Origin of the sequence: Clostridium isatidis, from assembly GCF_002285495.1 — a bacterium.
Lineage (GTDB): Bacteria > Bacillota > Clostridia > Clostridiales > Clostridiaceae > Clostridium > Clostridium isatidis.
Genome location: NZ_CP016786.1, coordinates 2492501 through 2705000 on the forward strand (window position 1 = coordinate 2492501; position 212500 = coordinate 2705000).

The following is a 212500-nucleotide window of genomic DNA, read 5'->3' on the forward strand; positions in this document are numbered from 1 at the left end:
CATAATATACCTGTTATAATTCATTATTTGATAAAAAATAATTTACTATGATATAATATACTATGCATTCTTTAAAACAAGCATCTATAGCTCAGTTGGATAGAGCGTTGGACTTCGAATCCAGTGGTCGGGGGTTCAATTCCCTCTAGGTGCACCAAAAACAATTCAAAATGAATAATTAAGAAAGAAACTCCTAGGTATACCTAGGAGTTTCTTTCAAATACATACATTTCTTTGTAATTCAGTATAATAATTATTAAAAAATTAGTCTTGTTACTTATTCAATATAGGAAAGAATTAAAGCTGATATAGAAGCTACCTTAATGACATTTCCTTCTATATTATATAGGCCATTTTCATCAATTTTATCTTTATCCAATATAACTTTGAACTTATAATGATCTAATTTAATTTCTATTGGTTTTTTATTTCCATTAAAGATTACAGCAATTTTTCCTAAATCATCATTAACTTTATTACCATTAGCAATATAGGCTACTACATTTCTATCATTAATTTCTCTTCCATATCTTAAAAACTTTATATTTTCTCTTATCTCATATGCTTTGTTAAATTTAAATATCCTATGTTTTTTTCTTAAGTTTATTAAATCCTTATAATAGTTAAACACATCTATATATTTCTCTTTTCTTTGCCAATCAATTTTATTCACATAATCAGGAGACTTATAACTATTATCTATAATAGTGCCATCCCGATCCTTTTTTGTTCTTAAGATTTCATCTCCTGAATGAATAAAAGGTATTCCTTGTGAAGTTAATATTATTGCTGCTGCAAGTTTGTTTATTTTTATTCTTTCTTCTTCACTTAATCCTTCTTCAACCAAGCATATCTTATCCCATAATGTATAATTGTCATGTGCTGATGTATAAGTTATTACCTGATAGGGTTCATTAGCCCAAGGCCATTTTGAATACTTTACGTTATTATAATCTATATCCAAGTGATTTACTGATGCTACTATTCCAAATTTCAAACTTTCTTCATAATTATCCCAGCCATTTATAAAACCACCTTCTTTTCCATAAAAGACTCCTCCTTTTATAGCATCTCTTATGTCATCACTGAAAACACCTATTTGCATATCATTTACTTTATTTATATTAAATTTTACAGAAGCTTTATCATAACTTAGTGTTGATGAGCCACCTGTCCAACCTTCCCCATAAATTATAATATTTTTATTTATTTTATCTAATTCTTTTCTTATTTCAATCATTGTATCTAAATCATGAAGTCCCATTAAATCAAATCTAAAGCCATCTATTTTATACTCTTCTGCCCAATATTTAACAGAATCTATTATAAACTTTCTTACCATAAATCTCTCTGATGCTAATTCATTTCCACAACCAGATCCATTTGAAAAACTTCCATCTTGATTTTGCCTATAATAATATCCTGGAAAAATCTTATTGAAATTTGATTCTTCAGTATCAAAAGTATGATTATATACAACATCCATTACAACTTTAAATCCATTTTCATGAGCTTTCATTATCATTTCTTTAAATTCTTTTATTCTAACCTCTCCTAAATATGGATTAGTAGAATAAGAACCCTCTGGTACATTATAATTTAATGGATCATATCCCCAATTATATTCTTCCTCACTATATTTTTCTTCATTAACTGTTTTATAATCAAAAACCGGCATAAGCTGTATAGTATTTATGCCTAGCTCTTTTAAATGATCAAAGCCTATTTTAATAGAGCTATCCCGCAATGTCACTCCTGCTTCTACTAATCCTTTATATTTTCCCCTTAAACTTTTATCTAAAGTAGAATTTGAATCTATTGTAAAATCTCTAACATTCATTTCGTATATTATTGAATCCATCGGAGAAAAATTAGGAATTTTATGTTCTTTCCAACCTTTTGGATTAGTATTTTCTAAATTTATTATCATTCCTCTTTTACCATTAACACCTACTGCCTTTGCATATATATCTACTACTTCTTCCTCTTTTCCATTGACTGTAACTAAATAATTATAATACTGTCCATCTAAATCTCCTTTTATTATTACTTCAAAAACTCCATTTTCTAATTTACTCATTGGAATAACTTCGCTAGAATCTCTTTTATAATCGTACCCTTCTTTTCCATAAAGTTTTAATTTTATATTTTCAGCTATTGGAGACCATACTCTAAAAATAGTTTCTTGTTTAGAATAAATAGCTCCTAAATTTCCATTAATTTTATATAAATCATTAAATTCCCTTAAATTAAAGTCCATATATCCCCCTCCTTAGCAATTACATTATAATATATATTTATATTATCCATTATTTAATAATATCATTTTTGTATTTTTTTACAAATATTGTATTCATTTGTTGTTTTAATATCACAAAATTATTTTTAAATAGGTTATATATTTTTTGTATAATAAAAAATATTTTTTATTTTTTGCAACATTTCTATATCTTTATTTGTTTTTATTATGAGAGGGGTGATTTAATTTGAAAAACTCTTTGTTGCGTGCGGACAAGGAGTTCATTCAGGTTTATAATAGCTATTTTGAAACTGTATACCGAGTATGCTTTATGTATTTAAAAAATATCCAAGATACTGAAGATGCAGTACAAAGTACATTTATTAAATTTCTACAATATAAAGGTACTTTTAAAAACCAAGAACATATTAAAGCATGGCTTATAGTTACTGCATCAAATAATTGTAAAAATTTTCTTAAACATTGGTGGAGAAAAAATATTAATATTGATTCCCTTCAAGAAAAATTTATAACTTTTAATGAAGAAAATAAGTATATATTTGAAAAAATAATGAATTTACCCCAAAAATATAAACTTATAATATATCTCTATTACTATGAAGGTTACAAACTTAAAGAAATAGCTGAAAAATTAAAAATGAATGACTCTACAGTTAGATCATATCTTCGCCGCGGACGAAACTTGCTAAGAAATATTATCAAGGAGGATGAAGAAGATGAAGAATAAAAAAATAATTGATGCATTCGACAGTATTCTTCCTAATGATGATGTAAAAAATAGAATTCTTTCAGATATTTTAAATAATAAAAAAAAGAACAGCTTTAAACTTGAAAAACCATTAAAGTCATTCCTTTTAGCAGCATGTTTAATTCTTTCGATTTTTATATTTAAAATTAACTACAATAGAGAAGCAGCTCCTAATGAAGAAGTGATACCAATGAATACCTACGATTTATCCTATGAAACATTTACTTATAATGACCAGAAGTATGTTCCTACAGGTATCACATACACAGAAGCTGATATTAAGGGTAAAGTTTTATTTATTGTTGATGATATTAATAGTAATTTTTATGGCGCTAAAGTTTATGAAGGTAAAAATAAAAATATTATTATTTATTTTAATAATACTTTTATGGAATATGAGAAATTAAATTGAAAGGGGAATAAAAAGTGACAAAAATAAAATCTATTATAACAGTATTGTTATTAACTTTATCTCTTGCCTTTGCTGGATGTACTGCAGAAAAAGCTGCTAGTTCTAACAATACAATTAATGAAAGCTTAAAAAATATAATGACAAAACTTTATGATGATTTAAATCAAGATCTTGGAGAGCTTGCTACAACGGAATTAACAAAAGATAATTTATCTTATTATTTAGGTATTAATGAACTTGACTTTGAAGAAGGCCTTGCTTCTGAACCAACGATGTGGCCTTCTGCCCATTCTGTTGTGCTAGTAAGAGTTAAAGATTCTGTAGATATAGAAAAAGTAAAAAATGATATAAAAGAAAATGTAGATTCATTTAAATGGATTTGTGTTGGAGTAGAAAAAGACAATATAGTTGTTGAAAATATAGATAATTTAATATTACTAGCTATGGACAATAACTATTCAGAAGACCTAAAAAATATATTCCTAAGTTTAAAATAGTTAATAAAATACAATAAGGGGCTATCATAGATAGCTCCTTTAATGAAAGGAGAAATATGGTATTTTCAAGTATATTCTTTCTATATTATTTTCTTCCAATAGTTATAATTTTATATTTTATAGTTCCTTTTAAGTTTAAAAATAGTATCCTATTTTTATCCAGCATGTTTTTTTATTTTTATGGTGAACCCAAATATACTCTTCTATTGCTTCTATCTTCCTTTATAAATTACAGCTCTGCTTTAGCTATTGGAAAATCTATTAATATAAAAGTAAAGAAAAACTATCTAATTATAGCTCTGATAATTAATCTCGGAATCCTTCTATATTATAAATACTCTAATTTTTTTATTGCTAATATAAATTTATTATTTAACTCGAATATTAAATTTCTTCAAATCATTATGCCAGTAGGTATAAGTTTTTTTACTTTTCAAGCTATTAGTTACCTTATTGATGTCTATAGAGGTGATGTTGAGGCTGATAAAAATTTTATATCCTTTTCTACATACCTCTGCTTATTTCCACAGCTTATAGCTGGTCCAATTGTTAGATATAAAACTATTCATAAGGAACTATTTAATAGAAAACATTCTTTTGAACTATTTGCATTAGGAGTTAGAAGGTTTGTCATAGGCTTATCCAAAAAAGTTTTATTAGCAAATATTCTTGGAAAATTTTCTAACGATCTATTAAATCTAAATGAAATGAGCTCCTTATCCTATTGGGCTATCGCCCTGGCTTTTAGCTTGCAAATCTATTTTGATTTTTCTGGTTATAGCGACATGGCTATTGGTTTGGGTTTAATATTCGGCTTTAAATTTCTTGAAAATTTTAATTACCCCTTTATTGCATCCTCTATAACAGACTTTTGGAGACGCTGGCACATTTCCCTTTCTACTTTATTTAGGGATTATTTATATATTCCTTTGGGAGGTAACAGAGTTTCAAAACTAAAATGGATAAGAAATATATTCATAGTTTGGCTTCTTACAGGCTTCTGGCATGGTGCAAGCTGGAATTTTATATTATGGGGATTATATTTCGCAGTTATATTATTAGTTGAAAAACTACTAATAGGTAATTTTCTTAAAAAACATAAAATATTTTCACATATATATACAATTTTATTAGTACTAATAAGCTTTGTAATTTTCAACGGACATAACCTTAAAGAAGTATTTTTTCCCTTAAAACAAATGTTTATACCATCCAATATAAAACTAATTAATAAAGAGACTATTTATTACATTAATAGCTATGGAAGAATATTATTAACGGCAATAATATCTTCAACTCCTATAGCTAAAACTCGGATAAATAAATTAAGAAATAAAAAGTCTCTAGATATTATAATTAATTTTCTAGAACCATTATTTCTTATACTTACTTTGCTTCTAAATACAGCTTTTTTAATCGATGATTCTTTTAATCCTTTTCTATATTTTAGATTTTAAGAGGTGTTTATGAAAAATAAATTTATTACATTTTCTTTTATAATAATATTAAGCTTTTTCTTAATTACTAATATTATTTCTAAAGATAAAGAAATTTCCTTTTTAGAAAGAAGAACACTTTCAAGATTTCCTTATATAACTATAAACAGCATACTTAAAGGAGATGTATTTGAAAAATTAGAAAACTACTCTTTAGATCAATTTCCTCTTAGGGACTCCTTCAGAAAATTAAAAGTCTTCACTGAATTTGAAATTTTAAAAAAATCCGATAGTAATAATATTTTTATAGAAAACGAAAAGATTTTTAAAATTAATTATCCCTTAAACAAAAAAAGCCTAGAAGATTTTGTAAATAAGCTGAATTCTCTTTATGAGAAATATCTTAAAGAAATGAATGTTTATTACAGTATAATTCCTGACAAGAATTATTATCTATTAACAGATGACTATTTAACTCTAGATTATGACTATCTATTTGATTATATAAAATCTAACTTAAATAACATGGAATATATTGATATTAGTAATTACTTAAATATTGATTCTTACTATAATACAGATATTCACTGGAGACAGGATAAACTTATTCCTATAATAGAAGTGTTATCAAAGAATATGAATTTTAAAATTAATAATATGAATTATACTAAAAATAATTATTATCCCTTCTACGGATCATATTATGGTTATGCTCCAATAAATATAAAAGCTGATACATTAACTTATTTAAATAATTCAACAATAAATGCAGCAATAGTTAAAAATTATGATAACTCCATTAGTTCAATTTATAACCTTGATAAACTTGGTTCTATTGATTCCTACGATGTTTTTTTATCCGGTGCTACACCCTTTATTGAAATTACAAATACTAATTATAAAAGTGGTAAGGAACTTATAATATTCAGAGATTCTTTTGGGAGTTCTCTTGCTCCCCTATTAATTGATGGATATTCTAAGATAACTTTAATTGATTTAAGATATATTAGTCCTTCTTTGTTAGATACTATAATTAAATTTAATAATCAAGATATACTTATTTTATATAATACACTTATTATTAATAATAGTTCTATAATTAAAAACTAAATAGTGCTTATAGAATAATTATTTAAAATTATGGGCAATATGCCCTTTTCTTTTTATGCAAAAGAAAAAGACAACTTAAATTAAGTTGTCTTTTTTGGAGCGGGTGATGAGAATCGAACTCACGTAACTTGCTTGGAAGGCAAGGGCTCTACCATTGAGCTACACCCGCATATTTGGAGCGGAAGACGGGACTCGAACCCGCAACATCCACCTTGGCAAGGTGGCGCTCTACCATTGAGCCACTTCCGCAAAACTATTATTTTAAAATGGTGCAGATGAAGGGAGTCGAACCCCCACGCCAAAGGCGCTAGATCCTAAGTCTAGTGCGTCTGCCAATTCCGCCACATCTGCATTTGGTGGCTTACCCGGGAATCGAACCCGGCACACCTTGATTAAAAGTCAAGTGCTCTACCGACTGAGCTAGTAAACCACGTTGGCTGGGATAGCAGGATTCGAACCTACGAATACCACAGTCAAAGTGTGGTGCCTTACCGCTTGGCGATATCCCAGCGATGGGGTGGACGATGGGACTCGAACCCACGACAACCAGTGCCACAAACTGGCGCTCTACCAACTGAACTACGTCCACCATGATGGTGCGCCATCAGGGGTTCGAACCCTGGACACCCTGATTAAGAGTCAGGTGCTCTACCAACTGAGCTAATGGCACATTATTGGTGCGTGTTAAGAGATTCGAACTCCTGGCCCACGCCTTAGAAGGGCGTTGCTCTATCCAGCTGAGCTAAACACGCATATTTGGAGCGGGTGATGAGAATCGAACTCACGTAACTTGCTTGGAAGGCAAGGGCTCTACCATTGAGCTACACCCGCATATTTGGAGCGGAAGACGGGACTCGAACCCGCAACATCCACCTTGGCAAGGTGGCGCTCTACCATTGAGCCACTTCCGCAAAACTATTATTTTAAAATGGTGCAGATGAAGGGAGTCGAACCCCCACGCCAAAGGCGCTAGATCCTAAGTCTAGTGCGTCTGCCAATTCCGCCACATCTGCATTTGGTGGCTTACCCGGGAATCGAACCCGGCACACCTTGATTAAAAGTCAAGTGCTCTACCGACTGAGCTAGTAAACCACGTTGGCTGGGATAGCAGGATTCGAACCTGCGCATACCACAGTCAAAGTGTGGTGCCTTACCGCTTGGCGATATCCCAGCGATGGGGTGGACGATGGGACTCGAACCCACGACAACCAGTGCCACAAACTGGCGCTCTACCAACTGAACTACGTCCACCATTATGGTGCGTGTTAAGAGATTCGAACTCCTGACCCACGCCTTAGAAGGGCGTTGCTCTATCCAGCTGAGCTAAACACGCTTAATGGAGCGGGTGATGAGAATCGAACTCACGTAACTTGCTTGGAAGGCAAGGGCTCTACCATTGAGCTACACCCGCTTATTAAATTTTAGTGGTCGGGGTGACAGGGATTGAACCTGCGACCTCATGGTCCCAAACCACGCGCGCTCCCATCTGCGCCACACCCCGAGATTATGGTGCGTGTTAAGAGATTCGAACTCCTGGCCCACGCCTTAGAAGGGCGTTGCTCTATCCAGCTGAGCTAAACACGCATATTTCTCAAAAGAACATTAATAATTTTATAATATAATCTGTCACTTGTCAACATTTTTTACTAAATTGTTAATGGAGCGGGTGATGAGAATCGAACTCACGTAACTTGCTTGGAAGGCAAGGGCTCTACCATTGAGCTACACCCGCTTATTCAATTTAGTGGTCGGGGTGACAGGGATTGAACCTGCGACCTCATGGTCCCAAACCACGCGCGCTCCCATCTGCGCCACACCCCGATAGATTTATTATCTCTTGACGACAAAGATTATTCTACAATAGCTTTTGAAATCCGTCAATAGATTTTTTTAAATTTAATTTATACAATAGATTTCTAAAGAAATTATAAGAAATAACAATATATTTTTTTATTTTAAAGAAATGTCAAAAATTATAACTAAATTTTTTGTAAATATATGTCGTACTTTTTATTATTTTTTATTTCTATAAAAGCTATTGTTTTATTGTTTCTATCATATGGTAAGGATACACTTCCTGGATTCATTATTGTGATACCATTATACTCTTCTATTATGGCTCTATGAGAATGACCAAAAGTTACAATATCTGCTCCTAGTTCCTTAGCTTTAAAAAATATTGTGTTATATTCATATTTTACATTATATAAATCTCCATGAGTAATAAATATCTTCACACCTAATACGTCTATAATCATTTCTTTTGGATATTTTTTTGAAAAATCACAATTTCCTCTTACAGCATATACTTCGCCTTTAAAGTAATTCATTAATAATTCGGTATCAGGAGCACCATCACCACAATGTATTATTATATCTGTATCCTTTAAATATTTTTCTACTAACTTTACAGACTGAACATCATAATGAGAATCACTCATAACTAGTATTTTCATATTTCCCTCCTACAAAAGCCCCTTTATAGTTTGTATAACTTTCCTTAAAGCTATTCCTCTATGAGAAATTTTATTTTTCTCTTCCATTGTCATTTCTGAAAAAGTCTTATTATAAGGTTTATAGAAAAATAACGGATCATAGCCAAATCCCCCTTCTCCTCTAGCCTCTTCTAATATATATCCTTCTACTATTCCGTTTACTCCTATGTATTCTTTATTGCCATACACTAAGGATATATGACATACAAATCTTGCTCTTCTTTCTTCAAGAGGTACACCTTTAAGATTATTTATCAGTTTTTCATTATTCTTTTTATCATTGCTATCTTCTCCAGCATATCTTGCTGAATAAACTCCTGGTTCTCCATTTAGATAATCAACTTCTAATCCTGAGTCATCTGCCATTACAATAAAATTACTTTCATTATTTTTTATTAATTCATCATATATTTCCTCAGCTTTTTTTCTTGAGTTTTCTTCAAATGTAGTTCCATCCTCAACTACGTTAATATCTATTCCCATATCTTTTAATGACAACACTTCTATACTAAGTTCTCTTAGTAACTCTTTCATTTCTTTTATCTTTCCAGAATTATTACTTGCTAAAACTAACTTTTTCATAATTAATCTCTTCCTCCTGTACCAATCCAAAGAGAATCCATCTTTAAAGCGTCTTTTTGTATTTGTACCATTTGCTTAATTCCCTTTTGAGCTAAATCAAGAAGCTCATTTAAATCATTTCTGTTAAATGGTGCCTCTTCTCCAGTTCCTTGAATTTCTATAAATTCACCTTCATCTGTTGATACTATATTCATATCAACCTTAGCATTAGAATCTTCTTCATAACATAAGTCTAAAATTTTTTCTTCATTTACTATACCTACACTTATGGCTGTAACAAAATTTCTAATTGGATATATATCAAAAGCTTTCTCTTTATGCAATTTATTTATAGCATCTACTAAAGCTACAAAAGCACCAGTTATTGATGCAGTTCTTGTTCCACCATCTGCTTGAATAACATCACAGTCAATCCATATAGTTTTTTCACCAAGAGCCTTTAAATCCATAACTGATCTTAAAGCTCTTCCTATTAACCTTTGTATTTCCATAGTTCTGCCATCTACTTTTAACTTAGCTATATCTCTAATCTTTCTTGTAGCCGTTGCTCTTGGAAGCATATTATACTCTGCCGTTATCCAGCCTTCCCCCTTGCCTTTCAAAAAAGATGGAACCTTATCTTCTATAGAAGCTGTACATATTACTTTTGTATCTCCTACTTCTATTAATACAGAACCTTCTGCATACTTTGTATAATTTCTTGTTATTTTAGCAGCCCTAACTTGATCATTTTTTCTTCCATCTATTCTCATTCCTTTACCTACCTTTCTTAATATTCTAAAAATTTATGCACTATTTTAATTTCTTCTTCATATTATTAATATAAGGATTAATGAAGAGGTGAAAAATTTGCGATATATTGGACCATTTTTTAGAATGAATAAGCTATCCCCAAAAGAAATAACAGGCCAACTTTTTCACTTATCAAAAGAGGCTCTAAGAACAATCGTACTCGAATCAAAATGTGGGATAGTTGATTCAATAAAAAGATATAAAAAAACATCATCCAACATTGATATTACCACATCTGGTAATTTTTCTCCACTACTATGTTTATATAGAAAATCTTCTCCAAACTATATTCATAGTAAAAATTATAATGGATTTGATGAAGAATCCTTTAAAAAAGATATTTATCCAATAACTAATGCCTTAATGACTACAAACATGCTTAACTTAAGTACTTATTATTCAAAATTTAAGGATACTGATGAAAAATTATTTGCTTACTCAGAAATATATAAAAAACTTGCAAGAGAGCAGCTAAATTTTTATTCTTCAAACTTAAGAAATACTGAAGGAGTATTTGTTGAAAAAAGAAATTTATCAGAAAACAACTATAAAGAATTTAATTTAACAAATAAAAATAATAAATTTAAATTTTCTGATCAAGCTTTTATGATGGTAGCTTATAATTTATATGCAACTTTATTTAATGAAGATGATATCTCTAAAGACTTTAGAAGATTTTCTGAAGAAATATTACAAGTGCTAATTGAATTTAAAAATAAAATCTATGAAAATTCCTTTGAAGAAATATCTAAAATATTATTAGCTGTTAATATCTATTATAGTAATTCATTAAATGAAGGTGCGAAAATTTTAATAGTTGATTTAACTGATTACTTAATAAATAAATTTGATGAAAAAGACTATTATGTTGATTCTTTAGATTATTCTTCATTATTTGCAATAAATTTAATGCTTTCCTTTAAACATACTCAAATGATAACATTTAAAGAAAAATCACAAGAAATTATAAATAAACTTATTTCTTTGTACGATGAAGATAAGGAAATATTCTTAAAATTATCTGGTAAGAAAGAAGTTAAATATTCAGCCTTTGATATTACATTCTACTTCTTAGCAATATACTTATATTCAACTGAATTAAGTGAAGATGATGAGTATAAAGATATGATATCATCATTATATAAAAGGTTATTTATAAACTCAGGCCTAATTACATGTTGGCCTGAAGCACCTACGTTAGATGATGCTGAAAGATATCGCGCTTTAACTCTAAAAGCTGCAGACATGTTAGAAGAAAGTTTCTTTAAAGCATCTACTACATCAACGCCTAATAGTCTAGGTGTAGCTCCAATTTTTAATAAGAGCATAACTTACTCTAAGAAAAGAGATGAATTTTCAGCTTCAAGCTCATCTTTTAATAGTTTTAGAAATATGTTTATTACTAATCTAATAATTTATCTATTTAAAGATTCTTTTATGAGAGAAATGGGGCTTTTACCTGAAGATCTTGAACTTAATAATAACAATGATAATAGCATCAATGATAACTCCAATAGTGATAATATAAATGAAAAAAACTATAAAAGAGATGAAACAACTGAAAGCACTGAAAATTCAGGTATTGAAACCTTATGTTTAGATTAATACTTTTTATTTACTAGCAAATAATTTTTATATCTAAAAATTATTGTAAATTATAATAAAATCATAAAGACTAAAAAGTCTTTATGATTTTCCTATTTTATAATAATCTATATTACCATGTCCATCAAAAATAATATTTTTAATTTTACTATTTACAGCTATATTATTATTATAAAAAGCTAATGGTAGTATTTTATAATTATTGTAAAGTTCTTCTTCTATACTTTTAAATATCTCTCTTCTTTCACCTTCATTTTTTGCTATTATTAATTTTTCTCCATATTCATCTGGTATTAAATTTACAATTTTATTATAATCTTCAGTATTACCCATACCTGTTATATCACCTTTTATAAGAGCTATATTATAATAATTAGAATTTTTAATTGAATTCATTTCTTCTTCCGTTAATAGCTTATAGGATACATCTATTTCTGTATTCTCTGAAAAATAATTTGAAATATATTCACATATTTCTTTATTTTCCGTTAGAGCTTCGGCAACAATAACTAAACTCTTAACTTTTAATTCTTCATTACTTGAATTTAACATAACTTTTCTTGACTGCATTTTTAATAAATCATCTTTATCTTGTCTAAAGTAGCTTCCTTCAGCTAATTCCATAAACTTAGTATTTTCTAATTGATATTTTTCCATTGCATTGTTTAATTTTGAATATATTATTTTTTTATCCTCTATAGTAAGAGAGTCAGAATTATTATTAAATATTATATATAATCCATTATTAGAGTCTGTGGTTATTAATTTATTTTCATTATTTAATCTTTCTAATTGACTTTTAGGAGGGTTAATAACTAGATCTCTATCTCCAACTTCAAAAGAAGCCATTGCTATTTCTTCTTCTTCATTTAATATTATAGTTATAGATTCAGATAAGGATTTATCTGCTTTTTCATTTCTTTTTAATATTAGTTTATCTTCACTAATATCAGCAATAATATAGTTCCCTGAATATATTAAATCATCATAACTATTTTTTATATTCTCCCATAGTAAGACATTTTTTCTTACCCTATATTGTGGTTTAGTTAATTCTTCAATAAACTTATCATCTTTAGAATTTAACCTAAACACAATGTTATCCTCTCCTATTGAAATCCCGACATCTTGACTAAAATCACCATAACCTTCCCTAAATTTTTTAGCTCCATATACATTTAAAACAGCTTCAATATTATCTTCCGCTTCTTCTGTAATAATTTCCCTAAAAAAAGCCATTACATCTTTTGGAGTTATAGCAGTTCCATCACTCCAATATATATCAGACTTTAATTTAAAATCATATTCTAAACCATCGTCTCTTATTTCAACACCTTCTGCTAAAGCAGGTATTATATTATTTGATGAATCTAACTCAACAAGTCCCTTACTTGTTGCACATATTATATCTTGTATTCTTATATCTAAACTGCCAACTTCCTTTAAATTATTATAAAATGATGAAATTGAATATGTAATCGTACTTTTATTTTCTACCTCTTCTTCCTTTGAAATTTCTATAAAACCTATTAAAAAGGCTACAACAGATATTGTAAGCAGTGAAATTAGCATTATTTTTTTCATTATATCACTCTCCTTACTTTCTTTTTTAATTATAGACATTTATTGAAAATATTAATCTCAATAATTTGTATCAATATTTTTTTATTTTATTGGGACAATAATTATTGAGGTGATATAAATGAAAAATAAAATAAAAATATTAAAAGTTTTTTTATTATTAACTTTTTCTGTTTTGTTATTGTTCCCTGCTAAAACATCACTTGCTCTAAAAAATGGAAAAAATAAATTTATCTTAAAACCTCTACCTTATAATTATGATGCCTTAGAACCTTACATTGATACTGAAACAATGAAACTTCATCATGACAAACACCAGAAGGCATATGTTGATAATTTAAATAAAGCCCTTGAAAAATATCCTGAACTATATTCTAAGGGTTTAGAAGGCTTATTAACAAATTTAAATTCTATACCAGAAGATATTAGACAGACTGTAATAAATAATGCTGGGGGAGTTTATAACCATGAATTTTTTTGGTCCATAATGTCTCCTACTCATAATCAAGAACCTAAAGGAGATTTATTAAAAGCAATTGAAAATACTTTTGGATCCTTTGACAAATTTAAAGAAAAATTTAAAGATGCTGCTTTATCTAGATTTGGTTCTGGATGGGCTTGGCTAGTAAAAGATAAAAATAATAAATTATCAATTATCAGTACTGCAAATCAAGATGCACCAATTTCTTCAGGATTAAAACCAATTATAGGAATAGATGTATGGGAACACGCTTATTATCTAAAATATAAAAACGAAAGAGGAAAATATATAGATAATTGGTGGAATGTTGTTAATTGGGAACAAGCAGAAGAGAATTTTACAAAGTAAAATTCAGTGTAGAATAAATAAATAAATAAATAAATAAAGGCTATATCAAAATTGATTATTAAATTCAATTGTGGTATAGCCCTCTTTATTAATTATTGTTTATAATTATTTCTTACCAATGATTTTGTATTTTTATTTATAAGCATATTTAGCAATATATAACCATAAAAGAGAAGCCGCCAACGGCAGCTCCCTAACTCCTAACTCCACACTCCTAACTCCTAACTACTAACTAAAATATAGTGTTTTGCTCTTCCTTGTCAAAAATATGGAACTTATTTGGATCGATACCAAACTCTATAGTATCTCCAATATTATAATCAGCTCCCTCCATAGATTTAATGATAAGGTTTGTATTGTTCTTCTTAACATGAATATATGTTTCGGCTCCTAAGTTTTCCTTTATTTCAACTTCTCCAGTAAATTTAATTATTCCTTCTTTAGCTAAGTCATCTTTTGTATGATATAAATTTTCTGGTCTTATTCCAACTATAACTTCAATATTTTCTGCATTTTTTTCTTTAATATGTTTAACTTTTTCTTCTGGAACTTCAACTAATTTTTCAAATATCTTAACATATTGTTTTTCATTTTCAACTACATTCTTTCCATATGTCATATTCATTTGTGGACTTCCTATAAAACCGGCAACAAATAAATTAGCTGGATGATTATATATTTCTTTTGGTGTTGCAACTTGTTGTATTACACCATCTTTCATTACAACTATTCTTGTACCTAAAGTCATAGCTTCTGTTTGATCATGGGTAACATATATAAAAGTTGTGTTTAACTTATTATATAATTTTGATATTTCTACTCTCATTTGCACTCTTAATTTTGCATCTAAGTTTGATAATGGCTCGTCCATTAAGAATACTTTCGGATTTCTAACTATGGCTCTTCCCATAGCAACTCTTTGTCTTTGTCCTCCTGATAATGCCTTTGGTTTTCTATCTAAAAGATGTTCAATATCTAATATTTTTGCTGCTTCCCTAACCTTTTTATCTATTTCATCTTTTGGTAATTTTCTTAATTTTAATCCAAAAGCCATATTTTCATATACAGTCATATGTGGATACAAAGCATAATTTTGGAATACCATAGCTATATCTCTATCTTTAGGTGCTACATCATTTACTAATTTACCATCTATATATAGTTCACCACCAGATATTTCTTCTAAGCCAGCTATCATTCTTAAGGTTGTTGATTTACCACATCCTGATGGTCCAACAAAAACTATAAACTCTCTATCTTCAATATCTAAATTGAAATTATCAACAGCCTTAAACCCATTCTCATATACCTTTGTAACATTTTTTAATTTTAAACCTGCCATATTTCCTCTCTCCTTAATATTTATTATTTATATTATAGCAATGCATTAATATCGTTTACATTTTTAATTATATTTCTTTTGAACTCCTTTTCAATCTTTTAATAAGTATTTTATATTTTTTCTAACTTTATTACTAATCAAATCATAATTTTATTGTTAAAAGTTACAACTTTTTAATTCTAAATTTTTTAATATTAAAAGACTTTTATACATATTAACTATGCATAAAAGTCTTTAACTTACTAAATTATTAATTCCTTCTTAATCGGTACTATATAATATTTATTACTGATAATCTATGAAGAGCTCTAGTTGCCATAATATATTTTATTAAGTTATCTGTATCCTTATCGAAATTTACAATAATGGCAGCATCAAATTCTAATCCCTTTGCAAAATATGATGGTATTATAACTTTCCCGCCCTTATATATTATATCTTCATTTTTAAAAGCAATAATATTAGTATGCTTTTTTAATTCTGGTGCTATTATTTCTAAATCATTTTTATCTTTGGTTATTATTGCAACATTTTCATACTCTTCCTCTTCATAATCTTGCAATAAATTTAATAACACTTCTATTAAATCTTCTTTATCATCCTTTGGTACTGATGTTTCTAAAACATCAAACTCTCCTTTTCTTACAAAAGGTACTACTGAATTTTCATCTAGGAACTTATTTGCATATTCCATAATTTGATAGGTTGATCTATAGCTTTTATTAAGTTCAAATAATTGATATAAATCATCAAATAATTCATTTAGTCTAAGCATTGCTGGTACTTCCTCTGCTCTGATTAATCTCTGATTAGCATCCCCAACAATAGTATAGCTTCTGCATCCTGTAAATTCTTTTAATACAATAAATTGAAGCATATTAAAATCTTGAGCTTCATCAATAACTATATGCTTTATTTCAGTACTTGATTTTTTCCCTTCAAGTTTAATCATCAAATATAAAATTCCAGCTAAATCTAAATATGATAACTCATTTACCTTCATAAAGTCCTTATATATATCTACAACACTTTCATTTTCTATCCAAGATGAAATTTCATCTTTAGATTTCATAACTTCGCTAATAATATCCCTTATTGCTAATCTTCTTCTATATTCAATATTATTTTCTTGTATTCTTAGTTCTTCTTCTGTTAGTTTTTCTCTTTCTTCTTTAGCTCTTAAATTTATTTTTCTTACTTCTTCATCTCTTCTATCTTTAATTTTTGAAATAAGCACTCTCTTTATTTTCTGGCTTCTTTTAAATATAGGCATATATTCGTAATATTTATTAAATAGTTCTTTTATTTCTTCTTCTGAAACAATTTCTTCCTTCATGAATGTGACAGATCTAATTTTAAAGTAGTTATTTTCAATATCTTTAACTTTTTTATCTAATTGATCAATAAATTCTTCTGAAGATTTATATTTTACTTCTTTTATAAGCTCTTCATTTCCATTAATAACTTCTTCTAAATAAAGAGTTTGACTTTTTATAAGTTCGTTTAAGCCAATTTCTTTATAAGCATATGAGCTAAATGTTTCATTTGATACTGCTCTTTCTCCTAAATTAGGAAGAACTTCTGATATATAATCCATAAATATATCATTTGGTCCTAAAATAAGAACTTTATTTTCTAACTGTTTTCTAAAATTATACAGCAAATAAGCTACTCTATGTAAAGCAATTGTAGTTTTTCCCGAACCTGCAACTCCATTAACTACAACAACCTTATTTCTATCAGCTCTTATTATCTCATCTTGTTCCTTCTGTATTGTAGTGACTATATCCTTTAATTTTTCTCCTGATTTTGAAGATAAAACTAATTGTAATATTTCATCTTGAATATTTAAATCAGAATCAAAATAGCCCTCTAACTTTGATTTTTTTATTATTAACTGTCTTCTTGATGCTATTTCTACATCAACTTCTCCTAGTGGAGTATTATAACTTGTCTTTCCTAACATACCTTTATAAAATAATGAAGCTACTGGAGCTCTCCAATCTACTATTACTGGCTCAAAACTATGATCTTGATTAAGACCATATCTACCTATGTAAATTTCCTCCAAAATTCCATCCTCTATAAAGCCTATTTTCCCAAAATAAGGTGCTTCTTTTAATTTTACTAATTCTAATAATCTTTTATCTATTGTCCTATATAATTCCTCAACTATATATCTTTCATGATCAAAATACTCAATAACTCTATCTTCATCATCCTCATATTCTTCTATAAACTTTTTTCTGCTATCTAGAATCTGTTCTGATACATCTTTTCTCTTTTCTATATATTTAATAGTTTCTTCATTTATGATGTCTATAGTATCCTTTAGGTGCCTTTCTTCTTTTAAGAATTCAAATTTGTCCAAGGTAAATCCCCCTTTAAATTTTAGATACTGATTTAACTAATAAAGAGTGTAGCAAATTATTGCCAACACTCTCTATTATATTATTTACTCCTCTACAAGTTCTTGCTTTTCTTCTTTATTTTCTTTACTTTTTTTATTTCTTAATTCTGGATATTTTTCACAAACAAAATCCATGAATTCATCGCCAAAGATAGTTTCTTTCTCTAATAAATATTCGGCTATCTTATCTAAAAGATCTCTATTTTCTTCAAGAAGTTTTTTTGTATTTTCATGACAAGTTTTAATAATTTTTAAAACTTCCTCATCTATCATAGTAGAAGTTTGTTCACTGCATTCCCTAACTGCTCTACCATCTAAATATCTATTTTGAACAGATTCTAAAGCCATCATATCAAATTTTTCTGTCATTCCATAAAGAGTTACAATACTTCTAGCTGTTTTAGTTGCTCTTTCAATATCATTTGAAGCTCCTGTAGTAATCACATTAAATACTACTTCCTCTGCAGATCTTCCACCTAACATAACCATTATTTGATTTATTAATTCTTCTTTTGATACTAAGTATTTTTCTTCTTCAGGTAACTGCATAGTATACCCTAAAGCTCCCATAGTTCTTGGAACTATAGTTATTTTGTGAACTGGATCTGCTCTTTCTAGTAGTGCAGCTACTAAAGCGTGCCCTACTTCATGGAAGGCAACAATTCTTTTTTCTTTTGGTGAAAGAATTCTATCTTTCTTTTCCTTACCTGCTATTATAACTTCAACAGCTTCCCTTAAATCTTCCTGCATTACTACATTTCTACCTTGTTTAACAGCTCTTAAAGCTGCTTCATTTACCATATTGGCTAAATCTGCACCTACAGCGCCAGGTGTACTTTTTGCTATTTCTTCAAGATTAACATCTTCACCTAGTTTTACATCCTTTGCATGCACTTTTAATATATCTATTCTTCCCTTTAAATCTGGTCTATCTACTATAATCCTTCTATCAAATCTTCCTGGCCTTAGTAGGGCTTTATCTAAAATTTCCGGTCTATTTGTAGCACCAAGAATAACTATTGCCTTTGTAGAATCAAAACCATCCATTTGTGTTAATAATTGATTTAAAGTCTGCTCTCTTTCATCATTAGTTTGAAGTTGTGAATCTCTGCTTTTTCCTATTGAATCTATTTCATCTATAAATATTATACAAGGAGCATTTTTTTCTGCTTCTTGGAATAGATCCCTTACTTTAGCGGCTCCCATACCTGCAAACATTTCAACAAAATTTGAACCTGAAATTGATAAAAATGGTACATTAGCTTCACCTGCTACTGCCTTTGCTAATAAGGTTTTACCTGTTCCTGGCGGCCCTACTAATAAGGCCCCTTTAGGAAGCTTAGCCCCAATCTCTACATATTTTTCGGAATGATTTAAATAATCTATTATTTCTTTTAATGATTCTTTTGCTTCATCTTGACCAGCTACATCATCAAAGGTAATTTTAATATCCTTTTCTCTATATACCTTTGCATTACTTTTTCCAAACTTCATCATTGATGAGCCACCCATTCTGCCTCCCATTTTAGAAAAGAAAAACCTCAATAAAAAGAAGCATATTACAGGGGCTACTACCCAAGTAAGTATAAATTCTGTCATAAAATTATTTTGAACTGTTTTTGCGGTAAATTCTATATCATTTTCAATTAATAACTCTACTAAATTATCATCCCCCACATTACCTGTATATAATAATTTACCATTATTTCTTTCACTATTTTCTTTAGGAATAATGTCTATTTCACTAGACGAAATAACAACTCTTTCAACTTGATTTGTTTTTATCATTTCTATAAACGCACTATAACTAATTTCTTGTGTTGTAATAAAATTTTTTGTTGTGCTGAATATATATATCAATATAAATGCAGTTATTGCATACCAGAGTATATAATTTTTATTTTTATTATTTTTATTTTCTCCTGTGTTTTTATTTTGCATAGTTTCTTCCTCTCATTTTAAATTTATTTTATTTTTCCAAATTCACTGAAAGGATATACTTTTATTTGGGCTTTCCCTTGAATATCCTCACCATCTATATAAGGATTTTTCCAATATCTCGAGTCTTTTGAAACAAGTCTATTATCACCTAAAAAGAAATACTTTCCTTCAGGAACTTCATATTCTCCATTGAATTTATCTGGAGTTCCTATGTAATCCTCCTCTAATTTCTCTCCATTTACATAAACTATTCCATTTTCAATTTTAATTTTATCTCCTGGCAAACCAATAAGTCTTTTTATTAAAGATTCACCTAATTCATCAGAATAAAAAACTAAAATATCTCCCCTCTTTAATTTATCTAAATTATAGACCTTTGTAACAAAAAGTTGATCATCTACATTTAAAGTTGGTACCATAGATTCTGAAGGTATTAATACCTTAAAAGTTAAGTATTTATTTATAAGAAAAGCTATTACTATCGCCAAACCTATTGGAACTATCCAATCTGTAAAGAAGTTACCTTTATTATTCTTATCTATCTTCCTTTTATTCACTTTACTTTCCATTTATTTATAACTCCTTCATTATTATTTTCTTCTACTTTATAAACTATTTATTCCCTTTTAATCAAGAAATAAATCATCTTTATCCTTTATTTTTCCTTACAACTTAGTATAACATATTTAAAAATTAAATAAATAGCCCATAATAACAAAAAATGGGCAAATAATTATACACTTACCCACTTTCCAATTCAATATATTTTTATATTTCATTTAATAAAAGTTCTTCAAAACTTTGTCTTTTAACTACTATCTTCGCTTCTCCATCTCTCACAAATACAACTGCAGGTCTTAAATTTTTATTATATCCACTTGCCATTGAAAAGCCATAAGCACCAGTAGATGTTACTGCTAATATATCCCCACTTTCTGCTTTCTGAAGCTTTATATCCTTTATTAATACATCTCCAGATTCACAACATTTTCCTACCACTGTTACTAAATCCTCAAAGGGCTCATTTGCCTTATTTACAATTATAGCTTCATATTTAGCATCATATAAAGCTGGTCTTATATTATCAGTCATTCCTCCATCTACAGCTATATACTTTCTAATATTAGGTATTTCCTTTATTGAACCTACCTTATATAAAGTAGTTCCTGCATTCGCAACTATAGATCTCCCTGGCTCAATAGTTAATATAGGCTTTTTTATTGATAATTCTTTACAAACTTTATCAACCCTATCCAGTATAGCAGCACAATAGTAACTTATATCCTTAGGATTATCTCCATCTGAATAATAAACTCCAAATCCTCCTCCTAAATTAAGTTCTTCAATTTCATGACCAGTTTCTTGTTTTATTTCTTTTATAAGCTTCAACATAATTTCTGCAGCATCACCGAAAGGTTCATTATCGAATATTTGAGAACCTATGTGGCAATGTAATCCAACAAGATTTAGATTAGAAAGCTCTAAAGCATTTTTTATTGAATTCATTATTATATTATCAACTGGTGCAAAACCAAATTTAGAATCTATCTGTCCAGTTTTAATATAATCATGAGTGTGTGCTTCTATTCCTGGAGTTATTCTTAAATATATCTTTTGTACTTTTCCATATTTCTCTGCAATTTCATTTATTTTTTTCATTTCCCATAAGTTATCAACAATAAACCTTCCAACTCCGAGTTTAACTCCAAGTTCAATTTCTTCTTCTGTTTTATTGTTTCCATGAAAATAAACTTTTTCCATGTTAAAGTTTGCTTTATATGCTGTGTAAAGTTCTCCGCCTGATACAACATCTAAACAAAGACCTTCTCTATCTATAATTCTACACATTTCTAAGGTTAGAAAGGCCTTTCCAGCATAAGCTACTCTATTATTTTCTTCTTTTACTTTAAAAGCCTTATAATATTCCCTACATTTATCTATTATTAGCTTTTCATCCATAACATATAATGGTGTTCCAAAATTTTCAGCTAAATACTTAGCTTCTAGCCCAGCAATTTTTAAATTATTTCCTTCTATTTTACTTGCCCCAAATAATTTCATAATAAATTCCCCCAATTATATATTTATTTGCAAATCTTATATATTGCTTATTGCTATACATTATTAATATTGCTCTCTATACTTATCCATTAAGTCCCCCATTACATCTCCAGATGGAGGTGGAGTATAGGTTATTGCATTTGCCCCAGCTTCAATTGTTCTCTTTATAGTTTCTTCTGTTGGTCCTCCTGTTGCTATAATAGGAAAGGTTGGCAATTCTTCTCTTATCCTTCTTACTATATTAGGAGTGTTTTTTCCTCCAGAAACATTTAAAATAGTTGCCCCAGCCTGTATTCTCTCTTTTATATTTTCATTCTCCGAAATTACTGTAACTACTACAGGGATATCTATAGTCTCTCTTATCTTTCTAACTATATCATTTGATGTCGGAGCATTAACTACTACTCCCATAGCGCCTTTAAATTCAGCATCTAGAGCCAAATTAACAACTCTTTTTCCTTGAGTAATACCACCGCCTACACCACAAAAAATTGGAACATCAGCAGCTAATAAAAGTGCCTGTGTTATGAGGGGTTGAGGTGTAAAAGGATATACTGCGATAATGGCATCAGCATTTGTATTTCTTATTACCGCCACATCAGTTGTAAAAAGCAATGATTTTATTCTTTTACCGAATATTTTGATTCCACTGCAATCTCTTATACAAGAAGGTACTTCAATCACATGACTTCTTAAAATTCCCTTTATCTCTGGTACTATTTTTGGCTTTTTTGGCTCCATTCTTAACCCTCCTATTTATAAAACTCAATATAAAATCATCTCATAAGATATCACTATATTAATTAATTATATTATTTTTTTCATAGTTTTAATTTAATTATACTATACTATTAATAATGTCATCAATCTTTATGGGATTATATAATTTTATAAAAATAATTTGAATTTATCAATACTATTTACAATAATTTAAATTATCAACTTTAGATAGTCTATTAGTAGTTTTGGATGGTCTATAATAATAAAAAAATAAAGTGCTTTGCACTTTATTTTTTTATTTCAATTATCTTTTTAACAACCCTTAGTCCAATTTCATCTTCCTTCATTTCATTTAAAGCATTTGATAGCTTGCTCCAGCCCATACCTTCAACTTCATCTGATTTTTTTATTTCTCCTGAAACATAATCCGCCATAAAGGTTATCATTAATATTTCCTTATCTTTTACATAATCTGATCCCAAATATGTAATGTTATTTACTTCTATTCCTGATTCTTCTCTTACTTCTCTTTCAACAGCTTCTTCCGCTGTCTCATTATTATCTACATATCCTGTTAATAATACCTTAGAATTTTTATATATGTAACTTTGTTTTAATAATAATATTTCGTCACCTTTTACTACTGCAACCATTATACATGGTTTTGGAGTATCAAAAAACATCATATCATCTTTAGAACAATAAGGAACCCCTCCTTCATCCCAACTATATCTTTCTTCTAATTTTCTACCACATAAGGGACAAAATTTATATTTCATACTACACCTCTTTAAAGAATTAACAATTATTATATAACAATTAATAATTTCTAGCTATGTTATAATATTACACTAATTGGATCTTTAATTTCAATTCCATCCTTATAAACCTTACAATTATAGGCTAGTATATCTACTGAATTTTCCTTAGCTAATTTTAATGCTTCTGCAAACTTTTTATCAGTAATATCATTAGGTGAAAATACTTTGACATCTTCTAACTGAATCAAAAATAGAACGCCAGCACCATAACCTTGATTTTTAGCTTCTATAAGCTCTAAAATATGTTTTGTTCCTCTTTCTGTAGGAGCATCTGGAAATCTACAGTGTCCATTTTCTTCTAAAGTTACACCCTTTACTTCTAAATAATAAATTTCTTTTTCATCTTCTGTTGATAATTTAAAATCGAATCTACTTTTCCCAAAAGTCTTTTCCTTATTAATTTGGCTATATTTTTTTAAATTATCTATTTTTCCATTAATTAATGCTTCATTAACAACCTTATTTGGAATTTGGGAATCTATATTTATTAACATTTTCCCCTTCATTGCTGCAATTAAATCATATTTAGTTTTTCTTGTAGGATTAAGTTCTTCTCGCAAAAAGATCTTTGTTCCCTCTTTTAATATTTCTTTGCATCTACCTGTATTAGGTACATGAACTGTAATTTCTTCATTATTTAATTTTACTAAAGCATTAAATCTATTAAGACGAGTTATAAATAATCCTTCATAGATATTTTTATCATATTTCATACATTTCTCCTTCTCCTTTTTCAACTTTTAGACAATTTATCTAAATATTTTTATCCACAATTTTTAATATAAACTAATTTATCCACATCACATATTTTAAAAAAAGCTTATTTTTTAAGAATTTTTGAGTTTTAATAGCAACTTATCCACAGAAATTATCCACATTTTGTACAAACTGTTCATAACTCTTTTTACTATTAATTTTATTCTAAATTTTATATTTTACATTATACTACATAATTCATTGTTATTCTAAATAAAACATTATATTGTTACAAACATTCATTCTTTTCATATATCTTGTGTCAATAGTTTTTTTGACTTATCAACACATTTTAGATGATTGTCCACATTTTGTGGATAACTTTCCACACTTTCAACAATTATTAAATTCTTAATTAACAAAAATAAGAGCCTTATAAACTCTATAAGGTTTATAAGGCTCTTTATTTTAGTAGTTTTCTGTAAATACTTCAAAATATGATTGTGGATGTAAACATGCTGGACATGCTTTTGGAGCTTCTTCTCCTTCATAAATATATCCACAGTTTAGACATTTCCATAGAACAACTTCATCTTTCTTAAACACTTTTCCTTCTTCTATATTTTTAAGAAGTTTATTGTATCTTCTTTCATGCCTATTTTCAACTTCTGCTATTTTTTCATAAGCTGCCGCTATTTCTGGAAAACCTTCTTCTCTTGCTATTCTAGCAAATTCAGGATAGTCATGTGCCCATTCTTCATGTTCTCCAGCTGCTGCTGCCTTTAAATTTTCTAATGTATTATCAGCATAATATGCTACTGGATATGAGGCATTAATTTCTATTGGTTCTCCTTGAAAGTCATTTACTAAGAATTTATAAAATCTCTTAGCATGCTCTTTTTCTTGCTCAGCAGTTTCTAAAAATATGTTTGCTATTTGTAAATATCCTTCTTTTTTTGCAACACTAGCATAATAAGTATATCTTGTTCTAGCTTGAGATTCTCCCGCAAAGGATTTCATTAAATTTTCTGCAGTCTTAGTTCTCTTTAAACTTTTCATATAAACAAACACTCCTTAATTTTTATTATTTAAGTTGTCCACTAATTTAATTTTACAATATTTAGAACAATTAGCAAAGGGAACTAACATTAAATTTCTGTTAATCTTCTAAATTTTTCTTTAATACTGCTAAAACTATCATACCTACTACTGATCCAATTAGAAGAGCTGCAAAATATCCAAGAGGATTACTTATAACCGGAAGAACAAATATTCCGCCATGAGGTGCTCTAAGAGAACATCCAAAAGCCATTGATAAAGCTCCTGATACTGCTGATCCTATTATACAAGCTGGTATTACTCTTAATGGATCTGCTGCTGCAAATGGTATTGCCCCTTCTGTTATGAATGATAATCCCATAATATAATTTGTAAGACCAGATTGTCTTTCTTTCTTTGTAAATTTCTTTTTAAAGAAAGTTGTACATAAAGCTATTGCTATAGGTGGAACCATGCCTCCTATCATTACTGCCGCCATAATTTCATACTGACCGCTAGCTAAAGATGCTGTTCCAAATACATAAGCTGCTTTATTTAAAGGACCACCCATATCAAAGGCCATCATTCCTCCTAAAACTGCGCCAAGCAATATTTTACTTCCTTCTCCCATATTATTCAATGTGTTTGAAATTCCTGTATTTAATGCAGATACTGGAGGATTTATTACAAATGTTATTATTACTCCAATTAAAAGTATTCCAAATAAAGGATAGATTAGTACTGGTTTTAAACCTTCTAAACTATTAGGCAGACTTGAAAATAACTTCTTTATACCTAGTACCAAATAACCTGCTATAAAACCTGCTAATAATGCACCTAAAAATCCTGATCCTCCATTATTAGCTAACATACCTCCAACAAAACCTACTGCTAAAGCTGGTCTATCTGCTATACTCATTGCAATATAACCTGCTAATATAGGAAGCATAAAGCCGAAAGCAGTTCCTCCAACATTTTTAAAGAAAGCTGCTAAAGGAGTATTGGAACCAAAATTTGCTGGATCTATACTGTAATCGTCAAATAAGAAAGCTAAAGCTATTAATATTCCTCCTCCAATAACAAATGGCAGCATGTGAGATACACCATTCATTAAATGCTTATATATTGCTCTTCCTATTCCTTCTTCTTCTTCATACTCTGATTTTATTACCCTTGCTTCCTTATGGTTATACACTGGAACATCTCCTGATTTTGCTCTTTTTAGTAACTCTTCTGCCTTGTGTATTCCATTGGAAACCTTTGTTTGAATTACTTTTTTACCATCAAATCTTCCCATATCAACATTTTTATCAGCAGCAATAATAATACATTCTGCTTCTTCAATTTCCTTTTTAGTTAAAACATTCTTCGCTCCACCTGAACCATTTGTTTCTACCTTAATTGAAATTCCCATTTCGCTTGCTTTATTTTCTAGACTTTCAGCTGCCATATAAGTATGAGCTATTCCTGTTGGGCAAGCTGTTACTGCTAAAATTTCATAAGATTTATTATTCTTATCTGTTTTATTATTTAAGTTTGTTTTCTCAAATTTATCTATAATAGCTATAAACTCTTCAGCAGTTCTTGAATTTAATAATTTATTTTTAAAATCTGAGTTCATTAACATCTTAGATAATCTTGCTAATAGTTCTAAATGAGCATCATTTTCTCCTTCTGGAGCTGCAATCATAAAAAATAGATTTGCAGGTTTTCCATCTAAGGAGTCATACTCTACTCCCTTATTAACTACCATGGCTGAAAGAGTAACTTTTTTAACTTCTGAACTTTTACCATGAGGAATAGCGATTCCTTCTCCAATACCAGTTGTACTCAATTTTTCTCTTTCTAATACAGCTTTTTTAAAGCCTTCTTTATTTTTTATATTCCCTGACAAATCCAATAACTCAACTAACTTATTTATTGCTTCTTCTTTTGACTTTAAATTTGGATTTATTTCTATTGACTTTTTATTTAATAAATCAGAAATTTTCATTTTCTCTCCCCCTATATATCATTTATTTCTTGTAATAGCCTCTCTACTTTTTCTTTAGTAGCTAAGCCTTCTGAAAAGGCACTTGCACTTCCTGTTGCTACTCCCATTTTAAAGCCTTCTTTTAAATTTTTATTTTTTAAATATCCCGCTATAAAACCTCCCACCATTGAATCTCCAGCTCCTACTGAATTAACAACCTTACCAAAAGGTGCCTTACAATTCATTACTTCATCATTTTCATTTATAAATATTGCACCATCTCCAGCTCTTGAAATTAAAACATTTCTTGCCCCAAGTCTTCTTAGTTCCTTGCCATATTTAATAATGTCCTCTTCGGTTTTAATATCAACATTAAATAATTCTGATAATTCATTGTGATTTGGTTTTATTAAAAATGGCCTGTATTTTAAAACATTTAATAATAATTCCCCTGTGGCATCTACAATACATTTTATTTTTTTACTGCTAAGTCTTTCTAATATAATTTCATAAATATTTTCCGGCAATGTTTTAGGAATGCTGCCTGCTAAAACTAAAATATCCTCTTTATCAAATAGATCTAACTTCTTATATAATTCTTCTAAATCCTCATTAGTTATATTAGGTCCTTGTCCGTTTATTTCAGATTCAACCTCAGACTTAAGCTTTATGTTTATCCTGGATAATCCTTTATCAAGCTTTATAAAATCAGTTATACAACCAGCTTTTTTTACTCTTCTCTCTATTTCTTCTCCTGTAAATCCTGCTATAAATCCTAATGCTACACTACTTACCCCTAGGTTTTTTAGAATAATTGAAACGTTAATTCCTTTTCCTCCTGCATATACTTCTTCATAGGAAGTTCTATTTACCTCTCCTAATTTAAAATCCTCAACCCTTACTATATAATCTAAAGCAGGGTTGAAAGTTATTGTATATATCATTCTTTAAACCTCCAGTATTTTTGTCTTATCATGATATTTATCATTATCTAGTTTTGTTGTTATTATTGTTGCTTCATCTATTTCTCCAAAAGTTGCACAACTTATTTCATCGAATTTACTTTTATCTGCAAGTATATAAGGAGTTCTAGTTCTACTTAAGGCTTCTTCTTTAACTAAGGCTTCATTTATATCTGGTGTTGTATATCCCCTATAATCAGAAATTCCATTAGTTCCAAAAAAACCTTTTGTGAAATTATACCTTTTTAATGTTTTTATGGCTTCAACTCCTACAATAGCTTCCGTAGATTCCTTTATTTCACCCCCTAATATAAAGGTTTTAAATCCCTTTGAAATTAATTTTTTTGCTATCATTAATCCATTTGTAATATATACTGCATTTTTTTCTTTAAGAAAGTCAGTCATTATACTAGTTGTTGTACCTGAATCGATATAAACAAAATCATTTGCTTCCACTAAAGTTGCAGCATATTCTCCTATTGAACGCTTTTCTTCAATATTAAGAGTTTCTCTTATTGAGACATAATCATCTTTTGTATTAAACTCTTTTTCTAATAAGGTTGCTCCACCATGAACCTTCTTTAGTTTTCCTATCTTATTTAAATAGTTTAAGTCTCTTCTTATGGTTGATTCTGAAGTTTCTAACATTTCTACAAGTTCATTGACATATACAACCGAGTCTATTTTTAATTTTTCTAATATAAGTTTGTGTCTTTCTTCTGTTAGCATTAATATCACTCCCAACTATATAATACAACTTTCGGTAAAGGATTTCAAGCATTTTCACTCAAAAAAAAATCATTTTTATTCAAAATAATTCACATTCATTCACTAAAATATAACAAAGTGACCGTTTTATGAATAAAAACAATAATGTATTTGCTCATAAAACGGTCTCTTAAAACTTTTCACTGTACATATTCAAAACCAACATTATTACTTTCTAATTGAAATAACTGTTTTTTATCTTTATAAAAAGTAAACTTTGCTTTGCAAGATATATTTTCGTATATTGTTCTAACCATTTCTCCTCCATTAGGTGCTAATAATTTTTGAGGATAATTTTCCTCTATTTCTATATTCAATTTATATTTTCCTTTTCTTATTGTTAATCCTGTTTCATTATAGTCTATTATCTTTACTCCATTATAAGTAGCCATTCTATATTCTTTTTCTTTATAATATACAATCGCTATACATCCCTTAAATTCAAATCCTAAAAAGGGTATATCGGCTATCGAAACTACAATGCTGGTTTTTTGATTTTTAAAATCATTTCCTTGAATCCACATATAAGACTTTGGAAAGGATCTTCCCCAATCCTTTTCAATATAACCAATTCCATCTTCTATTATTAGTTCTTTATAGTTTATATTTAGCTTTCCACTTATCTTATGATATAAGCTTATTATTCCATGATTGCATTCCATAAAAGGAATAATAGAAAATGGACCCATTATATCATATTTAATAGGTGTAATATCACTATAATTTAAAGCTCCTTTAATTATAATTTCACTAGTTAATATATTTAAAATAACTCCCTTTTTAGAAAATATATTATCTTTTATTTTAATAATTGACTTATCATCACTTACCTGAAAATCTTTATAGTCATATGTTATATAATAGGAAGTTTTATCAGTTATTATTTGAATAAATGCATATTTTGATCCATTTTTATCTATATTAATTCCTGGAATAAAAGCAATATTAAAGTTATTAAACTGATGTTTAAAATACCATCCTTCAAAAAATCTTTTCTTTTTGTAGTTGATATTTTTACTCCTCATATTTTAGTTCCTTTATTGTTGGAGAATTTAAAAAGTTTCCTTTATAATCAAATCTTGAACCATGACATGGACATTCCCAAGCTAAGTCATCAGGATTCCACTTTAACTCACAACCTAAATGCGGGCATTTGCTAGAGACAGTAAACACTTCTCCTTTATTATTTTTATATACTCCGAGCTTTTCTCCTTCATAAGTTATTATTCCACCATGGCCTAATTTTACATCTTCTAAAACTGATTCTGGAAGGCTTATTTTTTGAGCTATAAAATTATAGACAGTTGTTCCAAAATCCTTAGTAAGATTTTTTATGGATGCAGTTAAATCAAATCTGCTTGGAGAAAATATTTCATTAAAATCATTTTCTTTTCCTGTTATTTTATCTGATATTATTATTGCTGCAACCATAGAGGAAGTCATTCCCCATTTATTATATCCAGTAGCTACATAAACATTTGGCATTTCATCAGAGTATATTCCTATAAATGGAATATAATCTGAAGTCATACAATCCTGAGCTGACCAATTAAATTCTTCTATAGAAGCAGGATATAATTGTTTTGCATATTCTCTAAGCTGATCATACTTTCCTCCTTCTTCATTAGCTCCCGTTCTAACAGAACCCCCTGTTAATATTAATAGGTCCTTATAATTTCTAAAAGAATATCCCTCTTCATTTTCATCTCTATATATTCCCTTTAATTTCTGTGCATTTTTCAACGCTATAACATAATCTCTTTCTTGATGCATTCTTAAAAAATAATATCCAGGAACATTTATTATTGGATATTGAGTTGCTACCACTATATGTTCTGCCTTAATTTCTCCTCTATTGGTTATTACCAACCCATCCTTTATATCTATAGCCTTTGTATCTTCATATATTTTTAAATCTTTTGCTATAAAATTTAAAAACTTAACAGGATTAAATTGAGCTTGATTTTTAAATTTTACTGCCTTTGCTATTTTAAAAGGAAGTTCAATTTCATCTAATAATTCGGAATCTATTCCTATTTTCTTTGCTGCTTCATATTCGTTTATTATCTTTTCAGGATTATTTAAACTATACACATATGCATCTACATTTTCAAAATCACAATCTATTTTATTTTCTTCTATTATTTTTTTATAATTTTCTAGAGCTAATCTATTAGCTTCTGCATATCTTTTAGCATTTTCTTCATTAAATTCTTTCAATAATTTATCATATATTAAATTATGTTGTATAGTTACCTTTGCTGTTGTATTCTTAGTATTTCCATTTAGTATCCTTCCCCTATCTATTACTATAACTTCTACTCCTTTTTTCTGTAACATATAAGCTGTTAGCAATCCTGTTATTCCTGCACCAACAACTACTGCCTCTACATTTATATTACCTTTTAATGATTCTCTTTTTTCTATATTATAATTCTCAAGCCAAACTGATTTCATATAATTCACCTCTTTGCTTATTATTCCATAAACTTTAATATTTAAACAAAAATATTTATAAAAAAATACACAGTTAAAGTTTAATCTTTAACTGTGGACTGAAATTTTCTATTTAATCTATATTAAATTTTATATCCTTCAATCATAGATTCTAGAGCATCAGCATACTCCTTTAATGTTTGAGCTTGTACTGTCATTTCCTGTAATCCTGCTGATTGTTGTTCTGAGGCAGCACTTACTTCTTCAGTTATTGCTGCTGTTTCTTGAGATACAGCTACTACACTGCCAATTTTATTAACTACATTATCCTTACTTGCTGTAATCTTATTTAAAGATTCACTTACATTATTGATATTTTCTTCTAATTCTTTAATTTTTGTATCTATGATATTAAATTTTTCATTTGTTATATCTAAACTTTCTCCTGTTTCATTGTTTAATTTTTGAGTTTCTACAGTTTGTTGATATAACTCTTTTATACTATTTTTTATCTCTACTATAACATTATTTATTTCATTAGCTGATTTTGAAGACTCTTCTGCTAATTTTCTTACTTCTTCTGCTACAACAGCAAAGCCCTTCCCAACTTCACCTGCCCTAGCAGCTTCTATACTAGCATTTAAGGCTAAAAGATTAGTTTGATCTGCTATATCTTGTATAGTATCTACTATCATTCCTATTTCTTCTGACTTAGTTGATAAAATATCTACTTTTTCAGCCATCTTTATACTAGCTTCTTTGTTCTTTTCATATGTATTGGTTAAATTATTTATTGCTTCTGTTCCATCATTAGTTGAGGCTTTTACTTCTCTTGAAGTTGATAACATTTCTTCCGCTCTAACTATTGTAGCATTTATTTCCTGTTCTAAAATAGCAATTTCATTTGAACCTTCATCTAATTGAGATGCTTGATCTGTTGCTCCAGCTGCTATCTGTTGAATTGATTTTGCAACTTCTTCTCCTACTCTGCTAGATTCCTTTATTATTTCAAATAAAGAATCACTGCCTTCATTTACATTAGCTGATGCTTCTTGTAATCCTCTTAATAAAAGAGACATATTATCTATTAAAATATTTAAACTTCCAATCATTGAATTTATTTCTTTGCTATAACTTTTATTTTCTTTTACTGTTTCTGTAAAATCTCCATCTTTAATTTTATGTAAAACTCTTTCTACTTCTGCAACAGGACCTGAAATTTTCTTTGTAATTGCTTCTGTAATTATTAACACAATAAATATAACACCTACAATTAATATTATACGAACACTATCAAAGTTATAAGCTTCTTTAAATACAATAAAATTTATAATATCTAATGTAAGCATTGGAATGATAGACATTGCTATTAAAAAAATTCTCAATTGTTTTTTAAGAGTTGAATAGGATTTCTTTTGTTTATTATCATTCATTTATCTTAACCCCCTTATTATTTACAAAGCTCTTATTCTTATAATAATATTATATTATAAATTTCATAATATAGATAGGCAATTTTATAATATTATGCAAATTTCTACATATAATTCTATTACATCTATAATACTAATAAATAAAATCTTGCTTTTACTTTATTAATATTTTAGATTTTATAAAGAAGCCAATTACAATTTTCTACATCATATTTTATTTCCATTATTCTTTCTAAATTATCTATTATAGAAATACAAGTAAAAACAAGCATTTTGTTTCCGCAAAATCTTTCCTGACTTTTTTTCACTATTTTATTTATCTTTATTACTTTATATTCGTTATCTTCCTCTATTCTAAATTTTAACGGCTCAATTTTCCCACTTTTTTTAAAATAAGCTATCATTTCTATCTCCTTAGCAACTACCTTCATATAATGCACTCCTTATATTATTCTCCCATAATGTATTTTAATTATTGGACAATAATAGCTATAACTATAGCATCAATATCAAATATATATTCCCCTTTCATAATAGCGAACATACGTTCAATTGTAAATATATTTCTTCCATTATTTTCTCCAATATTTCTACAAAAAAAGAGAACTAACACCGTAGTTCCCTTTCTAAATTAATTTTATAAATCCTAAATTTTAAATTTTTTAATAAGTTCATCTAACAGTCCGGCATACTCCTTTAAAGTTTGAGCTTGTACTGTCATTTCGTTTAATCCTGCAGATTGTTGTTCTGAAGCAGCACTCACTTCTTCAGTTATTGCTGCTGTTTCTTGAGATACAGCTACTACGCTGCTAAGCTTATTAACTACGTTTTCCTTGCTTGTTGTAATCTTATTTAAAGATTCACTTACATCATTAATATTCTCTTCTAATTCTTTAATTTTTGTATCTATAATATAGAATTTTTCCTTTGTTATATCTAAACTTTCTCCCGTTTCATTATTTAACTTCTGAGTGGTTATAGTTTGTTCATTTAGTTCTTTTATACTGTTTTTTATTTCTACTATAACATTATTTATTTCATTAGCTGATTTTGAAGACTCTTCTGCTAATTTTCTTACTTCTTCTGCTACAACAGCAAAGCCCTTTCCAACTTCACCTGCCCTAGCAGCTTCTATGCTAGCATTTAAGGCTAGAAGGTTAGTTTGATCTGTTATATCTTGTATTGTATCAACTATGATTCCTATTTCTTCTGACTTAGCTGATAAAATATTTACTTTCTCAGCCATCTTTATACTAGCTTCTTTATTCTTTTCATATGTATCTGTTAAATTTGATATAGCATATGTACCGTCATCTGTTGCTTTTTTTACTTCCTTTGAGTTATTTAGCATATCCTTAGCTTTACTTATTGAAATATTAATTCCCTTTTCTAATTCAGAAAGTTCATTTGCACCTTCATCTAATTGGGCTGCCTGATCTGTTGCACCTACAGCTATTTGTTGAACTGATTTAGCAACTTCTTCACCTACTCTATTAGACTCTGTTATTATTTCAAATAAAGAAACACTTCCCTCATCTACATTTTCTGCTGCTTCTTTTATTCCATTTAATAATATTCCTAAACTTCCAACTAAGGCATTTAAGCTGCCTATCATAGAGTTTATTTCTTTAGTATATGTATTATCTTCTTTTACATTTACGGTAAAATCCCCATCTTTAATTTTACTTAAAGCATTATTAACCATCTTCATAGGTTCTGTAAGCTTTTTAGTAAATATCTTTGAAAAAACAGCACTTAATATTATTGCAATAACAAATAATGCAAATGGTATTATTATTCCTTCTAGCACTTTATTAATCAATTCTGAATTTGGTATAAATACAGCAGAAACAATTCCACTTTCCTCATCTACTACTTTATAAACAGAATAGCTTTCCCCATCAATCTTTACGCTAGCATCTTTTTCAGTTTCTAAATTTTTAATATCTTCTATCCATGAAAGTTCTGATGAATCTTTTCCTATTAATTCTAAATCCTTACTAGCAATTACTTTTCCTTCACCACTTAACACAGCTGCAAAAGAACCATTATCCGAGGTTTGGCTATTTACAAGTTCAGAAAGTTTATCTAAATTTTTATCAAAACATATAACTCCTATTATTTCCCCTGCTTCATCTTTGAAAACCTTAGAATATGTAATAACCATTTTCTTTGTAACTATGTCTTCATATGGTTCTGATATAACCACCTTATCTGGATTATTAATAGCACCTTTATACCATCCTCTAGTTCTTGCATCAAAAGTTTCATCAATTTCTTGATAAGGAGCCATTAAAAATTTACCATCCTCTGTACCTATAGCGGCATTTAGAATATCGGGATTTACTTTTTGGTAACTTTCTAATGCTCTTTGAATACTCTCCATTTCATTAGTTTTATTATTTCCTTGTAATTTCATAAGATCTTTTTGTAATGAAAAATTCTCTAAATCAGCAAAAATCTTATCATTTCCATTATCTATAACACTGCTTATTGCCTTTGCTTCATTTTCTATTACAAAGGAAGTCTGAATTTGAATATTTCTTCTAATATAATAAATATTTACTACTTCAATTAAAATAATTGGAATAATAGCTGTAATGATTAAAAGAATTCTTAGCTGATACTTCATGGACTTCTGCTGCATATTTACTAATTTTTCTTTTTTCATATATATACCCCCTAATTTATTTTTTATTTGTTTTATTTAATCATTATACAATGTAATTTAAAACAAAAATAGATATTTTTGTACATAATTCGATTTTATATTTAAAACTTTTGTCAATATTTTTATTTGTAATATTTTAGTAAGTTATATTATAAATATTTATAAACATATTATAAAAAAATAAAGGTTACAAACTATAACCCTTATTTCCAAATTTAATATATTACAATGTTTTAACAGTTGTTTTTTCTAAACTTAAAAGTTTTTCTTTTAATTCTAATCCTCCAGCATAGCCTACTAATTTATTATTAGATCCAATAACTCTATGGCATGGAATTATTATTGCTATTGGATTTTTATTATTTGCCATTCCTACAGCTCGGCATGCCTTTTCATTGCCAACTTCAATAGCTATTTCCTTATATGTTTTTGTTCTTCCATAAGGTATATTAATTAATGCCTTCCAAACTTTTCTTTGGAACTCTGTTCCTTTTAGCTCCAAAGGTAAATTAAATTCTTTTCTTTCTCCATTAAAATATTCATCTAATTGTTTTTTTGCTTTCTTTATTAATTCAGTTTCCTTTATTTCTATATCTTTATTTAAGTTATTTCCAAAATCAAGTTCTATAATTGCCTCTCCATTATCTATAATTGTTATTTCACCTATTACTGTTTCATAACAAAATCCACTTATCATACTCATCACCTATTTTTGTATTCTAATTTATATCTAATTATATATTATCTTTACTTCAATTACTATTTGTTTTATTATAATATACTTCTCATCATAGGATAATCATAAAATGATCCTGTTCCTCCACTTAAAGGTCTTACTCCAGAATGTAAAAAATTTGATCTTATCACAGCTTCATTTCCATATTTTTTTCTTATACAATCTATAGCTCTATCTAGCTTAGCTTCTTTTTCTACTTTCTTATAATTAAATAAATCTTCTTGATAATACTCTAAATCTGAAAGATTTGTTACCCTTACTCCTAAACTCCTTATACTTTCTTTATTCCACATTTCTCTAAAACAACTTTTAACTTCATTAAATATTAAATTAGTAGAATCTGTAGAAGTTGCAATTTTTTTTTGATGAGAATAATGTATAAAATTACTTGTTTTTATACTAACTACAACTACAGAACATAATTTTTTACTTTCTCTAAGCCTTAAAGCAACGCTTTCTGTTAAAGATAATAATATGTTAAAGGCTTCTTTTTCGTTTATAATATCATAAGCTATTGTTGTTGAGTTTCCTATTCCTTTAATATCTAAATTATAAGATTTTCTAATTTGAGAATTATCAATTCCATTTGCATAATCCTTTATTATCTTTCCATAAGATTTAAACTTATCTCTTAAAATATTATCATCATAATTTGCTAATTCTCCAATAGTATTAATATTTAAATCTTTTAATTTTCTTTCTGTTGCTTTTCCTACCATAAACAAATTTTCAACTGGAAGAGGCCACATCTTATCTCTTATTTCAAATTTAAATAAAGTATGAATACTGTTTTTAGGCTTTAAATCACTTGCCATTTTAGCTAATAATTTATTACTTGAAATGCCTATATTACAATTAAATCCAAGTTCTTTTGATATTCTACCTTTTACTTCTTCAGCTGTTTTTAGATAGTTATCTTTAAAATGGGTTACATCCATAAAACATTCATCTATACTATACCTTTCAGTAAATGGAGAATAAGATTTTAGAAGCTCATATAATGCATTGCTGCTTTTTAAATACCAACTATAATCTGGAGGATATATTTTTAAGTTACTACATTTCTGTCTAGCTGAATGAATAGTTTCTCCAGTTTTTATTCCTAATTGTTTTGCAGGTATTGAAGCTGCTAAAACTATTCCATGTCTATTTTTTTCACTTCCCCCAATAACAGAGGGTAAATTCCTAATATCAACCTCCCCACCGTATTGTAAAAACTTTACTGCTGTCCAAGATAAATATGCAGAATTAACATCAATATGAAAGATTATTCGATTTTCATTCATTATATCAACTCCAAACGTATATTCTCCTTTTATGGTAACAAACATACGTTCGATTGTAAATACCTTTATTTTATATAAAGTTTTTAACTTATTATTTAAAATTATAGATAGCTTTAAATAAATAAAAAGCTGACTTAAAAAGCCAGCTTTTATTTACTGAACATTATATAATCCTTTGCTTTGCATATAATTAAATATTTTTTCTCCATGTTGTTGCTCTTCTTTTTGTATATGATTTAAAACATCACGCACTTGAGGATTTGCAAATTCAAAAATTGCAACATCATAAGTTCCAGAAACATATTTTTCTGTCATTAATAAATCTGTACATATATCCTTATCAGATAATTTTCCTTGAGGAGAAGCTTGATTTTGCTGTATATTAGCTCCTTGAACTTGTTGCATACCCTGATTTTGTTGTCCTTGCTGTTGATTCATTTGAGGGATTGTTCCATTTAATAATTGATTAATAGTAGCAAGGTGGGTTCTTTCTGCCTGCTCATTTTCCTTAAGTATTTGTTTTAATTGTGGATCCTGAGCTTCACATGCATACTTACTATATTTTTCTATACAAATTTGCTCATGAGTTTTTTGATCTTCAAGTAACATTCTTTCTTTTTGAGTTAAAGTAAAATTCATAATAAACACCTCCAATATTATATTGTGTAAATTATTCTCTTTTATACCTTACACAAATCAAGGATTTTTTAGAGGATATATTAATTATTTACCCAAAGCATATATAGGCTAACCCCTATATTCATAATAATTCATAACCGATTCCTCTTTGAAGCCACAATATATATATAAATTAAGAGCTCTTTTATTTTTAACTTCTACATCTAATTCAACATTAAATATATTTTCTTTATTCAACATGTTTAAACATAGTATATAACGCTTGTCTTCCATACCCATTAGCTCTAAAATCAGGTACAATTCCAAAACCTGTTATAAAAGCTTTGCTTTCTTCTTTTACTTTCCTCAATAGCCAAAGAACAAAGCTTTGTAAAGATTCTCTTCTTCTCCATATAGGATGAACCATTCCATTTATTTTTAATTTATTAATTATTTCATAGTCTATTTCACTAATATATCTTTTTAAAATAATTTTATGGTCTATAACCTTATTATCCATTCTATTCTCCTTATTTTTAATTATAGAACACTAATATTTCTTATTATCCTTTCTAAAGGAAGCCCTTTCATTAGATAATTTATTGTTTTATTCCTTACTTCATCATATTTTTTAAAAATTTCAATTGCTTTATCATAATTATTATATATTTTCCAGTAGCCAACTCCTAAACATTTTTTATTATTTTCTATAAAATCAATAACATCTTCAACTGGTATTCCTAAAAAAATTCCTAATTCATGAGGACAGTTATATTGATGATATCTATTCTTTAATTTTCTTAGATAATAATCTAAATCTCTATTTTCTCGATAGCCTATCTTCTTCAAAAACTTAATATTTCTCTTTTTAAAAAGATATTTATTTAAAATTTCTCTATCAAAAATTAATAATATTATGGAGTTATTGCTTTCTCTTAAAATTATAAACTCTAAGTTTAATTTATTTAAAAACTTATTCCCATATTTAAGCCAGCTCTTATAAAAATTAGGGTTGTTTTTTTTAATAGCAACTGTTACAGAAGGCTTTATTCCTACAATAACTAAAGAACTATAAAATAATAAAAATCTTTCTATTGCTTCTTTGGGATCAATTATATTTAAACTATTATAAAATTCTATTATATTCATAGCATCTCCTGTCGATTATCTTTAGTAAAATATAAATCTTCTTTTATAAATTATTTTTCCAATAAACTATAATAGTATGCTATAAATTTTTTAACTAAAAAAGGCTGTAAAAACAGCCTTTTAATATAAAACTTCTTATATTTTTAATTATTCACAGACTTCCAATCTGCCATAAATTTTTCTATTCCTATATCAGTTAACGGATGCTTTAATAAAGTTCTTATTACTGATGGAGGAACTGTTCCTATATGAGCTCCTAGTTTTGCAGCCTCAATTACATGAATTGGATTTCTTATTGATGCAGCAATTATTTCTGTTTGTATTCCGTGAATATTAAATATTTCACTAATATCTTTAATTAATATTAATCCATTAGAACCAATATCATCTAATCTTCCCAAAAATGGTGAAACATAAGTAGCTCCTGCTCTAGCTGCAAGCAATGCTTGTGCTGCAGAAAAAATTAAAGTAACATTTGTTTTAATTCCTTTTTTTGATAAATAAGAAACCGATTTCAATCCATCGTAAGTCATAGGTATTTTAACTACTATATTAGGATGAATAGATGCTAAATCTTCTGCTTCCTTTATCATATTTTCATACTCTAAGCTAATAACCTCACCGCTTATTGGACCATCTACTATTGAAGCTATTTCCTTTAAAGTTTCAACTAGCCCTTTCTTTTCCTTTGCAATCAATGATGGATTTGTAGTAACCCCAGCTATAACACCCAAGCTATTAATTTCCTTGATATACTTTACATTTGCTGTATCCAGAAAAAATTTCATCATAAATCCTCCTATCCTTTAATTTTAAAAATATAATACTCTAACTATTATATCTCTATATTAAAATAATATCATTCTTAAGAATAAATTACCAGAATACTAATAAGAAAATTGGTAAATATATTATTGTGGAACAAATAAAGATTCATCACGAACTAAACTATTCTTGGCTCCAGAAGAATGATTTGGTTCCTTTTAGTAGATTATATATGGTGGAGAAAAGTGTTATTATGGTCGAAGATTTATTAATATTCTTTTACTATAATAATATTCCAATCTATCATATATAGTTGAGATAACATCATATAAGGTGTTGTAATGATGTTATTTGGCTGTGAGGTTAAATAAGGTTGTGTAAATATCTTATATGGTGGAGCGAAGTACTATTATGAGTAGTGATTTGTGTATACTTAGTCGAAAGATTATTTATATATAATAAATTATTTATAATAGTGTTAGCTGAATCTTTATTTGTTCTATTTATATAAAAAAGAATCTACATATAGACATTGTTTTATTGTTCTATAATGTAGATTCTTGTTTAATTTTATATATTGTTTACACTGTTCCAATCAGCAATAAATTTTGCAATTCCTGAATCAGTAAGAGGATGTTTCATCATTTGATTTAATACTGACATAGGAATTGTGGCAATATCTGCGCCAAGCATAGCTGCTTTTGAAACATGAATTGGATTTCTTATACTTGCTGCTATTATTTCAGTTTTAATTCCTTGAACTTTAAAAATATTAGCAACTTCTTCTATTAAATACATTCCATCAAATCCAATATCGTCAAGTCTTCCTAAGAATGGACTTACAAAGCTAGCACCTGCTCTTGCAGCTAATAAAGCTTGTCCTGATGAGAATATAAGTGTTACATTTACTTTTATTCCTTTTTTACTTAATTCCTTTGTTGCTTTTAAACCTTCTTCACACATAGGAATTTTAATAACTATATTATCATGAATTTTTGAAAGTTCTAATCCTTCCTTTATCATTTCTTCTGCAGTATTTCCCATAACTTCTGCACTTATAGGTCCATCTACAATGGATGTAATTTCTTTTATTACTTCTATAAAATCTCTTCCTGACTTAGCTATAAGAGTAGGATTTGTTGTAACTCCACTAATCACTCCCATATCATTAGCTCTTTTTATTTCATCAACTATTGCTGTATCTAAAAATAACTTCATAATTTACCTCCTAAGTTAAAACAGCATTATTGGAATAATGTTAATATCTTTCCTATTAATATTCCAAATACTCCAAAATCTGCATCACTAAATGTTGAGCCTGCAAATCCGAAATCTCCTAGCACTGGCATCAATAATGCTGGTAAGAATGTTATTAATAATCCATGAACAAAAGCTCCTATTATAGCTCCTCTTCTACCACCTGTAGTATTACCAAATACGCCTGCAGTAGCTCCACAGAAGAAATGAGGAACAACACCTGGTAAAATTGCTGGTGCACCTAATGCTAATAGTATAAATAAGCCAACAATACCACCAACAAAGCTTGATAAAAATCCTATTAAAACTGCATTTGGTGCATAAGGGAAAACTACTGGACAGTCTAATGCTGGTTTAGCATTAGGAACTAACTTCATAGCAATTCCTCTAAATGCTGGAACTATTTCTGCAAGAATTAATCTAACACCAGCTAGTATAACATAAACCCCACCAGCAAATGTTATAGCTTGAATTAAAGAAAATACTAAAAGGTTTTGTCCACCACTAATTTCTGCTACATATTCTGGACCTGCTGCTATTGCTACAACTAAGAATAAAACTAACATAGTTAAGGAAATTGCAACTGATGTATCTCTTAAGAATGTTAAACCTTGTGGAAAATTTATTTCTTCTGTTGATTTAGAGTCTTTACCAACAACCTTTCCAACTAATGCTGCTACAAGATATCCAAAAGTACCAAAGTGTCCAAATGCAACATCATCTGATCCTGTAAGCTTTTTCATGAAAGGTTGAAGCATTGCAGGCATTGCTGCCATAATAAATCCTAATAATAATGCACCTACAACTATTGCAGCTGTTCCCTTAATTCCCCCTGCAAATAAAATTGCTGCTAACATACAAGCCATATATAATGAATGATGACCTGTTAAGAATATATATTTCATCTTTGTAAATCTTGCAATTAAAATATTAACTACCATACCTAAAGCCATAATTAAAGCTGTTTCTCTTCCTAAATCATTAAGAGCAACACTTACTATTGCTTCATTATTTGGAACTATACCAGTCATTCCAAATCCATACTCAAACATCTGTCCAAAATAACCAAGTGCTCCTTGTACTAATGCAGCTCCACCACTTAAAACTAAAAATCCCATTATTGTTTTTACTGTTCCTGTAATACAATCAGTAACAGACTTTTTTTGTAATATTAATCCTATAAGTGCAACTAATCCAACCAATACAGATGGTTCACTAAGTATATCAACTATAAAATCTAACATATTTTATCCCCCTATTAATTAATAATTTTTATATTTAAATATAATTTAATTTTTTTAATACTTCTACTAACTTATCTTCTAATTCTTTTTTATCTATCATATTGTTTAGAGATACTACTTCTCCACCTAATCCTTCAAGTCTAACAGCTATATCTCTTGTACCTACATAAATATCTGCCTTAATACCTTTTGCTGATGATAAATCTGAATGTTCCACAGTTACTCCGTCTATTCCTAAAGATTTCAACACATTTTTAATATTCATTTCAATCATAAAACTGCTTCCTAACCCTGATCCACAACAAACTAAAATTTTCATAATTAATCCCTCCTAATTATACCTTTTAATAATTTCTACTACTTCTTGAACTTTCTTTGCATTGATTATAGAGTTTAAATGGTCACTATTCATTAGAATTTCCATTAATTTCGATAAAGAACTTAAATGACTTGTATTATCCTTGGCTGCTAGCGTAATTATTAATTTAACTGGATCATTCAACTCACTTCCAAATTCTATAGGACTCTCTAATGTCAGAATACTAATTCCATTCTTATTTACTCCAGCTTCCGGTCTTGCATGGGATAATACAATTCCTGGGGCTATTACCATATATGGTCCTAATTCATAAAAATTATTTATTATTGCTTCTTTATAATTTTTATTTACTATGCCTTCCTTTTCTAATAAATAAGCACCTTCCTCTATCGCCTCCTTCCAATCATTACATTTTACATTTAATTTTATTAGTTCTTCTCTTAGTATATCTATTAACATATATTCATATCTCCCATTTCTTTGACCTTCTGCATATTTTTATTATATTAACTTCCATCCTAACAATGAATATGTTTACAGCACTATTACATTCAAATAAATTTTGAAAAATTGAACTTTATATTAATTTAAACTTAACATCTTTTTACATTCATTAACTATATCTTGAACGGTCATGTTATATTTTTCTCTTAAAAAATTCATAGTTCCAACTTCACCAAAGTGATCTTGTACTCCTAAAGCTCTTATATAACTAGGAAATTCCCTACAAGAAACTTCTGCAATAGCGCTATATAATCCACCTATTACATTATGATTTTCAATTGTAACTGCTTTTTTTGTTTTTTTAAGAGAATTTACTATTGTATCCCTATCTATAGGCTTAATAGTAGGAACAGAAATAACTTCAACATCTATACCTTCATCTTTCAAAAGACTTGCTGCTTCTAATGCAAAACTTGTCATTAATCCTGTTGAAAATATAGTTATATCTTTTCCTTCTTTTAAAACATCAGCCTTTAATAAATTAAATTTATAATTTTCATCATAAACTTTTGGAATCTCTTTTCTAGTTATTCTTATATAAACAACTCCCTTATAATCAACAGTTTTATATAATACTTCCCTTAGTTGAAATTCATCTGCAACATCTATAATAGTAATACCTGGAATACTTCTTAATACTCCAATATCTTCAAAGCTCATATGGGTTCCACCATTTGTTTCAGCTGCTATACCAGCATCCGTAGCTATAATTTTCACATTTTGTTTCGCATAGGCCATAGAAATAGCTATTTGATCACATATTCTCCTTGATGCAAATGAAGTAAAGGTGCAAATATATGGTTTCATTCCATAAGCACTCATTCCGGCTGCCATTCCTGCCATATTTTGTTCACTTATTCCAACATCAAAAGCTCTTTCTGGAAAAATAGTTCTTAATGGCATTGTGCCATTTGCTTCTGCTAAGTCTGCATCCATAAATACTATACTTTCATCTTTATGCATTAATTCTTCTATAACACTACATAAGACTTTTCTCATTTCCATAGTTTTATCCTCCTATTTCAACTCTTCTAATGCTTTTTTAAATTGCTCATCAGTTAATCCCATACTATGATTTTTATATCCTGCACTTTCAATTACAGATATGCCTTTTCCTTTTACTGTATTTAATATAATTGCAACTGGCTTATCCTGCTTTTTACCTTTTTCTATTGCTTCATGAATTTCCTCTATATCGTGGCCATTTTTAATATTTTGAACAAAAAACCCAAAAGCCTCCCACTTTTTATCCATATTATCCATTCTTATTATATCTTCTAGCTTCCCATCTAATTGCATTTTATTATAATCAACAAAAACAATTAAATTATTTAGATTAAAAGAACTAGCCGCCAATGCTGCTTCCCAAACCTCTCCTTCATCACATTCTCCATCTCCTACAATACAATAAATATATGCATTATCTTTCTTTATCTTGGAGGCCTTTGCCATACCAACAGCACAACTTATTCCTTGTCCTAAAGATCCTGTTGTCATATCTACTCCATTAGTTTTATTCATATCGCAATGACTTGGTAAATTGGTATTTCCCTTATTTAATGTTAATAATTCTTCTTTTGATATATATCCTTTATCTGCTAATACTGCATAAAGAGCTGGGCCTGCATGTCCCTTAGATAAAACTAATCTATCTCTTCCTTCCATTTTAGGATTTTCTACATTAATATTCATTTCTTTATTATAAAGAAGAACTAGAGCTTCTACTATTGAAAGAGAACCACCATAATGACCCTTTCCAATACTATGAATTTCTTTTAATATAAGTCTTCTCACTTCTTTACATTTTTCTTCAAGAAAACTAATTTCTTGCTTTTTCATAACTTCTTCCTCCTTTAATAGACTTTTATTAATATTTTTTAATTACATCTATAACTTCATCTTTAGATGAGGCAAAAAACAATTTATTTCTGTCCTCAGGATTATTTATTAAATTCATAAATCCCAACAAAGCATTAAGATGAGATTCTTTATCCTTAGATGCAAAGGTTAAAATCAACCTTACAGGATCATTAAACTCACTATTGAATTTAACTGGATATTTCAAATTTATAAGGCTCATTGATGTTTTATCAATTTCATCTACCATATCAATATGAGATAAGCATATTCCTGGAGCTATAACCATATATGGTCCAAGTTCTTCTAATTTTTTAATTATTTCACTCTTATATGCTTCTGTTACATTATTTTTTCTTATTAAAATATCTACCCCTTTAGATATAGCATCTTTCCAATCCTTGCAGTTTACTTTTAATTCAATATTTTCTCTTTTTATAAAATCTCTTAAAAAATACTTTTCTTTAAAATCATTATCTATTTCTTCATCTAGTTCTTCTTGTTTTTTCATTTCATATAGTATTTCATATCTTAATTGTTCTTCATCATTAATCTCACAGTACTTTTTAACTTTATCTAAAATTCTATTAAGCAAAGAAATTTCCCCATTATCTTTTTTAGGCTTTGCAATGGGTATAATATATTTCTCAAGTTTCTTTAAATCTTCATTTGTAATTAATGGAGAAACCTTTATATATTCATCTTTATTTAAACTAGGAATATCTAAAGTACTTATAATAAAATCGCAATTATTCTTCATTTCACTTGTAACACTTCTACTGCCATAAGTACCTAATATTTCTACATTAAATTTTTCTATAATCTTAGATGCAATTAATTTAGATGAACCTACTCCCGACCCACAAACAACTATTAATCTTGCTCTTCTATTATTTTTCTGCTTATATCTAGCAATTGCAGCTGCATAATGAAGTGCTATATATGATATTTCATGTTCTCCCAATTGATTATCTATATACTCCTCAAGATATTTGCAGGCTAAAGTTACTACTTTAAATAATTGAGATTGCTCAGATTTTATTCTTTCAATAAGTGGATTTACAATTTTAGAACCATATTTTATCCTATATAAACTTGGTCTCAAATGTAATAATAAGCCCTGGTATAAAGATTCCCTTTCTTCATCTAGATTAATTTTGTAATAAGACTCTACATATTTAGTCATAAAATCTATAATATGCAAAAGTTTATTATCTTCCTTACTGTCAACTTGATAACTATTATTAACAACTTTAGCTCCTAAAAGATGAATTACTATATAAGAAATCTCATCCTTTGGAACCTCTATTTTATATTTATCTTCTATTTTCTTAATAATTTCTAATGCTACTTCATATTCCAAGGTATTTTCTACAAAGTCATTATTAAATTCAAGTTTACTTATAACCTTATCTATTTGAACTCTTTTTATCATAATTGCTAAATGGGTCATTAACCCTCCATAAGCCTCATCACTAAACTCTCTTTTTAATTTTTGTTCAGCTTCTTTTATTAAACTATCGATAAAATCTATATCTATATCAGTAAATAAAGTATCAAATTGAAGTTTATTAATTTTAGATTCACTTGATTTTTTAGAAACATATTTCACAAAATCCTCAGCTGAAACACTTTGAGATATAATATCCAATATTGCCTTTCTTTTATAATTTTCATTACCTTCAATATAAAGTCCTACTTTAGATTTTCTTATTAATTTAAGATTATATCTGCTTAAAAATTCTTCTACATCATCTATTTCTTTTAAAAGAGTATTCTTGGAAATACAAAGCTTTTCTTCAAAATATTTAAGTTTCATATTATCATTTGCCTGAAGAAGTTTTAAAGTTATAAACAGCTCTCTTTCTTCTTTTGAATATGCATATTTATATGGAGTGTCTTCTGATACAAATTTATCTATATAAGCTTTAAGTTCTTTACTATTAGTTACCTTAATACCTTTACCATACTTTTTATCAAAATATCCAAATCCATTTTTAATTAAAAATTTTTCTATTTTATCTATTTTGTATCTTATAGCTCTATCTGTAAGATTATATTTTTTCGCTAATTCTTCAACTTTTATATAATTATTATTTTTAATCATATATTGAAGTATCTCCATGCAATCCTTATTAAGCTCCATACTTATCACTCCTTCTTATAATTTAATTATATATATTTATATTTTTTTCTTTAACCGTTTACTATAATCTTTCTTTTCTGTTTAAATGTGAAAATATGAACTTATTTTATTATTAATTAAATCATTTTAATAAAGCTGTAACACATATTATATTAAAGGCATAATATGATTATAGATAAAACAATAATCCTTTATTCTAATAATTTAAAGTTCTTTATATATAGATTGAATTTACTAAATGTTTTTATATGTTAAGAATCTATATATAAGAATTCAATATATAGAATAAAGGCCAAACAACAAATGATAATAATTTATTATTGGGAGGAACGATAATATGGATAATATGAGAAGATACAATATGGTCAATTATGAATATTCATGTGGATATGACGATAGAGATTATGACTGGGATTATTATGAAGATGATTATGAAGATAATTATGACAAAGACTATGATTGCGATTATGAAGATGATTATGACTTTGACTACGACTATGAAGATGATTATGATAAAAAAGATGGCAAGAAAGATAACAAAAAAGATAATAGGAAAGATGATAAGAAGGATGACAAAGATAAGGATAAATGTAAATCTTCTACAAAAATCCACTTTAATCCTTGTGAATTATGTAAAGCTGTAGATACAGAACCTGTAGATTTAGGTAATTGTTTAGAAAGAGACTTAAAAGCAAAAATAGTTCTAAAAAATGTTTGCTTTAATAGAAAATTCAAGGTAAAAGTTGCCTTATTAGATAAATCTGGAAAAGTAATTGAAACTAAAGAATTTAAGGCAATATTGCGTAAAAATAAAAAATCACATTCCGATAAGGGCTGTGGCGTATTTAAGAAAGAAGTAAAATTTGATCTTCCAAAGAATAAAGTTTGCCATACACTTGATTTTACAATTAAAGTTTCAGCAGAATACGTTGATAAATGCTAATATTATAAGTGTATTTTAAATATTTATTTTTAATAAATATTTAAAATATAATTTATAAAAAATATAGACCACCGACAATATACGAAATTGACAGGCTATAACTGTTAATTAAAAAGATCGGTGGTCTTTCTTAAATAGGACTAATTTACAAACAGTATACAGCACATTTTAATTTATACTTTTTACAAACGGGCTTTTCAGAAGAACTATTTTTTAGGGTTTTTTAACCAAACAATTAATAAATAAATTTGGATTTAATTTAAAATATGGTTAATTTTAAATTGAAAGAGTTGACAACTCTTAATTATCAGTTGTCAACTCTTTCTCTTCTCCTGCCTTAATTAAAACTTTGCTTCCTCTCATAATAAGACCTTCTATAAATATTAATATACCAGTTACTATAAGCATTTTTTCTATTGCAACATAATCTGCCATTGGTCCAAATACTAACATTCCAAGAGGCATCATAACACTTGTTATCATACTCAAAACACTAAACACTCTTCCTAAGAACTCTTCTTCAACTTTTTCTTGTATTAAAACTGTAGAAGGTGTATTAAACATTGGCATAACCATTCCAAATAATCCAAATAGAGAAATATAAACCCAAAAAGAAGGTACAATTCCTAATGCAATAGTGCATAATGCCATAATAAGGGTTGAAAAAGCCATTGTATAAACTCTATTTTTAAAACCACCCCAAGCAGCCATAATACCACCACCAAGCATCATTCCAACAGAGAATGTTATTTCAATTGCTGTTAAACGCCATACATCATTTCCAAAGTTACGGGTAACTTGTAACGGAGTTAGAAATGAAACAGGTGCAGCTAGAATAAAGAAAAATGCACAGAATACAAAGTATTCCTTAAGAAATTTATGATTTTTTATATATTCTAATCCTTCTTTCATATCGCCAAAATAACTATTTTCCTGTTTTTTTAATGCTTTCTCATGAACTGGAACATGTAAAAAGAAAACTAAAATAGAAACTGCTATTGCAGCTGTAATTACATCTATAAAAAATATAACTTCGATTGTAGTCATTGTTAATAAAGCCCCACTTAACATTGGTGATATAAGCATAACTAAAGATTGAATACTTCCATTGCTTGCATTTACTTTTGTAAGCTTATCCTCTGGAACAATTTGTGGTATAAGTGCATTTATCGCTGGAGTTTGTATCGCTGATCCTAAAGCACGTATCGAAGAAGTTAAATATAAAAGCCAAATAGAATCATATCCTCTTAAAAATAGTATTGCTAATATTAATGTTGATATTGCAATAAAGGAATCCGAAATAGCAATTAGCTTTTTTCTATCATATCTATCTGCCCATACTCCTCCAAAAGGCGAAAGAAAAAGCGTAGGTAAAAATCCACAAATTATAGATATTGTCATAGCAGTTCCTGATTGTGTTTCTAGGGTAATATACCACATAATTGCGTATTGAACTAATGAAGAGCCTAAAAGCGATATTGTCTGGGTAGTCAAAAATAATATAATATTCTTCTTCCAGTTATTATTCATATATTATATCTCCTATTCTTTTGATTTTATAATATTAATTATTGAATAGTTAATATTATAATTTTTTATCTTAAATTTATACTATAAATACATAGCACAATCCACCTCTTTATATAATTTATAAATTAATTATAATAGAAAACAAATTAGACTTATACTACATTATTATATAATTCTATACAACTACTGGCATTAATATTTTGTAAAATTTTGATTATATCAAAAATTTTATATTTGAATATATTAGTAATAGTTTAAATAATAATTAGGAGCATAAAATGATATCTTTTAATGATTTTACAGTTCATTCATTAGAAGTAAATCTATTCTTTTTAAGGTTGATGAAAGAACATTCAATATTTTTAGAAGCAGTATTTTTACCAAAAGATAAAAACTTAATTAATCAAGCAGAAGCCTTTAAAAATGAATTTTCTCATTTATTATCTCATGCAGTAACATTGGCAGATGGGCTTCTTCCTTCATCTGTAATAAATTCAAAAGAGCTTGTAACTAAATATACAATTGACGCCGAAAAAGCAACTCAAATGGCTACTGGAATTTTAATAGACACCTCTATAACTTCTAGAGAACTTTCCTTACTACCTATTAGCAATAAATCTTTAAGAAACTTAACAGATGAAATTTTCATATTAAATAAAAACATTATAAGAACACTTTCGATGCTTATTCAATTTAAAAATAAACTTCTGAAAGCTGTTTTATCATGCAACTTATTTATAAATGCTTATCCTAAATTTTTAGAGCATCTTCTTTATGAAGCTATGGCTTATAAGGAATTATTAACAAGACTACAAAACGGAGTTGAAATAAGTATTAATGTAAACCCAGCCGCTCAAGAAGCTTTTTGGAATAAAATAATGTCTGAACATGCCTTCTTTATCAGAGGTTTATTAGACCCAACAGAAGTAAATTTATTTAATTTAGCTGATAGTTTTGGAAAGAAATTTGAAGACTTAAGAAAAGAAGCAAATAAAATAAAAGATTCTAAAAATCTTCTAAGGGAAGTTACAAATAAATCATTAGATGCTGCAAAAGAAATTAGAGAATTTAAAGAAGAAGGAGTGGAGGGTTTATTAAATTGCGAAATTAAAGCTATTATTTCTCCTCTTTTAGCTGATCACGTACTTAGAGAAGCTAATCATTATATTAGATTACTTAGGAACTTTAATTTATAATAAATGTATATTCCGACATTTCCCGAGAAATATTTCTTATTTCTTATATATCTACAATAATTTCTACATTTAATGATATTAAATTCTGTATAAATTGAAAAACTTTAACTTTTTACAAGTTAAAGTTTTTCTAGTGTTCTTTTTAAAAATTCACGTGTACGTTCCTTAGTTGGATTATTAAATATTTGCTCTGGAGATCCCTCTTCTTCTATAACTCCCTTGTCCATAAATACTACACGATCAGATACTTCGCGTGCAAATTCCATTTCGTGAGTTACAACTAACATTGTAAGACCAGTTCCCGCAAGTTCTTTCATAACTTTAAGAACTTCTCCTACCATTTCTGGATCTAAAGCTGAAGTTGGCTCATCAAAAAGAATAACATCTGGTTCCATTGAAAGTGCTCTTGCAATAGCAACACGTTGTTTTTGCCCTCCTGATAACTGCTTAGGCTTAGCATTAATATACTTTTCCATTCCAACTACTTTTAAATATTTCATTGCTATTTTTTCAGCTTCTTCTTTAGAACGCTTTAAAACCTTCATTTGTCCAACAACACAATTACTTAAGACATTATGATTATTAAATAAATTAAATTGTTGAAAAACCATGCCTAACTTTGTACGATATTTACGAATATCATGTTTGTCATCTAATATATTTTCTCCCTTATAAATTATCTCTCCACCAGTTGGCTTTTCTAGAAGATTAATGCAACGAAGAAGAGTTGACTTACCTGATCCAGAAGAACCTATTATACAAACAACTTCCCCTTTATTTACTGAAAAATCAATATCTTTTAATACTTCATGATCTCCAAAATGTTTACTTAAATGTTTAATTTCTATTATTTTTTCCATCTCTAACTTCCTCCTTTCCTACTTAATTATTTATCTGCTACAATTTCTGGAGTTTTTACCTGCATTTGATTGCCAGGTATAATATAATTTTCCGGTCCATCTAATTTTCTTTCTATTGCTCTTAAAATTCTTGTAATTGTAAATGTTAATACTAAATAAATAATACATGCAACAGAGAAGGATTCAAAATACTTAAAGTTATTACCTGCTATTGACTTAGTTTGGAAGAATAGTTCTGAAACAGAAATTACATTAAGCACTGAAGTATCTTTTATATTAACTACAAATTCATTACCTGTTGCTGGTAAAATATTACGAATCACTTGTGGTAAAATTACATTAAACATTGTTTGAGCATGGCTCATTCCAATTGCCTGAGCAGCTTCAAATTGTCCCTTGTCTATAGAAACAATTCCTCCTCTAACAATCTCTGACATATAAGCTCCTGTATTAATAGAAACTATAAATAAAGCTGCTACTATTCTATTTATATCTATTCCTAAAAACTGAGCTGATCCATAATAAATAACCATGGATTGTACTATCATAGGGGTTCCTCTAAAGAACTCTATATAAACAGAAAGAATAACATTTATAATTTTAAGAAATACCTTTTTTATTCCCCTTTCAGGAACTGGAATAGTTCTTATTACTCCTACTAATAGCCCAATTAAAGTACCAATTAAAGTACCGATTATTGAAATATAAATTGTTACCCATGCTCCACGAAGAAACATTGGCCAATTTTCTTGAACTATTTTTATTATTGATTCAATACTCATTATTAGCCTCCTAAAACCTCTAAATTAATAAAATTGAATGGGCTCTAAAAGATAACCCATTCAAAATAAATTATTGAGCTGCTGGTTGATTTTTAATAGCATTATCCATTATTTCTGTTTGTTCTTCTTCTGAAATAGCTGCTAAAATTTCATTTATCTTTTCAGTTAACTCACTATTTTTTCTTAATCCTACTGCTATTGCAGTATCTTCTGGATTTGTTTCAAAGCCATCTGTAAGTTCTATCATTTTAAAGTTTGAATTAGCTGATTGAGCACTTACTGCTTCTGGTCTTTCTGATACATAAGCATCAATTACTCCTGATTCAAGAGCAACTCTCATTGCTGGGAAGTTATCCATAGCTTCTTGCTTATTTACACCTTCAATTTGATCTATTACTGAATAGTGGAAAGTATTTAACTGTGCAGTAACTTTTGCATCTTTGAAATCTGCTAAAGTTTTAGCATTTGCATAAGGTCCATTATTTTTAACAACTAAAACTAATTGTGAATTATAGTAATTGTCTGAAAAATCTATTGTTTCTTTACGTTCTGCAGTTGGTGACATACCTGCAATTATTGCATCTATTTTACCTGAAGTTAAAGCTGGCACTAATCCATCCCATTCAGTTTTAACAATAACTAGTTCTTTTCCTAAACCTTCCGCAATTCTCTTAGCTATTTCAACATCATATCCACCTGCATATTCTGAACTTCCTTCAATTGCTACAGCTCCATTTGAATCATCGCCTTGTGTCCAGTTAAATGGTGGATATCCAGCTTCCATTCCTACTTTAAACACATTACTATCCTCTGTCTTTTCATTATTTGCTGATGCACATCCTGTTAATGCTAACATAGCTGTTAATGCTAATGATACTAATACTGATAATTTTTTCTTCATGATAATCTCTCCTTTTTTAATTTTTCTTAAAATAAAAAATGACAATCCTCTAAAGTCAGGATTGCGCTATCTAAGAATTCAGGAGATTTAGTTAAATAAAAATGCCTGAGATAGACTCAGGCATATAAATATACTTCACCTTCATCCCCATCTTTTCCCATTTGAGATAGCACAACTCAATAAACCGGGTAGTTTATTGAGACAGTCTTACAGCTATTAACTGTAAGCCCAGCATATAATACCGAGAAATATTATACACTTCGGCAATATTTCCTTCTCTCTAGCTTCAACGTTTTCTCGAACTCCACTAAAGACTGTTAAATATTGCGCCTCTACCTCACCTGTAAAAGTGAGGTCTTATTAAGTTTTAAATTTTATGTCTTTAGTGTACAGGCTTTTATTATGCTTGTCAATACTTTTTTCTAATTTATTTTTTGTAATAAAAGTATTTGTTATTCATGATAATTGCTTGTACACAAATGAATATTTTTTATATTTAATTTTATAATATGTTATTATTAATCTGTTGTTACATAATAATACTAATAATCAAAAATATTTTTATTACTATTATTTTTATAATATATTTATTACATATTAGTATGCAATATATTTAAAACTTTACGCAGCTCCTTTACAGAAATTTGTCCTGGAGCAGATGCCTTTTTAGCTGAACCAAAAGTAATTGCGGATCCAAATAATTCTCCAGATAATCTACTAATTATCCCCTTTCCTGCCATTGACATTGTTATAATTGGACCTTTTATATACTTTTCTTTTGCAATACGCGTTGCATCTAATAATGTAATTACATCTTCAGCTGAATTAGGCATAACTGCAATTTTAGGAATATCTGCACCCAATTCAACCGCCTTACAAAGACGCTTTATTATTTCATCTTTTGCTGGTGTCTTTTCAAAATCATGATTCGAAATAATTACAAGAAGATCATTATTATGAGCTAAATCAATTAATTCTATTATCTTATTATTATCTTTAGATAATTCAATATCTATAATATCAATAAGTTTTGTTTTAGAAACTTTCTTATTTAATTCAAAATAAAAGTCTTCATCAATTTCTCTTTCTCCACCTTCATTGAAACTACGGAAGGTAAATAAAATTGCTTTATCAGGAATAATTTCTCTAATCTTCTCTAAAGCTTCTATAACTTTATTTATATTAGTTACATTTTTAAAGAAATCTGCTCTCCATTCTACTATATCAAAATCTATATATTCTAATTCCTTTGCTTCCTCTATAATTTCAGAAATGCTTTTTCCTACAATAGGTACAACTATTTTGGGTATCCCTTCGCCAATTACTAGATCTTTAACTTTTACTACTTTCTTCATATCTTTTTTCTTCCCTTCCATCAGCATAATGAGCAAATCTTCCTGAAGTACGTTTATTAACTGGATCTTCTCTATCATAAGGCCAGCCGCCAAATTGGGTTTCTTGATAATCTCTAAAAGCTTGATATATTTCTTCCTTTGTATTCATAACAAAAGGTCCATATTGTACTACTGGTTCGTTTATAGGTTCTCCTTCTAAAACTATAAAATAAGCCTCCTTATCTCCATTAATTATTGAAATTTCTTCTTTTCCAGATAACTTTATTCGAGTTGATGCTTCAAAAGACTGACCTTCTATAATAAGCTTACCTTCACCTTGATAGAAATATAAGTTTCTTATTAATGTTTCTGAAACAGCTGGTAATATCATAGATGCTTCTGCTTCCATCTTTACCAGATATATTCCAACATTATTGTTTTTATCTGCTGCCCATGAATTCTTATTAGGCTCTAAGCCCTCTCTTCCCTCTAATTTACCTGTAATTAATCTAATATTAGTTTTGCTTCCCTTTTCATTTTTAAACTCTATTACTGGAATATCTTCCGCCCATAACATCTTATAATCAGCTTCTACAAATTTATTTTTTGAAGGAAGGTTAAGCCATATTTGAAATAATTCTACTGGATTTTCTTTATCTTTATTAATTAGGGGAAACATTTCTGTATGCTGACATCCTGCACCTGTTGTTAACCATTGTACATCACCATTGCCATAACGTCCATAAGAACCTTTTGAATCAAAATGATCTACAAATCCATTAAGAACTATAGTTACAGTTTCAAATCCTCTATGGGGATGCACTGGAAATCCCGGAACAACTTTTCCATGATACATGCTAAATCCATCTTTTCCTGAAAAGTCATTACCAATTTCTCTTCCTATTAATAATTCACTATCTATTCCTTGAACTTCATTTCCCTTTGGATATGCATCTTTATGATGGGCACAAAATATAAAAGGGTTTTCCATTGGCCATTGAAATCCTATTTTTTGTATCTTTTTTATTTTATTATTCATACTATTCACCTTTTTCAGTTATATTTTTTTAATTCTCTATAATATATAATTCTTAGCAATTTATAAACTTATAATTATCTTGACTTCAAGATAATTATAAAACAAATAAATCTTGAATTCAAGATTTATTTTATAATATAATATCACTTTAAAATAAATATAAAAAAGGGTTGCTCTCGCAACCCTATATATATTATACCTCTATACATTATCTCTTATTAGCCGTACTTATTAACTATTAATATTCCCTTTTACTTATTAACTATTGCTTATATTTTATTTTCCCTATACTAAATCTACTTGTATATCTTCATCAATTACTTTAGTTTCTTCATTTACTGAAACTTCTTCTTTATTACCAATTGATAAGATAAGATTTAAAACTATTCCTACAACAGCTGCTGTTGCTAAAGCAGGAAGTTCTATTCCAAACATTGGTATCATTCCGCCTTCGAAAGCATAATTTCCACCTAATCCAACTATTAATATTACTGCTATAACAGCTAAGTTTTTAGAACTAAACATATCTACTTTCTTATCCATCATTATTGTTACTCCTTGTGCCCCTATAACTCCATAAAGATATATTGAAAGTCCTCCAATTACTGATGTTGGTATAGAATAAATTACATTTATTAATGGTGTAAAGCATGAAATGATCATTGTTATTACTGCTGCTGCCATTAAAACTGGTACCGAGAAATTCTTTGATATTGCCATTGTACTAATATTTTCACCATAGTTTGTACCAGCTGGTCCACCAATTAAGCCTGAGATTATATCTCCCATACCATCACCAATTAGATTTAACCCTAATTTATCTTCAATTTCATATACCTTTTTAGAACCTTTTTTCTTAGCTAAATCATTAACATAAGTGTGTAATTGATATACGTGAGCAGTTGATTCTGGTATAGTTGCAATTGCTATAGGCATTATTGCAATTAAAGCTTCCCATGATGGCTTAGGGAATGTAAATATTGGCATACTAAAAATACTGTTTGTTTCTACTGTATTAAAGTTTACAAATGGTATTCCTGTTGTTTTTCCTATTACTAAAGCTGTTAAATATCCTGTTAAAAGTCCAAATAAAATTGGAAGTTGGCTAAGTTTACCCTTTAGATAAACTGAATATATTATAGTTGATAATAATGTTACTAAAGCTATTATCCAGGCATAACCTGATGCCATAGCTTGATCTGCTTCAGCAACACCTGCTGGAATTGCAGCTGCATTTCCCATTGCATTTGCAGCTAATGATAATCCTATAATAATTGCTATACTACCTGTTACTGTTGCTGGAAGAACTTTTTCTATGAACTTCTTTCCACTTTTCTTTATTATTAATCCAGCTATTATTGAAACAAAACCGGACATTACAATACCAAATTGAGCTATTGAAATTTTATCATTTAATGTATAACTAGCAAAGGCATCCGCACTCATTATTGAAGCTATTGCTGCTATATATGAAAAACTTGAACCATAGTATAATGGAAGTTTCTTTCCTGTAATTAAAATAAATCCTAAAGTTGCAAGACCACTTGCAAAAATTGTTGTTGAAACATGAAAACCTGTAATTAATGCTACTAGAACTGTAGCAGGAAACATTACTACTATTTGTTGAAGTGCAAATAAGATAAGTTCAAAGAATGGTGGCCTTTCATCTGGTAAATAGCCCATTACTTGATTGTTTGTTGATTTTGTTGTCATAATAATACCTCCTAAATTTTATAATTTAAAAGGATAAAAAAAATCATAAAAAAAATCTTGCTTATAGCAAGATTCGAAAATTAGCAGCTTAAAAGCTAATATAATTACTGCACAATATTTCAAATCTTACTGGTGTCTCGCACCACTTTAAAGATTTTAATTATCCTGCAAATAGTATTACATATAAATTAGATTTTGTAAATACGCTTTTTAAAATTTTTTAGATTTTTTTAATTTATATTATATGGTGATAATTCTTTATTATTTAATAGTCACTAAGTAATGTATAATTAGTTATTTATTAAAATAATTAATTATACATTACTTGTATTTTAAGAAGTATGTTTAATAATATATTTATGAACTTCTTCTGGTAAAATATCTAAAGCTATTGCAAATTCTTCAAATAATTGTCTTTTTGCTTCCTTCATAATTTCTTCATCAATTCTATTTAATTTTTTACCAACTGCCTTTTTTTCCTCTTCTTCTTTCTTTAAAATCTTAATTACCTTTAACCACTCTCGGCTGTCTGCTGTTTTAAGAGCAGCCTTGCAAATTTCACTTCTTTCTCTATCATTATCGACAGGAACAGCTTCTATGTAAGGCATAGTATCTATTAATGCTAAAACATCATTTTTAGTTAAAATACTTCTCATAATAACTTTTTTATTATCTACCGGAGTTTTAATAACCATCTTATTATTAAATACAGGCTGTAAAACATAATATTCAGTTTCTAAAGAACCTAGATATTTTCCCTTAGTAATATCAGTAATCTTACATACACCTATTGTCCCATATACAACATAATCATTGATCTTAAACATAAATTTTTCCTCCTTAATCCTTATTTTTCTGCATCCCCCCTTCAAGTCAAAAATTATTATAAAGCAATAGCTCCGATAACCCAAATTACGTCATCGGAGCTATTGCTGCATTTATATTATACCACAATTTTAAAATTTTATGTACTTTCTAAAAAGTGCATTGTATTAGTATAATACAAAGTATCCAATTACTAATAATCCTAAAATAATACGATACCAGCCAAAGGCTTTAAAATCATTGTTTTTAATGTATTTCATTAAAAATCTTATTGCTATTATAGAAACAACAAAAGCAACAATCATACCTACTAATAAAATAGCAATTTCTGTACCTGTAAAATCAAATCCAAATTTAATTAGTTTTAAAGCACTTGCCCCAAACATTACTGGAATTGATAAGAAAAATGAATATTCAGCAGCAATATAACGTGATGTTCCAAGTATAATTGCTCCAAGAATTGTTGCTCCTGAACGTGAAGTACCAGGAATTAAGGATAATACTTGGAATAATCCTATTCCAAAAGCTGTGGCATAAGATAATTCCTTAAAACTATTTATCTTAGAAACTTTATTCTTATTGCGATTTTCAATAATAATAAATAAAATTCCATAAATAATAAGAGTTATCGCAACAGTTTGATAATTATATAAATGTTCATCTAACCAATCATCAAACAATACACCTAAAACTCCAGCCGGTAATACACCTACAATTACCTTATACCAAATCTGCATAGTATCTCTTATTTCTTTTGAAGACTTATTAACTGAAAAAGGATTTAGTTTGTTAAAATACAAAAGAACAACAGCTAAAATAGCTCCTAATTGTATAACAACAAAAAACATTTCTTTAAAAGCATCAGAAACATTTAACTTAATAAATTCCTCAACTAAAATCATATGACCAGTACTGCTTATAGGAAGCCATTCAGTTATTCCTTCAACTACTCCTAAAAAAGCTGCCTTTAATAATTCAATTATTAACATTTTTCTCCTCCATTTTTTATATTTTCTTTAATAAAGCTAAAAAATAATTTAGTATATTTATTAAAGGATTTATATTAATTAATATGTTTATTAATTAATACTTATTTATTATATTTCTTTCTTCTCTAAAACAAAATACCTTTTTAAATTTCTAATATTAATTTTATTCCATATTACTATAATTTTTATCTACTTATTCTTAAATTTTTCTGAATTTTGAAATTGCAAAGAAGAAATCAGTCATATAAACTTATACTTATTATACAACTTAAGTAAGATAAATTAAAATAAATGAGGTGTTTAAATTGGAAAGGTGTCCTTGGTGTGGTAAAGATGAATTATATATAAAATATCATGATGAAGAATGGGGTGTACCTGTTCATGATGATAATAAACATTTTGAATTCTTAGTTCTTGAGTCAGCTCAAGCTAGATTAAGCTGGCTTACTGTATTAAGAAAAAGAGAAAATTATAGGAAAGCCTATGATAATTTTGAGCCTAATAAGGTTGCTAAATACGATGAAAATAAAATCAATGAATTATTACAAAATCCAGGAATTATAAGAAATAGGAAAAAGATAGATGCTTCTATAAATAACGCAAAAACTTTTTTACAAATTCAAAAGGAATTTGGCAGCTTTGATAATTATATTTGGAAATTTGTTGATAATAGTCCAGTAATCAATAATTGGAATTCTATTTCTGAACTACCTGCTAGTTCAGAACTTTCTGATAAGGTAAGTAAAGATTTAAAATTAAGAGGCTTTAAATTTCTTGGAACTACTATAGTTTATGCTTACCTTCAAGCTACTGGAGTTATAAATGACCATTTGCTTGACTGCTTTAGACACCCAATAAATAACAAGGCTTAACTTCTTCTGAAATTTCTCAAAACCATAATTTAACAAACAATTAGCAATATAACAAATTAAAAAATGGTATATACTAAAATAAAAGAAATTTGAAGAAGGTGCTAAAATGAAAAGACAGAAAAAATTTAAGCGAATTGGTACTCATAACGGAAAATTTCATGCAGATGAAGTCATTGCAACTGCAATACTTAAGGAACTTTTTGAGGTCGAACTAACAAGGACTAGAGATGAGAAAGTTTTAAAAGAACTTGATATAGTTTATGATGTTGGTGGAGGAAAATTTGATCATCATGGAATTAATAAAAGATATAGAGAAAATGGAACTCCTTATGCTGCATGTGGACTTATATGGGAGGAATTCGGTAAAGACTTACTTAAATTAAAAAGAGAATCCTTAAATAATGAAGAAATTCAAAGTATATTTGATTATATTGATAAAAGCATAATTGAAGGTGCTGATGCCCTTGATAATGGAATTTGGATAGATAAAACAGAAATTCCACTATTACATATTAGTTCTATAATTGAAAAGTTTAATCCTCTTTGGAATTCTAATAAAGATGAAAATGAAGCTTTTAATGAAGCTGTAGAACTTGCAAGGACTATATTAAATAATGCTATAGAACATAAATTTTCTGTGCTTGATGCCAAGGAACATGTTTTAAAAGCTTATAAAAATAGGACTATTCCAGAACTATTAGTTCTTGATAGATATTGTCCTTACAACTCTTATCTTAGAGAAATTGATACAAAGGAAGAAGTTTTATATACAATATATCCCAGAGAAGATAGTTATGCCCTTCAATCAATAAGGGATGAAAATAAAATAGACAAAAAAAAGCTTCCAAAAGCTTGGGCTGGTTTAAGAGGTGAAGAATTAGCTGCAGTAACAGGTGTTCCAGATGCAATATTCTGTCATACAGGAAGATTTATTGCCATAACAGGAACAAAAGAAGGAATAATGAAATTAGCAAAAATAGCTATAGAAACACCAAAGGAAGAGTAAATTAAATCATAATTTTAAAAAATAATTAAGGTTCATCTACTAATAAAAATTCAAGTAGATGAACCTTAAATTTTAAAAAGGCTTTGCCTTTTTATGACCTGCCTTTGCTTTGCCTTGAATTTCAGGTACTGGATCTTGATCATTTTTAGGTATGTGTAATTTTTTATTACTTTCTGTACCATGTGGTTCCCTTGGATCTGGTCTTCTCATTCCTGCTTTAGCCATAAATATCACCTCAAAATTATTTTGTGAAATAAGATAAGTATTTATTCTGAATTCTTGTATTTATTTTTTTACTTAATTTGAAATTAAAGCTTAAAAATATCATCTCTATAATACTTTCCTTATTTATCAAGGTGTTAAATTTAATTTTTTGAAAATAATATTAATGACACTTAATATTAAGGAGGTTTAATTTATGGCTGAAAAAACTGGTGTAGTTAAGTGGTATAATGCAACAAAAGGATATGGATTTATATCTTGTGATAATGGAGATGATATATTTATCCATCATTCACAAATTCAAGAACAAGGTCCAGATAAAGATTTACATGAAGGGGAAAATGTAACTTTTGATATTCAAGAAGGAAAAAAAGGACCTATGGCCGTAAATCTTCACAAACTATAAATTTTATAATAATTTAAATAATAGCTGTGCAAGGTTGTTGTTTATAATACTTAAATTGGACAAACACCCTGCACAGCATTCTTATAAAGATATATCAATACTTCTATGTTCAACAGGCGTAGAAAAGACAATTTGAGTATCTGTATCTCCAAATCTTTGTAATACCCCAATAAATTCATCCAATTCCATAGTTGTGCGAAAAGCAACTTCTATAAGCATAGAGTAGGCCCCTGTTACACAATTACATTCAATAACATTAGGACATGCTTTTATAAAAGGATAGAATTCTGGTTTTTGCTGTGGAGTCATCTTCAAATTTATAAAAGCCTTGATATTATATCCTAATTTTAAATAATCAACTTGTGCAGTATATCCTGTAATAATCCCCTCTTCCTCTAATTTTAAAATACGGGCAGAAACAGCTGGAGTAGATAAATATACTTCTTCTGCTAAATGTTTAAGTGAATACCTTGAATTTTCTTGTAATAGTTTTACTAATTTTAAATCAATCTTATCCATATTTTATTAGCACTAATATAATTATTATGCTAACATTCACCTCTTTTCATATATAACTTTTAATTATTCCCTGATATTATTTTCCTTAAAATTCTAAAACATTTTATATCTTAATATAATAAAGTTATTTTTGCTTTTTTTCAACTATTTTTGAATACAAAAATTAAAAAAATTAAGTTTCAGACAAATTTAATCTATTCTTCTTTAAATAATTAAAAAACAGCACTAAAAAAGTGCTGTTTTTTAATTATTTACCCTTATCTTTCTTCTCTAAAATATGGAATTCCCAATGACTTCGGTGGTGCATTTCTAGTTGATTTCTTTATTCCTATAAATATAAGTATAGCTATTGTTACAACATATGGGATCATATCCATAAAATATATTGAAATAAGGGTATTAGTTATTCTAAATCTTATTATATCTAAGCCTCCAAATAAAAAGGCTCCTATAATTGCTTTATTTGGTCTCCAAGCTGTAAAAACTACTAATGCAACAGCAATCCATCCTCTTCCCGCTGTAATATTTTCCTGCCAAGCTGGAACATGTACTAAGGAAAGATAAGCTCCTCCAAGTCCACATAAAGCTCCTCCAAGCAATATATGAATATATTTATATAAATCTATATTAATACTTGCAGAAGCTGCTGCAGAAGGATTTTCTCCTACTGCTGTTAAATTTAATCCTATATTGGTCTTATATAAATATATTGTTAATAAAATAGTACATATATATCCTATATATATAAATAAATCTTGACTGAATAAAGCCTTACCTAATACAGGTATATTTGATAATAAAGGTATTTCTATTGGGATAAAAAAACTCTTTATACTATCAGGAGTAGCTTGACCAACTACTGATTTACCTACAAAACTTGAGAAGCCACTTCCAAAAATAGTTAATGTAAGTCCAGTAACATTTTGATTAGCTTTTAATGTAACTGTTAAAAAAGCATATATAAAAGCTCCTAAAGCTCCTGCTGCCATAGCAGCTAATAAAGCCATTACTGCACTTTCAGTCTTTAATCCTACAATAAAGCCTATTACTGCCCCCATTAACATCATACCTTCTACCCCTAGGTTAAGATTACCAGCCTTTTCTGTTATTATTTCTCCTAAAGTAGCAAATAATAGAGGTGTACCAGCTACCACTGCTGCTGCCAAAAAATTTGTTATCCATTCCATTTATGCTACCTCCTCAATTACTGATGTCTCTTTCTTGTTAAAGGAACTATTTCTAATTACAACTTTATAATTTGTAAATATCTCACTACCAAGTACAAAGAATAATATCATTGCTTGTATAATAAGAGCTACTGAATCTGGAACACTATAAATGGTTTGAATATAAGTTCCTCCTTGTACAAGGGTAGCAAATAGAAAAGAAATTACTCCTATCATATATGGGTTATGTTTAGCTAAGCAAGCAATTATTATTGCAGTATAACCTACACCTCCAGATACTTCAACTGACAAAGTTTCACTAATACCAGCTGCTTGTACCACTCCAGTAATTCCACAAATTACTCCACTTATAACTATTGTCTGAAGCATAGTCCTTTTTATATTTATTCCTGCATATTTAGCAGTACTTTCTCCCTTTCCTATAACTGAAATTTCAAAACCCTTCTTAGTTTTATTTAAAAATATATAAACTATAATTGAAAGGATTATAGCAATTAGCCATCCTATATTAATATTAAAAAGCTTTGGTAAAAGAGCATTTTTCCCGAAGCTTGCTATTTTAGGAAATCCAAGAGCGCTTTTATCTCTCCAAGGACCATACTGTAAATAAGCAACAAATTTTAAGGCAATATAATTCATCATTAAAGTAGTTATTGCTTCACTTACCTTCCACTTAATTCTTAAAAATCCTGGAATTAAGGCCCAAAGACTAGCAAAAAATATTCCACTTAAAAACATCATCATAAGCATTAAGGACTGTGAAAGATTAGGCAGCTTTAATGCTATAAGAGCTGCACCAAAGGCTCCCATTATAATTTGTCCTTCTCCCCCAATGTTAGAATAATTCATTTTAAAGGCAACTGCTATACCTAATCCAGTTATAGCTAGTGGAATTGCCTCTACAACTGTCTGCCTAAAACTTATTTTATTTCCAAGAGCCCCCTTTATCATTTCACCATATACTTCTATAGGGTTAAGTTTTAAAGCTAATAAAAATATGCCTGAAGCAGCCAATGCTAAAATTACAGCAATAATTGATGTAATTATCTGCTGCTTTTTACTTATTTCTCCTCGCTTAACAAACCTCATTGACATATTCTTCACCTATATCCTTCCTACCCATCATCATTAATCCTATGCCTTCTCTTGTTACCTTTTCTGCTTCAGTAATTCCAGTTATTTCTCCTGAATACATAACCATGATTCTATCACTTATTGCCATTAGTACATCTAAGTCTTCTCCAATAAATAAAATTGCGCTTCCCTTCTGCTTTTCCTTTAAAATAACGTCATATATTGCATAGCAAGTACTAATATCTAAACCTCTTACCGGATAAGCCATAACTATTAGCTTAGGATTTGAATTTAATTCTCTTCCCAGTAATATCTTTTGTATATTACCACCCGACATATATTTTATTGGGTATTCTACTCCTGCAGTTTTTACATTAAATTCTTTTATTATAAAATTAGCTTCATCTTTGCAAGACTTTTTATTTATAAATAATCCCTTTTGTTTCTTATAATTCTTAAGAAGTAAATTATCAGCTATTCCCATATCACCAACTAGTCCCATACCTAATCTATCTTCAGGAATATAGCTTAATTTAATATTTTCTTTAAAATACTTTGTTGAATCTATATTAGTTATATCTTTATTTTCAAAAATAATCTTTCCACTTTCTATAGGAGTAATTCCAGCTATTGCTTCACATAATTCCTTTTGCCCACTTCCAGTAATTCCTGCTATACCAAGAACTTCACCAGCCTTAATACTAAAAGAAATTCCTTTAACAGCTTCTACCCCTTCACTATCTTTTACTTTTAAATTTTCTACTTTTAATATTTCTTTTCCTAATTTTGATTTTATTGCCTTAATTGACAGATTAACTTTTCTACCTACCATTAATTCTGTTAAAATCTGAGGGTTAGCCTTATCCTTGTTTATAGTTGCAACAGTTTCCCCTTTTCTTAATATAGTAATTCTATCAGCTACTTTCATAACTTCATCTAGCTTATGAGTAATGAATATAATTGCACATCCATCTTCTTTCATTTTTCTCATTACTGAAAATAATCTATCTGTCTCTTGAGGTGTAAATACCGCTGTAGGTTCATCAAGAACTAATACTCTTGCCCCTCTATATACAACCTTTAAAATTTCAAGATTTTCTTTTTCTCCAACTGACATATTATGAACGAGTTTATTTAAATCAACATCAAAACCATATTTATCAATTATTTCTTTAATTTCTCTTTCTTTCTCTTTAATCCTTGAAAAAATACCCTTATTATTTCCTAATAAAATATTTTGAAGGGCCGTCATTGACTCTACTAATTTAAAATGTTGGTACACCATTCCTATACCATGTTTTATTGAATCTCTAGGAGAATTAAAATTAACCTTTTTACCATCTACAAAAATAGAGCCATTATCAGGAGTATAAACTCCTGATAAAATGCTCATTAATGTACTTTTTCCTGCACCATTTTCTCCTAGAAGGCAATGAATTTCTCCTGGTTTTACTTCAAAGTTTACATTTTTATTGGCAATGACTTTACCAAAAACCTTTGTAATATTTTTAACTTTAATTCCCTTAGTATTCATTTTTCCCCCTAATACTATTGTTCAATTACACCTTCTACGCCTTCAATTAAATAATCAATTTGTATCATTTCTTCATCTGTTAATACTTGCCCTTCTTTTACTTTAATTGCTCCAGTTTGGTCCTTTATTGGTCCTGCAAATATGTTTAATTCTCCTGCTTCTATCTTAGCCTTAGCTTCATCAATTAAAGCTTTAGCTTCATCTGGTACATTTGCATTAAGCTCGTCTAGTTGTACAACTCCATCTTTTAATCCGCCTAAATAATTTTCAGCTTTCCAAGTACCTTCTTTTATCTGTCTAACTGCCTCAACATAATAAGCTCCCCAATTCCAAACTGCTCCTGTCATATATGCATTTGGTGCATATTCCTTCATGCTAAGGTTATATCCAATTGAATATATGCCAGCTTCTTCTGCTGCTTGTTGTGTTGCTGCTGAATTTTGATGTTGTGCTAATACATCTACGCCTTCGTCTATTAATGCTTTTGCAGCTTCTTTTTCTTTAGCTGGATCATACCAAGTATTTGTCCAAGTAACTTTAACAACTGCATCTGGATTTACAGATTGAACTCCTAAAGTAAAGGCATCAACTGCTCTAATAACTTCCGGAATTGGAAAAGCCCCAACAAATCCAATCTTATTTGTTTTGCTTTTAAGCCCAGCTGCTATACCTGCTAAATATCTTGGTTCTTCCATCTTTCCAAAATAATTAACAAAATTACTTCCATTTGATTTGTAACCTGAACAATGTAAGAATTTAACTTCTGGATAATCTTTTGCAGCTTCTTCTGTAGCATCCATAAATCCAAAACTTGTTGTAAATATTACATTAGCTCCTTGTTGAATTAAATTATCGATAGCTGCTCTAACTTCAGCTTTATCTTCTTTAACATTTTCCTTATAAATAGTTTCAACTCCTAATTCCTTTTCAACAGCTTGTCTTCCTAAATCATGAGCATATACATAGCCTTGGTCAGTTATAGGTCCTACATATACAAAACCTACTTTTAATTCTTCTGAATTAGCTTCTGTTCCTGTTGTGCCCCCAGTTTGTTTTTCATTGCTTGCACCTGCGCATCCTGTTAATAAAAGTGCTGCTGTTAATACTGATGATAACAATACTGTTAATTTCTTATTCATAATGCCTCCCCAATTTTTTATTTAATTATTTTTAATAATTTTGTTTTCATAAATAATATAACACAAGATTTTAAAAAAGTCGAATATTATTTTTATTTTTTATTATTTTAATCGTAATAATACGAATATTATTTCGTATATTGTAGTTTTCATAAAGCTTTTCTCTTGTTTTTAGGCTATGTTTTAGTAATTTATTGATAATTAATGGACTTATAAGTTAAATACTACTAAAATAAAAAACACTAGATCAGATTTATCTAAATATAAATATAAATATAAATCCAATCTAGCATTTTTATAATTTCATTTACTTTAAGTAATAGATTACTTCTTAATTGCTAACAATATTTCTATATCATCCTTAATCTTTGAGGGTTTTGTTGTTGGTGCATATCTTTTAATTACATTGCCTTCAGAATCTATCAAAAACTTAGTAAAATTCCATTTAATTTCTTTGCCTAAAATTGATTTTCCTTGACTTTTTAAATATTTATAAAGAGGATGTGCCTTTTCCCCATTTACATCTATCTTTTCAAACATTGTAAATGTAACTCCATAATTCAGCTGGCAAAAGTTTTGTATTTCTTCATTAGTTCCTGGGTCTTGACTTGCAAACTGATTACATGGGAAACCTAATATCTCTAACCCCTTATCTTTATATTCCCTATAGAGTTCTTCTAGTTCCTTAAACTGGGGAGTTAAACCGCATTTACTTGCTGTATTAACAACTAAGACAACCTTTCCCTTATATTTTTTCATGCTAATCTCTTCCCCATAAATTCCCCTTGCTGAAAAATCATAAAAATTCATAATTATTTCTCCTCTCAAATATTATTGATTTATTTAAATTCAATTTAATTCAATTAATCTGTTTAAAAATATAGTTAAATCCCTTTAAGGAATTCAACTTATTTTTCTAAAGACGCTATCATTTCGTCTAAATAATTTTTTAAGGCTAAAAGATTTTCTGTATCACCCTTAAAATTGCAAAGCATCTTATCAGGAACTTCAAGAACTTTATCCTTAAGCTCTCTACCTTTATCTGTTAACTCAACTGTAACAACTCTATCATCTTCTTTATTTCTATATTTTATAATTAAATTCATAGCTTCTAACTTCTTAATTACAGGGGTAAGGGTACCAGAATCTAAATAAAGTCTTTTAGCAAGTTCCTTAAAATTTATTTTTTCCTCTTCCCATATAACTAACATTGTTATATATTGTGTATATGTTAAGTTAAAAGGATCAAGTAATGGTTTATATAGCTTTATAACTTCTCTTGATAAAGCATATAATGGAAAGCATAATTGATTTTCTAATTTAATTTTGTCATATTTACTCATTTCACCATTCTCCATATTAATTTATACAAATTCAATTTAACTCAATTAAATTTGATACTATTATATATTTTTATATTATTATTGTCAACTATAGAATACAAATATAGTCCTATTCCTTTATAGAATAATATTAAAAATTTAGCCAAAAATAAATTTAAGGATAAAAGATAAGGGGTTCTCTAATATGCACTACATTATTTTTGATTTAGAATTTAATCAAGATTTTTCTAATTTAAAATACTCAAATTCAGAAGAAAAAAAATCTAAATATCCCTTTGAAATTATACAAATTGGTGCAGTAAAATTGGATGCTGATTTTAACAATAAAGGAAGCTTCAATAGTTATGTTAAGCCAACAATTTATTCAAAAATAAGCCCCTTTATAGAAGAATTAACAGGTATTAATACCGAGCAAGTTATTTCAGAAAAAACTTTCCCAGAAGTTTTTAATAACTTTATAAATTTCATAAATGATAAAGATGCAATATTTTGTATCTGGGGTATGTCTGATATTCAAGAGTTATTTAAAAATGTTTTTTATCATAAATTAGATTATAACCTTTTACCTAGAAAATACATAAATATTCAGCCCTATGTTTCCAAACATTTTGGACTTTCAATCCAAAAACTTTTTAATCTTCAAAATGCCGTTGAAGAACTAAGTCTTCCAATAACCTTTGAGTTTCATAATGCCCTTTATGATGCTCATTATACAGCTGAAATATTTAAAAAAATATATACTCATTCAATTAAACCACAAATATATGATCCTTATCTGGTAAAAGCTAAGACAAGAAAGCCTAAGGTTCAGGTAGACTATTACAAGCTAATTCAACAATTTGAAAAAATGTACTACCGCGAAATGACTAAAGAAGAAAAAGATATTATAAAGTTAGCTTATAATATGGGAAGAACTCAACAATTTATAAAAATTGCAAAAGAGAAAAAGAAGAAATAAGATAAAAGAAAAATAATTCAAAATTAAAATTGACAATTGATAAACATTATCAATTGTCAATTATTGTTTAAAAACACATTTAAATACTCTCTCTATAAATCAAAATTAATAAGTTAAATTAACTCACAAGTTTATAATATACCCTGGCAGTAAGAGAATATACAATTCCATAAAATACTGCAAAGACTAAAATTGTTCCTAAAGTACATAAGGCAAATAATGTAATATTAGTTAAATTTAAAACTGAAAGCAATTTCGTTATAACTTTAAAGGCAAAAGCAATATGAATAATTGCCATTAATAAAGGTAGGAAAAATACCATAAGAACCTGGCTTTTAATTGACTTTTTAACTTCCTCTTTACTTAAACCAACCTTCTGCATTATTTCAAAACGCTGCTTATCATCATAGCCCTCTGAAACCTGCTTATAATACATAATAAGTACAGTGGCCATAATGAATAAGAAACCTAAAAATAAACCAAGGAAGAATAGCCCTCCATATAAGGAAAAAAAGGCTCCTCTAGATTCCTCTAGTCCTTCTGCATAACCTGAAAGTGAAGCTTCTGAAATCATATTGGATAAAACATTAATTAAATTAATTTGATTTTCAGCATCTCCTTCTGTATTAAAGGCGTAAAAATAAGAAAGGTTTTCAAATTTTTCTCCATATATATCTACATTAAAAAGTAACTTTTCAATAGTTTCTACGTCTTTTACGACTATATAATAACTTTTGGCCGCTATTGCTGATAAAATACCTTCTGAATTAAAATCCTTTAATTGCTCTTTTACTTTAAATTCATTACCTAAAATATTTACGGTATCTTCTTTTATTTCTCCTCTAAAAGCATATAAAAGTACCTCATTATCTTCTAAATTTATAGACTTATTCTCCTGACTATTATAAGATTCTAAGGGCATTATGTTTAGCAAACTTATATCAGAATAATTTCCTATATCTCTATTGGCCAAAGAAAAACTATTATTTTTTTGAAACATAGTAACTTCTATAGATCTATATTTAATTATATCCTTAATAGAAATATTATGTTTTTCTGCTTCTTTTATTATGATATTATCTAATTTTTCTTCCATCTCATCAGATACATTATCTACCCTTACAGCAATATCACGAGGATACCTATTTCTAAGAACATCTTCCATTCCAATATATAAGGATACTGTAGTAGAAAGCATAACAAGAACACAGGTTGAAAGAATACATATATTAGATAAACCTACTGCATTTTGTTTCATACGATAAATCATACCTGATACATTTATAAAATTATTAGTTTTATAATAAAATTTCTTATTTTTTCTTAATATTTTTAACAATGCAATACTAGCAGCTGTAAATAAACTATAAGTTCCTATAATAACAAGTATAACTGCAACAAAGAACAAATATATTGCTGCAAGAGGTGATTCTGTAGTAAGAGCAATATAATATCCTGCTGAAAGAGAAATTACACCTATAATTGTCATAATCCATTTTGTCTTAGGTTCTTTTTCTCCAACCTGTCCTCCCCTTAATAGCTCAACAGGTTTAGATAAATGAATTTGCCCTAAATTATTTAGAAGAGTTAAAATAAATATTGCTCCAAATAGTATTACTGTAATGGCTATTGATTCTTTAGAAATAAAGAAACCTAATGGCACCTCAAAAGTTAGAATCTTTAAAAGCACTAAGAACATTAATTTGCTTATTAATATTCCACTTAATAATCCAATTACTATAGTTGAAATCCCTACAAAAAATGTTTCCCAAATCATTACTCTAGCAATATGTCTTTTCTCCATGCCTAATATATTATATAATCCAATTTCATTCTTACGGCGTTTTATTAAAAAACTATTAGTGTAAAAAAGAAAAATTATAGAAAATAGGCCAATTACATAATTCCCAAGGCCTAATATAATTTTTAATGAATCTCCTCCAGACATATTATTTAAGCCATCATTTATAGATATAAAATGCATTGTATAAAACATCATAATTGTACTAATGGCTGCAACCATATATGGAAAATAAGTCTTTCCATTCTTTTTTATATTTATTAAAGCCAGTTTTGCATAAAAAATCTTACTCATTTCTAGCACCACCTGTTGCAATTATAGTTAAAGTGTCAGAAATTTTTTGATACATTTCCTCATCAGACATAGAAACCTTATAAAGTTGGTGAAATACCTCACCATCTTTAATAAAAAGTACACGTTTTGCATGGCTTGCTGCCTTTGTGCTATGAGTAACCATGATTATTGTTTGCCCTTCATTATTTATTTCTTTAAATAAGCGAAGTAAGTCATCACTTGAACGAGAGTCTAAAGCTCCAGTAGGTTCGTCTGCAAGAATAAGCTTTGGATTTGTAATTAATGCCCTAGCAACTGCAGCTCTTTGCTTTTGTCCTCCTGAAACCTCATAAGGAAACTTATGAAGAATATCTGAAATTCCAAGTTTTTTGGCTATAGGCTTTAATCTTTTGCTCATTTCCTCATAGGATTTTCCTGATAGAACAAGGGGAAGAAAAATATTATCTTGTAATGAAAATGTATCTAATAAATTAAAATCCTGAAATACAAATCCTAAATTATCACGACGAAACTTTGATATCTCTCTTTCTTTAATTGAACTTAAACTTTTACCTTCAAGAATTACATCTCCACTAGTAGGTTTATCTAGAGCAGCAAGGATATTTAATAATGTAGTTTTGCCCGAGCCAGATTCACCCATAACAGCAACATATTCCCCCTCTTCTACAGAAAAGGAAACATCAGATAAAGCTTTAACTTGATTTCCTCCAAATCGTGTAGTATATATCTTTTTTAAATTTTTTACTTCTAGCATAATAATAAACAACCTCCATTTCTTATCATGTTCAAATTATAGCAATAAAGGGAAATGCCCAGCCATAAGTTTAGCTTACATTTCCCCTTTTAACCTTACAGCTTTGTAAGGTCTATTCAATCTTAATATTAATTGTTGAAAGGTCAATTTTTACCTTAGTACCTTTATCAATTTCAGACTCTATTTTTATATTATGAGATAGTTTATTTAAAATTTTCTTGCAAAGATATAAACCTATCCCAGTAGATTTTTTATCTAAACGCCCATTATATCCTGTATATCCCCTTTCAAAAACTCTTGGAAGATCCTCAGGCCTTATACCAATTCCAGTATCTTCAATCACTAGTGTCTTTTCACTATCCTTATCCATATATATTGAAATACTGCCCTCTTTTGTATATTTAAGACCATTTGATAATATCTGTTCTATCACAAATAAGAGCCATTTTTCATCTGTTAACACTCTACAATTCAAGTCATTAAAATTAAGCTTAATCCTATTTCTTATAAAGACTTTAGCATATTTTCTTACTGCCTGTTTCACAATATCATCAAGATTATATTCTTTTAATACTAGATCTGAAGACATACTTTCAAGCCTCAAATATTGTAAAACAAATTCAACATACTGCTCTATTTTAAATAATTCCATTGATAGTTCATAATTTTGCTCATTATCTTCCGACTGAAGTAAAAGCCTCATAGCCGCAATAGGAGTTTTTATTTGGTGAGCCCATAAAGTATAATAATCCATTAAATCACTTCTAGCCATATCTGCCTCAGAAGCAATTCTAATCTTTTCCTTCTGAATAATTGAAATTAATTTATTATAATCCTCTTCAATTATATTTTTTGCCTCTGGCAGCTCATCTATATTTAAAATAATTTCTCTTTTTAAATTATTGAGTAATTTATGCTTGTTATAAAAATTAATAAAATCTACTCCAATATATATAATTCCAACAAAAGTACATAATAAAAAACCATAAAGCAAAGGTTCTATAGGAAGATTATAAAGAAAAAACATAATAGTAAATATTAAAGAAAATATAAGAAATATTATTATTTCCTTAATGCGAAACTTAAAATAAGATATTATTAATTTAAATTTACCATTTTCATCCATACTATTCCACCATATAACCTATTCCCTTTTTAGTTATTATAAAATTATTTAAACCTATATCCTGAAGCTTTTTACGAAGACGAGTTACATTAACAGTAAGAGTATTATCATCAACATAACTGTCTGTTTCCCAAAGTTTTATCATTATATCTTCCCTTGTCACAGATTTCCCCTTATTTTCTATTAGCACATGAAGTATTTTATTTTCATTCTTTGTTAATTGTATTTTTTCATTATTATAAATCAAAGTAGAATCACTAATATTAAGTATTACACCTCTATGTTCTAATAAACTTGTTTGTCCAGCAAAATCATAAGTACGTCTTAATAAAGCCATAACCTTTGCAGTAAGCACATTAAGATCAAAGGGTTTGGTAATAAAATCATCTCCCCCCATATTCATAGCCATTACTATATTCATATTATCTGATGCAGATGATATAAATATAATAGGAACCTTAGAAAGTTTTCTAATCTCACTACACCAATGAAATCCATTGAAAAATGGAAGGGAAATATCTAAAAGAACAAGTTGTGGATCATAAGATATAAAATCAGAAATTACATTTTTAAAGTCAGTAACACATTCTACTTCATACCCCCAGGATTTTATGTGCTTTTTTATCGATTTTGCTATTACTAAATCATCTTCTATAATAAATATTCTATACATTTATAATCCTCCTTATATATCAAGGACTTTTCTAAGACTATTACTTTCTTCAATAATTAAAAAAATTTCTTTATAATTTAATTATATATCAGTATGGGTTATTTTATATAGAAAAAAATACTAGGTCAGTTCCCTCGCTTTTTGTAAGGGAACCTGACCTATAATAGAGCTTTTATTCAACCTTTAAGCTTTTTCTTTTTTCTAATTCCTCTATAGCTTCATATAGTAAATTTGCTTCATCTGAATTTAATATGAATTTAACTCCAAATTCATATAAATTTTCTTCTGCTTCATCTCTCCATATAGGAATTCCATTTATCTCAATTTCTTCTTCAAATATTGTTGCTTTAAATCTTAATACTATATCTATATTTATAGGAATTCTTATATTTGAAATAAAGCATAAACCGCCTTTACTAATATTTTTTATTAATATTTTAGTATATCCTAAAACCATTTTACTTCCATTAATAGATAATATAGTCATTTGACCTTCTAATAACTCATCAAAATTAATTCTGTTGAAGCTTCTTCTTTCCTTAATTTCATAATATTTGTTATTAGTTACTTTGAACTCTTTCATACTTAACATTTTTTCAAATTCATCAACTGGTACAGGCCTACTAAATAAATACCCTTGCCCTAAATAGCAGCCTAATTTCCTCAAATACTCTAATTGTTCTCTTGTCTCAATTCCTTCTGCAACTGTTTTAATCCCAAGTTCATTAGAGATTTCAATTACATGTCTAGTAAGTATATCATTAGCTTTATTTACAAGGGCATCTTTAATAAAAGCTCTGTCTATTTTTACTATATCTATATTAAATAAACTCAAATATTGAAGAGAGGAATAACCTGTTCCAAAATCATCAAGTGCCACCTCTATTCCTAACGCCTGAAGCTTTTTAATATTATTCATTACAGTTTCTTTGTTCTTAATCAAGATTCCTTCAGTAATTTCTATAATCAAAAATTCGGGGGTTAGCTTAAATTCTTCTAATACACTTCTTATATTTTCTATAAAATTACTTTCAAGAAAGCTTAAACTCGAATAATTAATTGATATCTTAATATTTGGCAAACCCTTATCAAGCCAGCTTTTATATGTTTTACATATTTCCTTGAGCATCCAATTTGTCATATTAATAATAAAACCAGTTTCTTCTGCAATTGGCACGAATTCACCAGGTGAAACTAATCCCCAGGTTGGATGTTTCCATCGAATTAATGCTTCAGCTCCAATTATTTTATTAGTTTTTATATCAACTTCTGGTTGATAATAAACTCTAAATTCACATTTTTCAATAGCTTTAGGTAGATCATTTCTAATCATAAATTGTTTATAATTTTGAATATTCATTTTATTACTATAGAATTCATAACTATTCATTGCTTTATATTTAGCTCTTAACAAAGCATTGTCTACTTGAATTTTTATTAATTCTAAACTTTCACCATCATCAGGAAATACAGATACACCTATGCTTACCGTTATATTTAAATCATAATTATCTACCTTAAAGGGAATGTGAAATAATTCAGCTATTGCTTTAACTTTATTTTCATATTCCTCAATACTTTTTAAATTAGTTACTACAATTATAAATTTATCTCCATTACTACGATAAAGAAAATCCTTTTTTCCTATAAAAGATTTTAATTTTTTAGCAACTTCAATAATAAGCTTATCACCAATTTCATAACCTAAGGCATTATTTATATATTTAAATCTATCTATATCTAGCATCATTATGGCAAAGGAAATATTATTTTTCTTAGCCTCTTCATATATATTTTTTATTTGCTTTAAGTAACAGTACATATTAGGAAGTTTTGTTAAGCTATCATGATTAGCAATATATTCGATTTCTTTATACATTGCCTTTTCTTTTGTAATGTCTCTCCAATTCATTACTATTCCTTCAATAGCAGGTTCTTTTATATAATTATCAAGTTCAATTTCTATACATATTTTTTTATCATATTTTGTTTTGACAATTAATTCTCCTTGAATGTGAGCCTTTGAAGTTTTTAATACAATCTTAATCATTTCACTAAACTTTGATTTTTCCTCTCCCTCAAGGAAATCTAACATATTTTTATTTCTTATTTCTTTTACTGTATATCCTAAAATTCTTTCAACTGCAGAACTAGAATATAATATAGTACCCTCAGGAGATATAATTCCAAAACAATCATTTGAATTTTGAATTAGAAATTCAAATCTTCTTTTTTGAATTTCAATTATTCTTTTTTCCTCTTCTATCTTTTTTGCCATTTCTTTCATTTCAGTAACATCTTGTATTGTTCCACATATTGAAATAACTTTACCATTATTATCAAAGGTGGTTTCTGTAAGACAATAGATATCTCTTATATTTCCATCAGTCCTTATAATACGATATTCAGTTACAGTGTACTTTTCTTTAGGAGGGTTTATTAAGTAATTATCTATTTTAAATAAATCTTCCGGATGAACAAATTTAAAAATATCCTCATAAACTACCTCATGATTATATTCCTTAATTCCATAAATTTTAAACATCCCATCAGACCAATACTGTACACCTTTATTTAAATCTAGCTCCCAACTTCCTATTTTAGATATATGTTGAGCCCGAATAAGATCTCTATTCTTTTTTTCTAAATCTATCTTTAATAATTCATTTTCTGTTACATCTTGAATTATTCCTATTATGCCAACTATATTATTGTCCTTATCTAATAGTGGTTCTCCCTTAACTATTATATATTGACTCGTCCCTTCTTCTTGAAGTATTCTAATTTTAACTTTAAAATTTTTACCTTCTAAGCAATATTTTTTTGCATTATTCAAAATACTTCTATCTTCTGGAGGAATCATTTTAAAATAACTTTCCAAATATCTTTCTAAATTTAAGGGATCGATATTGCAAATCTTATAGGCTTCTTCTGATATAAAAATTTCATCTTTTATAGCATCATATTTAAATCTCCCTATACCTGCTATCTTTTGTGCATCTCTTAACTCTTTTCCTAACTCCATTGAACTTTTTTCAACTGTTTTCCTGCTTGTAATATCCTCTATTGTTCCTATTATTTTAACGGGAAATTTATTATCATTAAGTAGTACTTTTATTTTTTTATTTACATATTTTTCTCTACCCTCTGCTGTAATAATTCGAAGCTCTATATTATTTTCTTTTCCTTTAAGAGCTTCTTCATATGATTTTGTAACTAATATCTTATCCTGAGGATGAACAAAGTCAAGAAATCTTTCAAAATTCCCATCTATATACTCTGGAGTAGTTTCAAATATCTTATATATTTCTTCCGTACACAATATTTCATTATTTAGAATATCATATGTCCAACTACCTACAGAAAGAATATCCTGCATATGTATAAGATTTTCTTCTAGGATATTTAATCTTTTTTCTGCTTCCCCTTTTTCAAAAATATTTCTTCTTTTATTTTTATCTTTTGCTAGAATATTTCTGAATATCGTAGTTATAAGCCACCCCTCCTATCCTCCTAATTTAATAATATTATATATCAAATATATATCATCCACAATTACCAAAAACAAAGTATTATTACAAATTAAAACATTTTTTTCAAAAAATAATAGATAGATTTTTTTGAAATCTATCTATTATTTAACATTTTTTAATATTTTCTAATAAAATTTAAAATTATTCATATAGTCCATAAACTTCATTTATATTTTGAACAAAAACAATTCCATTTCCTGGCTTCTCTATCTTAAGTTCTTCTTTAATTGATGAAATTATATCTTCTGTTTTATCGCTTTTTGATATTATTAACACTATTTCTTTTTCTGGTTCAATTTCCATCGCGAAAACTTTACTTGTTTCATGAATTCCAGAACCTCTTGCATTTATTATTGTACCACCTTTAGAGCCGGCTTTGGTAGCTGCATCTATTACTTCTTCTGCCTTTCCTTTATCTACAATTACAGTTATAGCATGATACATACTGTTTTCTTCCCCTCTCTCATCTTTCATTTTATCACATTTACAAGCTCTTGTTCCAGAAACACCACAAATAGATGTTGTAAATGCTATTCCGTGATTAGGTTTTCTAAATTTAAATTCCTCACTTAATTTTCTTAAAGCTGTTTCTGCTATTTCTTTATCTGATAGCATAAGTACAATTTCTTTTCTTACATCTGACAATCCCAAATATTCTAAAATTTTATTATTTACTGTACCCTTACCTAAAATAATAGTTCCTCCTGAAATATTATACTGCTTAGCCTTTTTTAATATCTTACTTCCTAAACCTAAATTTACTATAGCACAGATAAGCTCAGGATGCTTCAATTCAAAATTACTCAACATCACTTTCTCCCCCTCCCTTTTTAGACTTTATTTTAAAAATAAACCCAAGTAATTGTAATGCAATTATAGGGGTCATTGCAACCATAGCAATCATTCCAAAGCCATCAATTAATACATCTGCGCTTTCTATAGCATCTGCCGCTCCTTGTGCAAAAGCTAATATAAATGTTGCTGTCATCGGACCTGATGCAACGCCTCCTGAATCAAAGGCAATACCGACAAATAATTTAGGAACATAATAACTCATTAATACAGAAATTAAATATCCAGGTAATAAATAATGCCATAATTGTATTTCAGGAATCATAATTCTTATCATTGATAGAGCTACTGCAAATCCTACCCCTATTGAAAGAGTAAATAAAACAATTTTTCTTTTAACATATCCACTTGTAACTTCCTCAATTTGATGTGTTAATACATATACAGCTGGTTCTGCAAGTATTGTAACAAATCCTAATACAAATCCAACAATAATGAGATATGTCTTATTTTCTAAGGAGGCCACTTTATGTCCTAACACAGTACCTAAATCCATAAATCCTGCATTTACTCCAACTAAAAATATAACTAATCCTATAAACGTAAAGAATATTCCAAATAATATCTTTCTAACAGCTTTTTTCGATAATTTAAATTTATTTTTCTGAAAAATAAGAAAAATAATCAATATAGGTAGTAAAGCTAATATTATTTCAAAGGATATTTTAGGAATTTCCTTAATGAAAGGCAAAATTATCGATGTTGATACTTCCGTATCTATTTCAAGAGTTGCTGTAATTTTATCTGTTTTAGATAAAATACTCATTATCATAACTGCTATTATTGCTCCTGAAGAAGCTATAGCAACTAATCCAAAACTATCTTTCTCTGAAGATTTACTGTCTTTTTTAAGATGAGATACTCCTAGGGCAAGAGCCAACATAAACGGAACTGTTAAAGCTCCAGTTGTAGCACCAGAAGCATCAAAAGATATTGCTAAAAATTCTGGTGAAATAAATATTGAAAGTAATAAAATAATACCATATATAATAGTTAACAGCTTATATAATGGAAAATTATACAATATTCTTCCTAAACCTAAAGAGAGCATAACAGCTATTCCTATAGAAACAATTATAACGATAAGCCATTTTGATACAACTCCTGAAGTTACAAATGAAACTTGTGCCCCCAAAATTTGCAAATCAGGTTCTGCTAGTGAAATGAAAAAACCAAGTATCAATCCTGAAATTATTACAATTAAAACTTTATTTGTTTTTGCTAAGGTACTACCCATAACATTTCCTATAGGCGTAATTCCAATATCTACCCCAGCTAAAAAAATTGATAAACCAATAATAACTAATACTGCCCCTATTAAAAACCTAAGTAATAATGGTCGTTCCATTGGTGTAATTGTAAAATGTAATATTAATACTATTATTGTTATTGGTAATACTGATAATAATACTTCCTTTAATTTTTCTGTTACTAAATTCAAACATTTATCATCCCTTTCTTTTTAATTTACTCTCATTATTTTTGTGTATTACGCATTATATATTTAATTATACTATACTTTTTTTTAAAAAAGTTTTCATTTTATAATTTTATCAAAAAATTCATATCTTTTTAATTAAACTTCCTTATTTATTAAGAATAATTGAAGAAGTGACAAATCACTCTTTATCATTTTTTGATACTAGCAGCTTTTTAGATGTTAATAATACTGAAATTAAAATTACTACTCCAGCAACTACCCATAATGCAGGTATTGAAATATAACTTATCAAAAAACTGCTTACTAAAGAACCTGCTAGTCCACCTAATTGCATCACTAAGGAATTTACCGATAATATTGATGCTCTAATCTTATTAGGAATTTCACCATTTAATATAACAGCTTCTGGTATATTAGCCATGCCAAGCATTAAATAAATCATTGTATAAAATATAATAAATAAGAAAATGTTTTTTTGAAAAGCAGTTAAAATTAATATAAAAGCTAATAATAATCGAACTACCACATACATACTTTTTAAATTTAATTTATATTTATCAATTATCTTATTTGAAATTATTCCACCAGACATTGCTGCAACAAAATATAAAAAGGCCATTATCCCAAGAAGTCCCATCATACTTTTATTAGGCATTATTGATATAAAGTGAGGCTGCCAATAGGTTTCTAATGCACTTAAAAAAAATCCAGTTGCAAAAGCAGAAATGAATATACATAAAACAGTCAAGTTTCCCTTAACAAAAGAAGAGCTCTTTTTAATATGCTCCTTTATAGGTATTCTTTCTTCATTTTCTGTTGTACTTATATCTTTTATAAAAATAATAGAAAGAACTAAAACAATTATTGTTAGAATAATTCTAATAATAATATTTAAATCATAAGAGCCAAAATTAGAAAATAAATTACTTTTTATTTCAGGAAAAAAACCTCCTGATAAGGCCCCTGCAGATAAACCCAATGAATCTAAAACTGCCAAACGAGTGGTAATTCTATTTAACTTATCTTTTCCAAAGGCTTCAATATATGAATCAATAAACAAGGCATCAAAGGAACCTGAAGATAAAGCCCTGCTTAACCCAAACAATATCATTGCAACGCACATAATAATAAACCCATGACCAAATAAAAGAACTAAAGAGCTTATTAGTGAAATTAATAAGGATAAGCAAAATGTTTTCTTTCTTCCCATTACATCTGCAATAACCCCTGTAGGAAGTTCAAGAAAAACTACTGTTATTGCATAGATCCCCATAATAATAGATAAATTACTTAAAGATATACCTTTGCTCATTAGCAATAAGCTTAATATTGGCACAAGAAGTCCACCTAAATATGAATTTAATAAGACCATTAAAGAATATAATTTTACCTTCATAACTTTTATGCCTTTCCATCATCATTATTTAAATCTGTTCTATATGCAATTAAAGCATACTCAAAAGGATGAGTATCATTAGATGGCTTTGAACGCTTTTCTATAAAATCACTTATTACAGAATATAATTCATTAGCATCTTCTTTAGTTAAATGAACTACCCCAGATAAAAAGTCTGCAAATTTATTTCCCTTATTTAGCTCGTCCACTAATAATGGCTTCATTTTAGTTATGGTACTCTGAAAGTTATCATATATTTCAGATAAGATATTTTTTGCTAGAATTTCACGATTTAAAGACAAATCATCATCTAAACTTTGACCTATACTAATAGTTTTATCAGTTAATCTAAGATACTTTGCAGTTATTCCATTTATAACTTCACTATGATCAAATTCAACAATGTTTAATGATTCTAATTGTTTTATATGATGTTGTGCTGATGATGGTGACATGCTTAATTTATCAGCAATATATTTAGATGTAACCGGCTTACCCTCAATTCTCATAAATCTAATAATTTTTTGTCTAATTGGTGACATTAAAATTTTAAGTTCTTTATCTGTTTTAAGTACTATTTTATTGCTATCTTCCATGGATTCCTCCTAAACATTTAAAATAATATACCATTACAGTAACTGTAACGTTATATTAATTATAACGTTGTCTCTTATAATTGTCAAACAAAGTAAAAAGGACTATCAACTGCAATATTACAGCGATAGCCCTTATTGTTTATTAGAAATCTTTTAATATAAACTTTTTATTAATCAGAAATCATAGGGTTCCCCATTAAGTATTTAAAAACCTATATTTCTTTTACAATTAATTCTTCAAGGCTGCGTTTTGGAACATAATGATTACCTTCTTCATCTCTATAATATTTAATACTTCCACCTTCATCCATATCCTCTATTATTACATTTTCCTTTGGATATCCTAATGCAATAACTAAGGCTATTTCAAAATCATCAGAAATATTTAGATTTTCTGTTAGCTTAGCACGGTTGATACTTCCTAAAATGCATCCACCAAGCCCCACCTCTGCAGCACCAAGACATATTGTTTGAGCACAAATACCCTCATCTGCACTTTGTTTTTTTGTTAAGGTTTTATCTCTAAGCATAATAACATATGCAGTAGGACGTTCACTTTCGATTGGTCCATCCCATTCCCTTAAGTATCCAGCCCAGCTTAATGTTTCATACACCTTTTTATTTATTTCTTCTTCACATACTAAAATGTATTTAAGAGGCTGAAGATTTGCAGCACTTGGCGTATATCTTACCAATTCTACTAGTTCCTTCAATTGGTCTTTTGTAATTTTTTTATCACCGTAAAAACGTCTATAACTACGGCTTTTCTTTACTAAATCCTTAAACATAATAACACCACCTGTAATTCAATTGACAATCGACAGTTGACAATTTCGGAAATAATTCAGCAGAGCTGAATTATGAAATTTTAGATTTTCAGTTTTTCTGAAAATCTACCTACATTCTTAATTGTTAATTTTTAATTCCTTAATCTGTTACCTGCTACTTGTCTCATATTTCCTTTTATATTTATACTACCATTTTATAGCTTATGGATATTACTGTCAATAATATCAATTACAAATGCACATTTATTACTTAGTATATAAGTTATCAATGCAAACTATTATAATATATGGCTTAATTAAAAAGTGAGCATATGTAAGTTTACTTGAGAATTGAAGAAAGAAAATTATAAAACAAAGTCATGTATATAAAGAAGCCTAACTCCACATATATACATGACTTTTAATTCTATTACATATTACTTATTATCTGTGCTATTATCTGTCACCTGACTTGTGCTTGTTCCCTTTTACCTGTACATGTTACTTGTTCCCTGTTACCTGATTAATCTAGTTCTATCGCTCCAGTATTTAAATTATAATAACGTCCTTTTTGTTTCATTAAATCTTCATGATTTCCACGTTCTATAATTCTACCTTGTTCTAATACCATTATTGCATTAGAATCACGAACAGTTGACAGTCTATGGGCTATTACAAAGGTTGTTCTGCCTTCCATTAATTTGTCCATACCTTCTGAAATCAGCTTTTCAGTTCTTGTATCTACAGATGAAGTAGCCTCATCAAGAATAAGTATAGTTGGATCAGCTACTGCTGCTCTAGCTATAGATAATAATTGACGTTCCCCTTGTGATAAGTTATGACCATCTTCTGTAAGCATTGTATCATATCCTTGAGGTAAATTTTTTATAAAATAATGAGCATTAGCAAGCTTTGCAGCTTCCTTTACTTCTTCATCTGTAGCATCTAATCTTCCATATCTAATATTATCTGCTATTGTTCCCTCAAACAAATGAACATCTTGAAGAACTATACTCATTGTACTTCTTAAATCTTGCTTATTAATACGTCTAATATCTATTCCATCATATAATACTTTTCCATCACTAATTTCATAAAATCTATTTATAAGATTTGTTATAGTTGTTTTACCAGCACCAGTTGATCCTACAAAAGCTATTTTTTGTCCTGGCTTTGCATATAGACTTATATTCTTTAGCACTCTCTGTCCTGGAAGATAACCAAAGTCTACATTTTCAAAGGTAATATCACCCCTAAGAGCTACTTCTTCATATCCTCCATTTTTATTTGGAACCTTCCAATAAGCAGTACCATCTTCTCTTCTAACTAAAGTAACATCTCCCTCATCAATTTCAACTTTTTCATCTAATACTTTAAAAATTCTTTCTGCTCCAGCTAGAGCTGCAAATAAAGTATTAAGCTGATTGGAAACTTGGGTTATAGGTCGAGAAATTGTTCTTGTGTATTGCAAATAAGACGCAATATTACCTATACTTAATTTATTTATCATTACTAAAAAGGCTCCGCCCATTGATATAAGGGCATATAATACATAAGATAAGTTCCCCATAATAGGGAGAAGCATAACACCATAAGTAGCTGCACTGCTGCTCGCCTTACGAAGTTCTTCATTTTTCTTATCAAAAGTATTAATAGCTCTTTTCTCATAATTGAATACTTTAACTACTTTTTGCCCTGACATCATTTCTTCAATATATCCATTCATATCAGCTAAGGCAGCTTGTTGAGCACGGAAATATCTTGTTGATTTTTTCCCAACATAATTTGTAAAAGCAAGCATAACTGCTAACATAATTACAACTATTATAGTTAAAATTGGGCTTATGAATAACATCATAATAAATGTTCCAACAACTGTTATTACTGATACTATAATTTGTGATATCCCTTGCTCAAAAGCTTGATTTAACATATCTACATCATTAGTAAAGGTAGACATCAAATCCCCATGAGAATTTCTATCAAAATAAGATATCGGCAGTTTTTCCATATGAGAAAACATATCTTCACGAATTTTATGAATAGTTCTCTGTGCTAACTTTGCCATAAATAAGTTTCCCAAATATTCGGATAAAGAAATTACTATTACCAGCATTCCCATTATAATAAGGTATCTTATAAATATTCTCATACCATCACCCTTAACCAAGGTATCTATAATAGGGCTTAGCATAGCATTAGTTCCAATTTGTGCAATAGAGCTTAATATAATGAAAATTATTCCACACCACAATAAAGCTTTATTGTATCTTAAATATTTAAATAATCTTTTTATTGTTTTTTTAGGATCATTTGGGCGCAACTGACGATTTTTACTCATTCCCCAACCACCCCTTTCTTTTGTGACTCATAGATTTCTTTATAAATTGGAGATACTTTCATTAAAGTTTCATGATCTCCAAGGGCTTCTATTTCTCCTTCATTCATTACAATAATTCTATCAGCATGCTGAATTGATGAGATTCTCTGAGCAATAATAATTGTAGTAATATGTCCAAGTTCTTCTTTAAATGCACGTTGAATTTTTGCATCAGTAGTCATATCTACAGCACTTGTTGAATCATCTAAAATTAATATCTTAGGCGATTTTAATAATGCTCTTGCAATACTTAATCTTTGCTTTTGACCACCAGAGAAATTATCTCCCCCTTGTTCAACTCTATGATCCAAACCATCCTCATACTTTGAAACAAATTCCCAAGCTTGGGCTTGTTTCAAGGCATTTATTATTTCTTCATCAGTTGCATTTTCATTTCCCCACTTCATATTTTCACGAATAGTTCCTGAAAATAAGGTATTCTTTTGTAATACAAAGGCAACCTGATTACGTAAGGCCTTAATATCATAATTTTTTACATTTAAGCCGCCAACAATAACTTCTCCTTCTGTTACGTCATAAAGCCTTGGTATAAGCTGTACTAAAGTAGATTTAGAAGAACCTGTAGAACCAATAATTCCAAGAACTTCTCCAGATTTTATATTAAAATTTATATCCCTTAATGTTCTTTCCTTACTTCCAGGATAGACAAAATTTACATTCTTAAAACTAATAGCACCATCTTTTAATTCCTTTACAGGCTCTAAAATTTCCTTAATTTCTGATTCTGTTTCTAATACCTCTATAATTCTGCCTCCAGATGCTATACCACGCATTAATTGCATAAGGAAAAATGACATTAACATAAGTGCCATTAAAACTTGTATTATATAGGTAATAAAAGAAATTAATTCTCCACTTCCCATAGTCCCAGCTGTAACTTTTTGTCCACCAAACCAAAGTACTGCAATTATAGTTGAAAATACCATAAGATTAAAAGCAGGCATTAAAGTAACAACTAGAGAAACAGCTTTAATAGCAGTATCCCTTACAGAATCATTTCTTTCTTTAAATCTTTTTTCTTCATGTTTTTGTCTATTAAAAGATTTCACAACTCTTATTCCTATTAAATTTTCTTGAATAATTGCATTTACTCTATCAATCTTAGTTTGAAGCATTCTAAATAATGGACGTGCTTTTATCATTACCACTGCTATAATAATTGCAGTAAGTGGTAATACAACCATAAATATTTTTGCTAAAGACGCATTTATATTAAAAGCCATAATTAGTGCAAATAGTAGTAAAAAAGGCGCCCTTATAGCCATACGTAAACTCATCATAGCAACTTGACCTAGAGTATTACAATCATTGGTAAGTCTTGTTATAAGGGATGAAACTGAAAATTTATCTAAATTAGCAAAAGAAAAAGCTTGAATTTTTCTAAATATTTCAGCCCTAATTTCTGCAGCAAAACCATAACCTGCTCTAGCTCCATAATGAGAACTCATTACACCAAAAGTCATGCCTAATAAAGCAGAAATAATCATAATTATCCCAAGTCTTACAATATAGTTAATATCTCTGTTTACTATTCCTATATCAACTATTAAAGACATAAGATATGGAATAACTATATCTGCTAAAACTTCTAAAATCATAAGTATAGGGCTTAAAATAGCAAATACCTTATACTTTTTCATATATGGCAATAATTTTTTCAAAATATCCCTCCTATTCTTCTAACTTTTATCATTTTAGTTTCTCATATTATTTAGATTATTATTTATTTTAGATAAGAAAGAACTTAATTTTAGTAATTCCTCTTGGCTAAATTCATTAAACATTTCTTTATATATATTTGGCAAATGATCTCTATAATCATCTATTATAGACTTACCTAACTCTGTTAAAACTAACCTATTATATCTCATATCTGATTCTAAAGGTATTTGTTTAAGCACTTTTAAATTTAATAACCTTTTTATCGAAGTACTAATAGCTCCTTCTGTAACTTTCATCTCTTCAGCAATATCTTTTTGATTTGCCTCAGGATTTCTTTCTACAATTATTGCAATATGTAAGAGTCCTAGAGTTAAACCATATTTATCTATTTTTTTCTGCATCAACTGAGTTACCCTTTGATGAATATTTTTAAATTGCATAGCTAAATCTGTCTCAATCACAATTACCTCCAAATACTTTAGCGTTAAAGTAATAATACTTTAATGTTAAACTATTAAAAATTTAATGTCAAATAAGATATAATATGAAGAATGAGCTTAATAGTTTTTATAAACTGTTCCTTTATATTATTTTTTAAATTTTAATTTTTTCTACTTATTTTCTATAAAAAAAGAATCTCCAATACTAGTTGAAGATTCTTATATTATTTATATTACACCCTAGTGCAAATTATTTTTCTCTAGCTTATCCATAATTATATTTATACTCTGCTTAACTAAGTCTATTGCTTCTGTTTCACTTCTTCCCTTATGTTTAATTTCATTTCCTCCTTTTTTAGCAATAGCTTTAAAAGGGTAATCTTTTTCATTGTTTTTTATAACTTCAATTTCATAACCTCTATATTCATTCATAATATATCCCCCCTTTATATTTATAATTATATTTCAATTTATCAGAATATTCAATTTATTTTTAATTATGTCATATAATTTTATAGTTTGCAGTCATTTATAAATTTATTCATATTAATTTTAGCTAAATATAAAAAACTGACTTCCGTAAATACAGAAATCAGCTTTTAAAATATTATATTATACTTCATTTTTCCACTTACTTGGTGCAAATAAAGCTATGATTGTAAATAACTCTAATCTTCCTAATAACATTAGGATAGAAAGTAAAAAAATACTAAAATCACTAAATACACTAAAATTAAACATAGGCCCTATAACCCCAAATCCTGGGCCTACATTGCCTAGAGCAGTAGCAACAGCACTAGCTGAACTCATAAAATCAAAGCCTTCAAGAGATATTATTATTGTTCCTACTACAAAAATACCTATATATAATACAAAGAAACTAGTTATTCCTGCAGTTGTATCACTTGAAATTGCCCTCCCATCTATCTTTACAGGTATCATTGCTCTTGGATGAAAGGTTTTTACTATTTGTCTTTTTACCAACTTTAGTAAAGCGACTATACGAATATTCTTCATACCTCCAGCAGTTGAACCTGCACATCCACCAACAAACATTAATAAAAATAAAATAGCTTTACTAAAAGTTGGCCATTGATCAAAATCTACAGTTGAAAAACCTGTAGTTGTTATAATTGCACTTATTTGAAAAAAAGAATCCCTTAAGGCAATACTAATATTATCATAAGAAGTAATTAATAAATTAATTGAAATTAAAACTACAGTCGTAAATACTAAACCAAGATAAAACTTCAATTCAGAATTCTTTAATACATCTCTCCACTTTCCTTTATATAAAGCATAATATAAAGAAAAATTTATACCTGATAATATCATAAATATGGAGATAATAATATGTATATAAGAGCTGTTATAAGCACCTATACTTAAATTCTTAATAGAAAACCCACCTGTACCAATAGTAGAAAAAGCATGATTTATAGAGTCATAAAGAGGCATACCACCTATTAAAAGTAATATCATTAATGTTGCGGTAATAATACTATAAGTTGTGTATAAAATTTTTGCTGTTTCCTTTATTTTGGGAACTATTCTATCCTTTATAGGGCCTGGACTTTCTGCCTTAAAAATTTGAAATCCACTTGCTCCTATGCTTGGCAAAACTGCTACTCCAAACACTAATATTCCCATACCACCTAACCATATAGTAAAACTACGCCAAAATAAAATCCCTTTTGGTATTATTTCTATATCAGTAAGCACTGTAGATCCTGTTGTAGTAAATCCAGATACAGTTTCAAAAAATGCACCTACTAAAGATGGGATACTTCCAGAAAAAACATAGGGAAGTGAACCAAAAAAGGATGCTAAAATCCATCCAAAAGTTACTATAGCTAATCCTTCTTTACCATTAATTTTATTATTCTTGCATTTTACCTTAGTCATTAGATAGCCTACAACACCAATAAGTATTATGCATTTAATAAAAGCTAATACATCGGATTGTCCATAATATACTGCTATAAGCAGGGATGGAAGCATTAATAAAGCCTCAAGACTTAATATCTTCCCTAAAACTTTAATTACGATGCCATAATTCACTAAATACTCCTCCCTTTTTAGGCTTTAAAAACATATCTATTGCCGCTGTATCTTCAGTTAAAGAAAATATAATCAGTCTATCTTTAGCATTGATAATTGTATTACCATTAGGAATAATTACTTTTCCCTTTTGAACAGCTGCACCAATTATTATTCCTTTTGGCAGTCCCAACTCTGACACCTTTTTACCAACTATGTGTAAATTTTCGTCAACAATTACTTCCGTTACTTCTGCCTGTTCACCTAAAAGTAAAGAAACTGAAACAACCTTACCCCCGCGTATAAACTTAAGTATATTACTTACAGTTATATTAACAGGATTTAAGGCAGCATCTATTCCAAATTTATCTATTAAATGAGAGTAACTTGGTCTGCTTATTTTAGCGATAACCTTTTTAACATGAGCTTGTTTAGCCATTAAACACATTAAAATATTCTGTTCATCAAAACCAGTTGCTCCTATAAAAGCATCCATTTCTGATAATTCTTCTTCATCTAATATATTTATATCTGTTCCATCACCATGGATTACTAATACATTATCTAAATTATTACTTAAATACTTGCATCTTTCTCTATCTTCTTCAATTATAACAACATTTATATTAGCTTCAATTAATCTTTTGGCTAAATAATAGCCAAGCTTACCTCCACCAAAGATCATCGCTCTTTTAATTTGCTTTCTATTAGTATTAAGTTTATATTTATCTACTAAATTATTAATACTTCTAGTATCTCCTATAAAATGAATTATGTCATCTTCATTTAATTCTGTAGAGCCATTTGGAATAATTACATCTCCATCTCTTGTTATAGCAGCAATAAGAATTCCGTCCATATTGTCTAAATCCATAATCCTATTTCCTACAAAGCCAGGTAAAATATTAGCACTTAAGTCAAGCATTTGAACTTTGCCCTTTGCAAAGTCACCAGTGTAAAAACTATATTTTTTTAACAAATATCTAGTTATTTCGTTAGCTGTAGCTAAATCAGGATTAACTATTAAATCTATTCCTAGTTCATTTTTAATAAAATCTAGCTGTTCCGTGTACTCTGGATTTCTCATTCTTGCTATAGTTTTCTTACAGCCTAATTTTTTTGCTAAAGTACATATTATAGTATTGGTTTCATCACTATTAGTAGATGCTATCAACAAATCATAATCTTCAATATTAAGTTCTTTTAAAATATCTATTTCTAGTCCATTTGCATTTACTGTAAGAACATCTAAATGGTCATTTATCCTTTCAATGACCTTAGAATTTGAGTCTATTAATGTTACATCAATTCCCTCACTTATCATAGTCTCAGCTAATTTATAACCTAGCTTTCCTACACCTACTATCATTACTTTCATGTAAAATACTCCTTTACTTATTAAAAGCTCTAAAATAATTATTTTTTATTCTTATTATATCTAATTATTGAAGAAATAATTTATATTATTAAATAAATGAATTTAAACAATTAAACTAATAATACATTTTTACGGACAAACATACAAGTTTACAATTTGTTTAAATTTACAATAATTTTCTCATTTTACAAATATAATTGAATTTATTGTCACTTATCATTGTTAATCATATTTTTTCTCTCAATTTCCTTTATTTTTATAAAAAATTTTTTACAACAAAAGATATAAATGAATTATGACATTCATTATATGAAAATTCACTTTATATAAGCAATATCACAATATTATCACTAAAACATATTATATTATAGTGCTATAAGATTTTTGAAAGGAATGACAAGCTTGTATAATTCTTATGATCCTTATCATTATTGGGCGAATATACCAAAAAATAATTGGACTACTGGGTACAACCCTTATTTTTATCGTTCAGAATTTATGATAAATAATACGCTTACAGATCATGGTCCAACTCCTTATGTAATTAATATTGATGAAGCTACTAAAGAAAATAATACTTTCCGTACTGCCTTATGGACAGGTAACAACTTACAAGTAACTTTAATGAGTTTAAATGTTGGAGAAGATATAGGCTTAGAGATTCACCCTGATGTTGATCAGTTCTTGCGCATTGAAGAAGGTGAAGGAATTGTTAGAATGGGAACTGATAGAGATAACTTAGATTTCGAAAGAAGAGTTACTGATGATTTTGCAATAATGATACCTGCGGGTACATGGCATAATGTAATTAACACAGGTAATGAACCTCTTAAATTATATTCCATATATGCACCACCTCAACACCCTCATGGCACCATTCATCAAACTAAAGCTGATGAGCCTGCTTCCAATGGAGATTTAAGAAAATATTAAATAAGGCAGCAAAAACGCAGATAGAATTTAATAAAAGTAATTCTATCTGCGTTTTTTATTCATTATGTCTTTTACTTTTCGCTTAATTTACGAGATTTATTACTGCTATCTATCACTGATTGTATAACAGCCGAACGTAATCCACCGTCTTCTAAGGCTTTTACTCCTTCAATAGTAGTACCTCCTGGTGAGCACACCATATCTTTCAATGCTCCTGGATGCATACCTCCATCTAAAATCATTTTTGCGCTTCCAAGTACTGTTTGTGCAGCTAAACGATAGGCTGTAGCACGAGATAAACCATCCAATACAGCTCCATCAGCCAAGGCTTCAATAAACATAGCTACATAAGCAGGTCCTCCTCCACTAAGACCAGTTACAGTATCAATCATCTTTTCTGGAAGCCATTCTACAATACCTATGGATTTAAATATTTTTTCTGCTTCTGCCTTTTCTTCTTCAGTAAATGTAGTATCAGAACAAAGTACTGTAGCCCCTTCTCCAACCATAGCTGGAGTATTAGGCATTATTCTTAAAACTCTAACCTCTGTATCAGCCCAATCCTTTATAGTATCACTACTAATGCCAGCAACTATTGATAATATTGCCTTTCCTTCTAATGCTTTTCCTGCTTCCTTCAAAACATTTTTTATTATATTTGGTTTTACACCAAGAAGCACTTTCTCTGATAGCTTGCAGAGATCTTTAATGCTCTCACTAACTTCTATTCCTTTTTTTATAACTCTTTCTCTTACTTTTGTGTTAATGTCAAATACAACAATATCTGAAGGCTTTAAAACTTCACTTTCTAATATTCCATCTAAAATAGCCCCTGCCATATTGCCGCATCCGATAAATCCTAATTTCTTTCCCCTCATATTGGATTCTATCCTTTCTTCTTTTTTACTACAATTACATCACAAACAATAATCTTATGTCAATATTAATTATCTTTTACTATTGTATTTAATAGAAGCCCTTATAAAATCCTTAAATAATGGATGTGGTCTGTTAGGTCTTGACTTTAATTCAGGATGGAATTGTGCTCCAACAAACCAAGGATGATCTTTTATTTCAACAATTTCTACTAATCTACCATCAGGGCTTAGTCCTGAAAGAACCATTCCAGCTTCAGTCAACTTACTTCTAAATTCATTATTAAATTCATATCTATGTCTATGTCTTTCATAAATAAATTCTTCCTTGTAAGCTTCTGCTGAAAAAGTTCCCTTTTCAATTTTACAAGGATATGCTCCTAATCTCATAGTTCCACCCATTTTATCAATATCTTTTTGATCATTCATTAGATCTATAACTGGATATTCTGTATTAGGATTTATTTCTGAACTATTAGCATCTCTAAGTCCTAACACATTTCTTGAATACTCTATAACTGCACACTGCATACCAAGACAAATTCCTAAGAAAGGAAGCTTATTTTCCCTTGCATATCTTATAGCCTCAATTTTTCCTTCTACACCCCTATCACCAAAACCACCAGGTACAAGCACGCCATCTACGGTTTTTAATAGTTCTTCTGCATTTTCTTTTGTTACTTCCTCTGCATCTACCCATTTTATATTTACTTTTACATCATTATGTAGTCCACCATGATTTAAAGCCTCTACAACTGATAAATAAGCATCATGGAATTCTACATACTTGCCTACCAATGCAATATTTACAGTATCAGATAGTGTCTTTAGCTTACTAACCATTTCAATCCACTTACTATTATCTATTTCATTATATTCTAAACCTAACTTCTTACAAACTAAAGTATCTAAACCTTCTTTATGAAGCATAAGAGGAACTTCATATAAATTTTCTGCATCTAAATTTTGTATTACTGCTTCTCCATTTACATTACAGAACAATCCAATTTTATTTTTTAAATCATTTGATATTTCCTTTTCAGAACGGCAAACTATTATATCCGGCTGAATACCTATACTTCTTAATTCTTTTACAGAATGCTGAGTTGGTTTAGTTTTTAACTCTCCTGCCTTTCCAAGATAAGGGACTAATGTAACATGAATAAAGCATACATTTTCCATTCCAACATCATATTTAATTTGTCTTATTGCTTCTAAAAATGGCAGGGATTCAATATCTCCAACTGTTCCCCCAATTTCAGTTATAACAACATCAACGTCCTTAACCTCAGAAACTCTTTGAATCATCTTCTTTATTTCATTTGTAATATGAGGAATAACCTGAACTGTACCTCCTAAATATTCTCCTTTTCTTTCCTTAGATATTACTGACCAGTAGATCTTACCTGTAGTTACATTACTATACTTATTTAAATTTTCATCTATAAATCTTTCATAGTGTCCTAAATCTAAGTCTGTTTCTGCACCATCTTCAGTTACAAATACCTCTCCATGTTGATATGGACTCATAGTACCAGGATCTACATTTAAATATGGATCAAACTTTTGTATAGAAACCTTTAACCCTCTATTTTTTAATAATCTTCCTAAAGAAGCTGCTGTAATACCTTTTCCTAATGAAGATACAACACCACCTGTAACAAATACATACTTTGTACTCATAATTATCCTCCAATTTTAAAAAAATAAATTTATCTATTGACAAATCCCCCATAACTCATTATAATAAAAATTACCTCTCTATTGTAAAATGGGGATTTTGTTGTCATAAATATAGAAAGCATTATAACATATCCATATTCTTTTGTGAATATGTTTTTTATCATTTTTAAAAATAATTAAAACCCCGTGAAGTTTTAAAATAATACTTCACGGGGTTAATTTATTAATAAGCTCCTGTTTCAAAGGACTCCACTGGCACATTATTAATTATCATTAATATATTATTATATATAATAATTTTAAAACAGGTAGATAATAATGTCTTTGCTTAGTCCAATATATTTAAATCAGGATATGATACAAGATATTTCTTCAATTTTAATAAATGGATATTTTGAAAGTATTACTATTAGAAAAGTTAATGATAATACCTATACTGGTAAATATCAAAACAATAATAAGGGTCAGCATAGCGAAGACTATAAGAACACTAAAGGAGATAAGGATGATAGCACAACTATCGGTAAAAGCTGCTACAATTATGAAGACTCTCTAAAATACCTTGAAAGCAAAAACTATGATAGAAATGATATTACTATAAAAAGGGCTTATTCTACCTTCCTTTATTACAATATTTTAAAAAGGGCTATGATTGATCTAAATTTAATAAAGAATTTAAATAATAATCAAGCTTCCATTGATGATATATTTAACGGTGATTATGTTGAATTTAATGGTTCATTAAAAATAAATTCTCTTTCAAATACTATAGATAACTGCATACTTATATTAACTAATTATGACCCTTCATCTTTAGATAAGCAATTTAACAATTCAAATCTTGGTCCTCTAACTTATACATCAATATTAGAATTACTTAAGTCTATGCAAAAACTTCTTATTAAAGGTAATACTTTAGAAGTTCTTGTAAAATCAAATTCCTTCTCTTCCATTTTAAGCTTAAACACCAACTATACTTCAAAGTTTTCCTATATCTATGACCTTGAAGCCTGCAATTGTACTGTCTTCGGCAAAGTTGCAAGTGTAATTAAATCATCAAAGGAAAATATAAGCGAATTAAGAAAAACAGGATTGACCGAATATTATAAAAGCCTTCTTAATTCCTTTAAGCCCTATTTTAAAGTATTAAATGATAATGGTTTTTCAATACCACGTGAATTTATTACAGAAATTTATGGCCCCGCCCTTGAAATAGTACCAATAAGTATTTGCATATAAATATCCTTCCAAATAAGACTTTAAATATACCGTAATTGGAAGGATATTTCTATTTTTTATTTCTTTTTAACAGGAAGCCATATTTCACTATATGCATAAGCTTCCTTAGTTTCATTCATTTTAGCAAATGAAAATGAAGGAAGATTAAGTACTTCGTAATTAGAAGCAGGAAGCCATTCTGAATATATTTTTGCCATTGTTTCCTGTAAGATAGAAGGAAAAGGTCCTTCATTAGGAAATACAGCCCAAGTACAAGCTTCAACAGGCACTTTTTCTAATAAATCACTCACTTCATTTTTAGTTGTTAGAACACCTATTAAGTGAGTTAAATATCCCTCTTCTTTCATGAAGCTAGTATCAGACTCATAGGAAGCACTAATAATTTCATAAGGTTCAATATTTTGAAGGGAATGCATTTCCTCCCTTTGCTTATCCGTTATACTTTGAGCAAGTTTAACAATCTCATTATTTATCCCCTCAAACTGCATAGGAACACGCTTAGATACACCAACTAAATTAAAAGCAGGTTTTTCTTCTATTCTAAATTCTATATTATTTCCTCCCTTAACGGTTATTATAAATGAAAGTTTGGGAAATGTTTTACCGACACCATTTTTTATTACATCTGAAGGTAATAGTCCACTCCATTTTTTAAAAGCTCTAGTAAAACCATCAGTTGATTGATAACCATATTTAAATGCAACATCAGTTACTTTTTCTCCATTCAGTAAATCCATACTTGCTTCTGATAACCTTCTATTTTTTATATATTCACTAAGGCTAAACCCTGTAAGATATAAAAATATCTTTCTAAAATGATAATCAGAAACTCCAGCATATTCAGAAATTACTTCAAGAGATAAATCATCAGTTAAATGTTCTTCAATATAGTCAATTACACCATTTAATTCCTTTAACATTGTTCCCGCCCTTTCATGTATTCATAATAACCTGGATAATTTATTTATATTTGATTTTTTTATAGGAAATATATCAAATAGTTATATAATTTCCTGTTTTAATGTATCAATGATATTTTCTTTTTTAACCTTTTTGCTTGAATAAATCATGGCAGATCCAACTATTATAAATACTGATACAATTGATATAAAAACACTAAACCATGGAACTTCAAATTCAAAGCTAAAATTAGTCATCAAGGTTTTATACATTAAAAACATTACAAAAAAACTAATTGGCATACCATAAGATAGAGCCTTTATCCCATAAAATATACTTTCATAATTTATCATTTTATTAAAACTCTCAGAAGTCATTCCAACAGACTTAAGCATTGCAAATTCCCTCTTCCTAAGAGCAATACTAGTTGATATAGTATTAAATATATTTGCTATACAAATTGAAGTAATAAGTAAAATAAAAGCATAAGTAAACACTGACATTATTAAAATCATTCGCTCTTCTCGCTGTCTAGCCATATGTAAATTATAAAAAGATATTTCATCTTGCACATATGACTTTTGGATTTCTTCAATACCTTCTTGAAGGATTAAAGGATTATCACTTTTTAAATAAAGAATTCTATTAATATTATCACTTACATTTTTATTAGCTTCTGCTATTTTATAAAAAAGCTCTTCAGAAATAATTACATTAAAAGCAGCTCCATAAATGGATGATGAAATTCCCATAGGAACCTTATCAGTTAAAGCAGCTATTTCTAATGAACCAACAGAAACCCTTTCATTAAATTCATAATCATAAAATTCTAAATCTAGTTTTTCTCCTATCTTTGTCTTAATCGCCTTTTCTTCAATATATCTATTTGTCCTTCCATCTTCATATCTTATTGTATCAATAACTATAGCAGAAGGATTTTCTACATCTAGTAGTTTATTAAAGTCAAGTCCAACTTCTTCTGAATAAACTTTTAAAGCTTCATTATCCAATGCTTTTACTGATATATCATAAGGATATTTTCCATCTGACAAGGCTTCATGCTGGAACTCCTTTATATAGTCAGGTACAAATTCTTCTTTAACCCAGGAATTAAGATCTAGACTATAAATATAATTATATTCAGAAATATTATCTAAGGAGATTATTTTATTAATTATTTCTTCCTGCTTCACCCTATCTCTATCATTAAAATAGACTACCACATCAAAATTAATTCCATCTTGAGTAAGTAATAAAGATTTTTTAAGACTTGAGGTAAAATAAGATACCGCTAAAAACAAAATCATACTTATGATCAAAGAAAATACAGTAGCTCTATATCTTGCTTTATTTCGTTTAAGATTTTTTAATCCCAGCTCACCTTCTATACCAAATATTTTTCTTGTTAACTTTGAGGTCTTTACTTCTTTTCCTTTAATTTTAACATCTTGTGTTTGCCTAATTGCATCTATAGCAGAAACATTTGATGCCCTCTTTGCTGGTATATAAGTTGAAATTAAAATAGTAATGATAGAAACAAAAATTGCTATTAAAATTGATACTGGTGACACTACTAATTTTAGATTTTCTGTTATTCCTAATACCCCTTGAATCATTGAATTTATAAATCTAAAAGTAATGCCCATGCCTAATAAACCAGCTATAATTCCAACAGGAATACTTATTATCCCAATAACAGCTCCTTCAAAAAATACAGAATTTCTCTTTTGTTTCTTTGTTGCACCAACACTTGATAACATTCCTAAATGCCTTGAACGTTCTGATACAGAAATAGCAAAAGCATTATATATTAAAGATATAGATCCAATCATTATTATCGCTGTAACAATAATAGATAAAACTATAATCATATTTCTTAGATTATCATCTTTAATAACTCCATAACATCTTAATAAATCATTATTAAAGCTTACTTTCTCTATACCATTTTGAGAAGCTAAATTTTCTGCATTTTTAAATAATTTAGAATTTATATTCTTTAAAATAACTGATGAATTTACTTCTTCCTCTGGCTTTATAATATTTTCATCAATATAAGATATTGCATTATACCCTGGTGCCCAGGAATATTCCCATTTAAGATTTTCTATTATTCCTACAATTGTATAGGATTTTGTAACTTCTTTTATTAATGTTTCCTGAATTGTACCATTAAATCTTCTTAAGTCATCCTTTTGACTAAGTATTATATCATTACCATCCTCATCTTGATAATGTCTTTGTCCAATCTCCAAAGTTACGGTATCTCCTATTTTATAATTAACCTTTGCATTTTTTATTATTGCTTCAGAAATTGCAATTTCATTTTCCCTTTCAGGTAGTTTCCCATCTATTAATTTAATAGGAAAGTTCTCAAAAGCTGCCTCATTATACTCTTGTATAAAAATATATGGTTTATTATCATTTTGACTTCCCTCTAGAAAAGCATATCCTAATCCTCTGCTTAAAATTAGCTCTTTTGTTTCCTCATCATTTTTAATTGCCTCTAATTGAGTTTTATTTACATTTTCATAAAGAACATGCCATTCTCCCTCATTTGATATACTGTTTCTTCTCATCATATCCATAAAAGAAATGCCTAGGGATGCTACTGCTGTAATCATTGCTACAGAAATTATTACTCCAATTATGGTAACAAGAGTTCGTCTCTTATTTAATAGCAACTGTCTTAAAGTCAACTTATTTATAATATTCATGAATGAATCACCTCATTTTTAGTAATTTCACCGTCTTCTATAGTAATGATTCTGTCTGCTTGCAAGGCAATTCTTTCATCATGAGTAATCATAATAAGAGTTTGACCAAAGGTTTTATTAAACATTTTTAATAATTCAATAATTTCATTTCCATTTTTGCTATCTAAATTTCCTGTAGGCTCATCTGCCAGCATAATTGCAGGATTACTTATTAAAGCCCTTCCTATAGATACTCTTTGCTGTTGTCCCCCTGAAAGCTGATTAGGCAGATGCTTTAGCCTATTTTCTAATCCAAGTATTTTTATTATTTTATTAAACTGTTTTTTATCTACATTATGTCCATCAAGCAATAAAGGAAGGGTAATATTTTCTTCCACATTAAGTACAGGAATAAGATTATAAAATTGATATATAAGCCCAATTTGCCTGCGTCTAAATATAGCAAGCTGAGTTTCGTTTAAACTGTAGATATCTGTATTATCAATAAAAACCTTACCACTTGTAGGTCTATCCACACCACCAAGTAAATGTAATAAGGTAGATTTACCTGAACCTGATGCACCAACTATTGCAACAAACTCCCCCTTATTTACAGAAAAAGATACATTATTAAGTGCTTTTACTGCTGTTTCTCCAGTGCCATATTGCTTAGACAGATTTTCCACTCTTACTATTTCCATTATAAAACCTCCAATTTTCTTACTATGCCTAAAGTATATCCATCTAAGATGACTATAGAGTGACTTATTTATTACAATTTAGTCACTTTTGTTCTTTATAAAACTTTATACTAAACTCTGTACCTTCACTTTTCTTACTTTTAACACTTAAATCTCCATTTTGATTAGTTATAATACTCTTAGCCATAGCAAGCCCTATACCAACACTTTCATCACTAGCATTTTTACCTTTATAAAATCTTTTAAAAATATAAGGCAAATCTTCCTTTTCTATACCAATTCCATTGTCTTTTATTTTAATTTCAGTATATAAGGGATTTTCATCATAAAAAATAGATATTATACCCTCATTTTTAGTATGTTCTATGCAGTTTTTTAATATATTTACAATTGCCTCTGTGGTCCAATTTATATCTCCTATAAAGGATGTATTTTCCTTTCCATCTATAAATAACTTCTGCTCTTTAATCTCCATAGGAATTAATAAAGGATTCAATGCTTTTTTAATAAGCTCTCCTACTAATACTTTATCTTTTTTAAAACTCACTGTACCTGCATCTATCTTTGAAAGCTTTAGTAGAGATGTAAGAAGCCACTCCATACGCTTAAGCTGAGTTTCTATATTCTTTGTAAATTCTATTCTTTTCTCTGCTTCTAACTTTTCTTCTCTTAATAAATCTATCATAACCATCATAGAGGTAAGGGGTGTCTTTAATTGATGAGATATGTCAGAAAGAGCATCAGCTAAAGCTTCCTTATCCTTTTTTAAATATTCTCCCTGTTTTGAAAGCATAAGGGTAACCTTATAAATTTCATTTTTTAAAATGCTAAGTTCTCCCTCTTCATTATCCCTTATATCCATAGAGTAATTTCCATTGCTGATATCACGTAAATATCCAGATAAATCTTCTATTTCCTTATATCTTTTTAAAGTAAATAAAAGGGCTAGATATATTATTAAAAAAGAAACTATAAAAGTTATAAGTCCTGCCATAGGATTTATAATAAAAACTAGAAAAGTTCCTGTTACTGACACTCCTATTAATAAGAATAATAAAATTCTAATTTCCTTATTTCTAAGTATCTTAATTTTAATCACCTACCTTATACCCTAAACCACGTACTGTTTTAATAATTTTAGGCTTTTGGGGATCATCCTCTAATTTTTCACGAATTCTTTTAATATAAACTGTTAGGGTATTATCATTAACAAAATCTCCTGCTACATCCCATATTCTTTCTAATAACTGACTTCTAGACAAAACTTGCCCCCTATTATTTACAAAGATTAATAGCAAACGATATTCTAATGCTGTAAGATTAACTTCTTCTCCATTTTTGTAAACCTTTGCCTCATTGGTATTTATCTTTAAGTTATTTATTTCAATAATCTTATTCGAATCATCCTTATTGTATCTTCTCAGTACCGACTTTATTCTAGATATAAGCTCCCTAAGCCTGAAGGGTTTTGTTATATAATCATCTGCCCCCATATCAAGTCCCATAACAACATTTACTTCATCATCACAGGCAGTTAAAAATATAATAGGAATTTCACTTTCTTCTCTTATAATTCTACATAAATCATAACCATTTCCATCTGGCAAAGATACATCAAGTAAACATAAATCAAATTTGTTTTCTTTAAAAGCTTTTTTTCCGGAAGCAAGATCATGACATAAAACTATATTAAAACCTTCCTTTGCTAAAGAATATTCTAAGCCGGAAGCAATTGTTTTATCATCTTCAACTAATAGAAGCTTCAAGTTATCACCCCATTTAATAAAATTATTATCTATTATAGCATTAATTTAATAATATTTATCTTAGAATAAGATTAAAATAATCTTAATTATCATTGATAATAAACGATAATAATAATATAAAAATAAACTAAAAGCTTTTCTTTAAGTGAAAAGACTATACTTTAGGAGGAATAATTATGAATACGTTTTCTGATTTTCTGGAAAAAATTGAAAACCCAGATCATCGTAATAAATTAGAAGAAATTTTAAACTGGATTATAAATAAATTTCCAGAGTTAAATCCAGTAATCAAGTGGAATCAGCCTATGTTTACTCACCAAGGAACCTTTATTATAGCTTTTAGTGTTTCAAAGCAGCATATAGCTGTTGCACCCGAAGATGCTGTGATACTTAAATTTGCTAAAGATATAGAAAAATCGGGATATGAACATACTAAAAGAATTTTCCGTATCAAATGGAAAAATCCTATAGACTATTCACTACTTGAAAAAATAATTCAGTTTAACATATTAGATAAGGCTGACTGTAAAACTTTTTGGAGGTAAAAGGAATAAAAAGCTTCACTTTCCTTACTGAGAAACCATATATTATAAGCATAATTTTATAATATTGGAGGTTCTATATTATGTGCACCGCCATTACACTCCAATCCGTGCAAAAGGAAAACTTCTTTGGAAGAACCATGGATTTCTCCCATCCTATTGAACCTGGAGTTTTTGTAATACCTAAAGATTACGAATGGTACAGCCTTGCAACAGAGAAAAGGTATATTGATAAATATAGTTTTATTTCTATGGGGCAAGAAACTGATGGTATGCTTGGCTTTTTTGATGGTGTAAATGAAACAGGATTTGCCGCTGCCGTCTTATATTTTGCAGGTTACGCCTACTATAACTTACCTATAAAGGATAAAGAAGAAATTGCTTCTTTAGATTTTTTACATTTTATTTTAGGTCGTTGCAGCTGCATAGATGATTTAAAATCTTTATTAAAAAATGTTACTATTGTAGGCATATTAGATCCAGTTACAAGAACAGCTGCACCTCTGCATTGGATCGCCACTGACAAAAGTGGTAAATCTGTTGTTATTGAACAAACAGAAGATGGTCTTGAAGTAATTGATAACCCTATAGGAGTTATGGCTAATAGTCCTGATTTCAGATGGCATATTACTAATTTAAGAAATTATATGAATATATCAACTACTCAGCAAAATGAAGTCTACTGGGGAAATGTATCATTAACTCCTTTTGGACAAGGTTCCGGAACTATGGCACTCCCTGGAGGTTTTACCTCCCCTGAACGTTTTATTCGTGCAGCTTTTTTAAAATCTCACGTACCAGTTCCAAAAAATTCGTATGAAACACTTATTACATGCTTTCATATTATGAATAGTCTTTTTATTCCTAAAGGTATTGTGTTAACTGATAAAGGCACCTATGATTATACCAAATATGTTGCTTTTATGAACACTAATACATGTGAATATTACTTTAAAACCTATAATAACAATCAAATCCTAAGGGCATGTCTTTGGGATCATTACAGGAAGAGTTCTAAGCCAATATTCCTTGGGAGCATTGCCTCTTCTGTATGATTTAACTCTTGTTAAACCATAATATTTAAAAAGGTGCTGTCTGAAACAGCACCTTTAAAGTTAAAAATTTAAAAATATTTTTACTTATAAAAAATTACTTGAAGTCTATTCTTTTATAAACTATTTACAAAATATATCATCCATTGTATAAAGTCCTTCCTCAGACTTAACTATAAAGCGTGCTGCTTTAATAGCACCTAAGGCAAAAATATTTTTTGATAAAGCCGTATGCTTTAACTCTATAATTTCATCATCTCCAGCAAATATTATTGTATGTTCTCCCGCTATAGTTCCTCCACGAATGGCATGAATTCCTATTTCATTTTTTTCTCTTTTAACATTTTTACCTTCCCTGCCATAGGTGTATTCTTTACTATTATCTAAAACTTCATTAATTACATTTGCTAATAAATAAGCTGTACCACTTGGCGCATCTACCTTTTTATTATGATGTTTTTCTATAATTTCTATATCAAAATCTTCACTTAATAGTTTGCTTATATTTCTTAATACCCTGGAAAGAATGTTAATCCCAAGAGACATATTCGAGGAATGAAGAATAGCTGTCTTCTTAGCTGCATCTTCTATTTCCTTTAGCTGCTCCTCTGAAAGTCCAGTTGTAGCAATAACTAATGGTATTTTTCTTTTTATAGAAAAATCTAACATCTGATCTAGATTAGATGGATGAGAAAAATCAATTATAACATCTACTTCACCATTATATTCATAAGGATCACTATAAATAGGATATTTATTTTTTCCATCACTATTATATCTATCTATACCTACTGCAATTTCCATGTCTTTTTCTAGTTCTATCTGTCTACTTAGAACTTGAGCCATTTTTCCATTTGCCCCATATATCATAACCTTAATCATCTTATTTCCCCTCAATTCTAAATCCCATATCTAATAAATTTTTTATTAATATACTTTTATTTTTTTCTTCCATTTCTACAAGGGGCAATCTAAGCTCTCCTGCATCCATTCCTATTAAATTCATTGCAGTTTTTATAGGTATAGGATTAACTTCTATAAACAATGAATTAATTAAAGAATTCATTCTAAGCTGAAGTTTTCTAGCTTCATTTACTTTTCCCTCTAAGAAGCTAAAAACTAAATCATGAATTTCCTTTGGCAGAATATTAGCTGCTACGGAAATTACCCCACAGCCTCCAAGAGATAAAACTGCTACAATTTGATCATCATTTCCTGAATAAATATAAAAATTATCAGAACACAATCTAGCTATTTCTGCTACCTGGCTTATATTTCCGCTAGCTTCCTTAATCCCTATTATATTAGGATGCTTTTCAAGACTTGCTACAGTTTCAGGTAGTATGTTTACTCCTGTTCTTCCTGGAACATTATATAATATAATAGGTATATTTACTTCATCAGCAATAGCAGTAAAATGTTTAATTAAACCCTTTTGAGTTGTTTTATTATAATAAGGCGTTACAAGCAAAAGTCCATCAGCTTTAATACTTTCAGCAAATTTACTCATTTCTATTGCATCTGCTGTATTATTGCTCCCTGTTCCAGCTATAATAGGAATTTTTCCAGCAGCTTTCTCTACTGCAAATCTTAATACTTCCTTTTTTTCATTCTTACTCATAGTAGCAGATTCTCCAGTTGTTCCACAAACTATTATTGCATCTGTACTATTTTCTATATGCCAATTTATAAGTTCTTCAAGCTTTTCAAAATTTACTTTATTATTCTTAAAAGGGGTAACAATTGCTACCCCAGATCCCCTAAAAAGTCTCACTTTCTCAACTCCTCCAACAACAATTCTGCTATTTGGACAGCATTAGTAGCAGCACCTTTTCTAATATTGTCCGCTACAACCCACATATTAAGTCCATTTTCAATACTAAAATCTCTTCTTATTCTCCCTACATAAACACTATCTGTTCCCTCTGCATATATTGGCATAGGATAAATATTTTCTTTCAGATTATCTTGTACTACAACCCCTTTAGCCTTCCCTAAAATATCATATACTTCCTTAAGTTCAAATTCTTTTTCAAGTTCTAAATTAACTGATATACTATGTCCATATCTAACAGGAACTCTTACTGTTGTTGCAGTTATCCTTAAATCTGGCCTGCCAAGTATTTTCTTAGTCTCTTCAATCATTTTTATTTCTTCCTTTGTATAGCCATTTTCCATAAATACATCTATATGTGGCAGACAATTAAAAGCTATTTGATAAGGATAATTTGTATTCTCTAATCCATTCAAGCCATTCTCTAATTCCCTAATGCCTGCAACTCCAGAACCAGATACTGCCTGATAAGTGGAATATATAATCCTTTTTATTTTAAATTTTTCATCTATAGCCTTTAAAGGCACTACTGATTGAATAGTACTACAGTTTGGATTGGCTATAATTCCATTATGCCATTTAATGTCCTTTGGATTTACTTCAGGAACAACTAAAGGTACATTCTTGTCCATTCTCCACGCACTACTGTTATCTACAACTATAACTCCCTTATCTCTAGCAATAGCTGCAAACTTTTTGCTAGTTTCTCCTCCTGCTGAAAATAAGGCTATATCTATTTCTCTATCAAAAGAATTTTCATTAAGTTCTTCTACAAAATAGTCCTTACCTCTGAAATTAATAACTTGTCCTTTTGATTTAGCTGAAGCAAAAAAGTAAATTTGAGAAATCGGAAATCTTCTCTCTTCTAAAACTTCAATTATTTTTCTTCCTACCATTCCAGTAGCCCCAACAACAGCTATATTAATTTTTTTCATTATTTTCCCCCCGTATCTTATTTACTGCTTAAATTTATAGATTAAACGCTTCACATAGAACATTTACTGCCTTTTCCTTATCAGAAGCATTTATAATATATGAAATACTAATTTCAGAAGTAGTAACTTGCTTAAAATTAATAGAATTATCTGAGAATAATTTAAATATCTTAGAAGCAACCCCAGATTCATTTCTCATTCCCATTCCAACTACTGATATTTTAGTTATATCTGTATCTTTCTTTACATTTATTCCAGGTGTATTCTTAATATATTCTTTCATTACTGCATCAACTGTACCTTCATCCTCTTTTGAAGTTGTGAAAGATATATTAACGTAACCATCACCTGAGGAGGTTTGACTTATCATATCAATATTTACTTCTTCCTTTGCTAACCTGCTAAAAATATCTGAAATATATTCTGATGAGTATGGAACTTGATTGATAGTTTCCATTAATACATTATCACTTACAGTTAATCCAGTTATAACTTTATGTTCCATTTCTTTATCCAACTCCTTTATATATGTTCCTTTTCCTTTTTGATGGCTTGAAGCTACATAAATTGGCACATTATATTTGTAAGCAAGTTCTACTGACCTTGCTTCCATTACCTTAGCTCCTAAACAAGACATTTCCATCATTTCCTCATAACTTATATAATCAAGTCTTTTAGCATTAGAAAAAAGTCTTGGATCTACACTATATATACCATCCACATCTGTATATATCTCACATTCGCATTTTAATTTTGCTGCTAACGCTACTGCTGTAGTATCTGAACCGCCTCTTCCTAATGTTGTTATATCTCCTTCAGTATTTATTCCTTGAAATCCAGCTACTACTACAATCTTATCTTCTTCAAGATATCTCTTGATTTTATCAGTATCTATTTCACTAATTTTATTCTTTGTATGAACCCCCTCTGTCTTAATACCTGCTTGAAAACCTGTTAAAGATATTGAATCATATCCCTTTTCCTGAAAAATTATTGATAAGAGAGAACTTGATACTTGTTCTCCCGTTGCCATAAGCATATCTAATTCTCTTTTACACGGCTCTTTTGAAATAGATTTTGCCATTTCAATAAGATTATTTGTGGTTTTTCCCATTGCAGAAACTACAACTACTACATTAAAGCCTTCTTTTTTTCTTTTAATTACAGCATTAGCAACCTTATTCATCTTTTCTAGTGTTGCTACTGAAGAGCCCCCATATTTTTGTACTACTAACTGCATAATGTCAATCCCCCCATAGTTACAATCTAATGAAAGACTATCTTAAAGATAACTCTTACATAAATCCTCTATAGATTTATCAGAGACATATGTTAATGGTATATCAAATATAGTCTTAACACCTTTGCTTCCTTCACTGCTTAATCTATACACTGCCCTTGCATAAGCTACTAAAACATTTGCTGTAAATTCTGAATTACTATCTAGTTTTAATGAAAATTCTGCTATATGATTATTTGTACGATCTTCACCTGTTCTTCCACTTCTTGCAACAAAACCACCATGGAATAATTTAGAATGATTTTTTGCTAATTCCTCTTCTGTAATAAAGGTTACATTAACATCATAATCTACAAAATAATCAGGCATAGATTTGATAGCATTTACAATTTCATCCTTATCTGCATATTCTTCTGCTACTACATAGCACTCTCTTCTATGTTTTGCTCTAACAGATAATTCAGGATTTTCGCCATTTCTTACTCTTTCAACTGCTTCTTCAATTGGAACTGTATATTGAATAGCATTCTTAACTCCTTCTACCCTTCTTATAGCATCTGAATGACCTTGACTTACACCAGGTCCCCAAAATGTATAAGTCTTTCCGCTTGGCAACATAGCATCAAGTAAAACCCTATTAAGCGAAAATAAACCTGGATCCCATCCTAAGCATACTGCACTAACTTTACCTGCTTCCTTAGAAACATTATTCATAGCTTTTATATATTCTGGAATTTTAGCATGATTATCATAAGCATCTACAGTATTATACATACTAGCAAAATAAGGCCCTTGCACTGGTATATCAGTAGAAGATCCTCCACATAAAATCATTACGTCAATATCTTTTACATAATTATTAGCTTCATCAATATTAACTATTTTTACCCCTTTACCATAGCTTTTTATACTATCTACAGACCTTCTAGTAAATATAGCTGCTAGCTCCATATCCGGATTTTGACTAATAGCAAGCTCTACTCCTTTACCTAAATTTCCATATCCCACAATTCCTAATCTTATTTTTTCCTTCATATAATCAGCCTCCTAAATTATTATTTATTGCTTTTATTATTGCCTTTTAAGCATGCCCCTAGCTTTGAATATATTATTAAATTATTCTTGCAAGAATAAAATAACTATTATTTTAAGTAAATTTTTAGAATAATTAAAATATTCAAATTATTTTTAGTTAAAAAAACACCCGACAGGTTTGTCGGGTGCTAAACGCGTATAACAAAAAAGTATAGCAATCCTTCTACCCTTATAGCTCAATGTGAGATAGCACAACATCATAATATCGAGCAAATACTATGATGACAGTCCTGCAGCTCTTAACTGCAGACCCAGCAACAGATTTTGGTATCTGAAGCTTCGGCGATGCCTCCTTTCTCTATACTTCACTAGCTTCCGGCTTCCATATAGATACTCTTAGAAATCGCACCTCTACCTCACCCATTAGGATGAGGATTTTTTTATTCAATTTTCTTGTGTATTATAATAACACCCTATCCAGCATATGTCAATAAAATTTTATATAAAAATTTTATTGCTTTATTTTATTTCTTTATTCTCAAAAAATATTATATTCAAGCTAATTTAATTCCTATATCTGCTTTATAACTGCTGAGATAAATATATAAATAGAGCGCCTTCTTTTATTTATTAATTATATTGTGAATTTAATGTTAGTATGATAAAATTACTATCAAAATATTGAGTAAATATTAACAACTAATAATAAAAAGTTTGGGGGCTACAGCTATGTTAGATATTAAAATTGTTAAAACTACAAAACCAAAAGAAAAACCAAAAAAAGATCATCCATTAGGTTTTGGAAAGATTTTTACAGATCACATGTTTATTATGAACTATACAGAAGGTAAGGGTTGGCATGATCCTAGAGTTGTACCTTTTGATAATCTATCTTTATCCCCTGCCGCTATGGTATTCCATTATGGTCAAGAAATGTTCGAAGGATTAAAAGCATATAAAACAGAAGATGGAAAAACACTTTTATTTCGTCCTGAAATGAATGCAAAAAGAGCAAATAATACTAATAAAAGACTCTGCATACCAGAAATAAAAGAAGAAGATTTTGTTCAAGCTATTAAAACAGTTGTAAAGGTTGATGAAGACTGGATTCCTACTGCACCAGGTACTTCTTTATATATAAGACCATTTATAATTGCTACAGATGAATTTTTAGGTGTAAATCCTTCTAAAACTTACTTATTTATTATAATCCTGTCTCCTAGCGGTGCTTACTATGAAAGCGGTCTAGCACCTGTAGGTATTTGGATTGAAGATGAATATGTAAGAGCTGTTCGTGGTGGTATTGGAGAAGCAAAAACTGGTGGTAACTATGCAGCAAGCCTAGCAGCACAAGTAAAAGCTCATGATGAAGGTTTTTCACAAGTATTATGGTTAGATGGTGTTGAACGTAAATATATCGAAGAAGTTGGTGCTATGAATATCTTCTTCAAAATAGATGGGGTTGTAGTTACTCCACAATTAAATGGAAGCATATTGCCAGGAGTTACTCGTGATTCTGTAATTGCATTATGTAAATCCTGGGGATTAACAGTAGAAGAAAGAAAAATATCTATCGACGAAATTTATGATGCCTATAAAACAGGTAAACTTGAGGAAGTTTGGGGTACAGGTACAGCAGCAGTAATTTCTCCTGTAGGAAAGTTTAGATGGAAAGATGAAGTTATGACAATACAAGATGGAAAAATTGGAGAACTAAGTCAAAAAATATATGATACTATAACAGGTATTCAATTAGGTAAAGTTACAGATACTATGAACTGGACCATTGAAGTAAAATAATTAGAATTTTCATATTCTTAAAAAATTAGAGCTATCTCATTAATGGATTAAAATCCGTTAAAAGTAGCTCTTTTTTTGACTTTAACATGTATTCTTAATTATTTGTAAAACCCATTTTTTTCTTATAATTATCCTAATCATTCTCTAAACTTTTTCTACAGGTATCCAAATTTCACAATAATAATCCTCTGGATTTTCTTGAGGTGGAGTATACATTTCAATATTATAGTTTCCAGCAAGCTTATATTCTTTACAGTTTGGTAACCAGTCACTCCAAATCTTTGTATTAACATCTTGTAATGATTTTGGTAACGGCCCTCTGCATGGAAATATTGCCCATGTCCCAGCAGGAATTACTCTAGTAACATAACCATCAGGTATATCATTCCATGGCAAATAATTATCAGCAATTAAATAATCTATTTCCTTTCCGTCACTATCCATACAAACTCCGTACATTCCACAAACAATTTTACTATCTTCGCTTTGCATATGCTCCTGCCAAAAGTTTGTAATATCAACATAGCAAGTTTCAATATCAAATCTTCTTAGTTTACCCATAACAGTAAACTGCTCCTTTTCAACTATCCTATATTCAAGCATTGTACCGCCCTCCAATATTAATTTAATTCTTAATGGTGCAAAGGATCTTAAATTTACACCCTTTAATTTAGCTGCTGAAGGAGAAACTCCATGAAACTTGGTGAAAGCACGGGTAAAACTATCAGGAGAATCATAACCATACTTTATGGCAATATCAATTATCTTAATACTAGATTTTGATAATTCTTCTGCTGCTATACTTAATCGTCTACTTCTAATATACTCTCCTACTGTAAAACCGCATAATACATTAAAAATTCTTTGAAAATGAAATGCTGAAACGCATGCTTTTTTAGCAATTTCTTGAATATTCAGTTCTTCTGTAAGATTATCTTCAATATACTCAATTGCATTTTGAATCCCGTCTATCCAGCCATTCATACTATAATCTCCCTTCCAGCGTAATTTTATTATAACTTTAATATAAAAATTATACCCGACTTTTAATGCCATTTATTGCAAGCTTCAATATATTAAAAGTATCAATTGCTAAACTAATATTTTTTCATTTTTACCTCTATATAATTTATTAAAAATCAAAACTTAAAAATAATTTATTAATTATAACTAGAAATATTAAATATATCTTGATTATTTAGCTTTCTTTATAATTATAATATCATATTACTTATTATTTTCTATTTATTAAAATATCTAAATTTTTATCTTTTCTTTAAGTTATATTAAATAAAAGAAGCATATCAAAGTGATTTTGAAATTATAAATACAAAAAAGAGCTGTTGTGCTAATTACTTAACACAACAACTCTTTCTAAATAATTGATTATTTTAATTCTCTAAATCCTTCTTTAAATAAACCTATTAACACCTAAATAATTTATAACTTCTAAAAAGTGATAAAAATTGTTCATAAGTTATATTATTTAAATCACTTATTTGAGCATATTTCATGGCCTTTTTAAATTGATTCTTAGTAAATAGTTTTTGATACTCTTTGTTAACCCACTTCATAACAAAGTATTTATATATTTCTTTCTCTTTACATGACATTCTTATTGCTTTTCTTTTTAATAATATTAATGAACTATCTACTTTAGGTTTAGGATGAAAATAATGCCTAGGTACTTTTGCTAATATTGAAATATCAACTTCTGCCATTAAAAGTAGTGCTAAAGACCTCTTTGTATCTAATAATCTTTTAGCAAAACCATATTCAACTATCAAATAACTAGCTGTAGCAACACTTTTATAAACAATTTTTCTAACTATACTTGTACTTATATTGTAAGGTATATTACCAAATACTTTATATGATCTATTACAAGGAAATTTAAATTTCATTATATCCTTATTTATTATTTCATAATTTAAATGTTTTGAAAGCTTACTATCAGTTATTTCACATAATTTATTATCAATTTCTATTGCAGTCACATAATTGCATCTACTTGCTAATTCATAAGTAAAATGCCCCTTACCTGCACCTATCTCAAAAATTTGATCATCCTTTTTTAAATTTATATATTTTATTATTTTTTCAATATTATTTTTTGAAGTAATAAAATTTTGACTATCTTTTATATTTATTTTATTCATTATAACCACTCCTATTTGGGTTATAATGAATTTATTTTAATAATCCATTATAACCCTTTATTTTTGCATAGATTATAATGAACTATTCTTAAACGTATTGAGGCTTTCATTCTTATCCCTCCTAAATTTTGCTTTTAATCCTTGTTATTTTAACATATCAAATATAGAGTTTCAAATTCCCTCTAAAAAGTTCCATATATTTATAAAAAATTTATTTTGACTATTTTATACTGAAGAATTGTAATAAAAAATAAATTAAAAATACTGCCTACTTTTAAGCAAACAGTATTTTTAAATTTAAATTTCAAAGTCAATACAGGCTCTCTCTTCTCTAACATTTTTTATGAAACTTACTAATTTTAAATGTTCTGGATGAACTGAATATTTATTTAGTTCTTCTATATTATTAAAGTCAGCAATATAAATTAAATCGTAATTACTGCTATCTGCCTCTTCTGAATTTATTTTAACTTCATCTTTAAATATATAAGTTATTTCATTTTTTAATTCCATAAACATCTTCTTAGCTATATCTATATTTTCCTTCTTACTTCTTCCCTCTGCTTCTTCCTTAAATTTAAACATTACAATATGTCTTATCATAATATATCCCCTTCTTGTATATTATTCCCATAAAATCTCTTTGTTTTTAAAATAATCTTTACTAATTTAAATTATAACAAAATTGTAGTATACAGCCAAATTTATTTACAAGTTTTTATTTTATTATTTTAAATTTATATTTACTATTTCACATTTTGAACCAAGTCTCATTGGCATTCCCCATATTCCAGCGCCAGAACTTACAACTACTTGAGGACTATCTTCATCCTTTCTATAATAGCCATAATCAACAGCATACATTTTACTTGTAATTATATTGCCCGGCCAAATTTGCCCCTTGTGGGTATGGCCTGCCACAATTAAATCAATATCACCATTATATTCATTAATTCTCATTGGATTGTGTTCCATTACTATAACAGGCAATTTATTTTTATTATTAAAATTTAAATTCTTTAAAAGATTTCTTTTTAAGTTTCCTTGAACTCCTATAGGAGAAGCATCTAAGCGACCAAAAACTATAAATTTATTATCTATCTCTACAAATTCATCATTTAATAATCTTATATTACTCTTTTTAAGAAAGTCATTCATTTCATCAAAGGTTTTACCTGCATCATGGTTTCCAAGGCAAGCATAAACTCCATATTTTGATTTTATATTTTTTAAAAGTTCAATTGCCTTATCTGGATTATTAATTGTACTAAAATCAGTATCAAAAAAATCTCCTGCTATTAAAACTACATCACTATTCTGGGAGTTTATCTTTTCAACTATAGTTTTTAATCTTTTTTCAGAACCTACAGCTCCCAAATGAACATCACTAATAAAAGTAATTTTTATTTTTTCTTTTAATTCTTTATTTGTACTAATACTATAAAAGACTTCATTTGTTTCTTTAGCATTAAATATTGCAATAATACTTAATATTAGTGCTATTAATATTGAAATTATGCTTATAAATGGCCTAATTTCATTAATATAATTTAAGGATGTAATCCTAGTTAATATAGAAATTAAAACTAATATATCTCCTATTACTAAAAATAAAAACATATAAACAAATATTCCCATAAAATAAGAAGATATTATATTAATAGTCTTTTTTATTGTTTTATTAATATTCATAAAACTACATAAAAATCTACCCACTAGAATTATTGCAAGTATAATATATATTGCTAAAAATCCCTTAGAATATATAGGATTTTCTATAAAATTCACTGCTGGATAAATCCTTTTTACTATATAAAAATTTGCTAAAGCATAAATTGATATTACTAACAAAAGAGCAAAGACCATCATAAAGAAATCTACCCCCTATTTTGGCTTAATACTAAAGTATATTTATTCAAGTTTAAAACTTTATTAATGTTAAGCTCTATTATATTATTATAAACAAAACTTAAAGAGATTAAAATATAATGGATAAATCGAAATATAAATAAAAAAGATTAGCTAAATCAAATTATATTGATTGATATTTAGTTATAGTTTATAATTATAGAAAAATATGGAAAAGGTGATATTATGACATTACAACAGCTTAAATACATAATAAAAATTGTTGAATGCGGTTCAATTACAGAAGCTGCTAAACAACTTTTTATTACACAACCTAGTCTTTCAGCAGCTGTTAAAGATCTTGAAAAAGAACTCGGAATAGAAATTTTCTACCGCACTCCAAAAGGAATATCACTATCTATTGATGGTACAGAATTTCTTTCTTATGCTCGCCAAATTATAGAGCAAACAGAACTTATGGAACAACGTTATATAGGAAAAAAACCTTCAAAAAAACTATGTTCAATATCCACTCAACATTACGCTTTTGCTGTTAATGCTTTTGTAGAACTGATTTTAGCTTTAAATGTAGATGAGTATGATTTTACTCTACGAGAAACGAGAACTTATGAAATTATCGAAGATGTAAAAAATTTACGAAGTGAGATAGGAATTATATATTTAAGTAATTTTAACGAAAAAGTTCTCAACAAGATATTAAAAGAAAACCACTTAGTATTCAATCTTCTATTTGAAGCTAATCCTCACATTTTTGTCAGCTCAAAGCATCCTCTTGCCAATAAGAAAGCTATTAGTCTGGAAGATCTAGATAATTATCCATTTCTTGTATTCGAACAAGGTGTATATAATTCATTTTATTTTTCAGAAGAAATATTTAGCACTCTTCCTAGAAAGAAAACTATTTATGTCAGCGATCGTGCTACTCTTTTCAATTTATTAATTGGAGTAAATGGCTATACAATCTGTTCAGGTATTTTAAGCAGCGATCTAAACGGAGATAATATTATATCGATTCCCCTTATAACAGATGAGAAAATGCGTATTGGCTGGATTGCAAACGAAAAATCTCATCTTAGTTCATTAGCCATTGAATATATTTCAAAATTAAAAAAATGGATTTGCGAATATGGATATAACTTAAAATAAAAAACAATGCCTCCAAAGAGGCATTGTTTCATGCAACAAGTAAAGTATTTATGGCTTCATAGATTCTATGGGCAATGTAGGGATTATTCATTGTGTAAAGATGTATTCCATCTACTCCCTGTGCTATCAAATCAACTATCTGATCCACAGCATAAGCAATACCAGCATCTCTCATAGCTTCTGGATTATTTTCATATCTAGTCATGATAGTCAAAAATTTTTTAGGGAGATTAGCCCTGCAAAGGCTAATCAGTCTCTCAATCTGTTTCTTATTCACAACTGGCATAATGCCTGCTTCAATTGGAACGTTTATTCCAGCAATAGCAGCACGTTCCCTAAATGAATAAAAATAATTATTATCAAAGAACAACTGTGTTATCAATTGGTTTGCCCCTGCATCTACTTTACGTTTTAAATTACGAATATCTTCAATGATTGTTGAAGATTCAAAATGACCTTCCGGATAGCAAGCTGCTATTATATTGAAATCTCCATTTTCTTTTATAAAGGAAATTAAATCACTTGCATATTTAAAATCATTTTTTAGGATAAATCTAGTATTAACATCCCCCCTTAAAGCCAAAATATTTTCAATTCCAGCCTTTTTGAAATCATCTAACATTTTAAGAACTTCACCTTTTGTAAGATTAATACAAGGAAGATGTGCAACACTTTCAAGACCGTATTTATTTTTAATATCAGATGCTATTTTTAATGTATTACTACTACTTTCACTTCCTCCCGCACCATATGTGACACTAATAAAATCTGGGTTAATTCCTTTTAATTTTTCAATAGTATCATAAATTATATTAACAGAGTCTGTCCTTTTTGGAGGAAATATTTCAAAGGACAGAACTCTTTTCACTTTAAATAGTTCGCATGTTTTCATTCTGACAAACTCTTTCTGATTTCCTTTGCTGCAATAACTAAGTTTTCAAGACTAGAAATAGTCTCTTCATTTCCTCTTGTTTTAAGTCCACAATCAGGATTAACCCATAACTTATTCCCTGGTATTTCTTCAAGCATCTTAAAAAGTGCTTCCTTAATTTCCAAAACACTTGGAATCCTTGGCGAATGAATATCATAAACACCAGGACCGACTTCCGTTTTAAATCCACCTTCCCTTATTGTTTTAATAATGCTAAGATCAGAACGTGCTGCTTCAAAAGTAATTACATCAGCATCCATATTATCGATATCTTTAATAATGTCTGCAAATTCGCTATAGCACATATGAGTATGAATTTGTGTTTCAGCTTTTACACCACTATGAGTAAATCTGAAAGCAGGGATTGCCCAATCAAGATATTCACTATGCCAGTCACTTTTTCTAAGAGGCAATTTTTCTCTAAGTGCTGCTTCATCAATTTGAATAACCTTAATTCCATTTGCTTCAAGATCAAGGACTTCTCCTCTTATAGCAAGGGCAATTTGGAATACACAATCTTTCAAGGATATATCCTCACGTGGAAATGACCAATTTAAAATCGTTACTGGACCTGTTAACATTCCCTTTACATATTTTGATGTAAGAGATTGTGCATAAACAGAATAATCAATAGTTATTGGCTTAGAACGAGAAATATCACCCCATATTATTGGCGGCTTTACACATCTTGTACCATAAGACTGAACCCAGCCTTTCTCAGTAAATAAAAATCCATCAAGATTCTCTCCAAAATATTCAACCATATCATTACGCTCAAACTCTCCATGAACCAAGAGATCAAGACCTATCTTTTCTTGCAGCTCAATCCATTCTGCAATTTTTTTCTTGTTAAAGGTTACATATTCCTCGAAAGAAATTTTTCCTTTCTTATAATTAGATCTATTTGTTTTTACATCTGCTGTCTGTGGAAATGAACCGATTGTTGTTGTTGGAAGTAATGGTAAATTCAACTTTTCTTTCTGAATTTTTTCACGTTCTTCAAAGTTAGGCTGTCTAATAAAATCATTTTGAGAAAGTGCAGAAACAGCTGTATGAACATTTTCATTTTTATAACATCTCACCTGGTTGAATAGTTTTTTATTTTCCCTATATTCGTCAGTAAAAACTGAATCACTATTAGATAATATTCTTTTTAATTCCGATAGCTCCATTAGCTTTTCTTCTGCAAAAGCAAGATACTTTTTATACTCTTCAGAAAGACCATCTTCATTTTTAAGAGTATATGGAATGTGAAGAAGTGAACAAGATGTATTTAAAACAATATTCTTACAGTACTTTTTTAATTCTATAATCAAATTAACAGTATTAGTATAGTTATTTCTCCAAATATTCTTTCCATTAACTATACCTGCAAAAAGAGTTTTATTATCTGGAAAACCAAATTCTTTAATACACTCCAATGTCTTTTTTCCTTCAACAAAATCAAGACCAATCCCATCAAAAGGCATTGCAATAACTCTACCATAACAATCTCTTATATCACCAAAATAAGTCTGTAATAACACTTTAGTCTTCCTTTTTTCATTAAGGATAGAATCATATAGTCTAGTGAAAAGATGTATATCTTCTTCTGATAAGTCCATAACAAGGTAAGGTTCATCAAACTGAATCCACTGAGTCCCTAAATCATTAAATTTATTTAAAATATCTGAATACGAGCGAATAATATCATTTATATAGTATGCTATCGTTTTTTCACCTGTAAATCTTGCTAACTTTAAAAATGTAAAAGCCCCAATTATAGTAGGTTTAGTTTCAATTCCTAAGCTTTTAGCTTCTAAAAATTCCTTAAAAGGCTTATCTCCTATGAGAGTAATTTCAGTTCCATCTTCAATTTCAGGTACCATATAATGATAATTAGTATTAAACCATTTTTTCATAGCTAAAGCTTTTACATCGCCTTTTTCCCCTTGATATCCCCTTGCCATAGCAAAATACTCATCAAGACTATCTAGTTGAAGTTTCTTATAACGATTTGGAATCACATTAAGTAAAACAGCAGTATCTAGCATATTGTCATAAAAAGAAAAATCATTTGAAGATATAAAGTCAATTCTTTTTTCCTTTTGAACCTTCCAATGGGTTTCCCTTAAATTAATAGCAATAGCTTGAAGTTCTTCCTTGGTAAAAGCATCTTTAAAATATTTTTCTGTTGCAAATTTTAATTCTCTTAAAACTCCCACTCTTGGGTATCCTATAACAGATGTTTTCATATCACCCCTACCTTTCATATTTGTTTTTTATAATGCTACCATAAAAATCCTTCTATAGTGTAATATCCATTATTTATCATTATCCATAGTTTATAACTATAACTTTATATTAATCAGGCTCTAGACTTAAAGCTTTACAATGTAATCTAAGTAACTCAAAATAAATAATTAATAAAAAATAAACACTCAGTAATTAATAAAACTACTAAGTGTCATTTCTTTTATATTTAATTATTTAAATAAAATAGCATCTTTTCTAATTTTATTTGTCAAAAAGAATGTAGGAATAATACTAATTAACATAAATATTAAACTTGTAATAAAACCCATATGATAAGCAATAGTTAAATTAGCTATAGTCCCTTCCTTCATATTTAGAGAGTTACTAACAACTGTTGCCAAAATCGCCGAACCAGATGCAGCACCTATATTTTGAATAATTCTTGTAGCAACGCTGGCTGCTGGAACTTGAGTATTTTTAAGACCTACATAAGAATCGCTCATAATAGGCACAGTTATACCTCCAACTCCTATTCCACGTAAAAATAAAGTAAGCCATATAATCCAATAGGCTGTATCAGAATCAAAAAATGCAAATGGCAGAGTTCCCATAATAGTTATTATAATTGAAGGTAGAACAACAAATCTGGCTCCAATTTTATCAGTCATTTTACCAATGATAGGTCGTGTAACCAGCATTCCTATACCTTGAGGTATTAACCAAAGAGCTGATGTAATAACATTTAAAGCTCGTACATTTCTAAAGAACATTGGAAATAAAAGCATAGGTCCATTAGTAGCAAATCCAGCTAAAAATAAAGAAATAAAGGATGCACTAAAATTTTTAGATTTAAACAACTCTAATGGAATCAAAGCTAAATCCTTCTTTTTCCAACCATAAAATAAATATATTACTAAGGAAATACTAGCCAATGCAAAGGATAAAACAGCTATTGAATTAGCCCCTGAGGCCTTTATTTCAGTTACACCAAAGATAAACATTCCTGACATCATTACAAGTAGAAAAACACCAATCCAATCTAATTTAGCAGATTTATCTATTGCCTTAAAATTTGGTAATTTCCAATGCATCATCAATAAAGCAATTGCTCCAATAGGAAGATTCACAAAAAACAACCAATGCCAAGATGAATATTGCATAATTAATCCCCCAATAACCGGACCAATAATTGGAGCAAAAACAATAGGTATTCCAACAATAGACATTAAACGTCCAATATTATCATTTCCTGCAAGCTGTACAACCAAAGCTGTTAAGGTTGGAATCATTATTCCAGAAGCAAAACCTTGAAATATACGAAATGTAATTAAACTATTCATATCCCATGATAGACCACAAAGCAGTGAAGCTGCCAAAAATACTCCTAAAGCTCCCATAAATATTTTTTTACCATCATATTTACGAATCAACCATCCAGAAAATGGAACTGCAATTCCTAAAGCAAGGGTATATCCAGTTACAATCCACTGAGTACTAGAAAAAGATGCTGAAAATATTTTTGCCAAATCATTCACAGCTATGTTGACAATAGTAGTATCTAACATTGGTGGAAGTGCCCCAAATACCAAAATCCATGCTATACTCATAATTTCTTTGATTGATTTATCTTTTTTCATATCGCCATCTCCTTAAGATACATTTTGTACCCTAATAATATACTCCTTTTTAAAATAAAGTGCAATATGTATCTTATTTTTTATTAAAAAAATGTTATAATGTTTTTATAAGCATTTTGGAAATTTATATACTTACTCTTGCCAGGGAAAGGATGAAAAACATGCGAAAACGTGGAGATATACTAAGTGAAAGTATTTATAATGCCACTATAGAAATGATTAAAAAGGTCGGATATACTAATCTCACATTTCAACAAATCGCACAGGAAGCAAAAACAAGTCGTACTGTAATATACCGCCGCTGGAAAAATAAATTTGAATTAATTCATGAGATTATGACATATAAAACAGCAAAGGTATTAGGTGGCGAATTAATTGATAAAATTCAGGATACTGGAAGCCTTCGTGGAGATTTATTACATCTTCTTACACTCTATCAAAGGATTTATACGGAAGGCAGCTATGAAATCATGAACGCAGTCTTATATGAGATGGGGCAAGATAGCAAAAAAATGTCTGAAATTGAAGTTAACGCAACTAATAAAAACATTCTTGTTATGCGAAAATTACTTAGTTTAGCAAAAGCTAGGGGTGAAAAAATAAAAGAAGTAAGTGATACAACCTTAACCCTTCCTTTTGACTTAATCCGTGTAAGAAATTTAATTCATAAAGATGCCATTAAAGAAAATCATCTTGAACAATTAGTTGATGAAATACTACTTCCTGTTTTTCTTGAATAAATTTATTTAATGTAAATATAAAAATACCCTCGATAGCTTCTCATAAAGTCATATCGAGGGTAAAAGATTATATTCTACAAATCAATTTCAAGTAATATTGGGGTATGATCCTGTCTTTCACCTGAATCAATCATTTCAGATTTAGTTACCTTATCTGCAATACGATTGCTAACTAGCCAATAATCAATTCTCCAGCCAGAATTATTAATTTTACTGCTTTTAGCTCTCTGAGACCACCAAGTATAAACATCTTTTATATTTCCATGAATATATCTAAAAGTATCTGTAAAGCCTTTTGCTAATAAGTTTGTAAAACCTTCTCGCTCTTCATCAGTAAATCCAGGTGAATTACGATTACTATTAGGATGAGCTAAATCTATTTCCTTATGAGCTACATTAAAATCACCTGTTGCAATTACATACTTTTCCTTATCCAAGCTTTCTAAATACTCTGCATACTTTATATCCCAAATTTGACGTTCTCCTAAACGGTTCAAGCCATCTCCTGCATTAGGTGTATAAACTTGAGTTAAGAAGAAATCATCAAATTCTAATGTAATTATTCTTCCTTCATAGTCCATAGTACTTGGTGAACCTATTTTAGGATAACTAACAACTGGTTCTAAATTATCCTTATATAAAAACATTGTACCTGCATAACCCTTACGAGCTGGTTCAACTGAACTGTTCCAAACAATTTTATAATCTGGGAACATGTCCTTTAAAATTTCTAAATGCTTTTTACTAGGTCCACTAGATGGCAGTTTTGTTTCCTGTAAAGCAATCACATCTGGATTATGCTCTTTAATTGTATTTAATACTTCTTTAGATAACAAAGCTCTTGCTGAACTACTTGTCAGGGCTGCATTTAATGAGTCAATATTCCATGAGATAAACTTCATTACTTTTCCTCCTTTATGGATAGATTTATCTAATAACTAACTTATATAACTTCATAAACAAATATCTTTGAATTTTATCTAAGTTATTATAGTGTCTTATAAATCATTTTACCATAATGAATTAATCAAATAAATGATATTAATTATCTTTTGGCAAGTATATAATATAAAATCAATAATGCTGCCAGAAAAATTAAATTAAGTAAGGTAAACACTACAAGATAAACTACATTTCGCTTACCTTCTGTTTTAGCATAATATTTAAAAGAAATAAGACTTGCCATAGATGCTATTATTGTTCCAAGTCCCCCTAAGTTTGTACCTATAATTAAGCTTGATATATTATCTGTAAAGCCGGAAAGGAGGATAGCAGCAGGAACATTACTAATAACCTGACTTGCAAGAACTGATGTAATCAATTCATTTCCCTTTATAACACTATTAAACCAAAAACTTATTTCAGGAATACGTTTCATATTTCCGATAAATATAAATAAAAATATGAATGTAAATAATAAAGCATAATCAGCTTTTCCTATAATTCTACGATCTATTAGAAAAACTGCTAGTAAAATTACCGTTCCTGTTATATAAACTGAAATTATATGAGTTACACTTGTCAAAGCAAAAAGAAAAAGCAATATATAAACAATAATTTTTTTCTTTTGATTTAATATAAGATTATGATTTAACTGCAGCTTTACCTCAACAGCTTTTCTATCAATTAATACTAAACAAACTACTAATAGACCAATTAATGAAAGCAAAGTATAAGGCATCATTAACGAAAGAAATTTGTTCAAACTCATTCCGCTTAAAGAAAATAAATATAAATTTTGTGGATTACCTAATGGTGTAAGCATACTCCCTAAATTACTTGCAATAGTCTGCAACACAATAATAGAAATCATATATTTCTCTAACCCAGTCATAACAAGTATATCAATTGTAAAGGGAACAAAAGTAATAAGTGCTACATCATTTGTAATAAGCATGCTGAAAGCAAAACAAAGCAGAACTAATACTATTGATAAACTTCTCACATTCCTCATCTTTTTCAGCATCCAGCTACCTATCATGGAAAATATTCCTAGGCTTCTAAGCCCTGCCATTATAAGCATTAAGCTAAATAAAACAATTAATGTATGAAAATCAATGTAGCTAATATATTTATTGTCCAATGGTACAAATAACATGGATATAATAGCAAGTAAGAAAGATATGCTTAATACTGCTTCTTTTTTTATGTAGTTAAAAATTAATTTCATTAAATCCTTACTCCTCGTCATTAGTTAATCTCTTTAATAACTCCCATGTATAATAGGAATAGTTTCTTGCTATCAATGATTATACTTTAGTAAATACAAAAGGACAACTTGATATTTTCCCATAAATGTATATCAAAGGAATAGTCATAATAAGTTAAATCTAATCTAAAAACTCTTTACGTATACCAATATTACTTAAATAAATTGACCCTTTATTGCTCTTATCAAAAACAAATTTAATATTAGCCACATTTTCTGGATTAAATTCACTATTTACTTTTTTAAACTCTTCTAACTTAAATGCAAAATTCTGAAATATTGGCTCTTTTGTTGGCATCAAAGCTGTAAAAGGCCTTTTTATAATATCTCCTTTAATCATTGGCAATAAATTTGATACACTGCTTAATGGTAAACTTGCAATATTACCGCTATGATCCTCTACTTGAACTGATAAATCAAGAAGTTCATCTATGCTATCCAAATCCTTTTCTTCTCTATTAGCCATTGAAAATACGATATAATCACTTTCTTTTATATCAACCTCTGTGCCAGAAAGAAAAATTGAATAGCTTGGAATTTCATTAGTTTCTGTACAATCCCAGTCAAGCCTCACAGCACGAAAAATACTATCAGAGTATTTCATCTTGACCATTTCTTCATGCCATTCCTTCAAGGCTTGTCCAACCAATCTTCCTCCCTTTAACGTTGTTGTAGAAAAATCAATATCCTCATCAAAGTTTGCAACTATCATAGTATTTCCATCCAAGTAGTCACTTATATATATCGTATCTGGAAGCAAGTCCCTAGCATAACCAATATCCTGAAATATAGATCGATACTCCATTTTTTGTTTTAAAGTTGTTTCCAAAAATGAAGAAACAAGTACCTTGACAATTTGTAATTGATCCTCCTGCGGCAAAATTTTTGCTATATTATAAAGCCTATTACCCAAACCAGCTCCATCATATTTTCCCCATTTTGTGTTGAACTGTCCATGGTTAGCTCCATATACATAGATCGTTGATTTAAAATTAGGACTATTTTCTGTAAAGTCAATTCTAGCGTACTGATTAACACCATCAAATGAACTTACATCCATATCGTGGGAGCCTTGAATTGCTAAATAACTGATATCTTTTAAAGCTGTTAGTTCTCCGGCAGGTTTATATTGACTGTCAGTCCCTGCAATAGAAATAATAGACCTAATGCCAAAATTATAATCAAAGTTTATATTTCCATTTTCGGGATAGGAAGGCAATTGGTTATAAAGTGCAGCAATTGCCACTGCCTCACCACCACGCGAATGTCCAATCAATGAAATTCGCTGCATATCTACTTTATTATAAAATAGATGATCCTTTGAGTTGGTCCACTCCTTCCACATCTTTAAATGTTCTAAAATGAGCCAGCCACGAGCAGGATTTTCATTTTTTAATACTTTTAACATAAATAAGTCATCATATGGTGAAGTATTCAAGAAATTTTCATCAATCGATACAAAAATATAACCTTTACTAGCAAGCAAATTCCCTAAATAATCATATCCAAGATCAGAATAGTCTGTCGCCAAATGATTACCATGAACAGCAATTACTAATGGAAAGGAACCATCACCATCAGGATACCATACAGTTCCGTTAAGAGGCATTTGATCTGGCCCAAATCCAAATGTTTTTGTTCGAATTGATGACCAATTTTCTACAAAAGGCGAACCGTCTACTGACTTTGTAATCAATGAATCTTCAGCATTGAATTCTTTTCGATAATTGTTAGCGCTTCCATATGTTAATGTCTTTACTTGATACTCTCCCTGTTCAGATGGATTAGGTAATGGAAGAGAATACTGTTCTATTGCTTTTATTGACTTCAGTTTATATGACAATGGTACTTCATTATCACCATTATGAAATAACCAATAAGCACCGATAAGAATATAAGCTATTGATAAAAATGACAATAAAATTGTTATAATTCTTGATACCTTACCTGACTGACGATATTGGCCCTTCAATAGTCGCCAAATAAACATTCCTAGGATAGAAAAAGAAACCATAATAGATATCGTTATAATAAACATTAATTTCAAAGGACCGATAAAACATATAAATACTAGAAAAAAGCTTGCAAACATAATCCATATGTATATAAACGGAATTTTCTTTATCAATCGAATGAATAATGTGATAAAAGCAGATAATAGAATTATCGCAATCAAGAAAGCAGCACTGCCAATTACATAATCACCAATTCCACGCGTCCCTATCATATAATATGCTTGTACAATGTATAATAATAAAGACACAATACTTAATCCTATTACTGCTCCTTTCCATCCTGTGGAAAGATGTTTCCAATGCATATATAAATTTATTTTACTTAAAAATTTATTTTTGTGATTTTTTTGCACTACTTTTCCTCCTTATTTATAAACTTACAGCTAAATTTAATTGAAAAATAAAGGGAGAAGGATTAGTTGACTGATAACATGGGTTGAAATATGTCCAAGCATTGCATATCCTAATCCGTGCTTCCAATATAAATAACCAAAGCCAAGCCCTGGTAAAAAATTAAGCAATAAGGTACGAAGAACAGATACCAAGCTTAAGCCCAACATTTGTGCTGTTGCAGGAATATGACCAGCTGCAAATAGAAGTGCGGCAATAACAATTCCAGCAATATAAATTCCATTACTATTTATGGTTTTTATCATTTTGCTAGCAATCCATATAATAAATGTCATAAGACCAAGCCTTAAAAGTATTTCTTCAATTATGCCTCCATATAATATACTTCCAAGAAAATAAAGCCAGGAAAATTCAAATTTATCCCCAAGTCCCAATACTTCAGCAAAGATAAACTTCTCTGAAATAACAATGAAGCTAGCAGATACAATTCCAATAACAATTGCTGCAAAAATACTTTTTCTATTAAAAACAAAAGGCTTGTTCAAGTCTACTTTTGTAGAGGCCCAAAATCCTACTATTGCAGCAATACTCGCCATAACTGCTGTTTGCATCATCGCTGCGATAATAAGGACTTGCTTCGATCCAAGTTGTGCAACGATTTGCTTTTCCATTTCAGGCGTTAAAGAAGTTACTTGCTGTACTCCTAAAACCACACCAGCAATCAATCCTAAAATTATTACAACAATTATTTTTTTCATTACTAACAACTCCTAACATTCTAATTTCATAACTATTACCAATTATAAATTTTATAAATAACTTCATATCTTGTTAACTCATTGACTAATTTTATATTATTAATTACTTTTCTAATTTAACTTGAAACATACTTTGCAAGTTTTTAATTATCAATTTAAACTTTGGTTCTTCGTGCAATGGAGCAAATAGTGGTTCTTTCTGTAACATATTAAGTAAATCCTCTTTAATTGCTTGCTCATTTCTTGGAGCATAAGGTCCTGTCTGAATATTCTTTTCTATCCAACTGTCAACAGTATAAAAATAATTATCCCCGCTAAATTTAATAGGAAATGATAAATTTTTACTTGTATGATAAAAACATTCAAGCATACACAATGCATCTGCATAACGCTGTTGTTTCATATAACCTAATGAAACTTCATAAAAAAAGACAAGTTTTATAAGGCCGTTTAATTGTTCAATATTATATATTTCTATTACTTTTTCCAAACGATTAACCATTTCATCAAATAAATTTTGATTATCAGTAATATATTTTAATAATTCAATTTCACTTGATATCATACTAAATAAATGCTGAAAGCTTGTAACTTGCAATGTTTCTTTAACCTTATCATAATCTCTAAGCATTGCATAAGCTTCTGCTATCAATTTTTCTACTCCTAATTGAATAGGAACTTCAGAACCTACACTTTTTAAAAGTTCTTGGGGATTGTTCTTGATTAATAATACAGAGCCATAAATTATCTGTACTTCTTGAATTAGCTTATGATCATCACTCAAAGAAACTACACGCTCACACAATTTCTCAATTCGTCCCAAAACACTTTGAGGATCTTGCGAATAAAAATAATGATTCAAGTATAATTGAGCCATTCTTACCAATAATGGAAAACAAGAATAATATTCATTTATCACCTTTTCCACATCTGCCTGAACTGTTTCAAAGCTTTCTGTAAGAAATCTTTTTGAAAAATTACGATATAACTCCATTATTTTGCTTTTGGCTAGTTGTGGTTCATACCCTAGTAATTCATCAATAGTTGTATGAAACAAAGATGCCAATCGAGGTAATAAGGATACGTCTGGATAGCTTAATCCTTGTTCCCATTTAGACACTGCTGCACTCGACACCCCTATATATGCAGCTACATCTCCTTGGGTCATTCCATATTTTTTTCGTAAAAATGTAACATTATCAGAAAATTTAAATTCTTTCATAGAACCTCTCCTTTTAATAAAAGTATAAATTCATATAAAAAATCTATCAATGGAATGATAGTTGTTCATAACCTTTAAATTCAACTAATAGTTGAATTAATCAACCAAATCTAATTATATAAAAAAGACAGTAGATAGTTTGCTTTACACAAATCTATTTACTGTCCTCACTTCCTACTAAATTTTCTTTTGGTATTCTCATGCCTAATATTTGAATTATGTTATCTCTCATATTATTAATTAAAAAATAATATTCTAAATATCATTTAAAATTTAAATTATATATATTTATAATTTTACCTTTTATATTACATAATTGTAAATATTTTTATATTATATATTTTTACAATATTCGTTATATATTTATGTGATAATCTTATTGCAATTATAATTTAACTTATTCAACTATAGCCCAATCACCATATCATCAAACAAACTCACTAGAATTCAATACCTTCTTCTAGGTCTAAAGGAATTGTCACAGTGTACTAATATTCTTCATTTGATAATTTTTTAATCCCATATTATTACAAACATGTAAATCTCTACTTTACCTTGATCCTTAACCATAAAAAACGCTGATTTTGTTTATATCTAAACTTAAATCAGCGTTCTTAATATTTGTTTCTTTTATACCATTATTTTGAATCTACTAAAAACCTTATTACTGAGTTAAAACATCATTTTCTACTTTGCCTGATAATGAGCTTGAGTCTGTCAATGAAAATTCATGAGTTTTTACTTGTTTGTCAAATTCATCCAATGTCATTCCTAATTTATCAGCTAATTCTTCACGACTGTATGATTCTCCATCACCCTTTGTAGATACTGTTGGCTCTTTATCATCCCTTATCCATCTGTTCTCCATTGCAAAAACACTTCTACCGATCAAAGACATTGTGCAAATCGCTCCTAAAATTAATGTAGTAGTTTTTTTCTTACCTTTCATATTTTATACCTCCAAATTTTTATTTAAGGAAGATATTTTTCTTCCTTTGCTAATAACATACCTAAATATAATGTAATTAATATGAAGGTAATATGAAGTTTGAATGAAGCTTCAGCATTATTTCGTTTTACAAAACTCACAGCTAAACAAAACACCTTGTTCTAGATTTTTAACTGAGTAATTAATAGACAAAGCTTCAAATACCTTTTTAACAAGGTACAAGCCAAGGCCACTGCCCCCCTTATTTTTATTCCTGGATTTCTCCAATCGGAAAAATGGATCAAATATCTTTTCCATTTGCTCTTCAGGAATATAAGCACCAGTGTTTAAGACACTAAGATTAATCAAACCAGTATCTCCATTCTCTTCTAATTTAACAATAACTTTTTCTCCCAAATGAGAATATACAACACCATTATGAATAATATTATAAACTGCTTTTTCTATTAAATTCTTATCTATTCAATACAATTGATAGATTAGCACAAATAATAAAAAATAAGGATTTCTTAATATGAGTATTTCCGGCTGAGAAAACAAGAAAAACTCAATATCTGAAACCCTTTGTTTTTATAATTTTTTCACTCTTCTTTAATTTTGTACCTTTTTGCGAAATAACTCATCCAATAACATAATTTCTGTTTTTGCAGTAACAGCATGGTTTCCAAGTATAACATCAATTGTAAAATCATTACTTAACATCTTGCGATACATTGATATAATATCTTCCTCTGACATGTCCCCCATCGCTTTTGTTTCTTGCGGAATTACTGGGATTCCTGATTTCTCTACTAAACTAATATTTTCTTTCAATTCTACGGCTACCTTCCTAAGAGTACTTTCACTTCTTGCCGTCTCAACATCCATCATTCCTTCATCTGTATAGAAGTGCTTAATAACTATAGCAGTTGCTACATGGGAAATATGAAAGGCTTTAATATCTTCTTGTATTATATAATGCAAACCTGCTTCTTCAAGTATTTGAGCAAGTTCTCTCACTCTTTCACTAATTTGTCCATTTATTTCTCCAAAAATAGTTCCTTGGTGTTTCTCAGAACCAAATTGAGCATATAAAACACCATCCTTTATATCTCCACCTGCACCTGGAAATCCAGGAAGTAATCTGTCCCCAACGATCTCAAGCCATTTATCATAACCCATAGTATTAGTCAAGGTAATAATGTTTTTACTCTTATTATTCTTTATTGCAGTTAGAGCAGATTCAGCCTGATCATAGCGTACAGGAACAAAGATGAAATCATAGATATCATTATCTTCCAAAGTATCAATTACTTTTATAGATGCCTTCTTTATAGTTCCCTTGTCATTATATCGTAATCCATCCCTTTTAAGTCCTTCCAATCTCTTTCCTCTAGCAAGCATCGTAACATCCATACCAGCTTCTGCAAATCTTAGTGCGTACACACTTCCAACTACACCAGCACCAAATATCAAAAGTCTTTTTTGTTTTAAATTCAATATTATCCTTCCCTTCATTAAAAAATTAAGCATTCGTTGTTTAAGCAACACCTGTATGATATAATATTAGTACTCTATTTTTTTACTTTCAACCAACAAATTAGCTAAAGTGTTGTTTAGATAACATAATTTGATATTTGATGCTTTTGAAAGGAGGATACATAAAATGAAACAAGATGATCCAAGGGTTATTCGCACACGACAAATAATAAAAGATGCTTTTAGAGCCTTGCTAAAAACTAAAGGATTTGATGCAATTACCATAAAAGATATCGCAGAAAGAGCAACCATTAACCGTGCCACTTTTTATGCTCATTATGAAGATAAATATGCTTTATTGGATGAAATTATTGTGCAAACATTCGAAAATATGTTACCAGAGCAAATTATACAGGCTCAAGAGTTTACAGAAGATATATGCCGTCAATTTATTGAATTAACCTATAACTACATCGTAATGTTTTCTCGAACATGCAAACATACTACAAAGTCCATTACTCAACAGATTTATAGCAAAGTGAAGCATATTTTATATGAGACTATAAAATCTATATTAGAAAAAAAGAATACAGCAATTAATGCATCTATCAATGCCACCATGATAAGTGCTGCCATTTATAGTGCTGCATACTACTGGTATGAGTCAAAATTTGATGATAATATTAAACAACTCACAGATACTGTTGTTTCTTTCATAATTAATGGCTTGCAAGCTGACAACTAATTTAATCTAATTCAAGCACTTGTTTGACACCTTTCCTTTCAGCTAGTAGTTTCCACTAGCAAGACCACAGCAGACTCTTTTTTCAATTTATTCCTAATTATTAGTACATAAAAAAAAGAGCCGACTAAATGGACGGCTCTTAATAAGGTTAAGAGAAAAACAATCACATTCCAAATCCACTAGATATTGCTGCTCCTCCTTATTTTCTATAATTAACGATGTCCTGCAGCAACATTTTTGTGGGCGATTTGATTAAGACGTTGAAGATCCGAATCCGTAAGCTCAACCTTTAAAGCTGCAATATTCTCTTCTAAATATTTTCTTCTTTTCGTTCCTGGAATAGGTACGATATCATTGCCTTGCATCAAAATCCATTTCAACGCCAGTTGAGGGGCAGTACATCCCTTTTCAGCTGCCATTTCTTGAATCTGAGCAACAAATTGAAGGTTTTTCTGTAAATTCTGTCCTTTAAATCTTGGGAAATTTCGTCTTACATCACCGTAATCTAAATCCTCGTATCTCTTAATTGTCCCAGTTAGGAAACCACGCCCAAGGGGGCTGTAAGCAACAAATCCGATACCAAGTTCTCTAAGGGTGGGAAGAACTTCATCTTCAATATCTCTTGACCACAAGGAATATTCCGTTTGTACCGCTGTAATTGGATGAACTGCATGTGCTCTGCGTATCATATCTGCTGAAGCTTCTGAAAGACCAATATAACGTATTTTTCCTTCTTTAACTAAATCAGCCATTGCTCCTACTGTCTCCTCAATAGGAATAAAAGGATCAATTCGATGCAGATAATATAAATCAATATGGTCAACGCCTAATCTTCGTAAACTTGCTTCGGCAGCTGCCTTAACATATTTCGGACTTCCGTTATAACGCAAAAATCCTCCTAAGTTATCACGTATTACACCAAACTTGGTAGCCAAAACAACCTCATCACGGCGATCTTTAATCGCTTTTCCCAGCAATTTTTCATTTTCTCCATCACCGTATAAATCTGAGGTATCTAAGAAATCTACACCAAGATCCAATGCTCGATGAATCGTATGTATAGATTCCTTCTCATCTCGGTCACTGCCGTAAAAATCAGACATGGTCATACAGCCTAATCCCATAGCTGAGACTTTCAGCCCTCTTGACCCAAGGGCTCTTTTTTCCATAAAAATCTCTCCTTTGTTGTTTTTACTATAATTGCTCAGATTCTTCTTTAGAGCTTATATACTTTAGCTGCCTTTAATCGAATGTTCGTTCAAATAGCAATAAAATTCATTTTTTATTTAACATTTAATTGCATCCCAGCTCATTTGAATCATTTTATCAATATTAGCAGGTTTGAATTCATACTCCCCATTAATATACTCTTTGCCCATCTGAACAAATGGCAAACAAGCGTAAGTAACGAGAAGATTCGTTTCCAAATCCTTTAGCAGACCTTCCTTAATCCCCCTTTCAAATAAAGGATACATTGGCTTAAATACACCACCATTTTTATCTTTACATCTTTTTTGGATAAACGGAGAATCAATAAACTGTTCCATCAGCAGAAAATTTGCTTGATTATTCACAATATAGCTAGAATAATTAAGCAAAATCTTCTCAAAAGCAGTCTTGACTGGCATATCAGCCGTTACACCAATAAACATCTTCTCATGCATTTGTTCCTTAAGCTTAAAGTATAGCTTAATCAATAAATCTTCTTTACTTTCAAAATAAAAGTAAATAGTCGACGAGGAGATATTCGCCCTCTTTGCAATTTTGGACATAGATATTTCTGATAGTCCAATTTCATTGAGAAGCTCAATCGTCGTCTGATAAATAAGTTCTTTTTTATTGTTATATTTCTTTTCCATAATCACATTATATCGAACGTTCGATCGAAAGTCAACCTTCACAAATCTTTTAGTTATTATATCCTCCTTCTAATAATTAAGCCTTCTCTTACAAATTAAAGAAGGCTTAACTATTAGGAACAAGCTAAGTATAAAAATTTTTCATTAGTTCATTCAATCCTTCTTCTGATGTTAACATTTCAAGATTATTAAATATCTCCTCTTCACTCCAGTTCCACCATTGAAGTTTTAGTAAAAAATCTATCTTATCATCACTAAAGCGCTTTTTAATAAACTTAGCTGGATTTCCACCATATATTGTATATGGCTCAACATTTTTAACTACTGTTGAATTAGCAGCAATAATTGCACCATCACCAATCCTAACGCCTGGCATAATTGTTACATTTTGTCCTATCCAGACATCATTACCTATTACTGTATCTCCCTTAAAAGGCAATTGTTCTACAGCTGGGGTAACCTTCTCCCAACCACCTCCAAAGATATTAAAAGGATAGGTTGTAATTCCATCCATTCTGTGGTTTGCCCCATTCATAATAAACTTAACACCTTCTGCAATTGCACAAAACTTACCAATTATAAGCTTATCTCCTAAAAATTCATAGTGATGCTCTATATTTTCATAAAATCTTTCAGGGGACCTTTTATTATCACTATAATAAGTATAATCTCCAATTTCTACATTAGGTCTTTTCGGTAGATTACTTATATAGCAAACTGTTTTAATATTCTCATTTGGATAAAGCTTATTCTTATCTGGACCTTTCATAAAATATCTACTCCTTTTAATTTATCAATACTCTTTTCCAACTAGCTATATATTTACCATCCTTTCATAATAATATAATTAAACACAAAAAAACCTCTCCTAGTTATCAAGCTTCGGAAAGGTTTATGTATCACAATATATAGGGTTAGCAGAAAAACTATTCTAAAAATAAAATCAGCTTTTCCTCTACAAATATGATTTAAATTTGATACTATAATCCTATCCAAAACTTATAATAGTCTAGGGTCCGCAAAAAACATATCTAAAAATAAATAGATATGTTAGACTCTACCTATACTACTGTACCTAAAAAACTAATGGATAAGATTATCTGATCGTTTCTACTAATCACCTCATAACTCTAATTTTGCTTAGTCTTTATTATAAAACATCATATAAGACAATTCAATGTATAATTTATATATTACTCTCTGCTGGAACATAAATTCCGCCATGATAGCAATAATAAGCCTTCGCCTTTAACGACAATAATTTTTCCATAGATTTTTCAGCTTGTTTAATATCAAGGGTAAACTGTGGATTTGCAATAACAGGCTTATCATCTTCAACTACAATTGCATCGCCAGTTATGACAATATAATCCTTCTCCATAAGAAGGGAAATATGTCCAGGTGTATGACCTGGTGTTGCAAGAATCCTGCATCCTTCGCACCAATCCATGCACTCTTCATTATTCAGATAAACATCTACTTCTACCGGTTCAACCTTACGCAGCATTTCACAAAAGGCCTTACCAAAATCCTGTTGTTCAGGAAGTAATGTTTTCTGCATTTCTTCTGCTTGCACTAAGCGTAAAGGTTTTTCTTCAGCGGAAATGAATGCTGCTTCTACAGCAGAGGCATATATTTTAATAGCAGGATTTCTCCTTTTAATTGCAGCAGCTGCCCCCATATGGTCATGATCATGATGAGTTAGTACAAGTCCAGTTATTTGATCTATTGACACTCCATATCGCTTTAGTTGATTCTCAAGAATAGGAAGTGATCCAATAAACCCACAGTCAACAAGAATAATATTTTCTTTATCCAAAAGTAATGTTGGATAAACTGTATTTTCAATATTAGCAAAGGACATAGTCAATGGAAAGCTAATAATTTTGTATTCCATAATAATCTTATTACCTCCTTCTTTCTATTATAAAGCAAGTTCTAATTAGGCATTTATTAAATAGTATTATAATCAAAATAGTTATTTCAAAACTAATTAATTGATATACATCATTAAACTTTTCTCCAGCTTTACAAATTAGTTTATTTAACAAATCGCTTTATATATAAGATAAGATTCTTATAAACTTCTTTGTCTTTTTATTTCATATAGTACTATCGATGCTGCACAAGAAACATTCATAGATGATGCCACTCCATCCATTGGTATCCCCACCAATAAATCAGATATTTCTTTATAATTTCTACTAAGACCAAATGTTTCATTTCCCAAAAGTAATACTGTAGGCCTTTGGAAATCACACTTATTAATTATTTTATCACCATGGGCGCTTGTTCCAATAATTTGAAAGTTTGGATATTGACTTTTTAATGATTGAATCCACTCATACAACTCTTTATGAGAAGGTAAATTTAACACTGGAAGACTAAAAAATGTACCAACCGATGCAGCTATTGTCTCTGGGTCATATAAATCAACACCATGTCCGGTTATTATTAATCCATTAACGCCAAGTGCATCACACGATCGTATTAAGGTTCCCAAATTTCCCTTGTTTGATGGTCTATCCATTACAACAATTAATGGATTTTTAGTTAGTTTTATTCTGCTTAAATCATTAGCTTTCATTTTTACAATTGCTAATAATTCTGATGTATCTATTTTTCCGCTTAATTTATCCATTAAGTGATTAGGCAATTGATATTGTAAACTTTCCTTAACGTTGCTTAGTATACTCTTAGCCCAACCCGATAATTCTTTTTCTCCTGAATAAATAAAAGAGCTTATCTCCCATTTATTCTTAATGGCTTCGTTAATATTTCTTACACCTTCAACAAAAAATTCTTTATATTTATGTCGTTTGTTTCGGTTTCTTTTAATGACTTCAAAGCGTTGAAAATTATTATCTTCTTTACTTATCTTTACCACTCTATTTTTTATCATATTTTAATAACTCCTTTATTAATGCTAAATTACTCTGTTTTAATTATTTCCATAGTTTAGAACTATTATATCAAAATCAAAATTGGAATACCCGACATATTGTCTATGAGTTTTGCAGGGTAATAATATTAAATAGATACCAAGACAAACTTGGACATTTTTTGAACTCCCCTCTCTTTCATACAGCGTTATTAATGACACATATAATTTTTTACAGAATAAAGAATAAAGTTCGTGGCATTACATCAAATAAGAAACTTGATAAAAATTTCGATACATTAGCTATAGGAGATGATTAAGTAATACATCTATACTATCTCCTCAACCCTATCACTTTCAGGACAGTTGATATGTTATCACAAACAATAAAAAAGTAAGGGTTTTCTGACATTAATCTCTCGACCAAGCTCACGAGAGATTAATTCAATGTCAGGAAACCCCTTATTTATCAGTGTTTTAAATAATATTATTTATCCACCCTTGTCATCAAGACAACGCACTCCACATGCAACGAGCGGGGTGGATTGATGTCTTTTACATTGTCGGTAGTCGGGAACAAGTCAAAGGTACTTTTTGCACTATCGGTAGGCGGGAACATATCGACATATATAATTATAACGCCAACTACTAGATTTGTAATTGGCGTCAATAATTATTGTGATTTTAATTTTTCCTTTAGCTCTTTTATCTTTGTTTCTATTGTTGATATTACTTTTTTAAATTCCTCATCACTCTTACCTGTAGGATCATCCAACCCCCAATCTTCCCTGTGTTTACATGGAAGGTAAGGGCATTCCACATTACACCCCATTGTAATAACAATATCTACTGGAGGTATTTCATCAAGCAACTTTGAATGTTGAGTTTTCTCCATATCTATATCATAAAGCTCTTTCATTAGGCGCACAGCATCCTGGTTAATTTGAGGTTTTGTTTCTGTGCCAGCAGAGTAGCTTTCAAATATATCTCCTGCAAAGTGCTTACCAAGTGCCTCAGCTATTTGGCTTCGACATGAATTATGAACACATATAAATGCAACCTTTAGTTTATTACTCATTGGCCATACCTACTTTCTTGATTTTTCTGGAAACCAGTGTCTTGTATTATTCGCTATCTTTACTAATATCAACATAACAGGCACTTCTGTTAGAACTCCTACAATGGTAGCAAGTGCAGCTGGGCTTTGAGTTCCAAACAATGCAATCGCAACGGCAACTGCCAGTTCAAAAAAGTTAGAGGCGCCAATCATGCCAGCAGGCGCTGCTATCTCATGAGGAAGTTTTATAGCCTTGCTTGCTAGATATGCAATGAAAAAGATTAGGAAAGTCTGAATAATTAATGGTATAGCAATTAAAACAATATGCAGTGGATTATTCAGAATTACATCGCCCTGGAATGAAAAGATTATTATTAATGTTAGCAATAGACCTATGGTGGTGACATTCCCAAACTTCGGTATAAAGCTATTCTCAAAGTAATCGAGTCCTCGCCTTTTTGTGATGTAATTACGGGTAATTATGCCACCAGCTAGCGGGATAACAACAAACAATACTACAGATAAAATAAGAGTGTCCCAGGGTATGGTTACGCCGCCCACACCTAGAAGAAACGCAACTATAGGCGTGAAAGCTATGAGAATTATAAGATCATTTGTTGCCACTTGCACGACGGTATAAGCTGCGTTGCCTTTGGTCAAATAACTCCATACAAATACCATCGCTGTACACGGTGCTGCTCCAAGAAGTATTGCTCCCGCAAGATAGTCTTGTGCCAATTCTGCCGGAATTAGAGATTTAAAAATTACAAAGAAAAACAGCCATGCAATGCCGAACATAGTAAATGGCTTTATCAACCAGTTGGTTATCCATGTAACAAAAAGTCCCTTGGGATTTTTGCCTACATTTCTAATACTTTGAAAATCTACTTTTAGCATCATTGGATATATCATAAGCCAGATTAAAATCGCCATTGGTATTGATACATTTGCATATTCAAAACGTCCTAAAAACGCTGGGATTCCGGGTAAAAACTTTCCAATCAATACACCTGCAAACATACATAAAATAACCCATACAGTTAAGTACTTTTCAAAAAATCCAATTCCACTATTACGTTCCTTACTCATGTAAATCAATCCTCCTTTCTTTCTAAGCTATCGAAAAATGTAATTAAGTTTTGTGGGATTTCATATTTCTCATTTGTCAAGGGGATTGAACTATGGCCATTATAAACTTCTTTCAAAATTGCGTTAATAATCATGGATTTTGGTAGTTCCGTATATTCTATACCATCCTGCACCCAAACTCTGCAATCCACAGAGTCGCCACACAGATCCCCACATTCTTTGCAGGAAGATTCCTTAACCTCAAGAGCAATATCCCTGCCATTTACACGAATTGTTGGTGAACTCAAAAAATGGTATTCAATGGCTAACTCCCTTGAATTTATATTAATCTTGTTCATAACTATATCAAACCCTGCTGCTCTTAATACCGTTGATACTTCATTGACTGCATCATAGAGGTTAGTTTCAGTTCCTTGACACCTCTTACATACACTCAGATCAAGATAAAGAAATTCTATTATAATCTGCCTTTTTTCCTGTTCTTGTCCGCAGCAACCACTGCCACAAGAGCAACAGCCAGCATCACTTTTATTCATCGCTTTTACTACCTCCAGAAAAGTCCACTATATTTTCAATTGATGCATCCTGAAACCAGGGGATTGCAACAAAGTTATCAGAACTTATTTCCTTAACTTTTTCCAGCCATTGCTTTTCAGCATCAGCGCGAGCTATTAACATACTATTTTTAGTATTCGTCAATGAAAGGCACTGATTAACCACCCACCATTTATTATTAATTCCCGCTCTATTTAGGTCATCACCCAGTCTCTGAGCTTCAAATACCGGTGTTGCTTCAGGCAATGTAACAATAATAACCTCTGTTTGTTTCTCATCCCGAAGTCTTGGAAGTAATCTTTGAACAGATATTGGCGTTTCACCTTTTGTTCTCTGAACCTCTTTATGATAACTCTGTGTAGAATCAAGCAACAGAAGCGTGTGACCCGTTGGTGCAGTATCAATAATTACAACTTCGTTTTCAGCCTTGTCAACAATCTCAGCAAAAGCTCTAAATACTGCAATCTCCTGTGTGCATGGAGAGCGTAAATCCTCTTCAACATAAGCAACATCATCTTCGCTCATTGTTTCACGAGCCTTACTTAATACCTCATTTTGATATCGCAATAGTTCCTGCTTTTCATCTATTTTACTTAGTTTAATATTTTCAGTATCTTCAACCACATATTTGAGATGATCAGCTGGATCTGTAGATGTTAAATGTACCTTAACACCCTTTCTAGCAAGAGCCACAGCAATGGTTGCAGCAATAGTTGTTTTTCCAACACCGCCCTTACCCATTGTAAATATCACTTTTTTACCTGCCCTATAAATATCTTCAATCAGAACATCTAGGTGTCTTAAATTTAAGGATTTGCTATAAATATTATTTTTTGCGTAATCGTCACTGTATAAAAATGTTCTAATATTATCAATACCTACAACGTTATAAGAACGAAGTGGTATAGTGAAAATTTTAAACTTTTTTAAACCCTGTGGCATATTTTCCAAAGCCTTTTGCTGCTTATCTAACATTTTACTCGAAACATCGTCAGTTGCTTCACTCAGTATACCATTGATAACTAAAACTTGATTGTTTATCCCTAGGTCACTAAGCTCATGGCTTGAACGTTCAGCTTCAATCAAAGGAGTTTCCTCCGGTCTTGAGACCAGTATCAAAGTTGTTTTATCCTTATCCGCAAGGTTTTCAACCGCATTCTTATACATATCCTTTTTATCTTCAAGTCCAGCGAGCTGACCTAAACATGACGCCCCATGTGTACTTTCACTAATAAAATTACTCCAGGCTGATGGCAATTGCAACATACGAAGTGTGTGCCCTGTCGGAGCAGTATCAAAAATAATATAATCGTATTTATTCTCTGTGGATTTATCAGTGATGAAGTTCGAAAACTGGTCAAAAGCGGCAATTTCAACTGTACATGAACCTGAGAGTTGTTCCTCCATATTTACAATTACACTATCCGGCAACTTCCCCCTATATGGAGCAATAACCGATTCCCTATACTCTCTGGCAGCTTCCTCTGGGTTAAGATTCGCCACAACTAAACCCGGCACTCCATCAATCGGCACACCTTTGCCATCAAGCTCAGTATTAAAAACATCCTGTAAATTGGATGCAGGATCAGTGCTTATAAGGAGAACACTTTTTCCATTATCAGCTAAATTTACTGCCACAGCACAAGCGGTTGAGGTTTTACCTACACCACCCTTTCCTGTGAAAAACATATACTTAGTCAGATTTATCCCATCTAAACTAAATGGCTCATAATTATTCTTTAACATCTTAACAGCACCCCTTTGGTCCGCAGCAGCCGCTCTTCTTTTGAGCTTTTGTGCTTATTTCCACCCCTAACCATTCTGAAAACTCTTCGTTTGTTGGGTAGCTTTTAGTTTTTACAATTTCACCATCTAAAAGTGTTACAGGAAGAATATCTGCTCCTTCCTTTTGTAGAATTTCACTTATAACTTTATTGGAGATAAAATCCTGAGGTTCACTTGACAAACCATGCCTTTTTATAATAATCCCTTTTTCTTTAAGCGAATTAATAACAGTTGCTACTCTTAACAGCTCTGGGTCAATAGATGGGCCACAAACTCCTGTCGAGCAACACATTGCTGGGTCAAAAATCTCAATATTTTTCATTACTAAATCCTCCTTAACAACATTGATTATCAGATTTTTTATTTTTGCTCTTTTTACAAATACAATCTTCTTTATCGTTTGTTATGCATGTAAAGAAAGCTATAACCTCATCCGTTTTTTCCTTGTTTAATGTATATCTCATCCAAGCCCCATCACGTACTGCATTTACAAGGCCGCTTTCAGATAAAATCTTCATATGATAACTAAGAGTGGATTGAGAAATACTGAATTCTTCTAATATATCGCATGCGCACATTTCTCCACACGATAGCATATCAATAATCTTTAACCGTGTTTCATCTGACATAGCCTTAATTGCAGGAACATAATCTGCATATGAATGCTTCATAAAATTACCTCCTTTATATTTATATGTATCAATGATATCGAATGTTCTCGATATGACAATAATATCAAGCATATCGATAGTTGTCAATATGATTTTGTAATTGTAATAAGTTAATTACAAAAACCGCCGACCAAGATGCCACTGCACCTCAATCGGCGGTCAAATTCGTTTTATTTTTCTATATCAATTTCTATACCAGATTTAAATTCAATAGTTAGTTTATCATCATAGACCGTTATTTTCTCTATAAGTCTCCTTACTAGTTGCTCATCATACTCCTCAAGGAGGATGGATTGTTCATTAATGAATTTTTCCATATCTTCTAGCCTTTGCTTGGAGCCCTTTTTGCCAGCTTCTTCTGCTAAAGCCTTATGCCTTTCTTCTCTGAGCCTATAAATCTCATCGGCAATGTCGTTATAATCCTCTTTGGAATTGGCCAGTCTCAAAAGATCTTTTTGTAATTCCTCTAGCTTTTTATCTATCTCGGAAACAATATTATTGTCCGTTTCACTTATCACTGTTTCTATGTTTTCCTTTAAGATAGTTAAAAAGTCATCCTTTTGCCCTATTAGTTTATTAATTGCCTCCACCGTAGCAAGGCCTATCATATCCTCCAGCACGGTTCGGGAATGACAAGTTAACCCTGTATTCTCAAGTCTACTGATGCATCTCCAAACAATCGATTTTTTACCTCGGTTATTCCAATGAACTCTACGGTATATTTCGCCACACTGTTTGAAACCGCGAATTTTCACGCGTTACCCCACGCCCGTTTCCGGGGCGAAAAGTGGTAGAGATTTAGACCCCCCTACCCCAGAAACTGTAGAAAATCTCAAAAGTTAAGTAATTCTTTATTTTTCGTGAGATTTTTTGCATCTATATAAAACCGTTAATCGGCATAGTTTTCAAATTTGAGTATTAACCCTTTTTTAGAAAAGAGGTGAGTGTTTTAATTTATCTGTCAGTCAAGCGAATGATCTGACAATTAGCTGTTATTCTATCTAACAGAGTCTGACAAAGATGTTTGTCTTCCACTGCATCTAACCATGCAGATATTTCACGATTGGTAATAAAAATGATACTTCTTGTTTCATTAAGAAAAGTAACTGCTCGATAAAAAGCCTGCAGCTCTGACCTAGTTGGTTCTAGATAAAATACATCATCAATAATGATCAAGTCGCACTCCCGCATATAGGAGAAGGCTGCTCCTGCTTTTGGGTTTATATCTTTGTTCTCTACAATAGATACAAAAGTATCAATGGATGCATAATAAGTTTTATGTCCCTTGTCGATCGCTGTTTCTCCAAGATGAATAGCAAGACTAGTTTTGCCTGTCCCGCATTTACCAAGTAGAATAGTAAGCGTCAAATTTTTAGTACCTTTAATAACTTCAAAAATAGCATTAAAATATCCTAAGTAAGGCAATTTATTAAGCTTTACAAGGATTAATTTATTTCCTATCTTTAATTTTCATGTTTTCAGGGATCTTATTAGACCAAGGCATAAGATTATCTAAGCTTTCGCTATCGGATACATCTATCTTTGATAGATTATCAAATAAATAAACCAAATACCTTTCTACAACTAATTTATTAGCCTTGGCAGTTTCAACAATGCTATAAATATTGCCACTTGCAGTTGCACCTTTAGCAGTGTTTGCAAAAAGGAAATTTTTACGACCTATAACGAAAGGTTTAATAGCTCTTTCCACTGCATTATTATCTATTTCTAAAGAACCATCTAGTAGTACATTTTTTAATCCTGGTAAATGTTTTTTAGCATAATCAAGTGCTTTACCAAGCGGACTTCTTGGAAGAGCATCTTTTATTTCTCTTTCAACATAATCAATAAAGTTATCTATAATTGGAGCTAATTTTTCAGCTCTTATTTTAAATCTAATATCATAATAATCGTCCTTACTTGAAAAGGATTCTCTAAGCTCTTTTTCAAGTTTGTAAATTTGCTCACAATAATTAAACCCTATTATTGCTCTAGAATTTTTTAGGGCTTCTTCATCTAAGTCTACAATTATATTATGGAAGTATCTTCTTATGTGAGCTAAGCAATACACCCTTGTAGCCTTTGTAACGGAGTTATAACCACTATAACCATCCGTTTGGAGAAAGCCTTTGAAATCTCCTAGGAAATTCTTAGGACAAGAGCTGGATCTGGTACTTTGATAATCATATAAAATTACCGGCTTTGAATTAGTATCGCTCATATATAACCACATATATTTTTGAGATTTAGAATCTTTTCCATTGTCATTAATTACTCTTAGAGTAGTTTCATCGGCATGAATATAATTTCTGCTTAGTAATTCTTTTTTCATGTGGTTATATATTGGTTTTAAAGCTTCCGCTGCTGACATAGTCCAGTTACATAGAGTTTGTCTTGAAAGAGTAGCACCCATCATATCAAAATAGCTTTCTTGTCTATAAAGAGGCATAGCATGTTGATATTTAAGTATAAGAGTATGAGCAATTAACTCATTAGAAGCCATACTATTATAAAAAATAGTTTGTGGAGCTTCTGCTGAAATTATATTACTTTCACTGGTTTCTTTTTCGCAGGATTTACAAGCGTAGCTGTAAATCACGTGTTCTTCAACTATAAGTTTAGCTGGAATATATTTAATTATCTCTTTTTTTGATTTTACACCTATTTCAACTAATTGCTCTCCGCATTCTTTACAGTTAAGGTCAGCACCTTCTAATTTATGTTCAATAACAACTCTTTCTAAGTTTGCTAGATTATCTTTCTTTCCTGTATATGTATTTTTCTTAGCTCTTTTATATGTAATTTCCTCTAAAGCAGGTTCTTCCACCTTTGAATCACTATATTTTTCGGCCTCGTTAAAAAAAGATAGTTGATTAGCATCTGCCTTTTCACTAGATACTCCAAATATCTTTCTATTTTTATTTGTTATAACAGCTTTTAAGAAATTTAATTCGTTTTTAAGCTTTCTTATTTCCTCATCTTTTGAGTTTAATTCTTTTTCCATTTTTTCAATTAATAATTTTGTATTTTCATCAAGTTCATTAGTTAAAATTTCGTGATTCATGATTACCTCTTTAGATTTATTTTATATATTTATTATATCACAAAAACCGTTGAAAATAAAGGTTTTTCAACGGTTTTGGAGTGATAAACTTTTAAAAATAATTACTTTGTTTTATAGGTTTAAACTTAGATTTTGTTCTTACTTCGTAGCCCTTTAGAAGCCACCGTAATTCTTCTATATTTACTTTCAATGCTTCTTCTGTGGTAGCAGGCCATTTGAAGCGATTCGCTTCTAAACGGTGATAATATAGCCAAAAACCTTCGTCAAAGTGAAGAATTTTTAATTTGTCCATTTGTCTATTACAAAAAACAAATAACGCTTTTTCAAAAGGATTTAGCTTGAATTGATTTTGAACTATCATAACTAACCCATCAATACTTTTCCTTAAATCCGTGTAGCCGCAGGCAAGATAAACTGTTTCTACTTTATCTATATTTAACATTTTGCAGCTAACTCCTTTACTATTGATGATATTAGAATAGCTTCACTAACAGGTATAGTTATTATAGCATTACCTATTGTAATTTTTACTTCATTCAAAGCAAATGTATTTTCTTTGATAGTCTTTTCTTTACTATCTAAAGAGATAGCATGAAAAACAGGTGTGTTATTCTCAACTTCTGATTTCTCTAATCTTTTTTTTATGATAATAAAATTGACTTTTAGTAAGTTTATTTTCTATACAAAAATCTTTAACAGTTATTGTCCCCTTACATGCATCAAATTTATTAATATATTCTTCCCAGGTTGCATTATCTAATTTTCTAGACATAATTATATCCTCCCATTAATAATCTTTTTCTTAATTTTATCAATTGGGAGGATATGCTATCTAGGTACTTAATTTTTTACGCTTACTATTTATCAATGTTTTGAATACCCCTATTTCTCTATCCTTGACATCAATACTACGCACTCAACATGGCTAGTGTGTGGAAACATATCTACAGGCTGAACTTCCTTAACTTCATAGCCCTTTTCTGTTAATATTTTTAAATCTCTAGCTAAAGTACTTGGATCACAGGAAACATAAACTATTCTTTCTGGTTTTGCTTCACCAATTGCATCTAATAATTTTATATCACAGCCCTTTCTCGGTGGATCTACTACTATTACTTCTGGTTTTATTCCCTCATTTATTAAGTTTGGAATTACTTCTTCAGATTTACCAACAAAGAACTCTGCATTATCCACAGAATTACTGTTAGCATTTTTTCTTGCATTGTGAATAGCTTCTTCTATTATTTCTACGCCATAAACTTTTTTTGCTTTTTGAGATAAAAATAATGTTATTGTACCTGTTCCACAGTAGGCATCAAATACTGTTTCTTCTCCAGTTAATCCTGCGTATTCTAAAGCCTTTCTATATAAAACTTCTGTTTGTTTAGGATTAACTTGAAAAAAGGATAATAGTGATATATTAAATTTAAATTCTCCAATGTAATCAGTTATTGTATCTTCTCCATATAAGCTAATACACTTTTGTCCTAATATTACATTAGTTTCTGCCTTGTTTATATTTAAAACTATACTCTTTAAGCCATCTATGTTTTCTTTTAAATTTTCTATTAACTCAGTAATATATGGAACTTTTTCATCTGTAGAAACTAAAACTACCATGACTTCATTCGTTTTAAACCCTCTACGAATCATAATATGTCTTATAAGTCCCTTTTTATTAAATATTCCATCTATGCTGGCAGGAGCTAGATTATATTTTTCCATCCATTCTCTAACTATCTTTGTAACTATATCTGCAACTTTATCTTGTATTAGACAGATATCTAAATCTATTATATTATGACTTCTAGGAGCATAAAAACCTATTGATAGTTTCCCTTTTACAATACCTACTGGAAGCTGAACTTTATTTCTATATCTTTCAGGACGAGCCATTCCAAGAGGGAACTTAACTAAGTTTTCATCTAAGCCTCCAATTTTAGATATACAATCTTTAACTCTTTCATGCTTATATTCCAATTGCTTATTATAATTCATATGTTGAACAGAACATCCGCCACATCTCTTATAATATTGGCATTTTGGCTCCACTCTATCTTCTGACACTTCTATAACTTCAATTAATTTTCCATAAGCAAAATTCTTTTTAACCTTTACTATCAATGCTCTTACTTTTTCTCCCTCGATAGCACCTTCTATAAATATTGGATATCCGTTTATTTTAGCTATACCTTCTCCTTCATATCCCGTTCCAACTATATCTAATATGTATTCTTTATTTTTTTCGACCAAGCTTATCACCTCAAACAGTTTTATATATAATATTATCATTTATAATAATAAAATACAAAAAAAAATGGCACCATGCGATGCCGTATTCAGAATTAGTTGCCATTTAATTCCTATTTTTTATTATAACTATTTTCTAAGATATTATACATTATACTTTAATTTATATAAATATAAATATTAATTTTTTGTAAACTTTCTTATTTTTTATATATTTTATATATATTTTTAACTATATTTATACTATATTTATACCAATATCTTTTTCATTTGAAAATCATTTTCATTAACTTCTTTTCTCGTTATATTACGCCTGAAATTTCTTCCATTTTTTAGAGTTAAATGAATTCCCTCTTTATTGTTTTAGCTCCTTATATTTGTTATAATTTTTTTATGTAATAGGAGGTATAATTGCAATGAAGAAAACTGAACATAGACCTACTGAAAGAGTTCTTGATATATTAGAATTATTATCTTCACATCCTGAGGGGCTAACCCTTACTGAAATTTCTGATAAGATTAAATCTCCTATAAGTACTATTTATCCTATAGTTCATACAATGTCTGAAAGAAAATTCTTATATTCAGATAAAAACACTTCAAGATATAGCATAGGTATATCCTCCTATGGTGTTGGTATTTCTTATGCTAATAACACAAATGTATTTAAGTTTATAAAGATGCAAATGCAGTACATTGTAAATCAAGCTAAGGAAATATGTCAATTAGGAGTTTTAGATAAAAATGAAGTTTTTTATATTGCAAAAGTAGAATCAGATGAACCTATTAGGCTTGTTTCTTCTATAGGAAAAAAATTTCCCGCATATTGTACAGCAATGGGTAAATCTTTATTATGTAATAAGGATTTAGCTGCATTAAAAGTGCTATATCCTGAAGGGCTAAAAGCATATACAGAAAATACAGTAACAAGTTTTGATGAATTATATAAACAAACTTCAAAAATAAAAGTTGATGGATTTGCCTCAGAATTTGGTGAACTTAACGATTATCAACATTGTGTAGCTGTTCCTTTATTTAATGACGAAAAGGTTATCGCAGCACTTAGTGTAAGCATTCCTGCTTTTAGAGCTAACTCTGAAAAAATTGAATTAACAAAAAAATTACTGTTAGAGGTACGTTCAGAAATAGAAAAATACTTTGCTGAGAATCATGTAAATACGGACATGTTGCTTTATGGTGATTATTAAAAAATAAACCTGGCTATAATGCATAGTCAGGTTTATTTTTTAATAATCATATTGTTTTTTATAACTTCTAATTTTCTACAAATATCTACCAAGTAACAAGAATATTTAAATATTAATTTTAAATTAAATTCAAAAAAATATTGTTATTTTTTTCACACCGATATATAATAGAAATGTGCAAGAAAAAAGTACATTATATAACATATTTTAGGGGGAATTTTAGATGAAAACAAAAAAACTTTTAGTTGCATTATCATTAGCACTAGCAACAACTGCATTTGTAGCTTGCGGACAAGCTGATAATAAAAATCAAGCTGAAGATACAACAAAAACAGAAGAAAAAGAAACAAACGATGTAGTAACTACTGCTTCAATAGTAAATGATAATGAAGCTTTTGAAAAAGCTATAAGCAAAGATGGAACTTGGATAATAGCAACATTAGGAGATTTAACTTTTGATAAAGAACTAGTTGTAGATGGCGATTTCAAAAATGGTAAAAAAGATGAAAAAACTGGAGAAGAAACTTTCCAACGTAAGATAGCTCTTTATACTCAAGATGAAAACAAGAAGGTAACTGCTAAGTTTACTTTAACAGCTCCAAAATTAACATTTAATAGTGTAAACGGAAGTCTTCAACATGGAACTTTCAAGGGAGATCTTTACATTGCAGGTAAAAACTTCTCTTTAGTAAATCAAACAATTGAAGGAAATGTTTACTTCTTAAATCAAGAAGCTATGGATACATTCAAAATCGCTGATAAAGATGGAGATACTCCTTCAAAAATAACTGGAGTTCAAGAATTAAAAGCTGAATAATTATAACACAGCGTTACAATACAGCAGATAGATTTAATCTATCTGCTGTTCTTTTTGACTTATATAAAATATATCAAGTATTCTCAATTTAATTATGTTAAAATATTATATGATTACTTGTTTTATGCAGAAGAAAGAAAGTGGTGACTTTTTATGCAATATAAATTTGAAATATCTAAAAAAGATTTTAGCGACTTTTCAAGCGGACGTGTTTTATATAATGGCCTAAATACAACAGCTTTTCCTGTTCGCTTAACAAGCGAGATTATTCAACGAGCCTTCCATATTCTTAAAGCTAAAGGAGCAAATGGACCATATAAAATATATGATCCTTGCTGTGGGGGAGGATTTATACTTACAACTATCGGCTTTTTATATAATAATTTAATTTCTGAAATAATAGCTACTGATTATGATATTAAGGTATTGGAAATTGCCAAAAAAAATCTTTCATTACTTTCAAAAGAAGGGCTAAATAAAAGAAGTAAAGAAATTCAAGGATATATTGAAGCCTTTGGAAAGGATTCTCACTTGCAAGCATTAGAAAGTATAGCTAATTTAGAAAGCTTAATAAAAAAAGAGGATATTAAAATTAAATGTATGCAAAGAGATATTACTGATATGAAAGCTTTTCCTATTGAAAAAGTTAATATTATTATTACTGATATTCCTTATGGAAATATCGTTGATTGGAATACTAATAGTGAAAATCCTATTCAGAAGCTATTTGAAAATAGCTATAAAGCTCTTGATAAAAATCACTCTCTCATGGTAGTAATAGCTGATAAGAAAACAAAGCTTGAACATAAATTATTTAAGCGAATAGAATATTTTAAACTTGGTAAAAGACAAATTGCTTTTTTCGAACCAATTTATAATTGTGATTAACAAATATTATATTAAATAAAAAAATAGAGCTTTGATAATTAATAATATCAAGCTCTATTTTTATTTGATAACTAAACTACTTCTATTCCTACTACTTTATAGCCGTAATCATCAATTATAGCTTTTATGTCTTCATCAGAAACATTACTATTTGTTAAATCAACAGTAGCTGACTTTGTATCTAAACTTACATCTAAAACTTCTGCCTTTATTTCTTCTAAAGCTTCTCTAACATGTGCAACACAATGTCCACAGCTCATTCCTTCAATTAATATCTTCTTTTTCATAATAAATTCCTCCTAATTAACATTTTTATATTTTTTACATGTTTTTTAATTAATAGCATTTAAAAAGTATTTCGCAATCTTTTACTTAAGCTTTCGGCTTAAATCTCTTTAATCTTAATGCATTAGTTACTACTGATACTGAGCTTAAACTCATAGCTGCTCCTGCTATCATAGGATTTAATAGTGGTCCTCCAAATATATGAAGTAATCCCATTGCAACTGGTATTCCAATAGTATTATATCCAAAAGCCCAGAATAAATTTTGTTTTATATTTCTTATAGTACTTTTACTTAACTCTACAGCTGTTGGCACATCCATTAAATCACTTCTCATAAGAACTATATCTGCGGATTCCATAGCAACGTCTGTTCCAGAACCTATTGCTATCCCTATATCTGCTTGGGCTAATGCCGGAGCATCATTAATACCATCACCAACCATAGCAACCTTCTCGCCTTCAACTTGTAGTTTTTTAACCTCATTAGCCTTATCTTCTGGTAAAACTTCTGCAAGAATTCTATCTATTCCAACCTGCTTAGCTATTGCTTCTGCTGTTTTCTTATTATCTCCAGTAATCATTGCAACTTCAATTCCCATAGCATGAAGTCTTTCTATTGCCCTTTTACTATTTTCCTTAACTGTATCAGCTACGGCAATAATTCCTGCTATTTTATTATCTATAGATATATACATTGGTGTCTTACCTTCTTCAGCTAATCTATTAGAAACTTCTTCTAAATTTTCTAAGGAAATTTTATTTTCATTCATTAATTTTCTATTTCCTATAAATATAGACTTTTCATCTATATTAACTTCTATACCAAGACCAGGAATTGCTTTAAAGAAGTTAACCTTCCTAAACTCTAGTCCTTTTTCCTCTGCAGCCTTTACAATAGCTTCTGCCAAAGGATGTTCTGAACCCTTTTCTGCTGAGGCTGCTAATTGTAATAAGTCATTTTCATGTAAGCCATTAGAAACAATTATATCTGTTACTTTTGGTTTTCCTTCTGTAATAGTGCCTGTTTTATCGAATACAATAGTTTGAATTTTATGAGCAGTCTCTAATGCCTCTCCACTCTTTATTAACACTCCATATTCTGCCCCCTTACCTGTACCAACCATAATCGCTGTTGGAGTAGCAAGGCCTAAAGCACATGGACAAGCTATTACTAAGACTGCTATAAATATTGTTAAAGAAAATACTCCTGATTCCTTGCCTATAAAATACCATCCTAATCCAGAAATAACTGCTAATACAATTACTATTGGAACAAAATATCCTGAAATAATATCGGCTAATTTTGCAATTGGTGCTTTTGAACCTTGAGCCTCTTCTACTAATTTAATTATTTGGGAAAGGGCTGTATCTTTTCCTACCTTAGTAGCTCTGTATTTAATAGTACCATTTTTATTTATACTTGCACCTATTATTTTATCTCCAACGTTCTTTTCTACAGGAATACTTTCTCCTGTTAACATTGATTCATCTACAGAAGTAATTCCCTCAACAACTTCTCCATCAACTGGCATCTTTTCACCAGGTTTAACTACTATTATATCTCCTACTTCTACTTCATCAATAGAAATTTCTTCTTCCTTTCCATTCCTTATAACTAAAGCTGTCTTAGGAGCAAGGCCCATTAATTTCTTAATAGCTTCAGAACTTTTTCCTTTAGAAACTGCCTCTAAATATTTACCTAGAGTTATTAAAGTAATAATAGTTGCTGCTGATTCAAAGTATAAATCCATTGCATATTCATGATGTCCTGTGAAAATCTTATAAGTTGCAAATATTCCATAAAGCACTGCAGCTGATGTTCCTATTGCAATAAGAGAATCCATATTAGGACTTCCTTTAAATAAGGTTTTAAATCCAATCTTATAATATTTATTTCCTGCAATTACTACTGGTATAGTTAAAATTAACTGAACAAATGCAAAGGCTTCAGGATTCATATGGGGATCTAAGAACATTGGAAGAGGTGCCCCTAACATATGTCCCATTGATATATAAAGTAATGGAACTGTAAATATAGCAGCTGCTATAAACTTTTTCCATAAAACACTAATTTCTTTTTCTTTTTTCTCCTTATCTGTATCTACTGAAACAACTTCTTCAACCGCCTTATATCCTGCTTTTTCGATGGCCTTTTTTATTTCTGAAAGTCTTAACTTATCTGCTTCATAACTTATTGTTAATTTTTCTGTTGCTAAATTCACATTTGATTCCACTACACCATCTAGTTTCCTTGTTACTCTTTCTACTGCTTTTGCACAAGCTGCACAAGTCATTCCTTCTATCTTAATTGTCTTGCTAACAGTATTATCAATAGCTTTATATCCTGCTTTCTCAATAGCATTCTTAATATCTTGAAGCTTAAGCTTTTCCTCATCAAAATCTATATTTAACTTTTCTGTAGCAAGATTAACATTTGATTCTATTACTCCATCTAGCTTTCTTGTTACTCTCTCTACTGCTTTTGCACAAGCTGCACAGGTCATTCCTTCTATCTTTAATGACTTTTTTGCCATTTACATACCTCCTTAGATAATGCCTATTTCCCAATTACCTTTGATAAAAGATTCATAATTTCCTCTATCTTTTCTGGTCCTTTATTATTTTCAACGGCTTCTATAACACAATGATTCATATGCTGTTTTAAAATAAGCAGATTTGCCTTCTTTAAAAGAGATTGGGCAGCAATAATTTGATTAGATACATCTACACAATATCTTTCATCCTCAATCATCTTAATAGCTGCTTCTACTTGCCCCTTAGCTATTTTTAATGTTTTTAAAGCCTGTTTTTTCTCATTATTCATAGCATTACTCCTTTCACCCTATCCCCCCGGTAGGGGTATATTTATATAGTATTCTTATCTTTATATTTTGTCAATGCCCTTTAAATTATTTTTTGTATTTAAAATGCATATTAATAAAATATACCCTATAGATTAGATATATAAAGATCTATTCTATAGGGTATAGGTTTATATATAAATTATGAATGGGGTTCTATTTATTATTTGTCCATTTTTCAAATTCCTCATCAGTAGCTAATACATAATGAGAACCACTTACATGCTTATTTAAGCCTTTTGAATAGTCTATTCCACTTGTTTCGTAATCATAAGTTTCAGATATTCTTGTTTTTTCAACTGCTGGATTAGGATGAGGAATAGCAGATAACAATGATTTAGTATATGGATGAATAGGATTTGAGAAAATTTCCTCAGTAGTTCCTGTTTCAAGTAAATATCCTAAATGTAATACTCCTATTCTATTTGAAATATATTTAACCATTGACAAATCGTGTGCAATAAATAAAAATGCAGTGTTAGTCTCTTTTTGAATATCCTTCATTAAGTTTACAACTTGAGCTTGAATAGATACATCTAAGGCACTTATTGCTTCATCCGCTATAATTAGTTTAGGATTCATTACAAGAGCTCTTGCTATTCCTATACGTTGTCTTTGACCACCTGAAAATTGATGTGGAAATCTATTTGCATGTTCTTTTGATAGACCAACCTTCTCTAGTATTTTATATACTTTTTCTTCACGTTCTTCCTTACTATTATATAAGCGGTGAATATCTAATCCTTGTGCAACAATGTCTAATACTTTTCTACGAGGATTTAAACATGCCATAGGATCTTGAAAAATCATTTGCATATTAGTTCTTAAATGTTTATCTTGTTCCTTAGTTAACTTACCAGATATATCTATCCCATCAAATTTTATTTCTCCATCAGTAGGATCATATAGACGAATAATTGAACGTCCTATTGTAGACTTCCCACTTCCTGATTCACCAACTAAACCATAAGTCTCTCCTGGATAAATTTCGAAGGAAACACCATTTACAGCCTTCACTGTAAACTTTCTGCTTACCTTAAAATGTTGCTTTAAATTTTTCACTTCTAATAAAGGTTGCTTATTATGCATTTAAATACGCCTCCTTCTTCATTCTCTCTATTCTATCACGTAGCTCCTTAGGCATTTCAACTTTTGGCGCCTTTTCATGTAATAGCCATGTTGCAGCATAATGAGTATCTGTAATTTTGAACATAGGAGGCTCTAATCTGAAATCAATATTTAAGGCATATTTATTTCTTGAAGCAAAAGCATCTCCTTCTACCTTGTTTAGTAGATTTGCTGGGGTTCCTGGTATTGTATAAAGTCTATCATCATTAGTATTAATATCAGGCATTGCAGATAATAAGCCCCAAGTATATGGGTGTCTAGGATCATAGAATATCTCATCTACTTTTCCCTTTTCAATTATCTTTCCTGCATACATTACTGCTACATAATCTGCAACCTTTGCTACAACCCCAAGATCATGAGTAATATATATAACTGAAATATTTAATTTCTTTTGAATATCTTTTATTAGCTCTAGAATCTTTGCTTGTATAGTTACATCCAAAGCAGTTGTTGGCTCATCACAAATTAATAAGTCAGGATTACAAGCAAGAGCAATAGCTATAACAACTCTTTGTCTCATTCCACCTGAAAGTTGATGAGGATAGCTTTTCATTCTCTTTTCCGGATTTGTAATACCAACAAGATCTAATAGTTCAATGGCTCTCTTTCGCGCTTCTTCTTTAGGTGTCTTATAATGCCATATCATACCTTCCATTATTTGAGCACCTATTGTCATTGTTGGGTTTAAAGATGTCATAGGATCTTGGAAAATCATTGCTATTCTCTTTCCATTAATCCTCTGTCTCATTTCCTTCTTTGAAAGCTTTAAAATATCAACTTGAACTTTTTCATTATCTCTATAATAGGTAAAATCAATACTTCCGGAATTAACCTTCCCATTATTACTTAATATTCCCATTGCAGCCTTCATGGTAACTGATTTCCCACTACCACTTTCACCTACTATTGCAAGGGTCTCTCCTCTATATAAATCTAAATTAACTCCCCTAATTGCATTCATCATACCTGCTGATGTCTCGAAGGATATAGATAAATCTTTTATTGATAATATTTTTTCTTTTTCCATCTATCCAAGCCTCCTATCTTTCTTTCATCTTTGGATCAAACGCATCACGTATACCATCAGCTAGTATATTGAAGCTTAACATTAATATTGCAAGTACTATTACTGGCGGCAATATCATATATGGATGGGTTGTAAATGACTTAAAGGCATCACTTATTAATGAACCTAATGAAGCCATAGGAGCTGGAACTCCTAATCCAATAAATGCTAGGAAAGCTTCTGTAAATATAGCATTTGGTATTGAGAACATTGTATTAGTAATTATAGGTCCTAGTATATTAGGAAGAATTTCTTTAAAAATGATAAAGAAATCTTTTGCTCCTAATGTTCTAGAAGCCAAAACAAATTCTTGTTCCTTCAATTTAAGCATTTGAGCTCTAGCAATACGATTCATTCCTATCCATCCAGTAATCATAAGCGAAAAGGTAATTGTAATAAGTCCAGGCTTTAATACAATAATTAATAAAGTTACAATTACTAAGTTTGGAATACCATTTAATATTTCAGCAAAACGTTGCATTGCATTATCAACTGCTCCGCCAAAATATCCTGAAATAAGACCATAGCTTAAACCAAATATTATATCAATTAAAACTGCAACTACAGCAATATAAAGAGAAATTCTTGTTCCCATCCAAGTTCTTGTAAATATATCTCTTCCTAAAATATCTGTACCAAACCAATAATATACATCTTCTAATCCTGTTTTGCTTCCATCATTAGATACATATCTATTAACTTCAACCTCTCCTGAAGATGTATTCATAGTTTCACTACCATCAAATATTCCTAGCTTTTCTATTCCTGGAACTCTTGGTGCAAGATTTTGATGGGCAATAATTTGAGAATCATAACTATGCTCATTCATTCCAACACCAAATATTGCAAGTAAGGTAATTATTATAATAGATATTAACGCTATCATTGCCCCCTTATTTCTCTTTAAACGGGTTAGAACATCTTGCCAATAAGATTGACTAACATAAACCTTATCAACAGTACCAACATTTTCAGCACCAACTAGTTCAAAATCATCTTCTAAAAATTCTATTTTCTCATTAAATGTTGTATTACTCATGTTCATCCCCCTTTGCTAGTCTTATTCTAGGATCAATAACTCCATATAATATATCAACTAATAACATTATGCCTATATACATTGCACTATATATAAATGCTATTGCTACTATTACGTTATAATCATTTGATTGAATTGCAGTTACTAAAAGACTTCCTATTCCAGGAATTGAGAATATCTTTTCAATAACCAAACTTCCTGTCATTAAACCTACAATTAATGGTGCTAGCACTGTAATAATTGGAATTAAAGCATTTCTTAATGCATGTCTTGTTATTAATCTAATTCCATTTATTCCTTTACTTTCTGCAAGCTGCATATAATCCGAATCTAATACTTCTAACATTTCTGTTCTTGTAAAACGAGCAATTGTTGCTATTGTAAACATACATAAAGCTATTGTTGGAAGTACCGAGGATTTAAATGGTGCACCGCCATCATATAAAAGAGGAAATAAATTAACTTTAAATCCCAATGAATAAGATAGCCCTAATGCAAAAACGTATGAAGGTAAACTAACACCTAATACCGAAATTACAGTAGTCATTGTATCCCATATTGTATTATGCTTTAAAGCTGCTACTACACCTAAAACCAATCCTATTATTGTTCCTAAAAAAACAGCTTGTCCTCCAACTCTTACTGATATTGGTAGACGTGTTGCTAATAATGAAGATATAGGTGTATTTTTTGAAATTGTATATGAAACTCCAAAGTCCCCAGTAAGCATGTTCTTAACATAATTAAAAAATCTCACAAATACTGGTTTATCTAGTCCATATTTTTGATTTAATAAAGCAAGTTGTTCTGCTGTTAATTTTTCATCATTAAATGGAGAGCCTGGCATATACTCAAGCATTAAAAATAGTATTAATAAAATAAGTAACAGTGTTGTAATAGAAATTACTATTCTCTTTAGCAGATATTTTTTCATCTGCAATTCCTCCTTTAAAAAATTACAGTGGCAAACTATTACCACTGTAATATTTAATAATTATTTAAACTTCTTATTTTTTAGTTACATTCTTAAAGATTCTTGTAACTCCAACTGAGTGGTACTCTATTCCTGAAACGTTGCTCTTAATCATTACTGCATTACCCTTTTGATATACAGGGAATATAACAGCTTCATCCATAACCATTTTTTCTGCATCTTTTAATGCTGTCCATCTAGCTTCAGGATCTAATGAAAGTTCACCATTTTTCGCTGATTCGATTATTTTATCATACTCAGCATTTGACCATAATCCATAGTTATTAGGACTATCTGTAGTCCACATATCTAAATATGTCATTGGATCTGCATAATCTGGACCCCAACGAGTTAATCCAATTTCATAATCTCCAGCTTGCATTCTTTCAACTCTATTTTTCTTAGGCATTACTTCTAATTCTATTGTAAATCCTGGTAAATTTTCTTGAACTTGTGCTTGAATAAATTGAGCTACATTTTGAGCTGATTCTGTATCTTCTACAACCATTTTATATGTGAATGTTTCTTGTCCTAATTCTTTCTTAGCTTTTTCAAAATATTCTTTTGCCTTTTCTTTATCAGTAGAAAGGTAAGGTTGTACACCTTCTCTAAAGTCTTTTCCATCAGGTCCTGTAGCAAGTAACTTTGGAACTGCAAAATCTGCTACGATTGAACCATCCTTTAATATATTATTAACTATTGCTTCCTTATCAAAAGATAATGCGATTGCTTTACGTAAATTTTCATTTTCTAATCCCTTAACCTTTTGGTTAGGTGAAATATACCATAAATAACCTGCCGCAACATTATTAAATTCTGGATCAGTCTTAAATTGTTCTACTTGCTCTCCTGCAAGTGTTGCAACATCTAAATCACCATTTTGGTATGATAGCATTGTTTGTTGAGCTTCTTTAATTACTTGGAATTGTATTCCATCTAACTTAACACTTGACGCATCCCAATATTGATCATTTTTTACTAATTCTATAGTTGTTGCTGCTGGTTCATAAGAAGCAATCTTAAATGGACCATTAGCTAAAATAGTATCAGCTGATGTTCCGAAATTATCTCCTGCCTGCTTAAAGAATTCTTCATTTACAGGATAGAATGATGGGAATGTCATTAATGATTCAAAGAATGTAACTGGATGTGATAATTCAACTACTAATGTTTTATCATCTTCAGCTTTTACACCTAATTCCTCTACTCCCTTTTCTCCTGCTAAAACAGCATCAGCATTTTTAAATCCTGCAATACTTGCCATAAATGCATATTCACTAGCTGTTTTTGGATCAGCAAGACGTCTCCATGCAAATACAAAGTCATTTGCAGTTACTGCTGTTCCGTTTGACCATTTTGCGTCTTTTAATTTAAATGTATAAGTTAATCCATCTTCGCTTTTTTCCGCAGATTCTGCCATAGCTAAAATTGGATTACCGTCTGCATCAACAGAATATAGACCCTCTGTAACTGCAGCAATAACTTCAAAAGAAGTTCCATCTGTAGCAATTTGTGGATCCATTGACGCAACTTCAACGTCAAATTGTACTTTTAAAGTACCACCAGAAGTTTCTGAAGCTTCTGAGCCGCTACCATTGTTTCCGCTTGTTTTACTTCCCCCACCACAAGCTACTAAGCTAAATGTCAATGACATTGCTACTGCCAAAGACAATAGCTTTTTGATACTTTTCATATTAAATAGCCCCCTTATTCATTAAAATTTTTAGAAAGAATTTAAATTTTTATTAATTTATAAAAATTTCTTAATTAATATTATATATTCAATTTTTCCTTTGTCAATATATAAATTTATCAATTTATTAATTATTATTATATTTTTTTAATACTAAATATGCAGTTTTATTAAAAATTTTAAAATTCGACTTTCTTAAAAAATGCATATATTTTTTCATTTTTATTAATTTTTATACGATTATTTATTAATTAAATCTATTGTAAATGTATTCAAGAGGATTTTTTTAACAATTCATTAATTTTTTCATTCTTTTATGTTTTTTTATTCAAAAATTTCTTAATTTTATTATTTAATTTTTATATATTTATTTTTGAGAAAATGTAAAAAAAGGTTATTACATAAAATTATTTATGTAATAACCTTTTATTGTATATAATTTATATTTTAATAAAACTCAACTAGTTTACTTCACTAACCTTTAATAGGTTTGTAGTTCCTACTTCTGCTAGTGGAACTCCTGCTACTATAATAACAGTATCTCCTTCTTTTACAAATCCATTATCTTTAGCAGTTTTAATTGATTCTTCCATCATTTGATCTGTCGATGTCATTTCATTTGAAACTACTGGATATACCCCAAAACATGCAGCTAAACTCTTAGCTACTCTTTCATATGGAGTTACAGCAACTATTGCACAATCTGGTCTGCATTGAGAAACTCTTCTTGCTGTTGATCCGCTTTGAGTTGTTGTAATAATTGCAGCTGCCTTTAATTCATAAGCAGCATTTGCAGCTGCTCTTGAAATAACACCAGCAGTTGCAGGTATATGTGATTTAGCTTTAGATGTAGCTATTTCATAACGTAATTGTTTTTCAGCTTCTACTGCTATTTTAGCCATAGTTTGTACCGCTTCTACTGGCCAATCTCCATTTGCTGATTCTCCAGATAACATTATTGCATCTGTTCCATCATAAATTGCATTTGCAACGTCTGAAACTTCAGCTCTAGTTGGTCTTGGATTTCTTATCATAGAATCTAACATTTGAGTAGCAGTTATAACTGGCTTTCCTGCATCATTACATTTTTGAATTATCATTTTTTGTACAGCAGGTAATTTTTCCATAGGAATTTCTACTCCTAGGTCTCCTCTTGCAACCATTATTCCATCAGATGCTTGTAATATAGCATCTATATTATCTACACCTTCTTGGTTTTCTATCTTAGAGAATATCTTTATATCTTCCCCACCATTTTCATTTAATACTTTTCTTATTGCTTCAACGTCTGCTGCCTTTCTTATAAATGAAGCTGCAACGAAGTTTACTCCAATTTGGCATCCAAATTTAAGATCTGAAATATCTTTTTCTGTTAAAGCAGGTAAGTTTATTGCAACTCCTGGAACATTTACTCCCTTATGAGTTCCTACAAAACCTGTATTTAACACTTTACAATTAATTCTATTTCCTTCAACTGATTTTACTTCTAATCCAACTAAACCGTCATCTATTAAAATAGTATCTCCAGGTTTTACATCATTTGCTAATCCTTCATAAGTAACAGAACACTTAGTAGCATCTCCAACTACATCTTCGCCTGCATAAATAGCAAAGTCATCTCCAGCTTTTAATTCAACCTTTTTAGGTTCAAACTTTCCTGTTCTTATTTCTGGTCCTTTTGTATCTAACATTACTGCTATTTGTTTGTTATACTTTGCTGATAATTCCTTAACTAATCTTATTCTTCTAGCATGTTCTTCATGATCTCCATGGGAGAAGTTATGTCTAGATACGTTCATTCCTGCTTCTATTATTTTAGATAATATCTCTGGGGTATCGCTAGCAGGTCCTATTGTACACACCATCTTAGTCTTTCTCATGTAATACACTCCTTCACTTTGGATATAAATTTTTTAAATCAGTAATTAATTATAACAAAACTACAATCTTATTTTATGATGAAATTGCTTCTGATAAATCAAATAGTTCATCATCAAATTTTCTTTCTAATGCTAAAGCTTCATCTATATCTTCATCAATAATTTTATTATCTCTTATTCCAATTACTCTTGAAGTTTTTCCTTCTAAAAGAACTTCTACGGCTTTAGCACCCATTCTTGAAGCTAAAATTCTATCTGTTGCAGTTGGGCTTCCTCCTCTTTGAATATGACCTAAAACTGTAGCTCTTGTTTCTATTCCTGTAACATTTTCAACATATTCAGCTAATTCTTGAGCTCCACCTACTCCTTCTGCAAGTAGAATTAAATTATGTACTTTACCATTTTGCTTTCCTTCAAGAATAACTTTACATAATTCATCTCTTGAAAAACCTTTTTCTGGAGTTATTATATATTCTGCTCCACCAGCAATACCTGCATATAAAGCTAAATCTCCACAATCTCTTCCCATTACTTCTAATATAGAAACTCTTTCATGAGAAGTAGATGTATCTCTAACCTTATCTATTGCATCTATTACTGTATTTAATGCTGTGTCAAATCCAATTGTGTAGTCAGTATAAACTAAATCATTATCAATTGTTCCAGGAATTCCTACAGTTTTTACTCCTAGCTTTGATAAAAGCTTGGCTCCAGTGAAAGATCCATCTCCACCAATTACTACTAAAGCGTCAATTCCATAAGCTTTTAATATTTTTGCTGCTTTTTCTCTAACTTCTTCTTTTTTGAATTCAGGACATCTAGCAGTTCTTAGGATTGTACCACCTCTATGAATAATATCTGATACAGATGATCTATTCATAGGAATAAGCTCTCCATTAATTAGACCTGCGTATCCTCTTTGAACTCCCATAACTTGAATTCCCTTATGCAGTGCAGTTCTAACAACTGCTCTTATTGCTGCATTCATTCCAGGAGCATCTCCACCACTTGTTAAAATAGCTATTTTTTGCATGCCGTTTCCTCCTTAACACCATAGGGGCAAAGTTTGTCCCAACTTTTGTTTAATTAGTCTTTTATTTTAATAAATTTATATCGCTTGCTATTTTTAAATAAAATTATTAACTACATTTACTACTAATCTATTTTACTTTGAAGTCGAGTTTTATGCAACTAAAATAATGCATAATTACGATTTTTATCGACTTTTTTTATAGTTTGCTATATTTATTATAACCTATTTTTTCAGATTTTATAGAATATTTAATTATTTTTATTAAACTTTCAGACAACTTTACAATTCTTTCATTGTAATCTTTTACCTTTTTACAAATTTTAAAAATTTTTGTGAATAATTTCACTATTTTCATTTGCTAAATTGCAATCTATTAAGAACTTTATAAATAATAATAAATTTAGGGCTGTTTTATAACTAACGCTACAAAACAGCCCTAATACTATTCAACTAACTTAACATTATTTTCTCCTACAAGTTCCTTAAGATAACTAATTACATCTGAATCTATGTTTATCCAAATATCTCTTGGAGCTCTATATTGCTTTCTGTCATTTGAAGTAAATATGTAAATTGCAGTATCTCCTTTATACTCTTCAGGAATTCCTCTTGCTTCTTTAATAAAAGCCTTTGCCAAATTTACATTATCAACTCTGATATAAACCTTTGTGGAATTAACCTTTTCTAATGGTTCTATAGTTTCACATATAAGCTTAGGAGCTTCATCTTCTTTAATGCTTATTCTTCCTTTTATAACAACTAAGCTATCTTCCTTTATAAGTTCTCTTACCTTATCTAAGGTTTTAGGAAATACTATAACTTCTATAGTTCCTGTTAAATCTTCTAGTTGTAAAAATGCCATCATAGTATTATTTCTTGTTATCTTCTGATTTACAGAAGTTAAAATACCTCCAAGAATAACTCTTTCATCATCATGAATTATATTATCTGGAACTTCTATATGTCCATAAGCTTCTTGTATTATCTCATGAGATTTAAATATTTTTTCTATATCAGTTGTAGTTTGCACTTTAAGGCTATAAGTATACTCATCTAGCGGATGACCAGATAAATATAATCCTGTCATTTCTTTTTCCATTGCTAAAAGATTCTTTTTAGAAAACTCTTTTATATTAGGATAATTAACTTCTGGTGCCTCTATTATATCTTCATCTAAAGCAAAGAGACTTATTTGACCATCTATATTACGTTTCTTTTCACTTGAAACTCCATCCATTAATTTTTCATAGACTGCTAATAATCTTGATCTAAATACTTTAAAACAATCTAAAGCTCCTGCCTTAATTAAGCTTTCTATAGCCCTTTTATTAACTGCAGATAAGTCTATTTTATTAATAAAATCCATTAAAGATTCAAAAGCACCTTTTTTATTTCTTGAATATACTATAGACTCTACTACATTGTAACCAACATTTTTTATAGCTGCTAATCCAAATCTTATTTTATCTCCTTTAACGGTGAATTTTGAATAACTTTCATTAATATCTGGAGGTAAAACTTCTATTCCTAAACTTTCTGCAAAATTTATATAATTAGCAACCTTTTCACTTGTTCCCATAACAGAATTAAGCATTGCTGCAATGGTTTCTACCGGATAGTATTTCATTAAATATGCAGTTTGATAACTAACTACTGCATAAGCTGCAGCATGAGATTTATTGAAGGCATAACTTGCAAAGTCCATCATCTGATCAAAGATTTTATTTGCAGCTTCTTCTGAAATCCCATTTCTTAAGCATCCTGGAACCTCTACAGTTCCATCTTCCTTTACAATACCATAAATAAAGTTCTTTCTTTCTTCCTCCATAACTTTATGTTTTTTCTTGGACATGGCTCTTCTAACTAGGTCACTTCTTCCCATTGAATAACCAGCAAGCTTCATAACTATCTGCATAACTTGCTCTTGATATACTATAACACCATAAGTGACATCCAAAATATCTTCAAGTTCTGGAGTAATATATTTAATCTTATCTGGATTTTTCTTTCCTTCTATATAGTTAGGAATTTCTGCCATAGGACCTGGTCTATATAAAGAATTACCAGCTATGATATCTTCTATAGAATCAGGTTTTAATTCCTTCATAAATGCAGTCATTCCTGGAGATTCAAATTGAAAAACACCTGCTGTCTTTCCCTCTCCAAACATTTTATATACATTCTGATCTTCAAAGTCTATTTTATCTAAATCTAGGTCTATCCCCTTATTTTCTTTTATCATTTTCACTGCATCATTTATAACTGTTAATGTTCTTAATCCCAAGAAATCCATCTTTAAAAGACCTAACTCTTCTAAAGTTGTCATATCAAATTGGGTAACAATAGAATCCTCATTTTTTTGAAGGGGTACATATTCAACCAATGGTTTTGATGCTATTACAACGCCTGCTGCATGTGTTGATGAGTGTCTTGGAAGTCCTTCTAAAGATCTGCTTACATCAATTAGAGCCTTAACTCTTTCTTCATTATTATAAGCTTCCTTTAATTCTGGATTTATTTCTAAAGCTTTATCTATTGTTATATTAAGCATTGAAGGAATCATTTTAGCTATTCTATCTACTTCTGCATAAGAATAATTCATTGCCCTTCCTACATCTCTTATACAAGCCCTTGCAGCCATTGTTCCAAAGGTTATTATCTGTGAAACATTATCTATTCCATACTTTTCAACAACATAATCAATAACTTCCTGTCTTCTTTCATAACAAAAATCCGAATCAATATCCGGCATACTCACTCTTTCTGGATTTAAGAATCTTTCAAAAAGCAAATTGTATTTTATCGGATCTATCTTTGTTATTCCTAAAGTATAGGCTACTATTGATCCTGCAGCAGATCCTCTACCTGGTCCTGTTGGAATTCCATTTTCTCTTGCAAATCTAATAAAATCCCAAACTATTAAGAAGTAGTCAACATATCCCATTTGATTAATTATTGATAGTTCATGCTCTAATCTCTCAATATATCCATAAGCCTTTTCATTTTCTTTATAATAATTCATAAACTCATCAACATTTAATGGTTTATTCAGGAAGTCCTTAAAAACATCATATCTTTCTATTAATCCAGAATAACAAATATTTCTTAAATATTCATAAGGTTTTATACCTTCTGGAACTGGAAATTTAGGAAGTTTTGAAACATGAAATTCGTAATTAAAGTTGCATTCTTCTGCTATTTTAGTTGTATTTTTTAAGGCTTCTGGTACAAAAGAGAAAATATCCCACATCTCTTCTTGAGACTTTAAGTAAAATTGGTCTGAGGGATATCTTCGTCTATTAGTGTCATCTATTGTTTTTCCTGTTTGAATACACATAAGTACATCATGAGCTTCATAATCTTTTTGATATATATAATGTACATCATTCGTCGCAACCAATGGTATTCCTGTTTCCTTTGATATTTTTATATTCCAGTCTATAACCTTTTTTTGCTCTTCCATGCCATGATTTTGAATTTCTAAATAAAACCCCTCTTTAAAAATATCTTTGTATAGAAGAGCTGTTTCTTTAGCCTTTTCATAATTATCCTTAAGTATCCAAGATTGAACCTCTCCACCTAAGCAGGCACTTAATGCTATTAGTCCCTCGCTGTGTTTTCTTAAAAACTCATGGTCAACCCTTGGTTTATAATAAAAACCTCTAATAGAAGCTTCTGATGTTATTCTCATAAGGTTTCTATACCCCTCATCATTCTTAACTAATAAAACTAAATGATGGGTGCTGTTTTCCTTATCATTTACCTTGATATCCATAGACTTAGCTGCAACATATATTTCACATCCCACTATAGGCTTGATCCCTTGGGCAACAGCCTCTTTATAAAAAGCCACACATCCATACATAACTCCATGATCTGTTATAGCTATGCTCTTCATTCCTAATTCTTTAGCTCTGCTTATTATATCCTTTACTTTTCCAGAGCCATCAAGCAAACTATAGCCAGTATGAAGATGTAAGTGAGTAAATTGCTTTTCCATATTACACCCCCGTTCTTTTCGGTTCTCAATTCACAGTTCACATTGCACAATTTAGGATAAAAATCTTAGAAACTGCCTTAGCAGTTTCAATCTTAACTGTCCACTGCACACTCCTAGCTATAAACTGTTTTAATAGTTTCCCGATCTAATCTCTTCTGCTATTTTTTCTATTTTTCTTAATCTATGATTAACTCCTGATTTGCCAACTGGAGGATCTAGCATTTCTCCTAGTTCCTTTAAAGACTCATCTGGATAGTTTAATCTTAACTCTGCTATTTCTCTTAAGTTTTGTGGTAATCTTTGAAGACCTATTTCCCTTTGAATTAACTTTATACTTTCAACTTGCCTTACTGCAGCATTTACTGTTTTGCTTAAATTTGCCGTTTCGCAATTTACTAGCCTATTTACATTATTTCTCATTTCCTTCATTATTCTTATATTTTCTAATTCTAGTAATGAAGTATGAGCTCCTAAAATCCCTAACAAATTTGATATTTGTTCTCCTTCTTTTAAATAGACTATATAGCTGTTTTTTCTTTGTATTACTTTTGTATTTAATCCGAAGGAATTAATTAATTTAGATAAATCTCTGGCATATTCTTCACTATGAGTTACAAATTCTAAATGATAGGTTTTTTCAGGGTTGCTAATACTTCCTCCACCCAAAAAAGCACCTCTAATATAGTATCTTTTAAGTTCATCTGTTTTTACCATTTCTTCATCTATTCTATAGTCTAAGGTTAATACACCATCAACTTCCCTTAATATTCCTGTCTTTCTTAAAAGATCTTTTACTCCCATACTTTCATCTATAACAACCATATATATATTATTCTTTTTTAAGGAACTGCTCTTCTTAACCATTAATTTTGAATGTATGTTAAAATAATCTTTTAATAAACTAAAAATATGCCTTGCAGAAGCTGGGTTTTCTGTAGTTATTCTAAAAGATAACCCAGAGCCACTAAAGGTTATAGTTCCACTAACTTTCATTATTGCAGATATTTCTGCTAAGGCTTTTTCTTTCGTTAATTCTGAATATCTGCAAACTTCTCCCTTTACTTTTGATGAAAACGACATATTCCCATTCTCCTTATTTCTATTATTATCATATTATTATATCATAAGTTAATCTAAAATTTTATATACAAATTCTAGCTATATATCTTATACACTTGTTACTTTTACTTTAACTAATTAATATATTTTTATAAAAATATATAATAATAGAAAAATAAAACTTCTATAAGAATTATAGAAGTTTTATAAATATCATTGATTTCTTTTATTTCTTTTTTCCTTTTCCTTAATCTTTTTAGAAACATACATATATTCTATAATCTTTTTCCTATCATATAAAAGCTTCTTCTCCATTATTGTATCAACAATAACTTCTCCTAATTTTTCAGAATCATGCTTCACATAGCCCTTCTCTATTTTTGCTAAAGGCTCTTCTATTATTTCAACTCCTAATTTTTTTACTTCCTTTTTATCTAATTCAACTAAACTTGAATTATCTAAAGCATACTTTTCCTTAATTTCTGTTGGTATATCACCGTTGTTAGCAATAACATAGTCGACAATATTTCGTCCGCCATATTTTCTTAATACTTTTATATGATCCGATGCCTTAAAGCCATCTGTTTCTCCAGGCTGTGTCATTATATTTGAAATATATATTTTTATTGCATCACTTTTTCTTATACTTTCAGCTATATTTTTCACCAATAAGTTAGGGATAATACTTGTGTACAAACTTCCTGGTCCTAAAACTATAGCATCCGCCTCCTCAATTGCTTTAATTGCATCGTCTAAAGGTTTTGCATTTTGAGGTTCTATACTAATTTTTTTAATTCTTGAATTTTGCCTTAGAGCTTCTTCAGGTATTTGAGATTCACCCTCCACCCTATTTCCATTATCAAGCTCTGCAATTAACTTCATATCCTCTAAAGTAACAGGCAATACTCTTCCTGTTACAGCTAAAACCGAACTCATTTTCTGAACTGCATGCTCAAAATTATCGCTTATTCCATTCATAGCAGCTAAAAACAAATTTCCAAAGCTTTGATTTTTAAGTCTTCCATCTTTAAATCTATATTGAAGTAGATCTTCCATCAATGGCTCTGTATCTGCTAAAGCTAAAATACAGTTTCTTATATCTCCAGGAGGAAGCATTCCTAAATCTTCTCTTAAATCTCCTGAACCTCCACCATCATCACCAACTGTAACTATAGCAGTAATATTAGAGGTATAATATTTCAATCCTCTTAGCATTGTAGAAAGTCCTGTTCCTCCTCCTACTGTTACTATTTTAGGGCCCTTTACTAATAACCTCTTTTCATCAATAAGATTTTCTATCTTTCTACTATTTAAAGAAATATTGACTTGCCTTTTATTATTTATTCTGATTATTGATTTAGTTATTTCCATAACTGATATGGTTATTACAAGAATTCCTGTTATATTAAGAAATATATAAAATAATTTATAATAATAATCATAAACCCTTCTAATAGCAAGTTCTGTGAATCCAAAAGCAATTAGTAAAACACCAAATATTCCAAAGAAAAACCATCTCTTTACCTTTAGGCCTGGTTTTAACCACTCATAAAACTTCATAGTTTCCTTGCTCCTTGATGTACATCCTCTTTAATATCTCTATGCTCTATAGAAACGTTATAATTTTTATTCAATAATTTTTCATATATTGCATTTGCTATAGCAACTGATCTATGTCTTCCTCCAGTACATCCAATCGAGATAATTAATTGTCTTTTTCCTTCTTTTTTATAACAAGGAATTAAAAATTCCAGCATATCTTCAACCTTTGTTAAAAAGTTCTTAGTTTCTTCCTGTTCTAATACATATTCCTTTACCGGCTTATCATTTCCTGAATATGGCTTAAGGGATGGTATATAGAACGGATTCGGTATGAATCTAACATCAAATACAAGATCTGAATCAACTGGTATTCCATGTTTAAAACCAAAACTTAATATAGTTATTGACAGATTTTTTCTTGGTTGCTTTGAATCTCCATAATGTTTATTCATTTCTTCTCTAAGATCTTTAATTGCATATTTAGAAGTATCTATTATTATATCTGCTCTATCTTTGACTTCTCTTAATTTTTTTCTTTCTTCATTAATTCCAGCTATAACTCTTCCTCTAGGTGCTAGGGGATGGCTTCTTCTTGTTTCTTTAAATCTTTTTACTAAAACTTCATCTGATGAATCTAAAAATAAAATTTCATATTTAAAATCTTGCTCTTTTAAATAATTTAAGCTTTCAAATAAATCATCAAAGAAAATTCCGCCTCTTATATCTATTACTAAAGCAACTTTATTAATTTTTCCATCACTTTGTATACACGCTTCTGCAAATTTAGGTATCAATTTAGGTGGAAGATTATCTACACAAAAATATCCCATATCTTCAAGACTTCTTGTTGCTTCTGTCTTGCCTGCTCCCGATAAACCTGTAACTATTATAAATCTCATGATATTATGCCCCCTTGCTCATAGTCTTCTATAGGTTAATTATATCACTGAAATTACTATAATTAAATCTATCTTTCAAATATATCACCTAATGTTCCTAAAATGCTTCCTTGATCTACTTGTCTTCCGCCAGTATGTGGAGCAGCTGCAATTACCCTAGAAGCTAACTTACTAAATGGTAAGCTTTGAATCCATACATCTCCTGGACCTGTTAATGTAGCAAAGAACATTCCTTCTCCACCAAATAGTGTATTTTTTATTCCTCCAACAAATTCTATATCATAATGTACATTTTGAGTCATTGCAACTAAACATCCTGTATCTATTTTAATTGTTTCTCCAGGCATTAAACTTCTTTTTACTATAGTACCTCCTGCATTTATGAAAGCCATACCATCCCCTTCTAATTTTTGAAGTATAAAGCCTTCACCACCAAAGAATCCTACTCCTAATTTCTTTGTAAATACAATCCCGATATTTACCCCCATAGCTGAACATAAATATGCATCCTTTTGACAGATTATTCTTCCGCCATAATTCTTAAGATCAATTGGTATTATCTTTCCTGGATAAGGTGCAGCAAAGGCTACCTTTTGCTTTATATAACCTGTATTGCTAAAGGAAGTCATAAATAAACTTTCACCTGTAATTACTCTCTTAGCAGCTCCTCCTAAAACACCCCAGAAGCCACCGCTTTTTTTACTGCCATCTCCAAAAACAGTATCCATTTTAATACTGCTGTCCATCATCATCATGGCTCCAGCTTCAGCAATTACTGCTTCTCTAGGGTCTAGGGTAATTTCAACAAATTGCATTTCATTCCCTTTAATTTCATATTCAATTTCATGTGCTATCATTTTTCTATCTCCTTTGCATTTTAATTATTCTTAATTATTTTCATGATATCTTACCATATCAATAATTACTAGTAATCCAATTAAAAAAACAGTATATTCCTCATCAAATACTTCTAATGAATAAGAATCTGTAAAAATACTAATCTCCTTATCTATTCTACCTATTTCTCTATTTTCCTTTTCTATTATATAATGTCTTCCTAGAACATCTCTTGCTCTCATTTTTATATTTCCCATTTGACCAGTAATATTATATTCAGGAAACATAAATTCTTTCCTTATTTCAGCAATTTCCATCATATTGGAATCGTAAGCAATATATCTATGCGCTCCAATCCTTATCTGCTGTTTTAAAAATAATATTCTCCTATTGTTCAAATCATAAACGTATATATTTTTACCAATATCAAACTTATCAGCCTCTACTATATATTCCTCTTTACCATGCTCATTTAATACATCAAACTTACTCCCAATTGAAAATAATCTTTGATTAATAGAAAACTTTCTCATTAACATTTCCCCTTTTTAATATTTTTTGTAACCTCTTTAAAAGGTTTGTATAAATCTTAAATATAGTATAATATACCACTTAATTAAAATCAATATTTTTATAGCAAAAATTTGAAATTTTATAAAAAGAAAAGCTATTACATAAAAATTTATGTAACAGCTCTATTTTCTAATTATTTATTATTAAATTTTTAACTAATAATATTTATATAATTCAACTATAATGAATTATTTTCTCATTTGTTAATTGCCAACTGTCAATTAGTTTAGTCTTCTCCTAATATTCTAACTTCAGGATGAAGTTCTACACCAAACTTATCTTTTACTTCCTTCTGAATATGTTTTATTAGATCTATTATATCCTTAGCAGTAGCTCCACCCTTATTAATTACAAATCCTGAATGTTTTTCTGAAACTGCTGCGCCACCAATACTATATCCCTTTAATCCCGCGTCTTGTATAAGCTTTCCAGCATAATATCCTTCTGGCCTTTTAAAAGTGCTTCCAGCAGATGGATATTCTAAAGGCTGCTTTTCTTCCCTTCTTCTTGTTAGATCATCTACAGTTTCTTTTATTTTATCATACTCAGCTTTTTGTAATTTAAATCTTGCTGATAATACTACATAATTTTTTTTCATAACGATTGATGATCTATAACCTAGTTCTAATTCTTCTTTTGATAACACTACTACTTCATTCTTATCATTTATTACTTCTGCAGATTCTATAACATCAGCAATTTCTCCATTATAGGCTCCTGCATTCATAAAAACAGCTCCGCCTACTGTTCCAGGTATTCCACAAGAAAATTCAAGGCCTGTTAAAGAGTTTTTTAAAGCCTCATTAGAGATATCCTTAAGCATAGCTCCACATTCCGCTTCTAATATATCTCCATCTACTCTTATGTTTTTTAATTCATTTAACTTTATTACAACTCCTCTTATTCCGCCATCTTTAACCAATAAATTAGATCCGTTGCCAACTACATAGAAAGGTATGCTCTTTTCTCTACATATTTTTATGGTTTTTATAACTTGCTCTTTAGATTCTGGTATTAAAAGTATATCAGCTGGTCCACCTACTCTAAAATAAACATGGTTCTTCATTTCAGAATCAAGAATTACATTTTCTTTTTTATAAAATTCCTCAAATAAACTATTTAAATTTTTATATTGATTCATACCTAACTCCTTATAAAACGTAGTAATTGTCTTTACCTAGTATAAAATAAAAACATATAATAAACAATATTTTTATTTATATTATTCATATTATATTTACTTTCTTTTCCTTGTTACAGCTTTTCTTTAACAGTAAAATAGTCAATTATACTTTGCGCTGCCTTTTTATCTATACTAGGAGTTTCTAACAACTCCTCAAAGCTAGCATTTTTAATATTTTCAACGCTGCCAAATTTCATTAGTAAATTTCGTCTCCTCTTTTCTCCTATGTTTGGTATATCCTCTAAAACTGAATGTAAAGTCCTTTTATCTCTTAAGGTTCTATGATAAGTAATTGCAAACCTATGGACTTCATCTTGTATTCTTCTAATTAGCTGCATTAAATTTGAGTTTCTATTAATAATAAGTTCTTGATTATTATATATAATACCCCTAGTTTGATGCTTATCATCTTTTACTAAACCACAAACAGGAATATTGATATTTAGTTTTTCTAATACTTCTAAAGCCACATTAACTTGGCCCTTTCCTCCATCCATCATTATAAGATCTGGGAAGAAAGAAAACTTTCCCGATGAAAAATTTAATTTTCTTTCTTTTATTTCTTCAATTTCCTTTAATCCATGAGTAAATCTTCTTTCTAAAATTTCCCTCATGCTATCATAATCATTAGCTCCCTTAACAGATTTTATTTTAAATCTTCTATAATCGCTATTTTTAGCTTTTCCTTCCTCAAATACTATCATAGAGCCGACTGAATCTACACCTTGAATATTAGATATATCATAAGATTCTATTCTAAATGGAATATCATCTAAATCTAATATATCTCTTAATTCTTCTAAAGCTATTTTATTAGTCATTTTATCTCTAAGTATCTTATCTTTAAACTTTTCTAGAGTAATTTTGGCATTGCTTTTTACCATTTCTAGCATTTCTTTCTTTTGACCCTTTTGAGGTATCTTTATTGTTACATTAGCTCCTCTTTTTATCTTTAAAAATTCTTCAAGCAATTCTATCTCTTCTATCTTTGGAACATAAATATATCTTGGTATCTTTGCTGTTCCGCCATAGAAAGAAGTAATAAACTCCTCTAGAATTTCTCCAATTTCTTCATTTACAGTATTCTCAAATATAAAATCTTCTCTTCCTAATATTTTTCCATCTCTAGAGAAGAAAATTTGAATACAGCTATCTTTTTCATCCTGATAGATATTAATAAAATCTTCGTCACCTTCCATTGTTTTAAATATCTTTTGTTTTTCTACAATATTTTCTATGGCAAATATTTTATCTCTTAACTTAGCTGCTTTTTCAAAATCTAAATTTCTTGATGCCTCTTCCATACTTTCCTTAAGATAATTTTTTATTTTTTTATCTTTACCATTAAGTATATCTATAATTTGATCAATCATTTTTCTATATTCTTCTTTTGATATATACCCTGCACATGGTGCTACACATTTTTTAATATGGTAATTTAAACATGGTCTAACCTTTGGACCATCTTCCTTAATTAATAATTTGCAATCCCTTACAGGAAATATTTTATATATTAATTTTATTGTTTCATAAACTGCAGTTCCATTTGTATATGGTCCAAAATATTTACCACCATCTTTAACATATCTTCTAGTTACAAATACTCTTGGGAAATCATCATTAGTTGTTATTTTTATGAAAGGATAAAATTTATCGTCTTTAAGTAAGATATTATACCTAGGACTGTATTTTTTTATTAAATTACCTTCTAAAATTAAGGCTTCCATTTCATTATCGGTTACTATATACTCAAATTCTGCTATATTCTTAACCATTGCCTTAACCTTTTCGGTATGATTTTTAGAATTTTGGAAATAACTTTTAACTCTATTTTTTAATATTTTAGCCTTACCTACATAAATAACTTCTCCGAGAGAATTCTTCATTAAATAAACTCCAGGCTTCTCTGGTAAGTTTTTCAAATGGTACTCAAAATCAAACATTACACTCCTCCATAAAGCTTTTCCTTTGTATATAAATTTTAACATTTTAATCTTAAGTAAACAAAAGGAATTTTATTGCAATTCACAATTCATAATGCATACTGTACACTGTGAATTGTGAACTGCAAAAGGTACTTTTACCTAAAACGGTGATTCAAACTCTTCGAATCTTGGCCATTTTTCATCTTCTTCTTCAACTTCTACTTCATATTTATCTAAAAATTCCCAAGGTATATTTAGTGATGACCAATGAATTCCATCTCTTAAACTTAAGATATAGGGTTTTGTAACTTTATAATAGATTATAGCATTTTTTTCTCCTTTTATATAATAACCATGAGCACAACCACTTGGAATATATATAATGTTTCTATTATTTTCGTTTAACTCTATCACAGTATATTTCCCAAAGGTTCTTGATTTTTTTCTTAAGTCTACTACAACATCTTGAATTGAACCACTTAAGCATGTAACTAATTTATCATGTGCTTCTGGAGGTCTCTGGAAGTGCATTCCTCTAACTACACCTGGTTTTGCAATTGCATAGCACTCCTCTTTAAATTCTGTACTTAATCCATAAATATTAAACTGTGTATTATTAAATATTTTTATAAAATCACATTTATCTTCCATTAAAACCATAGGGGTTATTAAATAGCATCCATCTACTTCTAATTCTTCAAATCTAAACATATATCCTTCTCCTTAATCATAAATTTTTTCTCTTGTATTTAAAAATTTAAATGATTTTACATTTTAATATATGAATCAAAACCTTATTCAGTTAATAATTAGCTATGGATAATTGATTGAAAAGTAAAAAATAGAGATAAAAACAAGAAAAATTGTTCTTATCTCTATTTATATATTTTAGATTTTCAACTATCAATTGCCAAGCACTGCTTGCCGCACCACCTGTGATGCAATATCTGCAGCAGAACCTGCCCCACTTTCTCCATTTTCAACTATAACCGCAACTGCAATTTTAGGATCATCAACTGGTGCTATTGATATAAACCATCCATGAGGAATTGCCTCTACTCCGTTTTCCATATAATCTGCTGTTCCTGTTTTTCCCCCTGCATTAGTTCCATCAAAATATGGCCATCTATATATATTATTAGAAACTAAATAACTCATATATTCTTTTATAATAGCCGTTATATCTGCTGAAATCACATCACTCTTAAGTGCTTTATTTTCTATTTCCTTTATAGTATTTCCATCTTTATCGATAACTTTATTAACTAATTTAGGCTGCATTAAAACTCCATCATTTGCAACAGTTGCTGCAACAATAGCCATCTGCATAGGGGTTACAGCCACACTCCCTTGACCAATACCACTTTGAGCTATATTCCCTAATTCATATTCTCCTAACTTCGGAAAAGTACTTTGTGATATAGATACACCTACTCCTGGTATTCTTGCATTAAAGCCAAACCTTTCTGCAACTTCCTTTAATTTATCGTTACCCATTTCCATGGCTAAAGTTCCAAATACAACATTGCTTGATACTCTATAAGCAGTTTTTAAGTCTAGACTTCCATGAGCCTGCTTCATAAAGTTGTTAAGTTCTATTCCATCCTCAAATGTAATCTTACCTTGATCATCAAAAATTCTAGCTGTTACAGCCGGATCATTTTCAATAGCCGCAGCTAAAGTTACAGTTTTAAAAACAGATCCCGGAGGATATATTCCATATAAGGCTCTATTTAACAGCCTGCTTTCAGTATCTTCTCCGCTATTAGCATCTTCCATTGCTCTTTCTAAATTAGTTGGATCATAAGTAGGTTTAGATACCATAGCAAGAATTTCTCCAGTTTTAGGATTTAAAGCAACCACTGAGCCCTTTCTATCTCCTAAAGCATCATAGGCAATTCTTTGAAGATCATAATCCAAGGTTGTAATTATACCATTTCCTACTTTTTCTTCATTTCTATTTTCTATTGCACTTTTTAAATCAAAATCCTTTAGCAGACTTCTAAAACTATTTGTAAAGCTATTATATTTTGATAATTCTTCATCAAATTCTTCTTCCAAACCTGTAATACCATATCTTTCATCTATATAACCTAAAGCATGAACATATAAGTCTCCATATGCATAATCTCTACTTTGATTATATTCGTCAATTCTTGCACTAGTAACAATAGGATTACCATCTCTATCGTAAATAGTTCCTCTTATTACTTCATTTCTTTTTGCCCAAAGTCTTCTATTACCTGAATCTGCTGCTATATCAGGTCCTTTAAATACTTGAAAATATGCTATATAGGATATCAATGCTATAAAGCAAAAAAGAAATATTATCATTACATTTTTAACATTTTTTGCTAGAGAATTCATGGCTTCCTCCTTATTTAATTTTCCTCTGATACCTTTTGTAACATTCCTAGTGCAAAGAACATTGAGAGCATTGAACTTCCTCCATAGCTTATAAGGGGTAATGTTATACCTGTAAGTGGTATTACAGTGAATATTCCCCCTATAATAACTAATGTTTGACATGCAATCATTGTACTTAAGCCAACTACCAACAATTGACTAAATTTATCACTAGTAACAAAAGCTATTCTAATTCCTCTATAAAATAGAAGGAAGTATAATATCATAATTCCTACTGCAAATATTATTCCAAATTCCTCACATATTACAGCAAAAATAAAGTCACTTTCGCTTGCAAATATTAAATCTGGAAATCCATTACCTAATCCAACTCCAAATAATCCACCAGATGCTATTGCATATAAACCTTGTACAATCTGATAACCTTCATCATTTGCATACTTCCAAGGATCAAGCCATACCATAACTCTTCTTTTAACATGACTAAATACCCCATATGCACCTATAGCTCCTACTATTGAAAGACCAAGACATGTAAACACATATTTCTTCTTAGATGTTGCTATATAAAGCATAGTAACTGCTATACCAAAAAATATAAGTGTAGACCCTAAGTCTGTTTGAAGAACCATACATACTAAAGAATACATTACAATTAGAGCTGGTACTATAAGCTGTTTGAAATCTGCTTTTATATTATTTTTACTTTCATAATCTTTCAAGGAAGAAGCTAAATATAAAATTAAAGATATTTTCCCAAATTCAGAAGGTTGAAATCCAAAGGGGCCAAAATATACCCAATTCATTGCCCCATTTGTTTCAACATTGAATATAAGTCCATAAATCAATCCCATTGGCATAAGGATTAAAGTTATAATCATATATATTTTCCTGTACTCTGCAAACTTACTCATATTAGGCAGAGCTACTGAAATAACTATGTAAGCAGTTATTCCTAATATTGCCCATAACAATTGTTTAATTGCCATACTTTGATCTATTCTAAATAGTACAGCCACTCCAATAACTGCTAATATACTTGAAAATATAAATAAGAATTTATCTCCATTTGGATAAAATCTTCTTATTAAATAATGAGAAAAACCTATTATAAGACAAAGACCTAATCCTATAAAAACTGCATTCTTGTTTAAAGGCTTTTCAAGTAGTGCCAAATTAGTAAATATTAAAATACATAATAAATAAATTAATTTAAGCACTCTTTTTTCTAACTTTAATTTATTCATATTTATACTCCTAATTCTTATCTGATCTAATAACTTTAAATATTGCACTACCTATCCTAAACTTATCGTTTGCTCTCAATTTAAAATATTCTTTTATTTTTACATCATTAACAAAAATACCATTGGTACTTTCTAAATCTCTAATAATTATTTCATTATTTTTAAGTTTAATTTCAGCATGATTTCCAGATACATATTGATCACTAAGTCTTATCGTATTACCTTCTTTTCTTCCTATGGTAATTACATCTCTTAGTAATAAAATAGATCCTTCTTCTAAATTTGAATTTTCTCCTACGCTAACAACTTCTATTCCATAGTTTCTTTTAGTAGAACTTGGTCTTTTTCTTCCACCACTTTTTACATCCTTATACATTATCTTTAAAGCATAAAAAATAATGAAATAAAGTATTACTATAAACGCTATTCCAAAAACCAGTCTTATAACCTTCGAAAAATCCATCTTTTCACCTCTAATTAGTTATTATACTATCATTATATATTAAAATAATTAAATAAAAATAACAACTGGCTTAATCTTATAATTATCTTAGGATTTTCTTAAGATATTTACCTGTATAAGACTGATCCACCTCAATTATTTCTTCTGGAGTTCCAGTTGCAACTATAGTTCCACCCTTATCTCCGCCTTCTGGTCCTAAGTCTACTATATAATCAGCACATTTTATTATATCTAAATTATGCTCTATAACTACTACTGTATTACCTGCATCTACTAATCTTTGAAGTATAGTTATTAATCTGTTTACATCATCTATATGAAGACCTGTTGATGGTTCATCAAGAATGTAAAGAGTTTTTCCTGTACCTCTTTTTGATAATTCAGCAGCTAATTTTATTCTTTGAGCTTCTCCTCCCGATAACTGTGTCGAAGGCTGACCTAATCTTATATATCCAAGGCCTACATCATATAATGTTTCAAGCTTATTCTTTATTCTTGGTATATTTTCAAAGAATTCCAATGCTTCCTCTACTGTCATATTTAAAACATCAGCAATATTTTTACCTTTATATTTTACTTCTAAAGTTTCTCTATTATATCTTTTTCCATTACATACTTCACAAGGAACATAAACATCAGATAAAAATTGCATTTCAATTTTTATTATACCATCTCCAGAACAAGCTTCACATCTTCCTCCTTTTACATTAAAGCTAAATCTACCTTTACTATATCCTCTCATTTTAGCTTCAGTTGTTGTAGAGAATAAATCTCTTATTATATCAAACACTCCTGTATATGTAGCTGGGTTTGATCTTGGAGTTCTTCCTATAGGACTTTGATCTATATCTATTATTTTATCTATATTTTCATATCCTAATATCTCTTTATAATCTCCAACTGGATTTTTACTTTTATTTATTATCCTATTTAATCCCTTATAGAGAATTTCATTAACTAAAGTACTCTTTCCTGAACCAGAAACACCTGTAACTGTTGTTAAAGTTCCCAAAGGTATTGATACATTTATATTTTTTAAGTTGTTTTCCTTTGCTCCTTTGATTTTTATTAAATTACCATTTCCCTTTCTTCTTTCCTTTGGAGCTTCTACCTTTTTCTTCCCAGTTAAATATTGGCCTGTTATTGATTCTTCACAGTTCATTACATCTTCTAAAGTTCCTGCAACAACTACTTTGCCACCATGTTCTCCTGCTCTCGGGCCTATATCTACAATATAATCTGCTGCTTTCATTGTATCTTCATCATGTTCAACAACTATAACTGTATTTCCTATATCTCTTAATTTCTTTAAAGTTGCTATAAGTTTATCGTTATCTCTTTGATGAAGTCCTATACTTGGTTCATCTAATATATACAATACTCCCATTAGAGCTGAACCTATTTGGGTTGCAAGTCTTATTCTTTGAGCTTCTCCCCCTGATAAGGTACCTGAACTTCTTGCTAAATCTAAATAATCTAAGCCAACATCCACCAAGAATGTAAGTCTATTTTTAATTTCTCTTACTATCTGTTCACTGATTTTTTTGTCCTTTTCAGAAAATTCTATTGAATTTATATACTCAAGCTCCTCCTTAATCGAAAGAGTTGTAAATTCATAAATATTTTTATCACCTATTAAAACAGCTAAAGCTTCCTTATTTAATCTTGCACCCTTACATTTTGGGCAAGTATTATTTCCCATAAATTGCTCAATATATGCTTTCATATCATTAGAATTTGTCTCTATATATCTTCTCTTTAATGAATTTATTTCACCATCATATGCATAATTATATTGAGTTTTAACTCCATCTCTAATATATGTTACATTTAATTTCTTACCATTAGTTCCATATAAAATTAAATCTAATTCCTCTCTGCTTAACTCCTTAACAGGTTTATTTAAATCTATGTCATATTCATGACTTAAGGCTTGTAAAATTGCATAAGTCCAAGAGTCTTCTTTTAGTCTTCCTTCTCCCCAAGTTGCAATAGCACCTTCCATTATACTCAATTCTTTATTTGGGATTATTAAATCTTCATCTAGTTCCATTAATGACCCAAGTCCATCACAATGATCACATTTTCCATATGGGGCATTAAATGAAAACAGTCTAGGTTCTATTTCATCTATGCTCATACCACATTCATGACAAGCAAACTTCTCACTAAAAGTTATATCTTCTCCTCCTATTATGTTTATAACTACTATACCATCAGCAAGTTTTAAAGCTGCTTCAACTGAATCTGTTAATCTTGCTTCTACACCTTCTTTAACAATTATTCTGTCAACTACAACTTCAATGTTATGTTTTTTATTCTTATCTAAATTTATTTCTTCTTCAGTTAAATCATAAATAGAACCATCAACCCTTACTCTTACATATCCGCTTCTCTTCATTTTATCAAGAACTTTCTCATGTTGGCCTTTTTTACCTCTAATTACTGGAGCTAATATTTGAATTTTGGTTCTTTCTTCAAAGTTCATGACTTTATCCACAATTTGATCTACAGTTTGTTGTTCAATTGGTATTTTACATTTAGGACAATATGGCTTACCAACCCTTGCATATAGAAGTCTTAAGTAATCATATATTTCTGTTATAGTTCCAACAGTAGATCTTGGATTTTTGCTAGTAGTCTTTTGAGCAATAGATATTGCAGGGGATAATCCTTCTATATTTTCTACATCAGGCTTATCCATTTGCCCAAGGAACTGTCTTGCATATGAAGATAATGACTCTACATACCTTCTCTGTCCTTCTGCATATAAAGTATCGAAAGCTAAAGAGGATTTTCCCGATCCAGATAAGCCAGTTAAAACAACTAATTTGTCTCTTGGAATTTCAAGTGATATATTTTTTAAATTATTTACTTTTGCTCCCTTTATTATTATTTTATCTTTCATAAAATAAATCCCTTTCTGTTTATATTATATATTTTTTTCTATATATAAATTTTTAAACTCGAACTAATGTTCCTAATTATATTCTAAATTTTATTATAATTATTGTCAATTAATATATCCTTGTCAATGTTTTTAATTTTCCAATTTATGTTTTTGCATTTAAAAAGAGAGCTCTTTTAAAGGCTCCCTATTTCTTAATTTTTATGGTATTCTCTTTTCCATATTAATATGTTTGACTGGTATAACTTCTGAGATAAATATTTTACCTGTAGTTCTATAACCATTCTTAAGATAAAATTCTCTAACACTCAATCTTGTTTCAAGAATTATCTTTTTATATCCTAATTCTCTAGCATAATTCTCCATAGCTCTTAAAATGGCAGAACCAGTTCCTTTTCCTTGATTTTTAGAATTAACAGCTAAGTATTTTATTCTTATTTTTTTATTATCACTATGACTTAAAGTTCCAACTCCTAAGATGTCTTCCTCTTTAAATGCCCCAAAAATGACATCCTTATCTACTTCACTTCTTAAATCATCATCATAAATGCTGCGCCTCCAAGGTCTCCTAAGAACCTCATTTCTTAGAATTAAAGTTTTTTGATAATCATCAGTACCGTACCTGATAATTCTTACTTCCATGATTATAGCCCTCCTTAAATAAAAAAATTGATATAAATCCCCAAATCAATTTTTATATTTAAATTAAATTTTATCATAAGAAACATTACTATTCAATTATGGAAAAGTTTACAAAACAAATATAAAATTTAAGAGATTGATTTTTATAACCAATCTCTTTTAATATTTATTTACCTTTTAAATCATTAATTAAATCACGTAATTCCGCTGCTCTTTCAAATTGTAGATTTTTAGCAGCCTCCATCATTTCTTCTGTATATTTCTTAATTAATTTCTTTTTGTCCTTAGATGAAATTTCTACATTGCCTTCCTTAATAACTTCATAAATAGATGGTTCTTCTGCTGTTTTTGTTGCTTCTATTACATCTCGTATATCTTTAACAATAGTTTTAGGTATTATATTATGTTCTTCATTGTATTTAATCTGCTTCTCTCTTCTTCTTTTTGTTTCTTTTATAGCTTTATCCATAGACCTTGTTATTACATCAGCATACATTATAACTTTGCTTTCTGCATTTCTTGCAGCTCTACCAATTGTTTGTATAAGGGATGTTTCTGAACGTAGGAATCCTTCCTTATCTGCATCTAATATTGCAACTAATGCAACTTCAGGAATATCTAATCCTTCTCTTAAAAGGTTAATTCCAACTAATACATCGAATTTTCCAAGTCTTAAATCTCTTATAATTTCCATTCTCTCTATAGTTTTTATATCTGAATGCATATAGGTAGTTTTTATACCTAAATCAGATAAGTATTTAGTTAAATCTTCTGCCATTTTCTTTGTTAATGTAGTTATAAGCGTTCTATAACCCTTATCTATTGTTTTTCTTATTTCTCCATACAAATCATCTATTTGTCCTTCAACTGGCCTTATTTCTATTACTGGATCTAATAAGCCTGTAGGCCTTATTACTTGTTCAGCCACATTTGTTGAATGGTCTAATTCATATTCTCCTGGTGTAGCACTTACATATATAACTTGATTTATCTTCTTTTCAAATTCCTCAAACTTTAATGGCCTATTATCAAAAGCACAAGGAAGTCTAAAACCATAATCCACCAATGTAGTTTTTCTCGATCTATCTCCTGCATACATTGCTCTAGCCTGAGGTAAAGTGACATGACTTTCATCTATAAACATTAAATAATCATCAGGGAAGTAATCTAGTAAGGTTTGAGGCGGAGTTCCTGGTGCTCTTCCATCTAATATTCTTGAATAATTTTCTATTCCACTACAGTAACCCATTTCCCTAATCATTTCAATATCATAATTAGTTCTCTGTCTTAATCTTTGAGCCTCTAACAACTTTCCTTGACTATTTAATTCTCTTAACCTATCTTCAAGTTCATCTTCTATCTGCCTTATAGCTCTCTCTAATACCTCTTTTGAAGTAGCAAAGTGAGATGCTGGTGAAATAGCCACATGATTTCTTTCCCCTATTATGTTTCCTGTTACAACATCAAACTCTCTAATTCTTTCAATTTCATCACCAAAAAACTCTACTCTTATTCCTTTGCTTGACGAATAGGATGGTATAATATCTAAAGAATCCCCTCTTACTCTAAAAGTACCTCTAGCAAACTCTATATCATTTCTTTCATATTGTATCTCTATTAATTTTTTAATTACTTCATTTCTATCTTTTATCATTCCTGGTCTTAATGAAATTGTTAATTTTTTATACTCTTCTGGATTACCTAGTCCATATATACAGGAAATTGATGCAACTATTATTACATCTCTTCTTTCTAATAAGGCTGATGTAGCTGAATGTCTTAACTTATCTATTTCATCATTGATAGATGCATCTTTTTCTATAAAGGTATCTGTTTGCGGGACATATGCTTCTGGTTGATAATAATCATAATATGACACAAAGTATTCTACTATATTGTTAGGGAAGAACTCCTTAAACTCTGAACATAACTGTGCAGCTAAGGTTTTATTATGAGCTAAAATTAATGTAGGTTTTTGAACTCTTTCAATAATATTAGCCATAGTATAAGTTTTACCTGATCCAGTTACTCCAAGCAGTGTCTGACCCTTATCTCCTCTTTTTATTGATTCAACTAAGCTTTCTATAGCCTTTGGCTGATCACCTGTTGGTTTAAAATTTGATACTATCTTAAACTCCGGCATATTTTCACCTCCATGTTTATAATAACTTTACATATATTCTATACTTAATAGAATATATATTCAACATTATATATAATAGCTCCTGCATCCTAGTGTTGTTCGTTTATTTGAGCGAATGCGAGTTTAACGAAAACACTTGATGCAGAAGCTATTATGAATCTAGAACTTCTTGCACAGTTATTATCTCATGGAATATTGTCTATTTATTTTTTGTAGGTTACATCCTACTTCTTTTTTTTCATCTCTTCTAATACTTTTTTAAAGTTATTTTCTTCTACTTTATACATTTTATTATCTTGTACCATTTTAGGTACTAATAATATTCCTAACCTATTTTTCTCTGGAATAATCTTTAAATCGACTATTTCCCCGGAAATTCTTATTACTTTTATAGATATCTCTCTTAATTCTTTCTTTATAACTTTAATAACATCAACTTCTGATTGAGCTTTCTCATTATTTACTTCTATTATTCTATCGCCTCTTCTTATACCATCTCTATAAAAATAAGAATATGGAGATACTTCTAAAACTGAAACACCACTATCATCTGTATAGTATATGTATTTTCCCCTTTTTTCTAATTTCTCTTGTATCTTTAGCATAAATTCATGTCCAATTGGTGCAAAAGTAATAACTATAATTTGTCCAACAATTCCGTAAGCAGCTAATTGAGAAACCACTGATAATATTAATCCATATATTAAAATTCCAACTCCTGAATAAAGAGTTTTTTCCTTCTTTTTCTTTGTAAAAGTTATTGAATTATAACTTAAAACTCCGTAAAAAGGAATTGCAGAAATTATTGTACTAGCCAATATTAACATAGTTTCTTTATTGTTTAATATAGGCCACCAAGTTGGTGTTTCTACAGCTGTAGTCATTACACTTGAAGAATTCCCTGAAAAAATAATAAATATTGCAACAGGTAAAGCCCAAAATCTATTATAAGCAAAACCACCTAATATTTTATTATCTTTATTTGTAAATACAGGAATCGCTCCCCTGCTTCCATCTACAATAACTAAAAATCCTTCTATTATATGCATTACACCAACAAAAGTCATTAAACTTAGTATATCAATATTTAAGTAAACTTCAGTATTAGTAACATCTGCAAAGATATTAGCTAAAATGCTTATAAGTCCTAATATAGAACTTGAATAAGAAAAGCACATATATTTTTTCTTAAAAAATAAAAGTACTATTGATATCAGAAAAATAAATTCTATTCCTGAATTTTCATTAAACATAACTCCTAACAAAGCAAGAATTACACTTGCTACTGCTCCAGCTATTATTCCTAGTGATATCTGTGAAAGTGTAAGCTCTAGGGGAGAGTTTATACTTTCCCCTAAAGTTAATCTTTGCATCATAGATACTTTTTTATTTTTAAAATAAAATATTACACCTAAAATAACTAAAGTAATTATGTGAGCAGGCTCAATTATGGCATAAGCTACAGCTCTTAAAGTATATAATATTAAGTCCATCCGAGCCTCCTATTTCATTTTATCTTTTAATACTTCTAATGCTTTTAAGTATTGTGTATCTATACTTCTATTATATTCCATTTGCATAGTTTCTTTTGGTATAGAAACTTCTATATCTGGAGTTATTCCTATTTTGTGTATATTTTCTCCCTTTGGTGAATAATACTTTGATGTTGTCACTTTTAATCCTACAGTTCCACCTTCAAATTCTATTAGCTGTTGAACTATACCCTTACCAAAGCTTTTTTCCCCTACTGTAGTAGCAACTCCATAATCCCTAAGAGCTCCTGTTACTACTTCTGAGGCTGAAGCACTTCCTCCATCTATTAATACAACTAAAGGCATTCCTATTGCATCTCCACCTACAGATTTTGATTCTACTTTATTATCATATTTATCAATTGTATAAGTGATAATTTTTCCTTTTTCTATAAATTGCGATGCAACTTCAACTGCCTCATTTAAGAAACCTCCAGGATTTCCCCTTAAATCAAGTATAATTCCTTTCATGCCCTTATCTTTTAATTCTAAAATTTTATTTTTAAATTCATCAGCAACATCTTCATCAAAGGAAGTTATTTGAATATATCCTATATTATCCTCTACAATTTCACCTCTAACAGCTTCAACTTTTATTACATCTCTTTTAATTACTATATCAAGAATTTCTGTTTCATTTCTTTGAACTTTTAGAGTTACATTAGTACCTTGTTCCCCTCTTATCATTGCAACTGTATTATCTAGAGTAGGATTCACTAATTCTTTACCATCTACTTCTATTATTACATCTCCTGACTGTAATCCTGCTGCTTCTGCTGGTGAACCTTCTATAGGAGCAATTACTGTTACCTTATCTTCTTTAATTCCTAGGTGGGCTCCTATCCCAACAAATTCTCCTTCACTTTGCTCTATAAATTGCTTATATTCCTCAGCATTCATAAATACCGTATATGGATCATTAAGAGAATCTGTCATTCCTTTTATTGCAGCCTCCAGTAATTTTTCATCATCAATTTCTCCATCATATTTTGCTAACAGTGCATTTCTAACTTGAAACAACAGCTCATATTTCTGTACATCTTTTATATCACTTAAATCACTTGCTACATCCTCACTAACCTTTCCTATAGTTACTCCATTCATAGCAAGAATATTACCTAAGTAAAATAAGAATATATTTGAAATTAAAAAAATAACGATTATTAATGTTATAATTATTGGTTTTTTTAAGCTTCGTTTTTGCACCTGATTATTCTTATCCTCCATATAAATACATACTTCCTTTCAAAAACATTATAAAAACAAATTATTTAATAATTAACCTTAAATATGTTTTAAGTGGAGAATTATCTCCACTTAATATTATATAATTTATTCTATCTTTTATTTCAATTTTTTATACATCTAAGAACTTCCTTAAGGCAAAGGCGCTTCCTACTGAACCAATAACAGCTCCACCTAATATAAATCCTAATCCTAAAGGTCCAAGTATAAAGCTTGGCGAAATTATATTTGCAATAAATACACTAGAAACTATGTAGTTATATACTCCTTTATATGCAAAGAATAATAAAAATACTGATAATATTGAGCCAATTAATCCAATTACTATTCCCTCTATAATAAAAGGCCATCTTATAAACCAATCTGTTGCCCCAACATATTTCATTATTCCAATTTCTCTTCTTCTAGAAAATACTGTTATTTTGGTAGTATTAGTTATTAAGAAAATTGATACTCCAATAAATACCACAAAGAGCACCATTCCAATAACTCTTACAGCATTTACAAAAGAGCTAATACTTTCAATCATTTCTCTGGCATTAGTAATATCATCTACCCCTGCCATATCCTTTACTGCTGCTTCTATTGAATCTGCATATTCAGGTGCTTCTAATTTAACAATATATGAATTTTGTAAAGGATTTTTCTCTAAATCATATCCTTGTATTAACCCTGGATTATCTTTAAAACTTTCTTTAAAATTTAAGAAAGCTTCTTCCTTAGTTTCATATATTACTTCCTCTACCCCTTCTTGCTCAGACAATTTTATTTCTATTTCTCTCTGATCTACTAGCTTTATATCATCCTTTAAATATACCTTGATTTCTATCTTTGAAGCTACATCCTCTACCGCCCTGCTAAAATTCAAGCCTAGAAGAGCAAATGTACCAAATATAAAGAATGTTATAAGTACAGTTATAATAGCAGCTATACTTAATGTTCTATTTCTTTTTAGACTTTTAAAAGCATCTATAAAAAAATACTTCATTGAATTAATCTTCATTTTCGTACATCCCCCTTCTACTATCTCTTGTTATATATCCCTTTTCTATAGCTATAACCCTCTTTTTCATATGGTCAACTATATCTTTAGCATGGGTTGCCATAACAATAGTGGTTCCACCCCTATTGATATCTTCTAACAATTCCATTATTCCTTTTGCTGTTTCTGGGTCTAAGTTTCCTGTTGGCTCATCACAAATTAAAACTGAAGGATTATTTACTATTGCTCTTGCCAAAGCAACTCTTTGCTGCTCTCCTCCAGATAATTCGTTAGGAAACATTTTATATTTATGTGATAATCCAACTAATGATAACACCATTGGAACTCTTTTTCTAATTTCTTTTGGGGATGCTTCTACAACTCTCATAGCAAAAGCTACATTTTCATACACATTTAAAGTTGGAATAAGTCTAAAATCTTGAAAAACCATTCCAATCTTTCTTCTATAATATGGAATTTGCTTTCTAGTTATACTAGAAAGTTTAGTTCCTGCCACATATACTTCTCCAACAGTTGGATCTACTTCTTTTATTAACATCTTTATAAAAGTTGACTTACCTGAACCAGATGGTCCAACTAAAAAAACAAATTCTCCCGAATCAATACTTATATTAACGTCAGTTAAAGCCTTAACATTATTATCATATAACATTGATACGTTATCAAACTTTATCATTATAAAACACCTCTCGCCTAGCTTATTAAATAGAATTTTAAGCTTATAGCGTTATTATAACATAATACAATGTTTTAAAAAAACTATTTTTCTTATTTTATAGACAATAAATGATTTTTTAATACTTTCTTAATATTCTACAAATCCCTTACCTAAGGCTTCAGTAGATTCACTGACAGTTAAAAAAGCTTCAGGATTATTTTCTTTTATAAACTGTTTTAATGTAATAAATTGTTTAGAATTTAAAACTGAATAAATTATTGCAGTATCTGATTTAGTATATCCACCTTTCCCAGTTAGTATTGTACATCCTCTATCTATTTTATTATTAATAAAATCTACAATTAAATCCTCTTCCTTAGTTATAATAAATACTTGCTTAACAGGATTTATTCCAGCAATAAACTTATCTATTAAATTACCTATTATTATGGTACTTAATAAACCAAATAAGCCTTTTTCTACTCCAAAAGAATATATTGCTAAAATTGTAACTGTACAATCTGCAATTAATAATCCTTGACCTATAGGTATATGAAAAAACTTATTTATAAACTTTGCTATTATTGACGTTCCTCCTGTTGATGCATTTTGATTAAATACTATAGCTGTCCCAAAAGCTACTACTGCTGAGCCAAAAATACTAGCTAAAAGCAGATTATCAGTAACGACTATAGGCGGAAATACATTTTCGCAAAGCCACATAAAAGCAGATGTCAACATCGCTGAATAAATACTTTTAATCCCAAAGGAGCCTCCTATAAAAATAAATGATAATACAAATAGAACTAAATTACATATAAACATAAAAACACTAGGGCTTATTGGAAAAATTGCATTAATAGCTAGAGCTAACCCTGAAATACCTCCTGATGCAATTCCATTAGGGAAGTGAAAATACTCTAATCCTATCACAACAATGGCAACTCCAATTGTTGATAAAAAATATTCTTTAATCGTCTTCATATTTCTTTCGTTTTCCTCCTACTATAAGTTTATACTATCCTAAATCTCCAAAACCTTCTCCCATAACTTCATGAACTTCTCCAACAGTTATAAAAGCCTGAGGATCTACTTTTGAAATGTATTGCTTTAATCTTATGAATTCACTTCTTCCTAAAACTGCATATATAACACGAGTTTCTTCACCACTAAAAGCTCCTATTCCCTTAAGATATGTGCATCCTCTATCTAAATCATTCATAATAAACTGTGATATTTTATGGTTTTCAGTACTTATTATAATTACTTCTTTACATTTCTTAAATCCTTCTATTACCTTATCTATTAAAATTCCATTCATAACTACGGTTAACATTGCATATAAACCTTTATCTAATCCGAAAGTTAAAGCACCTAGTAAAGTAATAATAAAATCAACAGCTAACAACGATTTACCAACATCAATATTAAAATAGTCATTTAGTATTTTTGCAACTATATCTGTACCGCCTGTAGATGCGTTAACATTAAAAATTATCCCCATACCAAGAGCTGTTATAGCAGTTCCAAATATCGCTGCTAACATTAGATCTTCTGTTAATGCGAAAGGGCTAAAAAACTGTTCAATAAATATCATAATTCCTGATAATAATAAACTAGCTACTATTGTTTTAAGCCCAAATGCTTTCCCAAGAAAAATAAATCCTACAATAAATAAAATTAAATTCATTATAAAAACTAATGATCCTGTAGAAATCACTGGAATGTATTTAGTTATTACTACAGCTAATCCTGTTACTCCACCAGCTGCTATATCATTAGGAATAAAGAAATATTCAAGGGCTACAGCAACTAATATAACACCAATAAAAATTAATAAATATTCTTTTAATCTATCTTTCATTAACCTTCGTCCCCCTATTAGACTTTTTATTATTTTCCCACACTTTACAATTTATATCCTCATATATAACATATCCAAAATTATATTATATTTCTATTTATATACACTTTCAATATAAAGAAAAAAGAGCTGTTTCATCTATAATATAGAACAGCTCTTTCTTCATAATTTGCATGGTAAATTAGCTATTAGTTTAAATATATATTATTTTTTTAAAGAGATAGCTTTTTTAACTTTTTCTACTATATTAGCTGAAGTTAAGCCGTATTTTTCTAATAATTGATTTGGCAATCCACTTTCTCCAAAAGTATCATTAACTCCAACTTTAACTACAGGTACTGGATATTCTTCACATAAAACTTCTGAAACAGCAGATCCTAAACCACCAATAATATTATGTTCTTCTGCTGTTACTATTGCTCCTGTTTCTTTTGCTGCTTTTATTAAAATATCTTTATCAATAGGTTTTAATGTGTGTATGTTTATAACTCTTGCACTAATTCCTTGCTTTTTAAGCTCTTCTTTTGCTTCAAGAGCAGCATCAACCATTATTCCTGTCGCAACTATTGTTACATCATTTCCTTCTGATAAAGTTACACCTTTTCCTATTTTAAATTCATAAGTATCCTCATCATTTATTATATTAACTGCAGCTCTTCCTAATCTAACATAGCAAGGTCCTTCATATTCAGCAATTGCTTTTATAGCAGCAGCTGCTTCAACTCCGTCAGAAGGACATATTACAGTCATATTTGGTATACTTCTCATTAAGGCTAAATCTTCAACAGCTTGATGAGATGCTCCATCTTCTCCCACAGTTAATCCAGCATGAGTTGCGCATATTTTTACATTTAACTTTGGATAACATATTGAATTTCTAATTTGTTCAAAGGCTCTTCCTGCTGCAAACATTGCAAAAGTACTTACAAAAGGAATTTTGCCACAAGTTGATAAACCAGCTGCAACAGCCATCATATTAGCTTCTGCTATTCCCATGTTAAAAAATCTTTCTTCGCAAACAGCTTTAAAATCTGCAGTTTTTGTAGATTTTGAAAGATCCGCATCTAAAACTACTATATTCTCATTAACACTTGCTAATGATGCTAACGCTTTACCATAAGCTTCTCTTGTTGCAATCTTCTTACTCATTATCTATTACCTCCGATTTCAGCTAGCGCTTGTTCGCATTGTTCTTTATTCGGTGCATTTCCATGCCATGCAGCTTCATTTTCCATAAAGGAAACTCCTTTTCCTTTTACTGTCTTACAAACTATCATTGTTGGCTTACCCTTATAATTTTTAGCCTTTTCTATTGCATCAATTATTTCTTCATAATTATGACCATCGATAGTTAGAACATTCCAACCGAAAGCTTCAAACTTTTTATCAATTGGTGATGGATTCATAACTTTTGTTATATCTCCATCTATCTGTAGTCCATTAAAGTCTACGAAAGCAGTTAAATTATCTAACTTATAATGAGCTGCTGACATAGCTGCTTCCCATACTTCGCCTTCTTCTAATTCTCCATCTCCTAAGATTGAATATACTCTATAATCCTTCTTATCAATTTTACCAGCTAAGGCCATTCCAACAGCTGCTGATATTCCTTGACCTAATGATCCCGTAGACATATCTATTCCAGGTAATGACTTCATACTAGGATGTCCTTGTAACCTTGAATCAATTTTTCTTAATGTATTTAATTCTTCTGGATCAAAATATCCTTTTCTTGCTAAAACACTATATAAGGCAGGTGCAGCGTGCCCCTTTGATAATACAAATCTATCTCTATTCGCATCCTTTGGATTTTTGGGATCAATATTCATTTCTTTAAAATACAATGTAACAAGTATATCTGTTATTGATAGAGAGCCACCAGGATGTCCTGAACGAGATTCTGTTAACATTGAAATAATATCACCACGAACAGTTTTAGATATTTCTTTTAATTCCTCAATATTATTTGACATTTTTCATCCTCCTAAGATTTAAATTTACCTGTGAATAGGTTGCCCTATTTTGCTAAAACTATTTTATCATAGCCTTTTTCTTTTGTATATACTTAATATATATTGAATTTAATAAAATATATATTATTTGTTATAAATGTTACTCTTTTAAATCAATTGTATATCACATTATCTTTTGTTTATATAAACAAAAGAAACCCAAAAGGGTTTCTAAATTATTAAACGTACACTTTATATGCCTTTAAATTATTAAATTTCTTTTTCTAAGTTTAAACTAATTAATAAAGCTTTATTAACTTTTTTCATGTCACTATCTGTCATGTGTCCTATTTTTTCTTTTAATCTTCTTTTATCTAAAGTTCTTATTTGTTCTAATAAAACAACAGAATCTTTATTTAAACCGTATTCTTCTGAAGAAATTTCTACATGTGTAGGCAATTTTGCTTTATTTATTTGTGATGTTATAGCTGATACTATAACTGTCGGACTATATTTATTCCCAATATCATTTTGAATTATTATAACAGGTCTAATTCCCCCCTGTTCTGATCCGACTACTGGACTTAAATCAGCATAGAAAATGTCCCCTCTTTTTACTACCATAGTGGTCATTAGAATATCACACTCCGCAAAGCCAGTTCTCATATTCCCTAATATCTGCAAGTTCACATTCGAAAGGAAGTTGCGAAAACTCCAAATTAATTTTAGACATCTCTTTATAGCCTTCCTTCATCATCTCTAAAAAATCTATATCAATTTTATCATTCTCATACTTTATTATATTATTTTTTTTAAATTTATTTACACTTTTTATTCTAATATCACTTTTTTTGAAATAAATTTTCTTATACTTTTTAGACATAATTTGCCTCCATATAGAAATTCTATGTATAAATAAATTATATTGCAAATTATGTCACATTGTCAAAATCAAATTGTTATTTTCTAAGTATTTCTAAGTATTTTTAAATTTTTATTTTAAAAAAACAAAAATATTACTTAAAAATCTATTTATACTTATGTATTTTACGCATCTATTCCCTTACAACTTACAAATAATCACAAATATAAAACTGGTTAATTTTTTTAATAAAATAATTCTTTATCTATTTTTTTTAATTTTTGAAATTCTTTATATATTATTTTTACTTTATCATTACCCTTTTTATCATAAATAATAGTTCCAATTGGAATTTTATTGTTCTTATCTATAAAGATTCTAGCCTTATCTAAATGTTCATTTTTAAAAGGCAGCTGGCAAATTAATTCAAGGTATTCAGTATCTCCCCATTCTTCCTGACCTTCTTTTATTTCTCCATCTACCATAGGTAAATTCAACATTTGATTCATAAAGGCTAAAGAATGAAAATTATCCATATCTTTATCAATTTCATATTTCTTATTAGATATATTATCTTTTACTATAATTTTGTCGTCCTTATAGAACTTTATTCTGTCTTCGCCAAAATCAATTCTTCCACCTATTTCGCTACAATAGTATTGAATTGTTTCTTCTCTTTCTTCTCCCCTTGAATTTTTAATTATATATTCTACTTTTGTACTATAATTTTTAATATTTTTTAATGTTTCTATTATCTCCTCATTACTTGGTTCTGCTGTTAATCTAAATATTATTATTAATATAATAAAAATAACAGGTATTGAAACCAAAGTTCCTATTAATATCTTTCTTTTCATAAATCCTCCTAAAGCTATCATTTATTATTACAATATTAGCTTTATAAGGATTTTATTCTTACTTTAAAATTTATCTAGATATATTTTCCATAACTTTTGAAATATTATCTATTATATCTGAAGCTATAGCATTATATTTATTTTTACTAGCTTCCTCTCCTGCTAAACCATGTATATAAGCTCCAAGTAAGGCTGACTCCATAAGTGAATGTTTTTGTCCAAGCAGTGATGCTATTATTCCTGTTAAGCAATCTCCCATACCTCCTGAAGCCATTTTACTATTTCCAGTATTATTTATGTAAACAAAATTTCCATCAGTTATAACAGTTTTATATCCCTTTAATAAAACTACTATATTATTTTCTTTTGCATATTTTTTAGCAACTTCTATTCTATTTTCTTCAACATAGCTAATAGGTTTATCAATAAGTCTTGCCATTTCCCCTGGATGAGGTGTAAATATTCCTCTATCTTTTATTATATTCATTAATTCTCTATCTTTAGAAAAAACATCTAAGGCTCCTGCATCAATAACATAATATTTGTTATCATAATTATCTATTTCTTTTATAATATTACAGTAGATTTCTTCTATTAATCCAGGACCAATAGCTATTACATTAGAATTTTCCAATGTTTTCTTAACTTTATTTTCTTCCTTTATGTTTAAAGTCATAGCTTCTGCTAACTTGCAACTTAATATATCTTGTACATATTTTGAGGATATTAAAGTGGTTAAGCCAGCTCCAGATCTAACACAAGCTTGAGCAGTTATATAAGCTGCTCCAGTATATCCTTCACTTCCAGCTATTATTGAAATTTTACCAAAATCCCCTTTATGACTATATATTTTTCTTTTATTTAATATTTTCTTATAATCTATACTTTCAAGCATAAAAATCCCCTCAGAATTTACTTCTTTGGCCGCCTTTGGTATTCCTATGCTTAATAGTTCTAAATTTCCAATATAATCAATTGAGTTATAACTAATATATCCTCTTTTTATTGCTTCAAAAGTATATGTAGTTTTTGCTTTAATAGCAGTTCCCATAACTTTTCCTGTATCGACATTTATTCCTGAAGGAACATCAACGCTAATTATGTCTTTGAAATTCAAGTTAATAAATTCTACAATTTTAGAATAAAAATCATTTAAATCTCTATTTAATCCAACACCAAAAATACAATCTATAGCTACATCATATTTTAAAGGATTTATCTTGCTAAGATCTTTAATTGCTCTTATCTTAATGATATTTGCATTTATTTTTTCTAATATATTAAAGTTTACTAAAAAGTCTTTTGTATAATTATCTTTTTCACTTATTATAACTACTGTTACACTTTTATTTAACAGTATTAATTTTCTTGCAATAGCTAATCCATCACCTCCATTATTACCACTTCCACAAAAAATAATTAAGTCGTTATATAAATCTTTTATTTTGTCTACAATTTCGCTTGCTGCATTTTCCATTAAAATAATACTCGGAATCTCTAAGTTTTCTATTGCATATCTATCTAAGTTTTTACAAGCTTTTCCTGACATTATATATTGCATTATATCGCCTCCAAAATTACAAAAGATACAGCATCGTTTTTATTATGAGATATAGATATACTAATTTTATGTTCGGTTCCTATTATCTCTTTAATGTTATCATTAATTATTACAACTGGTTTTCCAAGATGATCCCTCAATATTTCTATATCTTTTAAAGCAAACCCTCTTATTCCAGTTCCTAAAGCTTTACTTAAGGCTTCTTTACCAGCAAAATTGCCAGCAATTACTTCATATCTCATATTTTTAGATTTAAAAAGTTCAATTTCCTTCTCTGTAAAAACTTTATTTAAAAAATTAGGATTTTTCTCTATGGCTTTTTCTATTCTATCTATTTCAATTATATCTGTTCCTATACCTAATATCATATAATCACCTCTTAATTATATTTTACTATAATTAGAGGCTCTATTATAAAAAGTTCTAATTAAAATCTGACACATATTTATCAACATAGGAACCTAATATGTCAACCATATGAATAGGTGAAACTAAATTATCATTTAATAAATAAAGTAATTTTTCAACTTTTTCTTTAACATTAGAAATTTTTCTAATCTCTTCTCTTTCAATTTTCACAAGCTTATCTCCTACAAAATCTTGCCTTTCTGCTTCTATTCCATACGCATGTCCATTCATAAAATCCTCTTTAATAAGCCTATAGTAATACCTCATTTCTTTATTTTCTTCTTTAATGCAATTTCCACCTATGCTATTTTCAATATACATCAAGATTCCCCCCCGCAAATTCAAATATCTTTTCAACATATTTTAAAGATAACACATATTTTATTAAAACAATGTCAAACTATGTTTGTTAATAATTAAAATATTTCTTTATTTTTTTACATTTTTTTCTTATCAAAAATATTTTTATTAATTCAATTTAATTTAATAAAAATATTCATTAACTTCTTCCTCTTTTATTTAAGAAAAAGCAAGAATATTCATTAAATTTGATAGTATTTTTATAATAATATTCCTTAAAATAGTTAAAATAAACTTATAAAAAATAATTTATATATTCAAAAATATATTCCTAAAAATAAAAATTAAATATCTATTGATATTGTTAATTAATTATCATATAATATTAATTATTAGATAACTATTATTAAATAATATTAATTTTAGATAAGGTGTGATTTTATGAAACATTTAGAATTAAAGAAAGATATTTATTGGATTGGTGCTCTCGATCCTAATTTAAGAGTATTCGATATAATTATGTACACTCCATATGGAACTAGTTATAACTCTTATGTAGTTAAAGGAAGCGAAAAAATAGCTTTATTTGAAACTGTTAAAGTTCAATTTTTTGATCAATATTTAGAAAGATTAAAAAGCTTAAATATTGATATAACAAAAATAGACTATATAATCGTTGATCATACTGAACCTGATCATGCAGGATCAGTTGCAAAATTACTAGAACTTTCACCAAATGCTAAAATTGTTGGTTCAGCCACTGCATTAAGCTTTCTAAAAGATATTGCAAATAGAGACTTTGAAGCTATTACTGTAAAACATGGTTCTGAAATAAGCTTAGGGAATAAAACCCTTAGATTTATCTCTGCTCCATTCTTACATTGGCCAGATTCTATCTACACTTATATTGTAGAAGATGAAGTTTTAATAACTTGTGACTCCTTTGGTTCTCACTATTCTTCAGAAAATATAATAAACAGTAAAGTTGAAAATAGAGAACACTACATGGAAGCATTAAAATATTATTTTGACATGATATTTGGACCTTTTAAGCCTTATGTTCTAAAGGCTATAGATAAGATAAAAGACCTAAAAATCGATATGATTTTACCTGGTCACGGCCCAGTATTAGTTGAAAATCCTATGGAAATTATAGAGCTTTACAAGGAATGGAGTACTCCAAAAGAAGCTAAGAATAAAAATAAGGTTGTAAGTATTTCTTATGTTTCTGCATATGGATACACTGAAATTTTGGCAAAAGAAATTGCAAAGGGAATAGAATCTGTTGAAAATGTAGAAGCTAGATTATTCAATGTTATAGAAAATGATATTAATAATATCGTAGAAAGCATCGAAGAATCAGAAGGAATTTTATTTGGTTCACCAACAATAGTATCTGAATTACTTCCTCCTGTACGTGATGTATTAACAAAATTAAATCCAGTTATTCATGGCGGAAAATTAGCTGCAGCCTTTGGTTCATATGGTTGGAGCGGTGAAGCTATACCAAGAATAGAAACAAGATTAAACGAATTAAATATGAAACTCTTTGGACCAAGTTTAAAAGTTAAATTTAAACCTTCTGATGAAGAATTAAATGAAGCCTTTGAATTTGGAGTAAGATTTGCAGAAACATTGATAGGTGAAAGAGAATTTGTGCCTTTTGATAAAGAGGAAGATACTAGAAAAAAGAGTGCTGATGATACTCCCAGTGGTGGCAAATTAAAACTTTGGAAATGTATTGTCTGCGGAGAAATATTTGAAGCAGAAACAGTTCCAGATGTATGCCCCGTTTGTGGTGCTGGTAGTGATCAATTTATTGAAATTCCAAGAGAAGAAAATAAATTCACTAGTGATACAAAAGAAACCATTGTAATAATTGGTAATGGTGCAGCTGGTTTCTATGCGGCAAAAGCTATAAGAGAAAGAAATATTAATGCTGTTATTAAATTAATTTCTAACGAACCTGAACATAGTTATGTTAGAACTCAACTTTCAGATTTAATAACTGAAGAACCAGATAATACTTTCTATCTTGAAAAAGAAAATTGGTATAAAGAAAATAATATTATCGAAATCCTTGGCGTTAATGTAAATTCTATAGATAAAGATAAAAAGATTATTGTACTTGATAATAATGAACAAATTAAATATGATAAGTTAATTTTAGCAAATGGAAGTTATAATTTTGTTCCTCCAACAAAAGTTAAATATGAAACTTCAGAAATAGAAATTAACTCAGAAAATTATAAAACTCTAAAAGGAATTCATACAATAAAAAAACTTGCTGATGTTAAAATCATAAAAAATGAACTTCCTAATGTAAAAAATGTTGTTGTTGTAGGTGGAGGCTTACTAGGTTTAGAAGCTGCATGGGAATTACAAAAGAAAAATGTAAAAGTTACGGTTATTGAATTAGCTGATAGACTACTACCTCGTCAATTAGATACAGAAGGTTCAAACTTATTTAAAAATATAATAACTAATACTCCAGTAGAAATTCTTCTAGGAGAAGCTGTAGATTTTATAAATGCAGATAATAATGGGGTTAAGTCTATACAACTAAAGAGCGGTAAATTAATTAAAACTGATATGATTATTTATTCAGTTGGAGTTAGATCAAATATAAATTTAGCTAAATCTACTGGAATTGAATGTAATAGAGGAATTATTGTAGACGAGAACATGAGAACAAATTTACCTGATATATATGCTTGTGGTGATGTTGCCGAACTTAATGGTATATATTATGGAAATTGGCCAGCTGCAATTGAAATGGGTAAAGTTGCTGGAGCAAATGCTGTTGGTGATGACTTAAAATTTGAAAAATTCGTTTCTTCTACTATATTTGCAGCTATGGAAGCCAATATTTTCTCTGCAGGATCAATTAATTTTGATGATGCAGCCTTAGAAAAAATAGGTTCAATTAATCCAGAAGAGAATAAATATATTAAATTATTCTTTAGCAATAATAAACTAGTTGGAGGAATACTAATTGATGATTTATCTTCATCAGTTAAAATAATTGAAGGTATCAAAAATGGAACTGATAAGGCTACTATGTTAGCTCAAAATATATTTTAATAAAAAACAACTCCAATAAAGTTTAATATAAATAAAACTTATCCATAATTTAAAAGGTCAGATTACAGAAATGTAACTGACCTTTTATTTTAATTAGCTAAATTATTAATATTTTCTGTTGATTTAGAGTCTTTTTCACCTCTCCTGTTATTAACAAATTTGAAGTCTTCACCTATAACCTCTGCAATATATTTTTTCTTGCCTTCTTTATCTTCATAACTTCCTGTTCTAAGTCTTCCACTCAAACTTATGTAGCTGCCTCTTTTCATATATTCACAAATAACTTCTGCTTTTCTTCCCCAAAAGGTTACTGGTATTAAGTCAGATTTCCTTGTTCCATCTGATGACTTAAAATTTCTTTCTACTGCAATTATAAATTTAGTGAAAATTTTATCGCTACCTTCAACATTTCTTAGTTCAGGGTCTTTAATTAATTTTCCTAATAATACTATTTTATTCATTTTATACACCTCCTGACTTTCTTCTTTGATTATATCCAGTTAGTGTTTTTATATACATAAAACTATAAAATTAATATTTTTTTCTTCTCGTTGATAATACCGAATTTATTTCTGCTCCTATAAGTAAAATGAATGATGTTATATATAACCAAATCATTAAAGCAAATACTGCTCCAAGACTTCCATAAAGCCTTGAGTAATTAGCAATATTATCTACATAAAATGAAAATATCAAAGATATTACTATCCATCCTAAGCTGCTAAAAATTGCTCCCGGAATAACTTCTTTCCATGGAATTTTCTCTGCAGGAGTATATCTATATAATAAAGCAAAAACAAATACCATAATTACTATTACTGCTATATATCTAATTAAATTCCACAATAAATTAACTACTGACTCAAAAGGTAATATAACCATTAAATATTCCTCTATTAAATTACCGAAAACTAATGCTGCAAGTGCTAATACTATTACCATTGAAAGAGCCAAGGTAAAAAACATTGATATCATTAGCATCTTCATAAGATTTCTTCTTTCTCGGATATTATAAGCTTTATTTAACCCCTTAACTACACCCCTAAAGCCAGAAGAAGCAGACCAAATAGTTAATACTATAGAAACTCCCAATAATCCAACATTCTGTGTTCCTACTATCTCATCTAATGTAGTAGCTATCAGGCTTAAAACATTATCTGGAAGAAGTGTTCCTAGAGCACTTATAATATTTAAAGAATCCAAAGGACTAAAAGCAATAAGATTCATTATAAATATTAAAAAAGGAAAAAATGATAATATTAAGTTATAAGCTAATTGTGCTGCTAAAGCAAATACATCATCATTATTAACTTTTACTATAAAAAACACAAGTTTCTCAAGTTTAGTATTTTCTCTATTGCTATTTTTACTCATTTATATAATTTAGCGAGAAATATAATAAAATGAAATTTCTCCCTAAATTCTCCTTTCTATCTAAATATATTAATATTATCTTTCTTATATATACTATTATAACCTATTTAGTATTATATCTATTTCTATATTATATCTCTTTTTATTATTTAATCGATATAAAGTTAAACGATTTCTAATCATAATTATTTATGTTATAATTTACATAAATGAATTTAGAAAGGATAAGGTTTTATGATATATACATTAGAAAATGAAAAAATTAAAATTACTGCTAATACTTATGGTGGAGAACTAAATAACTTAATTACAAAGAAAGATTCTGTTGAATTTTTATGGAATGGAGATGAAGCTTATTGGAAATACCATTCCCCTATTTTATTTCCTATAGTTGGAAAGGTTCTAGATGGAAAATATATAGTAGATGGAAAGGAATATAATCTTCCTCAACATGGGCTTGCAAGAGTAAGAGAATTTAATATGATAGAAAAAACTGAAAATAGAATTGTTTTTGAACTACTATGGAACGAAGATACTTTAAAGTTATACCCTTATAAGTTTTCTTTAAGACTTTCTTATGATCTTTTAGAAGATGGAGTAAAGGTTGGATATGAAGTTAAAAACTTAGATAATAAAGATATGTATTTTTCAATAGGAGGACACCCTGCCTTTATGTGCCCTTTATTTGAAAACGAAAAATTTGAAGATTATTATTTTGAATTTGACCAAAAAGAAACTGCTGAAGTTATGCTTACTGATATAAATACTGGCTATTTTACAAGAGAAAGAAAAGAATTTTTAAATAATCAAAATAAGATAAAGCTTGATTTAAAATTATTTGAATATGATGCTTTAATATTTGATTCATTAAAATCTAACTCCATAACTTTAAAATCAGATAAAAACAATAAGTCAATAACTATGGATTTTACTAACTTTCCATATTTAGCTTTATGGACAAAAGCAACTGGAGCTCCGTTTATATGTATTGAACCTTGGTATGGTCATGGAGATTTCTTTGATTTTAAAGGTGATTTTAAAGATAAAGAAGGAAATCAAATGTTAAAATCTAATGAAATCTTTACGGCTAGTTACAGCTTACATTTAAAATAACTAGAATATAACTCATTCAATAATAGAGTTTTAATAATTTAACATATCTGAATTATAAAAAAGCTATCGCCTTAACGAGTTAAAATTCGTTAGCCATAGCTTTTTTATTTAATCTTTTAAGTTTTAAAGTAACTAAAGATCATTCCAAATTTTACATTATAATTTAAAATTGCTATTGAAGCTATTCTTCCAGTGCTACTGCTCTTACTGGAGAACCATCTCCATCCTTTATTTTTAATGGAATTGTAACTAAAGTAAACATATCTGATTTTATTAAATCTAGATTATTTAAATTTTCTATTATTAATCTTCCTCTTGATAAGATAATATTGTGTATTTCAAATTCAATACTATCAAATTTATCAAGAGATATTGCATCTATACCAATTCCTCTAATAGTAAATTCACAAAGCCATTTTGCTGCGTTTTCAGTTAAACTAGGATAATTATAAAAATATTCTTCCTTATTCCAATATTTGTACCATCCAGTTTTTAATATTAAAAAGTCACAATTATTTAATGCATTTTCATAAGGCAATAAATCCTTTATTGTTATTTGCTCTAAATGAGAAACATCTATTATTAAAGCTAATCCAATAAAATTTTCTACACTATATTCATCTATATTCTTTCCCTTTTCTATAAAATGGCTTGGAGCATCTATATGAGTTCCTATATGCGTACAGATATTTAACTTTTTTTCATTATATCCATCCTTCTCAATAGTTGCCATATTATATATTTCTGGCCTTTCATCTTTAGTGTATGTAATCATATTTTCACTTATTTTATGACTTAAATCAATTACTCTCATTTTTCCCCCTCTATTCCATCCCTTGCCAATCACTTGGCAATAAATCTATATATTTTCTATTAAAATATCTATCATCTATCAATAGTACTCTTCCTTTGTCTTCTTCTCTTCTTATTACTCTTCCTATAGCCTGCATAACTTTATTTATGCCAGGATACACATAAGCATAATCAAATCCTTCATCTTTAAAATAATCCATTATAATATTAGTTTCATTTGATATTTTAGGAAATCCTACCCCTATAACTATACTTCCTATAAGCTTTTTACCTGGCAAGTCAATCCCTTCAGAAAACATTCCTCCAATAACACAAAAAGCACTTATATTAGCACCTTCATAAAAGTTACTTAAAAACCCTTCTTTTTCAGCTTCAGTTAAAGCTTCTCCCTGAACTATAGTTCTTTCCTCACCATATAATTCTACATATCTTAAATAAACTTTTTTCAAATATTCATATGAAGGAAAAAAAATCATATAATTTCCTATCTCTTCGTTAGTAAAATTTTTTATTATCTCGCATAGCTTATCTATATTCTTATCTCTATATTTATATCTCATATTTAAAGGGTTTTTATATACTCTTAAATTTTCTTTACTAAAAGGCGAAGGTAATCTAAGTCTATAACTGTCAATATCTCCACCTAACAAATTAATATAATAACTTAAAGGTGTTAATGTAGCTGAAAAAATAATACTTGAATAAGATTTTCTTACTATTTCTCCCAAGTTTTTTGAAGGATTTATACAAAATAATTTTATTTTAATATCGCTTCTTTCCTGTTCAATTAATGTAACATAATTATCATCATATAACTCAGAAATTGAAATAAAACTCCTTATATCAAAATATAAGTCCTTTATTTCTTCATATCCTTCTGTATTTTGGGCAATTATTAAGTACTCATCACATTCTTTTAAAAATCTACTAAGTAGTTTATATAATTCCTTATATTCTTCTTTTTTATATAAACTATTAATTTCCTTTTCTTGAAGTTCTCTTCTTAATTCTATAAAAAATGAGTTAATATCTTTTAGAGATTTATATAACTTTCTAGCCCTTCCTTTAACTATTTTACTTCCACTTAAGATTTTACTCTTATAAAGCTCAGTACTAAACATTTCTCTTGCTCTATTTATAAGATTATGTCCTTCATCAACAAGTAATATATTACTATTAATATCTTCTTCAAAAAACCTTTTTAATCTAGCTTTAGGATCAAAAGCATAGTTATAATCACATATTATTAAATCACACCATAAACTTAAATCTAAAGATAATTCAAAAGGACATACTTTATATTCCTTTGCATATTTTTCAATATTAGTCCTTGAAAAATTATTTTCTTTCTTTAATAGAAAATAAATAACTTCGTTTATTTTATCATAATAGTTTAGAGCATATTCACAATAATCTGGATTACATTTTACTTTTTCCTTAAAACATATTTTTTCCTTAGCAGTTAAAGTTATATTCCTACATACAAGGCCTTTTTCTTTTAAAGTTTCTACAGTATCTTCGGCAACAGTCCTGGTTATAGTCTTTGCTGTTAGATACATTATTCTGCTGCCCTTACCTTCTCCTAAAGACTTAACCGCTGGAAATAAAGTAGATATTGTTTTTCCTATTCCAGTAGGAGCTTGTGCAAATAAAATCCTTCTCTCCTTTATTGTATTATAACAGGTAACTGCTAACTTTTTTTGTCCTTTTCTGTATTTTTCAAAAGGAAATTTAAGTTCTTTAATTGATTCATCTCTTTCTTCCTTTAGTTCTAAGCTTAAAATAATCATTTTTTTATATTCGCTTAATATATTATAAATAAACTCTTCTAATTCCTTAATTTGAAATTTTTTATCAAAACTTTTTACCTCTTCAGTCTCTATTTGAAAATAGCTCAATCTTACATATATTTCATTAAGTTTATTTTTAAGAGCATAAATATAAGCGTAAAACTTTCCTTGGGCCCAATGAAGCTCATTATAATCTTCATCTATATTAATTAAATCTCTATATGTAGATTTAATTTCTTCAATATAAACTTTATCACCATCTATTATTATTCCATCTGCCCTACCTTCAACAATTAGGCCTATATCATCTATAATAAACTCTTCTTCTAACTGAACTTCCTTATTATAATTTTCATAAATATTTTCATTTAGCTTTTGAAGCTTTTGATGGGCAAGGGTTCCTTCAATAGCCCTAGTTCTTCCTAGATATCTATCATCTATACTTCCTTCTTTTAAAACATATTCAATTATTCCTCTAACAGATTCCTTAATAATCGTTCTTCTAATCATAATATAATCTTCCAATCTTTAAATATAAATAAATTATAAACATCATCTTAATTATAAAATTAGGGTTGTTATAAACAACCCCTTCTTTAAATATAAATTAAGTATTTTTTATTGAGTTTATACTTTGTGAAAGATTGTTAATACTAATCGTAAGATTTTCCAACTTTCCTTCTATTCTAATTAACAAGTATAAAGAAATTGCAATTGGAAAACCTAAATTTGATATTAGTTGAACTACATCTTCCATTTTCTAGATCACCCCATTATTCATATATGCAATAAATAAGAATTTTGGAGCTTATTTAAATTTATTCTAAATAATATTCGTCAATAATTTTTTGAGCTAACTTTTTAATAGCACTTGATTGAGCAATTAATGACATTACTATTAAAAATGTACTTATACTATTTTTATCTTTCTCATTAAGATTTAATTCAGAAATTACATTATTAATTTTTTCCTCTGTTATTGAAGAATTAGCTAATAAATTTTTAAAGCTTTTACTTTGGGTTTCTGAGAATATTCTATAAGCTTTTTCCCAAGATATTATATCATCTTCTCTATTATTTATATCATTAAATGCCATAGTGAAAACCTTTTTAATTTCTTCTGTAGTTAATACTGGTCTCATATAACTTAAAAGAACTAATTGTACAAGATGTAATTTTGTATAGCCTCTTTTCTTACCATCTTCAGGTTTAGTTATAACTTCACTTTTTATATAATTCTGTACTATATTATTGGTATATTTATCATCAGAAAACTTGTCATTTAAGAAATCTATTACTTGAGATAAAAATAAATCATATTTAGGAAGTTCATCATAGTCAATAATAATATTATTAGATACATCTTTTGCTAATTCACCTATATAATCAGCATTAATCCTTTTTGCCATCTTATCCACCTCTATAAATCTGTTATAGGTAATATTATATAGTATTTATAAACTTATTACAAGTTATTATATCCTTATTTTATTATTATAAAATAAAAATTCTAATATTTTGAATTTTTCATTATTTTTGTAGAATTTTTAACAATACACTAATACATTATTATTCTTTACAATTTTTGTTTATTTTATCATTATTTTTTTAATTTTATTCTAATTTAATAAGATTATATTCTTTAAAAGTATGAGGACAAGCCATTCTACATTTTTTTTAATTTTCGGGATTTTTTGATTAAATACTATTGACTTTTCTAATTTATGGGAGTATATTGTAATTATGGTTTTATGTTGCATGATTTTTTTATAAAAACAAAAATTTTCCCTATTAATATTGACTTTTAATTACAATTTTGTTAATATAAACATGCAAGATGTCGAAACTTGTTTGAAGGAGGAATTTATTATGAAATCAACTGGAGTAGTTAGAAGAGTAGACGAATTAGGAAGAATCGTTATTCCTATAGAATTAAGAAGAACATTAGATATAGCTGAAAAAGATGCTTTAGAAATCTATGTAGATGGAGAACAAATCATATTAAAGAAATATGAACCAGCTTGTATCTTCTGTGGAGATGCTAGAGATGTTATTAACTATAAAGGTAAAAACATCTGCAAAAACTGTATGAATGAACTTAAGAAGTAATTTTTTTAATATAAAATAGCTGTTACATAACTTTAGTTGTGTAACAGCTATTTTATTTAGAAAACTTAAATTTTTGTCGAATATTTGTACACTTCTTTCTTAGAAATATTTCTTTCTTTTGCAACTATCTTTATTGCCTCTTTTTTACTTATTCCACTATCAATTTTTTTCAATAAATGCTCTTTTATGCTTAAGTCTTTCCATAAAGCTTCTTTTTCAGCTAATATTTCTTCATCAGTTTTACCTTCAATAACTAAAACAAATTCTCCCCTAGGTTTATTTTCATTAAAATAACTTATAGAAGAACCTATATCCCCTCTAAATATTTCTTCATGAAGCTTAGTTAACTCCCTACATACAGATATTCTCCTATTACCTAATACCTCCATTAAATATTCTAAAGTACTTATTAACCTATGGGGCGCCTCATATACTATTAAGGTTTCTCTATAATTTTTAATTTCTTCAATTATTAAATTTCTATCCTTATTTTCTCTAGGTAAAAATCCTCTAAATATAAACTTAGTTGTATCTAATCCAGAATAAACTAATGCTGTGGTTATAGCAGTTGCACCAGGCAATACTTCAAATGAAATATCTTCATCAATACATCTAGATACTATAACACTTCCTGGGTCTGATATTCCCGGAGTACCTGCATCTGTTATTAAAGCAATATTAAGTCCTTCCTTTAATTTATTTATTATCTCTTCACTTTTACTTTGTTCATTATGTTTATGATAACTAAATAACGGTTTCTTAATATTAAAATAATTTAAAAGTTTAAGGCTTTGCCTTGTATCTTCTGCTGCAATTATATCTACATTTTCTAATACTTCTAACGCTCTTAATGTTATATCCTTCAAATTTCCTATTGGGGTAGGTACTAAATATAATTTTCCAATTTCCATAAATTAAAGCTCCCTTCCATAAATCTTATTTATTTCTTTTGTATAACTCCCATCCTCATTATGAACATATAATGGATCTTCCCATTTTAAATATGCTCCTCCATCTCTCTGGCCTTCTACTAATACTATATTTGGAGCTTTATTAACCTTAGGATGAACTAACTGTATTCTCTTAGGCTCTATTTTGTGCTTTCTCATTAATTGAAATATATCTATTAATCTTTCAGGCCTATGAACCATATACATTCGACCATTATCCTTAAGCAGCTTCCTGCTAGCAACAATAACGTCTTCAAGATTACATAAAATTTCGTGTCTAGCTATAGCTAGTTTATCTTCTGAATTTATTATTCCTGTATTATTTAACTTGTATGGAGGATTAACAGTTAAAACATCAAATTTACCTAAAGTATTTAAAAACTTTATATCTTTTAAATCACCTTGATAAAACTTTATTATTTCCTCAACTTCATTATATCTAGAACTTCTGCCTGCCATCTCTACCATATCCTCTTGAATCTCAACCCCAACAATCTCTTTTGCCTTATATTTACCATATATTAAAAATGGCACTATTCCTGTTCCTGAACATAAATCAACTACTCTATGACTTCTTTTAACTTTAGCAAAATTTGATAATAATACTGCATCTACTCCAAACCTAAAGCCTGACTTTTTTTGTATTAAATAAAGATTATCTAATTGCAAATCATCTATTGCTTCATTTTCCAACAACTTAATATTATTATTCATATATATACCTCAACCATTTTATCTATATTCTTATCAAAATTCGAAAAAATATAATTTATTTTATTATACTATATATAATATCATAAAAATAACTCCGCCTAAAATTGACGGAGTTATATAACCACTATAAATTAACTTCTAATTAATTACTCTTCTAGCAGTGTAGAAAGATGTTATTGGAGAAACTTTTACTGATTCTCCTGGATAAGGAGCATGAATATATTGTCCATTTCCAACATATATTCCCACATGATCTAAACCGTAAGTAAATACTAAGTCTCCAGGTTGCAATTCACCATAGGATACTTCTTGGCCTACACCTACTTGAGAATATGTTGTTCTACTTATTTCTATTCCTGCAGCATTTCTAAATACATAACTTGTAAATCCAGAACAGTCAAAAGCTGAAGGACCAGTTGCCCCATAAACATATGGAGTTCCTATAAATTGATATGCATAACTAACTATAGAACTTGAAGAACCTGAATAAGTTTGTCCTCTGTTAGCGCTAAGTCTTTCTGCTTCTTCTTGTGCCTGCAATTCTTCAATTTTTAAAGTTGCAGCATAAATAGCATCTTCAACTTCTTGTATTACTGTAGGACTCTTAAGTTGATAATCTTTAATATTAGTTAATTGGCTAGCAGCACTTTGAAGTTCAGATATTGAACTTGAAGAATTTATTACATCAATTTGATAAGAAACAAGTTCTCTTTCTGATACAGAAAGGAATTCCTCATCAAATTTTGCTCTTTCTGCTTCAATCTGAGCAATTAACTCTTCTTGCTCTTTCTTTTTCTCTTCAAATTCTTCTAATACTTTATTTGTTTCTTCATTTATTTTTGTAATTTCATCAGCCTTAACTTGTAAGGAATTTATCTTTTCATCAAGGCTTTCCTTTTTTTCCTTTAAATCATTAACTATTTCCTTATCTATACTTATAAGTTTTGCTGCAGAATCTAATTTTGTAATAAGATCACTAAAGCTTTCCGCACTAAAAATAAGAGCTAAGTAATTAACTTGCCCACCTGATTTATAAAGCTCTCTAAGCCTATTTCCAAGAATTTCTTCCTTTTCAGCAATTTCAACTTTTGCTGTTTCTATTTCCTTATTGGTGTTTTTAATTTCTTGTTTAATATTATCTATTTGTTTGTTATTCTCTTCAATCTTGTCTGATAAAGGCATTATTTGTTCATTTAATTTAAATACCTCACCTTGTATTTCTTCTATTTTACTATTTAATTCTTCATATTTTCTTTGATTTTCAATAATCTCCTCATTAGGAGTAGCAAAAACTGGATGAATTAACCCCATTGTTATAGCTCCAGCCATAACAATTGATAAAAGTTTCTTATTCATAAGTTTGGTCCTAAGACCATCCCCCTCTCCTTACCTAAGATATTACCATTATAACACTTATGGAAACCTTAGACAATGGTAATTTTTAATAAATTAGATATTTAGGTCATGTAAATGTATTCTATACATATTCTCAACTGGAAAATATTCAAAAAACTTCTATTGTTTTTTACTTTCCCCTATAATATATGCTTTACAAAATATAAAAAAGAACTGATTAAGTAATATTTAAAAAATTATATATTTCTATTATTTTTTGAAATTATCTTGTGAATTATTGACTGAACTAGTATTAAAGCAATAAATAGTATTACTATATACTTAGATGTAAATATACTAAAATAGTCAATTATTCCTATTAGAATACCTAACATACCTAATATTAAATTTGATAATCCATTTATTTTTATATATTTATCAGTATTTTTATAAATATTACTTTCCTCAAAAGATTTTCTTATTCCTTTGCTTCTCAAATATACTAAACCTATTATTATAAAACCTATACTTGATAATAGTATAACTATAGTTGTTCCCTTCATAATTTCCTCCATTAGTATACTTAATATATATACTAAATTAAATTTATAAAATATTCAATATAATTATTATGTTTCCCTGTTTACATTAGTAATAAATATCAAATTTTTAAAGTTGACATGTACAATTTTTCACTGTATAATAGTATCATATTGCGGGGTGTGGCGCAGATGGGAGCGCGCGTGGTTTGGGACCATGAGGTCGCAGGTTCAATCCCTGTCACCCCGACCATAAGAAAAATCTTCTCAATTAGAGAAGATTTTTTTATTTTCTATCTTTTGAACATTAGTTAAAATCTATATATTCTTCTGCTTCTTTAAATTTCTCTTCAATACCAATACAATTACATATATGAATTATAATTGGGATAGTTAAAATATAGATAGCCATAATAATTCTTTCCAATGACTTTCCCCCTAAAAGTTCTTATAATTATTATAGTTATATAAGTAGCTTTTTGTTATAATTTTTTAAATATTATTTTATAAAAATTTATTTTTTAATAAATAAAAAGTGGAGGTTTTAATATGCAGGATATAAAAGGAGTAATTTTTGATTTAGATGGAACTCTAGTTGACTCTATGGGGATTTGGTCCAAAATTGATGAGGAGTACTTAAAAGAATATAATCATGAGGTTCCTTCTAATTTACAAGAAGAAATTACTCATTTAACACTTACAGAAACAGCTCTTTATTTTAAAGAAAAATTTAATATTGAAGATGATCCAGACATAATAATAAAAAAATGGAATACCATGGCTCATTACCATTATTCAAATACAATTAAACTTAAAGAAGGAGTTATTGAATATTTAAACTATCTTCGTTCTAATAATATTAAAATTGCTCTAGCTACTAGTAATTCTGTTCCTTTATTAGAAGCAACATTAAAAAATAATAACATATATAATTATTTTGATGCCATATCAACTACTGAAGAAGTAAAAAAATCAAAAAGCAATCCAGATATATACATATTATCAGCACAAAAGTTGAATTTAGATCCAAAGGAATGTTTAGTATTTGAAGACATAGTACAAGCTGTTAAGGGAGCAAAATCTGCAGGAATGAAGGTTTATGCTATCTATGATGAGGCTTCTAAAGACCAAAGGGAAGAGCTTGAAAAATTAGCTGACAAGTATATTACAAGTTTTAAAGAACTTATTAAATAATATAAATATAAAAACAGTTTCCTATAGATAATACTTAAATTTATCCGTAGGAAACTGCAAATTATATATTATGCTCTTGTTACACCATATTTCTTTTCTAATTCAAGTATAGTATCAAGATATTTTCTTTCTTGCATTTGTTGTAATAAATTATTTACTATTTGATTTTTAACTTCTTCAAACTTCATTTCTTCAGCTTCATTTCTTTCTTCAACCTTGATTAAATGATATCCAAATTGAGTTTTTACTGGATCAGTTACTACATTCAATTCAGAGTTAAAGGCAGCATCTTCAAATTCCTTAACCATCATTCCCTTACCAAAGCTTCCTAAATCTCCACCTTGCTCTTTTGATGGACAGCTTGAATACTTTGCTGCTGCATCTTCAAAAGTAATTTCATTATTTTCTATTTCGGATTTTATGCTTTTTGCAAGCTCTTCTGTATCAACTAAAATATGCTTAGCTGAAACTGTAGGCTGCTTAACAAATTGATTTTTATTTTGATTATAATAATTTAAAGCATCTTCTTCTGTAACAGTAACATCTAATAATATTTTATTCAATGTTAATTGAGTTAATATATCGTACTCTGCTTGCCTTACATTTTCCTTATATTCTTCAGTTGCATCAATTTTTAATTCTTTTCCAAACTTATTTATTAATTCAAAAGAAATCATTTGCTCTAATAATTGTCTTTTTGCATCCTCTGTTTGAAAATATGCTCTTTTATCTGCTGGATATCTATTTATCATATTTTGCAGATCTGCTTCTTTTATTTGTCTTCCCGCTACATTAGCTAATATTTTATCTTGCATTAATTTTCTCCTTTATTTTTATTATTTTAATAACATAACTAATTATATCAAAGTTTCTAAAAAAATATACTGTTATTATTTTATTTTATATTTATTTGATTAAAAATTTATATTCTGCTAATATTTTATTTAACTAATAAAATATTAAATTATAAAAGGAGGAACCACTATGAATATTGGAGAATTAGCACCTGATTTTGAATTACCAGGATCAGATGGAAAAAATCATAAATTAAGTGATTATAAAGGAAAAAAAGTTATATTATATTTTTATCCAAAGGATAATACTCCTGGATGTACTACTGAAGCTTGTGACTTTAGAGATAACTTTAAAGCAATAGGTGATTTAAATACAATAATTCTTGGAATCAGTAAGGATAATTTAAATTCACATAATAAATTTATTGAAAAATTTAACTTACCATTTGTGCTTTTAAGTGATGAAGATAAAACAGTTTGTAACTTATATGATGTAATAAAAGAAAAAAATATGTATGGAAAAAAAGTTATGGGAATTGAAAGAAGTACATTCTTAATAGATGAAAATGGAATCCTAATAAAAGAATATAGAAAAGTAAAAGTAAAAGGACACGTGGAAACTATAATTGAAGATTTAAAATAATAAAAAGCACTAACAATTGTTAGTGCTTTTTATTTTGGTGCCTCGAACTGGAATCGAACCAGTGACACGAGGATTTTCAGTCCTCTGCTCTACCGACTGAGCTATCGAGGCATATATAACCTGGCAACGTTCTACTCTCCCACAGGGCTTCCCCTGCAGTACCATCGACGCTGTAGAGCTTAACTGTCCTGTTCGGAATGGGAAGGAGTGTTTCCTCTACGCCATTATCACCAGATTTCAGAGAACTTGTTCTCTGAAAATTGCACATGAATATAGCCATTATTATTTTGGTCAAGCCCTCGACCTATTAGTATTAGTCAGCTAAATATGTTACCATACTTACACCTCTAACCTATCAACCTTGTGTTCTTCAAGGGGTCTTACTAGCTTATGCTATGGGAAATCTCATCTTGAGGGGGGCTTCACGCTTAGATGCTTTCAGCGTTTATCCCTTCCCGACTTAGCTACCCAGCTATGCTCTTGGCAGAACAACTGGTACACCAGAGGTCAGTCCATCCCGGTCCTCTCGTACTAAGGACAGCTCCTCTCAAATTTCCTACGCCCGCGACGGATAGGGACCGAACTGTCTCACGACGTTCTGAACCCAGCTCGCGTGCCGCTTTAATGGGCGAACAGCCCAACCCTTGGGACCTACTTCAGCCCCAGGATGCGACGAGCCGACATCGAGGTGCCAAACCTCCCCGTCGATGTGGACTCTTGGGGGAGATCAGCCTGTTATCCCCGAGGTAGCTTTTATCCGTTGAGCGATGGCCCTCCCACGAGGTACCACCGGATCACTAAGCCCGACTTTCGTCCCTGCTCCACTTGTGGGTGTCGCAGTCAGGCTCCCTTCTGCCTTTACACTCTACGAACGATTTCCGACCGTTCTGAGGGAACCTTTGGGCGCCTCCGTTACTTTTTAGGAGGCGACCGCCCCAGTCAAACTGCCCACCTAACAATGTCCTGTCACCAGCTTCATGGCGTCCAGTTAGAATCCCAATACTATCAGGGTGGTATCCCAAGGACGACTCCGCTGAGGCTGACGCCCCAGTTTCCCAGTCTCCCACCTATCCTGTACAGACAATATCGAAACTCAATGCTAAGCTACAGTAAAGCTCTACGGGGTCTTTCCGTCCAATCGCGGGTAGCGAGCATCTTCACTCGCACTACAACTTCGCCGGATTTGCAGTTGAGACAGTGCCCAAGTCATTACGCCATTCGTGCGGGTCAGAACTTACCTGACAAGGAATTT

The 212500-nt window shown here is 29.2% G+C and carries 192 protein-coding genes, 23 tRNA genes, 2 rRNA genes and 2 riboswitches (1 of these 219 only partly in view); of the genes, 31 read left to right on the forward strand and 186 right to left on the reverse strand.

Going from position 1 to position 212500, the window contains the following annotated elements:
* Positions 1-80: 80 nt before the first annotated feature.
* Positions 81-157: transfer RNA gene (locus tag BEN51_RS11765), tRNA-Arg, on the forward strand.
* 120 nt (positions 158-277) lie between these two features.
* On the opposite strand, the gene pulA is transcribed toward BEN51_RS11765, so the two are convergent.
* Positions 278-2260 (reverse strand): type I pullulanase, encoded by a 1983-nt coding sequence (gene pulA, locus BEN51_RS11770; RefSeq protein WP_119866236.1) that lies wholly within the window; start codon positions 2258-2260, stop codon positions 278-280.
* Between the two features lie 241 nt (positions 2261-2501).
* Between pulA and BEN51_RS11775 the strand changes: the two genes are divergently transcribed.
* The 5 genes from BEN51_RS11775 to BEN51_RS11795 all read left to right on the forward strand — a co-directional run bounded on the left by BEN51_RS11775 (position 2502) and on the right by BEN51_RS11795 (position 6463).
* Complete coding sequence (locus BEN51_RS11775; protein WP_257789698.1) at positions 2502-2987, forward strand: RNA polymerase sigma factor; 486 nt, start codon at positions 2502-2504, stop codon at positions 2985-2987.
* The gene (locus tag BEN51_RS11780; protein WP_119866238.1) at positions 2977-3420 is read left to right on the forward strand and encodes a hypothetical protein; all 444 of its coding nucleotides are present in this window, start codon (positions 2977-2979) and stop codon (positions 3418-3420) included. Before BEN51_RS11775 ends, BEN51_RS11780 begins: the two co-directional genes overlap by 11 nt.
* A gap of 14 nt (positions 3421-3434) precedes the next feature.
* The gene (locus BEN51_RS11785; RefSeq protein ID WP_119866239.1) at positions 3435-3917 is read left to right on the forward strand and encodes a DUF4358 domain-containing protein; all 483 of its coding nucleotides are present in this window, start codon (positions 3435-3437) and stop codon (positions 3915-3917) included.
* A gap of 404 nt (positions 3918-4321) precedes the next feature.
* A complete protein-coding gene (locus BEN51_RS11790) occupies positions 4322-5374 on the forward strand; it encodes an MBOAT family O-acyltransferase (RefSeq protein WP_335621836.1) in 1053 nt (350 codons plus the stop codon).
* 9 nt (positions 5375-5383) lie between these two features.
* The gene (locus tag BEN51_RS11795) at positions 5384-6463 is read left to right on the forward strand and encodes a DHHW family protein (RefSeq protein WP_119866241.1); all 1080 of its coding nucleotides are present in this window, start codon (positions 5384-5386) and stop codon (positions 6461-6463) included.
* Between the two features lie 95 nt (positions 6464-6558).
* On the opposite strand, the gene BEN51_RS11800 is transcribed toward BEN51_RS11795, so the two are convergent.
* From BEN51_RS11800 to rph, 23 genes are all read right to left on the reverse strand, one after another.
* Positions 6559-6632 (reverse strand) — tRNA-Gly (locus BEN51_RS11800).
* Between the two features lie 5 nt (positions 6633-6637).
* Positions 6638-6712, reverse strand: a tRNA-Gly gene (locus BEN51_RS11805).
* An 18-nt stretch (positions 6713-6730) separates the two neighbouring features.
* Positions 6731-6814, reverse strand: a tRNA-Leu gene (locus tag BEN51_RS11810).
* A 3-nt stretch (positions 6815-6817) separates the two neighbouring features.
* Positions 6818-6893: transfer RNA gene (locus BEN51_RS11815), tRNA-Lys, on the reverse strand.
* A 4-nt stretch (positions 6894-6897) separates the two neighbouring features.
* A tRNA-Gln gene (locus tag BEN51_RS11820) sits at positions 6898-6972 on the reverse strand.
* Positions 6973-6976: 4 nt separating this feature from the next.
* Positions 6977-7052: transfer RNA gene (locus BEN51_RS11825), tRNA-His, on the reverse strand.
* A gap of 5 nt (positions 7053-7057) precedes the next feature.
* Positions 7058-7133: transfer RNA gene (locus BEN51_RS11830), tRNA-Lys, on the reverse strand.
* Positions 7134-7138: 5 nt separating this feature from the next.
* Positions 7139-7215: transfer RNA gene (locus BEN51_RS11835), tRNA-Arg, on the reverse strand.
* A 5-nt stretch (positions 7216-7220) separates the two neighbouring features.
* Positions 7221-7294 (reverse strand) — tRNA-Gly (locus BEN51_RS11840).
* Positions 7295-7299: 5 nt separating this feature from the next.
* A tRNA-Gly gene (locus tag BEN51_RS11845) sits at positions 7300-7374 on the reverse strand.
* 18 nt (positions 7375-7392) lie between these two features.
* Positions 7393-7476 (reverse strand) — tRNA-Leu (locus tag BEN51_RS11850).
* Between the two features lie 3 nt (positions 7477-7479).
* Positions 7480-7555, reverse strand: a tRNA-Lys gene (locus tag BEN51_RS11855).
* Between the two features lie 4 nt (positions 7556-7559).
* A tRNA-Gln gene (locus BEN51_RS11860) sits at positions 7560-7634 on the reverse strand.
* Between the two features lie 4 nt (positions 7635-7638).
* Positions 7639-7714, reverse strand: a tRNA-His gene (locus tag BEN51_RS11865).
* A gap of 5 nt (positions 7715-7719) precedes the next feature.
* Positions 7720-7796 (reverse strand) — tRNA-Arg (locus BEN51_RS11870).
* 4 nt (positions 7797-7800) lie between these two features.
* A tRNA-Gly gene (locus tag BEN51_RS11875) sits at positions 7801-7874 on the reverse strand.
* A gap of 14 nt (positions 7875-7888) precedes the next feature.
* Positions 7889-7964, reverse strand: a tRNA-Pro gene (locus tag BEN51_RS11880).
* Positions 7965-7970: 6 nt separating this feature from the next.
* A tRNA-Arg gene (locus BEN51_RS11885) sits at positions 7971-8047 on the reverse strand.
* A gap of 74 nt (positions 8048-8121) precedes the next feature.
* Positions 8122-8195: transfer RNA gene (locus BEN51_RS11890), tRNA-Gly, on the reverse strand.
* A 13-nt stretch (positions 8196-8208) separates the two neighbouring features.
* Positions 8209-8284: transfer RNA gene (locus BEN51_RS11895), tRNA-Pro, on the reverse strand.
* A 158-nt stretch (positions 8285-8442) separates the two neighbouring features.
* Positions 8443-8919 carry a metallophosphoesterase gene (locus BEN51_RS11900; protein WP_119866242.1) on the reverse strand — a complete coding sequence of 159 codons (477 nt, stop codon included), beginning with the start codon at positions 8917-8919 and terminating at the stop codon, positions 8443-8445.
* Between the two features lie 9 nt (positions 8920-8928).
* Positions 8929-9540 carry an XTP/dITP diphosphatase gene (locus tag BEN51_RS11905; RefSeq protein ID WP_119866243.1) on the reverse strand — a complete coding sequence of 204 codons (612 nt, stop codon included), beginning with the start codon at positions 9538-9540 and terminating at the stop codon, positions 8929-8931.
* A gap of 2 nt (positions 9541-9542) precedes the next feature.
* Positions 9543-10292 (reverse strand): ribonuclease PH, encoded by a 750-nt coding sequence (gene rph / locus BEN51_RS11910; RefSeq protein WP_119866244.1) that lies wholly within the window; start codon positions 10290-10292, stop codon positions 9543-9545.
* Positions 10293-10416: 124 nt separating this feature from the next.
* Here rph and BEN51_RS11915 point away from each other — a divergent pair, with 124 nt between their 5' ends.
* On the forward strand, positions 10417-11937 hold the full coding sequence (locus tag BEN51_RS11915) for a transcriptional regulator (RefSeq protein WP_236906218.1): 1521 nt from the start codon (positions 10417-10419) through the stop codon (positions 11935-11937).
* Between the two features lie 81 nt (positions 11938-12018).
* Here BEN51_RS11915 and BEN51_RS11920 read toward each other — a convergent pair whose 3' ends face one another.
* A complete protein-coding gene (locus BEN51_RS11920; protein ID WP_164704116.1) occupies positions 12019-13521 on the reverse strand; it encodes an ABC transporter substrate-binding protein in 1503 nt (500 codons plus the stop codon).
* A gap of 118 nt (positions 13522-13639) precedes the next feature.
* Here BEN51_RS11920 and BEN51_RS11925 point away from each other — a divergent pair, with 118 nt between their 5' ends.
* Positions 13640-14347: a superoxide dismutase gene (locus BEN51_RS11925; protein ID WP_119866247.1), complete on the forward strand. Its 708-nt coding sequence runs from the start codon at positions 13640-13642 to the stop codon at positions 14345-14347.
* Positions 14348-14579: 232 nt separating this feature from the next.
* Here BEN51_RS11925 and BEN51_RS11930 read toward each other — a convergent pair whose 3' ends face one another.
* From BEN51_RS11930 to BEN51_RS12075, 31 genes are all read right to left on the reverse strand, one after another.
* Positions 14580-15689 (reverse strand): ABC transporter ATP-binding protein, encoded by a 1110-nt coding sequence (locus tag BEN51_RS11930; RefSeq protein WP_119866248.1) that lies wholly within the window; start codon positions 15687-15689, stop codon positions 14580-14582.
* Between the two features lie 271 nt (positions 15690-15960).
* Complete coding sequence (locus tag BEN51_RS11935; RefSeq protein WP_119866249.1) at positions 15961-18060, reverse strand: HelD family protein; 2100 nt, start codon at positions 18058-18060, stop codon at positions 15961-15963.
* A gap of 84 nt (positions 18061-18144) precedes the next feature.
* Entirely contained in the window at positions 18145-20040 is a 1896-nt protein-coding gene (gene ftsH / locus BEN51_RS11940) for an ATP-dependent zinc metalloprotease FtsH (RefSeq protein WP_119866250.1), read from the reverse strand.
* 23 nt (positions 20041-20063) lie between these two features.
* A complete protein-coding gene (gene lepB, locus BEN51_RS11945; RefSeq protein WP_119866251.1) occupies positions 20064-20609 on the reverse strand; it encodes a signal peptidase I in 546 nt (181 codons plus the stop codon).
* A gap of 199 nt (positions 20610-20808) precedes the next feature.
* On the reverse strand, positions 20809-22101 hold the full coding sequence (gene lysA, locus BEN51_RS11950) for a diaminopimelate decarboxylase (RefSeq protein ID WP_119866252.1): 1293 nt from the start codon (positions 22099-22101) through the stop codon (positions 20809-20811).
* Between the two features lie 63 nt (positions 22102-22164).
* Positions 22165-22842, reverse strand: coding sequence for a beta/alpha barrel domain-containing protein (locus tag BEN51_RS11955; RefSeq protein ID WP_119866253.1), 678 nt, complete (start codon positions 22840-22842; stop codon positions 22165-22167).
* Between the two features lie 266 nt (positions 22843-23108).
* Positions 23109-23600: an NUDIX domain-containing protein gene (locus BEN51_RS11960; protein WP_119866254.1), complete on the reverse strand. Its 492-nt coding sequence runs from the start codon at positions 23598-23600 to the stop codon at positions 23109-23111.
* Positions 23601-23659: 59 nt separating this feature from the next.
* On the reverse strand, positions 23660-24355 hold the full coding sequence (sfsA, locus tag BEN51_RS11965; RefSeq protein WP_119866255.1) for a DNA/RNA nuclease SfsA: 696 nt from the start codon (positions 24353-24355) through the stop codon (positions 23660-23662).
* Positions 24356-24806: 451 nt separating this feature from the next.
* Positions 24807-25397 (reverse strand): rubrerythrin, encoded by a 591-nt coding sequence (rbr, locus tag BEN51_RS11970; RefSeq protein ID WP_119866256.1) that lies wholly within the window; start codon positions 25395-25397, stop codon positions 24807-24809.
* A gap of 100 nt (positions 25398-25497) precedes the next feature.
* Positions 25498-27369 carry a PTS fructose transporter subunit IIABC gene (locus tag BEN51_RS11975; protein WP_119866257.1) on the reverse strand — a complete coding sequence of 624 codons (1872 nt, stop codon included), beginning with the start codon at positions 27367-27369 and terminating at the stop codon, positions 25498-25500.
* An 11-nt stretch (positions 27370-27380) separates the two neighbouring features.
* Positions 27381-28292 carry a 1-phosphofructokinase gene (gene pfkB, locus BEN51_RS11980; protein WP_119866258.1) on the reverse strand — a complete coding sequence of 304 codons (912 nt, stop codon included), beginning with the start codon at positions 28290-28292 and terminating at the stop codon, positions 27381-27383.
* A 3-nt stretch (positions 28293-28295) separates the two neighbouring features.
* Positions 28296-29039 carry a DeoR/GlpR family DNA-binding transcription regulator gene (locus tag BEN51_RS11985; RefSeq protein ID WP_119866259.1) on the reverse strand — a complete coding sequence of 248 codons (744 nt, stop codon included), beginning with the start codon at positions 29037-29039 and terminating at the stop codon, positions 28296-28298.
* A gap of 179 nt (positions 29040-29218) precedes the next feature.
* Positions 29219-30103 carry a tocopherol cyclase family protein gene (locus BEN51_RS11990; protein WP_119866260.1) on the reverse strand — a complete coding sequence of 295 codons (885 nt, stop codon included), beginning with the start codon at positions 30101-30103 and terminating at the stop codon, positions 29219-29221.
* On the reverse strand, positions 30093-31535 hold the full coding sequence (locus BEN51_RS11995; RefSeq protein WP_119866261.1) for an FAD-dependent oxidoreductase: 1443 nt from the start codon (positions 31533-31535) through the stop codon (positions 30093-30095). Before BEN51_RS11995 ends, BEN51_RS11990 begins: the two co-directional genes overlap by 11 nt.
* 122 nt (positions 31536-31657) lie before the next feature.
* Complete coding sequence (locus BEN51_RS12000) at positions 31658-32947, reverse strand: methyl-accepting chemotaxis protein (protein WP_119866262.1); 1290 nt, start codon at positions 32945-32947, stop codon at positions 31658-31660.
* 170 nt (positions 32948-33117) lie between these two features.
* Positions 33118-33378: a hypothetical protein gene (locus BEN51_RS12005; protein WP_119866263.1), complete on the reverse strand. Its 261-nt coding sequence runs from the start codon at positions 33376-33378 to the stop codon at positions 33118-33120.
* Between the two features lie 215 nt (positions 33379-33593).
* Positions 33594-35618, reverse strand: coding sequence for a methyl-accepting chemotaxis protein (locus BEN51_RS12010; RefSeq protein WP_119866264.1), 2025 nt, complete (start codon positions 35616-35618; stop codon positions 33594-33596).
* Between the two features lie 223 nt (positions 35619-35841).
* Positions 35842-36315, reverse strand: a complete 474-nt coding sequence (locus tag BEN51_RS12015) for a methylated-DNA--[protein]-cysteine S-methyltransferase (RefSeq protein WP_119866265.1) — start codon at positions 36313-36315, stop codon at positions 35842-35844.
* A 74-nt stretch (positions 36316-36389) separates the two neighbouring features.
* A complete protein-coding gene (locus BEN51_RS12020) occupies positions 36390-37640 on the reverse strand; it encodes a Y-family DNA polymerase (RefSeq protein WP_119866266.1) in 1251 nt (416 codons plus the stop codon).
* Positions 37641-37793: 153 nt separating this feature from the next.
* On the reverse strand, positions 37794-38279 hold the full coding sequence (locus BEN51_RS12025; RefSeq protein ID WP_119866267.1) for a spore coat protein: 486 nt from the start codon (positions 38277-38279) through the stop codon (positions 37794-37796).
* A gap of 108 nt (positions 38280-38387) precedes the next feature.
* Positions 38388-38519: a hypothetical protein gene (locus BEN51_RS14105; RefSeq protein WP_257789684.1), complete on the reverse strand. Its 132-nt coding sequence runs from the start codon at positions 38517-38519 to the stop codon at positions 38388-38390.
* Positions 38509-38778: a hypothetical protein gene (locus BEN51_RS12030; protein ID WP_119866268.1), complete on the reverse strand. Its 270-nt coding sequence runs from the start codon at positions 38776-38778 to the stop codon at positions 38509-38511. Before BEN51_RS12030 ends, BEN51_RS14105 begins: the two co-directional genes overlap by 11 nt.
* A gap of 20 nt (positions 38779-38798) precedes the next feature.
* On the reverse strand, positions 38799-39407 hold the full coding sequence (locus BEN51_RS12035; protein ID WP_119866269.1) for a DUF3793 family protein: 609 nt from the start codon (positions 39405-39407) through the stop codon (positions 38799-38801).
* Positions 39408-39550: 143 nt separating this feature from the next.
* Positions 39551-40195, reverse strand: coding sequence for a fructose-6-phosphate aldolase (gene fsa / locus BEN51_RS12040; protein ID WP_119866270.1), 645 nt, complete (start codon positions 40193-40195; stop codon positions 39551-39553).
* A 547-nt stretch (positions 40196-40742) separates the two neighbouring features.
* Complete coding sequence (gene fsa / locus BEN51_RS12045; protein WP_119866271.1) at positions 40743-41390, reverse strand: fructose-6-phosphate aldolase; 648 nt, start codon at positions 41388-41390, stop codon at positions 40743-40745.
* Positions 41391-41416: 26 nt separating this feature from the next.
* The gene (locus BEN51_RS12050; protein WP_119866272.1) at positions 41417-42673 is read right to left on the reverse strand and encodes a PTS ascorbate transporter subunit IIC; all 1257 of its coding nucleotides are present in this window, start codon (positions 42671-42673) and stop codon (positions 41417-41419) included.
* A gap of 34 nt (positions 42674-42707) precedes the next feature.
* Positions 42708-42992 (reverse strand): PTS sugar transporter subunit IIB, encoded by a 285-nt coding sequence (locus tag BEN51_RS12055; RefSeq protein ID WP_119866273.1) that lies wholly within the window; start codon positions 42990-42992, stop codon positions 42708-42710.
* Between the two features lie 12 nt (positions 42993-43004).
* Positions 43005-43451 (reverse strand): PTS sugar transporter subunit IIA, encoded by a 447-nt coding sequence (locus BEN51_RS12060; RefSeq protein WP_119866274.1) that lies wholly within the window; start codon positions 43449-43451, stop codon positions 43005-43007.
* A gap of 123 nt (positions 43452-43574) precedes the next feature.
* Positions 43575-44501, reverse strand: a complete 927-nt coding sequence (locus BEN51_RS12065; RefSeq protein ID WP_119866275.1) for a transketolase family protein — start codon at positions 44499-44501, stop codon at positions 43575-43577.
* A 12-nt stretch (positions 44502-44513) separates the two neighbouring features.
* Positions 44514-45335: a transketolase gene (locus BEN51_RS12070; RefSeq protein ID WP_119866276.1), complete on the reverse strand. Its 822-nt coding sequence runs from the start codon at positions 45333-45335 to the stop codon at positions 44514-44516.
* A 28-nt stretch (positions 45336-45363) separates the two neighbouring features.
* The gene (locus BEN51_RS12075) at positions 45364-47499 is read right to left on the reverse strand and encodes a BglG family transcription antiterminator (protein WP_119866277.1); all 2136 of its coding nucleotides are present in this window, start codon (positions 47497-47499) and stop codon (positions 45364-45366) included.
* 337 nt (positions 47500-47836) lie between these two features.
* Between BEN51_RS12075 and BEN51_RS12080 the strand changes: the two genes are divergently transcribed.
* A complete protein-coding gene (locus tag BEN51_RS12080; RefSeq protein ID WP_119866278.1) occupies positions 47837-48442 on the forward strand; it encodes a hypothetical protein in 606 nt (201 codons plus the stop codon).
* Between the two features lie 300 nt (positions 48443-48742).
* Here BEN51_RS12080 and BEN51_RS12085 read toward each other — a convergent pair whose 3' ends face one another.
* The gene (locus BEN51_RS12085; RefSeq protein ID WP_119866279.1) at positions 48743-49972 is read right to left on the reverse strand and encodes an MFS transporter; all 1230 of its coding nucleotides are present in this window, start codon (positions 49970-49972) and stop codon (positions 48743-48745) included.
* Positions 49973-50250: 278 nt separating this feature from the next.
* On the opposite strand from BEN51_RS12085, the gene BEN51_RS12090 reads away from it, so the two are divergent.
* Positions 50251-51168, forward strand: a complete 918-nt coding sequence (locus BEN51_RS12090; protein ID WP_119866280.1) for a DUF2935 domain-containing protein — start codon at positions 50251-50253, stop codon at positions 51166-51168.
* Positions 51169-51287: 119 nt separating this feature from the next.
* Here the strand turns inward: BEN51_RS12090 and BEN51_RS12095 are convergent, their stop codons facing one another.
* The 8 genes from BEN51_RS12095 to BEN51_RS12130 all read right to left on the reverse strand — a co-directional run bounded on the left by BEN51_RS12095 (position 51288) and on the right by BEN51_RS12130 (position 59611).
* On the reverse strand, positions 51288-52028 hold the full coding sequence (locus tag BEN51_RS12095; RefSeq protein WP_119866281.1) for an amino acid ABC transporter ATP-binding protein: 741 nt from the start codon (positions 52026-52028) through the stop codon (positions 51288-51290).
* 26 nt (positions 52029-52054) lie between these two features.
* Positions 52055-52810 carry an amino acid ABC transporter permease gene (locus BEN51_RS12100; protein WP_119866282.1) on the reverse strand — a complete coding sequence of 252 codons (756 nt, stop codon included), beginning with the start codon at positions 52808-52810 and terminating at the stop codon, positions 52055-52057.
* Positions 52811-52880: 70 nt separating this feature from the next.
* Positions 52881-53711, reverse strand: coding sequence for a transporter substrate-binding domain-containing protein (locus BEN51_RS12105; RefSeq protein ID WP_119866283.1), 831 nt, complete (start codon positions 53709-53711; stop codon positions 52881-52883).
* Between the two features lie 159 nt (positions 53712-53870).
* Positions 53871-54054: riboswitch (Lysine riboswitch) on the reverse strand.
* Positions 54055-54301: 247 nt separating this feature from the next.
* Positions 54302-55066 carry a type I 3-dehydroquinate dehydratase gene (aroD, locus tag BEN51_RS12110; RefSeq protein ID WP_119866628.1) on the reverse strand — a complete coding sequence of 255 codons (765 nt, stop codon included), beginning with the start codon at positions 55064-55066 and terminating at the stop codon, positions 54302-54304.
* Positions 55044-56084 carry a pirin family protein gene (locus BEN51_RS12115; protein ID WP_119866284.1) on the reverse strand — a complete coding sequence of 347 codons (1041 nt, stop codon included), beginning with the start codon at positions 56082-56084 and terminating at the stop codon, positions 55044-55046. Before BEN51_RS12115 ends, aroD begins: the two co-directional genes overlap by 23 nt.
* 285 nt (positions 56085-56369) lie before the next feature.
* Positions 56370-57797 (reverse strand): uracil-xanthine permease family protein, encoded by a 1428-nt coding sequence (locus BEN51_RS12120; RefSeq protein ID WP_119866285.1) that lies wholly within the window; start codon positions 57795-57797, stop codon positions 56370-56372.
* A gap of 332 nt (positions 57798-58129) precedes the next feature.
* Positions 58130-58624, reverse strand: coding sequence for a CarD family transcriptional regulator (locus BEN51_RS12125; protein ID WP_119866286.1), 495 nt, complete (start codon positions 58622-58624; stop codon positions 58130-58132).
* Positions 58625-58789: 165 nt separating this feature from the next.
* Entirely contained in the window at positions 58790-59611 is an 822-nt protein-coding gene (locus BEN51_RS12130; RefSeq protein ID WP_207652778.1) for an undecaprenyl-diphosphate phosphatase, read from the reverse strand.
* Positions 59612-59907: 296 nt separating this feature from the next.
* On the opposite strand from BEN51_RS12130, the gene BEN51_RS12135 reads away from it, so the two are divergent.
* Together BEN51_RS12135 and BEN51_RS12140 are read left to right on the forward strand one after the other, a co-directional pair.
* Complete coding sequence (locus BEN51_RS12135) at positions 59908-60483, forward strand: DNA-3-methyladenine glycosylase I (protein WP_207652779.1); 576 nt, start codon at positions 59908-59910, stop codon at positions 60481-60483.
* Positions 60484-60589: 106 nt separating this feature from the next.
* Complete coding sequence (locus BEN51_RS12140; protein WP_119866288.1) at positions 60590-61489, forward strand: MYG1 family protein; 900 nt, start codon at positions 60590-60592, stop codon at positions 61487-61489.
* 72 nt (positions 61490-61561) lie between these two features.
* Here the strand turns inward: BEN51_RS12140 and BEN51_RS13870 are convergent, their stop codons facing one another.
* A complete protein-coding gene (locus BEN51_RS13870) occupies positions 61562-61714 on the reverse strand; it encodes a hypothetical protein (protein ID WP_164704117.1) in 153 nt (50 codons plus the stop codon).
* Between the two features lie 193 nt (positions 61715-61907).
* Here BEN51_RS13870 and BEN51_RS12145 point away from each other — a divergent pair, with 193 nt between their 5' ends.
* Entirely contained in the window at positions 61908-62117 is a 210-nt protein-coding gene (locus tag BEN51_RS12145; RefSeq protein WP_119866289.1) for a cold-shock protein, read from the forward strand.
* Between the two features lie 81 nt (positions 62118-62198).
* Here BEN51_RS12145 and BEN51_RS12150 read toward each other — a convergent pair whose 3' ends face one another.
* The 7 genes from BEN51_RS12150 to BEN51_RS12175 form a co-directional block, all read right to left on the reverse strand.
* A complete protein-coding gene (locus BEN51_RS12150; protein WP_119866290.1) occupies positions 62199-62636 on the reverse strand; it encodes an Lrp/AsnC family transcriptional regulator in 438 nt (145 codons plus the stop codon).
* 257 nt (positions 62637-62893) lie between these two features.
* Positions 62894-63823 (reverse strand): ABC transporter permease, encoded by a 930-nt coding sequence (locus BEN51_RS13950; RefSeq protein WP_207652780.1) that lies wholly within the window; start codon positions 63821-63823, stop codon positions 62894-62896.
* Positions 63824-64918 (reverse strand): ABC transporter permease, encoded by a 1095-nt coding sequence (locus BEN51_RS13955; RefSeq protein ID WP_207652781.1) that lies wholly within the window; start codon positions 64916-64918, stop codon positions 63824-63826.
* Complete coding sequence (locus BEN51_RS12160) at positions 64899-66431, reverse strand: ABC transporter ATP-binding protein (protein ID WP_119866291.1); 1533 nt, start codon at positions 66429-66431, stop codon at positions 64899-64901. The genes BEN51_RS13955 and BEN51_RS12160 overlap by 20 nt, the downstream gene beginning before the upstream one ends.
* 14 nt (positions 66432-66445) lie before the next feature.
* Positions 66446-67570 carry a BMP family ABC transporter substrate-binding protein gene (locus BEN51_RS12165; RefSeq protein ID WP_119866292.1) on the reverse strand — a complete coding sequence of 375 codons (1125 nt, stop codon included), beginning with the start codon at positions 67568-67570 and terminating at the stop codon, positions 66446-66448.
* A gap of 324 nt (positions 67571-67894) precedes the next feature.
* Positions 67895-68380, reverse strand: a complete 486-nt coding sequence (locus BEN51_RS12170) for a glutathione peroxidase (protein ID WP_119866293.1) — start codon at positions 68378-68380, stop codon at positions 67895-67897.
* A gap of 98 nt (positions 68381-68478) precedes the next feature.
* Entirely contained in the window at positions 68479-68913 is a 435-nt protein-coding gene (locus BEN51_RS12175; protein WP_119866294.1) for a MarR family winged helix-turn-helix transcriptional regulator, read from the reverse strand.
* A 184-nt stretch (positions 68914-69097) separates the two neighbouring features.
* Here BEN51_RS12175 and BEN51_RS12180 point away from each other — a divergent pair, with 184 nt between their 5' ends.
* Positions 69098-69871 (forward strand): 3'-5' exonuclease, encoded by a 774-nt coding sequence (locus BEN51_RS12180; protein ID WP_119866295.1) that lies wholly within the window; start codon positions 69098-69100, stop codon positions 69869-69871.
* Between the two features lie 118 nt (positions 69872-69989).
* Here BEN51_RS12180 and BEN51_RS12185 read toward each other — a convergent pair whose 3' ends face one another.
* The 16 genes from BEN51_RS12185 to trkA form a co-directional block, all read right to left on the reverse strand.
* The gene (locus tag BEN51_RS12185; RefSeq protein ID WP_119866296.1) at positions 69990-71966 is read right to left on the reverse strand and encodes an FtsX-like permease family protein; all 1977 of its coding nucleotides are present in this window, start codon (positions 71964-71966) and stop codon (positions 69990-69992) included.
* Complete coding sequence (locus BEN51_RS12190; RefSeq protein WP_119866630.1) at positions 71959-72726, reverse strand: ABC transporter ATP-binding protein; 768 nt, start codon at positions 72724-72726, stop codon at positions 71959-71961. The genes BEN51_RS12185 and BEN51_RS12190 overlap by 8 nt, the downstream gene beginning before the upstream one ends.
* 106 nt (positions 72727-72832) lie before the next feature.
* Complete coding sequence (locus BEN51_RS12195; protein WP_119866297.1) at positions 72833-73846, reverse strand: sensor histidine kinase; 1014 nt, start codon at positions 73844-73846, stop codon at positions 72833-72835.
* A gap of 1 nt (position 73847) precedes the next feature.
* On the reverse strand, positions 73848-74519 hold the full coding sequence (locus BEN51_RS12200) for a response regulator transcription factor (protein WP_119866298.1): 672 nt from the start codon (positions 74517-74519) through the stop codon (positions 73848-73850).
* 172 nt (positions 74520-74691) lie between these two features.
* Positions 74692-77898 carry an EAL domain-containing protein gene (locus BEN51_RS12205; protein ID WP_119866299.1) on the reverse strand — a complete coding sequence of 1069 codons (3207 nt, stop codon included), beginning with the start codon at positions 77896-77898 and terminating at the stop codon, positions 74692-74694.
* Between the two features lie 295 nt (positions 77899-78193).
* Positions 78194-78862 (reverse strand): P-II family nitrogen regulator, encoded by a 669-nt coding sequence (locus tag BEN51_RS12210; protein WP_119866300.1) that lies wholly within the window; start codon positions 78860-78862, stop codon positions 78194-78196.
* Entirely contained in the window at positions 78852-80345 is a 1494-nt protein-coding gene (locus tag BEN51_RS12215) for a DUF1538 domain-containing protein (RefSeq protein WP_119866301.1), read from the reverse strand. Before BEN51_RS12215 ends, BEN51_RS12210 begins: the two co-directional genes overlap by 11 nt.
* Positions 80346-80523: 178 nt before the next feature.
* Complete coding sequence (locus BEN51_RS12220; RefSeq protein WP_119866302.1) at positions 80524-81741, reverse strand: MFS transporter; 1218 nt, start codon at positions 81739-81741, stop codon at positions 80524-80526.
* Between the two features lie 5 nt (positions 81742-81746).
* Positions 81747-82337, reverse strand: coding sequence for a helix-turn-helix domain-containing protein (locus BEN51_RS12225; protein ID WP_119866303.1), 591 nt, complete (start codon positions 82335-82337; stop codon positions 81747-81749).
* 212 nt (positions 82338-82549) lie between these two features.
* Entirely contained in the window at positions 82550-83125 is a 576-nt protein-coding gene (locus tag BEN51_RS12230) for a nitroreductase family protein (RefSeq protein ID WP_119866304.1), read from the reverse strand.
* Positions 83126-83627: 502 nt separating this feature from the next.
* Positions 83628-85445 carry an ABC transporter ATP-binding protein gene (locus tag BEN51_RS12235; RefSeq protein WP_119866305.1) on the reverse strand — a complete coding sequence of 606 codons (1818 nt, stop codon included), beginning with the start codon at positions 85443-85445 and terminating at the stop codon, positions 83628-83630.
* A complete protein-coding gene (locus tag BEN51_RS12240; RefSeq protein ID WP_236906219.1) occupies positions 85442-87166 on the reverse strand; it encodes an ABC transporter ATP-binding protein in 1725 nt (574 codons plus the stop codon). Before BEN51_RS12240 ends, BEN51_RS12235 begins: the two co-directional genes overlap by 4 nt.
* A gap of 33 nt (positions 87167-87199) precedes the next feature.
* Complete coding sequence (locus BEN51_RS12245) at positions 87200-87628, reverse strand: MarR family winged helix-turn-helix transcriptional regulator (RefSeq protein ID WP_119866307.1); 429 nt, start codon at positions 87626-87628, stop codon at positions 87200-87202.
* Positions 87629-87847: 219 nt separating this feature from the next.
* The gene (locus BEN51_RS12250) at positions 87848-88039 is read right to left on the reverse strand and encodes a hypothetical protein (RefSeq protein ID WP_119866308.1); all 192 of its coding nucleotides are present in this window, start codon (positions 88037-88039) and stop codon (positions 87848-87850) included.
* Positions 88040-88219: 180 nt separating this feature from the next.
* Positions 88220-89668, reverse strand: a complete 1449-nt coding sequence (locus BEN51_RS12255) for a TrkH family potassium uptake protein (protein WP_119866309.1) — start codon at positions 89666-89668, stop codon at positions 88220-88222.
* On the reverse strand, positions 89646-91025 hold the full coding sequence (trkA, locus tag BEN51_RS12260; RefSeq protein ID WP_119866310.1) for a Trk system potassium transporter TrkA: 1380 nt from the start codon (positions 91023-91025) through the stop codon (positions 89646-89648). Before trkA ends, BEN51_RS12255 begins: the two co-directional genes overlap by 23 nt.
* A 393-nt stretch (positions 91026-91418) precedes the next feature.
* Between trkA and BEN51_RS12265 the strand changes: the two genes are divergently transcribed.
* Positions 91419-91958: a cupin domain-containing protein gene (locus BEN51_RS12265; protein WP_119866631.1), complete on the forward strand. Its 540-nt coding sequence runs from the start codon at positions 91419-91421 to the stop codon at positions 91956-91958.
* A 71-nt stretch (positions 91959-92029) separates the two neighbouring features.
* On the opposite strand, the gene proC is transcribed toward BEN51_RS12265, so the two are convergent.
* A complete protein-coding gene (proC, locus tag BEN51_RS12270; RefSeq protein ID WP_119866311.1) occupies positions 92030-92836 on the reverse strand; it encodes a pyrroline-5-carboxylate reductase in 807 nt (268 codons plus the stop codon).
* Between the two features lie 69 nt (positions 92837-92905).
* The gene (locus tag BEN51_RS12275) at positions 92906-94516 is read right to left on the reverse strand and encodes a CTP synthase (RefSeq protein ID WP_119866312.1); all 1611 of its coding nucleotides are present in this window, start codon (positions 94514-94516) and stop codon (positions 92906-92908) included.
* Positions 94517-94834: 318 nt separating this feature from the next.
* Between BEN51_RS12275 and BEN51_RS12280 the strand changes: the two genes are divergently transcribed.
* Positions 94835-95755 (forward strand): DUF6414 family protein, encoded by a 921-nt coding sequence (locus BEN51_RS12280; protein ID WP_119866313.1) that lies wholly within the window; start codon positions 94835-94837, stop codon positions 95753-95755.
* A 56-nt stretch (positions 95756-95811) separates the two neighbouring features.
* Here the strand turns inward: BEN51_RS12280 and BEN51_RS12285 are convergent, their stop codons facing one another.
* The 5 genes from BEN51_RS12285 to BEN51_RS12305 all read right to left on the reverse strand — a co-directional run bounded on the left by BEN51_RS12285 (position 95812) and on the right by BEN51_RS12305 (position 101818).
* Positions 95812-96675 (reverse strand): AraC family transcriptional regulator, encoded by an 864-nt coding sequence (locus tag BEN51_RS12285; RefSeq protein ID WP_119866314.1) that lies wholly within the window; start codon positions 96673-96675, stop codon positions 95812-95814.
* An 81-nt stretch (positions 96676-96756) separates the two neighbouring features.
* Positions 96757-99372 (reverse strand): ABC transporter permease, encoded by a 2616-nt coding sequence (locus BEN51_RS12290; protein ID WP_119866315.1) that lies wholly within the window; start codon positions 99370-99372, stop codon positions 96757-96759.
* On the reverse strand, positions 99369-100052 hold the full coding sequence (locus tag BEN51_RS12295) for an ABC transporter ATP-binding protein (RefSeq protein WP_119866316.1): 684 nt from the start codon (positions 100050-100052) through the stop codon (positions 99369-99371). Before BEN51_RS12295 ends, BEN51_RS12290 begins: the two co-directional genes overlap by 4 nt.
* 82 nt (positions 100053-100134) lie before the next feature.
* Positions 100135-101151: a sensor histidine kinase gene (locus BEN51_RS12300; protein WP_335621838.1), complete on the reverse strand. Its 1017-nt coding sequence runs from the start codon at positions 101149-101151 to the stop codon at positions 100135-100137.
* On the reverse strand, positions 101144-101818 hold the full coding sequence (locus tag BEN51_RS12305; RefSeq protein ID WP_119866317.1) for a response regulator transcription factor: 675 nt from the start codon (positions 101816-101818) through the stop codon (positions 101144-101146). The genes BEN51_RS12300 and BEN51_RS12305 overlap by 8 nt, the downstream gene beginning before the upstream one ends.
* Before the next feature lie 176 nt (positions 101819-101994).
* Here BEN51_RS12305 and BEN51_RS12310 point away from each other — a divergent pair, with 176 nt between their 5' ends.
* Both BEN51_RS12310 and BEN51_RS12315 read left to right on the forward strand, forming a co-directional pair.
* Positions 101995-102363 (forward strand): iron chaperone, encoded by a 369-nt coding sequence (locus BEN51_RS12310; RefSeq protein ID WP_119866318.1) that lies wholly within the window; start codon positions 101995-101997, stop codon positions 102361-102363.
* Positions 102364-102443: 80 nt separating this feature from the next.
* Positions 102444-103415 (forward strand): choloylglycine hydrolase family protein, encoded by a 972-nt coding sequence (locus BEN51_RS12315; RefSeq protein WP_119866319.1) that lies wholly within the window; start codon positions 102444-102446, stop codon positions 103413-103415.
* A gap of 120 nt (positions 103416-103535) precedes the next feature.
* Here BEN51_RS12315 and dapB read toward each other — a convergent pair whose 3' ends face one another.
* From dapB to BEN51_RS12340, 5 genes are read right to left on the reverse strand one after another with little or no spacing between them, the layout of a single operon-like run.
* The gene (gene dapB, locus BEN51_RS12320; RefSeq protein ID WP_119866320.1) at positions 103536-104294 is read right to left on the reverse strand and encodes a 4-hydroxy-tetrahydrodipicolinate reductase; all 759 of its coding nucleotides are present in this window, start codon (positions 104292-104294) and stop codon (positions 103536-103538) included.
* 1 nt (position 104295) lies between these two features.
* Positions 104296-105186 carry a 4-hydroxy-tetrahydrodipicolinate synthase gene (gene dapA / locus BEN51_RS12325; RefSeq protein ID WP_119866321.1) on the reverse strand — a complete coding sequence of 297 codons (891 nt, stop codon included), beginning with the start codon at positions 105184-105186 and terminating at the stop codon, positions 104296-104298.
* Positions 105183-106181: an aspartate-semialdehyde dehydrogenase gene (locus BEN51_RS12330; RefSeq protein ID WP_164704118.1), complete on the reverse strand. Its 999-nt coding sequence runs from the start codon at positions 106179-106181 to the stop codon at positions 105183-105185. The genes dapA and BEN51_RS12330 overlap by 4 nt, the downstream gene beginning before the upstream one ends.
* A 34-nt stretch (positions 106182-106215) precedes the next feature.
* On the reverse strand, positions 106216-107421 hold the full coding sequence (locus BEN51_RS12335) for an aspartate kinase (protein WP_119866323.1): 1206 nt from the start codon (positions 107419-107421) through the stop codon (positions 106216-106218).
* A 42-nt stretch (positions 107422-107463) separates the two neighbouring features.
* Positions 107464-108456: a diaminopimelate dehydrogenase gene (locus BEN51_RS12340; protein ID WP_119866324.1), complete on the reverse strand. Its 993-nt coding sequence runs from the start codon at positions 108454-108456 to the stop codon at positions 107464-107466.
* A 239-nt stretch (positions 108457-108695) separates the two neighbouring features.
* Positions 108696-108878, reverse strand: a riboswitch (Lysine riboswitch).
* Between the two features lie 307 nt (positions 108879-109185).
* Here BEN51_RS12340 and BEN51_RS12345 point away from each other — a divergent pair.
* Positions 109186-110256: a branched-chain amino acid aminotransferase gene (locus BEN51_RS12345; protein WP_119866325.1), complete on the forward strand. Its 1071-nt coding sequence runs from the start codon at positions 109186-109188 to the stop codon at positions 110254-110256.
* 144 nt (positions 110257-110400) lie between these two features.
* On the opposite strand, the gene BEN51_RS12350 is transcribed toward BEN51_RS12345, so the two are convergent.
* The 4 genes from BEN51_RS12350 to BEN51_RS12365 form a co-directional block, all read right to left on the reverse strand.
* Complete coding sequence (locus BEN51_RS12350; protein WP_119866326.1) at positions 110401-111240, reverse strand: AraC family transcriptional regulator; 840 nt, start codon at positions 111238-111240, stop codon at positions 110401-110403.
* Between the two features lie 440 nt (positions 111241-111680).
* A complete protein-coding gene (erm, locus tag BEN51_RS12355) occupies positions 111681-112415 on the reverse strand; it encodes a 23S ribosomal RNA methyltransferase Erm (RefSeq protein ID WP_119866327.1) in 735 nt (244 codons plus the stop codon).
* 297 nt (positions 112416-112712) lie between these two features.
* A complete protein-coding gene (locus BEN51_RS12360; protein WP_119866328.1) occupies positions 112713-113018 on the reverse strand; it encodes a Dabb family protein in 306 nt (101 codons plus the stop codon).
* 123 nt (positions 113019-113141) lie between these two features.
* A complete protein-coding gene (locus tag BEN51_RS12365) occupies positions 113142-114284 on the reverse strand; it encodes a metallophosphoesterase (RefSeq protein WP_119866329.1) in 1143 nt (380 codons plus the stop codon).
* A gap of 225 nt (positions 114285-114509) precedes the next feature.
* On the opposite strand from BEN51_RS12365, the gene BEN51_RS12370 reads away from it, so the two are divergent.
* Positions 114510-115430 carry a LysR family transcriptional regulator gene (locus BEN51_RS12370; protein ID WP_119866330.1) on the forward strand — a complete coding sequence of 307 codons (921 nt, stop codon included), beginning with the start codon at positions 114510-114512 and terminating at the stop codon, positions 115428-115430.
* A 28-nt stretch (positions 115431-115458) separates the two neighbouring features.
* Here BEN51_RS12370 and metF read toward each other — a convergent pair whose 3' ends face one another.
* The 3 genes from metF to BEN51_RS12385 all read right to left on the reverse strand — a co-directional run bounded on the left by metF (position 115459) and on the right by BEN51_RS12385 (position 120233).
* Positions 115459-116322 carry a methylenetetrahydrofolate reductase [NAD(P)H] gene (gene metF / locus BEN51_RS12375; protein WP_119866331.1) on the reverse strand — a complete coding sequence of 288 codons (864 nt, stop codon included), beginning with the start codon at positions 116320-116322 and terminating at the stop codon, positions 115459-115461.
* Positions 116319-118595, reverse strand: a complete 2277-nt coding sequence (gene metE / locus BEN51_RS12380; protein ID WP_119866633.1) for a 5-methyltetrahydropteroyltriglutamate--homocysteine S-methyltransferase — start codon at positions 118593-118595, stop codon at positions 116319-116321. Before metE ends, metF begins: the two co-directional genes overlap by 4 nt.
* A 231-nt stretch (positions 118596-118826) precedes the next feature.
* The gene (locus BEN51_RS12385) at positions 118827-120233 is read right to left on the reverse strand and encodes an MDR family MFS transporter (RefSeq protein ID WP_119866332.1); all 1407 of its coding nucleotides are present in this window, start codon (positions 120231-120233) and stop codon (positions 118827-118829) included.
* Positions 120234-120394: 161 nt separating this feature from the next.
* Here BEN51_RS12385 and BEN51_RS12390 point away from each other — a divergent pair, with 161 nt between their 5' ends.
* The gene (locus BEN51_RS12390; RefSeq protein ID WP_236906220.1) at positions 120395-120973 is read left to right on the forward strand and encodes a TetR/AcrR family transcriptional regulator; all 579 of its coding nucleotides are present in this window, start codon (positions 120395-120397) and stop codon (positions 120971-120973) included.
* 74 nt (positions 120974-121047) lie between these two features.
* On the opposite strand, the gene BEN51_RS12395 is transcribed toward BEN51_RS12390, so the two are convergent.
* From BEN51_RS12395 to BEN51_RS12430, 8 genes are all read right to left on the reverse strand, one after another.
* Positions 121048-121875: an exodeoxyribonuclease III gene (locus tag BEN51_RS12395; protein ID WP_119866334.1), complete on the reverse strand. Its 828-nt coding sequence runs from the start codon at positions 121873-121875 to the stop codon at positions 121048-121050.
* A gap of 143 nt (positions 121876-122018) precedes the next feature.
* On the reverse strand, positions 122019-123143 hold the full coding sequence (locus BEN51_RS12400) for an SLC13 family permease (protein WP_119866335.1): 1125 nt from the start codon (positions 123141-123143) through the stop codon (positions 122019-122021).
* A 160-nt stretch (positions 123144-123303) separates the two neighbouring features.
* Positions 123304-125550, reverse strand: coding sequence for a hypothetical protein (locus tag BEN51_RS12405; protein WP_207652782.1), 2247 nt, complete (start codon positions 125548-125550; stop codon positions 123304-123306).
* 36 nt (positions 125551-125586) lie between these two features.
* Positions 125587-126306 carry a CPBP family intramembrane glutamic endopeptidase gene (locus BEN51_RS12410; RefSeq protein ID WP_119866336.1) on the reverse strand — a complete coding sequence of 240 codons (720 nt, stop codon included), beginning with the start codon at positions 126304-126306 and terminating at the stop codon, positions 125587-125589.
* Between the two features lie 103 nt (positions 126307-126409).
* Positions 126410-127528, reverse strand: coding sequence for a helix-turn-helix domain-containing protein (locus BEN51_RS12415; protein WP_119866337.1), 1119 nt, complete (start codon positions 127526-127528; stop codon positions 126410-126412).
* A gap of 664 nt (positions 127529-128192) precedes the next feature.
* Positions 128193-128396 carry a hypothetical protein gene (locus tag BEN51_RS12420; RefSeq protein WP_164704119.1) on the reverse strand — a complete coding sequence of 68 codons (204 nt, stop codon included), beginning with the start codon at positions 128394-128396 and terminating at the stop codon, positions 128193-128195.
* Positions 128397-128594: 198 nt separating this feature from the next.
* The gene (locus BEN51_RS12425) at positions 128595-128939 is read right to left on the reverse strand and encodes an ATP-binding protein (RefSeq protein ID WP_119866339.1); all 345 of its coding nucleotides are present in this window, start codon (positions 128937-128939) and stop codon (positions 128595-128597) included.
* A 129-nt stretch (positions 128940-129068) separates the two neighbouring features.
* The gene (locus BEN51_RS12430; protein ID WP_119866340.1) at positions 129069-129956 is read right to left on the reverse strand and encodes a ketopantoate reductase family protein; all 888 of its coding nucleotides are present in this window, start codon (positions 129954-129956) and stop codon (positions 129069-129071) included.
* A gap of 166 nt (positions 129957-130122) precedes the next feature.
* On the opposite strand from BEN51_RS12430, the gene BEN51_RS12435 reads away from it, so the two are divergent.
* Positions 130123-130680: a TetR/AcrR family transcriptional regulator gene (locus BEN51_RS12435; protein ID WP_119866341.1), complete on the forward strand. Its 558-nt coding sequence runs from the start codon at positions 130123-130125 to the stop codon at positions 130678-130680.
* Positions 130681-130892: 212 nt separating this feature from the next.
* On the opposite strand, the gene BEN51_RS12440 is transcribed toward BEN51_RS12435, so the two are convergent.
* From BEN51_RS12440 to rlmD, 17 genes are all read right to left on the reverse strand, one after another.
* Positions 130893-131849, reverse strand: coding sequence for an aldo/keto reductase (locus tag BEN51_RS12440; RefSeq protein ID WP_119866342.1), 957 nt, complete (start codon positions 131847-131849; stop codon positions 130893-130895).
* Between the two features lie 117 nt (positions 131850-131966).
* On the reverse strand, positions 131967-132539 hold the full coding sequence (locus BEN51_RS12445; RefSeq protein WP_207652783.1) for a TetR/AcrR family transcriptional regulator: 573 nt from the start codon (positions 132537-132539) through the stop codon (positions 131967-131969).
* A 124-nt stretch (positions 132540-132663) separates the two neighbouring features.
* Positions 132664-133308 carry a Vat family streptogramin A O-acetyltransferase gene (locus BEN51_RS12450; RefSeq protein ID WP_119866343.1) on the reverse strand — a complete coding sequence of 215 codons (645 nt, stop codon included), beginning with the start codon at positions 133306-133308 and terminating at the stop codon, positions 132664-132666.
* A 417-nt stretch (positions 133309-133725) separates the two neighbouring features.
* A complete protein-coding gene (locus BEN51_RS12455) occupies positions 133726-134436 on the reverse strand; it encodes an MBL fold metallo-hydrolase (protein WP_119866344.1) in 711 nt (236 codons plus the stop codon).
* A gap of 180 nt (positions 134437-134616) precedes the next feature.
* Positions 134617-135441, reverse strand: a complete 825-nt coding sequence (locus BEN51_RS12460; RefSeq protein WP_119866345.1) for a TrmH family RNA methyltransferase — start codon at positions 135439-135441, stop codon at positions 134617-134619.
* A 652-nt stretch (positions 135442-136093) separates the two neighbouring features.
* Complete coding sequence (locus BEN51_RS12470; protein ID WP_119866347.1) at positions 136094-136498, reverse strand: arsenate reductase ArsC; 405 nt, start codon at positions 136496-136498, stop codon at positions 136094-136096.
* Positions 136499-136507: 9 nt separating this feature from the next.
* Positions 136508-137566 carry an ACR3 family arsenite efflux transporter gene (gene arsB, locus BEN51_RS12475; RefSeq protein WP_119866348.1) on the reverse strand — a complete coding sequence of 353 codons (1059 nt, stop codon included), beginning with the start codon at positions 137564-137566 and terminating at the stop codon, positions 136508-136510.
* 5 nt (positions 137567-137571) lie between these two features.
* Positions 137572-138102 carry a DUF2703 domain-containing protein gene (locus BEN51_RS12480; RefSeq protein WP_119866349.1) on the reverse strand — a complete coding sequence of 177 codons (531 nt, stop codon included), beginning with the start codon at positions 138100-138102 and terminating at the stop codon, positions 137572-137574.
* Positions 138095-139867, reverse strand: a complete 1773-nt coding sequence (arsA, locus tag BEN51_RS12485) for an arsenical pump-driving ATPase (protein ID WP_119866350.1) — start codon at positions 139865-139867, stop codon at positions 138095-138097. The genes BEN51_RS12480 and arsA overlap by 8 nt, the downstream gene beginning before the upstream one ends.
* Before the next feature lies 1 nt (position 139868).
* On the reverse strand, positions 139869-140228 hold the full coding sequence (arsD, locus tag BEN51_RS12490; protein ID WP_119866351.1) for an arsenite efflux transporter metallochaperone ArsD: 360 nt from the start codon (positions 140226-140228) through the stop codon (positions 139869-139871).
* 13 nt (positions 140229-140241) lie between these two features.
* Positions 140242-140577, reverse strand: coding sequence for an ArsR/SmtB family transcription factor (locus BEN51_RS12495; protein WP_015009204.1), 336 nt, complete (start codon positions 140575-140577; stop codon positions 140242-140244).
* A 170-nt stretch (positions 140578-140747) separates the two neighbouring features.
* On the reverse strand, positions 140748-141332 hold the full coding sequence (locus BEN51_RS12500) for a recombinase zinc ribbon domain-containing protein (protein WP_335621839.1): 585 nt from the start codon (positions 141330-141332) through the stop codon (positions 140748-140750).
* Between the two features lie 199 nt (positions 141333-141531).
* Complete coding sequence (locus tag BEN51_RS12505; RefSeq protein WP_236906223.1) at positions 141532-142002, reverse strand: ATP-binding protein; 471 nt, start codon at positions 142000-142002, stop codon at positions 141532-141534.
* Positions 142003-142027: 25 nt separating this feature from the next.
* Complete coding sequence (gene tnpC, locus BEN51_RS12510) at positions 142028-143641, reverse strand: IS66 family transposase (RefSeq protein ID WP_119866352.1); 1614 nt, start codon at positions 143639-143641, stop codon at positions 142028-142030.
* A gap of 91 nt (positions 143642-143732) precedes the next feature.
* The gene (tnpB, locus tag BEN51_RS12515; protein ID WP_119865499.1) at positions 143733-144083 is read right to left on the reverse strand and encodes an IS66 family insertion sequence element accessory protein TnpB; all 351 of its coding nucleotides are present in this window, start codon (positions 144081-144083) and stop codon (positions 143733-143735) included.
* Positions 144084-144254: 171 nt separating this feature from the next.
* Positions 144255-144413, reverse strand: a complete 159-nt coding sequence (tnpA, locus tag BEN51_RS13875; RefSeq protein ID WP_164704121.1) for an IS66 family insertion sequence element accessory protein TnpA — start codon at positions 144411-144413, stop codon at positions 144255-144257.
* A 110-nt stretch (positions 144414-144523) separates the two neighbouring features.
* Positions 144524-145894 carry a 23S rRNA (uracil(1939)-C(5))-methyltransferase RlmD gene (rlmD, locus tag BEN51_RS12520; RefSeq protein ID WP_119866353.1) on the reverse strand — a complete coding sequence of 457 codons (1371 nt, stop codon included), beginning with the start codon at positions 145892-145894 and terminating at the stop codon, positions 144524-144526.
* Between the two features lie 413 nt (positions 145895-146307).
* On the opposite strand from rlmD, the gene BEN51_RS12525 reads away from it, so the two are divergent.
* The 3 genes from BEN51_RS12525 to BEN51_RS12535 all read left to right on the forward strand — a co-directional run bounded on the left by BEN51_RS12525 (position 146308) and on the right by BEN51_RS12535 (position 148804).
* Positions 146308-147099, forward strand: a complete 792-nt coding sequence (locus BEN51_RS12525; RefSeq protein WP_119866354.1) for an IclR family transcriptional regulator — start codon at positions 146308-146310, stop codon at positions 147097-147099.
* A 223-nt stretch (positions 147100-147322) separates the two neighbouring features.
* A complete protein-coding gene (locus tag BEN51_RS12530; protein WP_119866355.1) occupies positions 147323-147916 on the forward strand; it encodes a hypothetical protein in 594 nt (197 codons plus the stop codon).
* Between the two features lie 153 nt (positions 147917-148069).
* Entirely contained in the window at positions 148070-148804 is a 735-nt protein-coding gene (locus BEN51_RS12535; protein ID WP_119866356.1) for a hypothetical protein, read from the forward strand.
* 71 nt (positions 148805-148875) lie between these two features.
* On the opposite strand, the gene BEN51_RS12540 is transcribed toward BEN51_RS12535, so the two are convergent.
* The 39 genes from BEN51_RS12540 to BEN51_RS12730 all read right to left on the reverse strand — a co-directional run bounded on the left by BEN51_RS12540 (position 148876) and on the right by BEN51_RS12730 (position 194817).
* A complete protein-coding gene (locus BEN51_RS12540) occupies positions 148876-149091 on the reverse strand; it encodes a heavy-metal-associated domain-containing protein (RefSeq protein ID WP_119866357.1) in 216 nt (71 codons plus the stop codon).
* Between the two features lie 85 nt (positions 149092-149176).
* Positions 149177-151624 (reverse strand): heavy metal translocating P-type ATPase, encoded by a 2448-nt coding sequence (locus tag BEN51_RS12545; protein ID WP_119866358.1) that lies wholly within the window; start codon positions 151622-151624, stop codon positions 149177-149179.
* A gap of 23 nt (positions 151625-151647) precedes the next feature.
* Entirely contained in the window at positions 151648-151914 is a 267-nt protein-coding gene (locus BEN51_RS12550) for a metal-sensing transcriptional repressor (protein ID WP_119866359.1), read from the reverse strand.
* A gap of 193 nt (positions 151915-152107) precedes the next feature.
* Complete coding sequence (locus BEN51_RS12555) at positions 152108-153040, reverse strand: ABC transporter ATP-binding protein (protein ID WP_119866360.1); 933 nt, start codon at positions 153038-153040, stop codon at positions 152108-152110.
* Positions 153033-154109 carry an ABC transporter ATP-binding protein gene (locus tag BEN51_RS12560; RefSeq protein WP_119866361.1) on the reverse strand — a complete coding sequence of 359 codons (1077 nt, stop codon included), beginning with the start codon at positions 154107-154109 and terminating at the stop codon, positions 153033-153035. Before BEN51_RS12560 ends, BEN51_RS12555 begins: the two co-directional genes overlap by 8 nt.
* A gap of 13 nt (positions 154110-154122) precedes the next feature.
* Positions 154123-155187, reverse strand: coding sequence for an ABC transporter permease (locus tag BEN51_RS12565; protein ID WP_164704122.1), 1065 nt, complete (start codon positions 155185-155187; stop codon positions 154123-154125).
* Positions 155180-156121 (reverse strand): ABC transporter permease, encoded by a 942-nt coding sequence (locus BEN51_RS12570; RefSeq protein WP_119866363.1) that lies wholly within the window; start codon positions 156119-156121, stop codon positions 155180-155182. Before BEN51_RS12570 ends, BEN51_RS12565 begins: the two co-directional genes overlap by 8 nt.
* A 73-nt stretch (positions 156122-156194) precedes the next feature.
* Entirely contained in the window at positions 156195-157853 is a 1659-nt protein-coding gene (locus BEN51_RS12575) for a peptide ABC transporter substrate-binding protein (protein WP_119866364.1), read from the reverse strand.
* 461 nt (positions 157854-158314) lie between these two features.
* On the reverse strand, positions 158315-159733 hold the full coding sequence (pyk, locus tag BEN51_RS12580) for a pyruvate kinase (protein WP_119866365.1): 1419 nt from the start codon (positions 159731-159733) through the stop codon (positions 158315-158317).
* A gap of 73 nt (positions 159734-159806) precedes the next feature.
* Positions 159807-160766 (reverse strand): 6-phosphofructokinase, encoded by a 960-nt coding sequence (pfkA, locus tag BEN51_RS12585; RefSeq protein ID WP_119866366.1) that lies wholly within the window; start codon positions 160764-160766, stop codon positions 159807-159809.
* Positions 160767-161208: 442 nt separating this feature from the next.
* The gene (locus tag BEN51_RS12590) at positions 161209-164766 is read right to left on the reverse strand and encodes a DNA polymerase III subunit alpha (protein WP_119866367.1); all 3558 of its coding nucleotides are present in this window, start codon (positions 164764-164766) and stop codon (positions 161209-161211) included.
* A 129-nt stretch (positions 164767-164895) separates the two neighbouring features.
* The gene (gene whiA / locus BEN51_RS12595) at positions 164896-165846 is read right to left on the reverse strand and encodes a DNA-binding protein WhiA (RefSeq protein ID WP_119866368.1); all 951 of its coding nucleotides are present in this window, start codon (positions 165844-165846) and stop codon (positions 164896-164898) included.
* A 192-nt stretch (positions 165847-166038) separates the two neighbouring features.
* A complete protein-coding gene (locus tag BEN51_RS12600; RefSeq protein ID WP_119866369.1) occupies positions 166039-167385 on the reverse strand; it encodes a gluconeogenesis factor YvcK family protein in 1347 nt (448 codons plus the stop codon).
* The gene (rapZ, locus tag BEN51_RS12605) at positions 167382-168266 is read right to left on the reverse strand and encodes an RNase adapter RapZ (protein WP_119866370.1); all 885 of its coding nucleotides are present in this window, start codon (positions 168264-168266) and stop codon (positions 167382-167384) included. The genes BEN51_RS12600 and rapZ overlap by 4 nt, the downstream gene beginning before the upstream one ends.
* Positions 168267-168334: 68 nt before the next feature.
* A complete protein-coding gene (locus tag BEN51_RS12610) occupies positions 168335-169123 on the reverse strand; it encodes a TIGR00266 family protein (protein ID WP_119866371.1) in 789 nt (262 codons plus the stop codon).
* 30 nt (positions 169124-169153) lie between these two features.
* Entirely contained in the window at positions 169154-169636 is a 483-nt protein-coding gene (locus BEN51_RS12615) for an LURP-one-related/scramblase family protein (RefSeq protein WP_119866372.1), read from the reverse strand.
* A 266-nt stretch (positions 169637-169902) separates the two neighbouring features.
* Entirely contained in the window at positions 169903-170817 is a 915-nt protein-coding gene (gene murB, locus BEN51_RS12620) for a UDP-N-acetylmuramate dehydrogenase (protein ID WP_119866373.1), read from the reverse strand.
* Positions 170818-170930: 113 nt separating this feature from the next.
* Positions 170931-172802: an excinuclease ABC subunit UvrC gene (gene uvrC, locus BEN51_RS12625; RefSeq protein ID WP_119866374.1), complete on the reverse strand. Its 1872-nt coding sequence runs from the start codon at positions 172800-172802 to the stop codon at positions 170931-170933.
* Positions 172803-172943: 141 nt separating this feature from the next.
* Positions 172944-173495 carry a dTDP-4-dehydrorhamnose 3,5-epimerase family protein gene (locus BEN51_RS12630; RefSeq protein ID WP_119866375.1) on the reverse strand — a complete coding sequence of 184 codons (552 nt, stop codon included), beginning with the start codon at positions 173493-173495 and terminating at the stop codon, positions 172944-172946.
* Positions 173496-173687: 192 nt separating this feature from the next.
* Positions 173688-175151, reverse strand: coding sequence for a peptidoglycan D,D-transpeptidase FtsI family protein (locus BEN51_RS12635; RefSeq protein WP_119866376.1), 1464 nt, complete (start codon positions 175149-175151; stop codon positions 173688-173690).
* Positions 175152-175165: 14 nt separating this feature from the next.
* Positions 175166-176398 (reverse strand): FtsW/RodA/SpoVE family cell cycle protein, encoded by a 1233-nt coding sequence (locus BEN51_RS12640; protein WP_119866377.1) that lies wholly within the window; start codon positions 176396-176398, stop codon positions 175166-175168.
* A gap of 10 nt (positions 176399-176408) precedes the next feature.
* Complete coding sequence (locus BEN51_RS12645) at positions 176409-176861, reverse strand: FHA domain-containing protein (RefSeq protein WP_119866378.1); 453 nt, start codon at positions 176859-176861, stop codon at positions 176409-176411.
* A gap of 82 nt (positions 176862-176943) precedes the next feature.
* Positions 176944-179769 (reverse strand): excinuclease ABC subunit UvrA, encoded by a 2826-nt coding sequence (uvrA, locus tag BEN51_RS12650; protein WP_119866379.1) that lies wholly within the window; start codon positions 179767-179769, stop codon positions 176944-176946.
* 201 nt (positions 179770-179970) lie between these two features.
* Positions 179971-180411, reverse strand: a complete 441-nt coding sequence (locus BEN51_RS12655) for a GNAT family N-acetyltransferase (protein WP_119866380.1) — start codon at positions 180409-180411, stop codon at positions 179971-179973.
* Between the two features lie 166 nt (positions 180412-180577).
* A complete protein-coding gene (uvrB, locus tag BEN51_RS12660) occupies positions 180578-182554 on the reverse strand; it encodes an excinuclease ABC subunit UvrB (protein WP_119866381.1) in 1977 nt (658 codons plus the stop codon).
* Positions 182555-182778: 224 nt separating this feature from the next.
* Positions 182779-184047 carry a PDZ domain-containing protein gene (locus tag BEN51_RS12665; RefSeq protein ID WP_119866382.1) on the reverse strand — a complete coding sequence of 423 codons (1269 nt, stop codon included), beginning with the start codon at positions 184045-184047 and terminating at the stop codon, positions 182779-182781.
* A 9-nt stretch (positions 184048-184056) separates the two neighbouring features.
* On the reverse strand, positions 184057-185313 hold the full coding sequence (locus tag BEN51_RS12670; RefSeq protein WP_119866383.1) for a S41 family peptidase: 1257 nt from the start codon (positions 185311-185313) through the stop codon (positions 184057-184059).
* A gap of 130 nt (positions 185314-185443) precedes the next feature.
* The gene (gene ftsX / locus BEN51_RS12675) at positions 185444-186334 is read right to left on the reverse strand and encodes a permease-like cell division protein FtsX (RefSeq protein ID WP_119866384.1); all 891 of its coding nucleotides are present in this window, start codon (positions 186332-186334) and stop codon (positions 185444-185446) included.
* On the reverse strand, positions 186324-187010 hold the full coding sequence (ftsE, locus tag BEN51_RS12680) for a cell division ATP-binding protein FtsE (protein WP_119866385.1): 687 nt from the start codon (positions 187008-187010) through the stop codon (positions 186324-186326). Before ftsE ends, ftsX begins: the two co-directional genes overlap by 11 nt.
* A 129-nt stretch (positions 187011-187139) precedes the next feature.
* A complete protein-coding gene (locus BEN51_RS12685; RefSeq protein ID WP_119866386.1) occupies positions 187140-187976 on the reverse strand; it encodes a YitT family protein in 837 nt (278 codons plus the stop codon).
* A gap of 34 nt (positions 187977-188010) precedes the next feature.
* Positions 188011-188856, reverse strand: coding sequence for a YitT family protein (locus BEN51_RS12690; protein WP_119866387.1), 846 nt, complete (start codon positions 188854-188856; stop codon positions 188011-188013).
* 204 nt (positions 188857-189060) lie between these two features.
* Complete coding sequence (locus BEN51_RS12695; protein ID WP_119866388.1) at positions 189061-190005, reverse strand: transketolase family protein; 945 nt, start codon at positions 190003-190005, stop codon at positions 189061-189063.
* Entirely contained in the window at positions 190005-190829 is an 825-nt protein-coding gene (locus tag BEN51_RS12700) for a transketolase (RefSeq protein ID WP_119866389.1), read from the reverse strand. Before BEN51_RS12700 ends, BEN51_RS12695 begins: the two co-directional genes overlap by 1 nt.
* Positions 190830-191078: 249 nt before the next feature.
* Positions 191079-191441 (reverse strand): type II toxin-antitoxin system PemK/MazF family toxin, encoded by a 363-nt coding sequence (locus BEN51_RS12705; protein ID WP_119866390.1) that lies wholly within the window; start codon positions 191439-191441, stop codon positions 191079-191081.
* A gap of 7 nt (positions 191442-191448) precedes the next feature.
* Positions 191449-191691 carry a hypothetical protein gene (locus tag BEN51_RS12710; RefSeq protein WP_119866391.1) on the reverse strand — a complete coding sequence of 81 codons (243 nt, stop codon included), beginning with the start codon at positions 191689-191691 and terminating at the stop codon, positions 191449-191451.
* A gap of 224 nt (positions 191692-191915) precedes the next feature.
* Positions 191916-192527 carry a germination lipoprotein GerS-related protein gene (locus tag BEN51_RS12715; RefSeq protein WP_119866392.1) on the reverse strand — a complete coding sequence of 204 codons (612 nt, stop codon included), beginning with the start codon at positions 192525-192527 and terminating at the stop codon, positions 191916-191918.
* Between the two features lie 70 nt (positions 192528-192597).
* Positions 192598-194088: an NAD(P)H-hydrate dehydratase gene (locus BEN51_RS12720; protein WP_119866393.1), complete on the reverse strand. Its 1491-nt coding sequence runs from the start codon at positions 194086-194088 to the stop codon at positions 192598-192600.
* Positions 194088-194456: a holo-ACP synthase gene (gene acpS / locus BEN51_RS12725; RefSeq protein ID WP_119866394.1), complete on the reverse strand. Its 369-nt coding sequence runs from the start codon at positions 194454-194456 to the stop codon at positions 194088-194090. The genes BEN51_RS12720 and acpS overlap by 1 nt, the downstream gene beginning before the upstream one ends.
* Before the next feature lie 55 nt (positions 194457-194511).
* Positions 194512-194817, reverse strand: coding sequence for a DUF6514 family protein (locus BEN51_RS12730; RefSeq protein WP_119866395.1), 306 nt, complete (start codon positions 194815-194817; stop codon positions 194512-194514).
* Positions 194818-195237: 420 nt separating this feature from the next.
* Between BEN51_RS12730 and BEN51_RS12735 the strand changes: the two genes are divergently transcribed.
* Positions 195238-197880: an FAD-dependent oxidoreductase gene (locus tag BEN51_RS12735; RefSeq protein ID WP_119866396.1), complete on the forward strand. Its 2643-nt coding sequence runs from the start codon at positions 195238-195240 to the stop codon at positions 197878-197880.
* Positions 197881-197969: 89 nt separating this feature from the next.
* Here BEN51_RS12735 and BEN51_RS12740 read toward each other — a convergent pair whose 3' ends face one another.
* Complete coding sequence (locus BEN51_RS12740) at positions 197970-198341, reverse strand: single-stranded DNA-binding protein (protein ID WP_119866397.1); 372 nt, start codon at positions 198339-198341, stop codon at positions 197970-197972.
* A gap of 70 nt (positions 198342-198411) precedes the next feature.
* Entirely contained in the window at positions 198412-199254 is an 843-nt protein-coding gene (locus BEN51_RS12745) for a YihY/virulence factor BrkB family protein (RefSeq protein WP_119866398.1), read from the reverse strand.
* Between the two features lie 234 nt (positions 199255-199488).
* Here BEN51_RS12745 and BEN51_RS12750 point away from each other — a divergent pair, with 234 nt between their 5' ends.
* Positions 199489-200367 (forward strand): aldose 1-epimerase family protein, encoded by an 879-nt coding sequence (locus tag BEN51_RS12750; protein ID WP_119866399.1) that lies wholly within the window; start codon positions 199489-199491, stop codon positions 200365-200367.
* Between the two features lie 181 nt (positions 200368-200548).
* Here BEN51_RS12750 and BEN51_RS12755 read toward each other — a convergent pair whose 3' ends face one another.
* From BEN51_RS12755 to BEN51_RS12770, 4 genes are all read right to left on the reverse strand, one after another.
* The gene (locus tag BEN51_RS12755) at positions 200549-201181 is read right to left on the reverse strand and encodes a cyclase family protein (protein ID WP_119866400.1); all 633 of its coding nucleotides are present in this window, start codon (positions 201179-201181) and stop codon (positions 200549-200551) included.
* A 10-nt stretch (positions 201182-201191) separates the two neighbouring features.
* On the reverse strand, positions 201192-203480 hold the full coding sequence (locus tag BEN51_RS12760; protein WP_236906224.1) for an ATP-dependent DNA helicase: 2289 nt from the start codon (positions 203478-203480) through the stop codon (positions 201192-201194).
* Positions 203481-203577: 97 nt separating this feature from the next.
* Complete coding sequence (locus BEN51_RS12765) at positions 203578-203727, reverse strand: YvrJ family protein (protein WP_119866401.1); 150 nt, start codon at positions 203725-203727, stop codon at positions 203578-203580.
* Positions 203728-203788: 61 nt separating this feature from the next.
* Positions 203789-204379: a DUF1836 domain-containing protein gene (locus BEN51_RS12770; RefSeq protein ID WP_119866402.1), complete on the reverse strand. Its 591-nt coding sequence runs from the start codon at positions 204377-204379 to the stop codon at positions 203789-203791.
* Between the two features lie 460 nt (positions 204380-204839).
* Between BEN51_RS12770 and BEN51_RS12775 the strand changes: the two genes are divergently transcribed.
* On the forward strand, positions 204840-205079 hold the full coding sequence (locus tag BEN51_RS12775; RefSeq protein WP_119866403.1) for an AbrB/MazE/SpoVT family DNA-binding domain-containing protein: 240 nt from the start codon (positions 204840-204842) through the stop codon (positions 205077-205079).
* 65 nt (positions 205080-205144) lie between these two features.
* Here BEN51_RS12775 and rsmI read toward each other — a convergent pair whose 3' ends face one another.
* From rsmI to BEN51_RS12795, 4 genes are all read right to left on the reverse strand, one after another.
* The gene (gene rsmI / locus BEN51_RS12780) at positions 205145-205990 is read right to left on the reverse strand and encodes a 16S rRNA (cytidine(1402)-2'-O)-methyltransferase (protein WP_119866404.1); all 846 of its coding nucleotides are present in this window, start codon (positions 205988-205990) and stop codon (positions 205145-205147) included.
* A 3-nt stretch (positions 205991-205993) separates the two neighbouring features.
* Entirely contained in the window at positions 205994-206743 is a 750-nt protein-coding gene (locus BEN51_RS12785; RefSeq protein WP_119866405.1) for a tRNA1(Val) (adenine(37)-N6)-methyltransferase, read from the reverse strand.
* A 138-nt stretch (positions 206744-206881) separates the two neighbouring features.
* On the reverse strand, positions 206882-208099 hold the full coding sequence (locus BEN51_RS12790) for a C40 family peptidase (protein ID WP_119866406.1): 1218 nt from the start codon (positions 208097-208099) through the stop codon (positions 206882-206884).
* A 236-nt stretch (positions 208100-208335) separates the two neighbouring features.
* Positions 208336-208641 (reverse strand): hypothetical protein, encoded by a 306-nt coding sequence (locus BEN51_RS12795; RefSeq protein WP_119866407.1) that lies wholly within the window; start codon positions 208639-208641, stop codon positions 208336-208338.
* A gap of 153 nt (positions 208642-208794) precedes the next feature.
* Here BEN51_RS12795 and BEN51_RS12800 point away from each other — a divergent pair.
* Together BEN51_RS12800 and BEN51_RS12805 are read left to right on the forward strand one after the other, a co-directional pair.
* Positions 208795-208870 (forward strand) — tRNA-Pro (locus BEN51_RS12800).
* A 296-nt stretch (positions 208871-209166) separates the two neighbouring features.
* Positions 209167-209811: an HAD family hydrolase gene (locus tag BEN51_RS12805; protein ID WP_119866408.1), complete on the forward strand. Its 645-nt coding sequence runs from the start codon at positions 209167-209169 to the stop codon at positions 209809-209811.
* A gap of 68 nt (positions 209812-209879) precedes the next feature.
* Here the strand turns inward: BEN51_RS12805 and BEN51_RS12810 are convergent, their stop codons facing one another.
* On the reverse strand, positions 209880-210626 hold the full coding sequence (locus tag BEN51_RS12810; RefSeq protein WP_119866409.1) for a peptidylprolyl isomerase: 747 nt from the start codon (positions 210624-210626) through the stop codon (positions 209880-209882).
* 169 nt (positions 210627-210795) lie between these two features.
* On the opposite strand from BEN51_RS12810, the gene bcp reads away from it, so the two are divergent.
* Positions 210796-211248: a thioredoxin-dependent thiol peroxidase gene (gene bcp / locus BEN51_RS12815; RefSeq protein ID WP_119866410.1), complete on the forward strand. Its 453-nt coding sequence runs from the start codon at positions 210796-210798 to the stop codon at positions 211246-211248.
* Between the two features lie 35 nt (positions 211249-211283).
* On the opposite strand, the gene BEN51_RS12820 is transcribed toward bcp, so the two are convergent.
* The 3 genes from BEN51_RS12820 to BEN51_RS12830 form a co-directional block, all read right to left on the reverse strand.
* Positions 211284-211359, reverse strand: a tRNA-Phe gene (locus BEN51_RS12820).
* Between the two features lie 7 nt (positions 211360-211366).
* Positions 211367-211483, reverse strand: a 5S ribosomal RNA gene (rrf, locus tag BEN51_RS12825).
* A 52-nt stretch (positions 211484-211535) separates the two neighbouring features.
* Positions 211536-212500: ribosomal RNA gene (locus BEN51_RS12830) — 23S ribosomal RNA — on the reverse strand (it continues 1941 nt past the right edge of the window).

What these genes read in the sequence shown, in the direction of transcription:
- BEN51_RS12195 (WP_119866297.1), bottom strand. Translation starts at nt 73,846, where the DNA reads ATGGATGAAAATGGTAAATTTAAATTAATAATATCTTATTTTAAGTTT.
- BEN51_RS12340 (WP_119866324.1), bottom strand. Translation starts at nt 108,456, where the DNA reads ATGAAGGAAAAAATAAGATTAGGAATTGTGGGATATGGAAATTTAGGT.
- ftsH (WP_119866250.1), bottom strand. Translation starts at nt 20,040, where the DNA reads ATGCAAAATAAAAACACAGGAGAAAATAAAAATAATAAAAATAAAAAT.
- BEN51_RS12575 (WP_119866364.1), bottom strand. Translation starts at nt 157,853, where the DNA reads ATGAAAAGTATCAAAAAGCTATTGTCTTTGGCAGTAGCAATGTCATTG.
- BEN51_RS12130 (WP_207652778.1), bottom strand. Translation starts at nt 59,611, where the DNA reads ATGTTAATAATTGAATTATTAAAGGCAGCTTTTTTAGGAGTAGTTGAA.
- BEN51_RS12120 (WP_119866285.1), bottom strand. Translation starts at nt 57,797, where the DNA reads ATGACAACAAAATCAACAAACAATCAAGTAATGGGCTATTTACCAGAT.
- BEN51_RS12480 (WP_119866349.1), bottom strand. Translation starts at nt 138,102, where the DNA reads ATGAATAAAAGTGATGCTGGCTGTTGCTCTTGTGGCAGTGGTTGCTGC.
- BEN51_RS12090 (WP_119866280.1), top strand. Translation starts at nt 50,251, where the DNA reads ATGATATCTTTTAATGATTTTACAGTTCATTCATTAGAAGTAAATCTA.
- BEN51_RS12705 (WP_119866390.1), bottom strand. Translation starts at nt 191,441, where the DNA reads ATGACCACTATGGTAGTAAAAAGAGGGGACATTTTCTATGCTGATTTA.
- BEN51_RS12795 (WP_119866407.1), bottom strand. Translation starts at nt 208,641, where the DNA reads ATGAAGGGAACAACTATAGTTATACTATTATCAAGTATAGGTTTTATA.
- BEN51_RS12105 (WP_119866283.1), bottom strand. Translation starts at nt 53,711, where the DNA reads ATGAAGAAAAAATTATCAGTATTAGTATCATTAGCATTAACAGCTATG.
- BEN51_RS11790 (WP_335621836.1), top strand. Translation starts at nt 4,322, where the DNA reads ATGCCAGTAGGTATAAGTTTTTTTACTTTTCAAGCTATTAGTTACCTT.
- BEN51_RS12350 (WP_119866326.1), bottom strand. Translation starts at nt 111,240, where the DNA reads ATGAATGGCTGGATAGACGGGATTCAAAATGCAATTGAGTATATTGAA.
- BEN51_RS12285 (WP_119866314.1), bottom strand. Translation starts at nt 96,675, where the DNA reads ATGTTAAAGGAATTAAATGGTGTAATTGACTATATTGAAGAACATTTA.
- BEN51_RS12710 (WP_119866391.1), bottom strand. Translation starts at nt 191,691, where the DNA reads ATGTCTAAAAAGTATAAGAAAATTTATTTCAAAAAAAGTGATATTAGA.
- BEN51_RS12100 (WP_119866282.1), bottom strand. Translation starts at nt 52,810, where the DNA reads ATGAGTATTGAATCAATAATAAAAATAGTTCAAGAAAATTGGCCAATG.
- BEN51_RS11915 (WP_236906218.1), top strand. Translation starts at nt 10,417, where the DNA reads ATGAATAAGCTATCCCCAAAAGAAATAACAGGCCAACTTTTTCACTTA.
- BEN51_RS12390 (WP_236906220.1), top strand. Translation starts at nt 120,395, where the DNA reads ATGCGAAAACGTGGAGATATACTAAGTGAAAGTATTTATAATGCCACT.
- BEN51_RS12095 (WP_119866281.1), bottom strand. Translation starts at nt 52,028, where the DNA reads ATGGAAAAAATAATAGAAATTAAACATTTAAGTAAACATTTTGGAGAT.
- BEN51_RS12700 (WP_119866389.1), bottom strand. Translation starts at nt 190,829, where the DNA reads ATGTCAAATAATATTGAGGAATTAAAAGAAATATCTAAAACTGTTCGT.
- rsmI (WP_119866404.1), bottom strand. Translation starts at nt 205,990, where the DNA reads ATGGAAATTGGAAAATTATATTTAGTACCTACCCCAATAGGAAATTTG.
- tnpA (WP_164704121.1), bottom strand. Translation starts at nt 144,413, where the DNA reads ATGTCTAGAAAATTAGATAATGCAACCTGGGAAGAATATATTAATAAA.
- arsD (WP_119866351.1), bottom strand. Translation starts at nt 140,228, where the DNA reads ATGAAAAATATTGAGATTTTTGACCCAGCAATGTGTTGCTCGACAGGA.
- BEN51_RS12555 (WP_119866360.1), bottom strand. Translation starts at nt 153,040, where the DNA reads ATGCATAATAAGCAACCTTTATTAGAAGTGAAAAATTTAAAGCAACAT.
- BEN51_RS12025 (WP_119866267.1), bottom strand. Translation starts at nt 38,279, where the DNA reads ATGAATTTTACTTTAACTCAAAAAGAAAGAATGTTACTTGAAGATCAA.
- BEN51_RS13950 (WP_207652780.1), bottom strand. Translation starts at nt 63,823, where the DNA reads ATGGAATGGATAACAAATTTTTTGGCAGCAGCAGTGGTAGCTGGTACA.
- lysA (WP_119866252.1), bottom strand. Translation starts at nt 22,101, where the DNA reads ATGAAATTATTTGGGGCAAGTAAAATAGAAGGAAATAATTTAAAAATT.
- BEN51_RS12440 (WP_119866342.1), bottom strand. Translation starts at nt 131,849, where the DNA reads ATGGAAAAAAGAGCCCTTGGGTCAAGAGGGCTGAAAGTCTCAGCTATG.
- aroD (WP_119866628.1), bottom strand. Translation starts at nt 55,066, where the DNA reads ATGAAGAAAGTAGTAAAAGTTAAAGATCTAGTAATTGGCGAAGGGATA.
- BEN51_RS12640 (WP_119866377.1), bottom strand. Translation starts at nt 176,398, where the DNA reads ATGAATAAATTAAAGTTAGAAAAAAGAGTGCTTAAATTAATTTATTTA.
- BEN51_RS11975 (WP_119866257.1), bottom strand. Translation starts at nt 27,369, where the DNA reads ATGAAAATTTCTGATTTATTAAATAAAAAGTCAATAGAAATAAATCCA.
- BEN51_RS11990 (WP_119866260.1), bottom strand. Translation starts at nt 30,103, where the DNA reads ATGAGGAGTAAAAATATCAACTACAAAAAGAAAAGATTTTTTGAAGGA.
- BEN51_RS12310 (WP_119866318.1), top strand. Translation starts at nt 101,995, where the DNA reads ATGAATACGTTTTCTGATTTTCTGGAAAAAATTGAAAACCCAGATCAT.
- BEN51_RS12785 (WP_119866405.1), bottom strand. Translation starts at nt 206,743, where the DNA reads ATGAATAATAATATTAAGTTGTTGGAAAATGAAGCAATAGATGATTTG.
- BEN51_RS11920 (WP_164704116.1), bottom strand. Translation starts at nt 13,521, where the DNA reads ATGAAAAAAATAATGCTAATTTCACTGCTTACAATATCTGTTGTAGCC.
- BEN51_RS11900 (WP_119866242.1), bottom strand. Translation starts at nt 8,919, where the DNA reads ATGAAAATACTAGTTATGAGTGATTCTCATTATGATGTTCAGTCTGTA.
- BEN51_RS13955 (WP_207652781.1), bottom strand. Translation starts at nt 64,918, where the DNA reads ATGTCAATGAGGTTTGTTAAGCGAGGAGAAATAAGTAAAAAGCAGCAG.
- BEN51_RS12615 (WP_119866372.1), bottom strand. Translation starts at nt 169,636, where the DNA reads ATGAGAAAGTTTTCTATTAATCAAAGATTATTTTCAATTGGGAGTAAG.
- BEN51_RS12630 (WP_119866375.1), bottom strand. Translation starts at nt 173,495, where the DNA reads ATGTTTAGATTTGAAGAATTAGAAGTAGATGGATGCTATTTAATAACC.
- BEN51_RS14105 (WP_257789684.1), bottom strand. Translation starts at nt 38,519, where the DNA reads ATGTTGAATAAAGAAAATATATTTAATGTTGAATTAGATGTAGAAGTT.
- BEN51_RS11985 (WP_119866259.1), bottom strand. Translation starts at nt 29,039, where the DNA reads ATGCTAACAGAAGAAAGACACAAACTTATATTAGAAAAATTAAAAATA.
- metE (WP_119866633.1), bottom strand. Translation starts at nt 118,595, where the DNA reads ATGAAAACATCTGTTATAGGATACCCAAGAGTGGGAGTTTTAAGAGAA.
- BEN51_RS12495 (WP_015009204.1), bottom strand. Translation starts at nt 140,577, where the DNA reads ATGAAGCATTCATATGCAGATTATGTTCCTGCAATTAAGGCTATGTCA.
- BEN51_RS12470 (WP_119866347.1), bottom strand. Translation starts at nt 136,498, where the DNA reads ATGAGTAATAAACTAAAGGTTGCATTTATATGTGTTCATAATTCATGT.
- BEN51_RS12755 (WP_119866400.1), bottom strand. Translation starts at nt 201,181, where the DNA reads ATGAGAGTAATTGATTTAAGTCATAAAATAAGTGAAAATATGATTACA.
- BEN51_RS12415 (WP_119866337.1), bottom strand. Translation starts at nt 127,528, where the DNA reads ATGAAAGAATTTAAATTTTCTGATAATGTTACATTTTTACGAAAAAAA.
- BEN51_RS12360 (WP_119866328.1), bottom strand. Translation starts at nt 113,018, where the DNA reads ATGATAAGACATATTGTAATGTTTAAATTTAAGGAAGAAGCAGAGGGA.
- BEN51_RS12165 (WP_119866292.1), bottom strand. Translation starts at nt 67,570, where the DNA reads ATGAATAAGAAATTAACAGTATTGTTATCATCAGTATTAACAGCAGCA.
- BEN51_RS12115 (WP_119866284.1), bottom strand. Translation starts at nt 56,084, where the DNA reads ATGAATAATAAAATAAAAAAGATACAAAAAATAGGATTTCAATGGCCA.
- BEN51_RS12175 (WP_119866294.1), bottom strand. Translation starts at nt 68,913, where the DNA reads ATGAGTAAATATGACAAAATTAAATTAGAAAATCAATTATGCTTTCCA.
- uvrC (WP_119866374.1), bottom strand. Translation starts at nt 172,802, where the DNA reads ATGTTTGATTTTGAGTACCATTTGAAAAACTTACCAGAGAAGCCTGGA.
- BEN51_RS12065 (WP_119866275.1), bottom strand. Translation starts at nt 44,501, where the DNA reads ATGGAAATGAGAAAAGTCTTATGTAGTGTTATAGAAGAATTAATGCAT.
- BEN51_RS12745 (WP_119866398.1), bottom strand. Translation starts at nt 199,254, where the DNA reads ATGAGTAAAAATAGCAATAGAGAAAATACTAAACTTGAGAAACTTGTG.
- uvrA (WP_119866379.1), bottom strand. Translation starts at nt 179,769, where the DNA reads ATGAAAGATAAAATAATAATAAAGGGAGCAAAAGTAAATAATTTAAAA.
- BEN51_RS12030 (WP_119866268.1), bottom strand. Translation starts at nt 38,778, where the DNA reads ATGGATAATAAGGTTATAGACCATAAAATTATTTTAAAAAGATATATT.
- BEN51_RS12770 (WP_119866402.1), bottom strand. Translation starts at nt 204,379, where the DNA reads ATGGCAAAAAGGATTAATGCTGATTATATAGGTGAATTAGCAAAAGAT.
- BEN51_RS12125 (WP_119866286.1), bottom strand. Translation starts at nt 58,624, where the DNA reads ATGTTTAAGATCAATGATTATGTTGTATATGGGACAATAGGTGTATGT.
- BEN51_RS12365 (WP_119866329.1), bottom strand. Translation starts at nt 114,284, where the DNA reads ATGATGGTCTTTGCTCTTTTGTTAGTAATATCAATTTATGCTTTAGCA.
- arsA (WP_119866350.1), bottom strand. Translation starts at nt 139,867, where the DNA reads ATGTTAAAGAATAATTATGAGCCATTTAGTTTAGATGGGATAAATCTG.
- BEN51_RS12170 (WP_119866293.1), bottom strand. Translation starts at nt 68,380, where the DNA reads ATGAATTTTTATGATTTTTCAGCAAGGGGAATTTATGGGGAAGAGATT.
- BEN51_RS12150 (WP_119866290.1), bottom strand. Translation starts at nt 62,636, where the DNA reads ATGGATAAGATTGATTTAAAATTAGTAAAACTATTACAAGAAAATTCA.
- BEN51_RS12720 (WP_119866393.1), bottom strand. Translation starts at nt 194,088, where the DNA reads ATGCAATATATAATGTCAGGAAAAGCTTGTAAAAACTTAGATAGATAT.
- pulA (WP_119866236.1), bottom strand. Translation starts at nt 2,260, where the DNA reads ATGGACTTTAATTTAAGGGAATTTAATGATTTATATAAAATTAATGGA.
- tnpB (WP_119865499.1), bottom strand. Translation starts at nt 144,083, where the DNA reads ATGTTAAATATAGATAAAGTAGAAACAGTTTATCTTGCCTGCGGCTAC.
- BEN51_RS12655 (WP_119866380.1), bottom strand. Translation starts at nt 180,411, where the DNA reads ATGGAAGTAAGAATTATCAGGTACGGTACTGATGATTATCAAAAAACT.
- BEN51_RS12295 (WP_119866316.1), bottom strand. Translation starts at nt 100,052, where the DNA reads ATGGAAATAGTAAGAGTGGAAAATCTGTCTAAGCAATATGGCACTGGA.
- BEN51_RS12230 (WP_119866304.1), bottom strand. Translation starts at nt 83,125, where the DNA reads ATGTTTAAGGATTTAGTAAAGAAAAGCCGTAGTTATAGACGTTTTTAC.
- BEN51_RS12695 (WP_119866388.1), bottom strand. Translation starts at nt 190,005, where the DNA reads ATGAGTAAGAAGATTGCAACAAGAGAAGCTTATGGTAAAGCGTTAGCA.
- lepB (WP_119866251.1), bottom strand. Translation starts at nt 20,609, where the DNA reads ATGGAAAGTAAAGTGAATAAAAGGAAGATAGATAAGAATAATAAAGGT.
- BEN51_RS12035 (WP_119866269.1), bottom strand. Translation starts at nt 39,407, where the DNA reads ATGAATATAATAGAATTTTATAATAGTTTAAATATAATTGATCCCAAA.
- whiA (WP_119866368.1), bottom strand. Translation starts at nt 165,846, where the DNA reads ATGTCGTTTTCATCAAAAGTAAAGGGAGAAGTTTGCAGATATTCAGAA.
- erm (WP_119866327.1), bottom strand. Translation starts at nt 112,415, where the DNA reads ATGAATAAAATAAATATAAAAGATAGTCAAAATTTTATTACTTCAAAA.
- uvrB (WP_119866381.1), bottom strand. Translation starts at nt 182,554, where the DNA reads ATGCCGGAGTTTAAGATAGTATCAAATTTTAAACCAACAGGTGATCAG.
- BEN51_RS12005 (WP_119866263.1), bottom strand. Translation starts at nt 33,378, where the DNA reads ATGAAGGTAGTTGCTAAGGAGATAGAAATGATAGCTTATTTTAAAAAA.
- BEN51_RS12140 (WP_119866288.1), top strand. Translation starts at nt 60,590, where the DNA reads ATGAAAAGACAGAAAAAATTTAAGCGAATTGGTACTCATAACGGAAAA.
- rph (WP_119866244.1), bottom strand. Translation starts at nt 10,292, where the DNA reads ATGAGAATAGATGGAAGAAAAAATGATCAAGTTAGGGCTGCTAAAATA.
- BEN51_RS11930 (WP_119866248.1), bottom strand. Translation starts at nt 15,689, where the DNA reads ATGGCAGGTTTAAAATTAAAAAATGTTACAAAGGTATATGAGAATGGG.
- dapB (WP_119866320.1), bottom strand. Translation starts at nt 104,294, where the DNA reads ATGATTAAGGTTATGATATATGGGGCAAATGGAAAAATGGCTCAAGTT.
- acpS (WP_119866394.1), bottom strand. Translation starts at nt 194,456, where the DNA reads ATGATATTAGGTATAGGAACAGATATAATTGAAATAGATAGAATAGAA.
- BEN51_RS11780 (WP_119866238.1), top strand. Translation starts at nt 2,977, where the DNA reads ATGAAGAATAAAAAAATAATTGATGCATTCGACAGTATTCTTCCTAAT.
- BEN51_RS12805 (WP_119866408.1), top strand. Translation starts at nt 209,167, where the DNA reads ATGCAGGATATAAAAGGAGTAATTTTTGATTTAGATGGAACTCTAGTT.
- pfkB (WP_119866258.1), bottom strand. Translation starts at nt 28,292, where the DNA reads ATGATATATACAATAACTTTCAACCCTGCTTTAGATTATATAGTAAGG.
- BEN51_RS12395 (WP_119866334.1), bottom strand. Translation starts at nt 121,875, where the DNA reads ATGAAGTTTATCTCATGGAATATTGACTCATTAAATGCAGCCCTGACA.
- ftsE (WP_119866385.1), bottom strand. Translation starts at nt 187,010, where the DNA reads ATGATAAAGTTTGATAACGTATCAATGTTATATGATAATAATGTTAAG.
- BEN51_RS12790 (WP_119866406.1), bottom strand. Translation starts at nt 208,099, where the DNA reads ATGAATAAGAAACTTTTATCAATTGTTATGGCTGGAGCTATAACAATG.
- BEN51_RS12400 (WP_119866335.1), bottom strand. Translation starts at nt 123,143, where the DNA reads ATGAAATTAATTTTTAACTACATAAAAAAAGAAGCAGTATTAAGCATA.
- BEN51_RS12145 (WP_119866289.1), top strand. Translation starts at nt 61,908, where the DNA reads ATGGCTGAAAAAACTGGTGTAGTTAAGTGGTATAATGCAACAAAAGGA.
- BEN51_RS12765 (WP_119866401.1), bottom strand. Translation starts at nt 203,727, where the DNA reads ATGGAAGATGTAGTTCAACTAATATCAAATTTAGGTTTTCCAATTGCA.
- BEN51_RS12060 (WP_119866274.1), bottom strand. Translation starts at nt 43,451, where the DNA reads ATGTTAATAGATATACTAAGAGAAGAACTAATAAAATTAAATGTAAAA.
- BEN51_RS12050 (WP_119866272.1), bottom strand. Translation starts at nt 42,673, where the DNA reads ATGTTAGATTTTATAGTTGATATACTTAGTGAACCATCTGTATTGGTT.
- BEN51_RS11955 (WP_119866253.1), bottom strand. Translation starts at nt 22,842, where the DNA reads ATGGAGCCAAAAAAGCCAAAAATAGTACCAGAGATAAAGGGAATTTTA.
- BEN51_RS12730 (WP_119866395.1), bottom strand. Translation starts at nt 194,817, where the DNA reads ATGTATATTGAAAATAGCATAGGTGGAAATTGCATTAAAGAAGAAAAT.
- BEN51_RS12075 (WP_119866277.1), bottom strand. Translation starts at nt 47,499, where the DNA reads ATGGAGCTTAATAAGGATTGCATGGAGATACTTCAATATATGATTAAA.
- murB (WP_119866373.1), bottom strand. Translation starts at nt 170,817, where the DNA reads ATGAATCAATATAAAAATTTAAATAGTTTATTTGAGGAATTTTATAAA.
- proC (WP_119866311.1), bottom strand. Translation starts at nt 92,836, where the DNA reads ATGAGGGGAAAGAAATTAGGATTTATCGGATGCGGCAATATGGCAGGG.
- BEN51_RS12275 (WP_119866312.1), bottom strand. Translation starts at nt 94,516, where the DNA reads ATGAGTACAAAGTATGTATTTGTTACAGGTGGTGTTGTATCTTCATTA.
- BEN51_RS12460 (WP_119866345.1), bottom strand. Translation starts at nt 135,441, where the DNA reads ATGATAAAAAATAGAGTGGTAAAGATAAGTAAAGAAGATAATAATTTT.
- fsa (WP_119866271.1), bottom strand. Translation starts at nt 41,390, where the DNA reads ATGAAGTTATTTTTAGATACAGCAATAGTTGATGAAATAAAAAGAGCT.
- pfkA (WP_119866366.1), bottom strand. Translation starts at nt 160,766, where the DNA reads ATGCAAAAAATAGCTATTTTAACAAGTGGTGGAGATGCTCCTGGAATG.
- BEN51_RS12020 (WP_119866266.1), bottom strand. Translation starts at nt 37,640, where the DNA reads ATGAATGAAAATCGAATAATCTTTCATATTGATGTTAATTCTGCATAT.
- BEN51_RS12715 (WP_119866392.1), bottom strand. Translation starts at nt 192,527, where the DNA reads ATGAAAAGAAAGATATTAATAGGAACTTTGGTTTCAATACCTGTTATT.
- BEN51_RS12385 (WP_119866332.1), bottom strand. Translation starts at nt 120,233, where the DNA reads ATGAAAAAAGATAAATCAATCAAAGAAATTATGAGTATAGCATGGATT.
- BEN51_RS12315 (WP_119866319.1), top strand. Translation starts at nt 102,444, where the DNA reads ATGTGCACCGCCATTACACTCCAATCCGTGCAAAAGGAAAACTTCTTT.
- BEN51_RS12685 (WP_119866386.1), bottom strand. Translation starts at nt 187,976, where the DNA reads ATGAAGACGATTAAAGAATATTTTTTATCAACAATTGGAGTTGCCATT.
- BEN51_RS12670 (WP_119866383.1), bottom strand. Translation starts at nt 185,313, where the DNA reads ATGGAGGATAAGAATAATCAGGTGCAAAAACGAAGCTTAAAAAAACCA.
- BEN51_RS12265 (WP_119866631.1), top strand. Translation starts at nt 91,419, where the DNA reads ATGACAAGCTTGTATAATTCTTATGATCCTTATCATTATTGGGCGAAT.
- BEN51_RS12450 (WP_119866343.1), bottom strand. Translation starts at nt 133,308, where the DNA reads ATGAAAGGTCCAGATAAGAATAAGCTTTATCCAAATGAGAATATTAAA.
- BEN51_RS12750 (WP_119866399.1), top strand. Translation starts at nt 199,489, where the DNA reads ATGATATATACATTAGAAAATGAAAAAATTAAAATTACTGCTAATACT.
- sfsA (WP_119866255.1), bottom strand. Translation starts at nt 24,355, where the DNA reads ATGAAATATGATAAAAATATCTATGAAGGATTATTTATAACTCGTCTT.
- BEN51_RS12775 (WP_119866403.1), top strand. Translation starts at nt 204,840, where the DNA reads ATGAAATCAACTGGAGTAGTTAGAAGAGTAGACGAATTAGGAAGAATC.
- BEN51_RS12445 (WP_207652783.1), bottom strand. Translation starts at nt 132,539, where the DNA reads ATGGAAAAGAAATATAACAATAAAAAAGAACTTATTTATCAGACGACG.
- BEN51_RS12645 (WP_119866378.1), bottom strand. Translation starts at nt 176,861, where the DNA reads ATGGATTTTTCGAAGGTTATAAGACTGGTTTTTGGAATAGCGTTTATA.
- BEN51_RS12690 (WP_119866387.1), bottom strand. Translation starts at nt 188,856, where the DNA reads ATGAAAGATAGATTAAAAGAATATTTATTAATTTTTATTGGTGTTATA.
- ftsX (WP_119866384.1), bottom strand. Translation starts at nt 186,334, where the DNA reads ATGAAGATTAATTCAATGAAGTATTTTTTTATAGATGCTTTTAAAAGT.
- BEN51_RS12200 (WP_119866298.1), bottom strand. Translation starts at nt 74,519, where the DNA reads ATGTATAGAATATTTATTATAGAAGATGATTTAGTAATAGCAAAATCG.
- BEN51_RS12180 (WP_119866295.1), top strand. Translation starts at nt 69,098, where the DNA reads ATGCACTACATTATTTTTGATTTAGAATTTAATCAAGATTTTTCTAAT.
- BEN51_RS12205 (WP_119866299.1), bottom strand. Translation starts at nt 77,898, where the DNA reads ATGCAGGATATTCTTTCTGTAGGTAGTTGGACATATGATATTCTAAAT.
- BEN51_RS12545 (WP_119866358.1), bottom strand. Translation starts at nt 151,624, where the DNA reads ATGGCAAAAAAGTCATTAAAGATAGAAGGAATGACCTGTGCAGCTTGT.
- BEN51_RS12455 (WP_119866344.1), bottom strand. Translation starts at nt 134,436, where the DNA reads ATGGAATACAAAATTATTAGCTTTCCATTGACTATGTCCTTTGCTAAT.
- tnpC (WP_119866352.1), bottom strand. Translation starts at nt 143,641, where the DNA reads ATGAATCACGAAATTTTAACTAATGAACTTGATGAAAATACAAAATTA.
- BEN51_RS12000 (WP_119866262.1), bottom strand. Translation starts at nt 32,947, where the DNA reads ATGAATGATAATAAACAAAAGAAATCCTATTCAACTCTTAAAAAACAA.
- BEN51_RS12530 (WP_119866355.1), top strand. Translation starts at nt 147,323, where the DNA reads ATGAAAACAAAAAAACTTTTAGTTGCATTATCATTAGCACTAGCAACA.
- BEN51_RS12550 (WP_119866359.1), bottom strand. Translation starts at nt 151,914, where the DNA reads ATGAATAATGAGAAAAAACAGGCTTTAAAAACATTAAAAATAGCTAAG.
- BEN51_RS12525 (WP_119866354.1), top strand. Translation starts at nt 146,308, where the DNA reads ATGAAGAAAACTGAACATAGACCTACTGAAAGAGTTCTTGATATATTA.
- BEN51_RS12590 (WP_119866367.1), bottom strand. Translation starts at nt 164,766, where the DNA reads ATGGAAAAGCAATTTACTCACTTACATCTTCATACTGGCTATAGTTTG.
- BEN51_RS12570 (WP_119866363.1), bottom strand. Translation starts at nt 156,121, where the DNA reads ATGAAAAAATATCTGCTAAAGAGAATAGTAATTTCTATTACAACACTG.
- metF (WP_119866331.1), bottom strand. Translation starts at nt 116,322, where the DNA reads ATGAAAACATGCGAACTATTTAAAGTGAAAAGAGTTCTGTCCTTTGAA.
- BEN51_RS12280 (WP_119866313.1), top strand. Translation starts at nt 94,835, where the DNA reads ATGTCTTTGCTTAGTCCAATATATTTAAATCAGGATATGATACAAGAT.
- BEN51_RS12410 (WP_119866336.1), bottom strand. Translation starts at nt 126,306, where the DNA reads ATGAAAAAAATAATTGTTGTAATAATTTTAGGATTGATTGCTGGTGTG.
- BEN51_RS12235 (WP_119866305.1), bottom strand. Translation starts at nt 85,445, where the DNA reads ATGAGTAAAAATCGTCAGTTGCGCCCAAATGATCCTAAAAAAACAATA.
- BEN51_RS12070 (WP_119866276.1), bottom strand. Translation starts at nt 45,335, where the DNA reads ATGAAAAAGCAAGAAATTAGTTTTCTTGAAGAAAAATGTAAAGAAGTG.
- BEN51_RS12600 (WP_119866369.1), bottom strand. Translation starts at nt 167,385, where the DNA reads ATGAAGTTTTATGAGTGGTTAAAACCAGGCCTAAAGGTAAAGAGATGG.
- bcp (WP_119866410.1), top strand. Translation starts at nt 210,796, where the DNA reads ATGAATATTGGAGAATTAGCACCTGATTTTGAATTACCAGGATCAGAT.
- BEN51_RS13870 (WP_164704117.1), bottom strand. Translation starts at nt 61,714, where the DNA reads ATGGCTAAAGCAGGAATGAGAAGACCAGATCCAAGGGAACCACATGGT.
- BEN51_RS12210 (WP_119866300.1), bottom strand. Translation starts at nt 78,862, where the DNA reads ATGTTGAGTAATTTTGAATTGAAGCATCCTGAGCTTATCTGTGCTATA.
- rapZ (WP_119866370.1), bottom strand. Translation starts at nt 168,266, where the DNA reads ATGAGATTTATAATAGTTACAGGTTTATCGGGAGCAGGCAAGACAGAA.
- BEN51_RS12370 (WP_119866330.1), top strand. Translation starts at nt 114,510, where the DNA reads ATGACATTACAACAGCTTAAATACATAATAAAAATTGTTGAATGCGGT.
- BEN51_RS12345 (WP_119866325.1), top strand. Translation starts at nt 109,186, where the DNA reads ATGTTAGATATTAAAATTGTTAAAACTACAAAACCAAAAGAAAAACCA.
- BEN51_RS12330 (WP_164704118.1), bottom strand. Translation starts at nt 106,181, where the DNA reads ATGAAAAAAATTAATATAGCTGTTGTTGGGGCTACTGGAATGGTAGGA.
- BEN51_RS12435 (WP_119866341.1), top strand. Translation starts at nt 130,123, where the DNA reads ATGAAACAAGATGATCCAAGGGTTATTCGCACACGACAAATAATAAAA.
- BEN51_RS12160 (WP_119866291.1), bottom strand. Translation starts at nt 66,431, where the DNA reads ATGAATACTAAGGGAATTAAAGTTAAAAATATTACAAAGGTTTTTGGT.
- BEN51_RS12080 (WP_119866278.1), top strand. Translation starts at nt 47,837, where the DNA reads ATGGATAATATGAGAAGATACAATATGGTCAATTATGAATATTCATGT.
- BEN51_RS11995 (WP_119866261.1), bottom strand. Translation starts at nt 31,535, where the DNA reads ATGAAATCAGTTTGGCTTGAGAATTATAATATAGAAAAAAGAGAATCA.
- BEN51_RS12085 (WP_119866279.1), bottom strand. Translation starts at nt 49,972, where the DNA reads ATGAATAATAACTGGAAGAAGAATATTATATTATTTTTGACTACCCAG.
- BEN51_RS12665 (WP_119866382.1), bottom strand. Translation starts at nt 184,047, where the DNA reads ATGGACTTAATATTATATACTTTAAGAGCTGTAGCTTATGCCATAATT.
- arsB (WP_119866348.1), bottom strand. Translation starts at nt 137,566, where the DNA reads ATGAGTAAGGAACGTAATAGTGGAATTGGATTTTTTGAAAAGTACTTA.
- BEN51_RS12540 (WP_119866357.1), bottom strand. Translation starts at nt 149,091, where the DNA reads ATGAAAAAGAAGATATTAATTGAAGGAATGAGCTGTGGACATTGTGTT.
- trkA (WP_119866310.1), bottom strand. Translation starts at nt 91,025, where the DNA reads ATGAAAGTAATGATAGTAGGTGTAGGAAAGCTAGGTTATAAATTAGCT.
- BEN51_RS11905 (WP_119866243.1), bottom strand. Translation starts at nt 9,540, where the DNA reads ATGAAAAAGTTAGTTTTAGCAAGTAATAATTCTGGAAAGATAAAAGAA.
- BEN51_RS12420 (WP_164704119.1), bottom strand. Translation starts at nt 128,396, where the DNA reads ATGGAGAACAGATGGATAAGGGATGATAAAGAGCCAACAGTATCTACA.
- fsa (WP_119866270.1), bottom strand. Translation starts at nt 40,195, where the DNA reads ATGAAATTTTTTCTGGATACAGCAAATGTAAAGTATATCAAGGAAATT.
- BEN51_RS12250 (WP_119866308.1), bottom strand. Translation starts at nt 88,039, where the DNA reads ATGAATGAATATAGAGGTTATGAAATTGAAGTTATAAAAAACAATGAA.
- BEN51_RS12535 (WP_119866356.1), top strand. Translation starts at nt 148,070, where the DNA reads ATGCAATATAAATTTGAAATATCTAAAAAAGATTTTAGCGACTTTTCA.
- BEN51_RS12225 (WP_119866303.1), bottom strand. Translation starts at nt 82,337, where the DNA reads ATGGAAGATAGCAATAAAATAGTACTTAAAACAGATAAAGAACTTAAA.
- BEN51_RS12810 (WP_119866409.1), bottom strand. Translation starts at nt 210,626, where the DNA reads ATGCAAGATAAAATATTAGCTAATGTAGCGGGAAGACAAATAAAAGAA.
- BEN51_RS12010 (WP_119866264.1), bottom strand. Translation starts at nt 35,618, where the DNA reads ATGAAAAAAGAAAAATTAGTAAATATGCAGCAGAAGTCCATGAAGTAT.
- pyk (WP_119866365.1), bottom strand. Translation starts at nt 159,733, where the DNA reads ATGAGAAAGACTAAGATGGTGTGTACAATAGGACCTGCTAGCGATACC.
- BEN51_RS12220 (WP_119866302.1), bottom strand. Translation starts at nt 81,741, where the DNA reads ATGAAGGTAAAATTATATTCTTTAATGGTCTTATTAAATTCATATTTA.
- BEN51_RS12290 (WP_119866315.1), bottom strand. Translation starts at nt 99,372, where the DNA reads ATGAATATTATAAATAAGTTGACTTTAAGACAGTTGCTATTAAATAAG.
- BEN51_RS12735 (WP_119866396.1), top strand. Translation starts at nt 195,238, where the DNA reads ATGAAACATTTAGAATTAAAGAAAGATATTTATTGGATTGGTGCTCTC.
- BEN51_RS12335 (WP_119866323.1), bottom strand. Translation starts at nt 107,421, where the DNA reads ATGCAGTTAGTAGTACAAAAATATGGGGGCTCTTCAGTAGCAACACTA.
- BEN51_RS11925 (WP_119866247.1), top strand. Translation starts at nt 13,640, where the DNA reads ATGAAAAATAAAATAAAAATATTAAAAGTTTTTTTATTATTAACTTTT.
- BEN51_RS12760 (WP_236906224.1), bottom strand. Translation starts at nt 203,480, where the DNA reads ATGATTAGAAGAACGATTATTAAGGAATCTGTTAGAGGAATAATTGAA.
- BEN51_RS12185 (WP_119866296.1), bottom strand. Translation starts at nt 71,966, where the DNA reads ATGAGTAAGATTTTTTATGCAAAACTGGCTTTAATAAATATAAAAAAG.
- BEN51_RS12055 (WP_119866273.1), bottom strand. Translation starts at nt 42,992, where the DNA reads ATGAAAATTTTAGTTTGTTGTGGATCAGGGTTAGGAAGCAGTTTTATG.
- rbr (WP_119866256.1), bottom strand. Translation starts at nt 25,397, where the DNA reads ATGAAAAGTTTAAAGAGAACTAAGACTGCAGAAAATTTAATGAAATCC.
- BEN51_RS11960 (WP_119866254.1), bottom strand. Translation starts at nt 23,600, where the DNA reads ATGAAATATAAATTTTGTCCCTTATGTGGTAGAAAATTAGAAGAAAGA.
- BEN51_RS12015 (WP_119866265.1), bottom strand. Translation starts at nt 36,315, where the DNA reads ATGATAAGTGGATTTTGTTATGAAACAGTAATAGGTGAAATAACAATT.
- BEN51_RS11795 (WP_119866241.1), top strand. Translation starts at nt 5,384, where the DNA reads ATGAAAAATAAATTTATTACATTTTCTTTTATAATAATATTAAGCTTT.
- BEN51_RS12610 (WP_119866371.1), bottom strand. Translation starts at nt 169,123, where the DNA reads ATGATAGCACATGAAATTGAATATGAAATTAAAGGGAATGAAATGCAA.
- BEN51_RS12560 (WP_119866361.1), bottom strand. Translation starts at nt 154,109, where the DNA reads ATGGAAAAAGAAAAAATATTATCAATAAAAGATTTATCTATATCCTTC.
- BEN51_RS12740 (WP_119866397.1), bottom strand. Translation starts at nt 198,341, where the DNA reads ATGAATAAAATAGTATTATTAGGAAAATTAATTAAAGACCCTGAACTA.
- BEN51_RS12565 (WP_164704122.1), bottom strand. Translation starts at nt 155,187, where the DNA reads ATGAGTAATACAACATTTAATGAGAAAATAGAATTTTTAGAAGATGAT.
- BEN51_RS12635 (WP_119866376.1), bottom strand. Translation starts at nt 175,151, where the DNA reads ATGAATTCTCTAGCAAAAAATGTTAAAAATGTAATGATAATATTTCTT.